The organism is Paraburkholderia tropica (genome assembly GCF_014171495.1).
GTDB classification, from domain to species: Bacteria; Pseudomonadota; Gammaproteobacteria; order Burkholderiales; family Burkholderiaceae; genus Paraburkholderia; species Paraburkholderia tropica.
The window spans coordinates 737,893-968,578 of record NZ_CP049135.1 but is presented as its reverse complement, the minus strand read 5'-3'; the positions used below and the strand labels follow the sequence as shown (position 1 = coordinate 968,578).

183 protein-coding genes, 5 tRNA genes, 6 rRNA genes, 3 pseudogenes and 2 riboswitches (1 of these 199 cut by a window edge) are annotated in these 230,686 nt (G+C 65.8%); of the genes and pseudogenes, 97 read left to right on the top strand and 100 right to left on the bottom strand.

The window, feature by feature from the left end; translation table 11 throughout:
* The 5 genes from G5S35_RS19140 to rrf (G5S35_RS19120) form a co-directional block, all read left to right on the top strand.
* Window positions 1-209: ribosomal RNA gene (locus G5S35_RS19140) — 16S ribosomal RNA — on the top strand (it extends 1,324 nt beyond the left edge of the window).
* A 65-nt stretch (window positions 210-274) separates the two neighbouring features.
* A tRNA-Ile gene (locus G5S35_RS19135) sits at window positions 275-351 on the top strand.
* 38 nt (window positions 352-389) lie between these two features.
* A tRNA-Ala gene (locus G5S35_RS19130) sits at window positions 390-465 on the top strand.
* A gap of 306 nt (window positions 466-771) precedes the next feature.
* Window positions 772-3,651 (top strand): 23S ribosomal RNA (locus G5S35_RS19125).
* Window positions 3,652-3,847: 196 nt separating this feature from the next.
* A 5S ribosomal RNA gene (gene rrf, locus G5S35_RS19120) occupies window positions 3,848-3,961 on the top strand.
* Together the 16S, 23S and 5S rRNA genes with 2 tRNA genes alongside form the textbook arrangement of a ribosomal RNA operon.
* Window positions 3,962-4,122: 161 nt before the next feature.
* Here the strand turns inward: rrf (G5S35_RS19120) and G5S35_RS19115 are convergent.
* Window positions 4,123-5,124 carry a LysR family transcriptional regulator gene (locus G5S35_RS19115; protein ID WP_065059408.1) on the bottom strand — a complete coding sequence of 334 codons (1,002 nt, stop codon included), beginning with the start codon at window positions 5,122-5,124 and terminating at the stop codon, window positions 4,123-4,125.
* Window positions 5,125-5,381: 257 nt separating this feature from the next.
* Here G5S35_RS19115 and G5S35_RS19110 point away from each other — a divergent pair, with 257 nt between their 5' ends.
* From G5S35_RS19110 to G5S35_RS19100, 3 genes are all read left to right on the top strand, one after another.
* Window positions 5,382-7,607 carry an FUSC family protein gene (locus G5S35_RS19110; RefSeq protein ID WP_065059409.1) on the top strand — a complete coding sequence of 742 codons (2,226 nt, stop codon included), beginning with the start codon at window positions 5,382-5,384 and terminating at the stop codon, window positions 7,605-7,607.
* 166 nt (window positions 7,608-7,773) lie between these two features.
* Entirely contained in the window at window positions 7,774-7,992 is a 219-nt protein-coding gene (locus G5S35_RS19105) for a hypothetical protein (RefSeq protein WP_065059410.1), read from the top strand.
* A gap of 184 nt (window positions 7,993-8,176) precedes the next feature.
* Complete coding sequence (locus G5S35_RS19100; protein WP_065059411.1) at window positions 8,177-9,703, top strand: acetyl-CoA hydrolase/transferase family protein; 1,527 nt, start codon at window positions 8,177-8,179, stop codon at window positions 9,701-9,703.
* Between the two features lie 107 nt (window positions 9,704-9,810).
* Here the strand turns inward: G5S35_RS19100 and G5S35_RS19095 are convergent, their stop codons facing one another.
* Together G5S35_RS19095 and G5S35_RS19090 are read right to left on the bottom strand one after the other, a co-directional pair.
* Window positions 9,811-10,062, bottom strand: coding sequence for a GlsB/YeaQ/YmgE family stress response membrane protein (locus G5S35_RS19095; protein ID WP_124261370.1), 252 nt, complete (start codon window positions 10,060-10,062; stop codon window positions 9,811-9,813).
* A gap of 197 nt (window positions 10,063-10,259) precedes the next feature.
* Entirely contained in the window at window positions 10,260-10,967 is a 708-nt protein-coding gene (locus tag G5S35_RS19090; protein WP_074986712.1) for an MgtC/SapB family protein, read from the bottom strand.
* Between the two features lie 225 nt (window positions 10,968-11,192).
* On the opposite strand from G5S35_RS19090, the gene G5S35_RS19085 reads away from it, so the two are divergent.
* The 6 genes from G5S35_RS19085 to G5S35_RS19060 all read left to right on the top strand — a co-directional run bounded on the left by G5S35_RS19085 (window position 11,193) and on the right by G5S35_RS19060 (window position 20,726).
* Window positions 11,193-12,200, top strand: a complete 1,008-nt coding sequence (locus G5S35_RS19085) for a LysR family transcriptional regulator (RefSeq protein WP_065059414.1) — start codon at window positions 11,193-11,195, stop codon at window positions 12,198-12,200.
* A 256-nt stretch (window positions 12,201-12,456) separates the two neighbouring features.
* Complete coding sequence (locus tag G5S35_RS19080) at window positions 12,457-15,654, top strand: efflux RND transporter permease subunit (RefSeq protein WP_183039419.1); 3,198 nt, start codon at window positions 12,457-12,459, stop codon at window positions 15,652-15,654.
* Between the two features lie 39 nt (window positions 15,655-15,693).
* A complete protein-coding gene (locus G5S35_RS19075) occupies window positions 15,694-16,974 on the top strand; it encodes an efflux RND transporter periplasmic adaptor subunit (RefSeq protein WP_110328437.1) in 1,281 nt (426 codons plus the stop codon).
* A complete protein-coding gene (locus tag G5S35_RS19070) occupies window positions 16,971-18,488 on the top strand; it encodes an efflux transporter outer membrane subunit (protein WP_065059416.1) in 1,518 nt (505 codons plus the stop codon). The genes G5S35_RS19075 and G5S35_RS19070 overlap by 4 nt, the downstream gene beginning before the upstream one ends.
* A 91-nt stretch (window positions 18,489-18,579) precedes the next feature.
* Window positions 18,580-19,269 carry a heavy metal response regulator transcription factor gene (locus G5S35_RS19065; RefSeq protein ID WP_065059417.1) on the top strand — a complete coding sequence of 230 codons (690 nt, stop codon included), beginning with the start codon at window positions 18,580-18,582 and terminating at the stop codon, window positions 19,267-19,269.
* Window positions 19,266-20,726: a heavy metal sensor histidine kinase gene (locus G5S35_RS19060; protein ID WP_080180691.1), complete on the top strand. Its 1,461-nt coding sequence runs from the start codon at window positions 19,266-19,268 to the stop codon at window positions 20,724-20,726. Before G5S35_RS19065 ends, G5S35_RS19060 begins: the two co-directional genes overlap by 4 nt.
* A 55-nt stretch (window positions 20,727-20,781) precedes the next feature.
* On the opposite strand, the gene G5S35_RS19055 is transcribed toward G5S35_RS19060, so the two are convergent.
* Window positions 20,782-21,873, bottom strand: coding sequence for an AI-2E family transporter (locus tag G5S35_RS19055; RefSeq protein WP_074986707.1), 1,092 nt, complete (start codon window positions 21,871-21,873; stop codon window positions 20,782-20,784).
* 138 nt (window positions 21,874-22,011) lie between these two features.
* Window positions 22,012-23,175 carry a metallophosphoesterase gene (locus G5S35_RS19050; protein WP_074986706.1) on the bottom strand — a complete coding sequence of 388 codons (1,164 nt, stop codon included), beginning with the start codon at window positions 23,173-23,175 and terminating at the stop codon, window positions 22,012-22,014.
* Window positions 23,176-23,595: 420 nt separating this feature from the next.
* Between G5S35_RS19050 and G5S35_RS19045 the strand changes: the two genes are divergently transcribed.
* Together G5S35_RS19045 and G5S35_RS19040 are read left to right on the top strand one after the other, a co-directional pair.
* Window positions 23,596-23,919 (top strand): hypothetical protein, encoded by a 324-nt coding sequence (locus G5S35_RS19045; RefSeq protein ID WP_065059420.1) that lies wholly within the window; start codon window positions 23,596-23,598, stop codon window positions 23,917-23,919.
* A 95-nt stretch (window positions 23,920-24,014) separates the two neighbouring features.
* A complete protein-coding gene (locus G5S35_RS19040) occupies window positions 24,015-24,629 on the top strand; it encodes an alpha-ketoglutarate-dependent dioxygenase AlkB family protein (protein ID WP_074986705.1) in 615 nt (204 codons plus the stop codon).
* Window positions 24,630-24,811: 182 nt separating this feature from the next.
* On the opposite strand, the gene mdcH is transcribed toward G5S35_RS19040, so the two are convergent.
* Genes mdcH through G5S35_RS19000 form a run of 8 tightly spaced genes read right to left on the bottom strand, consistent with a single transcriptional unit; the run spans window position 24,812 to window position 31,946 of the window.
* Window positions 24,812-25,747: a malonate decarboxylase subunit epsilon gene (gene mdcH, locus G5S35_RS19035; RefSeq protein WP_110328448.1), complete on the bottom strand. Its 936-nt coding sequence runs from the start codon at window positions 25,745-25,747 to the stop codon at window positions 24,812-24,814.
* Window positions 25,744-26,448, bottom strand: coding sequence for a malonate decarboxylase holo-ACP synthase (locus G5S35_RS19030; protein ID WP_183039458.1), 705 nt, complete (start codon window positions 26,446-26,448; stop codon window positions 25,744-25,746). The genes mdcH and G5S35_RS19030 overlap by 4 nt, the downstream gene beginning before the upstream one ends.
* A complete protein-coding gene (mdcE, locus tag G5S35_RS19025) occupies window positions 26,448-27,272 on the bottom strand; it encodes a biotin-independent malonate decarboxylase subunit gamma (RefSeq protein ID WP_183039418.1) in 825 nt (274 codons plus the stop codon). Before mdcE ends, G5S35_RS19030 begins: the two co-directional genes overlap by 1 nt.
* Entirely contained in the window at window positions 27,269-28,144 is an 876-nt protein-coding gene (locus G5S35_RS19020; RefSeq protein WP_183039417.1) for a biotin-independent malonate decarboxylase subunit beta, read from the bottom strand. Before G5S35_RS19020 ends, mdcE begins: the two co-directional genes overlap by 4 nt.
* 2 nt (window positions 28,145-28,146) lie before the next feature.
* Window positions 28,147-28,473 carry a malonate decarboxylase subunit delta gene (locus G5S35_RS19015; RefSeq protein ID WP_074986702.1) on the bottom strand — a complete coding sequence of 109 codons (327 nt, stop codon included), beginning with the start codon at window positions 28,471-28,473 and terminating at the stop codon, window positions 28,147-28,149.
* The gene (locus G5S35_RS19010) at window positions 28,461-29,450 is read right to left on the bottom strand and encodes a triphosphoribosyl-dephospho-CoA synthase (protein WP_183039416.1); all 990 of its coding nucleotides are present in this window, start codon (window positions 29,448-29,450) and stop codon (window positions 28,461-28,463) included. The genes G5S35_RS19015 and G5S35_RS19010 overlap by 13 nt, the downstream gene beginning before the upstream one ends.
* Window positions 29,451-29,455: 5 nt before the next feature.
* Window positions 29,456-31,138, bottom strand: a complete 1,683-nt coding sequence (gene mdcA, locus G5S35_RS19005) for a malonate decarboxylase subunit alpha (RefSeq protein WP_183039415.1) — start codon at window positions 31,136-31,138, stop codon at window positions 29,456-29,458.
* The gene (locus G5S35_RS19000) at window positions 31,122-31,946 is read right to left on the bottom strand and encodes a GntR family transcriptional regulator (RefSeq protein WP_074986700.1); all 825 of its coding nucleotides are present in this window, start codon (window positions 31,944-31,946) and stop codon (window positions 31,122-31,124) included. Before G5S35_RS19000 ends, mdcA begins: the two co-directional genes overlap by 17 nt.
* Before the next feature lie 202 nt (window positions 31,947-32,148).
* On the opposite strand from G5S35_RS19000, the gene G5S35_RS18995 reads away from it, so the two are divergent.
* Window positions 32,149-33,447: an MFS transporter gene (locus G5S35_RS18995; RefSeq protein ID WP_074986699.1), complete on the top strand. Its 1,299-nt coding sequence runs from the start codon at window positions 32,149-32,151 to the stop codon at window positions 33,445-33,447.
* Window positions 33,448-33,465: 18 nt separating this feature from the next.
* Here G5S35_RS18995 and G5S35_RS18990 read toward each other — a convergent pair whose 3' ends face one another.
* Window positions 33,466-34,410: a DMT family transporter gene (locus tag G5S35_RS18990; RefSeq protein WP_183039414.1), complete on the bottom strand. Its 945-nt coding sequence runs from the start codon at window positions 34,408-34,410 to the stop codon at window positions 33,466-33,468.
* 115 nt (window positions 34,411-34,525) lie between these two features.
* On the opposite strand from G5S35_RS18990, the gene G5S35_RS18985 reads away from it, so the two are divergent.
* The gene (locus G5S35_RS18985) at window positions 34,526-35,395 is read left to right on the top strand and encodes a LysR substrate-binding domain-containing protein (RefSeq protein WP_065059429.1); all 870 of its coding nucleotides are present in this window, start codon (window positions 34,526-34,528) and stop codon (window positions 35,393-35,395) included.
* Here the strand turns inward: G5S35_RS18985 and G5S35_RS18980 are convergent.
* From G5S35_RS18980 to G5S35_RS18955, 6 genes are all read right to left on the bottom strand, one after another.
* The gene (locus tag G5S35_RS18980; protein WP_124261373.1) at window positions 35,383-36,450 is read right to left on the bottom strand and encodes an ABC transporter ATP-binding protein; all 1,068 of its coding nucleotides are present in this window, start codon (window positions 36,448-36,450) and stop codon (window positions 35,383-35,385) included. The genes G5S35_RS18985 and G5S35_RS18980 overlap by 13 nt on opposite strands.
* Window positions 36,447-38,084 carry an ABC transporter permease gene (locus G5S35_RS18975; RefSeq protein ID WP_183039457.1) on the bottom strand — a complete coding sequence of 546 codons (1,638 nt, stop codon included), beginning with the start codon at window positions 38,082-38,084 and terminating at the stop codon, window positions 36,447-36,449. Before G5S35_RS18975 ends, G5S35_RS18980 begins: the two co-directional genes overlap by 4 nt.
* A gap of 53 nt (window positions 38,085-38,137) precedes the next feature.
* Complete coding sequence (locus G5S35_RS18970) at window positions 38,138-39,157, bottom strand: iron ABC transporter substrate-binding protein (RefSeq protein WP_183039413.1); 1,020 nt, start codon at window positions 39,155-39,157, stop codon at window positions 38,138-38,140.
* 115 nt (window positions 39,158-39,272) lie between these two features.
* Window positions 39,273-40,580, bottom strand: coding sequence for an iron uptake transporter deferrochelatase/peroxidase subunit (gene efeB / locus G5S35_RS18965; RefSeq protein ID WP_183039412.1), 1,308 nt, complete (start codon window positions 40,578-40,580; stop codon window positions 39,273-39,275).
* A gap of 2 nt (window positions 40,581-40,582) precedes the next feature.
* Window positions 40,583-41,749 carry an NHL repeat-containing protein gene (locus tag G5S35_RS18960; RefSeq protein WP_065059434.1) on the bottom strand — a complete coding sequence of 389 codons (1,167 nt, stop codon included), beginning with the start codon at window positions 41,747-41,749 and terminating at the stop codon, window positions 40,583-40,585.
* Window positions 41,750-41,849: 100 nt separating this feature from the next.
* Entirely contained in the window at window positions 41,850-43,322 is a 1,473-nt protein-coding gene (locus G5S35_RS18955) for a carbohydrate porin (RefSeq protein WP_074986696.1), read from the bottom strand.
* Window positions 43,323-43,721: 399 nt separating this feature from the next.
* Between G5S35_RS18955 and G5S35_RS18950 the strand changes: the two genes are divergently transcribed.
* A complete protein-coding gene (locus G5S35_RS18950) occupies window positions 43,722-44,597 on the top strand; it encodes an arylamine N-acetyltransferase family protein (RefSeq protein WP_124261375.1) in 876 nt (291 codons plus the stop codon).
* Between the two features lie 42 nt (window positions 44,598-44,639).
* Window positions 44,640-45,317, top strand: coding sequence for a methyltransferase family protein (locus G5S35_RS18945; RefSeq protein ID WP_065059605.1), 678 nt, complete (start codon window positions 44,640-44,642; stop codon window positions 45,315-45,317).
* 51 nt (window positions 45,318-45,368) lie between these two features.
* Here the strand turns inward: G5S35_RS18945 and arsH are convergent, their stop codons facing one another.
* The 11 genes from arsH to G5S35_RS18890 all read right to left on the bottom strand — a co-directional run bounded on the left by arsH (window position 45,369) and on the right by G5S35_RS18890 (window position 53,976).
* Window positions 45,369-46,118, bottom strand: coding sequence for an arsenical resistance protein ArsH (gene arsH, locus G5S35_RS18940; protein ID WP_065059437.1), 750 nt, complete (start codon window positions 46,116-46,118; stop codon window positions 45,369-45,371).
* Entirely contained in the window at window positions 46,084-46,518 is a 435-nt protein-coding gene (arsC, locus tag G5S35_RS18935) for an arsenate reductase (glutaredoxin) (protein WP_065059606.1), read from the bottom strand. Before arsC ends, arsH begins: the two co-directional genes overlap by 35 nt.
* A gap of 20 nt (window positions 46,519-46,538) precedes the next feature.
* Window positions 46,539-47,609 (bottom strand): ACR3 family arsenite efflux transporter, encoded by a 1,071-nt coding sequence (gene arsB, locus G5S35_RS18930; protein ID WP_065059438.1) that lies wholly within the window; start codon window positions 47,607-47,609, stop codon window positions 46,539-46,541.
* Window positions 47,610-47,661: 52 nt separating this feature from the next.
* Window positions 47,662-47,985, bottom strand: coding sequence for an ArsR/SmtB family transcription factor (locus tag G5S35_RS18925; RefSeq protein ID WP_065059439.1), 324 nt, complete (start codon window positions 47,983-47,985; stop codon window positions 47,662-47,664).
* A gap of 107 nt (window positions 47,986-48,092) precedes the next feature.
* Entirely contained in the window at window positions 48,093-48,881 is a 789-nt protein-coding gene (locus tag G5S35_RS18920) for a hypothetical protein (protein ID WP_074986694.1), read from the bottom strand.
* A 69-nt stretch (window positions 48,882-48,950) separates the two neighbouring features.
* Window positions 48,951-49,142, bottom strand: a complete 192-nt coding sequence (locus G5S35_RS18915; protein WP_183039411.1) for a hypothetical protein — start codon at window positions 49,140-49,142, stop codon at window positions 48,951-48,953.
* Window positions 49,117-50,121, bottom strand: coding sequence for a cytochrome d ubiquinol oxidase subunit II (gene cydB, locus G5S35_RS18910; protein ID WP_065059442.1), 1,005 nt, complete (start codon window positions 50,119-50,121; stop codon window positions 49,117-49,119). The genes G5S35_RS18915 and cydB overlap by 26 nt, the downstream gene beginning before the upstream one ends.
* A 70-nt stretch (window positions 50,122-50,191) precedes the next feature.
* A complete protein-coding gene (locus tag G5S35_RS18905) occupies window positions 50,192-51,652 on the bottom strand; it encodes a cytochrome ubiquinol oxidase subunit I (RefSeq protein ID WP_183039410.1) in 1,461 nt (486 codons plus the stop codon).
* A 303-nt stretch (window positions 51,653-51,955) separates the two neighbouring features.
* A complete protein-coding gene (locus G5S35_RS18900; protein ID WP_258365518.1) occupies window positions 51,956-52,147 on the bottom strand; it encodes a 4-oxalocrotonate tautomerase in 192 nt (63 codons plus the stop codon).
* Window positions 52,148-52,202: 55 nt separating this feature from the next.
* On the bottom strand, window positions 52,203-52,979 hold the full coding sequence (locus G5S35_RS18895) for a class II aldolase/adducin family protein (RefSeq protein WP_183039409.1): 777 nt from the start codon (window positions 52,977-52,979) through the stop codon (window positions 52,203-52,205).
* A 10-nt stretch (window positions 52,980-52,989) separates the two neighbouring features.
* Complete coding sequence (locus tag G5S35_RS18890) at window positions 52,990-53,976, bottom strand: urea transporter (RefSeq protein WP_183039408.1); 987 nt, start codon at window positions 53,974-53,976, stop codon at window positions 52,990-52,992.
* 249 nt (window positions 53,977-54,225) lie between these two features.
* Between G5S35_RS18890 and G5S35_RS18885 the strand changes: the two genes are divergently transcribed.
* Window positions 54,226-54,777 carry a putative glycolipid-binding domain-containing protein gene (locus tag G5S35_RS18885; protein WP_065059447.1) on the top strand — a complete coding sequence of 184 codons (552 nt, stop codon included), beginning with the start codon at window positions 54,226-54,228 and terminating at the stop codon, window positions 54,775-54,777.
* A gap of 36 nt (window positions 54,778-54,813) precedes the next feature.
* Here G5S35_RS18885 and G5S35_RS18880 read toward each other — a convergent pair whose 3' ends face one another.
* The 4 genes from G5S35_RS18880 to G5S35_RS18865 all read right to left on the bottom strand — a co-directional run bounded on the left by G5S35_RS18880 (window position 54,814) and on the right by G5S35_RS18865 (window position 58,472).
* Window positions 54,814-55,710, bottom strand: a complete 897-nt coding sequence (locus tag G5S35_RS18880) for a mechanosensitive ion channel family protein (protein WP_183039407.1) — start codon at window positions 55,708-55,710, stop codon at window positions 54,814-54,816.
* Window positions 55,711-55,891: 181 nt separating this feature from the next.
* A complete protein-coding gene (tam, locus tag G5S35_RS18875) occupies window positions 55,892-56,716 on the bottom strand; it encodes a trans-aconitate 2-methyltransferase (protein ID WP_124261380.1) in 825 nt (274 codons plus the stop codon).
* 147 nt (window positions 56,717-56,863) lie between these two features.
* Window positions 56,864-57,406: a GNAT family N-acetyltransferase gene (locus G5S35_RS18870; RefSeq protein WP_065059450.1), complete on the bottom strand. Its 543-nt coding sequence runs from the start codon at window positions 57,404-57,406 to the stop codon at window positions 56,864-56,866.
* Between the two features lie 151 nt (window positions 57,407-57,557).
* Window positions 57,558-58,472, bottom strand: a complete 915-nt coding sequence (locus G5S35_RS18865; protein WP_183039406.1) for a DMT family transporter — start codon at window positions 58,470-58,472, stop codon at window positions 57,558-57,560.
* Between the two features lie 172 nt (window positions 58,473-58,644).
* Here G5S35_RS18865 and G5S35_RS18860 point away from each other — a divergent pair, with 172 nt between their 5' ends.
* A complete protein-coding gene (locus G5S35_RS18860) occupies window positions 58,645-60,099 on the top strand; it encodes an aminotransferase-like domain-containing protein (protein ID WP_183039405.1) in 1,455 nt (484 codons plus the stop codon).
* Window positions 60,100-60,188: 89 nt separating this feature from the next.
* Here the strand turns inward: G5S35_RS18860 and G5S35_RS18855 are convergent, their stop codons facing one another.
* Together G5S35_RS18855 and G5S35_RS18850 are read right to left on the bottom strand one after the other, a co-directional pair.
* Entirely contained in the window at window positions 60,189-61,493 is a 1,305-nt protein-coding gene (locus G5S35_RS18855; protein WP_065059453.1) for an MFS family transporter, read from the bottom strand.
* Window positions 61,494-61,816: 323 nt separating this feature from the next.
* Window positions 61,817-63,343 carry an MDR family MFS transporter gene (locus G5S35_RS18850; protein ID WP_183039456.1) on the bottom strand — a complete coding sequence of 509 codons (1,527 nt, stop codon included), beginning with the start codon at window positions 63,341-63,343 and terminating at the stop codon, window positions 61,817-61,819.
* Between the two features lie 219 nt (window positions 63,344-63,562).
* Between G5S35_RS18850 and G5S35_RS18845 the strand changes: the two genes are divergently transcribed.
* The 3 genes from G5S35_RS18845 to G5S35_RS18835 all read left to right on the top strand — a co-directional run bounded on the left by G5S35_RS18845 (window position 63,563) and on the right by G5S35_RS18835 (window position 66,747).
* Window positions 63,563-64,273, top strand: a complete 711-nt coding sequence (locus G5S35_RS18845) for a TetR/AcrR family transcriptional regulator (RefSeq protein ID WP_176081492.1) — start codon at window positions 63,563-63,565, stop codon at window positions 64,271-64,273.
* 223 nt (window positions 64,274-64,496) lie between these two features.
* Entirely contained in the window at window positions 64,497-66,047 is a 1,551-nt protein-coding gene (locus G5S35_RS18840) for a cryptochrome/photolyase family protein (RefSeq protein ID WP_237181449.1), read from the top strand.
* Window positions 66,048-66,333: 286 nt separating this feature from the next.
* Entirely contained in the window at window positions 66,334-66,747 is a 414-nt protein-coding gene (locus G5S35_RS18835; protein ID WP_074986687.1) for a response regulator, read from the top strand.
* Between the two features lie 169 nt (window positions 66,748-66,916).
* Here the strand turns inward: G5S35_RS18835 and G5S35_RS18830 are convergent, their stop codons facing one another.
* Window positions 66,917-67,549 (bottom strand): Fur family transcriptional regulator, encoded by a 633-nt coding sequence (locus tag G5S35_RS18830; RefSeq protein WP_183039403.1) that lies wholly within the window; start codon window positions 67,547-67,549, stop codon window positions 66,917-66,919.
* A 67-nt stretch (window positions 67,550-67,616) separates the two neighbouring features.
* The gene (locus G5S35_RS18825; RefSeq protein WP_074986685.1) at window positions 67,617-68,243 is read right to left on the bottom strand and encodes a glutathione S-transferase family protein; all 627 of its coding nucleotides are present in this window, start codon (window positions 68,241-68,243) and stop codon (window positions 67,617-67,619) included.
* 187 nt (window positions 68,244-68,430) lie between these two features.
* Between G5S35_RS18825 and G5S35_RS18820 the strand changes: the two genes are divergently transcribed.
* Window positions 68,431-70,146, top strand: coding sequence for an ATP-binding domain-containing protein (locus G5S35_RS18820; RefSeq protein WP_074986684.1), 1,716 nt, complete (start codon window positions 68,431-68,433; stop codon window positions 70,144-70,146).
* A 9-nt stretch (window positions 70,147-70,155) separates the two neighbouring features.
* Here the strand turns inward: G5S35_RS18820 and G5S35_RS18815 are convergent, their stop codons facing one another.
* Window positions 70,156-71,103 (bottom strand): phosphoribosyltransferase, encoded by a 948-nt coding sequence (locus G5S35_RS18815; protein ID WP_074986683.1) that lies wholly within the window; start codon window positions 71,101-71,103, stop codon window positions 70,156-70,158.
* 378 nt (window positions 71,104-71,481) lie between these two features.
* Between G5S35_RS18815 and G5S35_RS18810 the strand changes: the two genes are divergently transcribed.
* Together G5S35_RS18810 and G5S35_RS18805 are read left to right on the top strand one after the other, a co-directional pair.
* Window positions 71,482-72,051, top strand: coding sequence for a putative pterin-binding protein (locus G5S35_RS18810; protein ID WP_183039454.1), 570 nt, complete (start codon window positions 71,482-71,484; stop codon window positions 72,049-72,051).
* A gap of 7 nt (window positions 72,052-72,058) precedes the next feature.
* Entirely contained in the window at window positions 72,059-73,927 is a 1,869-nt protein-coding gene (locus G5S35_RS18805; protein WP_183039402.1) for an ATP-binding response regulator, read from the top strand.
* On the opposite strand, the gene G5S35_RS18800 is transcribed toward G5S35_RS18805, so the two are convergent.
* Entirely contained in the window at window positions 73,924-74,778 is an 855-nt protein-coding gene (locus tag G5S35_RS18800; protein WP_183039401.1) for a helix-turn-helix domain-containing protein, read from the bottom strand. The genes G5S35_RS18805 and G5S35_RS18800 overlap by 4 nt on opposite strands.
* A 466-nt stretch (window positions 74,779-75,244) precedes the next feature.
* Between G5S35_RS18800 and G5S35_RS18795 the strand changes: the two are divergent.
* Window positions 75,245-75,850: pseudogene (locus G5S35_RS18795) on the top strand (C39 family peptidase); the annotation flags it as partial.
* A gap of 80 nt (window positions 75,851-75,930) precedes the next feature.
* Here G5S35_RS18795 and G5S35_RS18790 read toward each other — a convergent pair.
* Window positions 75,931-76,887 (bottom strand): LysR family transcriptional regulator, encoded by a 957-nt coding sequence (locus tag G5S35_RS18790; RefSeq protein ID WP_080180686.1) that lies wholly within the window; start codon window positions 76,885-76,887, stop codon window positions 75,931-75,933.
* A gap of 307 nt (window positions 76,888-77,194) precedes the next feature.
* Window positions 77,195-78,247: an NAD(P)-dependent alcohol dehydrogenase gene (locus tag G5S35_RS18785; protein ID WP_065059463.1), complete on the bottom strand. Its 1,053-nt coding sequence runs from the start codon at window positions 78,245-78,247 to the stop codon at window positions 77,195-77,197.
* A 396-nt stretch (window positions 78,248-78,643) separates the two neighbouring features.
* Between G5S35_RS18785 and G5S35_RS18780 the strand changes: the two genes are divergently transcribed.
* From G5S35_RS18780 to G5S35_RS18765, 4 genes are all read left to right on the top strand, one after another.
* Entirely contained in the window at window positions 78,644-79,546 is a 903-nt protein-coding gene (locus tag G5S35_RS18780; protein ID WP_234775109.1) for an AraC family transcriptional regulator, read from the top strand.
* 91 nt (window positions 79,547-79,637) lie between these two features.
* On the top strand, window positions 79,638-80,582 hold the full coding sequence (locus G5S35_RS18775) for a 2-hydroxyacid dehydrogenase (RefSeq protein WP_183039400.1): 945 nt from the start codon (window positions 79,638-79,640) through the stop codon (window positions 80,580-80,582).
* A gap of 475 nt (window positions 80,583-81,057) precedes the next feature.
* Window positions 81,058-81,909, top strand: a complete 852-nt coding sequence (locus G5S35_RS18770; protein ID WP_237181448.1) for a hypothetical protein — start codon at window positions 81,058-81,060, stop codon at window positions 81,907-81,909.
* 251 nt (window positions 81,910-82,160) lie between these two features.
* A complete protein-coding gene (locus G5S35_RS18765) occupies window positions 82,161-84,191 on the top strand; it encodes an EAL domain-containing protein (protein WP_074986680.1) in 2,031 nt (676 codons plus the stop codon).
* 20 nt (window positions 84,192-84,211) lie between these two features.
* Here G5S35_RS18765 and G5S35_RS18760 read toward each other — a convergent pair whose 3' ends face one another.
* The 3 genes from G5S35_RS18760 to G5S35_RS18750 form a co-directional block, all read right to left on the bottom strand.
* Entirely contained in the window at window positions 84,212-85,519 is a 1,308-nt protein-coding gene (locus tag G5S35_RS18760; protein ID WP_183039399.1) for an MFS transporter, read from the bottom strand.
* A 134-nt stretch (window positions 85,520-85,653) separates the two neighbouring features.
* The gene (locus tag G5S35_RS18755; RefSeq protein ID WP_183039398.1) at window positions 85,654-86,850 is read right to left on the bottom strand and encodes a CaiB/BaiF CoA transferase family protein; all 1,197 of its coding nucleotides are present in this window, start codon (window positions 86,848-86,850) and stop codon (window positions 85,654-85,656) included.
* Between the two features lie 10 nt (window positions 86,851-86,860).
* Window positions 86,861-88,624, bottom strand: coding sequence for an acyl-CoA dehydrogenase family protein (locus G5S35_RS18750; protein WP_183039397.1), 1,764 nt, complete (start codon window positions 88,622-88,624; stop codon window positions 86,861-86,863).
* Between the two features lie 148 nt (window positions 88,625-88,772).
* Between G5S35_RS18750 and G5S35_RS18745 the strand changes: the two genes are divergently transcribed.
* Entirely contained in the window at window positions 88,773-89,684 is a 912-nt protein-coding gene (locus G5S35_RS18745; RefSeq protein WP_074986677.1) for a LysR family transcriptional regulator, read from the top strand.
* 27 nt (window positions 89,685-89,711) lie between these two features.
* On the opposite strand, the gene G5S35_RS18740 is transcribed toward G5S35_RS18745, so the two are convergent.
* Entirely contained in the window at window positions 89,712-92,315 is a 2,604-nt protein-coding gene (locus G5S35_RS18740) for an adenosylcobalamin-dependent ribonucleoside-diphosphate reductase (protein ID WP_074986676.1), read from the bottom strand.
* A 274-nt stretch (window positions 92,316-92,589) separates the two neighbouring features.
* Here G5S35_RS18740 and G5S35_RS18735 point away from each other — a divergent pair, with 274 nt between their 5' ends.
* Window positions 92,590-93,093: a thioesterase family protein gene (locus G5S35_RS18735; protein WP_065059470.1), complete on the top strand. Its 504-nt coding sequence runs from the start codon at window positions 92,590-92,592 to the stop codon at window positions 93,091-93,093.
* 233 nt (window positions 93,094-93,326) lie between these two features.
* On the opposite strand, the gene G5S35_RS18730 is transcribed toward G5S35_RS18735, so the two are convergent.
* On the bottom strand, window positions 93,327-93,635 hold the full coding sequence (locus tag G5S35_RS18730) for a DUF3331 domain-containing protein (protein WP_065059471.1): 309 nt from the start codon (window positions 93,633-93,635) through the stop codon (window positions 93,327-93,329).
* A gap of 482 nt (window positions 93,636-94,117) precedes the next feature.
* On the opposite strand from G5S35_RS18730, the gene G5S35_RS18725 reads away from it, so the two are divergent.
* Window positions 94,118-95,185, top strand: a complete 1,068-nt coding sequence (locus G5S35_RS18725; protein WP_065059472.1) for an AI-2E family transporter — start codon at window positions 94,118-94,120, stop codon at window positions 95,183-95,185.
* Between the two features lie 82 nt (window positions 95,186-95,267).
* Here the strand turns inward: G5S35_RS18725 and G5S35_RS18720 are convergent, their stop codons facing one another.
* Together G5S35_RS18720 and G5S35_RS18715 are read right to left on the bottom strand one after the other, a co-directional pair.
* Complete coding sequence (locus G5S35_RS18720) at window positions 95,268-96,095, bottom strand: alpha/beta hydrolase (protein ID WP_065059614.1); 828 nt, start codon at window positions 96,093-96,095, stop codon at window positions 95,268-95,270.
* A 371-nt stretch (window positions 96,096-96,466) separates the two neighbouring features.
* On the bottom strand, window positions 96,467-97,567 hold the full coding sequence (locus tag G5S35_RS18715; protein WP_065059615.1) for an OpgC domain-containing protein: 1,101 nt from the start codon (window positions 97,565-97,567) through the stop codon (window positions 96,467-96,469).
* A gap of 855 nt (window positions 97,568-98,422) precedes the next feature.
* On the opposite strand from G5S35_RS18715, the gene G5S35_RS18710 reads away from it, so the two are divergent.
* Window positions 98,423-99,286 (top strand): peptidoglycan DD-metalloendopeptidase family protein, encoded by an 864-nt coding sequence (locus tag G5S35_RS18710; RefSeq protein ID WP_065059473.1) that lies wholly within the window; start codon window positions 98,423-98,425, stop codon window positions 99,284-99,286.
* Window positions 99,287-99,392: 106 nt separating this feature from the next.
* Here the strand turns inward: G5S35_RS18710 and prpF are convergent, their stop codons facing one another.
* From prpF to prpB, 4 genes are all read right to left on the bottom strand, one after another.
* Window positions 99,393-100,583 carry a 2-methylaconitate cis-trans isomerase PrpF gene (gene prpF, locus G5S35_RS18705; RefSeq protein WP_065059474.1) on the bottom strand — a complete coding sequence of 397 codons (1,191 nt, stop codon included), beginning with the start codon at window positions 100,581-100,583 and terminating at the stop codon, window positions 99,393-99,395.
* Window positions 100,584-100,647: 64 nt separating this feature from the next.
* Window positions 100,648-103,239: a Fe/S-dependent 2-methylisocitrate dehydratase AcnD gene (gene acnD, locus G5S35_RS18700; protein ID WP_065059475.1), complete on the bottom strand. Its 2,592-nt coding sequence runs from the start codon at window positions 103,237-103,239 to the stop codon at window positions 100,648-100,650.
* 151 nt (window positions 103,240-103,390) lie between these two features.
* On the bottom strand, window positions 103,391-104,557 hold the full coding sequence (prpC, locus tag G5S35_RS18695) for a bifunctional 2-methylcitrate synthase/citrate synthase (protein WP_183039396.1): 1,167 nt from the start codon (window positions 104,555-104,557) through the stop codon (window positions 103,391-103,393).
* A gap of 52 nt (window positions 104,558-104,609) precedes the next feature.
* Window positions 104,610-105,500, bottom strand: coding sequence for a methylisocitrate lyase (gene prpB / locus G5S35_RS18690; RefSeq protein WP_065059477.1), 891 nt, complete (start codon window positions 105,498-105,500; stop codon window positions 104,610-104,612).
* A gap of 200 nt (window positions 105,501-105,700) precedes the next feature.
* On the opposite strand from prpB, the gene prpR reads away from it, so the two are divergent.
* Window positions 105,701-107,698, top strand: coding sequence for a propionate catabolism operon regulatory protein PrpR (prpR, locus tag G5S35_RS18685; RefSeq protein WP_183039395.1), 1,998 nt, complete (start codon window positions 105,701-105,703; stop codon window positions 107,696-107,698).
* A 46-nt stretch (window positions 107,699-107,744) separates the two neighbouring features.
* On the opposite strand, the gene G5S35_RS18680 is transcribed toward prpR, so the two are convergent.
* Complete coding sequence (locus G5S35_RS18680; RefSeq protein WP_065059479.1) at window positions 107,745-108,137, bottom strand: hypothetical protein; 393 nt, start codon at window positions 108,135-108,137, stop codon at window positions 107,745-107,747.
* A gap of 334 nt (window positions 108,138-108,471) precedes the next feature.
* On the opposite strand from G5S35_RS18680, the gene G5S35_RS18675 reads away from it, so the two are divergent.
* The 5 genes from G5S35_RS18675 to G5S35_RS18655 all read left to right on the top strand — a co-directional run bounded on the left by G5S35_RS18675 (window position 108,472) and on the right by G5S35_RS18655 (window position 113,775).
* Window positions 108,472-108,927 (top strand): (2Fe-2S)-binding protein, encoded by a 456-nt coding sequence (locus G5S35_RS18675; RefSeq protein WP_065059480.1) that lies wholly within the window; start codon window positions 108,472-108,474, stop codon window positions 108,925-108,927.
* A 1-nt stretch (window position 108,928) separates the two neighbouring features.
* Window positions 108,929-111,175, top strand: a complete 2,247-nt coding sequence (locus tag G5S35_RS18670) for a xanthine dehydrogenase family protein molybdopterin-binding subunit (protein WP_183039394.1) — start codon at window positions 108,929-108,931, stop codon at window positions 111,173-111,175.
* Window positions 111,176-111,266: 91 nt separating this feature from the next.
* Window positions 111,267-112,547, top strand: coding sequence for a c-type cytochrome (locus G5S35_RS18665; protein ID WP_156773723.1), 1,281 nt, complete (start codon window positions 111,267-111,269; stop codon window positions 112,545-112,547).
* Window positions 112,544-113,206 carry a DNA-3-methyladenine glycosylase gene (locus G5S35_RS18660; protein WP_237181447.1) on the top strand — a complete coding sequence of 221 codons (663 nt, stop codon included), beginning with the start codon at window positions 112,544-112,546 and terminating at the stop codon, window positions 113,204-113,206. Before G5S35_RS18665 ends, G5S35_RS18660 begins: the two co-directional genes overlap by 4 nt.
* Window positions 113,207-113,430: 224 nt before the next feature.
* Window positions 113,431-113,775: a DUF4148 domain-containing protein gene (locus G5S35_RS18655; RefSeq protein WP_183039393.1), complete on the top strand. Its 345-nt coding sequence runs from the start codon at window positions 113,431-113,433 to the stop codon at window positions 113,773-113,775.
* 373 nt (window positions 113,776-114,148) lie between these two features.
* Here the strand turns inward: G5S35_RS18655 and G5S35_RS18650 are convergent, their stop codons facing one another.
* Complete coding sequence (locus G5S35_RS18650) at window positions 114,149-114,592, bottom strand: CBS domain-containing protein (protein ID WP_065059485.1); 444 nt, start codon at window positions 114,590-114,592, stop codon at window positions 114,149-114,151.
* Window positions 114,593-115,002: 410 nt separating this feature from the next.
* On the opposite strand from G5S35_RS18650, the gene ribA reads away from it, so the two are divergent.
* The 9 genes from ribA to G5S35_RS18605 all read left to right on the top strand — a co-directional run bounded on the left by ribA (window position 115,003) and on the right by G5S35_RS18605 (window position 129,071).
* Complete coding sequence (ribA, locus tag G5S35_RS18645; protein ID WP_183039392.1) at window positions 115,003-115,650, top strand: GTP cyclohydrolase II; 648 nt, start codon at window positions 115,003-115,005, stop codon at window positions 115,648-115,650.
* A gap of 64 nt (window positions 115,651-115,714) precedes the next feature.
* The gene (locus G5S35_RS40025) at window positions 115,715-116,638 is read left to right on the top strand and encodes an SH3 domain-containing protein (protein WP_272904511.1); all 924 of its coding nucleotides are present in this window, start codon (window positions 115,715-115,717) and stop codon (window positions 116,636-116,638) included.
* A gap of 517 nt (window positions 116,639-117,155) precedes the next feature.
* Window positions 117,156-120,689, top strand: a complete 3,534-nt coding sequence (locus G5S35_RS18635; protein ID WP_183039391.1) for an ESPR-type extended signal peptide-containing protein — start codon at window positions 117,156-117,158, stop codon at window positions 120,687-120,689.
* 125 nt (window positions 120,690-120,814) lie between these two features.
* Window positions 120,815-121,882, top strand: a complete 1,068-nt coding sequence (locus tag G5S35_RS18630) for an OmpA family protein (RefSeq protein ID WP_074986665.1) — start codon at window positions 120,815-120,817, stop codon at window positions 121,880-121,882.
* A 989-nt stretch (window positions 121,883-122,871) separates the two neighbouring features.
* On the top strand, window positions 122,872-123,402 hold the full coding sequence (locus G5S35_RS18625) for a hypothetical protein (RefSeq protein WP_183039390.1): 531 nt from the start codon (window positions 122,872-122,874) through the stop codon (window positions 123,400-123,402).
* A 264-nt stretch (window positions 123,403-123,666) separates the two neighbouring features.
* The gene (locus G5S35_RS18620) at window positions 123,667-124,365 is read left to right on the top strand and encodes a response regulator transcription factor (RefSeq protein ID WP_065059616.1); all 699 of its coding nucleotides are present in this window, start codon (window positions 123,667-123,669) and stop codon (window positions 124,363-124,365) included.
* Complete coding sequence (locus tag G5S35_RS18615) at window positions 124,362-125,804, top strand: FecR family protein (RefSeq protein WP_237181446.1); 1,443 nt, start codon at window positions 124,362-124,364, stop codon at window positions 125,802-125,804. The genes G5S35_RS18620 and G5S35_RS18615 overlap by 4 nt, the downstream gene beginning before the upstream one ends.
* Before the next feature lie 11 nt (window positions 125,805-125,815).
* Entirely contained in the window at window positions 125,816-128,242 is a 2,427-nt protein-coding gene (locus G5S35_RS18610; RefSeq protein WP_065059617.1) for a CHASE2 domain-containing protein, read from the top strand.
* 160 nt (window positions 128,243-128,402) lie between these two features.
* Window positions 128,403-129,071 (top strand): DUF4136 domain-containing protein, encoded by a 669-nt coding sequence (locus G5S35_RS18605; RefSeq protein WP_074986663.1) that lies wholly within the window; start codon window positions 128,403-128,405, stop codon window positions 129,069-129,071.
* 180 nt (window positions 129,072-129,251) lie between these two features.
* Here G5S35_RS18605 and bluB read toward each other — a convergent pair whose 3' ends face one another.
* The 4 genes from bluB to G5S35_RS39500 form a co-directional block, all read right to left on the bottom strand.
* The gene (gene bluB, locus G5S35_RS18600) at window positions 129,252-129,938 is read right to left on the bottom strand and encodes a 5,6-dimethylbenzimidazole synthase (protein ID WP_065059492.1); all 687 of its coding nucleotides are present in this window, start codon (window positions 129,936-129,938) and stop codon (window positions 129,252-129,254) included.
* On the bottom strand, window positions 129,922-131,325 hold the full coding sequence (locus G5S35_RS18595) for a cobyrinic acid a,c-diamide synthase CobB (RefSeq protein ID WP_110328402.1): 1,404 nt from the start codon (window positions 131,323-131,325) through the stop codon (window positions 129,922-129,924). Before G5S35_RS18595 ends, bluB begins: the two co-directional genes overlap by 17 nt.
* A 4-nt stretch (window positions 131,326-131,329) precedes the next feature.
* Window positions 131,330-131,932, bottom strand: coding sequence for a cob(I)yrinic acid a,c-diamide adenosyltransferase (cobO, locus tag G5S35_RS18590; RefSeq protein WP_065059618.1), 603 nt, complete (start codon window positions 131,930-131,932; stop codon window positions 131,330-131,332).
* An 80-nt stretch (window positions 131,933-132,012) separates the two neighbouring features.
* Window positions 132,013-132,426, bottom strand: coding sequence for a cobalamin biosynthesis protein (locus tag G5S35_RS39500; protein WP_237181452.1), 414 nt, complete (start codon window positions 132,424-132,426; stop codon window positions 132,013-132,015).
* 381 nt (window positions 132,427-132,807) lie between these two features.
* A riboswitch (cobalamin riboswitch) is annotated at window positions 132,808-133,080 on the top strand.
* Window positions 133,081-133,353: 273 nt separating this feature from the next.
* On the opposite strand from G5S35_RS39500, the gene cobW reads away from it, so the two are divergent.
* From cobW to G5S35_RS18565, 4 genes are all read left to right on the top strand, one after another.
* Window positions 133,354-134,439, top strand: coding sequence for a cobalamin biosynthesis protein CobW (cobW, locus tag G5S35_RS18580; RefSeq protein WP_272904512.1), 1,086 nt, complete (start codon window positions 133,354-133,356; stop codon window positions 134,437-134,439).
* Between the two features lie 31 nt (window positions 134,440-134,470).
* Window positions 134,471-138,283 carry a cobaltochelatase subunit CobN gene (cobN, locus tag G5S35_RS18575; protein ID WP_183039389.1) on the top strand — a complete coding sequence of 1,271 codons (3,813 nt, stop codon included), beginning with the start codon at window positions 134,471-134,473 and terminating at the stop codon, window positions 138,281-138,283.
* A 13-nt stretch (window positions 138,284-138,296) separates the two neighbouring features.
* Entirely contained in the window at window positions 138,297-139,352 is a 1,056-nt protein-coding gene (locus tag G5S35_RS18570; protein ID WP_237181445.1) for a magnesium chelatase ATPase subunit I, read from the top strand.
* A gap of 128 nt (window positions 139,353-139,480) precedes the next feature.
* The gene (locus G5S35_RS18565; RefSeq protein ID WP_074986658.1) at window positions 139,481-140,026 is read left to right on the top strand and encodes a vWA domain-containing protein; all 546 of its coding nucleotides are present in this window, start codon (window positions 139,481-139,483) and stop codon (window positions 140,024-140,026) included.
* Window positions 140,027-140,051: 25 nt separating this feature from the next.
* Here the strand turns inward: G5S35_RS18565 and G5S35_RS18560 are convergent, their stop codons facing one another.
* The 5 genes from G5S35_RS18560 to cobG all read right to left on the bottom strand — a co-directional run bounded on the left by G5S35_RS18560 (window position 140,052) and on the right by cobG (window position 145,687).
* Window positions 140,052-141,056, bottom strand: coding sequence for a flagellar brake protein (locus G5S35_RS18560; protein ID WP_183039388.1), 1,005 nt, complete (start codon window positions 141,054-141,056; stop codon window positions 140,052-140,054).
* Window positions 141,057-141,144: 88 nt separating this feature from the next.
* On the bottom strand, window positions 141,145-142,872 hold the full coding sequence (gene cobJ, locus G5S35_RS18555) for a precorrin-3B C(17)-methyltransferase (protein WP_234775102.1): 1,728 nt from the start codon (window positions 142,870-142,872) through the stop codon (window positions 141,145-141,147).
* Window positions 142,869-143,624 (bottom strand): precorrin-2 C(20)-methyltransferase, encoded by a 756-nt coding sequence (locus G5S35_RS18550; protein WP_074986657.1) that lies wholly within the window; start codon window positions 143,622-143,624, stop codon window positions 142,869-142,871. The genes cobJ and G5S35_RS18550 overlap by 4 nt, the downstream gene beginning before the upstream one ends.
* Complete coding sequence (locus G5S35_RS18545) at window positions 143,625-144,251, bottom strand: precorrin-8X methylmutase (protein WP_065059500.1); 627 nt, start codon at window positions 144,249-144,251, stop codon at window positions 143,625-143,627.
* Entirely contained in the window at window positions 144,251-145,687 is a 1,437-nt protein-coding gene (gene cobG / locus G5S35_RS18540) for a precorrin-3B synthase (RefSeq protein ID WP_183039387.1), read from the bottom strand. Before cobG ends, G5S35_RS18545 begins: the two co-directional genes overlap by 1 nt.
* Before the next feature lie 51 nt (window positions 145,688-145,738).
* Window positions 145,739-145,932, bottom strand: a riboswitch (cobalamin riboswitch).
* A 62-nt stretch (window positions 145,933-145,994) separates the two neighbouring features.
* On the opposite strand from cobG, the gene cbiE reads away from it, so the two are divergent.
* From cbiE to G5S35_RS18515, 5 genes are all read left to right on the top strand, one after another.
* Entirely contained in the window at window positions 145,995-147,227 is a 1,233-nt protein-coding gene (cbiE, locus tag G5S35_RS18535) for a precorrin-6y C5,15-methyltransferase (decarboxylating) subunit CbiE (RefSeq protein WP_183039386.1), read from the top strand.
* Entirely contained in the window at window positions 147,224-147,982 is a 759-nt protein-coding gene (locus G5S35_RS18530; protein ID WP_183039385.1) for a cobalt-precorrin-6A reductase, read from the top strand. The genes cbiE and G5S35_RS18530 overlap by 4 nt, the downstream gene beginning before the upstream one ends.
* Window positions 147,983-148,000: 18 nt before the next feature.
* On the top strand, window positions 148,001-148,732 hold the full coding sequence (cobM, locus tag G5S35_RS18525; protein ID WP_065059504.1) for a precorrin-4 C(11)-methyltransferase: 732 nt from the start codon (window positions 148,001-148,003) through the stop codon (window positions 148,730-148,732).
* Between the two features lie 139 nt (window positions 148,733-148,871).
* On the top strand, window positions 148,872-149,225 hold the full coding sequence (locus G5S35_RS18520; RefSeq protein WP_234775103.1) for a type II toxin-antitoxin system PrlF family antitoxin: 354 nt from the start codon (window positions 148,872-148,874) through the stop codon (window positions 149,223-149,225).
* The gene (locus G5S35_RS18515) at window positions 149,222-149,761 is read left to right on the top strand and encodes a type II toxin-antitoxin system YhaV family toxin (protein WP_074986653.1); all 540 of its coding nucleotides are present in this window, start codon (window positions 149,222-149,224) and stop codon (window positions 149,759-149,761) included. The genes G5S35_RS18520 and G5S35_RS18515 overlap by 4 nt, the downstream gene beginning before the upstream one ends.
* A 59-nt stretch (window positions 149,762-149,820) precedes the next feature.
* Here the strand turns inward: G5S35_RS18515 and G5S35_RS18510 are convergent, their stop codons facing one another.
* A complete protein-coding gene (locus tag G5S35_RS18510) occupies window positions 149,821-151,296 on the bottom strand; it encodes a sodium:solute symporter family protein (protein ID WP_065059506.1) in 1,476 nt (491 codons plus the stop codon).
* Window positions 151,293-151,520 carry a DUF3311 domain-containing protein gene (locus G5S35_RS18505; RefSeq protein WP_065059507.1) on the bottom strand — a complete coding sequence of 76 codons (228 nt, stop codon included), beginning with the start codon at window positions 151,518-151,520 and terminating at the stop codon, window positions 151,293-151,295. Before G5S35_RS18505 ends, G5S35_RS18510 begins: the two co-directional genes overlap by 4 nt.
* 258 nt (window positions 151,521-151,778) lie before the next feature.
* On the opposite strand from G5S35_RS18505, the gene G5S35_RS18500 reads away from it, so the two are divergent.
* Complete coding sequence (locus tag G5S35_RS18500) at window positions 151,779-152,459, top strand: MarC family protein (RefSeq protein ID WP_065059508.1); 681 nt, start codon at window positions 151,779-151,781, stop codon at window positions 152,457-152,459.
* A 61-nt stretch (window positions 152,460-152,520) separates the two neighbouring features.
* A complete protein-coding gene (locus tag G5S35_RS18495) occupies window positions 152,521-153,354 on the top strand; it encodes a class II glutamine amidotransferase (protein WP_074986651.1) in 834 nt (277 codons plus the stop codon).
* Between the two features lie 40 nt (window positions 153,355-153,394).
* Here G5S35_RS18495 and G5S35_RS18490 read toward each other — a convergent pair whose 3' ends face one another.
* The 3 genes from G5S35_RS18490 to treF form a co-directional block, all read right to left on the bottom strand.
* The gene (locus G5S35_RS18490; protein WP_080180678.1) at window positions 153,395-155,425 is read right to left on the bottom strand and encodes a PAS domain-containing hybrid sensor histidine kinase/response regulator; all 2,031 of its coding nucleotides are present in this window, start codon (window positions 155,423-155,425) and stop codon (window positions 153,395-153,397) included.
* A 100-nt stretch (window positions 155,426-155,525) separates the two neighbouring features.
* Window positions 155,526-156,497, bottom strand: a complete 972-nt coding sequence (locus tag G5S35_RS18485; protein ID WP_183039384.1) for a glycosyltransferase family 2 protein — start codon at window positions 156,495-156,497, stop codon at window positions 155,526-155,528.
* Between the two features lie 468 nt (window positions 156,498-156,965).
* On the bottom strand, window positions 156,966-158,732 hold the full coding sequence (treF, locus tag G5S35_RS18480; protein WP_408583711.1) for an alpha,alpha-trehalase TreF: 1,767 nt from the start codon (window positions 158,730-158,732) through the stop codon (window positions 156,966-156,968).
* 280 nt (window positions 158,733-159,012) lie between these two features.
* Between treF and G5S35_RS18475 the strand changes: the two genes are divergently transcribed.
* A complete protein-coding gene (locus G5S35_RS18475) occupies window positions 159,013-160,185 on the top strand; it encodes a 4-hydroxybenzoate 3-monooxygenase (protein ID WP_183039382.1) in 1,173 nt (390 codons plus the stop codon).
* 117 nt (window positions 160,186-160,302) lie between these two features.
* On the opposite strand, the gene G5S35_RS18470 is transcribed toward G5S35_RS18475, so the two are convergent.
* From G5S35_RS18470 to G5S35_RS18455, 4 genes are all read right to left on the bottom strand, one after another.
* Window positions 160,303-161,355 (bottom strand): Ldh family oxidoreductase, encoded by a 1,053-nt coding sequence (locus G5S35_RS18470; protein WP_183039381.1) that lies wholly within the window; start codon window positions 161,353-161,355, stop codon window positions 160,303-160,305.
* Window positions 161,356-161,439: 84 nt separating this feature from the next.
* Window positions 161,440-162,945: a DASS family sodium-coupled anion symporter gene (locus G5S35_RS18465; protein WP_065059513.1), complete on the bottom strand. Its 1,506-nt coding sequence runs from the start codon at window positions 162,943-162,945 to the stop codon at window positions 161,440-161,442.
* A gap of 486 nt (window positions 162,946-163,431) precedes the next feature.
* Entirely contained in the window at window positions 163,432-163,773 is a 342-nt protein-coding gene (locus G5S35_RS18460; RefSeq protein WP_065059514.1) for a hypothetical protein, read from the bottom strand.
* 309 nt (window positions 163,774-164,082) lie between these two features.
* Complete coding sequence (locus tag G5S35_RS18455; protein ID WP_183039380.1) at window positions 164,083-164,778, bottom strand: DJ-1/PfpI family protein; 696 nt, start codon at window positions 164,776-164,778, stop codon at window positions 164,083-164,085.
* Window positions 164,779-165,163: 385 nt separating this feature from the next.
* On the opposite strand from G5S35_RS18455, the gene G5S35_RS18450 reads away from it, so the two are divergent.
* The 4 genes from G5S35_RS18450 to G5S35_RS18435 all read left to right on the top strand — a co-directional run bounded on the left by G5S35_RS18450 (window position 165,164) and on the right by G5S35_RS18435 (window position 170,352).
* Window positions 165,164-166,672 (top strand): peptide MFS transporter, encoded by a 1,509-nt coding sequence (locus tag G5S35_RS18450; RefSeq protein ID WP_065059516.1) that lies wholly within the window; start codon window positions 165,164-165,166, stop codon window positions 166,670-166,672.
* Window positions 166,673-166,876: 204 nt separating this feature from the next.
* Window positions 166,877-168,400, top strand: a complete 1,524-nt coding sequence (pdxR, locus tag G5S35_RS18445) for a MocR-like pyridoxine biosynthesis transcription factor PdxR (RefSeq protein ID WP_183039379.1) — start codon at window positions 166,877-166,879, stop codon at window positions 168,398-168,400.
* A gap of 345 nt (window positions 168,401-168,745) precedes the next feature.
* The gene (locus tag G5S35_RS18440; RefSeq protein WP_065059517.1) at window positions 168,746-169,192 is read left to right on the top strand and encodes an HU family DNA-binding protein; all 447 of its coding nucleotides are present in this window, start codon (window positions 168,746-168,748) and stop codon (window positions 169,190-169,192) included.
* Window positions 169,193-169,452: 260 nt separating this feature from the next.
* Window positions 169,453-170,352 (top strand): LysR substrate-binding domain-containing protein, encoded by a 900-nt coding sequence (locus G5S35_RS18435; RefSeq protein WP_183039378.1) that lies wholly within the window; start codon window positions 169,453-169,455, stop codon window positions 170,350-170,352.
* Between the two features lie 195 nt (window positions 170,353-170,547).
* Here the strand turns inward: G5S35_RS18435 and G5S35_RS18430 are convergent, their stop codons facing one another.
* Window positions 170,548-171,738, bottom strand: a complete 1,191-nt coding sequence (locus tag G5S35_RS18430) for a porin (protein ID WP_183039377.1) — start codon at window positions 171,736-171,738, stop codon at window positions 170,548-170,550.
* Window positions 171,739-172,117: 379 nt separating this feature from the next.
* On the bottom strand, window positions 172,118-173,560 hold the full coding sequence (locus G5S35_RS18425) for a YihY/virulence factor BrkB family protein (protein ID WP_183039376.1): 1,443 nt from the start codon (window positions 173,558-173,560) through the stop codon (window positions 172,118-172,120).
* 322 nt (window positions 173,561-173,882) lie between these two features.
* Between G5S35_RS18425 and fdnG the strand changes: the two genes are divergently transcribed.
* The 7 genes from fdnG to G5S35_RS18390 all read left to right on the top strand — a co-directional run bounded on the left by fdnG (window position 173,883) and on the right by G5S35_RS18390 (window position 183,138).
* Window positions 173,883-176,954 carry a formate dehydrogenase-N subunit alpha gene (gene fdnG / locus G5S35_RS18420; RefSeq protein WP_080180677.1) on the top strand — a complete coding sequence of 1,024 codons (3,072 nt, stop codon included), beginning with the start codon at window positions 173,883-173,885 and terminating at the stop codon, window positions 176,952-176,954.
* Window positions 176,955-176,963: 9 nt separating this feature from the next.
* A complete protein-coding gene (gene fdxH, locus G5S35_RS18415) occupies window positions 176,964-177,911 on the top strand; it encodes a formate dehydrogenase subunit beta (RefSeq protein ID WP_065059523.1) in 948 nt (315 codons plus the stop codon).
* Complete coding sequence (locus G5S35_RS18410; protein WP_065059524.1) at window positions 177,898-178,524, top strand: formate dehydrogenase subunit gamma; 627 nt, start codon at window positions 177,898-177,900, stop codon at window positions 178,522-178,524. Before fdxH ends, G5S35_RS18410 begins: the two co-directional genes overlap by 14 nt.
* A gap of 111 nt (window positions 178,525-178,635) precedes the next feature.
* Complete coding sequence (gene fdhE, locus G5S35_RS18405; protein ID WP_183039375.1) at window positions 178,636-179,568, top strand: formate dehydrogenase accessory protein FdhE; 933 nt, start codon at window positions 178,636-178,638, stop codon at window positions 179,566-179,568.
* Window positions 179,569-179,582: 14 nt separating this feature from the next.
* Entirely contained in the window at window positions 179,583-181,088 is a 1,506-nt protein-coding gene (selA, locus tag G5S35_RS18400; protein WP_183039374.1) for an L-seryl-tRNA(Sec) selenium transferase, read from the top strand.
* Entirely contained in the window at window positions 181,085-182,998 is a 1,914-nt protein-coding gene (gene selB / locus G5S35_RS18395) for a selenocysteine-specific translation elongation factor (protein WP_110328383.1), read from the top strand. Before selA ends, selB begins: the two co-directional genes overlap by 4 nt.
* Window positions 182,999-183,042: 44 nt before the next feature.
* Window positions 183,043-183,138 (top strand) — tRNA-Sec (locus tag G5S35_RS18390).
* Window positions 183,139-183,517: 379 nt separating this feature from the next.
* Here the strand turns inward: G5S35_RS18390 and G5S35_RS18385 are convergent.
* The 3 genes and pseudogenes from G5S35_RS18385 to G5S35_RS18380 all read right to left on the bottom strand — a co-directional run.
* The gene (locus tag G5S35_RS18385; protein ID WP_074986643.1) at window positions 183,518-184,519 is read right to left on the bottom strand and encodes a restriction endonuclease; all 1,002 of its coding nucleotides are present in this window, start codon (window positions 184,517-184,519) and stop codon (window positions 183,518-183,520) included.
* Between the two features lie 964 nt (window positions 184,520-185,483).
* Window positions 185,484-185,804 (bottom strand): carotenoid oxygenase family protein, encoded by a 321-nt coding sequence (locus G5S35_RS40285; protein WP_420874533.1) that lies wholly within the window; start codon window positions 185,802-185,804, stop codon window positions 185,484-185,486.
* A 23-nt stretch (window positions 185,805-185,827) separates the two neighbouring features.
* Window positions 185,828-186,928 (bottom strand): annotated as a pseudogene (locus tag G5S35_RS18380) (carotenoid oxygenase family protein); the annotation flags it as partial.
* Between the two features lie 496 nt (window positions 186,929-187,424).
* Here G5S35_RS18380 and G5S35_RS18375 point away from each other — a divergent pair.
* Window positions 187,425-188,030, top strand: coding sequence for a TetR/AcrR family transcriptional regulator (locus G5S35_RS18375; protein ID WP_074986641.1), 606 nt, complete (start codon window positions 187,425-187,427; stop codon window positions 188,028-188,030).
* Between the two features lie 585 nt (window positions 188,031-188,615).
* Here G5S35_RS18375 and G5S35_RS18370 read toward each other — a convergent pair.
* The 4 genes from G5S35_RS18370 to G5S35_RS18355 form a co-directional block, all read right to left on the bottom strand.
* On the bottom strand, window positions 188,616-189,278 hold the full coding sequence (locus G5S35_RS18370; protein WP_183039373.1) for an NAD(P)-dependent oxidoreductase: 663 nt from the start codon (window positions 189,276-189,278) through the stop codon (window positions 188,616-188,618).
* 68 nt (window positions 189,279-189,346) lie between these two features.
* The gene (locus G5S35_RS18365) at window positions 189,347-190,120 is read right to left on the bottom strand and encodes an enoyl-CoA hydratase-related protein (RefSeq protein ID WP_065057944.1); all 774 of its coding nucleotides are present in this window, start codon (window positions 190,118-190,120) and stop codon (window positions 189,347-189,349) included.
* A gap of 38 nt (window positions 190,121-190,158) precedes the next feature.
* A complete protein-coding gene (locus G5S35_RS18360) occupies window positions 190,159-191,271 on the bottom strand; it encodes an alkene reductase (protein WP_183039372.1) in 1,113 nt (370 codons plus the stop codon).
* A 65-nt stretch (window positions 191,272-191,336) separates the two neighbouring features.
* On the bottom strand, window positions 191,337-191,915 hold the full coding sequence (locus G5S35_RS18355; protein ID WP_183039371.1) for a TetR family transcriptional regulator C-terminal domain-containing protein: 579 nt from the start codon (window positions 191,913-191,915) through the stop codon (window positions 191,337-191,339).
* Window positions 191,916-192,582: 667 nt separating this feature from the next.
* Between G5S35_RS18355 and G5S35_RS18350 the strand changes: the two genes are divergently transcribed.
* The 5 genes from G5S35_RS18350 to rrf (G5S35_RS18330) all read left to right on the top strand — a co-directional run bounded on the left by G5S35_RS18350 (window position 192,583) and on the right by rrf (G5S35_RS18330) (window position 197,876).
* Window positions 192,583-194,115 (top strand): 16S ribosomal RNA (locus G5S35_RS18350).
* A 65-nt stretch (window positions 194,116-194,180) separates the two neighbouring features.
* Window positions 194,181-194,257, top strand: a tRNA-Ile gene (locus tag G5S35_RS18345).
* A 44-nt stretch (window positions 194,258-194,301) separates the two neighbouring features.
* Window positions 194,302-194,377, top strand: a tRNA-Ala gene (locus tag G5S35_RS18340).
* A 309-nt stretch (window positions 194,378-194,686) separates the two neighbouring features.
* Window positions 194,687-197,566: ribosomal RNA gene (locus tag G5S35_RS18335) — 23S ribosomal RNA — on the top strand.
* 196 nt (window positions 197,567-197,762) lie between these two features.
* Window positions 197,763-197,876 (top strand): 5S ribosomal RNA (gene rrf, locus G5S35_RS18330).
* A gap of 364 nt (window positions 197,877-198,240) precedes the next feature.
* Here the strand turns inward: rrf (G5S35_RS18330) and G5S35_RS18325 are convergent.
* The 3 genes and pseudogenes from G5S35_RS18325 to G5S35_RS18315 form a co-directional block, all read right to left on the bottom strand.
* Window positions 198,241-198,501: an integrase core domain-containing protein gene (locus G5S35_RS18325; protein ID WP_080180280.1), complete on the bottom strand. Its 261-nt coding sequence runs from the start codon at window positions 198,499-198,501 to the stop codon at window positions 198,241-198,243.
* A gap of 317 nt (window positions 198,502-198,818) precedes the next feature.
* Window positions 198,819-199,118: pseudogene (locus G5S35_RS18320) on the bottom strand (site-specific integrase); the annotation flags it as partial.
* 231 nt (window positions 199,119-199,349) lie between these two features.
* The gene (locus tag G5S35_RS18315) at window positions 199,350-200,234 is read right to left on the bottom strand and encodes a LysR family transcriptional regulator (protein WP_183039370.1); all 885 of its coding nucleotides are present in this window, start codon (window positions 200,232-200,234) and stop codon (window positions 199,350-199,352) included.
* A gap of 128 nt (window positions 200,235-200,362) precedes the next feature.
* Between G5S35_RS18315 and argC the strand changes: the two genes are divergently transcribed.
* Complete coding sequence (gene argC, locus G5S35_RS18310) at window positions 200,363-201,292, top strand: N-acetyl-gamma-glutamyl-phosphate reductase (RefSeq protein ID WP_183039369.1); 930 nt, start codon at window positions 200,363-200,365, stop codon at window positions 201,290-201,292.
* A 140-nt stretch (window positions 201,293-201,432) separates the two neighbouring features.
* On the opposite strand, the gene G5S35_RS18305 is transcribed toward argC, so the two are convergent.
* Together G5S35_RS18305 and G5S35_RS18300 are read right to left on the bottom strand one after the other, a co-directional pair.
* The gene (locus G5S35_RS18305) at window positions 201,433-202,617 is read right to left on the bottom strand and encodes a hypothetical protein (protein ID WP_183039368.1); all 1,185 of its coding nucleotides are present in this window, start codon (window positions 202,615-202,617) and stop codon (window positions 201,433-201,435) included.
* Between the two features lie 218 nt (window positions 202,618-202,835).
* A complete protein-coding gene (locus G5S35_RS18300; RefSeq protein WP_183039367.1) occupies window positions 202,836-203,756 on the bottom strand; it encodes a LysR substrate-binding domain-containing protein in 921 nt (306 codons plus the stop codon).
* Between the two features lie 140 nt (window positions 203,757-203,896).
* Between G5S35_RS18300 and G5S35_RS18295 the strand changes: the two genes are divergently transcribed.
* The 7 genes from G5S35_RS18295 to G5S35_RS18265 all read left to right on the top strand — a co-directional run bounded on the left by G5S35_RS18295 (window position 203,897) and on the right by G5S35_RS18265 (window position 210,754).
* A complete protein-coding gene (locus G5S35_RS18295; RefSeq protein WP_074985811.1) occupies window positions 203,897-204,589 on the top strand; it encodes an RraA family protein in 693 nt (230 codons plus the stop codon).
* Entirely contained in the window at window positions 204,586-205,266 is a 681-nt protein-coding gene (locus tag G5S35_RS18290) for an RraA family protein (protein WP_183039366.1), read from the top strand. Before G5S35_RS18295 ends, G5S35_RS18290 begins: the two co-directional genes overlap by 4 nt.
* Window positions 205,267-205,269: 3 nt before the next feature.
* Window positions 205,270-205,914, top strand: coding sequence for an RraA family protein (locus G5S35_RS18285; protein ID WP_074985814.1), 645 nt, complete (start codon window positions 205,270-205,272; stop codon window positions 205,912-205,914).
* Window positions 205,911-207,128, top strand: coding sequence for a pyridoxal phosphate-dependent aminotransferase (locus tag G5S35_RS18280; protein ID WP_183039365.1), 1,218 nt, complete (start codon window positions 205,911-205,913; stop codon window positions 207,126-207,128). Before G5S35_RS18285 ends, G5S35_RS18280 begins: the two co-directional genes overlap by 4 nt.
* A gap of 66 nt (window positions 207,129-207,194) precedes the next feature.
* Window positions 207,195-208,016, top strand: a complete 822-nt coding sequence (locus G5S35_RS18275) for an alpha/beta fold hydrolase (RefSeq protein WP_183039364.1) — start codon at window positions 207,195-207,197, stop codon at window positions 208,014-208,016.
* A gap of 476 nt (window positions 208,017-208,492) precedes the next feature.
* Window positions 208,493-210,031 (top strand): methyl-accepting chemotaxis protein, encoded by a 1,539-nt coding sequence (locus tag G5S35_RS40020; RefSeq protein ID WP_183039363.1) that lies wholly within the window; start codon window positions 208,493-208,495, stop codon window positions 210,029-210,031.
* 162 nt (window positions 210,032-210,193) lie between these two features.
* Complete coding sequence (locus tag G5S35_RS18265) at window positions 210,194-210,754, top strand: hypothetical protein (protein ID WP_183039362.1); 561 nt, start codon at window positions 210,194-210,196, stop codon at window positions 210,752-210,754.
* Between the two features lie 79 nt (window positions 210,755-210,833).
* On the opposite strand, the gene G5S35_RS18260 is transcribed toward G5S35_RS18265, so the two are convergent.
* From G5S35_RS18260 to G5S35_RS18250, 3 genes are all read right to left on the bottom strand, one after another.
* Window positions 210,834-211,208, bottom strand: a complete 375-nt coding sequence (locus G5S35_RS18260) for a cupin domain-containing protein (protein WP_065064915.1) — start codon at window positions 211,206-211,208, stop codon at window positions 210,834-210,836.
* A gap of 112 nt (window positions 211,209-211,320) precedes the next feature.
* Window positions 211,321-212,154, bottom strand: coding sequence for an AraC family transcriptional regulator (locus G5S35_RS18255; protein WP_065064916.1), 834 nt, complete (start codon window positions 212,152-212,154; stop codon window positions 211,321-211,323).
* Window positions 212,155-212,413: 259 nt separating this feature from the next.
* Window positions 212,414-213,607, bottom strand: a complete 1,194-nt coding sequence (locus G5S35_RS18250; protein WP_183039361.1) for a CynX/NimT family MFS transporter — start codon at window positions 213,605-213,607, stop codon at window positions 212,414-212,416.
* A 370-nt stretch (window positions 213,608-213,977) separates the two neighbouring features.
* Here G5S35_RS18250 and G5S35_RS18245 point away from each other — a divergent pair, with 370 nt between their 5' ends.
* Window positions 213,978-214,265 carry a hypothetical protein gene (locus G5S35_RS18245; protein ID WP_065064973.1) on the top strand — a complete coding sequence of 96 codons (288 nt, stop codon included), beginning with the start codon at window positions 213,978-213,980 and terminating at the stop codon, window positions 214,263-214,265.
* Window positions 214,266-214,310: 45 nt separating this feature from the next.
* Here G5S35_RS18245 and G5S35_RS18240 read toward each other — a convergent pair whose 3' ends face one another.
* Window positions 214,311-215,249 (bottom strand): diacylglycerol kinase catalytic domain-containing protein, encoded by a 939-nt coding sequence (locus tag G5S35_RS18240; RefSeq protein ID WP_183039360.1) that lies wholly within the window; start codon window positions 215,247-215,249, stop codon window positions 214,311-214,313.
* On the bottom strand, window positions 215,246-216,274 hold the full coding sequence (locus tag G5S35_RS18235) for an SPFH domain-containing protein (RefSeq protein ID WP_074985826.1): 1,029 nt from the start codon (window positions 216,272-216,274) through the stop codon (window positions 215,246-215,248). The genes G5S35_RS18240 and G5S35_RS18235 overlap by 4 nt, the downstream gene beginning before the upstream one ends.
* A 91-nt stretch (window positions 216,275-216,365) precedes the next feature.
* On the opposite strand from G5S35_RS18235, the gene G5S35_RS18230 reads away from it, so the two are divergent.
* Window positions 216,366-217,115 (top strand): NUDIX hydrolase, encoded by a 750-nt coding sequence (locus G5S35_RS18230; RefSeq protein ID WP_065064919.1) that lies wholly within the window; start codon window positions 216,366-216,368, stop codon window positions 217,113-217,115.
* 124 nt (window positions 217,116-217,239) lie between these two features.
* Here G5S35_RS18230 and G5S35_RS18225 read toward each other — a convergent pair whose 3' ends face one another.
* A complete protein-coding gene (locus G5S35_RS18225) occupies window positions 217,240-217,680 on the bottom strand; it encodes a hypothetical protein (protein WP_074985828.1) in 441 nt (146 codons plus the stop codon).
* Window positions 217,681-217,716: 36 nt separating this feature from the next.
* Window positions 217,717-218,499 (bottom strand): COG4705 family protein, encoded by a 783-nt coding sequence (locus G5S35_RS18220; protein ID WP_183039359.1) that lies wholly within the window; start codon window positions 218,497-218,499, stop codon window positions 217,717-217,719.
* A 503-nt stretch (window positions 218,500-219,002) separates the two neighbouring features.
* On the opposite strand from G5S35_RS18220, the gene G5S35_RS18215 reads away from it, so the two are divergent.
* The 3 genes from G5S35_RS18215 to G5S35_RS18205 are packed head-to-tail and all read left to right on the top strand — an operon-like array spanning window position 219,003 to window position 222,206.
* Window positions 219,003-220,118: an acyl-CoA dehydrogenase family protein gene (locus G5S35_RS18215; protein WP_183039358.1), complete on the top strand. Its 1,116-nt coding sequence runs from the start codon at window positions 219,003-219,005 to the stop codon at window positions 220,116-220,118.
* A gap of 14 nt (window positions 220,119-220,132) precedes the next feature.
* On the top strand, window positions 220,133-220,999 hold the full coding sequence (locus tag G5S35_RS18210; RefSeq protein ID WP_183039357.1) for a phosphate/phosphite/phosphonate ABC transporter substrate-binding protein: 867 nt from the start codon (window positions 220,133-220,135) through the stop codon (window positions 220,997-220,999).
* A complete protein-coding gene (locus G5S35_RS18205) occupies window positions 220,956-222,206 on the top strand; it encodes a ferritin-like domain-containing protein (RefSeq protein WP_183039356.1) in 1,251 nt (416 codons plus the stop codon). Before G5S35_RS18210 ends, G5S35_RS18205 begins: the two co-directional genes overlap by 44 nt.
* A 38-nt stretch (window positions 222,207-222,244) precedes the next feature.
* Here the strand turns inward: G5S35_RS18205 and G5S35_RS18200 are convergent, their stop codons facing one another.
* The 4 genes from G5S35_RS18200 to G5S35_RS18185 are packed head-to-tail and all read right to left on the bottom strand — an operon-like array spanning window position 222,245 to window position 227,287.
* A complete protein-coding gene (locus G5S35_RS18200) occupies window positions 222,245-223,723 on the bottom strand; it encodes an MmgE/PrpD family protein (RefSeq protein WP_183039355.1) in 1,479 nt (492 codons plus the stop codon).
* Window positions 223,724-223,783: 60 nt separating this feature from the next.
* Window positions 223,784-224,521, bottom strand: coding sequence for an MmgE/PrpD family protein (locus G5S35_RS18195; protein WP_065064925.1), 738 nt, complete (start codon window positions 224,519-224,521; stop codon window positions 223,784-223,786).
* Window positions 224,514-225,869, bottom strand: a complete 1,356-nt coding sequence (locus G5S35_RS18190) for an MmgE/PrpD family protein (protein ID WP_183039354.1) — start codon at window positions 225,867-225,869, stop codon at window positions 224,514-224,516. Before G5S35_RS18190 ends, G5S35_RS18195 begins: the two co-directional genes overlap by 8 nt.
* A complete protein-coding gene (locus G5S35_RS18185; RefSeq protein WP_065064927.1) occupies window positions 225,866-227,287 on the bottom strand; it encodes an MFS transporter in 1,422 nt (473 codons plus the stop codon). The genes G5S35_RS18190 and G5S35_RS18185 overlap by 4 nt, the downstream gene beginning before the upstream one ends.
* 229 nt (window positions 227,288-227,516) lie before the next feature.
* Between G5S35_RS18185 and G5S35_RS18180 the strand changes: the two genes are divergently transcribed.
* Together G5S35_RS18180 and G5S35_RS18175 are read left to right on the top strand one after the other, a co-directional pair.
* On the top strand, window positions 227,517-228,209 hold the full coding sequence (locus G5S35_RS18180) for a GntR family transcriptional regulator (RefSeq protein ID WP_074985840.1): 693 nt from the start codon (window positions 227,517-227,519) through the stop codon (window positions 228,207-228,209).
* Window positions 228,210-228,383: 174 nt separating this feature from the next.
* The gene (locus G5S35_RS18175; protein ID WP_065064929.1) at window positions 228,384-228,758 is read left to right on the top strand and encodes a gamma-glutamylcyclotransferase family protein; all 375 of its coding nucleotides are present in this window, start codon (window positions 228,384-228,386) and stop codon (window positions 228,756-228,758) included.
* 152 nt (window positions 228,759-228,910) lie between these two features.
* Here G5S35_RS18175 and G5S35_RS18170 read toward each other — a convergent pair whose 3' ends face one another.
* Window positions 228,911-229,192 carry a DUF4148 domain-containing protein gene (locus tag G5S35_RS18170; RefSeq protein ID WP_065064976.1) on the bottom strand — a complete coding sequence of 94 codons (282 nt, stop codon included), beginning with the start codon at window positions 229,190-229,192 and terminating at the stop codon, window positions 228,911-228,913.
* 304 nt (window positions 229,193-229,496) lie between these two features.
* Here G5S35_RS18170 and G5S35_RS18165 point away from each other — a divergent pair, with 304 nt between their 5' ends.
* Window positions 229,497-230,618, top strand: a complete 1,122-nt coding sequence (locus tag G5S35_RS18165; protein ID WP_183039353.1) for an extracellular catalytic domain type 1 short-chain-length polyhydroxyalkanoate depolymerase — start codon at window positions 229,497-229,499, stop codon at window positions 230,616-230,618.
* The last annotated feature ends 68 nt before the right edge of the window (window positions 230,619-230,686 follow it).

The following is a 230,686-nucleotide window of genomic DNA, read 5'->3' as shown; positions in this document are numbered from 1 at the left end:
GCTGGAATCGCTAGTAATCGCGGATCAGCATGCCGCGGTGAATACGTTCCCGGGTCTTGTACACACCGCCCGTCACACCATGGGAGTGGGTTTTGCCAGAAGTGGCTAGTCTAACCGCAAGGAGGACGGTCACCACGGCAGGATTCATGACTGGGGTGAAGTCGTAACAAGGTAGCCGTATCGGAAGGTGCGGCTGGATCACCTCCTTTCCAGAGCTCACGCACTCGCGTATCAAAGCGCTCACACTTGTCGGCTGTAATAAAGACAGACTCAGGGGTCTGTAGCTCAGTCGGTTAGAGCACCGTCTTGATAAGGCGGGGGTCGATGGTTCGAATCCATCCAGACCCACCAACTGGTCTGACGGGCAGTTCCCTGAAGTATGCATGACTGGGGGATTAGCTCAGCTGGGAGAGCACCTGCTTTGCAAGCAGGGGGTCGTCGGTTCGATCCCGTCATCCTCCACCAATCCTCAATGCCTAGTGTCCGGTGAAACACAAGCCGGGTATTACGCATTGGCGATTGAGCCAGTCAGAGCGATGTGAGTAAAACCATGTCGGCTGTCGTTCTTTAACAATCAGGAAGAAGTAGTAAAGAGATTCATCTGAAAGCACTTAGAGATGGGTGCAAGTAAGTGAATCAGGGTTGTGATTGTATCAATGTATTTTTAAGTGATCGAAAGATTGCCTTGAAATACGGCGCAACACGAATACTCAACCTGTAGCGAGTGGATTGAGTGGTTCCTCCGGGGATCATGAGACACACCCGTTATAGGGTCAAGCGAACAAGTGCATGTGGTGGATGCCTTGGCGATCACAGGCGATGAAGGACGCGGTAGCCTGCGAAAAGCGGTGGGGAGCTGGCAAACAAGCTTTGATCCACCGATATCCGAATGGGGAAACCCACTCCGTATGGAGTATCCATGACTGAATACATAGGTCATGCGAAGCGAACGCGGCGAACTGAAACATCTAAGTAGCCGCAGGAAAAGAAATCAACCGAGATTCCCAAAGTAGTGGCGAGCGAAATGGGATCAGCCTGTACTCTTTATCTTCGTTGTTAGCCAAACGCTCTGGAAAGTGCGGCCATAGTGGGTGATAGCCCCGTAGGCGAAAACAGCGAGGAAGAACTAGGTGTACGACAAGTAGGGCGGGACACGTGAAATCCTGTCTGAAGATGGGGGGACCATCCTCCAAGGCTAAATACTCGTGATCGACCGATAGTGAACCAGTACCGTGAGGGAAAGGCGAAAAGAACCCCGGGAGGGGAGTGAAATAGATCCTGAAACCGCATGCATACAAACAGTCGGAGCCTCGCAAGGGGTGACGGCGTACCTTTTGTATAATGGGTCAGCGACTTACATTCAGTGGCAAGCTTAACCGAATAGGGCAGGCGTAGCGAAAGCGAGTCCGAACAGGGCGTTCAGTCGCTGGGTGTAGACCCGAAACCAGGTGATCTATCCATGGCCAGGTTGAAGGCACGGTAACACGTGCTGGAGGACCGAACCCACTAACGTTGAAAAGTTAGGGGATGAGCTGTGGATAGGGGTGAAAGGCTAAACAAACCTGGAAATAGCTGGTTCTCTCCGAAAACTATTTAGGTAGTGCCTCGTGTATCACCTTCGGGGGTAGAGCACTGTCATGGTTGATGGGTCCATTGCGGATTACGTCGCCATAGCAAACTCCGAATACCGAAGAGTGCAATCACGGGAGACAGACATCGGGTGCTAACGTCCGGTGTCAAGAGGGAAACAACCCAGACCGCCAGCTAAGGTCCCCAAATATGGCTAAGTGGGAAACGAAGTGGGAAGGCTAAAACAGTCAGGAGGTTGGCTTAGAAGCAGCCACCCTTTAAAGAAAGCGTAATAGCTCACTGATCGAGTCGTCCTGCGCGGAAGATGTAACGGGGCTAAGCCATATACCGAAGCTGCGGATGCACATTTATGTGCATGGTAGGAGAGCGTTCTGTAAGCCTGCGAAGGTGCGTTGAAAAGCGTGCTGGAGGTATCAGAAGTGCGAATGCTGACATGAGTAGCGATAAAGGGGGTGAAAGGCCCCCTCGCCGTAAGCCCAAGGTTTCCTACGCAACGTTCATCGGCGTAGGGTGAGTCGGCCCCTAAGGCGAGGCAGAAATGCGTAGCTGATGGGAAGCAGGTCAATATTCCTGCACCATTGTTGAATGCGATGGGGGGACGGATCGCGGAAGGTTGTCCGGGTGTTGGAAGTCCCGGTCCTTGCATTGGAGAAGGCGCTTTGGCAAATCCGGGCGCGGAATTCAAGGGTGCGAGGCCATGCTCTTCGGAGCAGAAGCAACTGGAAGTGGTTCCAAGAAAAGCCTCTAAGCTTCAGTTCAACAGTGACCGTACCGCAAACCGACACAGGTGGGCGAGATGAGTATTCTAAGGCGCTTGAGAGAACTCGGGAGAAGGAACTCGGCAAATTGGTACCGTAACTTCGGGATAAGGTACGCCCTTGTAGCTTGACTGGCCTGCGCCAGGAGGGTGAAGGGGTTGCAATAAACTGGTGGCTGCGACTGTTTAATAAAAACACAGCACTCTGCAAACACGAAAGTGGACGTATAGGGTGTGACGCCTGCCCGGTGCCGGAAGATTAAATGATGGGGTGCAAGCTCTTGATTGAAGTCCCGGTAAACGGCGGCCGTAACTATAACGGTCCTAAGGTAGCGAAATTCCTTGTCGGGTAAGTTCCGACCTGCACGAATGGCGTAACGATGGCCACACTGTCTCCTCCCGAGACTCAGCGAAGTTGAAGTGTTTGTGATGATGCAATCTCCCCGCGGCTAGACGGAAAGACCCCATGAACCTTTACTGTAGCTTTGCATTGGACTTTGAACCGGTTTGTGTAGGATAGGTGGGAGGCTGTGAAGTGTGGACGCTAGTCTGCATGGAGCCGTCCTTGAAATACCACCCTGATCTGTTTGAGGTTCTAACCTTGGTCCGTAATCCGGATCGGGGACAGTGCATGGTAGGCAGTTTGACTGGGGCGGTCTCCTCCCAAAGGGTAACGGAGGAGTACGAAGGTACGCTAGGTACGGTCGGAAATCGTGCTGATAGTGCAATGGCATAAGCGTGCTTGACTGCGAGACTGACAAGTCGAGCAGGTGCGAAAGCAGGTCATAGTGATCCGGTGGTTCTGTATGGAAGGGCCATCGCTCAACGGATAAAAGGTACTCTGGGGATAACAGGCTGATACCGCCCAAGAGTTCATATCGACGGCGGTGTTTGGCACCTCGATGTCGGCTCATCTCATCCTGGGGCTGTAGCCGGTCCCAAGGGTATGGCTGTTCGCCATTTAAAGAGGTACGTGAGCTGGGTTTAAAACGTCGTGAGACAGTTTGGTCCCTATCTGCCGTGGGCGCTGGATATTTGAAGGGACCTGCTCCTAGTACGAGAGGACCGGAGTGGACGAACCTCTGGTGTACCGGTTGTCACGCCAGTGGCATCGCCGGGTAGCTATGTTCGGAAGAGATAACCGCTGAAAGCATCTAAGCGGGAAACTCGCCTTGAGATGAGATATCCCCGGGGCTTCGAGCCCCTTGAAGGGTCGTTCAAGACCAGGACGTTGATAGGTCAGGTGTGGAAGCGCAGTAATGCGTTAAGCTAACTGATACTAATTGCCCGTAAGGCTTGATCCTATAACAGGTGTGTTTTGCGATGATCGTTAGTGCTTCAGCACTTACGGGCATCCCACCCCCGCAGGGGGCAAAGCGCACGGTTGAGAGATCAGTGTTGTGCCGATATAAACAACACAACCCGAATTCAGTAAAAACTCTTTACGCTTCTTCCAGATTGGCTGTGGCGCCCCCAAAGGCGACGCAGCAACCCGTCATGCCTGATGACCATAGCGAGTCGGTCCCACCCCTTCCCATCCCGAACAGGACCGTGAAACGACTCTACGCCGATGATAGTGCGGATTGCCCGTGTGAAAGTAGGTAATCGTCAGGCTTCTTATGCAGTACGTCCAGAACCCCGGCTTCTCCAGAAAGAGAGCCGGGGTTCTGGCGTTTGGGCGTGGGAAATACGCGTAGCCAGAACGCTCAGGCAGGAACAAAAAAACGGCCGTCCCAAGGGACGGCCGTTTTGCCTTCGACATCTATCACGCAGATTTAATCCTCGGTCTTCTGAGCCGCAGTCAGCGCATCAGGCGTCGTGATCGACGCGGCATCGACGAGTTGTTCCTGCGTCAGCTCCTCGAGCAGCGCCATATCGCGGGCAATCACCTGCGGGAGATGCGCGCGCAAAAATTCCACCCACGTCTTCGTCTTCGCATCGACGAATTTGCGCGACGGATACAGCGCGTACACGTTCACTTTCTGCAGAATGTGTTGCGGAAGCACACGCACGAGCGTGCCATTGCGCAGCCCTTCGATGGCCGCATAGACCGGCAGCATGCCGATACCCATGCCTTCGCGAATCGCAACCGCGAGCGACTCGGCGATATTCACCTGCACCGGCCCGTCGACGTGCATTTCCACGCCGCCTTCCGGACCTTCAAGCGTCCATTCGTGCGCGGGCGACGTCGGCGTCTTGAGAATCAGGCAGTCGTGATGCGCGAGATCGGCGGGCGTGCGCGGCGCGCCGTGCGTATGCACATAGCCGGGCGACGCACACAGAATGCTGCACGTCGAACCCAACTGGTGCGAGACCAGATCCGAGTTCGGCAACGAAGCCGCCGTAATCACCGAGACGTCACTGCTGCCCTCGAACAGATCGGGCAGACGCTGGGAGAGCGTGAGTTCGCACGTCACTTCCGGATGCAGCGCGCGATAACGCGAGATCGCGGGCAGCACATATTGCTGGCCGATACTCGCGAAACTGTGCATGCGCAACGCGCCGGCGGGGCGTTCATGCGCGCAGCTCGCTTCTTCTTCGGCGCTGTCGACGTCGGAGAGAATCTGCTTGCAGCGCTTGAGATAGCGCTCGCCCGCGGGCGTCAGCGCGAGCCGTCGCGTCGAGCGATTGAGCAGACGCGTGCGCAAATGCGCCTCGAGTTCCGAGACTGCGCGAGACATCGCACCCGTCGTCGAATCGAGCGATTGAGCCGCGGCAGTAAAACTGCCGGCTTCGACGACGCGGACAAAGACCCGCATATTTTGTAGCGTATCCATCAGACCTTCTTCTGAACGTTCTTGTTCGGTGCGAAAACGATATTGTCCGCCTTGCAGACCCTCACATTGTTGAGCGATCTGGAACGGACGTTCCCCGTCCCTCCCGTTAATTCGCTCCAGTGAGGCTCCTACAATCGGCGCCTGTCGGCCAGAGTGGATTCGCGATCACCGCACGCTCCGGCCCCGTGCAACCACGTTGTTCTGCCCTGCGTAAGCAGCGGCATTCTTCGTATCATTCCGAGCGTAGTCCGCAGTCCATGAACCGCCAGCCAGCGATACATCGAGCGATCGACTCGCGTCGGCGCGCTGAAATTCTTTGGCGCGCGGCGCGGCGCGGCCTGCGCGAATGGCGAGCCGGCCATGGCGCGATCTGGCTGCACCTGCTGAAAACGGTCACGGCGGGTTTGCTGGCGATGGGCATTGCGATGCTGCTCGATCTCCCGCAGCCGCGTATCGCGATGACGACGGTGTTCGTGCTGATGCAGCCGCTCTCCGGCATGGTGTTCGCGAAGAGCGTGTACCGCATCGTTGGCACGGCGGTCGGGATGGTGGCGGCGGTGGTCCTCGGGGCCGTGTTTATCCAGCAGCCCGAGCTCTACATCGCGGGGATGACGGTGTGGGTCGCCGCCTGTACGGCGGCTGCCATGCGGAATCGGCATTTTCGTTGGTACGCGTTCGTGCTGGCCGGCTATACCGCGGCGCTGATCGGCATCCCGCTCGTGATGCAGCCCAATGGCCTCTTTCTCGCCGCGCTCGGACGCGGGGCGGAAGTGGCCGTGGGCATCTTGTGCTCCGGGGTGGTCAGCGCCGTCATCGTGCCCCGTCAAACGGGCTCGGTGCTTGAGCGCACCTTGCGCACTCGTTATCTCGATTTTACTCAGTTCGCTGCTGGCGTGTTGTCAGGCGGTCTTGAAAGGGGCGCATTCGAAGGACGATTCGCGCGCCTTGTCGACGAGATCGTCGGTTTCGAAGCCACGCGCGCTTTCTCATTTTTCGAAGATCCGACGATGCGCGCGCGTAGCCAGTTGCTCGCGCGCCTCAACGGCGAGTTCATGGACGTGTGCGCCCGCCTGCACGCGCTGCGCCAGTTGAAGAAGCGGCTGCGCTGGACCGACGAGGCCATCGCGCCGCTCGCGCCATATTTCAGCGAACTTGCGGCAGCGCTCGCGCAGCGTCCGCGCCAGGGCGAGACCGATCGAACGTATGCGCTGCGTCTCGCTGAAAGTCTTGAAGCCTTTCAGCGTACGCTGCCGCGTCACGTGCGCGAGACGCGCCGTCCGCTCGAAACGAATGCGCCCGACGTGCTGCAGGACTTCGATACCACGGCGGAACTGATCTATCGCTTCACGTCGGAGATCGCGCGTTACAGCCGGACGTGGGCGTCGCTCACGCAGGCCGGGCTGCCGCCCGAGCCGCGCGTCACGCGCTATGTGCCGCGGACGAGCTGGTATGTGGTCGCGTTCACCTTCATGCGCACGGCCGTGGTGGTCGCCGCGCTGGGCTGGTTCTGGGTGGAAACCGACTGGCCGAGCGGCGGTCTCGCGATGATCGCCGGGGCGCTCACGTGCGCGCTCACCTCGTCGGCGCCGCGTGCCACGCGCATGGCGTTTCAGATGGCTGCGGGCGCGGGCTGCGCCGCCGTCGTCGGCTATTGGCTGATGTGCTACGTCTATCCGAACGTCGATGGATTTCCGCTGTTGTGCGCGGCGCTCGCGCCCTTGCTCGCGCTGGGCGCGTTCCTCGCGACGCGGCCGCGCATCGCGGGCTTCGGCGTCGGCTTTTCGGTGTTCCTGTGTCTGCTCGCCGGGCCGGACAACGTCATCTCGTACACGCCCGATCTGCTGGTCAACAACGGTCTCGCCGTCGTGGCGGCGATGGTGGTGGCCGCGCTTGCGTTCGCCGTGGTGTTCCCGCCTCACATGAACTGGCTCGTGGCGCGTATGTGCGTCGCGCTGCGCGGTCAGGTCGTGATCGCGTGCCGGGGCGAACTGGCGGGCCTGAACCAGCAGTTCCAGTCCGGCGCGCACGATCTGATGCACCAGTTGCGTCTGCTGCTCAACGGCCGCAAGCAGGCGCATCGGCGCGCGCTGCGCTGGATGCTCGTGACGCTCGAAGTGGGGCATGCCGTGATCGACCTGCGCAGCGAGGTGGAGCATGCCGCGTGGCTCGATCTCGTCAATCCGCGCTGGCGCGTGAGCTTCGGGCATCTGCTCGACGATATCTCGGGCCTGTTCGAGCACCCCGACGCGGCGCAGCTCGACCGCACGCTGAGCGCCCTGCGCGGGGCCACATGGATCGCCCAGGAGGCGCTGCCGTCCGTCCAGCACGACCGTGAGCGCCGTCACGACGTGCAACGCATCCTGAGCCATCTGCACTTCATTCGCAGCGCGCTGATCGACCGCGATGCGCCCCTTGGCGCCCTCGCGCGCCGCGCCGCGCGCGGCCGGCCGTTCTGGCCGCGATCGCATTCGAACTCTCATTGATCTGTCGCATTGAACGAACGCTTCAATGTGCTTTAACGTTTGACCCGCGCGCGATCCTCGCGTGGCTTGGAAGAATGCCTTCCAGCCGGGCTTCTTAATTTATCCAGGCGTGAGTCATATAGTCACATCACTGCTTCGGCAGTACCCGTTAGCACTGGAGAGTGAAATGAAGTCCCTGAAGATCGCTGTTGTTGCCTGTTCGCTGTTTGCCGCCGCCGCTGCTTATGCACAGAGCGAAGCACCGGCAGCGAGCGTCCCTCAGCAGGTCGCACAAGGCGCGGTTCAATCGGCCGCGCAAGCGCCCGCGCGCGAAGTCGCGAAGTCGGCCGTCAAAGACGAATGCGTCGGACCGGTCAGCTTCTGCAACATTTATTTTGGTAGCTGAGATCGAGTAACCGCCCGCGATGTGCTGGCGCACGCTTGAGATTCTTGCCGCGGCGCCTGCGTATGGGTCCTGCGGCTTTGCGCATTTCCGGCTGCAAAACTGTTTTGCACAATCCGTAAATGCAAACCGCCGAAGCGAGACCTGAAAAGGGCACTTGGCGATCAGAGAGTTTGTGGAGACTTTGATGTACGAAGACCGTATCCGTTGTGCCGCCTTGCGCGGGAAGATTACCTCGGCCGCCGAAGCGGCTCAACTCGTGCGCAATGGCATGCGCGTGGGCGCCAGCGGCTTTACCCGCGCCGGCGACACGAAGGCCGTGCCGATCGAGCTGGCGCGCCGCGCGCGTGAAGAGAAAGAGCCGCTGCGTATCACGCTCATGACCGGCGCCTCGCTCGGCCACGACGTGGACCGCATGCTGACCGAAGCGGGCGTGCTCGAACGCCGTCTGCCGTTCCAGGTGGACACCACGCTGCGCAAGGCCATCAATCGCGGCGAAGTGATGTTCGTCGATCAGCATCTCTCGGAGACCGTCGAGATGCTGCGCGCGAATCTGCTGGGCAAGCTCGACCTCGCGATCATCGAGGCCGCGGCCATCACCGAAACCGGCGCCATCATCCCCACGACTTCGGTCGGCAATTCGGCGAGCTTCGCGATTCTCGCGGAGAAGGTGATCGTCGAAATCAATCTCGCGCAGCCGCTCGGTCTCGAAGGTCTGCACGACGTCTGGATTCCGGGCCGCCGCCCGCATCGCGATCCGCTGCCCATCGTGCGCGTGGACGATCGCGTGGGCACGCAGGCCATCGAGATTCCGCCGGAGAAGATCGCGGCCATCGTCATCACGAACGAACCGGACAGCCCCTCGACCGTGCTGCCCGCCGATGAGGAAACCGCGCGCATTGCCGGCCACCTGATCGACTTCCTGCAGCACGAAGTGAAGCATGGCCGCATGAGCGCGCAACTGCCGCCGCTGCAGGCGGGCATCGGCACGATCGCGAACGCGGTGCTGTCGGGCTTCGTGGATTCGCCGTTCGAAGCGCTCACGATGTATTCGGAAGTGCTCCAGGACTCGACCTTCGACCTGATCGACTCGGGCAAGATGGTGTTCGCATCGGGCGCTTCCATGACGCTCTCCGCGCCGCGCCAGGCACAGGTGCTCGCCGAACTCGACCGCTATCGCGACAAGCTCGTGCTGCGTCCGCAAGAGGTGAGCAACCATCCGGAAGTGATCCGCCGTCTCGGTCTGATCGCGCTGAACACCGCGCTCGAATGCGACATCTACGGCAACGTGAATTCCACGCACGTGGGCGGCACGCACATGATGAACGGCATCGGCGGCTCGGGCGACTTCGCGCGCAACGCCTCGTGCGCGATCTTCGCGACCAAGGCCATCGCCAAGGACGGCAAGATTTCGAGCATCGTGCCGATGGTGCCGCACGTCGATCACAACGAGCACGACGTCGATGTGATCGTGACCGAGCAAGGTCTCGCCGACCTGCGTGGCCTCGCGCCGCGCGAGCGTGCCGCGCTGATCATCGACCGCTGCGCGCATCCGCTCTATCGCGACCTGCTGCGCGACTACTATCGCGACGCGCTGAAGCACGGCGGTCAGACGCCGCACAATCTCGCGAAGGCGTACGAGATGCATCTGCGCTACAACGAAACGGGCTCGATGCTGCCGGAAGTGGGCGAGGGTCTCGTCGCGAATGCGTAAGCATGGCGAAACAAGCCGCGCGTAAGCGACGTATTTAAAACACGCGCATAAAAAAACGGGAGCACCTGCGAAGGTGCTCCCGTTTTCTTTTGGGCGAGGCTGCCGCGCTACGCTCGCCGGAACAGCCGGATCACGAACAGCAGGATGACCGCGCCGACGATGGCGGTGATGATCGAGCTGATCATGCCGCCGCCGATGTTGATGTGCAGGACGCCCGCGAGCCAGCCGCCAATGAACGCGCCCACGATGCCGACGATGATATCGACGATCAATCCGAAGCCGCCGCCCTTGACGAGCAGACCCGCGAGCCAGCCCGCGATTGCGCCGATGATGAGCCAGCCGATGATGCCGTGTTGCATATTGGATTCCCCCTTGTTGGCGTGAACGAAGTCACGGTGTATCGAGCTTAGCCGAGGGTCGAAAGCGCGTCCACGAAAGCGGGCCAGAATTGACAGTTCTTGAAATCTGCCGGGGCGTGTTTCAGAAAATGAAACAAAACAGCAATGCGATGGTAAGGATTGCGTGAGGAATCCGTATGCATTGCGAGCGCAGAGGCTTATTCGGGTGCAGCCTCGGTTTCCGCCGCCGTCCAGCTCACGCTGGAGACACTTTTTTCCATGCTCAGCCGGCTCGCCATCTGTTCGAGCTTGGGCTGGTATTTCGGATGCAGGCGCAGCGTGGCGGTCACGCGCAGCCGCTGCGGCTGGCCGTCCACGTCCTCGCTCGTGAGGCTCTGAAACGACAGCGGCGTCGAGTACATCGAATTCGAGAGCACCGTGCGAATGTGGATCTCGTCCTCCTCGCGGCACACCACCGTCAGCACGTAGACGCTCACCAGATCGGCGTTCGACACCGGCGACTGGTTGATGATGCGGCTCACCTCGCGCAGCACCGTGTTGGTGAGCAGCACGACCGCCGTGCCCGCGACGGCCGGCACGTAATGCCCCGCGCCGCACAGCACGCCCACGGCGGCCGAGCACCAGAGCGTGGCGGCCGTGTTGATGCCCTGAATCGAGCCCTTGTCGCGCATGATCACGCCGCCGCCGAGAAAGCCGACGCCGGACACCACGTAGGCCGCGATCTGCGTGACGCCGCTCGACCCGTTGCCCGTGAGCACGCCGAGCGTGACGAACAGGCACGCGCCGCTGGCGACGAGCGTGATGGTGCGCAGGCCCGCCGTGCGCTGACGCATCTGGCGTTCCAGTCCGATGGCGACGCCGCAGGCGAACGCCGCGAGAAGGCGCAAGGCGAATTCGTAAGTCATCGTTCTGTCATGAAAAACGGCGCGCGGGATGCGTTGCCGGGCGGCTGCGCGCCCTTGCGATCCGCGCTGCGGTAGCGCCGTGGATCATACGCGGGCGCGCCCGGCTAGCCAAGCTGGCGCGGCTGTCATTTACAGGTCAGCGTCCAGCCACGGCCGCCAGGCGAGACTGGCGCCATTCACAATGAATCAAGCCAGAAAGAGCAAGACGATGGAGAGGAGTCGCTGATGGACACGCTGCGCAACATGCGGATTTTCGTGAGGGTGGTGGAGTCGGGCAGCTTCACGCGCGCCGCCTCGAACGAAACGATGACGACGGCGCAGGTCTCGCGCGCCGTCACGGACCTGGAGTCGCGGCTGCGCACGCGGTTGCTCAACCGCACGACGCGGCGCATGTCGCTGACCGAGGCGGGCGAGCGCTATCTGCAAAGCTGCAAGCGCATTCTCGCCGACATCGATCAGGCCGAAGCCGAGGCCGCCGCCGCGCACGCGAATCCGGCCGGCAAGCTGCGCGTCTACGGCGGCACCAGTTTCGGCCAGCATTACGTGATGCCGCTGATCGCGCGCTATCAGCAGCATTTGCCTGATGTTTCGGTCGACTTGACGATCGCGCAGCAGATGCCCGACATCATCGAGGAAGGCTTCGACGTGGCCGTGGTGGTGGCCGCCGAACTCGAGGATTCCGCGCTGATCTCGCAGCATCTGGGCAGCACCGCCGCCATTCTGTGCGCCTCGCCCGACTATCTGCGCGCGCGCGGCGTGCCGCGCTCGTTCGACGATCTCGAAGCGCACACCTGCCTGCATCTCACCGATGCGAGCCTGACCGCCGGCCAGTGGGTGTCCGAAGGGCCGCTAGGCGAGACGTTTCGCCACACCGGCGTGACGCCGTTCCAGGTGAACAACCCCGAGGCGCTCGCGCTCGCCATTCGCGAGGGCATGGGCATCGGGCCGCTGCCGGTGCCGGTGGCGCTGCCCGGACTCGCCGACGGCTCGCTCGTGCGCGTGCTGCCTTCGCATCGTCTGCAAAAGCTGAACATCTTCGCGCTCTACGCCTCGCGCCGTTATCTGGACGCGAAGATCCGCACGTTCGTGGAGTTTCTGCGCGAGAAGGTGCCGCTCGTGCTCGCCGAGCAGGAAGCGGCGCTCGCGGGCTGCGACGCGCCCGCGTCGAGTCGCCGCGCGACCGCGCATGCGCGCAAGGTGCGCGAGCCCGACCGTCTGCGCCTCGTGAACTGAAGCCCGCGCCTCGCCGCACGAGGCGCGCCGCCGGGACGCTCGATGCCGCTGCGCGGCAAGCGCGGGCGCGGGGCGGCGCGTGACTGTCAAACGCGCCATCTTCGCGCCACGCATGCGCCACCGCGATTGCCTATGATGCGGACCCGCCAGAGCCGGATCTGCATCCGGTCCGAACCCGATATGAAGCCCGGCCGGACGACGCCCGCAGCGCCGTTCGCCTCGTCCGTGCCGTCCCACCGCTCGCACAACCTGCCCCATGTGGATCGTCAATCTCGCGCTGAAGCGGCCGTACACGTTTATCGTGATGGCCATCCTGATCGTGCTGGCCACGCCGTTCGTGCTCATGTCGATGGCCACCGACGTGCTGCCGAACATCAACATCCCCGTCATCAGCATCATCTGGTCGTACACGGGTTTTTCCGCGCAGGACATGGCGCAGCGCATCACCTCGGTCAACGAGCGCAGCCTGACGACCACGGTGAGCAACATCGAGCACATCGAGTCGCAGTCGCTGCCCGGCATCGCCATCATCAAGCTCTTTCTGCAACCGGGCGCGAGCCTGCAGACCGCGATCGCGCAGGCCGTGGCGTCGGAGCAGGCGCAGCTCAAGCAGATGCCGCCGGGCGCCACGCCGCCGCTCGTGATCAGCTATTCGGCGTCGAGCATTCCGGTGATCCAGCTCGGGCTGTCGAGCAAGTCGATGAGCGAACAGGCGCTCGCCGATATCGCGATGAACTTCCTGCGCCCGCAGCTCATCACGATTCCGGGCGCGCAGGTGCCGTATCCGTACGGCGGCAAGACGCGCGTGATTTCGGTGGACATCGACACGCGCGCGCTGATCGCCAAAGGTCTCACGCCCGCCGATATCGTCAATGCGGTCAACACGCAGAACCTGATTCTGCCGACCGGCACCGCGAAGCTCGGCCAGACCGAATTCCGCGTCGATACCAACGCCTCGCCGGACACGATCGCGGGCCTGAACCGCATTCCCGTGCAGACCGTGAACGGCGCGACCACCTATCTCGGCGACGTCGCGCACGTACGTGACGGCTTCACGCCGCAGACCAACATCGTGCGCCAGGACGGCCAGCGCGGCGTGCTGATGTCGATCCTCAAGAGCGGCGACGCCTCCACGCTGCAAGTGGTGGGCGCGCTCAAGGATCTGCTGCCGAAAGTGCGCGACACGCTGCCCGCCGATCTCGTGATCCAGCCGCTGTTCGATCAGTCGATCTTCGTGTCGGCGGCGGTGCAGGGCGTGGTGCGCGAAGCGCTGATCGCCGCCGCGCTCACGGCCGCGATGATCCTGCTGTTCCTCGGCAACTGGCGCAGCACGCTGATCATCGCGGTGTCGATTCCGCTGTCGATTCTCGCCTCGATCATCGCGCTCTACGCGCTCGGCGAAACCATCAACATCATGACGCTGGGCGGGCTCGCGCTCGCGGTCGGCATTCTCGTCGACGACGCCACGGTGACGATCGAAAACATCGAACGGCACCTGCATTCAGGCAGCGATCTGCACACCGGCATTCTCGAAGGCGCGGGCGAAATCGCGGTGCCGGCGCTGGTGTCCACGCTCTGCATCTGCATCGTGTTCGTGCCCATGTTCTTCCTCACGGGCGTGGCGCGCTTCCTGTTCGTGCCGCTCGCGGAAGCCGTGGTGTTCGCGATGATCGCGTCGTACATTCTCTCGCGTACGCTGGTGCCGACGCTCGCGATGCTGCTGTTCGCGGGTCACGATCCGACCGCGCATGCGCAGCCCGGCGCGCGCGTTTCCGGCTTCACGCGCGTGCATCTGCGCTTCAATCATTACTTCGAACGCGTGCGCGCGAATTACATCGCGCTGCTCAGTCTGCTGCTCGCGCGCCGACGCCTGTTCGGCAGCACATTTCTCGCGTTCTGCGTGCTCTCGCTCGGACTCGTGTTCTTTCTCGGCCGCGATTTTTTTCCGTCCGTCGACGCGGGCAATATCCGTTTGCATATGCGCGCGCCCACCGGCTATCGCATCGAGGAAACCGCGCGTCTGGCCGATGAAGTCGAGAAAACGATCCGGTCCGTCGTGCCGCCCGATCAACTCGCGACCATCGTCGACAACCTCGGTTTGCCGTATAGCGGTATCAATCTTTCGTACAGCAATTCAGGCACGATGGGCACGCTCGACGGCGAAATCCAGATCGCGCTGACGCCCGATCACGATCCTTCGCGCATCTATATCGACAAGTTGCGCACGCTGTTGCCGCAGCGGTTTCCGGGCATCGAATTCTTCTTCCAGCCCGCCGACATCATCACGCAGATTCTCAACTTCGGTCAGCCCGCCGCCATCGACGTGCAGGTCGTGGGTTCCGATCTGGACAAGGACATGGCGCTCGCGAGCACGCTGCTCAAGCAGGTGCGCCAGTTGCCGGGCGCGGTCGATGCGCATATCGCGCAGCGCAACGACGAGCCCGCGCTGATGCTCGCGATGGACCGCTCGCGCATGCAGCAACTGAATTTGAGCCCGCAAATCGTGGCCCAGGATGTGCTGATCGCGCTTTCGGGCAGTTCGCAGACGTCGCCCGCATTCTGGGTCAGTCCGCAGAACGGCGTGGAATATCCGCTCGCGGTGCAGACGCCGCAATATCGCGAAGCGTCGGTCAACGAAGTGATGAATACGCCGGTTTCGGCGCACGCGAGCACGGCGAACGCACCGCTGCAACTCGTGAGCAATCTCGTGCAGCTCAAGCCGCACGACGGCCCGGCGCTCGTCACGCACTACAACATCCGTCCGGTGATCGACGTGCTCGTGAGCGTGGAAGGCAGCGACCTCGGTTCGGTGGGCGCGCATATCGACGCGCTGATCCGCAACGTGCAGGCGCACGCGCCGCGCGGCACCACGGTCACGATGCGCGGGCAGATCGGCACGATGCGCTCGTCGTTCATCGGCCTGGGCGTGGGCATTGCGATGGCCGTGGTGCTCGTCTATCTGCTGATCGTCGTGAACTTCCAGTCGTGGGCCGATCCGCTCATCATCGTCAGCGCCTTGCCCGCCGCGCTCGCGGGCATCGCGTGGATGCTGTTCATCACCGGCACGCATCTGAGCGTGCCCGCGTTGACGGGCGCGATCATGACCGTGGGCGTGGCGACCGCGAACAGCATTCTGGTGGTGTCGTTCGCGCGCCAGCGTCTTTCCGCGGGCGCGACGCCGCTGGCCGCCGCGCTCGAAGCGGGCGCGACGCGGATTCGCCCCGTGCTGATGACCGCGTTCGCGATGATGATCGGCATGGTGCCGATGGCGCTCGGTCTCGGCGAAGGCGCGGAGCAGAACGCGCCGCTCGGCCGCGCCGTGATCGGCGGGCTGCTGTTCGCCACCGTTTCGACGCTGCTCTTCGTTCCGCTCATGTTCGCGACGGTGCATTCGCGACTCGCGCATCGCGCCGAAGCCCGGCGCGAACGCGAGGCGCAACGCCGCCGCACGTGATGCAAGGACGCTCGACAACCGCATATTCTGGCCGATGACATGAACGAACCTCACCACCATTCTTCCCTCGACATCGCCGTGGGCGGCGAGCAGGGCATGGACCTGCCCGCGCGCGGCCAGGCCGGCAAGCGCGCGCGTATCGCGGTGATCGTGGTCGGCGTGCTGCTGGCGGCGGGCGCCGCGCGCACGATCGTCTCCAACGTGATGAACGCGCATCATCTCGCCGACGTGACGAAGCAGAACGCGCAGCAGTACGTGAGCGTCGTGCTGCCGAAGGCTGCGGGCGCGGACGGGCGCATCGTGCTGCCCGGCACGCTGCGCGGCTACGTGGAAGCGCCGATCTATTCGCGCGCGAGCGGCTACGTGCTGAAGTGGTACGCCGATATCGGCGCGCATGTGCAGCAGGGCCAGTTGCTCGCGGAAATCGACACGCCCGAGATCGACCAGGAACTCGCGCAGGCGCAGGCGCAGCGCGATCAGTCGGCGTCGACGCTCTCGCTCGCGAAGACCTCGTTCGAGCGCGCGCAGCAGTTGCGTCAGCGCGATGCGGTCTCGCAGCAGGAACTCGACGACCGCCAGGGCGCGTACAACCAGGACGTCGCCAATCTGGCCGCCGCCGACGCCAACGTGCGCCGCCTGCAACAGACCAAGTCGTTCCAGCGCATCGTCGCGCCGATTACGGGCGTGATTACGCAGCGCAATGTCGATATCGGCGACCTCGTGAATTCGGGCAACGGCGGCGCGGGGCATGCGCTGTTCGCGATCGCGCAGTCCGATCCGCTGCGGCTGTATCTCGACGTGCCGCAAAGCGATGCGCCGCACGTCGCGCTCGGCCAGCACGTGAGCGTGACGCAGCAGGAGATGCCCGGCGTGACCTTCGACGGCACGGTCACGCATACGTCGCAGGCGATCGACGTCGCCACGCGCACGTTGCAGGTCGAAATCACGCTGCCCAATCACGATGGCAAGCTGCTGCCGGGCGCTTACGTGCAGGCGGCGCTGCAAACCGATTCGCACGGACGCCTGACCGTGCCGGGCAACGCGCTGCTGTTCCGCGCGGAAGGCCCGCGCCTCGCGGTCGTCGATGCGGACGGCAAGATCCGCCTCAAGCCCGTGGAGATCGCGCAGGATCTCGGCCAGACGCTCGAAATCGGACGCGGCATCGAGCCGACCGATCGTGTCGTGCTCAACCCGAGCGATTCGATCGCCGATGGCGACAGCGTCGTTGTGGTCGCGCCGCATGCTGGCGGCGCAAGCGGTGCGAGCGGCGCCAGCGGGACGAGCGGCGCGAACGACAGCGCGAAGCGGAGCACGACGTGAGCGCAACGAGCTTCCCTTCGAAGGCGCGCGCGCTGCTGACGCTGATCGGCGTGGCGGGACTCGCGGCCTGCACGGTCGGCCCGGACTATCAGAAGCCGCAGACGGCGAGTCCGGCCGCGTGGCGTGTCGATCCCGCCGACGCCTACTGGCACGCCGCGCAGCCTGCGCACGCGCCGCTCGATCCGCGCTGGTGGGCGGCGTTCGGCAATCCGGAGCTCGATAGTCTCGAAGACGCCGCGCTCGCCGAAAACCAGACGCTGCGCGTGGCCGTCGCGCACTACGCGCAGGCGCGCGCGACGCTCGGTTCGGTGTCGTCGCAACAGGCCCCGCAGGTGTCGCTCGGCGCGGGCATCGCGCGCGAACGCATCTCCGCGAACCGGCCACAGACGACTTACGTCACGCCGAACATGTCGACCGTGCAGAACGATATCCAGGTCGGCCCGACCATCAGCTACGAGCTGGATCTGTTCGGGCGCATCCGGCGCATGGTGGAGTCGGCGCAGGCGTCCGCGCAGGAAGCCGGCGACGATCTCGCGAACGCGCGCCTCGTGCTCACCGCCGAACTCGCGACCGATTACTTCGCGATGCGCGAACTCGACGATGAAATCGACGTCGTGAACCGCTCGATCGCGTTGCAGCAAAAAGCGCTCGATTTCGTGAGCGCGCAACACGATCTGGGCGCGGTCTCGGGCCTCGATCTGCTTCAGCAGAAGGCGCAGCTCGACGCCACGAAAACCCAGGTGCATCTGCTCGAAAATCAGCGTCAGCAGGATCAGAATGCGATTGCGGTGCTGATCGGCAAGCCCGCGCCCGAGTTCGTGCTCGCGCCGAAAGTGACGCCGCTGCCCACGCCCGCGCTGCCAACCGGCCTGCCGAGCGAGCTGTTGCAGCGGCGGCCCGACGTGGCGTCGGCCGAGCGCGCGATGGCGGCGGCCAATGCGCAGATCGGCGTGGCGCGTTCGGCGTACTTTCCGGACCTCACGCTCTCGCCCACGCTGGGCTGGGAATCGACGCGCTTCAGCAACCTCTTTTCGGTGCCGAGCCTGATGTGGTCGCTCGGTGCGAGCGCGGGCGAAGTGCTGTTCGACGGCGGCAAGCGCGCGGCGGGCGTGGATTACGCGCAGGCCGGCTACGAGTCGGCGCAGGCCTCGTATCGTCAGACCGTGCTCACGGCGTTCCAGGAGGTGCAGAATGCGGTAACGGGGCTGTCCGTGCTCGAACGCGCGTCCACCGACGGCCAGTCCGCCGTCGACGACGCCCGCCAGTCGTTCGAACTCGCCAACGATCGCTACCAGGGCGGCCTCGTCGCCTTCATCGACGTGCTCAACGCCGAGCAGCAACTGCTTGCCAGCGAGCGCCAGGAAGTGCAGATTCACGGACAACAGGCCGCCACGGTGGTATATCTGGCGAAGGCGCTGGGCGGCGGCTGGAGCGCGGACGACCGCGCGCTCGCCTGCAGCATGGGCACCTGCCGCGAGACGCCCGCGCCGGGCGCGGCCGCCGGCAAGGGATAGGCTCACAATGCTCGCGTGCAACGTCACGCGTGCAGCAACACAAGATCATTCGACGCGGCCCAGGAGGCCGCGCACGAAGCGGAGGGCAAGCATGAAAGTTCTGGTTATCGAAGACGAGCGCAAGGTCGTCGATTATTTGCGCAGCGGGTTGAGCGAACAAGGCTGGATCGTCGACGTGGCGATGGACGGCGAAGAGGGCGCGTGGATGGCCACCGAATACGATTTCGACGTGATCGTGCTCGACGTGATGCTGCCGAAGCTCGACGGCTTCGGCGTGCTGCGCGCGGTGCGCGCGAAGAAGGACACGCCGGTCATCATGCTGACCGCGCGCGACCGCGTGGACGACCGCGTGCACGGTCTGCGCGACGGCGCCGACGACTATCTGACCAAGCCGTTTTCGTTTCTCGAACTGGTCGAGCGCCTGCGCGCGCTCACGCGGCGCGCCCGCGCGCAGGAATCCACGCTCATTTCGGTGGGCGATCTGCAGGTCGATCTGATCAGCCGCCGCGCGACGCGCGACGGCGTGCGTCTCGATCTCACGGCGAAGGAGTTTCAGTTGCTGTCGGTGCTCGCGCGGCGGCGCGGCGAAATTCTCTCGAAGACGCTCATCACCGAGCTCGTCTGGGACGTGAACTTCGAAAGCAACGCGAACGTCGTGGAAACCGCCATCAAGCGGCTGCGCGCGAAGCTCGACGGACCGCACGCGTCGAAGCTGCTGCACACGATCCGCGGCATGGGCTACGTGCTCGAAGTGCGCGAGGACGGAGGCCAGCTGTCATGAAGCGCTCGATCTCGCTGCGGCTGTCGGCGATGTTCGCAGCGGTCTCGCTGATCGTCTTCACGCTCACGGGAACGGGCCTGTTTCTGCTGATGCAGCGCCAGTTGATCAACGAGTTGCGCGAGACGCTGGACACGCGCGCGCGCATCGCGAGCCTGATCGTTTCGCACGCGCCCGACGAAAAGAAGTGGGCTTCGGTGCAGGAAAAGCTGCGCGATCTCTCGCCCGCCGACAGCCGCATGCATTACTACGTCGAAGGCCCCGATCCGCGCTTTCGTTTCGGCACGCCCATCGTCGGCACGATCACGGGCGACGCGGGCAACAATCATCAGCTCGTGCGACCGCCGGGCTGCACCTACGACATCATCGTCACGAGCATGACGGTGCCCGCGAGCGGCGATCGTCCCGAAGTGAAACTCGTGGTGGGCAGCGACTGCGTGCGCACCGAAAGCATGCTGCGGCGCTTCGGTATCGCGCTCGGCGTGCTGATCGCGCTCTCGACCATCGCGGTCGCGCTGCTGAGCCGCGCGGTCACGCGTTTCGGTCTCGCGCCGCTTACGCGGCTGTCGCGCGAGGCCGCGCAACTGAGCCCGTCGAACCGGCGGCAGCGGCTGCATTCGGGCGAGTTGCCGGAGGAATTGCACGAACTGGCGACGTCGTTCAACGGCGCGCTCGAACGTCTCGACAAGGCCTACGAACGGCTCGAATCGTTCAACGCGGATGTCGCGCACGAACTGCGCACGCCGGTGAGCATCCTGATCGGGCAGACGCAGGTCGCGCTCACGCGCGATCGCTCGGTGGAGCAGTTGCAGCAGACGATGCAATCGAATCTTGAGGAATTCGAACGATTGCGCGTGATCGTCAACGACATGCTGTTCCTCTCGCGCAGCGATCGCGGCGAACGTGCGACCGAACTCACGGAAGTCTCGCTGCGCGGCGAGGTCGAGCGCATGCTCGAATTCCTCGATATGCCGCTCGAAGAAGCGCAACTGAGCGTGCAAGTGCAGGGCGACGCGCGCGCGTGGGTGAATACGTCGTTGATCGGGCGCGCGGTGAGCAATCTGTTCGTCAACGCGATTCAGCACTCGCCGCCGGGCACCGTGTTGCAGGCCACCATCGCGCCGCAGGACGGGCACGTGGAAATTGCCGTGTCGAATCCGGGCGAGCCGCTCGATCCGTTCGTGCGCGAGCATATCTTCGACCGTTTCTATCGCATTCAGGAAGCGCGCTCGAACAGCCACGAGAATCACGGCCTCGGATTGTCGATCGTGAAGGCGGTCGCGGAAATGCACGGCGGCACGGTGTTCGTGCGCAGCGCCAACGGCATCAATACGTTCGGTTTTTCGGTGGCCGCGCAGGACGGCGGGACGGCGGCGCGACCGAATCCGGCGACCGGGCCGGTGGAGTCGAATGCGCCGCGTCAGGGGCGTGCGGGCGTGCCGCTGCACGTGTCATCCTGAACGCTTCGCAACAGTCTGGGTCGCGCGAGACCGGGTCGCGCTAGACCGGGTCGCGCTAGACCAGTTCGTCGTCCTCGGCGGCGGCCGTCGCGCCCTGATTGTGCTGGTCGCGGCGCAGCAGGTCCCAGCAACTGATGAACAGCGCGGCGATCAGCGGCCCGATCACGAAGCCGTTGATGCCGATGAGCGAAATGCCGCCGAGCGTCGAGATCAGCACGACCCAGTCGGGCAGGCGCGTGTCCTTGCCGACCAGCACCGGGCGCAGCACGTTGTCGACGGTGCCGATGACGAGCGCGCCGAACAGCGCGAGCCCGACGCCGCGCACGAGATCGCCCGTCGAGATGAAATAAATGGCGATCGGCAGCCACACGAGCGCCGCGCCCACGGCGGGCAGCAGCGACAGCAGCATCATCACGAAACCCCACAGCAGCGCGCCCTGAATGCCGCAGACCCACAGCGCGATGCCGCCGAGCGTGCCCTGCACGAAGGCGACCACCACGTTGCCCTTGACCGTCGCGCGGATCACGGTCGTGAACTTGCGGATCAGATGCAGCTTGTGCTGTTCGTCGAGCGGAATGGCGTCGCGCACGAGGCGCGAGATTTCGCGGCCGTCGCGTACCAGAAAGAAGAACAGATAGAGCATCACGCAGAAGCTCACCATGAATTGCAGCGTGTTCTGCCCGAGGCTCAGCGCGCGCGTGGCGACGAACTGGCTGATCTGCGCCGCGCCCGCCGTCAGTCGCTGCTGCAGGCCGGGCAGATCCATGAGGTCGTAGCGCGCGAGCACGTTCTGCACCGACTGCGGCAGCGCATGCACGATCTGGCTGAAGAACGCGCCGAAGTCGAGACTGCCCGCGCGCACCTGCGCATAGGCGAAGCCGACCTGCTGGATCAGCGTGCCGGCGACCAGCGTGAGCGGGAAGATCACGATCACGAGACAGAACAGCAGCGTGATGAGCGCGGCGAGATTGCGCCGGCGTCCGAGGCGCGCGACGAGGCGGCGCTGCACGGGCTGGAAGATCAGCGCGAGAATGGCGCCCCACAGCACGGTGCTGAAAAACGGCGCGAGCACGAAGCACAGCGCGATGGAAACGACGAACAGCAGCAGGTAGAAGGCGGTCTGGTGGAGGTGCTTGTTGCCGTCCATGAGCGTGGGATTCCAGTTGGGGCGGGCAAGGCCAGTCGAGGAGCTTGCCGGTCATGATACCGGCTTGTTGGGCGCGCCCCGCGCGGTGTGCTCGCGGGGTGTCTGTCGCGCAGATTGATTGGTGCTGCCGCCGCGACCTCAGACCGGGCGGGCGCCCACGAGCCGCACGCGCGTGATCTCCGAAGGCGCGCCCAGACGCTTCGGCGGCCCCCAGTAGCCGGTGCCGCGGCTCGTGTAGACCCACAGGCTGCCGAGCTTTTCCAGCCCCGCCGTGAACGGCTGCTGCAACCGCACGAGGAAATTCCACGGAAAGATCTGGCCGCCGTGCGTGTGGCCGGACAGTTGCAGCGTGTAGCCCGCGTCGGCGGCCGCGTGCGCGCTGCGCGGCTGATGCGCGAGCAGCACGCGCGTGTTCACGTCGTCGGGCGCGCCGCGCAGCGCGCCTTGCGGGTCGCTGCGGTGCGCGGGATCGAAATGGCCGCCCGTGTAATCGGTCACGCCCGCGAGCACGAGCCGCGCGCCGCCATGCTCGATCACCACGTGCTGGTTCATCAGCACCGTCAGGCCGATGCGTCGAAATTCGGCCACCCACGCATCGGCGCCCGAGTAGTACTCGTGGTTGCCCGTCACCAGATAGACGCCGTGCTGCGCGGCGAGCCGCCCGAGCGGCGCGGTGTGATCGGCGAGATGCTGAACGCTGCCGTCGACCACGTCGCCGGTGATCGCCACCACGTCGGCGTCGAGCTGATTCACGGCGCGCACGATGCGCTCGACGTAATCGTGCTTGATCGTCGGACCGACGTGGATGTCGCTCAACTGCACGATCGTGAAGCCGTCGAGTTCGGCGGGCAGATTGCGGATCGGCACGTCGACGTTGCGCACGCGCGCGCGCCGCCGCGCGTTGAAGAAGCCGAAGGCCGTCGAGGCGAACGCCAGCACGACCACCGCCGCCGCGCTGCCGGTGCGCCAGCGCGCGAGATCGGCGGCGTGCGGCCAGATCGCGGCGACGGTCATCAGCGAGGCGAGCACGAGATCGCGCACGATCGTCAGCATCAGCAGCGACGAGAAAAAGCCCATGAACAGCATGCCGGTCCAGGCGAGCCGGTCGCCGAGCGGCTGGCGCTTGAAGCGCCGCGCGAGCATGCCGGGCGGAATCACGAGCACCGACAGCACGAGCCAGAGCACCGCGAGCCATTTGACGGCGGCGGGCACGGGCAGATCGGGAATCAGGCGAAAGCCGACATAGGCGTGCAGCAGGATGCCGATGGCGATGAAGCGGACCAGGAACGAGAGTCGAGGCATGGCGGGCGCGGTCGGTGCGGAATCGGAACGGTGGCGGGAAACGTCGGGAAACGTCAGGCGCGGTCGGGCGCGCGGAGCAAGCGCGATGCAGACTCGATGCGAACGCGATGCACACACGCGATGCAAACATCAGCGCGGACGGCGAACCTGGCATCGGCGCGCGTGCGCTGCGATGCATTCTACCGGCGCAGCACGGATCGTGCCGCGTGCGGACGGGCGCCCGGTAAACGGCGCCGCGGCGCCGCTTGCGCAGTGCGGCATAACCCTGGATTGTCAGGCGCGCGGCGTCGTCGCAAGATTTTTATGCGGGCCGCGCATGCTGCATAGCGCTATTAAACGTTCATTGAATCGGACTGATCGATGGACTATGCTCGAATCGAGGTCCACGCGTTTTTTCGGGCACTCTGGGGGAGACGGGTCATGAAAATTACCAGGCCGGTCGTGCAAGGGCTTCATGGTCGTCACGTAGGGCGCGAGGGCAGTCATGTGATGCTGCCGCTCGTTGTCCTCTCGATCATGGCGGTGGTGTTGTACTTCGCGCTCAAGCATATCGACATGCTCGAGATCGGGCGCAGCGCGCTATTCGACGTCGTGATGGTGTTCGTGGCGCTCGGCATCGCGGGCTTCTTCGGCGTGGCCGGCGCGTGGCTGCGCTCGCGAACCACCGAGGAGCCGGCCGAGGGCTTCTGCTTCATCGGAGCGTTGATCGGCGCGGCCGTGTTCTATCTCGCGCTGTTCGTCTGAAGCGCAGCAAGCGGGCCGATGTCGTGTGACGGGGCGCGCCGCGCCGTGCGACACTGCGCGCTGTGTTTTCCGCTTTGCATGTGTTTTCCGACCCGATGTTCGATCTCTTCGACGATACGCCCCAACCCGATGTCGACTGGCATCCCGCCTGGCTCGCGCCCGCGGCGGCGGCCGATTATCTGGCGCGCATCGTCGCCGAAACGGACTGGCGTCAGGAGCGCATCCGCACGCCGGGCGGCTGGGTCGACCAGCCGCGCCTGACCGCGTGGCAGGGCGATCCGGGCGCGGTCTATATCTACTCGGGCATTCGCAACGTCCCGCAGCCGTGGACGACGGCCGTCGCCGAACTGCGCGACGCCGTGACCGCGCAATGCGGCGTGCGCTTCAACAGCGTGCTGCTCAACCGCTATCGCGGCGGCAGCGACAGCATGGGCTGGCACGCCGATCACGAACCCGAACTCGGCCCCGAACCGGTGATCGCCTCGCTGAGCTTCGGCGCCACGCGGCGCTTCGACCTGCGCCATGCCGCGAGCGGCGTGACGCGCTCGTTTCCCTTGTCGAGCGGCAGTTTGCTGGTGATGCGCGGGCAGACGCAGGCGCAATGGCGGCATCGCGTGCCCAAAGAGCCGTCGGTGAGCGGCGAGCGCGTGAATCTGACGTTTCGGGTCGTGATGTCGGAATTGCGCAAGAAGTCAGGCGATCGAGGGTAAATCGCGGCGAGATCGCGGCGAGATCGAGGCGAGATCGAGGCGAGATCGAGGGGATTTCGCGACTTCGCCACGCATGCGTCGTCATTCGCGCTAAAAATCAAATATGACTTTATGCGCATAAATTTTTTATAAGCGCGATTGCACGTCGGCGCGCGGTCGTGTACGCAGTTGTGTAGCGACCGCTATTCCTCGCCCAGCCGCCGCCTGATCGTCGCGACAAGCCGGTCGAGCGGCAAGCTCGCGGCGCTGAGCGCGGTCACGTCCGGAACCTGCTCGCGCGCGATATCGGTGAGCACCTGGCCCGGCGGCGCTTCGACCAGCACCGTCGCGCCCGACTCGATCATGACCGTGAGCGCATCGAACCAGCGCACCGTGTGGCGCATATTGGTGGCGAGATCCGCACGGATCGCATCGCCGCTATAGAGCGGACGGCCGCCGCGATTGTCGATGTAGACGCCTTCGGGCGCACGGAACGGAATCTCGCGCGACCACGCCACGAGCGCGTCCGCCGCGTCGGTCAATAGTTCGCAATGCGAAGGAACGGACACCGCGAGGCGTTGCGCCTTGCGCGCGCCTGCTGCGAGCGCGAGCGTGGCAAACGATTTGAGCGCGGCATCGGCGCCCGCGACGACGATCTGGCGCGGCGCATTCACATTCGCGACGTAGACGCGTTCGCCGGTTTGCGCGGCGAGCGTCTGCGCGAGTTGCTCGACTTGCGTTTCGCTCAGGCCGGAGACAGCGCTGAGGCCATAACCCGAAGGCCACGCGGCTTCCATGAGTTCGGCGCGCTTGCGCACCATGCGCAGCGCGTCGGCGAATGCGAGCGCGCCGCAACACACGGCCGCCGGATACGCGCCCACCGACAGGCCCGCGCTGAACTGCGGCGTCAGTCCCGCATGCGCGAGCGCGCGCGCCTGGGCGACGCCCGCGACCGTGAGCCCGATCTGCACGGCGACCGTCGATTGCAGCGCCTCGGCGCTGTCGAGCGCGAGCACGTCGCTGCCGAGCACCGACGAGGCTTCGTCGAGCGTCGCGCGCACGACGTCGTGTTCGGGTAGCCGATGCAGAAAGCCGGGGCTTTGCGCGCCCTGGCCGGGAAACAGGCAGGCGAGCGTCATAGAGAGCTTGCCGATGACGCCGCGTGCCACGGATCGGCGACGAGCCGCGCGCCGTCGCGCGCGCGCAAAAGCACGCGCGCTTTACCCATCGTGAGTTCGGCCAGTGCGACGCCGCCTGCGGGCGTTTCCAGTTGCGCATCGACGCGCGTGCCCGCAAGACGCGCGGCCTCGGCGAGCGCGTCCGCGAGCGCATGCAGGCTGGCGGGATCGCCGCGCTGCGGTACACGGATCAGCACGTCGAGATCGCTCGATGCGGTGATCGTCGGCGTCTGCGTGGCGAGTTCGAAGCCGACGCTGCCCGCCGGTCCCCACACGTAGCCGCTCAGCGCGTCATGCGCGCGCAAGGCGGCGAGCGCGACGAACGCGGGCTGGGCGGCGCGTTCCGGCGCAGGGTCGCAATCGAGTAGCGCTTCGGGTGAGACAGATGCTTCGATATCCTGAACAGAAATCCACGTGCCGTAGCGCTCGGCGCGCGTCGCGCCGCGCACGCCCGCCGCGACAAAACCCGCCGCCGCCTCGGCGCGGCGCACGACCGCGAACGGCGCGCGCGCGAACGCCGCGCGGACCCACGCCGGTTCGTCGTCGGATTCGGCGAGCCGCTTGAGCCGCAGCAGATCATGCGCGCGCCAACGCACATCGCTTGCACCCACGCTCGCGCGCACTGCGCTGGCGGCGAACGGCGGCGCGGCGCACACGCGCATCAGTTCGCGTCCCACTGTTGCGCAAGCCGCTTGCGCACTTCGATCGACGCCGCGCGCGTGCGCTGCGCCGCCTCGCCTTGCAGACGATGTGCGAGACCGCTCGTGTCGCCGCGCGCTTCGTGCACCTTCTGCGCGAGCACGTCGCGCACGCGGGCGATCTGCGCGTCGCTGGGCGCGTCGGCATCGACGTCGCCGATCAGTTCGTCGAGCAGGCCGAGCTTCGCGAACGAGGCCATCGAATACGACATCGGCACGATCTTTTCGCCGAGCGCGTCGAGGTCTTCGACGCTGCGCCGCGTGACGCGCGCCGCCGCTTCCTTGCCCATCGCGTGGACCATCGTGCCGGGCGCGTCGAGCGCGACGATGCGGTTGGCCTGATAGCCGTGCGCGAGAAACGCGCCTGACATCGCAGGCCCGACGATCAACGCGACCACGGGATGACCGGCCTGCCGCGCGCTCGCATAAGCATCGACGGCGGCGGCGCACGCGAGATGAATGCCGAGCATTTCCTCGCGATAACCATAAGCCTGACTCTTCACGTCGACGATCGCCACGATCGGGCGGCGCGTGCCGCTCGCCTTGTCCGCGTCGATGACGTCGCGCACGGCTTGCGCAAGACGCCAGCCCTGTTCGAGCCCGACCACGTTGTCGCGCGCGCGAGGAAAACGGTTGTTCGCATCCGGCGCGACGGTGATGAAGCGCGCGGTCTCGCCGCCGAGCGGCGCGTCGTCGTACTGCACGCACGCGCCGTGCGCACCGTCCGGCTGCTGGCCCGCGAGCGCGCGCAGCCAGCGTGCGCCGCGATTCAAGGTCGATTCGCTCATGCGGTTTCTCCGTGCGTGCGCGAGGCGTTCAAGGGCGACGGGCCGAAGACGGCGCGCATCGTGTCGGGCGTCACGGCGGCGGGATCGATCTGCGCGAGCTTCGCGAGCGTGGCCGCGACCTGCCCGGTGCGATGCGCCGCCGGCACGCCCTGCGCGAACGCAGCGCGCACGGCGTCGCGCACATCGTCGACGGCATCGTCCACGAGCGCGTCCGCAAAGCCGGTGCGTGCGCGCTGCTCGCCGCCGATCAGTTGCCATACGCGGCGTCGGTCGCTGGCGTCGAGTTCCTCGATGCCTGCTTCCTGCTCGATCACTTCGGGGCCGTTCATGCCGAGGCGGCCTTGCTTCGTCATCACGAGATACGAGCACAGACCGGCCGCGAGCGACATGCCGCCGAAGCAGCCTACCATGCCCGCGATCACGCCGACGACCGGCACGTGACGGCGCAGCGCGACGATGGCCGACTGGATTTCGGCGATCACGGCGAGGCCGAGGTTCGCTTCCTGGAGCCGTACGCCGCCGGTTTCGAACAGCACGACGGGGCGCACGATCTTGCCGCGCTCGCAGTCGGCGAGCGCGAGTTCGAGCGCCGCCGCGATCTTGCTGCCCGAGACTTCGCCGATGCTGCCGCCCTGGAACGCCGACTCGATCGCGGCGACCACGGCGGGCTGGCCGTCGATGGTGCCGCGCGCGATCACCGCGCCGTCGTCGGCCTGGCAGACGATGCCTTGCAGCGGCAGCCACGGCGATTCGATGCGGTCGAACGGTCCGAGCAATTCGCGGAACGTGCCGGCGTCGAGCACGGCGGCGGCGCGTTCGCGCGCGCTCAACTCGATGAAGCTGTCGCGCAGCAGTGCGGATTGATTAGCCATGCTCACGATCTCGCTCCTTGCGCGCCGTTCTGCGCATCGTCCTGCGCGGCCTCGACGGCTTCCGCGAGCCGCAGCGCCACGACGCCGGGCGTCGCGCCGAAGTCGTTGATCTCGATGAGCGCCGCGCCGTCGTAGCGCGTGAAGAAGCGGTCGAGCACGCTCTTCCAGATGTGGCTGTAGCCGTCCACGCTCGTGTGCACGACCACGCGCGCCTGCATGTCGGCGGCGGGCTGCAGCAGCACTTCGAGATCGCCCGAGCCGACCACGCCCACATGCGCGCGCGTGGTCACGGCGCGCTGCGCCGGATAGTCGAATGTCAGTTGTTCCATGAAACCGTCCTCCCGCCGATGCGGTGCTGAACCAGTCTGTCGATGAAGAGCGTCGCGGCGAGCAGATCGGCCGCGCCGCCTGGCGATGCGTTGAGCGCGAGCAGCGCGCGTTCGAGCGCGTCGAACGCGTGTCGGCCCGCGCGCGTGGCGATGCCGCCCGCGTCGCGCACGCGCTGCGCGCCGGCTTGCGCGGCTTCGCGTCCGGCGAGGCCCGCGCGATGCAGCACGCAGGTGTCGTCGAGCGAGGCCATGATGGCGAGCAGGGCGTCGACGCGAGCGGCGGCTTCGTCGTCGCCGCGCGCACGCGCGTCGTGCAGCGCGGGCAGGCCGACGCGCAGCACGTGCGGGAAGCCGTTTTGCGCTTCGCCGCGCGCGCCGCCCACGTTGTAGCGCTCGCGCACGCGCTCGCCGTTGCTGCGGGCGGGCTGCGCGAGCAGGTCGTCGAAGCGCGCGATATGCGCGGCGGTTTCGCCGATGCGGGTGGCGTGTGCATACGCACTGTCGTCGACGGCGGGCGTGTGCACGATCGCCGCGCCCGCGACCAGCAGGCCCACGATCCAGATCGCGCCGCGATGCGCGTTGCTGCCGGCGGTCGCGCGCATCATCGCCGCTTCGCCCGCGCGGCCGATGCGCGCGAGGTCGGTGCGCAGCGCGGTGCCGGGCCGTGCGCCGGACGAAGCGCGGGCGAGCGCGGCGAAGGTCGGTTCGAGCGCGTGCGCGGAGCGCAGCATGATCGCCAGGTCGAGGTCGACGTGCGCGCCGCTGCCGCGTGCATCGACGAGCGCGGGCTTCGGCGTGAGCCGTGCTTCATCGATCAGCGCGTCGCGGGCGAAGCGCGCCAGTTGCGCGTCGGGACGCAGCGCGCTTGCGTGAGCACTTGCGTGAGCGCCTTCGTGTACCACGTCGGATGCCGTATAAGGCGCGCTCTCAGCAAGCGGCGCAACAACAGTCGGCGACGGATTCGATTGCGTGCGCATCGCGCTCACCAGCTGCGAAAGCGCGCGGGCGGCGTGTACAGACCGCCCGACCACGTCACCAGATCGTCGATGCTGCGCGCGGCGAGCAGCGAGCGCTTGGCCTCGCCGCGACGGATGCCGAGATCCTCGGGGAACTGCACGATGCCGCGACGGCGCAATTCCTCGGTCTTTTCGGGCTTCGCGCGCAGGCCGATCGGCGTCACGCCCGCGACGGCCGCGAGCGACGCGCGCCGCTCCTCGATGCCTTCCGCGCGATGCAGATGCGCGATGCCTTCCTCGGTGACCACGTGGCTCACGTCGTCGCCGTAGATCATCACGGGCGCGACCGGCATGCCGCTTTTCTCGCCCACGGCGATCGCGTCCAGTTCGTCGACGAAGGTCGGCTCGCCGCCTTTCTTCCACGTTTCCGCGAGCTGCACCACGAGTTTGTGGCCGCGCGACACCGGGCCCGTGTCCTTGAGCAGCTTGAGCCACGCTTCGCTTGCATGACGGCGGCCGCGCGGATCGTGGCCCATGTTCGGCGCGCCGCCGAAACCGGCGAGACGCCCGCGCGTGACGGTCGACGAATTCGCATCGGCGTCGATCTGCAGCGTGGAGCCGATGAAGAGATCGACCGCATATTGCCCGGCGAGCTGGCACAGCACGCGGTTCGAGCGCAGGCTGCCGTCGCTGCCGGTGAAGAACACGTCGGGGCGCGCGGCGATGTACGCCTCCATGCCCACTTCGCTGCCGAAGCAATGCACGCTGTCCACCCAGCCCGATTCGATGGCGGGGATCAGCGTGGGATGCGGATTGAGCGTCCAGTTGCGGCAGATCTTGCCCTTGAGGCCGAGCTGTTCGCCGTAGGTCGGCAGCAGCAGTTCGATGGCGGCCGTGTCGAATCCGATGCCGTGATTGAGCGCGGTGATGCCGTAGGGCGCGTAAATGCCCTTGATGACCATCATCGCCGTGAGCACCTGCAGGTCGCCGATATGGCGCGGGTCGCGCGTGAACAGCGGCTCGACCGCGAACGGGCGATCGGCCTGCACGACCACGTCCACCCACGAGCCCGGAATATCGACGCGCGGCAGTTCATCGACGATTTCGTTAACCTGAACGATCACGATGCCCTGGCTGAACGCGGCGGCTTCGGCGATCGTGGGCGTGTCTTCGGTGTTCGGGCCGGTGTAGAGATTGCCGTGGCGGTCGGCCTTTTCCGCGCAGAGCAGCGCGACCTGCGGAATCAGATCGACGAACATGCGCGCGTACAGCTCCACGTACGTGTGGATCGCGCCCACTTCGAGCTGACCGTCTTCGAGCAGTTGCGCCACGCGCAGGCTCTGCGGCCCCGCGAACGCGAAGTCGACGCGATGCGCGATGCCGCGCTCGAACAGCGTGAGGTGTTCGGGGCGGCTGATGCTCGAAATCAGCAGATGAATGTTGTTGAGCTTCGCGGGATCGGTTTTGGCGAGCGAGCGCGAGAGGAAGTCGGCCTGCTTCTGGTTGTCGCCTTCGAGCGCCACGCGGTCGCCGGGGCGGATCAGCAGTTCGAGCGCGTCGGTCATGCGCGAGGCGGGCAGCACGCCGTCTTCGAGCCAGCCGGAAATGGCGGCGAGGCGGCGCGCTTTCTCGTCGCGGCGCGTGGTCCACGAGCGCGGCGCCGGGCTGGCGTGAGCGGGCGAGGCGGAGGTGTCAGCTTGAGGCTTCATCGGGAGTTCGGCTCCGTGAGCGGGAGGATGCGGGAGACGCAGGAGAGGGCGCGCGCGCTTTCTTCGCGGCGGGCTGCGCCGCGGCGCGTTCGGCCTGTCGATCAGTCAGAAATTGGTAGATCAGCTCGCCGGTGCCGAGCAGATGCGCGGCCACGAGCGCCTGCGCGGCAGCGACGTCGCGGCGCTTCACGGCAGCGAGAATTTCGGCGTGTTCGGCATCGGACTCGCCCTTGTAGGCGGGAAAACCGAATTTGAGCCGCAGATAACGCTCGCCGCGCCGATGCAGCGTGACAAGCATGTCCATCAGTTGCGGGCGGCCTGCGGGCGCGTAGAGGCTCATATGGAAGTCCTCGTTGCGCGCCACATACAGCGACGGATCGCGCTCGCGCTTCGCGGCGGCGGCCAGCGCGCTCACGTCGCGCAGCGAAGCGGCCGTGTGATTCGGAATGGCGAGGCCCAGTGCGAGGCTTTCGAGCGCCGAGCGGATCTCGTAGATCTCGCGGGCCTCGTCGCGCGACAGCGAGGCGACGCTCGCGCCCTTGTTCACCTCGATGCGCGCCCAGCCTTCGCTCGCGAGCTGGCGCAGCGCCTCGCGCACGGGAATGGCGCTGACCGAGAAATGCCGCGCGATCGCGTCCTGGCGCAGCGGCGCGTCCGGCGCGAGCGTGCCTTCGACGATGGCGGTGCGCAAGGCGTCCGCGATCATGCGCGAAGTGCTGGTGCGAGGCGCCGCGAGCGTCGGCAATCCGTTTGCCGACCCCTCCGTCGCGCTGCCATCCAGGGGAAAACCATTCGTTGCGTCGCTCATGAGATCAAATATTATATATAAAACGACAAGGGCGAAAGCCTCGCAAACCCGCAAAACGCGCAATACAGAATAGACGGGGAAAGCAGAAATCGGGGGCTCACAGGGAGTTCTTGAAGAGAGCCGGCCACAGTCCGGTTCGCGTTCCGCGCCGCGCTTTCAATCAGCATTCAGGGCGCGCGGCATCACAGGAGAGAGGAGCATCATGAATTCGATTACCGAGCCCGCCCGGCGTGCTCACAAGACGCCGCTGAACCGCTCGCAGATCGCCGGTTTCTGGGGCGCCTGGGCCGGGTGGACGCTCGACGGCATGGACTCGTTCATCTACGCGCTCGTGCTCACGCCCGCGCTCACCGAATTGCTGCCGCATTCGGGCTATGCCGCGACCGCGCCGAACATCGGTCTCGCGGGCTCGATCCTGTTCGCGCTGTTTCTCGTCGGCTGGGGGCTGTCGTTCATCTGGGGGCCGCTGGCGGACCGCTTCGGCCGCACGCGCGTGCTCGCGGGCACCATCTTCATGTTTGCGATCTTCACGGGCTTGTCGGCGACCGCGCAAAGCGTGTGGGCGCTCGGCATCTACCGCTTTCTCGCGGGCGTGGGCATCGGCGGCGAATGGGCGCTCGCGGGCACCTACGTGGCCGAATCCTGGCCCGAGGACCGGCGCAAGATGGGTGCGGGTTATCTTCAGACCGGGTATTACGCGGGTTTCTTTATCGCGGCGGCGCTGAACTACACGGTCGGCGTGCATTTCGGCTGGCGCGCGATGTTCCTGACGGGCGCGATTCCGGTGGTGGTCGCCATTCTCGTGCTCACGCGCGTGGAGGAGCCGGACAAGTGGCAGAAGTCGGACGCGAGCCAGGTGCATCACGGCCATCCGCTGCGCGAGATTTTCAGCGCCGGTTATCGCCGCCGCACCGTGGTCGCGTGCGCGCTGCTGACGATTGCGATCATCGGTTTGTGGGCGGGCGCGGTGTATGAGCCGTCAGCGGTGATCCAGCTCGCCACGCGGGCGGGCGCGAGCAAGGCCGAGGCGATTCGCACGGCGTCGATCGCCACGGGCATTCTGTCGATCGGCACGATTCTGGGCTGTCTCGCGCTGCCGCCGATGGCCGAACGCATCGGCCGAAAATGGACGCTGGCGATCTACTTCGCGGGCATGGCGGTGACGATCGCGGCGAGCTTCGGCTGGGCCTATTACCTCGAAAACGGGCTCGTGCCGTTCATCGCCATTCTGTTCGTGCTGGGCTTTTTCGGCGGCAATTTCGCGCTGTTCAGCCTGTGGCTGCCCGAGCAGTTCGGCACGCGCGTGCGCGCCACGGCGTTCGCGTTCTGCACGTCGTTCGGACGGTTCGTGGGCGCGGGCGTGAACTTCCTGCTGGGCGCGGCGGTGCTGCATATGCACACGCTCGGCGTGCCGGTCGCGCTCACGGCGATCGCGTTCGTGGTCGGCCTGCTGATCATTCCGTTCGCACCCGAAACGAAAGGCGAAGTGTTGCCGGGCTGAGCGCGTGGCCCTTAGGGGTCAACGCCGTTTGAACGCGAGCCTCGGCGGCAACAGACGCCAGCCGAGATTGACGCCGAGGCTCGCCGTGACGATCAGCACCATGCCCGCGAGTTGCGGCACGCTCAGCGCGCGGCCGTAGACGATCGCGTCGACGGCGATGGCCGTGAGCGGATACACGAACAGCAGCACGGCGATCACGGGCGTCGTGAGCTTCGGCAGCGCGCCGTAAATCAGCACGTACGACAGCCCCGTGTGCAGCACGCCCATCCCCACGAGCCAGCCCCATTGCGGCGCCGAAATGTGCGTGAGTTCGAGCGGCGCGACGAACGGCGCGATCAGCGGCAGACACAGCGCGCCCACCGCGCATTGCGTCAGCGTGAACAGATGCGGACGCAGTTCGCGCAGACTCTTCGCGATCAGCGTGACGCTCGCATAGAGCACCGATCCGCCGAGCGCTTCGGCCAGACCAATCAGATAGCGTGGATGATCGGCCACCTGGCTTTCCGCGAGCACGCCCGAGGCGAGCACGAGTCCCACGAACGCAATCGCGATCCAGCCGAGCCGGTCCGCGCCGAGGCGCTCGTGAAAGATCGCCGCGCCGATCAGCACGACCCAGAACGGCTGTACATGGAACACGACCGTCGCGACCGCGATGCTGGTGCGATGGATCGAATCGAAAAAGCCGACCCACTGCGTCACCATCAGCACGCCCGAGATGAACGCAAGCGCGAAGGTGCGGCGCGTGAATTGGCGTGCCAGTTGGCGCGGCGCGAGCCAGCCTTTGCACGCGCAGTACGCGGCGAGCGCGAGCATGCCGAACAGGCAGCGGAAGAACACCAGCGTGAGCGCGCCGAGATGCGCCTCTTCGACGAACACGCCGATGGTGCCCATCAGCAGGCCGCCGCCCGCGAGCATGGCGACGCCCTGGCGGCTGTTGTGAAGATCGGTTTGCGCGGACGACATCGGCAGAAAACGCTTGAAAGCGAAAGCAGGTTGAAAACCGTTTCAGTATTCGCGAGTTGCAGGGTATCGGCAAACGAATTAAATTGAACAATTCCATCAATCTGGCTGATGAATCATGAACCCCGAGTTCGATCTCGATCTCTTGCGCAGCTTCGTGGCCGTCGCGGACGCGGGCAGTTTCACGAAGGCCGCCGTGTCGGTACATCGTTCGCAGGCGGCCGTGAGCATGCAGATCAAGCGGCTGGAACTGATGCTCGGCACCACGCTGTTCACGCGCGATACGCGCAATCTGGCGCTCACGCGGCCCGGCAACACGCTGCTCGAATATGCGCGGCGCGCGCTCGATCTGCAGGAGGAGGCGTGGTCGGCGCTGGTGCGGCCCGAGGTGACGGGGCGCGTGGTGCTCGGCGCGCCCGACGATTACATGGCGGCGCTGCTGTCGCCGGTGTTAAGGCGCTTTTCGACGCTGTACCCGCATGTGGAGATCGAGATCGTCTGCGCGCAGAGCGTGGCGCTCGGGCCGATGCTGGCGGACAACAAGATCGACGTGGCCTTCGTGACGCGCGACAAGCAGATTCGCGGCGAATTCGTGCGCAGCGAGGACATGGTGTGGGTCGGTTCGCCCGACGATCCGGCGCCGCTCGCGATGTCGCCGCTGCCGGTGGGGCTCTACGAGCACGGCAGCGTCGCGCGCGCGCATACGGTGGCGGCGCTCGACGCGGCGCGCATCCGCTATCGCGCCGCGTTCAGCAGCGCGAGTCTCACGGGATTGATGGCGACGGTGGAGGCGGGCATCGCCGTGGTGGCGCTCACGCGTTGCAGCGTGCCTGCGCGCTTCGCGGTGCTGGGCGAGGCGCAGGGGCTGCCGACGATCGAGCCGCTCGACATCGTCGTGGCGCGCAGCGTGAAGTCGAACCGGCCGACCTGCGATTACTTCGTCGAGCAGATGGTTCAGGATCTCTCGGTGCGTCGTCAGCGCGGATAGACGCTGACTTCGCCGCCCACCGCCACGCGCACGCGCTCGCCCGGCTGTGGCGTGCGAAAGCCCGGCACGCGCGCGCGGATCGGCGTGGGCGCTTGAGCCGGATCGAGCTGCAATTCCAGCGTGAGCGCGGCGTCCTGGCCCTGGAACGTGACGTCGCGCACGCGCGCGTCGAGCGCGCCGGGGCGCATCGCATCGTGCGGCAGGACGTCGATCTGTTCGGGGCGCAGCATCACGTCGACGTCGACATTGCCGGGCGTTGCCGGCGTGTCCTGCGCGAGCGGCAACGCGCCGAGCGCGCAATGCGCGAATCCCGCGCTGACGCGCCCCGGCAGCAACACCGCTTCGCCGACGAAGGCCGCGAGTTCGCGCGTGACAGGCCGGCGGTACAGCGTCTGCGGCGCGGCCGTCTGCACGAGCCGCCCATTCAACAGCACGGCAACCTCATGACCGAGCGAGAGCGCTTCCGCCTGATCGTGCGTGACCAGCACGGCCGTCGCGCCCGCCGCCGCGAGTGCGCGTGCCACGGCGGCGCGGGTTTCCACGCGCAACGCCGCATCGAGCGACGAAAACGGTTCGTCGAGCATCACGAGACCGGGCGCGGGCGCGAGTGCGCGAGCCAGCGCCACGCGCTGCTGCTGTCCGCCCGATAACTGCTGCGGCGCGCGATGGGCGCAGGACTCGGGAAGCCCGACGAGTTCGAGCAGTTCCGACACGCGATGGCGCGTGCGCCGCTGCGCGCGCGGCAGGCCGAACACGATGTTGTCCGCGACCGAGAGATGCGGAAACAGCGCGCCTTCCTGCGGCACGTAGCCAATCCGACGCTGTTCGGCGGGCAGATGCAGCGTGTCGTCCGCCACGCGCCGTCCGCCGATCTCGATGCTGCCCGCGTCGGCGCGCTCGAAGCCGCACAGCAGGCGCAGCAGCGTGGTCTTGCCGCTGCCCGAGGGGCCGAGCAGCGCGAGCAGCGAGCCGGACTGCACCGTGAGATGCACGTCGTGCAGCACGGGATGGCCGTCGAAGGCCTTGGAAACGCCGGCAATGCGAAGTGTGCTCATGGGCGCGAGGAATCGGATGAAGAGGGCGGGCCGGCCTGCGCGGCGAGCGCCGACTTGCCCGCGAAGGCGAACAGCAGGCCCGAGGCCGCGAGCGCGAGCGCCGTGAGCAGCGCCGCGTAGGGCGCGGCGGCGGCGAACGCGAGCGTCGAGGTATCGGACCAGACCTGGGTGGCGAGCGTGTGCGTGCCGATGGGCGCGAGCAGCAGCGTGGCGTTCAGTTCGGTGACGACCGAGATGAAGACCATCGACGCCGCCGCGCCCAGACCCGGTCCCGCGAGCGGCAGCACCACGCGCCGCAGCGTCGCGAACCAGCCGAGGCCGAGCGCGCGCGCCGTCTCTTCGAGACGCTGCTGCGCCTGCAACAGCGCCGCGCGCACGCTCACGAGCGCGAGCGGCAGAAACAGGATCGCGTAGACCACGATCAGCAGCGTGGTGCTCTGATAGAGCGGTTCGAGCGCGCGCACCGCGAGCGACACGATCGCCAGCGCGATGACGAGTCCCGGCACGCCTTGCGCGATGAACGCCGTGCGTTCGAGAAACGTCGCCGCGCGGCCCGGATAGCGCGCGAGCAGATACGCGAGCGGCAGCGCAAGCAGCGTCGTGAAGACGGCGGCCAGCAAGCCGAGCCGCAGCGAGGCGAGCGTGGTGGAGAGCAGCAGTTCGGTCGAGACGTCGGCGGGCGTGATCGCGGCGGCGCCCGGCTGGGTGAGCCAGTAGCCGATCATCGCCAGCGGCACGCCGAGCGTGCCCACGTTGAGCGCGACGAACGCGAGCGCGACCGGCCAGCGCCAGCGGCCCAGCGCGAGACGGCCGGCCGCGCGCCGCGCGCCGCGATCGACGCGTTCGTAACGCGCGCGGCCCCGCACGCGGAATTCGAACACGAGACACACGAGGCACAGCAGGATCAGCACGCAGGCGAGCAGCGAGGCGCCGCCGCCGTCGAAGCTGGTGCGATATTCGGCGTAGATCTCGGTCGTGAACGTGCGAAAGCGCAGCAGCGTGAACGCGCCGAATTCGGACAGCACGCCGAGCGCGACCAGCAGCATCGAGCCGAGCAGCGCGGGGCGCAATTGCGGCAGCACCACGCGCACGAAAATCGCCCAGCGGTTGCAGCCGAGTGCGCGCGCGCATTCTTCGAGCGCGGGATCGAGCCCGCGCAGCGCGGCCGCCACCGGCAGATAGACGAGCGGAAAATACGCGGTCGTGATGACGATGAACGCGCCGAGAAAGTCCTGCAAATCGAGGCTCAACGACACCCACGCATAGCTCGTGATGAACGCGGGCATGGCGAGCGGCGCGGCGGCGAGCAACGCGAACGCGCGCCGTCCCGGCAGATCGGTGCGTTCGACGAACCACGCGACGGCGGTGCCGAGCACGGCCGACGCCAGCGTCGCGCTGGCGGTGATGCTGAGCGTGTTGACGAGCAGTTCGCCGACGAGCGGACGGAAGATCAGCTCGGCCGCGTCGGCGAAACCGAACGACAGCGCGCGCCAGAATGTCAGCGCGAGCGGCAGCAGGACCAGCAGCGGCCCGAGCGCGGCGGCGAGAAACAGCGCGCGCGGCGCGCGGCGGCGCGTGACGGCCCGCGCCGCGATGCCGGTCCGGTCGAGATCGGCATCGGCCTGATCCGGCATCGCGCGCGCCGAGGTAAGGGCTTCACTCACGATCGATTCGCCATCCTTGCGAATTACAGCAGGCCCGCCTGACGCAGCAGACGGCCCGCCTGGCTGTCGTCGCCGAGTTGCTGGATCGTCAGCGCGGGCGGATGCAGCTGATCGAACGGTTTGTTGATCGGATCGCCCTGCACGCCCGGACGCAGCGGATATTCGAAGCTGATGTGGCCTTGCGCCATCAGCTTCTGCGCGCGCTCGCTCACGAGGTAGGCGAGAAACTTCTGCGCGCCGTCCGGGTTGTGCGCCGACTTCATCGCGGCGGCGCCGGAGACGTTCACGAGCGCGCCCACATCGCCGTTGGCGAAATGCGCGACGGCGCTGCGCGTTTTCTTGTCGCCGAGTTCCGCGTGCAGACGGTCCCAGTAGTAGTTGTTGATGATGCCGGTCGCGACCGCGCCGCGATTGACCGCCGCGACCACGCCTTCGTCGTCGTCGAAAATCTGCGCGTTGGCTTTCAGGCCCTTGAGCCATTCGAGCGTGGCCGCTTCGCCTTTGGCGGCGAGCACGGCGTCGACGAGCGGCAGGAAGTCGGCGTCGCTCGGCGCGATGCCGACCTTGCCCTTCCACTCGGGCTTCGCGAGATCGAAGATCGATTGCGGCAGTTGCGCGGCCGGCAGCTTCGCCGTGTTGTACGTCAGCACGTTTTCGCGCGCGGTCACGCCGACCCACTGTCCGGCCGGCGAGTTGTAGTGCGCGGGCACTTCGGCGAGCGTCGACGGCTGCACCGGCGCGAGCAGGCCTTTCTCTTCCAGCAGCATCAGTTCTGGCGAGTTCTCGGTGAAGTAGACGTCGGCGGGCGTCCTGTCGCCTTCGGCCACGAGTTGCGCGGCCAGCGCCGGACCTTCGCCGCTGCGGATCTTCACGTCGATGCCGGTCTGCTGCTCGAAGTCCTTCGCGAGCTGGTTCACGACCTGCTCGTGCTGGGCGTTGTAGAGCGTGATCGAGGCGGCGTGCGCGCCCAGCGGCAACATCCCCGCCACGGCGAGTGCGAGGGTGGCGGCGCGCAGCGGCGCACCGGAAAAGATCGTCTTCATGTTGGTCGTCTGTCGTTGTTGCTTGTTGTCGAATGAATCCGTGGTGCTGCCTTGTGTCGTGCTGCTTGATGTCGTGCCGCGGTCCGGCGCGCGTCGATGCGCCCGCCGGATTGCGTCATGCCTCGAACAGTTGCGCGCCGATGTACGAGCCGGGTTTCGCGCCCGGCGGGCACGCGAACACGGCGCTGCCGACGTGCGTGGTGAACTGGTTCATCATGTCGAACTTCGCGAGCTTCTCGTTGATCGGAATGAAGCCCGTGCGCGGGTCGGCCTGGTGCGCGATGAAGATGAGGCCCGCGTCATATTCGGTTTCCTGACGCCACGGCGGCCAGCGCTCGATATAGAAGTTCGTGCCGTCGTTGTACGAGTACGAGCGGCGCAGGATCTGCGCACCGTTGTTCGACGCGCGATTCGAAAGACGCACGTGCGAGTTTTCCGGAATCAGCGGATTGCCGTCCTTGTCGTTCGCGGTGAGATCGACCGTGTCGAATTCCTTCGCCTGGCCGATGGGCGCGCCGCTGTACTTGTGACGGCCGAACACCTGCTCCTGGAAGCCGAGTTCCATCTGGTCCCAGTGCTCGATCGTGATGCGGATGCGGCGCACGACCGTGTAGGTGCCGCCTTGCATCCACGGCGCGTCGGCGGCGGTGGCCCAGACGAACTCGTTCATCGCCTTCGGGTCCGAGGTCGGCGGATTGTTGGTGCCGTCCTTGAAGCCCATCAGATTGCGCGGCGTCTGATTGCGCGGACCGGACAGAAAGCCCGCCTGGCCCCAGCGCATGTGCAGCTTGCCGTAACCCTGGCGCGCGAGCTGGCGCACCGCGTGGAAGGCCACTTGCGCGTCGTTCGCGCAGGCCTGCACGTAGAGGTCGCCGCCGGTTTTCTCGGCCACCAGCTGATCGCCGTTGAAGCGCGGCAGATCGACGAGCGCGGCGGGGCGCAGATGCGCGAGGCCGTAACGGTCCTTGCCTTCCGACATGAAGAGGCCGGGACCGAAGCCGAACGTCACCGTGAGCGCGGCCGGGCCGAGACCGAGCACGTCGCCGGAATCGGGCGCGGGCGCATCGTCCTTGCCGTTGTCGAGCGAGGCCGCCGACTGGCCTTGCGTCATGCGCGCGGCCATGTCGGTCCACTGGCGCAGCAGCGCGATCACGTCGTCGCGCGAAGTGGTCGCGAGATCGAAGGCCGCCACATAGGTATGCGCCTGCTGCGGCGTGACGATGCCGCCTTGATGCGCGGCGTAAAACGGCTCGACCGCGCTCATCGGATCGACGGCCGGCGGCGCGCGATGCTTCGCTTCGGCGGCCTGCGTCAGGCCGCTTGCGCCAAGCGACGCGCCAGCGGCCACGGCCGCGCCGCCGGCCTTGAGAAAACCGCGCCGCGCGGGACGCTGCGGGCGGTTGGGGTTGTCGTCGGAGGACATGATTATTTCGCCAGCACGAGAGTGTTCACGTCGTCTTCCACGTAGTAGAAGCCGTCGCCCGCCGGTGTCATCGCAATGCCGAACAGGTCGCCGTTGCCCGGGGGCGTCTGTGCCTTGTCGGTGTCGATCCAGCGTGCGTAGAGTTGCTTCGCCGCGACCGGGTCGATCTCGACGACCTGGCCGTTGAGCGCGTTGGTCACGAGCAGGTGGCCCTGCGGCGTGGTGATCATCGCGAGCGGGCGGTGCAGCAGGCCGTCCGCAGTCAGTTGACGGCCCACGCCCGCGCTCGTGTCGCGCGTGGTCGGATCCTCGATCACGTTGATGCGGTTGCCGATCGCGTCGGACACATAGAGCAGCTTGTTGTCCGCGGACAGCGCAAGGCCGGTCGGACCGACGAGGAACACGCCGCGGTCGGCGCGCGCGCCGAAGCCGCTCGCAATCACCGTTTCGCTCTTGACCGTGGGCGGCTGGCCGTTCGGGATGTCGAGTTCCATGCGCAGCACGGTGGCCTGCTTGAAGACCGGCGGCTCGCCGTCCGGGCCGAGGTCGGTGCCGCCCACGCCGAAGCCCGCGTTGCTCACGAACAGCGTGGCGCGATCGCCGTTGTCGATCACGGCCATGTTGCCCCACGGGTCGTTGATGTTCGGGCTGCTGATGGCCTTCGCGATCTTGCCGTTGCTGTCGAGCACGATCAGGCAGCCCGCGCCCTTGGTGTTGGTCGTGCCGTCGTTGCTCGGCGTGCTGCCGACGATCACCCAGCCCGACTTCAGCATCGTCATCGCGGTCGAGAGGCCCACGCCGCCGGGACATTCCTTGAGGTCGCGCGGAATGGTGGCGAACAGCGTCATCTGCTTCGTGTCCGGGTGATAGTCGACGATGGTCGATCCCGTGCCCTGCATGTTCGACGCGTTGTTGAAGTTGTCGATCAGCACGTCGCCCTGTTTGACGGTGCCGGCGCTCACCGGCGCGACGAAGATCGCATACGGATTCTGGTCGCCGTTATCGGGCACGGTGTTGATGAGCGTGGTCTGGTGCTTGACGATCTCCAGCATGCCGGGCTCGCCCGCATGAACGAGGGGCGCGCCGAGCAGCGCGGTGGCGGCGAGCGCGAGCGCCGCGCGGGTGGCGTGAGCCGAGCACAGCAGGAGCTTGCGCGTGGCGTGATTCATTGTGTATTTCTCCGTGCCTCGCGCGAGCACGCGCACGCACGGGCGTGCGCGGCGGGGTGGCGTGAGGGCTTGGGGTTAGACATGGTGCGAATGGCGTGGATCAGAACGTGATGGTGGTGCGCACGCCGAGCACGAAGGTGTTGCGCAGCGGCTGGGTCGCGTCGTTCGGGTTCTGGCCCGCGCCCGCGTTGAACGTGTATTGCGCGTCGGCCTGAATCTGCCACCACGGTGTGACTTCGTATTGATAGGTCGCTTCGAGCGTGGTTTCCTGCGTGCGCACGCCGTACGGTCCCGTGTTGAACGTGCGGTAGTCCATGTCGAGATCGTGCACCGCGTTGCTGACCTTGATGTACGTGACGGCGAGACCGACGCTGTCGTTGTCGCGGCCCTTGAACGGCGCTTTCATCACGACGCCCGCGTTGGCCGAGAAGTCGACGAGGTTGCGGTCGCCCGGCGCGCCCATCACGCGCGCGAACACGCCGATGCTGCGCGGTTCGTCGGGATCGGGACGCCACACCATCTGGTCGGCGACGGCGTAGATGCTGTAGTTGCCGCGATGCTCGGCGGCGATGCCGGTGCTCGCCGGGTTGTTGAGCGAGAGGCCGGTGTTGTCGTAATGCTGGTCGGCGAACGCGTTGCTGTTGTACCAGAAGCCGATCTTGTAGGTGCCGGGCAATCCTTGACTGTCGGCGCTCACGAGTTCGCCTTCGGACGGCTGATTGATCGAGTACTGCAATTCGCCGATCACCAGCGCGCCGTTGTGCAGATTGAAATTCGTGCCGCTCAGATTGTTCGGGTTGTTGCCGAGCGGATCGCCGTCGAATACGCCGATCAAACCCGTGAGCGACGGCGTGATCTGGCCGCGCACGCGCACGCCGAGACCGGCGAGCGGATACGCGGGACCGCCCGAGGGCATGTCGTACGAAGGCAGCGCGGGCCAGCCGAACATCGTGTTGACGAACAGCGCCGCGTACTGGCTCGTGATGAATTCCTGATCGATACTCTGCTGACCGACCTTGATGTCGAGCTTCCTGTCGAGGAAGGACTGCTGATACCACATCTCCCACAGACGCGTGGTGTCCTGCGCCTCGATCCCGCTCGCCGTGTTCAGCGTGCCGAGATAGTTCGCGCTCAGGTTCGAGCCGTGAATCTGCAATGCGCTGATGTTGAACAGGCCGCCCGGAATGCCGAGCGCCTTGCTCGTATCGAGCTGCAAGGTGGCGGTGGTGAGACCGTCATAGGTGCCGCCGCGATTGAGACCGCCGCGCACGTTCGCGAGATATTCGCTGGTTTCGGTCAGGTCGAATGTGACGCCGTATTTGCCGAGCCACGGACGCAGCCCGCCCATGTCGCCGAGCAGATTTTCGCGCGACCAGATGCCCGTGAAGAAGGTGGACGGTTCCGCCTTGATCGAGAGATCGGCCTCGGGCGCTTCGGGTTGCGCGTCGGGGTTGCTGCTCGTTTGCGCCTGCGCCGCACCGCATGCGAAGGTCGCGCACGCCGCCCACAGCGCGAGTCCGCGCAAGGCGGGCGCACGCCGTCCGAACGCACCGTCTGTCCGGTTGAGTTTCATCGTATTCCTTAATTATTTAATTCTTCGCCGAGGGATCGAGTCGCGCATGCGCTGGTGTTGGCGCCTTAATTCCTGAGTCTTCAAGAGTCTCCAAGACGCCGCCATCGTACTCAGCGATATCTTGAAGGTCAACACAAATGAGAATGATTCTCACGATGATTACAGGGCGTAAGGGCTGTGTTTACGATTACCTGTCGACGTGAATTCGGGCGATAAAGAAAGGTTAAAAAAGGCGATTCTGTATGACGAAAGAAGTCGCTTATCATCGACGTAATTCGCGCACTTAAAACGCGTTTGCCGTGGGTGTCTGCAATGTGCGAAAGCGATGCGCTATGGCAATGCGCGCCGCTCGCGTCACCCCGACCTCATACCTTTCATTTTTAACGCCAGGCTGTTTCCATGTCCGACCAGGATTTCAAGCTCGATCTCGATCGTTATTTCGCCCGCATCGGCTACGACGGACCGCGCGCCGCGACGCTCGACGTGCTGCGCACGCTGCATCGTCTGCATCCGTGCGCGATACCGTTCGAAAACCTCAATCCGTTTTCGGCGCGCGGCGTGTCGATCGCGTTGCCCGATATCGTCGCGAAGCTCGTCGACTCGCGGCGCGGCGGCTATTGTTTCGAACAGAACACGCTGTTCGCCCATGTGCTGATGCAACTCGGCTTCGCGGTGGAACCGCTGGCGGCGCGCGTGCTGTTCGGTCAGCCGAAGGACAGCGCCTCGCCGCGCACGCACATGCTGCTGCGCGTGCAGGCCGAAGGCGAGGCGTGGCTCGTCGACGTGGGCTTCGGCGGCGCGTCGCTGAGCGCGCCGCTCGCGTTCGCGCAACGCGGCGAGCAGGCGACGCCGCTCGAACCCGCGCGCCTGACGCCGAGGAACGAGACGAGCGTGACGAATGGCAAGAACGCAACGGGCGCGCGCGAATGGACGCTCGAGCACTTCGACGGCGAGGCGTGGGGCGATGTGTATCGCTTCGAAGACGCGCCCGCGCTCTGGTGCGATTACGAGGTGGCGAACTGGTACACGTCGGCGTCGCCGCAATCGTTCTTCACGGACTGCCTGATCGTGTGCATCGCGCGCGAGGGCCGTCGCGCGATTCTCTTCAACGACCGCTACACGGAGCGCGACGTCGCCGGCCACGCGACGCATCGCACGCTCGCCAATGCGGGCGAACTCGACGATTGCCTGACGACGCAATTCGGCATCGACACGTCGGGCTTCGACATGCAGGCGAGTTTCGCGCGCGTGCAGGGACGAGGCGAAAAGCGCTGAACCTCGCGGGAGCGCCGGCGCAAGGAGGGCATCATGAAGCCGCTGATCGTGCGTCTTTTCACGCAGACGCTCATCTGGCTCGCGTTGCAGGGCGTCTTGCTGTTTGCGTCGGCGGGCACGCTCGCGTGGCCGGCCGCGTGGCTCTGGCTGCTCGAATGGGCCGCGTGCGGTATCTGGATCGGCCTGTGGCTCGCGCGTACCGATCCGGGTCTGCTCGCCGAGCGGCTCGCGCCGTTCGCGCAGCGCGAGCAGCAGCGATGGGACCGCGTGTTCATGGTGTCGGTCGCGCTGGGCTGGTGCGCGTGGCTGTGCCTGATCGGTCTCGACGCCGTGCGGTATCGCTGGTCGCAGGTGCCGGTCTGGCTCAGTGTGTGCGGCGCGGTGGCGATTTTCGTCGATCTCTACGCGACGCGCGGCGTGTTCGCGGCGAACCGCTACGCGGCGCCCGTCGTGAAGATCCAGCGCGAGCGCGGCCATGCGCTGAGCGATAGCGGACCGTACGCGTATGTGCGCCATCCGATGTACGCGTTCGCGATTCTGCTGCTGGCGGGCACGCCGCTGATGCTCGGCTCGTGGTGGGGATTGGCGTGCGTGCCGGCGATGGTCGCGGCGATCGGCTGGCGCGCCGTGCGCGAAGAGCGCACGCTGGCTGCGGAACTGCCGGGCTATCGCGCGTATCTGGAGCGGGTGAAGTACCGGTTTGTGCCGGGGGTGTGGTGATGCGCCAGGAAGGCCGGCACGCGCGCCGGTCGTTCGCGCGTCAGAGGTGCGTCAGAGACGCGTCTGATTCACGCGCTTCATCAGCGCTTCCGCGCTTTCCTTGCGCTCGCTGTACCGGTCGACCAGATACGGGCCGATATCGCGCGTCAGCAGAGTGAACTTCACCAGTTCTTCCATCACGTCCACGACACGATCGAAGTACGCCGAAGGCTTCATGCGTCCGGCTTCATCGAATTCCATGAACGCCTTCGCCACCGACGACTGGTTCGGGATGGTCAGCATGCGCATCCAGCGTCCGAGCACGCGCATCTGGTTCACGGCATTGAACGACTGCGAGCCGCCGCTCACCTGCATCACCGCGAGCGTTTTGCCCTGCGTCGGGCGCACCGCGCCAACCGAAAGCGGAATCCAGTCGATCTGCGCTTTCATGATGCCGGTCATCGCGCCGTGGCGCTCCGGCGAGCACCAGACCATGCCTTCCGACCAGAGCACCAGATCGCGCAGTTCGGCGACCTTGGGATGCGTGTCGGGCGCATCGTCGGGGAGCGGCAAGCCGCTCGGGTTGAACGTGCGCACCTCCGCGCCCATCGCCGTGAGCAGACGCGCCGCCTCTTCGCTCAGCAGCCGGCTGAACGAGCGCTCGCGCAGCGAGCCATAGAGCAGCAGGATACGCGGCGCATGCGCGCAAGCCTTCGTGGCCTGCAGGCGCTGGATATCGGGCACGCGGAACTGCGCCGCATCGACTTGCGGCAGCGCGGTCGCGAGATCAGTTGCCGGAGCGGACACGCTTGCCCTCCGTATCGATCACGACTTCGCCGTCTTCCTTCGTGAACGCGCCATGTTGCGCGCCCGGCAGGATCTCGAGCACGACTTCGGACGGACGGCACAGGCGCACGCCCAGCGACGTCGCCACGAACGGACGGTTGATAAGAACAGGGTGCGCCATCATGGCGTCGAGCAACTGGGCGTCGGTCAATGCCGGATTGTCCAGCTGCAATTCCGCGTAGGGCGTGCCTTTCTCGCGCAACGCCTCGCGCACGCTCAGGCCCGCTTGCGCGATCAATTCGACGAGCTTCTCTCGCGACGGCGGGTTGTGCAGATATTCGATGACGACAGGTTCGATGCCTGCATTGCGGATCATCGCGAGCGTGTTGCGCGAGGTGCCGCAGTCCGGGTTGTGATAAATGGTGACTTCGCTCATTGCCTTGTTTTCCGTAACGTTCACGCGCATTCGTACCAGTTCTTCGAACGGTTCACGATGCGCACCACGAGCAGCATGACCGGCACTTCGATCAGCACGCCCACGACCGTCGCGAGCGCCGCGCCGGAGTGAAAACCGAACAGACCGATTGCCGTGGCGACGGCCAGTTCGAAAAAATTCGATGCGCCAATGAGCGCGGACGGGCAGGCGATGTTGTGCTTTTCGCCGACCGCGCGATTGAGCCAGTAAGCCAGCCCCGCGTTGAAAAAGACCTGAATCAGGATCGGCACGGCAAGCAGCACGATCACGAGCGGCTGCTTCAGGATCGCCTCGCCCTGGAAGGCGAACAGCAGCACCAGCGTGGCAAGCAGCGCCGCGATCGACCATGGGCCGATCTTCGCCATGGCGGTTTCGAACGCCGCGTCGCCGCGCGAGAGCAGCACCTTGCGCAGCAGCTGCGCGAGGATCACGGGGATGACGATGTAGAGCGCGACCGAGGTGAGCAACGTCGCCCACGGCACCGTGATCGCCGAAATGCCGAGCAGCAGCGCAACGAGCGGCGCGAAGGCAACCACCATGATGCTGTCGTTGAGCGCGACCTGCGAAAGCGTGAAGAGCGGATCGCCGCCGGTCAGGCGACTCCAGACGAACACCATGGCCGTGCAGGGCGCGGCGGCCAGCAGGATCAGGCCGGCCACATAGCTGTCGAGTTGCGCGGCGGGCAGCATCGGCGCGAACAGGTGCTTGATGAAGAGCCACGCGAGCAACGCCATCGTGAACGGCTTGACGAGCCAGTTGACCACGAGCGTGACGCCAATCCCCTTGATGTGCTGCCGCACCTCGTGCAGCGAGCCGAAATCGACCTTCACCAGCATCGGCACGATCATCACCCAGATCAGCACGCCGACCGGCAGATTGACCTGGGCGTATTGCATGCGGCCGATCGCCTGAAAGACGCCGGATAGCATCTGCCCGAGCCCAATGCCCGCGACGATGCACAACGCCACCCAGACGCTCAGGTAGCGCTCGAAGAAGCTGATGACCGGTTTCTGTGTGCCATGACGTGCAGTGGCGAGGTTGGGGGTGTTCATGGAGAAGGGATGGACAAGGCGTTAGCGCGGCACGGATAGCGCGCGGTTTCGTTCAGCATCGGCACGAGTCGGCGCCGGGGCTCAGGCAGGGCTGGCCCTGGCAGCAGTTCTCGGTCAGGAAGCCGAGGACCGCGTTCATCTGTTCGTAGGCCGCCCGATAGATCAAGGTGCGCCCGTCGCGCTCCTGCGTGACCAACCCTGCGTTCATCAACTCCTTCAGGTGAAAGGAGAGCGTCGCATTGGGCACGTCGAGTTGAGCCGCGATGGCGCCGGGCGTGAGGCCTTCCGGGCCGGTGACGACCAGCATCCGGAACACGCGCAGACGCAGATCGTGAGCGAGCGCGGCCAGGGCGCGCACGATGTCTTTTTCTTCCATATTTCCAATATATTCGAAATATGGAAGGGCGGCAACAAGAGATTCGCGGTTATCGCGGGGGCGGCGCGCGCCCCGCGATGCCGATGCGGCGAATCAGTCCGCGAAAATCAGAAATTCCCCGGCGACTGGCGCGGATCGAGTTCCTTCGCATAGCGTCGATGCAGCCACGCGAGCGCCGTGGTCGTCACCAGCACGAAGGCGATATTCGCGGCGCTCTGGCCGAGCGCCAGCACGGCGAGCCCGGCGGGCGTCTGCACGCGCTCGGGCGTGATGCCCGCGAACACGAGGCCGACCATCACGATCGTGCCGCAGACGAGCACCGGCAACGCCGCCATGAACGCGACGCCCGCGAGGCTCCAGAAGTGGCCGCGGCTATCGCGCCAGGCTGCGCCGAATGCAAGACGTCCGCCAATGGCGAGCGCGGGAGAAAGCAGGCACAGGCGCACCGCCACGCACATCCAGAGCGTGACGACCACCAGCGAGAGAAACAGCGTGCCGCCTGCGTGATGCGGACGCAGCACCAGCCAGAACAGCGCCATGGCGAGCGCGCCGCCGATCACCAGCACGAGGCCGTAGCCGAGCATGCGCAGCAGCGGCATCGCGCCGCCCGGCATGATGGGCGTGGCCTGCTCGCCGAGCAGCACGAAGCGGAAAATCTTGAGCGTGAACCAGAGATAGACGAGCGCGTTGAGGATCGTGGCGATATTGGCCGCCAGAATCAGGCCCGTCGAGGGATCGTCGCCTTCGCCCGGCACCGGCCGTCCGGCCATCGCCAGCCAGCCGAGCACCGCGTAGATCAGGAAGGTGCCGATCACGAGCCCCGGCATCTGCGTGACGGCTTCGCGCGCGCTGCCCCAGGCGCGCTTGACGCATTCCATGAAGGTCATCTGTTGCATGAGTCTTGTCGTAAGAGTTGACAGATGGCCTACAGTCTAACGCGCCGCGGGGCAGCACGGGCTGGCGCGTTATTTCACGGCGAACAGCGTGATATTCATGAACACCTTGAAGACGAATCCGAGCGAGACCGCCGCGCCCACGCCGCCGCACCAGAGCAGGACGAACCAGATCCAGCCCGGCAGCTTGCTCGTGCGCGCGCCGGCTGCGGATCGGGGCGTGGATTGAAGCGCGTTTTCAGTGGTAGTGATGGGTGTCGCCATGGCGGAGCTTGCCTCGGAAGACCCAGTAACCCAGCGCCGTATAGGCGAGGATGATGGGCAGGATGAACGATGCGCCGATCAGCGTGAAGGTCTGGCTTTCGCGCGGCGCGGCGGCTTGCCAGAGCGTGAGTTGCTGCGGAATCGCAAACGGCCACAGGCTCACGAGCAGACCCACGTAGCCGAGCAGCACGAGCGCGAGTGCGGCGACGAACGGCGTCTTGTGATGGCGCGACTGCACGGCCCAGCGCATCCACACGGCGCACGCCACGACCAGCAGCGGCACCGGCGCGAGACGCCAGAACAGGCCCGAATGGAACCAGCGGTGGGCGATGGTCGGGTCCTGCATCGGCGTCCAGAGACTCACGAGCCCGATGAAGCCGAGCAGCATCACGGTGAGCGGCCAGACCAGCTTGTGCAGGCGGCGTTGCAGATCGCCTTCGGTCTTGGCGACGAGCCAGCAGCTGCCGAGCAGCGCATAGGTCGCCACGAGGCCGAAGCCCGAGAGCAGCGTGAACGGCGTGAGCCAGCCGAAGGCATCGCCGGCGAACTGGCCATTCGCCATCGGAATGCCTTGCAGGAACGCGCCCAGCGCGATGCCCTGGAAGAACGCCGCGCCCGTCGAACCGCCGATGAAGGCGAGGTCCCACAGATGCTTCGTGCGGTTCGCCTTGGCGCGGATCTCGAACGAAACGCCGCGGAAAATCAGGCACGCGAGCATGAAAACGAGCGGCAGATAGAGCGCCGAAAGCACGGTCGAATAGACGATCGGGAACACGGCGAACAGACCGGCGCCGCCCAGCACGAGCCAGGTTTCGTTGCCGTCCCAGACGGGCGCGACGGTGTTCATCATCAGATCGCGTTCTTCTTCATCGGGGAAGAACGGAAACACGATGCCGATGCCCAGATCGAAGCCGTCGAGCACGACGTAGAGCAGAAGGCCGAGCGCGATGATCGCGGCCCAGATGACGGTGACATCCATGAGTGGCTTGCCTCGTTGCGTAGGTGCGTTTGTGCGTTTGTGCGATGCGGATGAAAGCGCGTGTCGGGTGTCAGGCGTCGATCAGCTGATCGGCGGCGGACATCGGGCGGCGCGCGGTCTGGTTTGCGGCGAGCGCGGGATGCGCTTCGTTCGCGTGGCCCGGCGTCGGCGTGCCATGCGTGCCGTGCGTGTCATCGGCGCCAGGCAGCGCCGGACCCTTGCGCATCAGCTTGAGCAGGTAGTAGATGCCGGTGCCGAACACGAGGAAATACACCGCGATGAACGCCATCAGCGAAATGCCCACTTGCTGCGCGGTGAGCGGCGAGACGGCCTGCGAGGTGCGCATCACGCCGTAGACGACCCACGGCTGGCGGCCCGCTTCGGTGGTGACCCAGCCCGCGAGCAGCGTGATGAAGCCGGTCGGCCCCATCGCCAGCACGCAGCGCTGGAACAGGCGCGATTCGTACAGCGTGCCGCGCTTGCGCAGCCACCAGCCCGCGACGGCCAGCACGATCATCAGGATGCCGAGGCCGACCATCACGCGGAAGGTCCAGAAGATGAGCGTCGAGTTCGGACGCTGATCGGGCGGAAACGACTTGAGACCCTTGATTTCGCCGTCCCAGCTATGCGTGAGGATCAGGCTGCCGAGGTGCGGAATCTTCACGGCGTAGCGCGTGGTTTCCGCCTGCATGTCGGGAATGCCGAACACGTTGAGCGAGGTGCCGCCCTGCTCGGTGTCCCACAGCCCTTCGATCGCGGCGATCTTCGCGGGTTGATATTCGCGCGTATTCAGACCGTGCGCATCGCCGACGAACGCCTGCACCGGCGCGAGCACGAGCAGCAGGCCGAGCGCCATCGAGAACATCTTCTTCACGGCGGGGTCGCGGCGGCCCTTGAGCAGATGCCACGCGCCCGTCGCGGCCACCACCAGCGCGGCCACGATGAACGCGGCGATCGCCATGTGCGCGAGTCGGTAGGGGAACGACGGATTGAAGATGATCTTGAGCCAGTCGGTCGGCACCACGTGGCCGTCGACGATCTTGAAGCCTTGCGGCGTCTGCATCCAGCTATTCGAGGCGAGAATCCAGAACGTCGAAATGAGCGTGCCGATGGCGACCATCAGCGTCGCGCCGAAGTGGGCGCGCGCGCTCACGCGGTTCCAGCCGAACAGCATGATGCCGAGGAAACCGGCTTCGAGGAAGAACGCCGTCATGACTTCATACATGAGCAGCGGACCGGTGATCGGACCGGCGAACGACGAGAAGCCGGCCCAGTTGGTGCCGAACTCGTAGCTCATCACGACGCCCGAGACGACGCCCATGCCGAAGGCCACGGCGAAGATCTTCGACCAGAACAGGCAGAGGTCTTTGTAGAACGGTTTGCGCGTCTTGAGCCAGCACGCTTCGAGCACCGCGATGAAGCTCGCGAGACCGATGGAAAGCGCGGGAAAGACGATGTGAAAAGAGACAGTGAAGGCGAACTGTAGCCGGGCGAGATCGAATGCGGATAGAGCGGGGATGGACGATTGCATATGCGTGCCTTGCGTGGCTGTATTTGCTTGCGTGACGCATGCGTTGCCGCGTGCGAATGGACGTAAGCGTAGGGGAAGCCCGCGCGTCGTGCTGCGCTGCGACATGCGCCAGCATGTCGCAGCAGTCAATCGTCAAGAGAAAAGAGCGTGCGCTAACGCGTTGATAAGGATCAATTTAGCGAGAGGATTCGCTGTGCTTTGATGTGGCGCAAGGTGCGCGCGCTGCGTCAATTTGCGTCAATTTGAATCGCGTTCAAGCGGCGTCGCGCGTTGTGCGTCAATTCGCCCAGGTGCGCGTCGCGCTCAACGCGGATCGCTCCAGAGTTTGCCCGCCGTCGCCCAGTTTTCGGGCTTCACGTCGTGAAAGATGATGTCGACGGACGAGGCGTCCACGCCGAGCACCTTGCAGGTGGTCTCGGTCAGCGCGGCGGCGAGTTCGCGTTTCTGTTCGACGCTGCGTCCTTCGAACATTTCGATGTGGAATGTCGGCATGATGAGGCTCCTGGTTGGGTGTCTTCGGGTGTTGTTGAGCGTTGGCTGTCGATGCGGATCAATCGCGGTACGAAGTATCGAGACGATCGAGCTTGCGCAGCAGCGCGGGCCATTCGAGTTCGCCTTCGATCGCGCCGCCGTCGTCGAGTTGCAGCGCCGTGCGCGCGCAGACGTCCGGCGGCGGCACGACGAGCGGCACACCGCCCGCCTGGGCCTGCAATTGAATTTCGCAGGCCTTGATGAGCGTGGCCATCAGCACGAAGGCTTCGGCGACGGTGCGGCCCGTGGTGAGCGTGCCGTGATTGCGCAACAGCATCGCAAACTTCGCACCGAGATTCGCCGTGAGGCGCGCGCCTTCGGCGGGCGTGAACGCGAGGCCTTCGTAGTCGTGCCACGCGAGGCGCTCGTGGAAACGCAGCGCGTGTTGCGAAGCGGGCAGCAGGCCGTCGCGTTGCAGCGACACCGCAATGCCCGCCGTATTGTGCAGATGCATCACGCAGACGGCGTCGGGGCGCGCGAGATGCACGGCGGCGTGCAGCGCGAAGCCGGTCGCGTTCACGCGATACGCGCTCTCGCCGACGATGTGTCCTTCGGTGTCGATCTTCACGAGATTCGACGCGCACACTTCGTCGAACGCGAGGCCGAACGGATTGATCAGAAAGCGGCCGGGCTGATCGGGAATGGCGGCGGAGACGTGCGTGTAGATCAGATCGTCCCAGCCGTACAGCGCGATCAGGCGGTAGGCGGCGGCGAGGTCGATGCGCAGCCGGCGTTCGGCGTCGGAAGGCGGTGCGGTGTCGGCGCGAATGCCGGTGGGGCGATGGGCGAAGGACATGGCGTGTTCTCTAGCGGTCGTAAGGCCGGTCGTTGAGGCGGTCGTTGAGCCGGATGGCGGCGGGCGAGACGGGCGCAGCGCGCGTGAATCCGCACAGCCGCCACGCGCCATGCACGGCCCAGCCCGCGAGCGCGAACGGCGCGGTCATCGCGGGCAAACCGAGGCAGGTCGCGACGAGATGCAGCGCCGCCGCAAGCATCGTCGCACAGATTGCGGCGCGTGCGCCGAGCGTGCCGGCGGCGAGCGCCGCGAGCGCGCCGTTGAAACCGCAGAGGCCCGCGTCGAAGTTCGCGCCGGGCACGCCCGCGAGCCATTCGATGCCGCTCGCGAGCGCCGCGCCGCCGAGCGCAAACGCCGCCGCGCGCCGCGACGAAAGCGCGATGCCCGCGAGCAGCACGAGGCCCGGCAGCGCGCCGCTCGCGAAGGCGGTTTGTGCGAGGCCGCTGAATGTGCCGCTCAGCGCGTGGGCGGCGAGGTCGAAGGCTTGTGGTGCGTGGGCGGTTTTTGCGTCGCTGATTCCGCTTATGTTGGGCGGGGCCGCCGTGCGCAACGCCATCCAGACCCACGTCGCAATCAGACACGGCGACGAATACACCGCGAGTCCCACGTCGCCGAGCCGACGCGCGAGCGGCGCGCCCAGCCAGGCGCTCGCGCAGGCCGCGAGCAGCGCCAGGGCGACCGCGGTTGCGGGATCGTCGGCGAACGTGAAGGCCGCGAGCGCGGCGAGCGCGCCGTTGAAACCCGCGAGACCATCGTCGATCTCGACGAGCGGCGCGCCGCCGAGCAGCGCGCAGACATTGGCCGCCGTTGCGCCGATCAGCGCCGCGCAGACGAGCCGCGCGTCGCAGAGCGCGAGCGCCGCGAGCACGCACGCGCCGGTGCCCGCGTGGCGCTGCAACACGATCTGGCCCAGGCTGCGCAAAAGCGTATGCAAAGGCGCGGCAAGCCGGGCGGAAGCGGCATCCGGATGAGCGGGGGCGGGCGCGGAAGTCAGCATGGCGGTCGTGCGGCAAGGCGTGGAGGCGACAGGGAACGAGGCGGAACGCGGCGCAGTCAGTAATGCGGTCAGCAACGCGCGAACGGCGCCAGCGCCGCGTCGGCCGGTGCGCATCGCGAGCATAGGCGATGCCGCGGCCGTTGCGCATGCGCGCGCGTTGATAGTCGCTATTTGCGGCGCCGCGTGCGCGCGCCGCGCCTGCGCTACGATAGCCGCAGCCGCGCATCCCGGCGCGGCGGGAGACGAGCGATGCGTGAAGTGCGTTGGGCTTCGGAGGAAGGCGAGGGCATCGAGCACCTGGCGTTCGATGCGAGCGGCGGCGCGATCCGCGTGGAAAGCGTGGTGGTCGGGCAGCGTTACGGCAAGGCTTACGGCCTCTGCTACACGGTGCATTGCGACGCGCAATGGCGCGTGACCTACGCGGCCTTTCGCGTGATGGGCGGCGCGTCGTTCGCGATGCACGGCGACGGTCTCGGCCACTGGCGCGACGGCGCGGGCCGCGCGCTCGACGCCATCGAAGGCTGCATCGACATCGACATCGCGGCGACGCCATTCACGAACACCTTGCCGATTCGCCGCCTCGGTCTGGCGCGCGGCGAACGGCGTCCGATCGACGTTGCCTATATCGCCGCGCCAGAACTCGAAGCCACGCGCGTCGCGCAGGCCTACACGTGCATCGAGCCCGATCGAATCTATCGCTATGAAGGCATTTTTCGCCATTTCACGGCGGAACTGCGTATCGATGACGACGGACTCGTGATCGATTATCCGACGCTGTTCCGGCGCTTGCCAGCGCGCTGAATTGCGTCCTGAAACACGCGCGGCAATCGCATGAATCTAGCGCGCGGGATGTTGCGTCGCGCCTTGCGTGGAATCGTTTTGCGTTTGTGCTTCTGTTTGCGCGCCGCCCGTCTGCACGATATGCAGTTCGCGCGTGCGCAGCGGCAGCGCACAATGCGCGTCGGCGAGCGCCTGGCGCACCTGGCGCGAGAGCGCCCAGCGCATGTCCCAGAAGGTATCGATGTTGGACCACGCGCGGATATTGAGCACGACGGTGCTGTCGTCGAAACGCGTCACCATGACTTGCGGCGCGGGCGCGGCCAGCACGCGCGGATCGGCGGCGGCCAGCGCGCGCAGCGCCTCGATCGCGCGGCTCACGTCGTCGCGCACGGACACTTCGACTTCGAGGTCGAGACGGCGCGTGGGATTGCGGCTGAAATTGCGGATCGAGTTGCTCCACAGCGCGCTGTTCGGCACGTATTCGCAGATGCCATCGGGTTTCGTGAGACGCGTCGTGAAGAGATTCACTTCCTCGACCGTGCCCGCGACGTTGCCGCCGCCGCCGTCGATATAGTCGCCGACCTTGAACGGACGCAGAAGCAGCAACATGATGCCCGCCGCGATGTTCTGCAGCGTGCCTTGCAGCGCGAGGCCGATGGCGAGACCGGCGGCGCCCAGCACGGCCACGATGCTCGCGGTCTGGATGCCCAGTTGCGACAGCGCGCCGACGATGGCAACGAGGCGCACGCCCCACAGCGCGCAATCGCGCACGATGGGGCGCAGCGTGGGGTCGATGCCGCTTTGGCCCGAGAGCCATTTGCCGACGCGCCGGGAAATCCACCAGCCCGCCCACAGAATGACGGCGGCGGCGCACAGCCGCAGCGCGAGGGCGGAGAGCGCGTCCCACAGGAAACTCCAGTTGGACGGGTGAACGTGCACGAGTAGCGATTGCATGGGAGGCGTCCTCGAAGTCGGGCGCGCCGGTGCGTGACCGGACGCGCAAAGAGGGCCTATTTTACGGGGCGAATCGATCGGATTCGCGCGTTGACCTTTATTTGATCGCTGCGTTTTACGTTCGTGAACGTTGTGGATTGTGCGGCGGACGGTACGCCAGCGCGGTGGCCGCGTGCGCGCGTCAGCCTCGCGTCGCGACGATGAAGAGGCGCGGGAACGGCAGCAGCACGACGCCGTCATCGAGCGCCGGATACGCGTGCGCGATGGCCTCGCGATAACGCGCGGTGAACGCGGCGCGCTCGTCGTCGCTGCGTAGCGCGGCGAGAAACGGACGCATCGCGCTGCCCTTGAACCATTCGACCACGGCGTCCGCTCCGCCCGCGAGCGGATGGTAGTAAGTCGTGCGCCAGACATCCACGCGCGCGCACAGCGGCTTGAGCAGCGCGTAGTAATGGCGCGCGTCGAAGCGCTCGGTGCGCGCCACGCCGGCGAGCTGGCTCGCCCACGGCGCTTCGGCGGCGATCTCGCGCAGCAGCGTGTGCGCGGGTTCGTCGAGATTGTCGGGCATCTGGATCGCAAGATGGCCGCCGGGCGCGAGACGCTGCACGAGACGCGGAAACAGCGTGTCGTGATCGGGCAGCCATTGCAGCACGGCGTTCGCGAGCATCAGGTCGTAACGCGGCGCATCGCTGCCGCGTGCGCTCCATTCGGCGATATCGGCGAGTTCGAATTGCAGTTTTGGCAGACGTTTGCGCGCCGCGTCGAGCATGTCCGCCGACGCGTCGAGGCCGCTCACCTGCGCGCCGGGCACGCGGGCCATCAGGATGCCGGTGGAATTCGCCGGGCCGCAGCCGATATCGATGGCCGTGCGAATCGTTTGCTCGGGCGCGATCGGCACGGCGGCGAGCAGGTCGCGCACGGGCCGTGTGCGCTCGTCCTCGAACTGCACGTATTGCTTCGCGTAGCCGTCGCGCGTGGTGGTCTTGTCCGCTGCGTTGTTCAGCATGGGCGTCTCCTGTCGCGTGGATGGTGCAAGCCGGATACGCCTATTCTGGGTGCGGACGGTCGATCAGTAAATGGGATCCACTCGGGCGCAAACGCTCGGCGTCACGCGGTCTGCGTTTCAATAGTTCGGTATCCGTATGATTGGCGATCACGCGTCGGGCGGACTGGCTGCGCCCGCATTCAGCGCGCGCTGCATCAGCGTGGTGTCGCGCCACGCGCCGTGCTTGAATCCCACCGCGCGCAGCGTGCCGACGAGTTCGAAACCCAGGCTCGTGTGCAGCGCGAGCGAGCCGCCTTTCGGATCGGCGATCACGGCGATCATCTGCCGCCACGGACCTTGCTCGCAGCGCGAGATCAGCGCGTCGAGCAGCACGCGGCCGAGGCCGCGTCCGCGAAATGCTTCGTCGATATAGATCGAATCTTCCACAGTGAAGCGATACGCCGCGCGCGGGCGATAAGGCGTGGCGTAGCAATAGCCGGCGACCTGGCCGTCGATCTCGGCGACGATCCAGGGCAGGCCCTGTTCGCGTACGGCGGCGTGGCGGCGCAGGAGTTCGTCGAGCGAAGGCGGCGTTTCCTCGAACGAGGCCGCGCCGTGCAGCACGTGGTGCGCGTAGATCGCGGCAATGGAAGCGAAGTCGTCGGGCGTGGCGTCGCGCAGCGAGGGCGCGGTGGCGTGCGGTGCGTTCATGAGCGGGCGGCGAAGGGCTCGGGTTGGGGGCCGCGCGGCGGCAGCCGATCCCTCCACTATGCCTTGCGCGCGCGTCGAAATGAAGTGCGTCAGAAAGGGTGCACGACGCCCGACGCGATGCGCGTCGATGCGTTGATCGCGCGAATCGGCGTCAACCGCGCTGCGCCTGCGCCGTGCGTTGCGGCGCGGGGCCGCGTCCGAAGCGGCGCGCGCCGGCTACGCAGCCGATCACCACGGCCGTCACGGCGAGCATCGCGGGCGGCACCGCTTCGTGAAGCAGCAGCGCGGCGAGCAGGAAGCCGAAGAACGGCTGCAGCAACTGCAACTGGCCGACGCCCGCGATGCCGCCGAGCGCGAGTCCGCGATACCAGAACACGAAGCCGATCAACATGCTGAACAGCGAGACGTAAGCGAATCCCCACCACGACGCCGCGCCGACTGCCGCGAACGAGGTCGGCAGACGCCACGCGGCGAGCGGCGCCATCACGGGCAGCGAAATCACGAGCGCCCAGCAGATCACCTGCCAGCCGCCGAGACGCCGGGAGAGCCGCGCGCCCTCCGCGTAGCCGAGGCCGCAGACCACGATTGCGGCGAGCATCAGCGCGTCGCCGATCGGCGAGGCGTCGGCGCCGTGACGCAGCGCGAACGCGACCACCGCGCCGCTGCCGATCGCGGAGAACAGCCAGAACGCGGGCTGCGGGCGCTCGCCCGCGCGCATCACGCCGAAGATCGCGGTGGCGAGCGGCAGCAGCCCGATGAAGACGATCGCGTGCGCCGAACTCACATGGCGCAGCGCGAGCGCCGTGAGCAGCGGAAAACCCACCACCACGCCGAGCGCCACGATCACGAGCGGCCAGACTTCGCCGCGCTGCGGGCGCGCCGCGCGAAACAGCATCAGCAGCAACGCGCCGAGCACGCCCGCGAGCGTGGCGCGCCCGCCGGTGAGAAAGAGCGGATCGAGGCCAAGCACGGCCACACGCGTGGCGGGCAGCGAGCCGCTGAAGATGAGCACGCCGGCGAGGCCGCAGAGCCAGCCGTCGGTAGTGGAGTCGAGGGTTTTGCGCATGCGGGAGAGAGCGTGGCGGCCCTGGCCGAAGTGCCTGAGCCATCCGGCCGATCATGCGCGCGCGCTCCCGAACCGGTAAGCTATGCATCAGTACAATTTCGATGAACTGTATTGAGTACGGATCAGTACAGTTGGCAACCGTGAGGGGCAGCCGGTGGACAGCGGAGGACAGATGGAAGACGCACGGCGGACAGCGGACGGCGCGCTCACGCGTGTCGAACAGGTCATGCGGATCGTGCGCGAGCGCATCGCGTCGCGGGCGCTGGCGGCGGGTGCGCGCGTGCCGTCCATCCGCACGATGAGCGAGCAGTCCGGCGTGTCCAAGTCGACGGTGGTCGAGGCCTATGAGCGCCTCGTGGCCGAAGGCGCGCTGGTGGCGCGGCGCGGCTCGGGATTTTTCGTGGCGGGCGGGGCGGGTGGTGCCGTGGGCGAGCGCGGTCTCGCGGGCGCGCAGCCGCAACCGCGTCTGGATCGCGAAATCGATCCGCTCTGGCTCACGCGCCAGTCGCTCGAAACCGACGCGCGCGCGTTGCGTCCCGGCTGCGGCTGGCTGCCCGCTTCGTGGCTGCCGCAGGACGCGGTGCGCCGCGCGCTGCGCGCGATGGCGCGCGATCCGCGTGCGCAACTGACCGATTACGCCACGCCGCTCGGCCATCCGGCGCTGCGCCAGCATCTGTCGTGGCGGCTCGCGCAGCACGGCATCGGCGCCGAGCCTGGCCAGATCGCGCTCACCGACAGCGGCAGCCAGGCGCTCGACCTGCTGTGCCGCTTCCTGCTCGAACCCGGCGACACCGTGCTCGTCGACGACCCGTGCTATTTCAACTTTCAGGCGATGCTGCGCGTGCATGGCGCGAAGGTCGTCGGCGTGCCGTACACGCCCAACGGTCCCGATCTGGCCGCGTTCGAGCGCGCGCTCGTCGAGCATCGGCCGCGTCTGTACGTGACGAATTCGGCGATCCACAATCCGACCGGCGCGACGCTCGCGCCCGCGGTCGCCCATCGTCTGCTCAAGCTCGCCGAGGAGCATCGGCTCACCATCATCGAAGACGACATCTTCGCCGACTTCGAGAGCGATCCCGCGCCGCGTCTCGCGGCCTTCGACGGTCTCGCGCGCGTGATCGCCATCGGCAGCTTTTCGAAGACGATGACGGCGGCCGCGCGCTGCGGCTATATCGCGGCGCGCGCGGACTGGATCGAGCCGATCGTCGATCTGAAGCTCGCGGTGGCGTTCGGCAACGGCGACCTGACGGCCGATCTGGTGCACCGTCTGCTCGTGGACGGCACGTATCGGCGCTATCTGGAAGGCTTGCGCACGCGGCTCGCCGACGCGATGGGCGACACGCTGCGCCGGCTCGCGGCGGCGGGTCTCACGGTGTGGACGCGGCCGCAAGCGGGCATGCTGTTGTGGGCGCGTTTGCCCGACGGGCTCGATGCGGCGCAGGTCGCGCGCGAGGCGCTCGCCGACGGCGTGGTGCTCGCGCCGGGCAACGTGTTCAGCGCGACGCGCAGCGCGGGCGAGTATCTACGGTTCAATGCGTCGCAGTGCAACCGGCCCAAAGTCTACGAGACCTTGCAGCGCGCGATGGAGCGGGCCGCCGCGCCATCGGCGTGGGAGCGCGTGGACTGAAACGAAAACGGCGCACGCTTGAGGCGTGCGCCGTTCGTCATGACGTCAGGTCATGCCTCGCTGCATGACGTCACAGCATGACGTTGCGATCACGGCTCGTGACGCAGATACCCTTCCTTGCTCGGGTCGCGCATGCGCCACGAAACGAGCAGCGAAATCGCGCAGAGCACAGTCACGTACCAGTAGAACGTGCTTTCGCTGCCGATCGACTTGAACCACAGCGCGACGTATTCCGCCGAGCCGCCGAAGATCGCGTTGGCCACCGCATACGAGAGGCCCACGCCCATCGCACGCACTTCGGGCGGGAACATTTCCGCCTTGATGAGACCGCTGATCGACGTATAGAAGCTCACGATCGCCAGCGCGATCACGATCATCGCGAACGCCGCGTACGGGTTCGTCACGTCCTTGAGCGCGTGCATGAGCGGCACCGTGCAGAGCACCGAGAACACGCCGAACAGCAGCATCGAGTTGCGGCGGCCGATCTTGTCGGAGAACGCGCCGAACACCGGTTGCAGCAGCATGTAGACGAACAGCGCGCCCGTCATCACGTTGCTGGCGGTCTTCGCGTGCATGCCCGCCGTGTTCACCAGGTACTTCTGCATGTAGGTGGTGAACGTGTAGAAGATCAGCGAGCCGCCCGCGGTGAAGCCGACCACCGTCAGGAACGCGCCTTTGTGCTGCCACACGCCGCGAATCGTGCCCGCGTTCTGCTTGTGGCGCGACTCGTTCGTCGAGGTTTCGTTGAGCGATTTACGCAGATAGAGCGAGATCAGCGCGGCGCCCGCGCCGACCACGAACGGAATGCGCCAGCCCCACGCCTTCAGTTCTTCGGTCGAGAGCGTCTGTTGCAGGATCACGAGCACGAGCAGCGCGCACAACTGGCCGCCGATCAGCGTCACGTACTGGAACGAGGCGAAGAAACCGCGTCGGCCCTTGAGCGCCACTTCGCTCATATAGGTCGCGCTGGTGCCGTACTCGCCGCCCACGGACAAGCCCTGGAACAGACGCGCGATCAGCAGCAGCAGCGGAGCGGCGGCGCCGATCTGCGCGTAGGTGGGCAGCACGGCGATCACGAGCGAACCGCCGCACATCATCAGCACGGAGATCATCATCGCGGTGCGGCGGCCGTGGCGGTCGGCGATGCGGCCGAACAGCCAGCCGCCGATCGGGCGCATCAGGAAGCCCGCCGCGAACACGCCGGCGGTGTTCAGCAGCTGCGTCGTGGTGTTGCCGCTCGGGAAGAACGCGGGCGCGAAGTACAGCGCGCAGAACGAGTAGATGTAGAAGTCGAACCACTCGACGAGATTGCCCGACGAGGCGCCGACAATGGCGAACACGCGTCGCCGGGTGTCGTGCGCGTCGGGCACGGCGGTCTCGGTCTTGACGTCCATGGGAGGTCTCTTTCCTTTAGTGCTTTTTGAGGCGCGACGATGGGCGAACCGCGAATCGCCGCGTACAGATGCGCATTGCGCCCCGCGATTTTATCTAAATGTAAATAAGCGATGTGGAAATGTAAGGAAAGCCCTGGGTGCGGCGGGGGCGACTTGCGGATCGGGCGATGGGGCGATCAGGCGCGCAGGCGCGCAGGCGCGCAGGCGCGCAGGAAAGGGACAGAGCGGGGGAAAAACCGAAGCGCCGAAGACGCGAGCGCGGCGCGAGCATCGCGCCGCGCGGAGGGAGGTCGTGAAAAGTGCCGCGAACCGTGCCGCGAAAATCAGGAATGCTTGCGCAGCGGCACGTCGCGCAGCAGCCAGGCGAGCACGAAGGCAAACACCACCACGCAGGCCGCCAGAAGATAGACGGTGTGCAGCGCGCCCGAGAACGCGTCGAGATACTGCGCGTGCAGCGCGGGCGGCAGATGGTGGATGACGTCGGGCGTGAGCGGCTGCGGCAGCTCCACATCGGCGGCGAGCAGCGTGGCGAGCCGCGCATGCAGCCCGTGCGAGAACACCGCGCCGAACGCGGCCACGCCCACCGAGCCGCCAATCGAGCGGAACAGCGTCGCGCCCGAGGTCGCCACGCCCATGTGGCGGAATTCCACGGTGTTCTGCACGGCGAGGATCAGCACCTGCATCACCATGCCGAGACCGCAGCCGAGCAGGCCCATGTAGAGATACATGCGCGTGAGCGGCGTGTCGATGGCGAGGCGCGCGAGCAGCATCATCGCCACGGCCACGCAGGCGGTGCCGAGAATCGGAAAGATGCGGTACTTGCCGATCTTGCTGATGATGCGGCCCGTAATCACCGACATCACGAGCACGCCGCCCATCATCGGCAGCATCTGCATGCCGGCCTCGGACGGCGTCGAGCCCTTCACGACCTGCAGATACAGCGGCAGGAACGTGACCGAGCCGAACAGCGACACGCCCACGATAAAGCCGATCAGGCTCGACAGCACGAAGGTGCGCTCGCGAAAGAGTTCGAGCGGCATGATCGGCTCGGCGGCGTGCTTTTCCTCGTGGATGAAGCCCGCGACCGCCACCACGCCGAGCGCCAGCGTGAGCCAGAGCTGCGGCGAATTCCACGGCAGCAGCGAACCGCCCTCGCTCGTGAAGAGGATCAGGCAGGTGAGCGCGGCGGCCAGCCAGCCCGCGCCCATGTAGTCGATCACGTGCTTGACCTGCGCGACGCGCGGCTTGAACACCGCGCCGATCACGGCGAGCGCCACGGCGCCCAGCGGCAGGTTGATGTAGAAAATCCAGCGCCACGACAGATGCTCGACGAGAAAGCCGCCGAGCAGCGGGCCGACCACGGTGGCGAGGCCGAACACGCCGCCGAACATGCCCTGATACTTGCCGCGCTGCGCGGGCGGGATGACGTCGCCGATGGCGGCCATCGTCACGACCATCAGGCCGCCGCCGCCGATCCCCTGCAGCGCGCGCAGGGCGATCAGCTGCGGCATGTTCTGCGCCATGCCGCAGAGTGCCGACCCTGCCAGAAAGATGACGATGGCGGCCTGCAGCACGCTCTTGCGGCCGAACAGGTCGCCGAATTTGCCGTACAGCGGCACGACGATCGTCGACGTCAGCAGGTAAGCGGTCACGACCCACGAAAGCCGGTCGAGGCCGCCCAGTTCGCCGACGATGGTCGGCAGCGCCGTCGACACGATGGTCTGGTCGAGCGCCGCCAGCAGCATGACGAGCAGCAGCGCGGGAAACAGCAGCCGGATCGGCGGGTGGCCGCCGCTCTGGTCGGCCGGCCCGGCGTGGGCGGTGGCGGGATGTTGCGCAGTGGAGTCCATCGGCGGTCTCGCGTCCTTCGTCGCGTTTTTCATGATCGGGATCGATCTTGAAATTAATTAACTTGAAGATTAATATTAGGACAATTCTCAAGGCCGGTCAAAGACGGATTCGTAACCGGTTCGTTACCGACGGTTTCCCGCCCTGTTTTTCCGTGCCTTCCCTGTAGACGATCGACGCGCTCGTGTATTGTTCGCGTGGGTTCGATTTTGCGATTCACCATGACGACTGCTGACACTGCTGCTGACCGTTCGCTGGATTCGCCGTCAGGCGCAAAGGAAGCGAAAGCGCCGAAAGGACCGAAGCGCCCCGGCCGTCCGAGCGGCGGCGCGGGCGGCGCAGAGCAGCGCGAACGCCTGATCGCCGCGGCGCTCGCGCTGTTCGCGCGTCAGGGCATCCTCGACACCACGCTCGCCGCGATCGCGCGCGAGGCGGGCGTCACGCCCGCGATGGTTCACTACTACTTCAAGACGCGCGACCAGCTCATCGACGTGCTGATCGACGAGCGTTTCGTGCCGCTGCGCACCGCGCTCGGCGGCTCGTTCGACCTGCATCCCGACGATCCGCTCGCCGCGCTGACCGAGCTGACGCGGCGCTTCGTCGAAGTGGGGCAGGCGCATCCGTGGTTTGCGCCGCTGTGGGTGCGCGAGGTCATCAGCGAGGGCGGTCTGCTGCGCCAGCGCATGCACGAGCGTTTCGGCCACGACAATCAGCGCAAGGCGCACGCGGCGATCGAGCGCTGGCAGCGCGAAGGCAAGCTCAACGCGGATCTGGAGCCGTCGCTGCTGTTCCAGTCGCTGCTCGGGCTCACGCTGCTGCCGCTCGCCACCACGCCGCTCTGGCGCAATGCGCCCGTGCCGCACCGCATCGGCGCCGAGGAAATCGCGCGCCATGCCGTCGCGCTCATCACGCACGGCATACGTCCTGCTTAGTGGAGCGGTTGGGGCGAGCGGTTGACGCTGCCCGCCTCCCTGTCGTTCGCTTTTTGCCCACTTGATGCCCGCTTGGCGCGCCGCCGCGCGTGGTACGCTGCGGCACCCGAGCGCCGTCCGGTCCGGACGCATCGCGCGCAGGTCGTACGCACGTCCCCTAAACGTCGTATGTTTGCGCCATGCGCGGCCAGGCGGCGCGGCACGTCACACGTTCGAGGTCCGGTTGACCGCTAAAAAATCCACTCCCGCTCCCGTCATTGTCTGGTTTCGCGACGATCTGCGTCTCTCCGACCAGCCCGCGCTGGCCGCGGCCGCCGAGACGGGCCAGCCGCTGATCTGCGTCTATATCCACGATCCCGATGCCGCGGGCGAACGCGCGCCCGGCGCCGCGTTGCGCTGGTGGCTGCACGTGTCGCTGGCGGCGCTCGATGCGTCGCTGCGCGAGCGCGGCGGCCGGCTCGTGATCCTGCAAGGCGCGGAAGCCGCCACGCTCGAAGACTTCGTCGAGGCGAGCGGCGCGACCGGCGTGTTCTGGAACCGCCGATACGGCGTCCACGAGCGCGAATCGGACGCGGCGCTCAAGACGCGTCTGCGCGAGCGCGGCCTCACCGCCGAAAGCTTCAACGGCGCGCTGCTCGCCGAACCGTGGACGATCCTCAATCAGTCCGGCGAACCGTTCCAGGTGTTCACGGCCTACTGGCGCGCATGCCGGCGCATCGGCGATCCGCCGCCGCCCGCGTCCGAGCCGGATCGGCTGAATTTTCAATCGCTACCGGCACGTCTTACCCAGCGCGCATCGAAACTCGACGATCTCGGGCTCACGCCGAGCAAACCCGACTGGGCGGGCGGCATGCGCGAGGCGTGGGCCGCCGGCGAGGAAGCGGCGTTCGAGCGCCTGGAGGCGTTCCTCGGCACCGATTTCGAGGCTTACGCGGAGGAGCGCGACGCGCCGTCCCACGCCGCCACGAGCCGCTTGTCGCCGTATCTGCGCGTCGGCGCGATCTCGCCGCGCCAGGCGTTCGCGGCGCTCAAGGCCGCCGAGCATGGCGTGAAAGGGGGAGCAAAAACGGGTTCGCCCGCGCGCCGCGCCGAAAGCGCGGAGAAGTTCGCGAGCGAGCTGGGCTGGCGGGAGTTCTGCTATTACCAGCGCTTTCACTGGCCCGATCTCGCCGATCGCAATCTGCGCGCGCATTTCGACGCCATGCCGTGGCGCCGCGACGCCAAGGGGCTGCGCGCGTGGCAGCGCGGCCTGACGGGCTATCCGCTCGTCGATGCCGGGATGCGCGAGCTGTGGCACACGGGCTGGATGCATAATCGCGTGCGCATGGTGGTGGCGTCGTTCGTCGCCAAGCATCTGCTGCTCGACTGGCGCGAGGGCGAACAGTGGTTCTGGGACACGCTCGTCGACGCCGATTCGGCCAGCAATCCCGCCAACTGGCAGTGGGTCGCCGGTTCGGGCATGGATGCGGCGCCGTATTTCCGGATCTTCAATCCGGTCTTGCAGGGCCAGAAGTTCGATCCGCGCGGCGCGTACGTGCGCCAATGGGTGCCGGAACTCGCGAAGCTGCCCGACGCCGCGATCCATCAGCCCTGGAAGGCGAGCGCGGCCACGCTCGAAGCGGCGGGTGTGCGGCTGGGCACGGACTATCCGCTGCCGGTGGTCGAACATGATGTGGCGCGCGCGCGGGCGCTGGAAGCGTTCGCGAAGACCGGGAAATCGGGCGCGAAGGCTGCACTGGGCGGGGGCAAGACCGCACGGAAATCGGCGGAATGAGCGTTGGAATAAGCGTTGGAACGGGGATCGATGCGCGGGCATGCGCGCGCCCTGGCACGTCCACGGCTGGCGCGCAGTCAGCGGGCGCAAGGCGCACAGGCGCGTTTGTCATGCGCCTGACCTCGCAAGGGTCTATTGTGCGCGGCGCACTGAACCCGCGGCATCAATATTGCTCTATATGGGCGGCCCTGGGAGTCCCCGGGGCGCAGTGCCCGCAGCGCGACGCGCGTCAGCCGACGGCCGGCGCACCTCGCGAAACAGACAGACCGGCATTCAAGCAAACACAATGAACGCAGTACACAAACTCGACCAGACGACCATTGTGCTGGTCGAAGACGACCCGCAAAGCCGGGACTCGCTCGCCTCGCTGCTGGAGGCCGAAGGAGCCCGCGTCGTTGCGGTGGAGGACGCCGAAACCGGTGTCGAAGCAGCGCTCCGGCTGCTTCCCGACGCGGTGGTCTGCGATCTCGATCTGCCCGCGATGGACGGCTTCTACCTGATCCAGCGTCTGCGCGACCACGAGATACGCGGCGATCACGCGCCGGCCGTCGCGGTGGCGCTCACGGGCCACACCGAAGAGAGCTGGCGTTTGCGCAGCATCGGCGAAGGCTTCCAGCATTTCATGACCAAACCGGCCAAGCCGGAAGCGCTGGTCGCGTTGCTCAGCGACGCGATCGACGCCCGCCAGTCGTCCTTCTGAACGCGTCGAGCGGCCAGCCGGGGTGAAGCCCGGCGACGCCGCTCGCGCGCGACACGCCACGCGGCACCCGCGCCGCGGGTGGGCGCGTGTGCGGCGTCGCAGCCATTGACGGTGGAAATGCGGGAAAACGTCGAACCGCGAACGGGTCCGACGTTCCGCGCGAACGCGCTCAGGAGTGCGTGGTCTCGGAGGGCGGCGCGGCGGCCGGTTTGGCGGCCGAGACTTCGGCCGCCTGGCATTGCGCGCAGACGCCCTTGAGTTCGATGCCGTCGCCGGAGAGCCGGTAGCCCGCCGCTTCGATCTGCGCGACCAGCGCCTGGCGCAGCTTGGGCTCGTGCAGTTCGGTGACGTTGCCGCATTGCTGGCACACCACCAGAATGCCGTGCTGGCATTGCGTCAGGTCGTGACAGACCGCGAACGCGTTGATCGATTCGATGCGGTGAATCAGGCCCGCCGAGAGCAGAAAGTCGAGCGCGCGATACACCGTGGGCGGCGCCGATCCCGGATGGATCTGGCGCATTTCGTCGAGTAGCGAATAGGCTTTGGTCGCGCGGCCCGAGGCGAGCAGCAGTTCGAGCACCTTGCGGCGGATCGGCGTGAGCTTTTCGCCGCGCTCGCGGCAATAGGCTTCGGCCATTTCGAGCGCGGTGTCGAGCGAGGCGCCGTCCGGAGCATGACGATGATCGTGCGCCGCGTGAGCGTGCGCGTGATCGTGGTCATGGTCGTGCGCAGGCTCATGCGCCGCGTGCGCCTCGTGCGAGTGAGGCGCCGCGCTATCCGGGGACGGTTTTGCTGTCTTCATGCCGTAATTATACGGGTCGCGTCGCGCGCGCGCCCGGCCCGCCGCCGGAGCCCGCGCGACGCGGCGATCAGCTCAGCGGCAAGCCGATGTACTTGCGGAAGCCCTCGCGCTGCGCCAGCCGCTGATACCAGCGTTCGAGGTTCGGCAGCGCGGGCCGCTCGATGCCTTCGAGCCCGAACCAGCGCCGCGCGAACGACCCGAGCACGATGTCGGCGAGCGAGAAGCGGTCGTTCTCCAGAAAGAAGCGGCCTTGCAGATGGCGGTCGAGCAGCGTCCATTGCGCGGCCACGTTCTCCAGGTCGGCGGCGATCTGAATGGCGTCGCGCTTGTCCGCGGGCGTGCGCACGAGCGCGATGAACAGCGGCCGTTCGGCGGGCGCGAGCGTGCCGATCGACCAGTCGAGCCAGCGCTCGATGCCCGCGCGCACTTTCGGCTCGGTCGGGTAGAGCAGGCTCGACGGGCCGTATTCCATCGCCAGATAGCGCAGGATCGCGTTCGATTCCCACAGCACGAAATTGCCGTCGACGAGCGTCGGCACTTTGGCGTTCGGGTTCATCGACAGATAGGCGGGTTCGTCGAGGCGGCCAAACTTGCCGCCCGCGTCGATGCGCTCGAACGGCAGCACGAGTTCGTCGCAGCACCACAGGACTTTCTGGACGTTCACCGAATTGGCGCGTCCCCAGATTTTGATCATCTGGACCACTCTCCTTGACAGCGTGAATCGCTGCGTGAATTGCAGCGTGAAAAAAATGCGCGCGGCGCGCAGGGCGCGCGTCGGCCGGGTTCGCCACGATACACGATCGGGCGCGCGATTTTCGCGCGCGCGCCGCACGGGCCGCATTACGTAGAATAGCCGCTGCACAACGTGACGAGAAACGCATATGGCCCGGATTGTCCCCGACGACTGGCAGCATCTCGAAGCCACCGGCGCCGCCGCGCGCGAACGCGAGACGCTCGCGCTGCTCGAACGCGGCTTGCCGGCGGGCTACACCGTCTATCACGGCGTGCACTGGACGCGCCTCGCCGAAGGGTTTTCGGTGTTCGGCGAAGCCGATTTCGCGATCGTCAGTCCGTCGGGGCGCGTGATGATCGTCGAGCAGAAAACCGGCTTTCTGCGCGAAACGAAAGACGGTCTCGTGAAGGCGTACATGCAGACCGAGCGCAACGTCGCGGTGGCGCTCGCGCGCACCATGGAAGGGCTGCACCGGCGTTTCACGGCGGCGTTCGGCGCGGGCACCTATCACCTCGAAGAACTCTTTTATTGTCCCGATCACGTGGTGCGCGATCCGGCGATCGCGGGCGTGAATCCGGCCCGCATCGTCGACGCCACGCGCAAGGGGCAGCTCGCGGCGATCATCCGCGAGGCGCTGCCCGCCGACGAAGCGCGTCTGCCGAGCGCCGCCAAGGTCCACCATTTTCTCGCCGATGAACTCGCGCTCACGCCCGACGCCAGCGCGCTCGTGGGCGCGGCGGGCACGCTCGTCACGCGGCTTGCGGGCGGGCTCGCCACCTGGGCGCGGCGGCTGGAGTTCGCGCCGTTCCGGCTGCGCGTGATCGGCACGGCGGGCTCGGGCAAGACCCAGCTCGCGTTGCAGGTGATGCAGGACGCGCTCGCGCGCGGTCAGCGCACGCTCTACGTCTGCTTCAACCGGCCGCTCGCGGATCACATCGCGAAAGTTGCGCCGCCCGAGGTGAAGGTGGCGAACTATCACCAGCTCTGCGACTGGGTCGCGCGCGACGGCGGCCACGTGCCCGATTTCGAGGGCGCGAACGTGTTCGAGACGCTGGAGCAGCGCTTCGCGCAGACGCCGATCGACGCGCGCTGGCAGTTCGACGTCGTGATCGTCGACGAGGGGCAGGATTTTCAGCAGGCGTGGGTCGAGGCGCTCGCGCGACTGTTGCGGCCGGGCGCGGCGTGGTGGTGGCTCGAAGATCCGCTGCAGAATCTCTACGTGCGCGAGCCGGTTGCGCTGCCGGGCTGGACCGTGCTGCGCGAGACCACGAACTATCGCAGTCCGCGCGACATCCTCGCATTCTTGCGCGACGTGGCGGGCGCGACGGTGCCCGCGCTCGCCGGGTTGTCGGCGGCCAGTCCGTTCGGCGGCTCGGAGGTGACGGTGTTCGCGTGGGACGAAGCGACGGACAAAGCGACGGACGAAGGCGAGGGCGAATCCACCGTGGTCGCCGCGACGCGCCGCGCGGTCACGCAGGCGCTGGCGCTCGGCTTTCGCAAGCAGGACATCGTGGTGCTGTCGTTTCGCGGCCGCGAGCACTCGCATTTCACGGCGCTCGATCATCTGGGGCCGCATCGGCTGCGCAGCTTCACGGGCGAGTACGACCTGTTCGGCGTGCCGCAGTATCGCGACGGCGACCTGCTGCTCGATTCGATCTATCGCTTCAAGGGGCAGTCGGCGCCGTGCGTGATTCTCACCGACGTCGATTTCGACACGCTCGACGAACGCGCGGTGCGCAAGCTGTTCGTGGGCGCGACGCGCGCGACCATGAAGCTGATCGTGGTGGCGTCGCCGCGCGCGGCGCGCCTGCTCGGTCACGAGCCGCTTGCGCCCGCGCTCAGAACGGGCGGCAAGGAAGGCTAGGCGGCGCGCTCAACCCCAGGCCGAGGCGCCGATCAGCGTGCCGCTGCGCGCCTGGGCGTTCCACCAGATCACGCGCAGCAGCGGCGCGCGCTGGGCGATGAAGATCGCCTGCACCGGATCGCTCTCGATGAAATGCGTGACGCCGCAGCGCACGGCGGCCGCGGCCTTGTGCGTGGCCGCGCCTTGCACCGACTCGTCGTGCTCGCCGGGCGCGCGCATCACCAGTTCCAGATGGCCGAAGCCGTGGCGATCGAGCCACGCCTGAGTGCGCTCGCGGTCGAGTTCGGGGCGCCCCGTGATGATCGCGCGCGCGTGCTTGAGGTCGATGTCGGGAATGCGCTCGAACGGCACCAGCGCGTCGCGTTCGGCGAGCGCGCCGTCGAGGTCTTCGTCGTAGCGCGCGAGTGGTATGTCGGGCAGCAGGATGCCGTCGAGGTCGATCGCGTAGACCGCGTATTCGTGGTCGTCGGCCATGCGCGAGCCTTCGCTTGCGCCCTCGCGCACCCAGTCGGCGCGATAGCGGTCGGTGTAGGCCTGGCGCTCCCACGGGAACAGCGCGAAATAGCCGCTTGCGTCGATCGAATAGTCGGGGCGCAGGCGCGAGAGGTCGTCGTACGCGCCGGTGAGCGTGCGCACCTGCAGGCCGTGCTCGCGCAGGAACGCGATGCAGTCGACGAGCGTATGGCCGCGTCCGGCGATGTCCTCGCAGACCAGCACTTTCGCGCCCGGCTCGGGCATCGGCAGCGTGGAATCCCAGCGCACCTCGCGCGTTTCGCGCGTGTAGCGCAGGAACGCGACGCCCGCGCCGGTTGCATGCGAAACCATCAGCGCGAGCGGCGCGCCGCCGCGCAGGATGCCCACGACACAGGCGAAATTTTCCTCGACGAGAAGCGGTTGCAGCGATTCGACCCACTGGTCGAGCTGTTCGTAGGTGAGCGGAACGACGGGTTTGTTCATTTGGGCAAAGCGGCGCTTGAAGCGGCAGGTGAGGCGGCGCGTTGCAGACCGTTGCGGACCGCTGCGGCTTGTTGCGGTCCGTAGCGCTCCGTTGCGGGGAAGCTTGCGCGCACATAGGCGCAAAAGCGTGCAAGCCGTCCGAACGCGCCGTCTATTGTCGGGTCAATGTTTGACGATATTATGCCTATGCTTGCCGGCCTATGCAGACCGGCGGCGCGCGCCAGCGCACCACACGACCAGATGACGATTCGATGCGCCAGGGGGCCCGAGCAGATGCAGTATCCCGATGACCGGCCGGCTGTCCGGCACGATGCGGCGCAAGACGCGCCGCACGGCGAGTTCCAGGGCACGCCGCACGCTGTGCCGTCCACGCGGTTCATGCACCCCGCGCAGCCCGCCAGTCCCGCGCGCCGGCGTTTCACCGGCGCGCTCGCCTCGGCCTTCACGGCTGCGCTGGCCGCCGGCGCGCTGCCGGCGCGAACCGCGTTCGCGGCGTCCGCTGCGTCCACTGCGACCGGCGGCGGGCTGAAGCTCGACGTGAACGGCCAGGTGCGCGTCACCAACAACGCCACGCACGACGCCTATCATTTCAGCGAGCAGCAGTTGCTCGCGCTGCCCACGCACGCGATCTCCACGTCGACGACCTGGACGCCGCGTTCGACCTTCACCGGCCCGCTGCTCGCCGACGTGCTGAAAACCGTCGGCGCTTACGGCAGCCAGATCGAGATCCACACGATCGACGACTACACCTGCGTCGTGCCGGTCGCCGACGCGCGCCGTTACGGCGTGGTGCTGGCCTATGCGATGAACGGCAAGCGCCTGAAGGTGAGCGACTTCGGCCCGCTGTTCCTGATCTATCCGCGCGACCAGTTTCCGCTCGAACTCGACGGCGCGGCCGGCGACGCCAAGTTCGCCTGGCAGATCGTGTCGATGACCATCAAGCCTTGACACCGCCATGCAACGCCCGCTGCGCCGCTTCCTGCACGTACTGATCTGGGTCGTCGCGCTCGCGCCGCCGCTCGCCGCGGTCGGCTATCTGCTCTACGCGAACCTGCTCAATCCGCAGGTGGTGCAGCGCCTCACCGGCAACTACGACGGCCTGTACTGGGACGCCGCGCAGATGCAGCTCGCCTATTCGCGTTTCGAGAGCCAGTTGCTGATCTACGCCGACGGCATCGACCGCGACATCGACAAGGTGCGGCTGCGCTACGAAGTCCTGCAATCGAAGCTCAACGTGATGAAGGGCTCGACGCGCTCGCTCGTCGCCACGCCTTCGCTGATGAAGCGCCAGGCAGAGGACCTCGACGCGATCGATGCGACCATTGCGCCGTTCGACGCCGAAATCGCCATGCTGTCCGAGCGTCCCGAGCGCGCGGTGCCGATGCTCGAAGCGCTCGACGCGCGCTGGAGCGCCGTGACCGATCTCGCGCTGAACCGCCGCTTCGCCGACGTGACCGAACGCGAGGCGATCCGCCGCGACTTCATCGCCAAGCGCCGCGAACTGTTCGCGGCGGGCCTCGTGCTGCTGGTGCTGTCGGCCGCCGCCGCCGCGCTGCTCGTCATGAACGGCTACCGGCGCACGCGCCTGATCCGGCAGCAGCACGCCGCGCTCGAAGCCGAGCACCAGGCGACCCGCGCCGCGCGCGAGGCGAGCATGGCCAAGGACGCGTTCCTCGGCATGATCAGCCACGAGTTGCGCACGCCGCTGCATGCGATCGTCTCGTCGATCGAACTGCTCGGCTTCCACTCGCATTCGGAATCGGACCGCAAGGTGATCGGGCGGCTCGAAACCGCCGCGCGCCAGCTCGAAGCGCAGATGAAGGACCTCACCGACTACGCGCGGCTCGGCGCGGGCAAGCTCGAACTGCGTCCGGAGGAGTTCGATCCGCGCGAACTGCTGCAATCGATCGTCGACGAAAACGAGCAGGCCGCGCGCGCCCGCGGGCTGGCGTTCGCGCACGCGTGGCACGGCGCGCACCGCTGCGTGCTGGCCGATCCGCACCGCATCCGCCAGATCGCCAACAACCTCGTGACCAACGCGATCCGCTATACCGAGCGCGGCTCGGTGAGCATCGAATTCGCGCTCAGCGGTCCGGCGCCGGGCGTGCTGCCGCGCGCCTCGACCGCGCCCGCGCAGACGCTCGCGATCAAGGTCAGCGACACCGGGCCGGGCGTGGCGGCGGCGCAGATTCCGCTGATCTTCAAGGAGTTCACGCAGCTCGACACGTCGCGCTCGCGGCGCTACGAGGGCGCGGGCATGGGGCTCGCGATCGTGCGCGGGCTGGTGGAGCTGTTCGGCGGGCATATCGACACCGATAGCCGCGTGGGCGAGGGCACGACCTTCACGGTGACGATTCCGGTCGCCGCCATCGAAGCGCCCGAGGCCGGTCCCGAGGCGACGCCGATCCAGGCGCTGTGGGCGCCGCCACAGGTGATGGTGGTGGACGACAACCCGCTGGTGCGCGAGTCGCTCTGCGAAATGGTGACGCACATGGGCTACGCGACGCGCGCGGCGGCCGACACCGACAGCGCGCTGGCGCTGCTCGCCGAGTCGCCCTGCGACGTGGTGCTGCTCGATCTGCACATGCCGGGCCGCGACGGTTACGCATTTCTCGCCGGCCTGGAGGCGCGCAAGGGCGGGCGGCGGGCGGTGTCGCCGCGCGTGATCGCTGTGAGCGCCGACGTCGCCGCGCTGGCGAGCATGGCTGTCGAAGGCGAGAACCGCTTTTTCGCGGCGCTCGCCAAGCCCTTGCATTACGAAGTGCTGCGCGCGGCGCTGCAGCGGGCGCTCAGCGCGCCGCGCGAGGCGCGCATGCCGGGCTAGGCGCGGTTCAGACGCTTGCCGAGATCGGCGACGAGGATCGCCATGCGCGCCGGTTTTTCGTAGCAGGCCACGTTGTAGTGGCGCACCACCTGGCTGATTTCCGATTCGCTCGCCTTGCCCGTCAGCAGTTCGCCGGTGAGCACGAAAATGGGTGCTTCGGGGTTTTCGGAGGCGCGCACCTCGCGGATCGCGTCGGCGGCGGTCTGGTTGCCGAACAGCCAGTCGATCACCACGCCGTCGAACACGTGCTGCTCCAGCGCCTCGCCGAACGCCGCGAGGCCGTAGAGCGCGTGGGCCGTGTAGCCGCTGTGCTCCAGATAGTCGCGCAGGTTGTCGGCGGAAGCCTGATCGTCGTCGACGACGGCGATCAGCGGCTTGTCCGCTTCGGCGCGGCGCGGATAAATCTCGATCTTGTGCACGTCGCGCGCGTTCTGGTAGAGCGCGCCGTCGGGGCGCACCACGCGCCATTGGCCCTGCTTTTCATAGGCGACGAAGTCCGGGCGGCTGCCCGGCTCCACGGGCGCGCCGATCCACGCCGTGCATGGCAGTTCCGCCGCGCTCACGCACAGCAGCGCTTCCTGGGCGCTCGCGCCGACCATGCCCGGATCGAGCAACTGGCCGCCGAACAACTGGCCCGCCGGTTCGCCGAATGCTTCAGCCACCTTCTTGATTTGCGCGAGCGTCCACGGACTGTTGCCGCGCAGCTTGCGGTGCCCCTGGGAAAAGCTCAGATCGAGAATCCGGCATAGCTCGGTCGTTTGCTGACGTTTACCAATGCCGTGACGGCTCATCAGCTCGCGTACGCGCTCAGCGACCGTGGCCGAATCGGTTGAGTGTGCAACGTTCGACATACGGCGATAAAAAAGGGGGTGATCGAAGGAGGTGGTTTGTTATCGTGTGCCAGGGGCATGACGGCCAGAACATCGACGGGCCGTCAGGCGGGCGCACAATATTCTAAACGCATCATTTAACAAATGGCTCATCGTTTTTGTATACAAATGTTGGCCATCGCAGGGACGACGTAAGCCCGGGGTCATGCGCCGACGCGGGCGCCTCTGCGACAATGGGTGTTTTACGCGAAATCGGCAGGCCGGGCCGCTTGCGTGGCCGCCTGCCTCGATCAACGAGCCGGAGCGAGCCTGTATGGACGAAAGACGTGTGAACGCCGGCGTGACCGGCGCAGCGAACGAAGTCGTGACGCGCGACGGGCAGCCCGATGCGCGGGCCGATTCAAAGCACCAGACGAAAGACCAGACGAAAGACCAGACGAAAGACCAGACGAAAGAAGCGCGGCGCGAAGCCGCACGCGGCGCCGTGCTGCGCCATCATGGTGTGCCGTATTACAGCCAGTGGGGCAGTCCGGAGTGGGTGGCGCGCATCGTCGAGGACGACGCCGATCCCTGCGACGATCCGGCATGGCGCGCGAGCGGTTTCGCGCAGCCGGGCGACTACCGCTTCTGGGCGAAGCGCCTGTGCGGCCTGACCTGTTTCGAATCGGCGCTGGATTACTGGGGCATCGCCCACGCGCCACGCGCGGCGATGCTCGACGAGGCGCTGCGCCACGGCTGTTATCGCCTGCGCGAAGACGGCGGCGTGGACGGCCTGATCTACCGTCCGTTCGCCGAGTGGGCCGAGTCGGCCTACGGCGTGCGCGTCGAGGTTATGACTGACGAAGGCATCGAGGCGAGCGCCGCGCGGCTCGGACCGGACACGCTCGCGATCGTCTCCGTGAGCCCCGAGATCCGCTATCCCGAGCGCGACAACGCCCAGCAGGGCGGCCATCTGATTCTCGTGCACGGCCGCGACGACGACGGCGTCTGGTTCCACAATCCCTCGGGCGTCGCGCCGTATCAGGCCGACGCCTGGCTGCCGTACTCGACCGTCACGCGCTTTCACGCGCGGCGCGGCATGGCGCTCACGCGCGCGGCGTGCAGCACTGACACCCAAACGCACGCGGCGGCACATCGCGCCGCGCGCGCGGGCGAACCCATCGAACCGGCGCATCAAGCCGGCTGCAATCCCTCCAGCAATTGACGCACGCGCGACAGATCGCGATTGAGCGCGCCCGCGTCCTCGAACAGCTCGGCGAGCCAGTCGACGAACACGCGCACGCGCGACGAAAGCTGACGCGACTTCACGAACGCCACCGACACCGGCGTGGGCAGCGGCTTCCACTGCGGCAGCACCTCCACGAGCGTGCCGTTGTCGAGATACGGCTGGGCCGCGAGCAGCGGCGGCTGGATCAGCCCATAGCCCTGCAACCCGCAGGTCAGGTAGGCGAATTCGTCGGAAACATGCACGAAGCCGTCCACCTTCACCTTGGTCGGGCTGCCGTCGACCTCGAAGTCGAACTCGTACGGACGCCCCGTCAGCGGCGACAGAAAATTCACGACGGGATGCTGCGCGAGATCGTCGAGCGTGGCGGGCGCGCCGCGCCGTTCGAGATACGCGGGACTCGCGCAGGTGACGTGTTCCAGCAGGCCGAGACGGCGCGCGGCGAGACCCGAATCGGGCATTTCGCCGAGCTGGATACTGCAATCCACGCCTTCGCCGACGAGGTCCACGTTGCGCAGACTCACGCCGATCACGAGGTCGATCTGCGGATAGCGCGCGTGGAATTCATTGAGCGCGGGCAGCACGATCGCGTTGGCGATCAGCCCCGGCATTTCCACGCGCAGGCGTCCGCCGATGGCGCCGGGCGTCTGGCGCACGCTCGCTTCGGCCTCGTCGATGTCGGCGAGAATCTGCGAGGCGCGTTCGTAGTAGGCCGCGCCTTCGGGCGTCAGCGAAAGGCGGCGCGTGGTGCGGACGAGCAGTTGCGTGCCGAGCAGCGCTTCGAGGCTCTGCATCAGCGTGGTGGCGCTGGCGCGCGGCATATCGAGCGATTGCGCGGCTTTGGTGAAGCTGTTGGTATCGACGATGCGGACGAACGTGCGCATCGCCTGGATGCGGTCGATCACGGGCGAGCTCCTGATGGGTCGGGTACGGCTTGAGCGAATTCCGCGGGGCTGCTGCAAATAGGTGAGCGGCGCGCCCTGGTCGCCACAGTCGTGCGGCCAAAGGCGTCGCGAAGCCGGCGTCTCGCGGATCAGACGCGCGGCGGTTGCAGGACGATTCCGGTTTGTCGGCGTAAAACTGCGCCGGCTCGAATGCGGTGCCGCAGGTGCGGCCAGGTGCTGCGTGAGGCGCGAAAGCCTCGATGCGGAAGGGCTGGCGGGCCGTCCGAACGGACGGCCCGGCGGGGCAAGGCGTAACGTCTATGCGCGCTTACTTGCGCAGCGAATCGAGGTCGATCACGAAGCGGTACTTCACGTCGCTCTTGAGCATGCGCTCGTAGGCGTCGTTGATGTCCTGCATGTTGATCATTTCGATATCGGACGTAATGCCGTGCTGACCGCAGAAGTCCAGCATTTCCTGGGTTTCAGCGATGCCGCCGATCAGCGAGCCCGCAAGACGGCGGCGCTTGAAGATCAGGTTGAACACTTGCGGCGACGGGTGATCGTGCTCGGGCGCGCCCACCAGCGTGAGCGTGCCGTCGCGCTTGAGCAGTTCGATGAACGGATTCAGGTCGTGCTGCGCGGCGACCGTGTTCACGATCAGGTCGAAGCTGTTCAGATGCGCCTTCATCTGCTCCGGGTCCTTCGAGATCACGACTTCGTCGGCGCCGAGGCGCTTGCCGTCTTCGATCTTCGAGGGCGAGGTGGTGAACAGCACCACGTGCGCGCCCATCGCATGGGCGAGCTTCACGCCCATGTGGCCGAGGCCGCCGAGACCGACGATGCCGACCTTCTTGCCAGGACCGGCGCCCCACGTGCGCAGCGGCGAGTAGGTGGTGATGCCCGCGCACAGCAGCGGCGCGGCGGCGGCGGCGTCGAGGTTCTCCGGCACGCGCAGCACGAAGGCTTCGTCGACCACGAGTTGCGTCGAGTAGCCGCCGTAGGTGACTTCGCCGCTCACGCGGTCGTTGCCGTTATAGGTGCCGACAAAGCCGTTTTCGCAATACTGTTCGAGGCCTTCGCCGCAGCTCGCGCAGGTGCGGCACGAGTCGACGAGACAGCCTACGCCCACGAGCTGGCCTGCCTTGAACTTCGTGACGCCCGTGCCCACTTCGGCGACGCGGCCCACGATTTCGTGGCCCGGCACCACCGGGAACATCGTGTTGCGCCATTCGTTGCGCGCCTGGTGCAGATCGGAGTGGCACACGCCGCAGTACAGCACGTCGATGCGCACGTCGAGTTCGCGCAGGTCGCGGCGCTGGAATTCGAACGGGGCGAGCGGCGAACCGGCGTCCTGTGCGGCGTATCCGTAGGTCTGGTACATAGTGAGGTGGCTCCTGAGACTGAGTGGCTAGGCAGGCGCAAACGCCAAAGCGCAACGCTCATGGCGTCACGCTCGGGGGTGTTGCGGCAGGGTTCCCATCGTAAGGATCGCGCCCCACCCAGGGAATACCTGAATCTATCGAAGACTTGCCTGATTCTCCTGGCGATCCACGCGCGTGCGCATTCGGTGATAGATTGGCAAGCCTGATTCTCTTTCCGTCCCGATGAATTTTGGGGCGCAACTGCCATGAAAACAGCACAAATCGAGCCCGTCGCGCCGGACGGCGCGGCGACCGCGCCGGTCGTGCCGGTCATTTCGACGCCGCTGGTCTCGCGCGCGAGCGCCGCGCCCGTGGTGCACGCCGACGACGCCACGCAGCGCCGCGTGGTCGAGCTGATGATGCAGCTCACGCAGCGAGACGGCGCGCATCAGACGCCGCTCGACGGCGTGCGCCTGTTTCGCGGCAGCCAGAGCCATCCGCGCCAGCCGGTCATGTACGAGCCGAGCATTTTCATCGTTTGCCAGGGCCGCAAGCGCGGCTTTCTCGGCGATCAGGTGTTCATCTACGACGCGCAGCAATATCTCGTGCTCTCGGTGCCGCTGCCGTTCGAATGCGAGACCGAAGCCTCGCCCGAGAAGCCGATTCTCGCGATCTCGGTGCGCGTCGATCTGACGATGGTCGCCGAGCTGCTGATGGCGCTCAACGACACGCGCGGCAGCGCCGTCTCCGAGCCGGCGGGCATCTATGCCACGCCGCTCGACGCACCGCTGTCGAACGCCGTGCTGCGTCTGCTCGAAGCGCTCGCGCAGCCCGCGGACGCGCGCATTCTCGGGCCGTCGATCGTGCGCGAGATCTGCTATCGCGTGCTCACGGGCGAGCAGGGCGACGCGATTCGCGCGGCGCTCACGCATCAGCAGCATTTCGGCCGCATCGCCAAGGCGCTGCGCCGCATTCACACCGACTATCGCGGCGACCTCGACGTGGTGACGCTCGCCGCCGAGGCGGGCATGAGCCTCGCGGTGTTTCATGCGCACTTCAAGGCGGTGACGTCCACCTCGCCGATGCAATACGTGAAGACCACGCGCCTGCATCACGCGCGTCTCCTGATTACGCACGACGGCATGAACGTGAGCGCGGCAGCCGTGCGCGTGGGCTATGAAAGCGCCTCGCAGTTCAGCCGCGAATTCAAGCGCCTGTTCGGCTGCACGCCCGCCGACGAAATGCGTCGCGCGCGCGTGGCCGCCGAAGCGGTCGCGCCGCGCGTGGAAGTGGTGCAACGGTACGTGTCGGCGCTTTGATGCCGGAAATTGATTCGGATATCGAATGATCTGAAACTGCCGCACAAAAACGTAGCGTAATTAACCTGACGTAACGAACCCCAAGGTCGATATGAACGCCGTCTCGAAGCCGCGCCTGCTCGTGCTGATCCCGCTCACCGACACCGACCGCGCCACGCTCGCCGCGCACTTCGAGGTGCTGTACGCGCCCGATGCGCCGCAGCGCGAACACACGCTCGCGCGCGAGGGCGCCACGGTGCGCGCGGTGCTCACGAACGGCACCACGGGACTGACGGCGGACGAGATCGACGCGATGCCCCAGCTCGAATTCGCGGCGGCGCTGGGCGCGGGTTACGAGAACCTCGCACTCGATCACGCGCGCGCTCGCGGCATCGCGTTGAGCAATGGCGCGGGCGTGAACGCCGATTGCGTCGCCGACCACGCGATCGCGCTGCTGCTCGCCGCGTTGCGCGCGATTCCGCAATTCGACGCCGCCTGCCGCGCAGGCGTCTGGCGCGACGCGCTGCCGATGCGGCCCACGCTCACGGGGCGCAAGCTCGGCATCCTCGGCTATGGGCATATCGGCGCGAAGATCGCGAAGCGTGCCGCGGGTTTCGACATGCCGGTCGGTTATCACAGCCGCTCGCCGCGCGACGGCGTGAGCGCGCGCTATTTCGATTCGACGCTGGCGCTCGCGCAATGGAGCGACTGCCTCGTGGTCGCGACGCCGGGCGGCGCGTCGACCGAACATCTGGTCGATCGCGCGGTGCTCGACGCGCTGGGGCCGCAAGGTTTTCTCGTCAACGTGTCGCGCGGCAGCGTGGTCGATACGGCCGCGCTCGCCGCGGCATTGCGCGAAGGCCGTCTCGCGGGCGCGGGCCTCGACGTCTACGAAGGCGAGCCCGAGCCGCCGCAGGCGCTGATCGCGCTCGACAACATCGTGCTCACGCCGCACACGGCCGGCACGTCGCCCGACGTGCGCGCGGCCACCGTGCGCAATTTCATCGATAACGCCACGCGCCATTTCGCGGGCGAGGCGCTCGTGACGCCGCTCTGATCCCGCCTTCGCCTTTGCCTTCGCCTTCGCTGGGTTGAACCGCGTCGCCGATGCGCGGCATCGTGCGCCTGTGCATGTGCACCGCATAAAGTCGCGTGCGCGCTGCGCCGGGCGTTCCGGTGCTTGACTGAGCGCATGGCCGTCCGCCCCATCGGGCGACATACTCCGACTTGTTTTTTCGCCTTTTCCGTCATACTGGCTCGGCATCGCGTCGCCCTTGCGCGTCGCGAGTCGAAGCGGGCGCAGACGATCCCGGGCAACGCGCGTTTCACGATCTTCCGTCTATGCGGGCCGTTGCAGCCGTGGTTCGACCGTAGCCGGACGCTGCCCGATGCGCTTGCGGCGGGCTGAACGCCACGAGCCGCGCGGGACACCGCAGCGGCATGACGCAGGTAGCGACACGAAGGACAAGAAGGACAAGAAGGACACGAAGCGCCGCGCAACGGCCGCGGCGCACGACTCTGGGGGACGACAGATGAAACGCAGCACGTTATTCGAGGCGCGGCGGCGCTCGGCGGCGCTCGGCCCGACCTTGGCGATGACCCTGGCGATGACGCTCGCGGCCGCGCAGGCTTCGATGCCGGCATACGCGCAAAGCCCGCCGAGCAACACCGCCGACGACGCCAACAAGAGCAACAACCCGCTGAACCTCGCCGCATCGCTCAATGTGCAGAACATGTTCGCGCCGTCGCTCTACGGCTCGAGCGCCGTGACGAACGATCTGCTGCTGCGCGGCACGCTGCCGATCGGGCCGAATGGCCTCGTGCCGGTGCCGCAGATCCTCCGGCTGACCGCGCCGGTCAGCACGCGGCCCGATCCGTCCGGCGGCTACAACACCGGTCTCGGCGATATCAACCTGTTCGACATCTTTCTCGTCAGCCAGGGCGCGACGCAGATCGGCATCGGTCCGCTCGTCACCGCGCCCACGGCCACCGATCCCACGCTCGGCACCGGCAAGTGGCAGGCGGGGCTCGCGGCGGTGGTCGTGAACGCGTCGCGCGCGCGGCTCGTCGGTGCGCTGGTGCAGTGGCAACATTCGTTCGCCGGGCAAAGCGGACGGCCCACGGTGCAGTCGCTCACGGCGCAGCCCTTCGGCATCTTCAATCTGCCGGGCGGCTGGTACATCCGCTCGACCGGCATCTGGACGTTCGATCTTCAGCACGGCGCCTGGTACATTCCCGTGGGCCTCGGCGGCGGCAAGGCGTGGAAGGCGGGCGGCACGATCTACAACGTGTTCGTCGAACCGCAATATTCCGTCGCGCATGCGGGGGCGGGCGTGCCGAAATGGCAGATCTTCGCCGGTCTGAACATGACCTTCGGAAAGTAGGCGAGCGCGGCGCACGGCGCCCCGCGCGATGTGGCGCGCAACGCCGGAATTTGCGTCATGCTCCGCCAAACTCGCGGCGGAAAACGCCATCGGCGGTGCGCTCGCGCCACGTGCTATGTACGGCAGGCCACGGCCGGCCGGCGATGCATGCCTTATGATTCAGCCTGGAGCGGTAACTTTCTTCGCTCGCCGCTTTGCGCGCCGCGCGGAGGGCCGACTTCCCGGCAGGGATCCAACAGGCAGAAGGGCGCATGCAAACTTTGATCGAGGCGTTGCGGAAATCAGCCGTCCTCGTGGTGAACCGCTTCTACGAGGAGCTGGCGCGCTTGCCCAAGTCCCGGCGCATCCTCGAAATGCTGTCGGCGGAAGAACTCGCGCACCTCAAGGACCGGCAGATCCAGAATCTGCTCGCACTCGCCGATCCCGGCCTGAGCTCGAAGGAGCACGCCGCGATGGCGATGCGCATCGGCCGCATTCATGCCGTCGTCGGGCTCGACAAGGAAGAGCTCGTGCGCAGCCGCGGCATTCTCCAGGAACTGCTCTACAAGCTGATTGGCCGCGATGTGGGCGGCCAGGCGCTGTCGCTCTACGCGCGCCGCCTCACCAGCGACACGGCCTGGCAGCTCAAGGCCTATCAGGCCGTCGAGGATTCGCAGCAGGACGTGCTTCAGCGCATCACGCGCATCGTCTGGGAGGCGGGCAGCTATACGCATTTCATCGATCAGCTCGTGAGTGTGCTCGGCGGCCACGACGAGGTGACCGCCTGCACGATCGGGCGGCCCGACGAAGCGGGCATTTTCCATTTCGAAGCGGGCGCGGGCGGCAGCGGCGAAGGCGGGCTGGTGGCCGTGCTGACCGCGCACGGCCACGAGATCAGCGTGCGCGCCGATCATCCGGACGGGCAGGGCGCGGTGGGGCGCGCCTGGCGCAGCGGCCACGCCGAGCGCGTGGTCAACTATCAGACCGATCCGCTCGTCGAGCGCTGGCGCGACGTGGCCGCGCGCGAGGGCCTGCGCTCGTCGGTGGCGATTCCGATCGCCGCGCCGGGGCATGCGCCGATCGCCATCGTCATGCTGTTCAGCGCGTATCCGGGCGGTTTCGTCGGACCGGACCAGGTCGCTTTCATCGAATTGCTGCAGACGCTGCTCAGCTGCGTCGCCTCGCGGTTGCAGACCCACGACGGCCTGCATGGCGGCGCGGTGCCGGTCAGCGTGCGCCAGCATTGGGCCGCGCTCGTGCGCACCGGCGCGCTGGAGATGCATTACCAGCCGCTCCTCACGCTCGCCAACGGCCAGGTGAGCAAGGTCGAGGCGCTCGCGCGCCTGCGCGACGGCGAGCGTCTGCTCACGCCCGACGAGTTCCTCTTCGCGCTGTCGTCCGACGATTTGCTCGCACTGTTCGCGCGCGGTCTCGGCCAGGCGCTCGACGATCGCGCGCGCTGGCTCGCGGCCGGTCACGATCTGGAGATTTCGGTCAATCTGCCGCCCGCCGCGCTCAACGATCTGCGTTATTTCGACGCGGCGCGCGAGGCGCTGGAAACGCACGCGTGCCCGAGCCGGCGGCTCACGCTAGAAGTTCTGGAGAACGAATCGATTTCGCTGAGCCACGGACAGCGCGCGATTCTCGGCAAGTTTCGCGCGCTCGGCGTGCTGCTCGCGCAGGACGATCTGGGCTCGGGCCATAGCGGCCTCGCGCGGTTGCGCGAATTGCCGTTCGACTGGATCAAGATCGACCGCGAAATCGCGCATATCGCCGGCGATGCGGCGCTCGACGCGCTGCGCGTGGTGTATCAGATCACGCGCCTCGGCCATTCGCTCGGCAAGCTCGTGCTGGCCGAAGGCGTCGATTCCGCCGATCTGCTCAAGGCGCTCGCGCTGCTCGGCGTGGATGGCGCGCAAGGCTACGAGATCGCGCGGCCGATGCCCGCCGACGAACTGCTCGGCTGGATCGGCGGCGCGGCGCGCGTGTCCGTCGCGCCGGTCGGCGAAAGCGTGCTCACGCGACTCGCGCGCTTCGTGGTGTGGGAGGAGCGCGCGTTCATTCTCGCCACGCTGCCCGAGGCGGCGCGCGGCCTGCTCGATTCGGACGACGCCGCCGCGCGCACGGCGCTCGCCGATGCGCTCATCAGCTTCGGCGACATCTTGCCGGCAGGCGCGGAGCGCGACGCCTTGCAGCGCGACATGCTGCACGCGGTCGTGAAGGGCGGGCGGCACAGCGAGGCGTGGCAGGCGGCGCTCGCGCGCCTCATGCGCGCGATTTCGGCGGCGCCGCTGGCGGCGTGACGGCCGTCACCATCGCGCGCTTATTCCGGCAGCGCGATGGCCACGTCGGCGGGCGCGGACGACGGTTGCCGACGCTGCAGCACCGCGATGCACACGAGCGACACCGCCGCGAGCGCGCTGTAGAACAGCGCGAGCGGCCACCATTGGCCAGGATAGGCGTGCGCGAGCACGGTGCCGACGAGCGGCGTGAGTCCGCCCGCGAGCGCCGCGCAGCACTGGTAGGAAATCGAAATGGCCGAGTAGCGCGTGCGCACCGGAAACGCGTTCGTCATGAAGCCCGCCATCACCGCATACGAACTCGACATGCACATCACGGCAATCGCAATGCCGATCACGATCGCCACCGGCTTGCCCGTGGCAACCAGCACGAACATCGGATAAGGCGAGAGCATCGCCAGCGCGGCGGCGCGCGTGAGAAAACGCCCCGCGCCCACGCGCTGCGCGAACCACGCCGACGCCAGTTGCGTGAAGAACTGGATGAACGCGACCACGAACAGGCAATCGAGAATCAGCGTGCGGTCGAGGCCGAGCGTCTGCGTCGTGTAATTGAGCATGAAGGTGTTGACGAACCACGCGCCCGCCACGCCGATCACGTTCGCGCCGAGACACAGCAGCACGCCGCGCCAGCTGTCGCGAAGCACTTCGACGATCGGCATGGCCGCGGTGCGCGCCTGCTGTTTCAGCGCTTCGAATTCCGGCGATTCGCTCACGCCCGAGCGGATCAGCAAACCCACCACGAGCAGCACGGCGCTCGCGAGAAACGGCAGACGCCAGCCCCACGCGAACAGCGCCGCGTGATCGAGATGCGCGACGCTGCGAAACGCGAGCAGTGCGAGAATGAGACCGGCGGGACTGCCGAGCTGCGCGAACGACGCGAGAAATGTGCGCTTGTCCTTCGGCGCATGCTCGCCCGCCATCAGCACCGCGCCGCCCCATTCGCCGCCGATCGCGATGCCTTGCGCGATGCGCAGCGCGACCAGCAAGGCCGGCGCGAGTGCGCCCGCGCTTTCGTAAGTCGGCAGAAAACCGATGCCCACGGTGCCGACGCCCATGATCGCGAGCGTGGCGACGAGCGCCTTCTTGCGGCCGATGCGGTCGCCCAGATGTCCGAACACGAGCCCGCCGAAGGGCCGCGCGAAAAAGCCCACGGCGAAGGTGCCGAACGAGGCGAGCGTGCTGTAGAACGGATCGTGTGCGGGAAAGAACAGCTTGCCGAAGATCAGCGCGGCGGCGGTGGCGTAAATATAAAAGTCGTACCACTCGATGGTGGTGCCGACGAAGGCGGCTAGCGAAGCGCGCGCGGGTTGGCGCGCGGGAAGGCTCGTCATGTCTCTCTCCAGTTCCATTAGTCGGGTTGCGCCGGCTTGGGCCGGTCTTGATCCGTATCGGTTGCGCTTTTTACGCCTGTTTTACGACTGTTTTACGCCTGTTTTACGCGTGTTTTGTGCGCGTGATGCGATGGTTACGAGCCCTTCACCACGCCCGCCTCGAACAGCTTGCGCTGCGTGTCGACGTCGATGCCGAGCGCGTCGAGCACCGCGCGCGTGTCGCCGCCGAGCGCGGGCGGCGGCGTGCGATAGGTCGCGGGCGTGCGCGAGAGCTTCACGGGCGCGCCGGTGCCGCGATAGCCCGGCATCTCCACCAGCATCTGCCGATGCAGCGTATGCGGATGCGCCGCCACCGCATCGACGGTCTGCACCGGCCCGCACGGCACGCCCGCCTGAATCAGATCGCGCGCGAGCGGCGCGCAATCGTGCTGCGCGAGCCGCGCTTCGAGCGCCGCTTTCAACTCGGGACGATGCGCGCAGCGGCTGCGGTTGTCGGCGAAACGCGGATCGTCGGCGAGATCGGGCACGCCCAGATGCGCGCACAGTTTCGCGAACTGACGGTCGTTGCCGACGGCGAGAAAGATCGGCGCACCGGCAGTGGCGTAGCTGTCGTAAGGCGCGATGTTCGGATGCGCGTTGCCGCTGCGTTGCGGCGTGCGTCCGTTGCCGAACCAGTTCGGCAGATGCGGATGCAGCAGCGACACGCCGCAGTCGTACAGCGCGATATCGACCGATTGCCCGTGGCTGCTTTTTTCGCGTTCCGCGAGCGCGAGCAGAATGCCCGCAAGCGCGTTCAGGCCCGTTACCATGTCGACGATCGGCAGGCCGATGCGCAGCGCCGGGCCGTCGCTTTCGCCGTTCACGCTCATGAGTCCGGCCATCGCCTGGATCACGGCGTCGTAGCCGGGCAGGCCGCCGAGCGGACCGTCGGGGCCGAAACCGGAGATCGCGCAATGAATCAGGCGCGGAAAGCGCGGCTGAAGATCGCGCGCGTAATCCATGCCCCAGCGCGCGAGCGTGCCGGGCTTGAAATTTTCGACCAGCACGTCCGCGCCTTCGAGCAGTTGCCAGAGAATCGCACGCCCTTCCTCGCGCGACAGATCGACGGCGATGCCTTGCTTGTTGCGATTCACGCCCACGTAGTACGACGCCGTGTCGCCGACGAACGGCGGCCCCCAGCCGCGCGTTTCATCGCCATCGGGCGGTTCGAGTTTGATGACGTCGGCGCCGTGATCGGCCAGCGCCTGGGTGCAGTACGGGCCGCCCAGCACGCGGCTCAGATCGATCACGCGCAAACCGTGCAGCGCGCCTTTCACGTTGAGAGTCGTCATGACGTTCGCCTCACTGCGCGGGCAGCAGTTGCATTGCGTCCGCGAGCGGCAGCGGCTGTTCGTCGACGAGCGCGCGAAGTTGCGTGGGGTGCGCGTCGCGGTCGTCGAGCGCGAGCGGATCGCGCGGCAGCAGCTTGTGTTGCACGATCAGATGCGCGAGCGCGAGACGGCGATAATCCTGCGCGCCGCCGCGCGAGATCTGCACCGCCTCGCAGGCCATGAAGGCCGCCGCGGTGGCGTGATAGAGCGCGCTCGCGGCTTGACGCACCGACTCGTCGCGGCCGCATTCGGCCACGCTCTCCAGCGCCGCCGCCGCGCGCTCGAACGCTGCGCGCAACAGCGACGCGCTGGCTTCGGGCAAACCGGCTTCGGCGAGTTCGGCGCGCACGTGGCGGCCCAGCGCATCGAGCGCGCCTTCGCGTTTCGCCGCGCGCGCGACGTCGAGCGCCACGATGTTGCTCGTGCCTTCCCAGATCGAGCCCAGATGCGCGTCGCGCACGAGCCGCGCGTCGCTCCATTCCTCGATATAGCCCACGCCGCCGCGCACTTCCATCGCGTCGCCGGTGACGCGGCGCGCGTCGCGGCAGGCGCGGAACTTGATGAGCGGCGTGAGGATGCGCACGCATTTCGCGGCGAGTTCGTCGCCTTGATCGGCGCGCGGCAGCAGCGTGGCGATGCGCATGAAGAGCGTGCGGGCCTGCTCGGCGGGCAGCATCATCTTGAGCAGTTGACGCTGCATCAGCGGCATGTCGATGAGCTTGCGCCCGAACGCTTCGCGATGGCGCGCGACGTGCAGCGCTTCGGTGAGCGCGCGGCGCATGAGACCGGCGGCGCGCACGCCGTTCGACAGCCGCGACATGTTGATCATGTCGGCCATCTGATGAAAGCCGCGTCCGACTTCGCCGATCAGGTAGGCCTGCGCGCCGTCGAGCACGATCTCGCCGCTGGCCATCGAACGGCTGCCGAGTTTGTCCTTGAGGCGCACGATGCGATACGTGTTGCGCGTGCCGTCGGGCAGCGTTTTCGGCAGCAGAAACAGCGCGAGGCCTTTGATGCCGGCCGGCGCGCCGTCGACGCGCGCGAGCACCATCGCAAGATCGGCGTCGGCGTTCGAGCAGAACCATTTGTCGCCGTAGAGGCGCCAGCTTTGCGTGCCGTTCGCGTTCGCGTCCGGTTCCGGCACGGCGCGCGTGGCGATGCGCGCGACGTCGGAACCGGCGGCCTGCTCGGTCATGAACATCGCGCCTTGAAACAGCGTGTCGAAATCCTGCGAGGCGAGCATCGGCAGATAGCGCGCGACCAGGTCGGGCGTGCCGAATTTGCGCAGCGTGCGCGTGAGCGAATCGGTCATGCTCACGGGGCAGCACAGGCCGAACTCCGCCTGCACGAACAGGTACGTGAGCGCGTATTTCACGAGCGGCGCGGGCGCGTGCTCGCGATGGCTCATCGCCGCGAGACCGAGTTCGGCATACGCCACGCGTTCGAGCGCGACGTAGTCGGGATGCTTGTCGATGTGCTGGATCGCCTCGCCGCGCCGTGTGCGATGCTGCAGCGTGGGCGGATGGTGATCGGCGGAGAGCGCGAGCGTGTCGAGTTCGTCGGAGGCGCGCTGGCCGAGCGTGGCGAGTTGCGATTCGATGGTCGCGAAAGCCGTGTCGCCGAGATAGCTGCGCAGGAGCGGGGCCAGACCGGGGTCGCTGCTGAAGAAGTTGATGCCGCGGCTGTCGGGAATGTTGGACGCGCCGCTGGCTTGCGCGGCGGGGGATTCGCTCATCGATGTCTCCTGTCTGTTCTTCGGACGTGCGCCTGGCGCCGTAGTGAGTCCAGAATAGGAGCGGCAACGATAACCGTCCAATACAAACGATGTCCTGTACGATAAGCGCCATCTATCGATAACACGGGCAAGCGGAGGAGACACCGCGATGGAACTCAAGCAATTGCGCTATTTCGTGGCTGTGGCCGAAGAGCTGCATTTCGGCCGCGCCGCGCGGCGGCTCTTTATTTCGCAGCCCGCGCTGAGCTTCGACATCCGCAAGTTCGAGGAGCAACTGGGCGTGCAACTGCTCGAACGCAGCAACAAGGCGGTCGCGCTGACCAACGCGGGTTTCGTGCTGCTCGAAGAGGCGCGCCGTCTGCTCGAACAGGCCGACGAAGTGCGCCGCATCGCCGAGCGTTCCGCGCACGGGCTGGCGGGGCGGCTGCGTATCGGCTTCGTCAATTCGATGCTGTATCGCGGCTTGCCCGAGGCGGTGCGGCGTTTCGAGGCCGATCATCCGGCCGTGGAGGTCGTGCTGCGCGAGATGAACACCATCGAACAGGTGCACGCGTTGCAGCGTTTGCAGATCGATCTGGGCTTCGCGCATTGGGGGCGCTTTCCGGCCGAGGTGCAGTCGCAGACGCTGTTTTCCGAGCCGTTTCTGTGTTGTTTGCCTGCGGGCCACCGGCTCGCGAAGCGGCGGCGTATCGACCTTGCCGCGCTCGCGCGCGAGCCGTTCATTCTGTTTCCGCGTTCGGTGTCGCCGCATTATCACGATCAGATCATCGCGACGTGCGTGGAGGCGGGCTTCAGTCCGCAGATCCGCCACGAAGCGCGGCTCTGGCAGACCGTGGTGACGATGGTCGAGTTCGGCATGGGCATCGCGCTCGTGCCCGCCGCGTTGGGGAAAATGGGCGGCGAGCGCGCGGTGTTTCGTCCGTTGTCGAGCAATCCGTATGAATCGCAGGTGCTCAAGCTCGCGCGGGCGGGCGAGACGAACGGGATCGTGGCGGGGTTCGCGGGGTATCTGGGCGGCGAGGCGGGAGAGAAAGCGGGAGAAAAAGCGGGCGCGATCTGAGCGGACCGCGCTCTTCGCTCGCGCGTGTTATCCGCACGTCCCGATTTCCCCGCACGCCGTGCAAAAATCGCAACCGTCGCGGCGAATCACGGCATTCGCGCCGCACGATCCGCATTTGCGCCCGAGCATCGCGTGCGGCGCGGCGAGCGAGGCGTCGGCGGGCAGCGCATTCGGACCGTCGAGCACCTGATCGCCGGCGCGCGCCGCTGCATCGTTTCCCTCCGCGCCGGACGCAGGCGGCGACGCGAGACGCGCTTCGGCGCGCCGCTGCGCGAGCAGACGCGTCGGCACCTGGCGGCCCTCGGCATCGAGAAAACCGCGCCGGTGCAGAATCTGCTGGATTGCATAGGCGATCGCCGCGACTTCCGAGTCGTGCCACAGCGGCGTGCGCTTGCCGTCGAGACGCTGCGTCTCGCCGTAGCGCACCTGGCCGCGATCCCACGACACCTTGCGCAAATCCTGCAGATTGCGCGCGACGAAACCGCCGCGCGCCGCGAGCGACAGCGAACGCATGGTCGCCGTGATCCATTGCTGCGACTCGTCGCGCTGGCCCACCGGAATGAAGAACTCGATGGGCCGCTCGATCGTCACCGGTTCGCCGCCCACCTGGCCCGTCACTTCGAGAAACGATACGGCCACGTAGAGCGAGACCTTGCCCGTCTGCGTGAGGTATTCGATCTTCTCGATCACGGCGGGCAACTCGCCCCTTGGCCGATGGTCGATCGCCACGCGCAGCGGGTCGTGCAACGCATCGCTTTGCGCGTCGTCGGGCGTCTCGGTGGTCGCGGGCGTGACGTGGAGCACCGCGCCGAGCGTTTCGTTCGGCCGATAGGTGGCGAGACCCTTGAGCCCGCGCCGCCACGCATCGAGATAGAGATTTTCGAAGTCCTCGAACGGATAATCGGCGGGCACGTTCACGGTTTTCGAAATCGACGTGTCCACGTAGGGCTGCACGGCCGCCATCATCTGCACGTGGTCCTGCGCGCTCATTTGCAGCGCGCTCACGAAGTAGTCGGGCAGCGCATTCATGTCGCCGGTCTCGCCGACGAGTTCGCGATACACGCGCCACGCGTGGTCTTCGACCGCGAAGGTTTCGCTGCCGCCATCGGCCATGCGGCGCGTGCGCTGATAGGTCCACGAGAACGCGGGCTCGACGCCGTTCGAGACATTGTCGGCGAACGCGAGACTCACGGTGCCCGTCGGCGCGATCGACAGCAGATGGCTGTTGCGGATGCCGTGCGCGCGAATCTCGTCTTGCAGCGTGTCGGGCAGGCGCGAGGCGAAGGTGCCGGGCGCGAGATAGGTGTTCGCGTCGAACAGCGCAAACGCGCCGCGCTCGCGCGCGAGTTCGACCGAGGCGCGATAGGCCGCGTCGCGCATCGTGCGCGCGACGCGCGCGCCGAACGCGCAACCTTCTTCGGTGTTGTAGCGGATGCCGAGCATCACGAGGGTGTCGCCGAGTCCCGTGAAGCCCACGCCGATGCGCCGTTTCGCAGCGGCTTCGGCCTGTTGTTCGGGCAACGGCCAGAGCGTGACGTCGAGCACGTCGTCGAGAAAACGCACCTGCGTGGCGGTGCGCGCGGCGAGCGCGTCCCAGTCGAAGTTGTGGTCGGCGGCGCTCGCGCTCGCATGCTTTGCGCCGCGCAACTGCGCGAACGGCGCCTTCACGAAGCGCGTCAGATCGAGTGGGCCGAGATTGCAGCAGCCGTACGGCGGCAAGGGCTGCTCGCCGCACGGATTGGTCGCGCGGATGGTTTCCTGCGCGCGCAGATTGTTGTCTTCGTTCATGCGCGAGATGAACACCACGCCGGGCTCGGCCATGTCGTAGGTCGAACGCATGATCGTGTCCCAGAGCGCGCGCGCGCGTTTTTCGGCATAGACCCAGAGACCGTCGTCGCGCTGCTTGAGGTCGCCCGCCGCGCGCAACGCGGGCGAGGGCGCGGCGCGGTGCACGAGCTGCCAGACGTCGTCGTTTTCGACGGCGCGCATGAATGCATCGGTCACCGCGACCGAGACGTTGAAGTTGTTCCAGCGTCCCTTCGAATGCTTTGCCTCGATGAATTCGGGCAGGTCCGGATGATCGCAGTCGAGCACCGCCATCTGCGCGCCGCGCCGCGACCCGGCGCTTTCGACGGTGCGGCACGAGGCATCGAACACGTCGATGTAGCTGCACGGTCCGGAAGCGCTCGATCCGGTCGATTTCACCAGCGCGCCGCGCGGACGGATCGCCGAAAAGTTGTAGCCCACGCCGCCGCCGCGCCGCATGGTTTCGGCGGCCTGCAACAGCGCGACGTAGATGCCGGGGCGGCCTTCGTCGTCGGTGTCCTGAATGCTGTCGCCGACCGGCTGCACGAAGCAGTTGATGAGCGTCGATTCGATGGCCGTGCCCGCCGCGCTCATGATGCGCCCCGCGCCCAGCGCGCCGTTGCGCAGATTGTCGAGGAAGCGCGCTTCGATCTCGGCGCGCAACGCGGGCGGCTCGGCCTGGGCGACGCCGCGCGCGACGCGGCGATAGATGTCGTCGGCGCTCTGCTCGTCGCCCTTGGCGTACTTTTCGAGCATCACGTCGAGCGAGAACGGCTGTGGCGCGGGACGGCCCGCGCGGGAGAGAGGCGGAGTGTTTTCTGCCATGACCGGATCCTGTCGGGGCGCCGCGGCGTGCCGGGCGCGTTTGCGGTTACGGGGCGGGGTGCAGCGGCACGCCGGTCCGGACACGCGTGATTCGGCGGTCCGGAAGCGGTGCCGCATCGCGTCACCAGGAAAGGCGCATAAGGTCCACCTTACCGCAGCGGCGGCGCGCGTGCGCAGCGTCAGCGCGACGCGGCCAGGCTGGCGCGCGGGTGCGCACGCCGACCATGCGGTTACACTGGCCGACACCGGAAAACTGCCGCAACAAGGAGCAACGATGACGGAGACGACGGCGCCTGGCGTGGTCTATCGGGACCAGGTGCGCGCGGAATGGGTCGATTACAACGGCCATCTGCGCGACGCCTTTTACATGCTGATTTACAGCTTCGCGACCGATGCGCTGCTCGACGCCATCGGGCTCGACGCGGCGCAGCGCGAGGCGCGCGGGCGCTCGATGTACACGCTGGAGGCGCATCTGAACTACGTGCGGGAGATCAAGGCGGGCACGCCGGTATGCGTGGAGGTCTCGGTGCTGGAGCACGACGCGAAGCGCGTGCGCGTCTATCTGGAGATGTTCGCCGGGGACGAAAGGGAGACGATCGTGTCTGCGAGCGAGCAGGTGTTGCTGCACGTCGATCGCGCGGGTCCGCGGGCGGCGCCCTTCGATGCCGACGTGCTCGCGCGCGTGGCTGCGCTGCGCGGCGAGTCGGTGGGGCGGGTGGCGCGTTACGCCGGCCGGTCCATTTCGCTGGCGCCCGGGGCGGCCGCGGTCTCGTCGTGAGATGCGGCGCCGCAGCACGCGGCGGGGTGAAGCTCGATCGGCCTGAATCGACCGGTGAGCGCGGCCGGTGCGCAGGGAAGCGGTGAGTCCGCATGGCGCGAGTGGCGCCGTGTCGATTCGTCGATCCGTGCACGATTGTTATTCAATCGATGCGCGATTGTTACGATAATGACTGCTAATGCCTTGGTCCGCTTTCGCGCGCCTCCGGTCGGCTTTCGACCGTTTGCGGCGCGTCAGGCCGCTTCGCTGAACGGCACGTTGGCCACGAGGTCGCCGAACACTTCCGCAGCGATCATCACCGACGCATTCAGCGGGGCCGGCCGTTCAGCCGGCTTGAACACGGCGTCACCGCGGCGGATCTTGCGACGCGACACGGCGCAGGTTCCCGAGGTATGCGCCGAGCGGCGTCGCCAGCGCTGCTCGCCATAATGGCAGCGGCCGGGTTCGACCCAGCGGATGACGAGCGCTGAATCCGTCTGCTCGAGGATTTCAATGCGTTCACCGTTGGCACCGTCAAGCGCGAGACACGCTTTCTTTTTCATTGTCGGCTCCGTGAGTGGGATGCCGCGAATGTAGTCCTCTGCGACGCCAAGTGCCATTGTGTCGGCGTTGAAACACCATTCCAAAATCGGCAACAATTGCCCTGCGACACCATGCGTTTGACGAAGGAATGGGGGTTTGCGGGCGATCAAAGTCCGACATCTCGAATTTGTGCAACGCAGTGTTGTGCGTGGCGCGACATCGAAATGCGCGAGAAAGGCGGGGGTGGAACGCCTGGGCGGCGTAGGGATCAGACTGGAAAGCGGCGTTTGACGTACCGTTCGAGGTGCCGCCAAGGGCACTTGACCTGCGCGCCGGCCGCCCTCATTTCGTGTTTTGGTCTGTCGCCCTTATGCTGGCGGCTTGCTGCGGCGCGTTGTTCTACGCGCGCTTTTATGCGTTCTGGTGATTTTTTGCCGCTTGCGGCGCAGGCCTTGCTTGCATGGCTGCCAGAGCCGTCCTGTCGAATTGCCCCCGAGGTTACATGATTCATCGCCCGCCTGCTCCGAACTCCGCAAACGAGCAAAAAATCCAGCGCGTCGCCTCGGCGGCCCTGTTCGCCGCGCTTGTCCTCGTCGCCCTGTGGGTCGTGCGCGAATTCGTGCCGGCCGTCGCGTGGGCGGGCGTCGTCGCCATCGTGCTGTGGCCGGCCTACCAGGCCGTCGAGCGCCACCGTCTGTTCAAGGGCCGCACGACTTCGCTCGCCACCGTGCTGACGCTGGCCGTCGCGCTGCTGGTCGTCCTGCCGATCACGATCACGGCGATCCAGGCCGGCGGCGAGGCGCACGACCTCTACCAGTGGCTGCGCACCGCGCAGGAGAACGGCGTGCCGGTGCCCGACGTCGTCTCGCGTCTGCCGTTCGGCAGCCATCAGGTGAGCGACTGGTGGCAGGCGAACCTGGCGCAGCCGCTGAAGGCGTCGCCCGCGATGAAGAACCTGCACGGCGACGCGATCGTCTCGTTCGGACGTCACTTCGGCGCGCGCGCGCTGCATGCGTCGGTGACCTTCGGCTTCATGCTCGTCACGCTGTTCGTGATCTTCCAGGCCGGACCGCGGCTGTCGGGCACGGTGATGCGCGGCGCGCGCCGCGCGTTCGGCGCGGACGGCGCGCAACTGCTCCAGCGCATGGCCTCCGCGGTGCGCGCGACGGTCACGGGGCTCGTGGTGGTGGGGCTCGGCGAGGGCGTGCTGCTCGGGGCCGGCTATCTGATCGGCGGCGTGCCGCATGCGGCGCTGCTCGGCACCGTGACGGCGGTCGCGGCCATGCTGCCGTTCTGCGCCCCCGTGGTGTTCTGCCTCGCGGCGCTCTGGCTCGTCGTGCAGGGCTCGGTGGTCGCGGCGGTCTCGCTGGCCGTGTGGGGCTTCGTGGTGGTGTTCGTCGCCGAGCATTTCGTGCGGCCCGTGCTGATCGGCAATTCCACGCGCCTGCCGTTTCTGCTCGTGCTGTTCGGCATTCTGGGCGGCGCGACCACGTTCGGCCTGATCGGCATCTTCATCGGCCCGGCGCTGATGACCGTGCTGATGGTGCTGTGGGCGAACTGGGCGGAGTGAGGTTTGGGCGACGCGTGAAGGCGCGGCGGGCGAGCGATGAGCGCGTCACGCGCCGGATCCGTCGATCGCGCCTTGGCCGTCCTCAGTGGACGCAGGCGAGCGCGTACTTGAGCGCGGCGGGCAGCAACTGCCGCCAGACCGGCCAGACGTGTCCGCCGTCGACGATGCGCAGCGCCGCCGGATTGCCTGCCTCGCGCAGCCGCGTGTAGAGCAGCGACGATTCGGCCTGGATCACGAGGTCGTCGTCGCCCGAGGCGATGAAGAAGGGCACGCGCCACGGCCGCCCGAAATAGCCGCTCCACAGCGCCGGATAGTTGAGCGTGCGCCAGATGTGCGGATCGAACTGGTGATCGCCGAACACACCCACGCGCCGCGCCGACGAGGCCGGCGGCGGATCGCCCGAATAGATCGCGGGCGAGAGCAGCAACGCGCCGCAGAACATCTCGGGATGCTCGAGCGTGTAGCGCAGCGCGCCGAACCCGCCCATCGATACGCCGCCGATCGCGCGGCCGCCGCGGTCGTCCTCGACTGCGAAATGCTGTTCGATCTCGGGCATCAGGTCGTTGAAGAACGCCGTCTCCATCTTTTCCTTGCGATCGACGTACCAGTCGGTGCCGCCTTGCGGCATCACGATCACCACGGGCGGAATCTCGTGGCGCGCGATCAGCGCGTCGGCGGCGGTTTGCAGGTCGCCCTGGGTGATCCAGTCCATCGCGTCGCCATTGTTGCCGTGCAGGAGGTAGAGCACCGGATAGCGCGCGGTGTCGGCGCGATAGCCGCTCGGCAGATAGACCACGTACGGCCACTCGCGATTGAGCGCAGCGGCGTGGAAAGTGCGCACCGCGATCGTGCTGGCCGCCGCGAGGGTCGGCGTGGCGGCCAGCGCCGCGAACGCCGCTGACGACGTCATCGCGACGAAACCCGTCGTCGTCGCCATGCGGGCGAGGGCGCGCGTCAGGCGGCGCGTCGCTCGGCAAGCGACGCCTTGCGCGGCACGGAGCGAGGCCGATGGCGTATCGGCGCGCGCGTTGGAGTTCGCAGCGGTGGCCGCATCAAAGCGTGCATTGAACAGCGAGCCGAACGGCGCGGGGCGGAAGGAGCTGCGCATGACGGGAAAGCCGGTCTCGAAGGCACGCCTGCGGCGCGGGGTGATCATGCTAGCAGCGGTGCGCGCGGCCAGGAAGCGGAGGATATTCGCGTGACGGCCGACGGCGCGTGAACGACGCGTGAGCGACGCGCCGACGACGCGCCGACGACGCGCGCGCCCGGCCGCCGCCCGCCTCAGGCCGACGCCTTCGCGCGCGAGGGCAGCAGCCGTTTGAGCGGATCGGCGGCGCGCACGACGATGAACAGCGCGGTGAGCGCCACGGCGTCGGCGGTGAGGCCGAGCGGCACGTCGAGATAGCCGTCGGTGTACCAGTAGAGCACCGAGTCCACGGTCAGCGAGATCACGGCGCCCGCCACGAACGAGAGCATGCCCTTGCGGCCCACGAGGCCCACCCACGGCAGCGAGGTCGCGAGGCGCTTCGCCCAGCCGAGCCGGATCATGTGCGCGACGAGCCACGCGATGCCGAAGAAGTTCAGCGCGCGGAACCAGGCGAGATTGCGCTTGAAATCGCCGTCGAGCGGCGTGTTGCCGAGGTGCAGGCGATAGATGGCCGCCGCCCCGACCACGGCGAGCGCGAGCATCGTGACGACGGTGCCGAGCTTCGGCCGCGCGGTCACGCTCTGGAACACCGGCTGCGCCTGGGCGATCACGCCGGCCATGAACATCAGTTGCCAGCCGAGCGGATTGAAGTCCCAGTGCACGTCGGCGACATGCGGCAGATATGGCGTGAAATGCGGCGCGACGCCCCACAGCGCGAGGCTGATCGCCGCGAGCAGCCAGGGGCGCGTGCGCGCGAGCGGCAACGCGAGCGGCGCGGCCAGCGCGAAGCACGCATACATCGGTAACACGCCCGCGAGATAAGGCTGACGGCGCAGCAGCACGATGTCGCGCAGCGCGGTGCCGGGCGCGAGCATGAGGTCGTCGAGATCGGTGGTCGCGAGATTGGGGGCGTCGACGTTCAGTGCGGTCAGGATGGCGGTGACGAGCAGCATCAGCAAGGCCGTGACCACGAAAGCGCGATAGATCTCAAAGGCGCGCTTGACGAAGCGCTGGCGCGCGGCGGCCTCGGTGCGGCGCGCGCAGAGCGCGGCCCAGGCCGTGGCCGTGGCGTAGCCGCCGAGGAAGACGAACACTTCGGCGGCGTCGCAGAGCGCGTAGGCGTGCAACGTCACGCGCGAAATGATGCTGCCGCCGATATGGTCGACGACGATGATGAGCAGGACGAGTCCGCGAAAAAAGTCGAGTTCGACGAGACGATTGGATGACTGTGACATGGATCCGGCGCCAGACGCGAGCGGCGCGGGGTCCGGAGCCGCCGGACGGCGCGCACGGCCGGACTGGCGCATGCAAAAAATAGGTGCTGCGAAAAAAAACGGCGAGGCGCGGCGAGACCGGCGGCAAGCGTTGATGAGCGACGGCAGGCACCCGCAAGCGGTGGCCTCGTTGGCGCGCCGGGCGGAGAACAGCCTGGTCAGCCTGGCGGGGCCAGTTCGCCTCGTTGACGGCGGCCGCCAGGGCCGTCGCGGCGCAAACCGGGAGGGCGCGGCAACGCGCGAGTCCCAGGAAAAGACCGGATGGACGCCTCAGGGTTCCCGTGACAGGCGCGCTGACGCTCGTTGAAGGCAATACTACCTTAATTTTCAAAGGGCTTTCAGCGTGCAAGCCGGTTCAAGTTCTCGAATTTCCTGCCGATATGCAAAAGAGATTACACCGTGAACTGGCGCTATTTGTGCGCCCCCGTTGTGAGTCCAGAAGGCGGAGAAGGCCGTCTGACGGGCGTTGGCTGGGGAATGCCCGGTTTTTTGCGTCGCCGCGCGAGCGGCTTCGACGACGCTGGGTCGGGCGAGTTGTATCAGAGGTATCAGAGTGTTGTCGCAGCCCTGATATATGTGAAGCGCACTTTACAATGCCGGGTGTTTCGGGAAGGACGCTATTGAGCCGTAGTGCGACTTTTGTACGACGGTTGGAGCGTTTTGCTTGAAGAAGCACGTAATTTGAATGCAGATGGAAGCGGGCTGGACGCGAGCGTCCGGGGTTGGCCAGGAGAGGCGGGAGCGCGCGACGACGCTGCAAACCGCACGATGCCACCCGGACGACGCAAGCCGCCGCGCAGCACAAGGAGCTAAAACATGTTCGAAGATCGTCAGGGTCAGTGGACCTACGGTCTGTCTCGCTTGCGTGCCGGTCTCGCCGGTGTGGGCCTGGCCGTTTTGCTGGGCGCCTGCGCAAACGTTGACCAGCAGCAAACCCCGCCGACGTCGCAGCCGCAACCTGACCCGTCGGCTTCGGCCACGCCCGCGTCTGGCGCGGCAGCCAGCGCCGCCCAGGCGGCTCAAGCCGCCGCCAGCGCGCCGGTCACGCGCGTCGTCACGAAGACCACCTACGTGCGCGTGCGCCGCGGCGACACGCTGCAGCGCATTGCGTCGAGCCACAACGTCTCGGTCCGGGACCTGTCGGCGTGGAACCGTTTGAAGTCGAATAGCCGCCTGCGTGCGGGCCAGTCGCTGAAGATCGTCTCGAAGCAGACGATCACGGTGCAGGCCGCCGCGCCGGGCAACGCCGCACCCGCGAACACCGTGCAAAGCCGCGCCGTGGCTGCCGAGGTGGCGCGCCACGCGAGCAGCGTGACGCTCGTGTGGCCCGCGCAGGGCCGTGTGGTCGAGCCGTTCGCGGCGGGCACGACGCGCGGCATCGAGATCGCAGGCAAGGCGGGCGATCCGGTGATCGCCGCCGCCGACGGCAAGGTCATGTATGCGGGCACCGGTCTGAACGAGTACGGCAGCCTCATCATCGTCCAGCACAACAAGGACTTTCTGACGGCGTATTCGCACAATCGCCGCCTGCTGGTGAAGACGGGCGACATGGTGCATCAGGGGCAGCAGATCGCCGAAATGGGCAACGAGAACAACGACCGCGTGGCGGTGCTGTTCGAGGTGCGCCGCGACGGCAAGCCGGTCGATCCGATGCCGTATCTGCCGACGCCGCAGAGCTGAAATCGCGCGTCGCGCCGAAAAACACAAACCGCCCTGATGCGTTGCTGCATCAGGGCGGTTTTTTTATTGCCGCGAACGGTGATCGTGCGCTTCCGGCAAACGCGACTTAGAACGCGTCGCCCGGCACCCGCACCCAGCCTTCCATCAGCACGCGCGCGCTGCGGCTCATGATGGCCTTGGTGACGGTCCATTCGCCTTCGTGCTGGCTGGCTTCGGCGCCCACGCGCAGCGTGCCCGACGGATGGCCGAAGCGCACCGCGTTGCGCTCGCCGCCGCCCGCCGCGAGATTCACGAGCGTGCCCGGAATGGCCGCCGCCGTGCCGATGGCCACGGCAGCCGTGCCCATCATGGCGTGATGCAGCTTGCCCATCGACATCGCGCGCACCAGCAGATCGACGTCGGCAGTTTCGACGCGCTTGCCGCTCGACGCCGTGTACGCCGCCGGCTTCGCGACGAAGGCGATCTTCGGCGTGTGCTGACGCGTGGCGATTTCGTCGAGCTGCTTGATGAGGCCCATGCGCAGCGCGCCGTACGCGCGGATGGTCTCGAACTTCTTGAGCGCCTCGGCGTCGCTGTTGATTGCGTCCTGCAATTCCGTGCCCGTGTAGCCGATGGCTTCGGCGTTCACGAAAATGGTGGGAATGCCGGCGTTGATCATGGTGGCCTTGAGCGTGCCGACGCCGGGCACTTCGAGGTCGTCCACGAGATGGCCGGTGGGGAACATCGCGCCGCCCGCGCCTTCTTCCTCGGCGGCGGGGTCGAGGAATTCGAGCTGCACTTCGGCGGCGGGGAAGGTCACGCCATCGAGTTCGAAATCGCCGGTTTCCTGCACCTGGCCATTCGTGACGGGCACGTGCGCGACGATGGTTTTGCCGATGTTGGCTTGCCAGATGCGGACGACGGCGACGCCGTTGTCGGGCACGCGCGAGGGATCGACGAGACCGCTGCTGATCGCGAACGGACCGACTGCCGCCGAGAGGTTGCCGCAGTTGCCGCTCCAGTCGACGAAGGCCTTGTCGATGGCGACCTGGCCGAACAGATAGTCGACGTCGTGGCCGGCGCGCTCGCTTTTCGCGACGATCACGGTCTTGCTCGTGCTGGAGGTGGCGCCGCCCATGCCGTCGATCTGCTTGCCGTAGGGGTCGGGGCTGCCGATTACGCGCATCAGCAGCCGGTCGCGCGCGACGCCGGGTTGTTGTGCGGCCGCGGGCAGATCCTGCAGGCGGAAGAACACGCCCTTGCTGGTGCCGCCGCGCAGGTAGGTGGCGGGAATCTTGATCTGGGGTTGATGGCTCATAAAAATCCCGTGTCGAATTGTGCCCCCCTCTCCCCTGGGAGAGGGGCCGGGGGAGAGGGGCGTGTCAGGCTTGCGTCGATTCCAGGAAGTCTTGCGCAAAGCGTTGCAGTACACCGCCCGCTTCGTAAATCGAGACTTCCTCCGCCGTGTCCAGGCGGCACGTCACCGGCACCTCCACGCGCTCGCCGTTCTTGCGGTTGATCACCAGCGTCAGCTCGGCGCGCGGCGTGCGCTCGCCGCGCACGTCGAACGTCTCCGTGCCGTCGATACCGAGCGTCGTGCGGTTCGTGCCCGCCTTGAACTCCAGCGGCAGCACGCCCATGCCGATCAGGTTGGTGCGGTGAATGCGCTCGAAGCCTTCCGCCACGATCACCTCCACGCCCGCAAGGCGCACGCCCTTGGCCGCCCAGTCGCGCGACGATCCCTGGCCGTAATCCGCACCCGCGATGATGATGAGCGGCTGCTTGCGGTCCATGTAGGTTTCGATTGCTTCCCACATGCGCACGACCTGGCCTTCCGGCTCGATGCGCGCCAGCGAACCTTTCTTCACCGCGCCGTCGACCACGGCCATTTCGTTGACGAGCGTGGGATTCGCGAACGTCGCGCGCTGCGCCGTCAGGTGATCGCCACGGTGCGTCGCGTACGAGTTGAAATCCTCTTCGGGCAAGCCCATTTTCGCGAGGTATTCGCCCGCCGCGCTATTCGGCAGAATCGCGTTCGACGGCGACAGGTGGTCGGTCGTGATGTTGTCGCCGAGCACCGCGAGCGGACGCAGGCCGCGCAGCGTGCGTTCGCCCGCGAGCGCGCCTTCCCAGTACGGCGGACGGCGGATGTAGGTGCTTTGCGCGCGCCAGTCGTAAAGCGGGTCGGTGGTTTCGCCGCTCGTCGCCGTGACCGCGAACATCGGTTCGTAGACCTTGCGGAACTGCTCGGGCTTCACACTCTGCGCCACGATGGCGTCGATTTCCTCGTCGCTCGGCCAGAGGTCCTTCAGATACACCGGCTGACCTTGCGGGTCGGTGCCGAGTACGTCTTTCTCGATGTCGAAGCGGATCGTGCCCGCGATCGCATACGCCACCACGAGCGGCGGCGAAGCGAGAAACGCCTGCTTCGCGTACGGATGAATGCGGCCGTCGAAATTGCGGTTGCCCGACAGCACGGCGGTCGCGTACAGATCGCGGTCGACGATCTCCTGCTGGATCTTCGGATCGAGCGCGCCCGACATGCCGTTGCACGTGGTACACGCGAACGCGACGATGCCAAAGCCCAGCTTCTCCAGATCCGGCAGCAGCTTCGCTTCTTCCAGATACAGCTCCACGGCCTTCGATCCCGGCGCGAGCGAGCTCTTGACCCACGGCTTGCGCGTGAGGCCGCGCGCGTTCGCATTGCGCGCGAGCAGCGCCGCCGCGATCACGTTGCGCGGATTGCTGGTGTTCGTGCAGCTCGTAATGGCCGCGATGATCACCGCGCCGTCGGGCATCTGGCCCGGCGTTTCTTCCCATTGTCCGGCGATGCCGCGTGCCGCGAGGTCGGACGTGGGCAGGCGCTTGTGCGGATTCGACGGCCCCGCCATGTTGCGCACCACGCTCGACAGATCGAACGTGAGCGTGCGCTCGTACCGCGCGTGCGCGAGCGAATCGGCCCACAGGCCCGCCGTTTTCGCGTAAGTCTCGACCAGCTTCACCTGTTCTTCATCGCGGCCCGTGAGGCGCAGATACGCAAGCGTCTGGTCGTCGATGAAGAACATCGCGGCCGTGGCGCCGTACTCGGGCGCCATGTTCGAGATGGTCGCGCGGTCGCCGAGCGTGAGGCTCGACGCGCCCGCGCCGCGGAATTCCAGATACGCGCCCACGACCTTTTCCTTGCGCAGGAATTCGGTCAGTGCGAGCACGATGTCGGTGGCCGTGATGCCGGGCTGGCGCTTGCCCGTGAGCTCCACGCCGACGATGTCGGGCAGGCGCATCCACGAGGCGCGGCCGAGCATGACATTCTCGGCTTCGAGGCCGCCGACGCCGATGGCGATCACGCCGAGCGCGTCCACGTGCGGCGTGTGGCTGTCGGTGCCCACGCAGGTGTCCGGATAGGCCACGCCGTCGTGGGTGCCGATCACCGGCGACATCTTCTCCAGATTGATCTGGTGCATGATGCCGTTGCCGGGCGGGATCACGTCGACGTTCTTGAAGGCCTTCTTCGTCCAGTTGATGAAGTCGAAGCGGTCTTCGTTGCGGCGGTCTTCGATCGCGCGGTTCTTCTTGAACGCGTCCGGGTCGAAGCCGCCGCACTCCACGGCGAGCGAGTGATCGACGATCAGCTGCACCGGCACGACCGGATTCACCTTGGCGGGGTCGCCGCCTTGATCGGCGATGGCGTCGCGCAGGCCGGCGAGGTCGACGAGCGCGGTCTGGCCGAGAATGTCGTGGCAGACGACGCGCGCCGGATACCACGGGAAATCGAGGTCGCGCTTGCGTTCGACGAGCTGCGCGAGCGAGGCGTTGAGGGTGGCCGGGTCGCAGCGGCGCACGAGATTTTCGGCGAGCACGCGCGAGGTGTACGGCAGCGTGTCCCAGGCGCCGGGCTGGATGGCCTCGACGGCTTCGCGCGCGTCGAAGTAATCGAGCCGGGTGCCGGGCAGGGCTTTGCGATGGGCGGTATTCACGGCTTGGGGACCAATGGTTTGAGTAGGGTTGCAGCGGATTGCCGCGGCGCGCGGCGCAGGCGACGACTTCACGCCATCACTCTACGCATGCGCGCCGCCGTCGTGCAGTCGTCCGTATGGTCTATGCCGTCCGGACGACTGGCGGAGCGGATCAGCGCTTGCCGATCGGCACGAACTTCAGGTTTTCCGGGCCGGTGTAGTTGGCGCTCGGACGGATGATCTTGTTGTCGATGCGTTGCTCGATGATGTGCGCGCTCCAGCCTGCGGTGCGCGCGATCACGAACAGCGGCGTGAACATCGCGGTCGGCACGCCCATCATGTGGTACGAGACGGCGCTGAACCAGTCGAGGTTCGGGAACATCTTCTTGACGTCCCACATCGTCGATTCGAGGCGCTCGGCGATTTCGAACAGCTTGAGATTCGACTGCTCCTTCGAGAGCTTCTTCGCGACTTCCTTGATCACCTTGTTGCGCGGGTCCGAGATCGTATAGACCGGATGGCCGAAGCCGATCACGACCTCCTTCTTCTCGACGCGCGCGCGAATGTCGGCTTCAGCCTGATCGGCGTCGTCGTAGCGCGACTGGATCTCGAACGCCACTTCGTTCGCGCCGCCGTGCTTCGGACCGCGCAGCGCGCCGATCGCGCCCGTGATGGCCGAGTAGATGTCCGCGCCCGTGCCCGCGATCACGCGGCTCGTGAAGGTCGAGGCGTTGAACTCGTGCTCGGCGTACAGATTGAGCGAGACGTGCATCGCATCGACCCACGACTTCGACGGCTCCACGCCGTGCAGCAGATGCAGGAAATGGCCGCCGATCGAGTCGTCGTCGGTTTCCACTTCGATGCGCTTGCCGTTGTGCGAATAGTGATACCAGTACAGCAGCATCGAGCCGAGCGCGGCCATCAGACGGTCGGCGATATCGCGCGCGCCCGGCAGGTTGTGATCGTCCTTTTCGGGCAGCACCGTGCCGAGCACGGAGACGCCCGTGCGCATCACGTCCATCGGATGCGCGGAGGCCGGCACCCATTCGAGCGCCGCCTTCACGTTCGCGGGCAGGCCGCGCAGCGCCTTGAGCTTCGTCTTGTACGCGGTGAGTTCGGCCGTGTTCGGCAGCTTGCCGTGCACCAGCAGATACGCGACTTCCTCGAACTCGCACGCGGTGGCGAGGTCGAGAATGTCGTAGCCGCGATAGTGCAGGTCGTTACCGGTGCGGCCGACCGTGCACAGCGCCGTGTTGCCCGCCGCCACGCCCGAAAGCGCGACCGACTTCTTGGGCTTGAAACCGCCTGCGGCCTGCGTGGTGTTGTCCGTTTCGCTCATGATGTCTTCCTCTTTCTGGATGTCTCGAATGATTGGGGGCGGCGCGCGCCGCTTACTTCTTCGCCGCGAACAGCGCGTCGAGCTTGTCTTCGTAAGCGTGATAGCCGAGGTACTTATAGAGATCCTCGCGCGTCTGCATGGTCGACACGGCGGCTTTTTGCGTGCCGTCGCGCTTGACCGTCTCGTAGAAGTTCAGCGCCGCCGCGTTCATCGCACGATACGCGCCGCAGCAGTAGAGCGCGATGTCCACGTTCGCACTGTTGAGCTCGTCGGTCGTGAAAAACGGCGTCGAGCCGAACTCGGTCAAATTCGCGAGGATCGGCACCTTCACGGCCGCGCGGAAGCGGCGGTAGTCGTCGAGCGTCTTCATCGCTTCGGGGAAGATCATGTCCGCGCCCGCTTCCACGTAGGCGATGGCGCGCTCGATCGCGGCGTCGATGCCTTCCACGGCGGCCGCGTCGGTGCGCGCCATGATCACGAACTGGTCGTCGGTGCGCGCGTCCACGGCGGCCTTCACGCGGTCGACCATTTCGTCGGTGGAAACGACTTCCTTGCCCGGGCGATGACCGCAGCGCTTCTGGCCCACCTGGTCTTCGAGGTGCACGGCCGCCACGCCCGCCTTGATGAACGACTTGATCGTGCGCGCGATGTTGAAGGCGCCGCCCCAGCCCGTGTCGATGTCGACCATCAGCGGAATGTCGACCGCGTCGGTGATGCGGCGCGCGTCGATGAGCACGTCGTCCATCGTGCTGATGCCGAGGTCCGGCACGCCCAGCGAGTTCGCGGCCACGCCGCCGCCGGACAGATAGACGGCCTTGAAGCCGGTCTGCTCGGCGAGCTTCGCGGCGTAGGCGGTGATCGCGCCGACGACTTGCAGCGGGTGTTCGGTAGCCACGGCGGCGCGGAATTTCGCGCCGGCGCTCGAGGGGGATTTGCTGTTCATGTGTTGATTCTCCGAGGGAACGGGCGCAGATACTGCAGATACCGTGCCAGCGCGAAGGCCTGCCGCTAACGCGTTGATTTTGCGCCGGATCGCGGCGCGTGTCGCTCACGCCCCGATTTCGCAAGTGAAATGTCGATTTCAAATTTGAAATCGAAGCGCAATAATGAAAAGAATCTCGTGAAATCCGCCGCAACCCACTCATGAACCGCTTTCCCGCACCTTCGGAATTCCGCCCGCGCGTCTGGGCGATGGGCATCAGCCGCCTGCGCGACCTGTTCCGCGACATCGCGCGCGAATACGACGACCGCGCCGACCTGCGCGTGGTGCCGCGCGGCTTCGAGGAGGCCGCCGCCGAGATCGCCGCCGCCGCTCCGGGCCAGCGCCCCGACGTGGTGGTGGCGGCCGGCTCGAACGGCACGTATCTGAAGTCGCGCGTCGATTTGCCCGTCGTGCTCGTGCAACCCACCGGTTTCGACGTGATGCAGGCGCTCGCCCGCGCGCGCCGCGAGGCCGATCTGGTCGCGCTCGTCACGTATGGCGAGACGCCCAGCGAGGTGCGGCGTTTCGCGAGCGCCTATGGCATCGACGTGGTGTTCGCCTCGTATCGCACTGTGCAGGACGCCGAGGCCTGCGTGCTCGATCTGCGTGACCGCGGCGTGGGCGCGGTGGTCGGGCCGGGTCTCGTCAACGATCTCGCGGCGCGGCTCGGGCTGGTGCCGTTCTTCGTCTATTCGCGCTCGTCGGTGCATGCGGCGTTCGATAACGCGCTCGAAGTCGTGCAGGCCACGTGGCGCGAGACGCAGCGGCGTCAGCGGCTCGACAGCGTGTTGCAGCATCTGCGCGACGGCGTGGTCGCGCTCGACGCGCGCGGCCGCGTGGAGGCGATCAATCAGCGTCTCGCGGGCGTGCTCGGTATCGATCCGTCGGCGGCGGCGGGGCAGACGCTCGCCGCGCTCGCGCCCGACATCGCCTTCACGCTGCCCGACGCCGACGGCGAATCGCTCGAAACCGTGCGCGGCGTGAGCTATGTCGTGCATCGCGGGCCGCTCGTCGACAACGGCGTGACCACGGGCGCGGTGCTGACGTTTCAGGAATCGCGCGCGGTGGAGCGGCTCGACCGCACGCTGCGCTCGCGGCAGCGCACGCAGCAATTCGTGGCGCGCTGGCGCATCGCCGATCTGAGCGGCGCGACGCCCGGCATCGCGCGCGTGCGGCAACTGGCGCAGCGTTACGCGAAATCGGATGCGACCGTGCTGATCCGCGGCGAAAGCGGCACCGGCAAGGAGGTGGTCGCGCAGGGGCTGCATCGCGAAAGCGCGCGGCGCGATTTTCCGTTCGTCGCGATCAATTGCGGCGCGTTTCCGGAGGCGCTGCTGGAGAGTGAGCTGTTCGGCTACGAGGAGGGCGCGTTCACGGGCGCGCGGCGCGGCGGCAAGGTCGGGCTGATCGAGGCGGCGCATCGCGGCACGCTGTTTCTCGACGAGATCGGCGAGATGCCGTTGCCATTGCAGAGCCGCTTGCTGCGCGTGTTGCAGGAGCGCGAAGTGGTGCGGCTGGGCGCGACGGAACCGACGCGCGTCGACGTGCGCGTGGTGGCCGCGACGCATCGCGCGCTGACCGAGCAGATCGAGACCGGCGCGTTTCGCGCGGACCTGTTTTATCGGCTGAACATTCTGAATCTGGCGATTCCGCCGCTGCGCGAACGGCATGCCGATATCGAGCCGCTCGCCGCCGAACTGCTGCTGCAATCGGCGCGACGCGAACCGCGCGTGGCGCTCAGAATCCGCACCCAGGACGATGCGGCGCGTGCGCTGGCGCCGATCGGCGGCGCGCTCGAACGCCATGCGTGGCCTGGCAATGTGCGCGAGTTGCAGAACGTGGTCGAGCGGATCGTGGTGGAACTCGCGGATTCCGATGTGGACGTGATCACGCCCGAGGTGTTGCGCGCGATCGCGCCGGAAGTGTTGGCCGCGCCGCGCGAGGCGTCGGCGGGCGACGCGTCGCGCGACGTCGGCATCGATACGCCGCCTGAATCCGGCGACGCACCGCCGACGCTGCGCGAGCGCACCCTGAGCGCGCAGGCCGACGAAATTCGCGCGGCGCTCGACGCTTGCGACGGCGACCGCGAGCGCGTGTGCGAACAGCTCGGCATCAGCAAGACCACGCTGTGGCGGCGCTTGCGGGCCGCGAAGCGCTGATCGTGTGCGCTAACTGACGCGCGCAACCCAGGCGCGCCGCGCGGCCTCAGTTCTTGATGCCGTTGAGCAGTTGCGCGACCGCGCCGTGCAGATGCAGCACCTCGGGGCTCTTTTGCAGCAGCGCCTGATAGCGCTCGTAGAACTCCTTCGATTCCTCGCCCGAGAACAGCCCGGACACGCCTTCCACCGCGCCCACGCGGTCCTCGGGCTTGGCGTCCTTGGCGTCGAGCGTTTCGTCCACGTTGGCGATCACCGTGGAGAACGGCGTCAGCCAGCGATAGCCCGTCCCGTTGATCAGCGCCTGCAAGAAGGCCGCGGGCGTGGTCGCGCCGAACTCGCGTTCGTACTCGGCGCGCTCGTGGTCGAGGATGGCCTTGTGCAGCGTGAGCAGGGGCTTGCGGATCTCGTTGAGAAATTGAATCGCGCGGGCTTCGTCCATCGTGGCGGCTCCTTCGAAAGTGGGCGACACGGCGCGCAGGCGCCGTCGCAATCTTGAATTAATCGATGGTAGCGCAAGGGCCGCCTGCGTGTCGTGATGATGCGGCGCGCATGCGCCGACGCTTGCCGGCCGCCGGTGCTCCGACGTCTCGACGACACGCTTGTCGGCAGGTCTTTAAAGTCGGCGCTACACTCCGCGAATCCTCGCCAGGCCGCAGGGCGTGCATTCGGTGCCACGTCCGCGCGATTTGCGCGGCGCACCGGAACAACGCGCGCGCCAGGCCTTCGATTGATCGACGATAACCGACAAATCCCCACACCGGAGAGCCGCCCCCATGACGACGTTAACCATTAACGGCGAAACCCACACGATCGACGCGCCACCCGACATGCCGCTGCTCTGGGTGCTGCGCGACATCGTCGGCCTGACCGGCACGAAGTTCGGTTGCGGCATCGCGCAATGCGGCGCGTGCACCGTGCATCTCGACGGCGTCGCGGTGCGCTCGTGCGTGCTGCCCGTCGCGGCGCTCGAAGGCCGCAAGATCACGACGATCGAAGCCGTGGGCGCGACGCCCGCGGGCCAGAAAGTGCAGAAGGCGTGGCGCGTGATCGACGTGGTGCAGTGCGGCTACTGCCAGTCCGGGCAGGTGATGTCGGCGGCGGCGCTGCTGGCGGCGAATCCCAACCCGAGCGATGCCGACATCGACGCCGCCATGACCGGCAACATCTGCCGCTGCGGCACCTATAGCCGCATCCGCGCGGCGATCAAACAAGCCGCGAAGGAGGCCTGAGATGTCACAAGGTCTTCTCGACGCGCAAAACGGCGCGGCGCACGCGCGCGCCGCTCAATCGCAGGTTTCGCGCCGCGCGTTTCTCAAGCTCGGCGCGGCGGCGGGCGGCGGTCTGCTGCTCGGTTTCAGCTTCTCGGCGGGCGCGCAGGGCGATAGCGCCGCGCGCCGCTCGGTGGTCGGCGGCGACGGCAACGAGACGCCGCAGTCGGGCGTGTTCGAGCCGAACGCCTTCATCCAGATCGACCGCGCGGGCAAGGTCACGCTGATCATCCCGAAGGTGGAGATGGGGCAGGGCGTGTACACGTCGATCCCGATGCTGATCGCCGAAGAACTCGAAGTGCCGCTCGACAGCGTGACGCTCGATCACGCGCCGCCCGACGCGAAACTGTTCACCGATCCGCTGCTCGGCGGTCAGCTCACCGGCGGCTCGACCTCGATCCGCTATGCGTGGGAGCCGATGCGCCAGGCGGGCGCGACCGCGCGCGCCGCGCTGATCGCGGCGGCGGCGCAGCAATGGCAGGTCGATCCGGCCAGTTGCCACGCGAAGAGCGGCCAGGTGCTGCACGACGCGAGCGGCCGCCGTGCCGCCTACGGCGAACTCGTGGACGCCGCCGCGAAGCTGCCGGCGCCGCAGAACGTGGCGCTCAAGAGCCCGAAGGATTTCAGGCTGATCGGCAAGCCGACCCGACGCCTCGACTCACCCGAGAAGGTGGACGGCTCGGCGCTGTTCGGCCTCGACGTGCGGCTGCCCGGCATGGTCTACGCGGCCATCGTCAATTGTCCGGTGTTCGGCGGCACGCTCGTGCGCGTGGACGACACGCACGCGCGCAAGATTCCGGGCGTCACGCAGATCGTCAAGATCGACAACGGCGTGGCCGTGATCGGCGCGCACACGTGGGCCGCCAAGCGCGGCGCGGCGGCGCTCGTGATCGAGTGGAGCGAAGGCGCGGCGGCGAATCTGTCGATGCGGCAGATCGTCGGCGATCTGGCGAACGCGGCGCAGCAGCAGCCGGGCGCGGTCGCGCGCAAGGACGGCGACGTGCAGCAGGCGTTCAACGGCGCGAAAACGCGCGTCGACGCCGTGTACGAGCAGCCGTTTCTCGCGCACGCCACGATGGAGCCGATCAACTGCACCGTGCACGTGCGCGCCGATGCCTGCGAGATCTGGGTCGGCACCCAGGTGCCCACGCGCGCGGTCGATGCGGGCGTGGCCGTCACCGGTCTCAAGCCCGAGCAGATCGTGCTGCACAACTATCTGCTCGGCGGCGGTTTCGGGCGGCGTCTGGAAGTCGATGCGATCACCCAGGCGCTCAAGGTCGGCAAGCAGGTGAGCACGCCGGTCAAGGTATTCTGGACGCGCGAGGAGGACATCCAGCACGACATGTACCGGCCGTATTACTACGACCGCATCTCGGCGGGGCTCGACGCGAACGGCAAGCCGGCGGCGTGGCAGCACCGCATCGTCGGCTCGTCGATCATGGCGCGTTTCGCGCCGCCCGCGTTCAAGAACGGCGTCGATCCCGACGCGGTGGAAGTGGCCGTCGATCTGCCGTACGACCTGCCGAATCAGCTGATCGAATACGTGCGCCAGGAGCCGCATACGGTGCCGACCGCGTTCTGGCGCGGCGTTGGCCCGACGCGCGGCACCTTCGTGGTCGAGAGCTTCGTCGACGAATGCGCGGCGGCCGCGAAAACCGATCCCGTGACCTATCGGCGCAATCTGCTCGGCAAGTCGCCGCGCGCGCTGGGCGTGCTCGACGTCGCCACGCGCGCGGCCAACTGGGGACCGCCGATGCCGAAGGGGCAAGGGCGCGGCGTCTCGGTGATGCACGCGTTCGGCAGCTTCTTCGCGATGGTCGCCGACGTGACCGTGACCGACGGCGAGGTGCGCGTGAATCGCGTGGTCGCGGCCGTCGATTGCGGCATGGTCGTGAACCCGACCACGATCGAGGCGCAGGTGCAGGGCGGCATCGTGTTCGGCATCACGGCGGCGCTGTATGGCGAGATCACGATCGAGCGCGGCCGCGTCACGCAGACCAATTTCACCGACTACCGGATTCTGCGCATCGACGAATCGCCCGTGATCGAGGTGCATATCGTGCCGAGCACGGAAGCGCCGGGCGGGATCGGCGAACCGGGCACGGCGGCGCTCGCGCCCGCGGTCACGAACGCGATCTATGCGGCGACCGGCACGCGGCTGCGCAAGCTGCCGGTGGGCCGTCAGCTCATGAACACGAAAACGGCTTGAGGAGGCGACGACGATGAAAACGATCCACACCGCCTCGATGACGCCCGTCGTGCGCTCCGCTGTCCGTTCGACCGTGCGCTCCGTCGCGCGCATGGCCTTTGCCGCGCTCGCCTGCACGCTCGCGCCGCAGTTCGCGCATGCGCAGGACAACGCAACGTCCGCGGACAGCGCGCTGATCCAGCGCGGCGCTTACCTCGCCGCGGCCGGCGACTGCGCGGCCTGCCACACCGCGCCGCACGGCAAGCCGTTCGCGGGCGGCCTGCCGATGAGCACGCCGCTCGGCCACATCTACACGACCAACATCACGCCCGATCCGGATACGGGCATCGGCGGTTATACGCAGGAAGATTTCGCGCGCGCGCTGCGCGAGGGCGTGGCGAAGGACGGCCACAATCTCTATCCGGCGATGCCGTATCCGTCCTATGCGAAGGTGCGCGACGACGACGTGGCCGCGCTCTACGCGTACTTCATGCACGGCGTGCAGCCCGTGAAGCAGGACAACCGCGACAGCGACATCAAGTGGCCGATGAACATGCGCTGGCCGCTCAAGATCTGGAACGTGTTCTTCCTCAAGAAGGGCCCGTACCAGGACAAGCCGGGCAAGGACGCCGCATGGAATCGCGGCGCGTATCTCGTGCAAGGGCTCGGCCATTGCGGCTCGTGCCACACGCCGCGCGGCGTCGGCTTCAACGAGCAGGCGCTCGACGAGAGCGGCAACGCGTTCCTTACCGGCGCGCTGCTCGACAACTGGTACGCGTCGAATCTGACGGGCGAGCACAACACCGGGCTCGGGCGCTGGAGCGAGGCCGATCTCGCGCAGTTCCTCAAGACGGGTGCGAACCAGCACGCGTCGGCGTTCGGCGCGATGACGAGCGTCATCAACAACAGCACGCAGGCAATGAACGACGCGGATGTGCAGGCGATCTCCGCGTATCTGAAATCGCTGCCGCCCGCGGGCGGCGACGGCGCGCCCGCCTATGCGTACGATCCGCAGGCGACGAAGGTGTCGCTCGGACGCCCCGCGAACGATGCGGGCGCGCGCGTCTACACGGCGTTCTGCATGCACTGCCACGGCGCCGACGGACGCGGTTTCGCGCCGATGTTCGCGCCGCTGGCGGGCAATCCGAACGTGCTGGAAAAGGACGCGTCGTCGCTCATCAATGTCACGCTCAACGGCACCGGCGACCTCGTGATCCAGGGCATCCCGGCGCCGTATCCGATGCCCGCGTATCGCGACCAGCTCAGCGACCAGCAGATCGCCGACGTGCTGAGCTTTATCCGCGCGGGCTGGAACAACAAGCGCGGCGCGGTGGGCGCGGCGGATGTCGCGAAATTGCGCGGCGCGACGCAGTCGAGCGAGGCGGCGCGGTGACGCGGCGCGCGGGCGGTGTCAGCGACGCCGCGCCGCCCGCGCGTTCCATCGTGGCGCTCGCGCGCGACGAACTGCCGGTGGATACCGTGGCGCTCGCGCGTTTCATGGTCGGCAAGTATCTGGTCCACGATCTGCCCGAAGGCCGCGTGAGCGGACGGCTCGTGGAAGTGGAGGCGTATCCGGTCGGCGATTCGACGGGGCACGCGTTCATCGGTCCGCGCAGCTGGAACGCGTCGCTGTTTCTCGGGCGCGGGCACGCGTACGTGCGGCTCACGTACGGCGTCTCGTGGATGCTCAACATGTCGAGCGAGGCGGCCGGCGTGGGCGCGGGCGTGCTGTTTCGCGCCGTGGAGCCCCTCGAAGGGCTGGCGTCGATGGCCGCGCGGCGCGCCGATGCGCCGCTGCGCGAACTCGCGCGCGGGCCGGGACGGCTCACGCAGGCGTTCGGCGTCGGCGCGGCGTTCGACGGCGTCGATCTGTGCGGCGGCAAGGGGCTGTGGATCGGCCGCGACCGCGACGCGGCGCACGCGGCTGCATCGCTCGCCATCGGTGCGACGACGCGCATCGGGCTGTCGCGCGAGATGCACCTTCCGCTGCGCTTTTATGCCATCGGCAGCCCGTATGTGAGCGGGCCGCGCAAGCTGCTCGTACCGGCGTGACGCGGTTCCGTATGGAATCCGAAAGTCGGACCGGAAAGATAGGATTCCACCCCGTTTTCGAGGATTGTTGCGCGGCCTGTATTGTTGTCAGGAACGAAACTGTATTTTGGGGAAATAGGTATTTCCCCTGATCTGCTGTCTCAATAAACTGAAGTCACTGGTCGGCGAACGCGAGATGTGCCGTTAGACGCCGACCTGAAAACAAGTGATGGAGGTTAGTAACCATGAATACCCGTACGCTCATTCAAGCCGCGGCTATCGCCGCGCTTCTCGCCGCTCCGGCACTCTCGTTCGCTCAAGACCAGACCAACGCGCCGAAGACGCGCGCGGAAGTCCGTCAGGAACTCATCCAGATCGAGCAGGCAGGCTATAACCCGGCGACGTCGAACGACGCCACTTATCCGCGTGACATTCAGGCCGCCGAAGCGCGCGTCGCGCAGCAGCAGGATGTGGCCCGGACTCAGCAGCCGGTTGCCGATACCAGCTATGGCGGCGCCCCCGCGGGTTCGACGCAGTCGGGTCAACCGGCCCATCTGGCGCCGTCGCAGTCGATTTACTTCGGGAATTGAGTTGCAACTGAGCGGTAAACCTCCGCTCAGTCACGTCGATTCATCGACGCAAGCCGTTCAGATCGCCACGCCGCGGCGCCGGGATTGATCCGGCGCGCGGTGGTGCGTCGAGCCGTATGACTGGATAAGTGTCCAGCACCCCAATCCAGCGAGCCGGCGCGGCGCAACAAGCCGCCGCGCCGACCCGCGAGAGATCGCGCGTTTTTTCATGCGTGGAACCTCCGCCGCCGCAAGGTGGCTTATGCCCAACCCGCGAAGGATTGGGCTTTTTTTGCTGCGTGCGTCGGTGTGCGTTCGCCTGCGTTTGCGTGCGCGTTCGCATGCGCGTTTGCGTGCGTTTGCGCGCAAGGGCGGGGTGAAGCGCTGTAAGGCGTCAGGTGCCGGGACCGCCGGTGATGTAGTGCTCGAGCTGCTCGATGGTGAACTGCTGCTCGGCGATGATCTCCTTCACGAGGTCGCCGATCGACACCATGCCCACGAGCTCGCCGTCCGCCAACACCGGCAGGTGGCGCATGCGTCGCTGTGTCATCAGCGCCATGCAGTCGTAGGTGGTCTGATCGAGTTCCACGAATCGCACGTGCGGGCTCATGATGTCGCGCACGGCCGTCGTCTTTGACGAGCGGTCCATCAGCACGATCTTGCGCGCGTAGTCGCGCTCCGTGACGATGCCGACGATATCGGGGCCGTCGGTGACGACCAGCGCGCCAATCTGCTTGTCGGCCATCAGGCGGATGGCGTCGTAGACGGAATCGTCAGCGGCAATCGTGTAGACCACCTGTTCCGGCTTGGATTTGAGTACCTGTGCAACGCTCGTCATAGGGCGACTCCAGTTCGTCCTTCTTGTCTTCGGTCATTGCCTGGTGCGGCGCAGGCGAGAGAGCTGCGCCGTGCGTGCCTTCGTCGAAAGCCATGAAAGCCATTCCAGTATAGGCGGATGGGCGCGGCGGAGCCGTCGGGGTATGCGCGAAGTGTGCGCCCGCCCGCCGTGCGGCCCGGCGGCGATGCGCGACGGATTGAGGCAGGGCGCAGAGCGTTTTGCGGCGCCTTGCGCGCCTCCGTTCGCGCGGACGGCCCGGCGCACGCACGGATGCCGCCCGCAGGCGAGCCCTTCAGCCGACCGGCGCGGGCGCGGCCATGCGGGGCGGCGCGCCGCAATTGGCGGTACACTCCGGTTCCTAACTCCAGTCCGGCTTCGCGCCGGTTTTTGCCAGACCTCTGTTCCACATCATGCCTACGCTTCAAGAGCCGTCCTGCGCGGACGGCGATAACGCCAACGAATGCGTCGTGCTTGACGCGAGCGCGACCCTGCCGACCCGTTACGGCACCTTCGAGTCCTACGTCTATCGGGTAAAGGATGGTGGCGCCGAGCACGTTGCGCTCGTGATGGGCGACGTGGGCAGCGGCGAGCCGGTGCTCGCCCGCCTGCATTCCGAATGTCTGACCGGCGACGTGTTCGGTTCCTACCGCTGCGACTGCGGCGAACAGCTCGATCTCGCGCTGCGCTACATCGCGGCGGAAGGCCGCGGCGTGCTGCTGTATCTGCGTGGCCACGAAGGGCGCGGCATCGGCCTGTCGAACAAGATCCGCGCGTATCGGCTGCAACAGCAGGGCCGCGATACGGTGGAAGCGAACCTCGATCTCGGCCTGCCCGACGACGCGCGCGAATACGATTCGGCGGCGGCGATCCTGCGCCTGCTGAAGGTCAAGTCGGTGCGCCTGATGAGCAACAATCCGAACAAGTTCGACACGCTCTCGAAGCACGGTATTCCGACGATCGAACGCGTCGCGCTGGCGATTCCGATGCGCGAGGAAAACGAGCGCTATATCCGCACGAAGCAGGTGAAATTCGGGCATTACTTCGAAGAAAACGAGTAAGGCACGAATTTCAGGAACGGAATATGCTCTCCGCTCGGCATGAGTCGAAACAAAAAGGGGGAGCATGTCCACCATTCCAATGAAGATGGCGCTGTGCGTGGCCGCCGGCCTCGCGATCGCGGCGCCCGCCGCCCAGGCGCAGTCCCAGGCCTACACCAGCGAGCCGGTCGATCTCTACGCGGGACCGTCCGGCGACTATCCCGTCGTGAGCGAAGTCGGGCCGAGCGAGCCGGTCGTGGTGTTCGGCTGCGTAAGCGATTACTCCTGGTGCGATATCGGCGCCGAGGGCATGCGTGGCTGGGTCTACGGCGGCTATCTGACATATCCGTACCAGGGCAGCTACGTGCCGCTCGCCGGTTATGGCGCGGCCATCGGGCTGCCGATCGTGAGTTTTTCGATTGGCGCGTACTGGGGCAGCTTCTATCGCGACCGTCCGTGGTACGGCGAGCGCGATCGCTGGACGCATGCGCGGCCGCCGGGCTATGGTCCGCGTCCGCCCGCGCCGAACTGGCATGGCGGCCCCGCGCGGCCGTTGCCGCCGCCGCAGGCTGGCGGGGGGCGTCCGCCCGGCAACGGCGGTCCGCCGCCGGGAGCCAGGCCGCCGGGTGGCATGCCCGAGGGCGGTGGCCGTCCGCAAGGCGGCCCGCCGCCAGGGAATGCGCGCCCGCCGGAGAATGCCGGCCGTCCGCCCATGAACGGGGGCGAGCGCACCGAAGCGCCGCGGGCGCCTCAGCAGGCGCCGCAGATGCCTCCGCAAGCGCCGCGTCCCGCGCAAGCGCGTCCGGCCGAGCCGCCGCGTCCGCAAATGCAGCAGCCCAATGCGGGGCGTCCGCCCGAGCCTGCGTTCAATCGCGCGCCGGGTCCCGGCGGTCCGCCGCAGGGCGGGGGCCGTCCGTCCGGTCCGCCCGCCGGCCGGCCCGAAGCGCCGCAAGGCGGTCATCCGTCCGGCCAGGGCGGCGGACACGGCGACGAACGCAAGCAGAACTGATCCGCCAACGCTTTTCACCCTGCAACGGGCGCTCGATGTGAGCGCCCGTTTTGCTTTATCGGCGCAAGGCGGGGCGCGTTTTATCTCGTTCGAGATGCTTTTTAAGAGTTTTCGTGTGGCCCGCCCGATTGGGGCCGAATACCTTAGACGGGTGATTTTTATCTCATACGCTGGCGGTGCACGAAGTCGCCGGTGTCCGGATTCAAGTCAAATCAGTTAGGCATGCGATTGATCTGGATTGATCTGGCAACCGTTGAATGGCCTGTCCGGCGACGTTTCCCTCGTCGAGCCTGATTGGCCGTTCGCGTGTTCGTGCTCAGGGTGTCGGCAACATTAGCCATTCGGCCAGGTGATTTCCCGCGTCGGTTGAAGCAAGAATGAGTGTGTCTGGCACACGTCGGTTCGTCGTGTGCGGCCAGGTCACAGCTATACGTTTTGGATTCCGAAGTAAAGAAGCGTGGAGTTGCCCGATTGAGGCGGTTCCACGTCAGCCCCATTGAAACGACCAAGGAAGCGTATGAACAAGGCTTATCGATCTGTCTGGAACGAGTCGGCTGGCGCGTGGGTGGCCGTGCAGGAAAACGCACGCAGTCATGGCAGCGGCGGCGTGAAGGCAGGCGTGGTGAACGCGGCGCAGGCCGTTGCGTTGCTCGGGCTGGGTGGCATCGCGCTCGCGGCGAACGCTGCGGACGCGCAGCCGGAAGGCGCCACGGCGCTGCTCGGCATGGCGGCGAACGAGCAGGCCGCGAGGGGGAGCGAGAGCGCGAACATCAGTTCGAACTTCGGCGCGCTCGCGCCCGCTGGCACGAGCGACGTGCAGAACGCCCTGCTGCTCGCCTCGCTGGGCGTTCAGGGCACAGGGGCTGCCGCATTGGCCGCTGCGTCGTCGTCGGCTCCTGCGAGCCCGGTCGAAATGGCCGCGGCCGCTCCGCAAGGCGCTTCGCTGATGGCAACGGCCGCCAATTCCGGCGTCGACACGACCGGCCTGACCACCGCATTCAGGACCGCCGCCTGGTACGCGCAGGTCAGGGGTATTGCCAATGCGTCGGGGTCGACGGGGCCAACCGATATGGCGCGGGCGAATGGCGCAGGCAGTATCGCCATGGGCTCGAACACGCAATCCGACGGCAACGCCAGCCTCGCGCTGGGCATTCAGTCGCGTGCGATGGGCAACGATTCGGTGGCGCTGGGCGCGGGCTCCGTGGCGAATCAGGCCAATACCGTATCGGTTGGCAGTGACGGTACGCAAACGCACGTCGTCTACGACGCGGACAATGTTGCGACCACGCTGCCGAGCCTCGCGAACACGCGCCGCATCGTGAACATGGCGGCGGGCCAGGGCGACACGGACGCCGTGAACGTCGCGCAGCTCAAGGGCGTGACGAGCGCGCTCGGCGGCGGCGCGGGCGTGGGCGGCGACGGCTCGGTCATGGCGCCGAGCTATGTACTGGGCAACCAGACCTATGGCGACGTCGGCACGGCGTTGAAGGCGGTGGAAAGCACGGCGATCACGGGTTCGGTGGACGGCGTGAAATACGACACGTCCGCGCATACGCGCATTACGTTCGATAGCGCCGACGCGGGCACGGTGTTGTCGAACGTCGCCAATGGCAAGGCGGACCGCGACGCGATCAACCTCGGCCAGTTGAAGGCGGCGGGCCTCGACGTGGACGGCAACGGCAACGCCACGAACAGCTTCGTCGCCTACGACGACACGTCGCGCGCCACGGTCACGCTCGGTGGCGCGAGCGGCACGCGCATCACGAATCTCGTCGCCGGCAACGTGGCGGCGGGCAGCAGCGACGCCGTGAACGGCGCGCAACTCTACGGCGTCGCCAGCGGCACGGCAAAGGCGCTGGGCGGCGGCGCGGGCGTCAACGCAGACGGCTCCCTGAGCGGCCCCGGCTATGTGCTGGGCGGCTCGACCTACTCCGACGTCGGCACCGCGCTCAAGGCGGTGGAGAACACGGCTGCGTCAGGCCCTGTAGATGGCGTGAAGTACGACACGCCAGCGCACGCGCGCGTCACGTTCGACGGCGGCGACGCCGGCACGGTGCTCTCGAACGTGGCCAAAGGCACGGCGGACCGCGACGCGGTCAACCTCGGCCAGTTGAAGGCGGCGGGTCTCGACGTGGACGGCAACGGCAACGCCACGAACAGCTTCGTCGCTTACGACGACACCTCGCGCGGCACGGTCACGCTCGGCGGCGCGAGCGGCACGCGCATCACGAATCTCGTCGCGGGCAACGTGGCGGCGGGCAGCAGCGACGCCGTGAACGGGGCGCAACTCTATGGCGTCAGCAGCAGCACGGCAACGGCGCTCGGCGGTGGAGCGGGCGTCAACGCAGACGGCTCCGTGAGCGGACCGCGCTATGTGCTGGGCGGCACGACCTACTCCGACGTCGGCACTGCGCTGAAGGCGGTCGAGAGTTCGGCCGCGGCGGGTCCCGTGGATGGCGTGAAGTACGACACGCCCGCGCATCAGCGCGTCACGTTCGACGGCGGCGAGACGGGCACGGTGCTCTCGAACGTGGCCAAAGGCACGGCGGACCGCGACGCGGTCAACCTCGGCCAGTTGAAGGCGGCGGGTCTCGACGTGGACGGCAACGGCAACGCCACGAACAGCTTCGTCGCTTACGACGACACCTCGCGCGGCACGGTCACGCTCGGCGGCGCCAACGGCACGAAGATCACGAATCTCGCCGCGGGCTCCGCGTCCGGGGACGCAGTGAACGCGGGCCAGTTGCGCGCACTCGCCGGCACGCTCGGCGGCGGCGCGGGCCTCGCGTCGGACGGCAGCATCCTTGCGCCGAGCTATCACATGCAGGGCGGCACGCAGACGACCGTCGGCAGCGCGCTCGATACGCTCGACACCGGCCTGAATTCGCTGCAGCAGAAGATTTCGGATTCGGGCCTCGACCTGGTGACGCAGGATGCCACCAGCCGTGCGATCAAGGTCGGCGCGGGCACGAACGGCACGGTTGTCAATTTCGCGGGCACGGCGGGCAACCGCACGCTCACGGGCGTGGCGGCGGGCGCGGTGAATGCCGCGAGCGCGGACGCGGTCAACGGCGCGCAACTCTACGCCAGCGTCGCGCATGCGGCAGCCGCCTTGGGCGGCGGCGCGAGCGTGAGCGCAGACGGCACGCTTGCCGCGCCGTCCTACACCATCGGCGGCACGACGCTCAACAACGTCGGCTCGGCGCTGACCAATCTCGACGGCCGCGTCACGCAGAACACCACCGACATCACGAATCTGCAGAAGTCGGTCACCAACATGGCGGGCTCCGTCGCGAACGCGGTGCAGTACGACTCGTCGGCGCATGACTCGGTCACGTTGGGCGGCACCGGCGAGGCCGTGAAGCTCAGCAATCTCGCCGACGCCGTGCTGAGCGCGAGCAGTACCGACGCGGTCACGGGCTCGCAGCTCTTCGCGACCAACATGCAGGTCGCGAGCATCGAGCAGGCGGTGCAGAACGTGGCCGCGAGTGCCTCGATCTACGTGGCCGCCAACTCGCCGAACGGCGCGGCAACGGCCAGCGGTTCGAACACGCTGGCGGCCGGCGGCGGCGCTGTCGCGAGCGGCACCGCGTCGACGGCGATCGGCGACCAGGCGCACGCCACCGGCACGAATGCCGTGGCGCTCGGCGCAAATTCGGTGGCTGACCGCGCCAACTCGGTGTCGGTGGGCAGCATCGGCAACGAGCGGCAGATCACCAACGTCGCGAACGGCACGGCGCCCACCGACGCCGTGAATCTGGGCCAGCTCAACAGCGCGTTCAGCGGCGTCAACAGCCGTATCGACGACGTCGATCGCGACGCGCGGCGCGGCATTGCGGCGGCGTCGGCGCTCAACGTCGTCACGCCGTATTTGCCCGGACGCACGACCATGAACGCGGGCGTCGCGGCGTATCGCGGCCAGGCGGCGCTCGGCATCGGCGTCTCGCGCTGGAACGAGAAGGGCAGCGTCAACTACAACCTCGGCGTCTCGTCGGCGGGTGGCAACAGCACCATCGTCCGCGCGGGTCTTGGCATCGTGTTCGGCGGTTGACGCAGCGGGCAGCGACCCTGGCGGCGCGGCCGGCGCAATGCCGGCCGCGCACCTCACGCGGCACGCCCCGCGCTTTCCAACCGCACGGGCGGACCGTGCGGGCCTTTCCATGGGCAACAACCAACATGAAAATCATCGCCATGGCGATCGCGGCTTCCGCCGTGCTCGCCGGATGCGCGTCGCAGGCGACGCGCGATTCCTTGCAGATTCAGGACCCCACCGTGCTCGAAGAGGGGCTCAGAGCGTCGCAGAGCGAGCAGGCCGGCGCGGCCACCGACGCCTGGGTCGGCGCCTATCCGGCCAGCGTGGGCCGCGCGCAACTCGACGACGAACAGCACCGCCTCCAGGCGCTCGGCGCGAAGCAGGCCGGCTATTTCGGCGCGAAGGCGCAGTGCTGGATTTACGCCGCGCGCGAGGAGCACGCGCAGTACAACCATTGGGGATTCGTCGAAGAAGCGGCGCATCAGGCCGACCAGTTGATCGGCGCGCTCGAGGGGCGCGGGCAGGCGTCCGTCGAGAATCCGAAGCTGCGAACCGCGGCCATCGTGCGACCCGATCTGTGGCAGCGGCTGATGGCGGCGAAGTCGTCGCCGGCGTTCGCGTCGTGTCAGCCCGCGCAGGAGCGCGTGGCCTGCGCCGAGGTTGAACTGACGCACGCCGGTCATGAGGCGTGGACACATTCGTTCGACGCGAGCGCGCAGCGCGTTGCCGAAGTGCAGCACAAGATCGCCGATCTTCCCGCCGTGCTGAACGCCTGCCAGCCGCCGCGAAAGGAGCCGCCGCCGCTGCCGAGCAGCATCACGTTGCCGACCGACACGCTGTTCCGTTTCGATCGTGGCGATCTCAACGGTCTGTTGCCGCAGGGCCGGGCGAGTCTCGATGCATTGGCGCGCGATCTTGCCGCAGCGGGCGATGTCACGGCGGTCCGCACGGAGGGCTATACCGACCGGCTGGGCAGCGACAGTTACAACATGCGGCTTTCGCGGCAGCGCGCGGAAACCGTCGCCGGGTATCTGCGCGAGCGCAGCGAGGCGAATATTGCGATGAGCGCGGTGGGCCGCGGCAAGGCGAACCCGGTCGTGCAGTGCAATGAGCGCGACCGCGAAGCCTTGATTGCCTGTCTTGCGCCCAATCGCCGCGTCGAGCTTTCGATCGCGCGCAAGTCGTCAGGCGCACAGGCCGCCGCGCGATAAGTTCTGCGCAGCAAGTCGGCGCATTCGCTCCTGTGTCCGCAGTTCGCGGCGACCTGCGCATGCGCCCACGCGCCCGCCGTCTTATACGGCGGGCTTTCTGTCTTTCCGTTCTGACTTCCAATCGGCTTTCCAATCGGCCTTTCAATCCGACTTTCCATCGCACTTTCAAGCGGCTATTTCGTGCGCTTTCATCATCGCGGAAAGCTCGTTCGAACTGCCAAATAGCGCCCGTCCAGCACGTTCGCCTCCTTCACGCCCACAATCGACGACCACGCCCGTCCATCGCGCTTCATTGCGTCTTTTCCCTACGCCTTCCTGCGTCGATTCCGACAGATTTAACAATCCCTGACAGTAGGTTTTTCCGCTTGCGACGACAATAGGCCGTCGCGGCCCAACAAGTCATCGCGGGCATGATCCGCATGACGGCCGGCATCGAGCCCGAGTGGATCGACGCGCACGATACGACGGCATGGACGCCATGCCCGTCACGCACGACATACACGGAATTCGGCTACGGGGGCTGGCGCGATCGGGACACGGCGACGCGCCGGTGCGTGGAAGGCAGAGCGGACTCGAGTTCGCCACATAACGCTGGAAACAGCGCCTGGTAGTAGGAGTGGCGATGGCGGTGAGCGTGACGCCATGCAGTGAGATCGGTTGCGGCCAGCAGGCGGACGTCGGGCGGTGATGTCCGCCCGCGTGCGACGCGCCGTCGAGGTGGCGTCGGCGCCCGCGCCGGTGGTCCTGGTCCGGGGGCGAGGGCTGCCGGAGACTACGCGGTGCGCGACTGCGGCCATCGTCACTCGTTTTTCAATCTTTCAAACAGGCACGCGCGCACGCTTGAGCACGCTCAAGTACGTCCGGGACGGGCGCGCCCTGGCATCACATGACACACGACGTCCGGTAGCGCCGGCGGCTTCGATGAGCGGCCAGGCGGTGCGCGAACGGCGGCGTTGGTCGGCGACAAGCGTTAGCGACACGAGGTTTTCATGTTTTTCCGCTTCGGCAGCACCCGGTTTCCGCCCGCTTCCCGCGTCAACGCTTCGGGTGGCAGTCGCGATCTCGACCGCGTCGAGCTGGACCTCGCCCGCGACCGCCATGCGCGCGCCGCCATGGAGGCTTACGCCGATTCGTGCGAGGCCGAATTGCCCTGGCTGAGCGAGGCGCTGCGTCAGTCGCGCTATGGCCGTTCGGACAAGTTGACGCAATGTTCCGCGACTGTGCTGCGCGCATTTGTGCTTGCGCAGGCGCGCGCCGCCGCGCAGCCCGACTATGCGCATGCCGCATGGGAGCACGTACGCATCCATCTGGCCGCGCTGCTGTCGGGCGATCCGCCGGCCGCCGCGGAGCATGAGGGACACCACGGCCAGCCCGGCGATCACGCCCGGCGCGCACAAACGGATGCACATACGGATGCACATACGGATGCACAGCCAGACGCAAAAACGGACGCAAAACCGGGCGCGCCCTCGGCCGACGACGTGTTCGTGCCTTTGGGCCAGCGTCCGGCGCCGAGATAGTCGGTAATCGGGACGATCACAGGCCGCGCGTCGGATGCGAGCGTTTTCGTCTACCATGAGCGGATTCCGCATCCCCGGTCCGGAGGCGCGCTTGCCGCTCCCGTTTATTTCGAGACGCTGCGAAAGTGGCGGTTTGCGCGCGCGGCGCGGGTCGCGCGCAACGGGGTTGGGGAGGGATTTCGCCAGCGCCGTCGGCAACGCTGGCGGGACCGCAGGGTGGATCCATCCCGAGAACATGAAAAACGATACTGGGTGCGGGGCACTATGAGAATTGCAGTACTGGATGACGATCCGGCACAGACCGACTTCGTCTGTCAAACCTTGATGGCGGCAGGTCACGTCTGCCACGCGTTCGCCAAGGGCGGCGAACTGGTCCGGCAACTGCGCCGGCAGACTTTCGACCTGCTCGTGCTCGACTGGAACGTGCCGGACATGGCCGGCGACGAAGTTCTTCATTGGGTGCGGCAAAGCCTGTCCACGCGTCTGCCGGTCCTGTTCATGACGAGCCGCAGCCGCGAGGTGGACATCGCGCTGATGCTCAACAGCGGCGCCGACGACTACGTCGTCAAGCCGGTGTCCGCGCCGGTGCTGCTCGCGCGCGTCGGCTCGCTGCTGCGTCGCGCGTATCAACTGCAACCGCCCGCGCAGAAGGAAGTCTTCGGCGAATACGAGTTCGATTTGAAGTCGCGTCAGGTGACGGTGACCGGCAAGGCGGTCGCGCTCACGCAGAAGGAATTCGACCTCGCGCTGCTGCTGTTCCAGCACCTGAGCCGCCCGCTGTCGCGCGCGCACATTCTCGACGTGATCTGGAAGCAATCGGACGACATCCCGTCGCGCACCATGGACACCCACGTGTCGATGCTGCGCTCGAAGCTCGGTCTGCGTCCCGAAAACGGCTATCGCCTCACGCCGATCTACGGCTACGGCTACCGCCTCGAGCGCATCGAGGGGGACGCCGCGTGAGGGGCGCCCGCGCGAGTCGCCCCGTTGCGGGCGCAAGCCTGGCGCTGGCGCGGCCGTTGTTCGCCTGTGCGCTCGCGCTGAGCCTGCTGCCGGTCATGCGCGGCGCGCAGGCGCGTCAGCCGGGCGCGCCGCTCGCGCAGCCGCGGCCCGTCGCGATGGCCATCTACGTCACGCGTGCCGGCGACTCGCTCTATGACATCGCCGCGCGTTATCTGCGCGATCCCGCCGACTGGCCCCAGCTCGCGCGCTTGAACGGCGTGAGCGCGCCGCGCCGTCTCCAGGCGGGCGTGCAACTGCGCGTGCCGGTCGCGCTGCTGCGCCAGGACGGCTTGAGCGCGCGCGTAATCGCGACCAGCGGCCCGGCGAGCCACGCTTTCGGCCAGGCGCCGCTGCTGCCGCTCGCGGTCGGCACGAAGCTCGTCGAAGGCGACCGCGTGCAGACGGGCAACGAAGGTTTCGCCACGCTCGAACTCGGCGACGGCTCGCATCTGATCCTGCCGCCCAACACCTCGCTCGACCTCGCCACGCTGCGCCAGACCGCGCTGACGGGCGCGACCGATCGCGTCGTCAATCTGCGCGGCGGCGAAGTCGATACCGAAGTCACGCACGCCACGAAGAAGGACGATCGCTTCCAGATCCGCTCGCCTTCGGTGGTCGCGGGCGTGCGCGGCACGCGCTTTCGCGTGAACTACAACGGCGATAAGGGCTCGACGGCGGTGGAAGTGCTCGACGGCGCGGTGGGCGTCGACGCCTCGGCGCGCGGTCACGCCGCCGCCGTCGCGCCTGCGCCGGGCACGCCGCTCGCCGCGTCCACGCAACTGGTCGCGGCCGGTCACGGCAGTCTGACGCAGGCGGGCGGTGCGGCCGGCGCGCCCGTCGCGCTGCTCGGCGCGCCGGATCTGCGCAATCCCGCCAAGGTGCAGGACGAGGCCCACGTCGCTTTCGACATCGCGCCATTCGACGGCGCACACGGCTATCGCGTGCAGATCGGCCGCGATGCGGGTCTGTACGACATGATCCGCGATCAGCGCAGCGACTCGCCGCGCGTCGACGCGGGCGCGCTCGACGACGGCACGTATTTCGTGCGCCTGTCCGCGATCGACGCGAACGGCCTCGAAGGCATGCCGTCCACCTACGCGTTCGAGCGCCGCCGCCTCTCGCTCGACGCCACGGCCGGCCGCGTGGACGGCTCGCGCGACTACGCGTTCCGCTGGTTCGTCGACCGCGGCGCGCAGAGCACGCGTTTTCGCTTCGTGCTGGCGAAAACGGAAGATCTGCGCGCGCCGCTCGTCGACCGCACCGATCTCCAGGACGGTGAGGCCGTGGTGCGCGATCTGCCCAAGGGCACCTATTACTGGACCGTGATCGCCGAGCAGTTCGAGGGCGGCCGCTACTACCAGAAAGCCAGTCCGGTCCAGTCGTTCCGGCTCGACTGGTGACGCAGACGCGCATGAGCGTGAGCCCGCCCACGCCGCTCGGCCGTCCGGTCGGGCGGCGCTTTCTGTTCGAATGGGCGGGCGTGGCGTGCGCGGGCATTCTCGTCGTGCTGCTGAGCGTGCTGGGGCAGTGGACGCTGGGCGCCGATCATCTCGTCTACGACCGCCTGCTGACGCTGCGTGAGCGGCCGGTTTCGCCCGACATCGTGATCGTCGAAATCGACAATGCGAGCGTGGCCGCGCTCGGCCGCTGGCCCTGGCCGCGCAGCGTGCACGCGCAGGTGGTCGACCGGCTCGCGCAGGCGGGCGCGGCGGCCGTGGTCTACGACGTGCTGTTCACCGAGCCGTCGATCGACGACGTGCGCTTCGGCGAGGCGCTGCGCAAGCGGCCCGCGTATCTCCCCGTGCTGCTGTCGCCCGCCGACGAGACCGACGGCGGCCGCCGCACGGTCGACCAGCCCGTCGCGCAGCTTGCGCAGGCGGCGGCCGGGATCGGCCACATCAATCTCGAAGTCGATACGGACGGCATCGTGCGCAGCGTCGCACTGTTCGAGGGCGACGCCCGGCAGCGCTGGCCGCAACTCATGGTGCCGCTGTGGCGCGCGGTGCGCAGCGGCCAGGTCACGCTCGCGCACGCCGCTTATCCCGCCGACGCCGCGCGCCGCGACGCCAGCCTGCTGCACGCGGGCGGCCCGCACAGCGAGGCGCGTTTCCTCGTGCCGTTCAGCGCGAGCGTCGAGCACTACCGCAAGGTGTCGTTCGCCGATCTGCTCGAAGGACGCGTGCCGCCCGGCCTGCTGCGCGGGCGCGTGGCGCTCGTGGGCGTGACGGCGTCGGGGCTCTACGACCGCTTCGCCACGCCGCTCTCGGGCACGCTCGGGCCGCTGCCGGGCGTCGATATCCACGCGCTCGTGCTCGATACGCTGCTCAACGGCACCGCCATCGAACCGGCCGGACCGCCGACCGTCGTGCTGGCTTCGCTGCTGCCGCTCGCGCTGCTGCTGGCCGGCTTTCTGGTGTTCGCGCCGCTGCGCACGCTGCTGCTGCTGCCGTTGCTCGCGCTGCTTTCGCTGGCCGCGAGCGCGGCGCTGCTCTACGGCGCGCGCATCTGGCTCACGCCCGTGCCGGCCATCGTCGCGCTGGCCGTGGCGTATCCGCTCTGGAGCTGGCGGCGTCTCGAAATGACGATGTCGTATCTGCGCAAGGAGTTGCAGCAGCTCGCCGACGAACCCTACCTGCTGCCCGAGGCGCCCGCGCCCGGACGCGAGTACGCGGGCGACGCGCTGGCGCAGCAAATGGCCCTGATGGCGCAGGCCGCGCAGCGCTTGCAGGACATGCGCCGCTTCGTCTGGGACAGTCTCGATTCGGTGCCGGAGCCCTTGCTGGTCGCCGACCTGCGCGGCATCGTGCTGATCGCCAATCACGCGGCGCGTGCCTATTTCGCGCGCCTGAACGTGGGCGCGTTCGAGGGGCGCTGGGTGCAGGACGTGTTCGGCGACCTCGCGCTCGTCAAGCCGATCGATCCGAATCCGGAGACGCTCGCGTTCGCGCATGCGCACTGGCCCGCGCCGCTCGATCCGGCGCGCGGCGAATTCGCGCAGTTGATGGAGCGCGGCGTGGAAGTGCGCGCGCGCGACGGCAGCGACTATCTGCTGCGCTACGCGAGCTGCACCAATGCGCAGGGCCAGGCGGTAGGCTGGATCGCCGGTCTCGTCGACGTGACGGCGCTGCACGACGCCGAGCGTCAGCGCGAAGATGCGCTGCGTCTGCTTTCGCACGACATGCGCTCGCCGCAGGCGTCGATCGTCGCGCTGGTCGAAACCGAGCGCGAGCGCGGCACGCTGGCGGCCGCGCCGGTGCGCGAGGTCATGGACCGCATCGAGCGCTACGCGCGCCGCTCGCTCACGCTGGCCGACGACTTCGTGCAGCTCGCGCGCGCGGAATCGCAGGTCTATGCGCTGGAGCCGACGAGCCTCGCCGAACTGATGATCGACGCCAGCGACGAAGTGTGGCCGCAGGCGAGGGCGAAGCGCATCCAGATCGAGACGGCGTTCGAGGGCGACGAAATGGGCTGGATCAACGCCGACCGCTCGCTGATGACGCGCGCGCTCGTGAACATTCTGAACAACGCGGTGAAGTACAGCCCGCAGGACACGCGCATTGTCTGTAGTATCGCGATCGCGCAGAGCCGGCCGCCGCGCGTGATCTGCTCGATCCGCGATCACGGCTACGGCATTCCGCTCGAAGATCAGGCGAAGCTGTTCGAGCCGTTCCGGCGTTTTCATGCGGGCAAGCGGCCCGAGGTGAGCGGCGCGGGGCTGGGCATGGCGTTCGTGAAGACGGTCGTGACGCGCCACGGCGGCGAGGTCCACGTCGAAAGCGAGCCCGACAAGGGCACCACGTTGACGATGTCGCTGCCTGCGCTCGATGCGCCGGAATAAGCAGCGAAGTTACGCGAAGTCACACGGAAGTCAGCCCGGATGGAGCGCGCAATGTGCGCGCGTTTTGCCGGAACGCAGCGCCGTGCGCCGCGTCCGGACGATGAGATGCGATGAGATGCCGCCGGCGTTGGCCGGCCAGGATTCCGATGGAGTATGTCCCGTGAAGATCCCGATGACGATCTGCGCCCTGACGATGGCGGGCGCGCTGGCAGGTTGCGCGAACCCGAGCGCCGACGTGCGCGCGCAAGGCGGCCTCGCCGAGACCGGTGCGCCGGGCGCGAGCTACCGTTTCGCGCACACGCCCGCTGAAGACGAGCAGGCGGCCAGGACCGCGCAATCCGGCGCCGATGCGCCGCTGTCCGCCGAGCCGCTGCTGCGCGCGGCGCTGGCGCAGCGCGGTTTCAAAGAAGCGCCGCCGGTTCAGGCGGGTGCGTCCGATACGGCGCACTATCTGGTGTCGGCGGCATGGGCGTCGCGGCCCGCCGATGTTACCGTCGCGGACGGTCATTGCGTGGGCGGCTGCGTGCCGGCGCAAGCGCCGTCGCTGCCGTGGTTCGGCCATCCTTATGTGCACTCGCTGACGCTGCGCTTCTTCGCGCTGCCCGACGGTCACGAAGCCTACAAGGTGAGCGCGGTCAAACGCGACCGTAACGCCGATGCGCAACAGGCGCTGCCGTATCTCGTCGCGAGCGCGCTGGCGCAACTGCCGTATGCGGGCGCGGCGCAATGGCGCGTGACGATGAAACCGCATGAGGGGGCGCAAAACGACGCGCAACACGCGAATCAGGCGATGCCCGACGTGATCTCGGTAAAGCCACAAGCGCAGTGACGTAAGACCGCCGCGCACGCGAATCTGCTTTCGCGTGCTGCGGCAACGGACAGCGTGCGGTATCGGCGACGGCCGGCCCGGATTGCGGCCCGGATTGCGGCGCGACTCCGCGCCCGATTATGACGGCGCCTTTCTCATCACCCCCGACAACAACAACGTCGAGGCGGTCTGCTTCGGACTTTAGCCCTTGTTTTGCGAGTCGCCGGGCGCGTCGCCCGCCTGAGCCGCATCCGGCCAGCGGTTTTCGTAGACGCACTCGCCGAGCGCCTTGCGCTGCGCCCAGCGCTCCATTTCGAGCATCGGCCGTGGATAGAACTCCGCGACGTGGCCGACGCAAAGAATCGCCACCGGTTTCGCGCCGGGCGGCATGCCGAGCAGCGCGTGCACTTCGTCGACGTCGAAGATCGACACCCAGCCCATGCCGAGCCCTTCGGCGCGCGCCGCGAGCCACATGTTCTGGATCGCGCAGGCCACCGACGCGAGGTCCATTTCCGGCAGCGTGCGGCGGCCGAAAATATGCGCTTCGCGCCGATCCATCAGCGCGACGACGAGCAGTTCGCCGCACTCGCGCATCCCCTCGACCTTGAGCTTCATGAACTCTTCGCGACGCTTGCCGAGCGCGTCGGCGGTCGCGAGGCGCTCGCGCTCGACGGCGTCCTGCAACTGCGCGCGCACGGCCGCGTCGGTGATGCGCACGATGCGCCACGGCTGCATGAAGCCGACGCTCGGCGCGTGATGCGCGGCGTCGAGCAGACGCGTCAGCGTCGCCGGATCGACGGGACCGGGCGCGAAGTGGCGCATGTCGCGCCGTTCGTAGATCGCGCGGTAGACCGCCGCGCGTTCGGCTTCGTCAAAGGGCTGTGCCATGGAAAAGTGCGGCTGCGAAGGCCGGATTGGAAGGCCAGTAGGCGTGCATATAAGTCGCGACGATCGTGCCGTGCCGATAGACCGGCTCGCCCGCCGCGCCGGTGTGCGCGTGGCGCGCGTGCAGCTCGGCGTCGAGCGGCGTGCTCACGCGCGAGTAGTGGAACGTGTGGCCCGTGAGCGTGCCGTGGCGCGCGCTGTCGAGACGCTGCATGCCGAGCGCGGCGAAGCGCTTTTGCATGACCGCCGCGCCGGGCAGCAGGCCGAGCATCGGCGTGCACGCGCCGTCGGCGGACGTGAGCGTTTCGAGCAGATAAAGCATGCCGCCGCATTCGGCGACGAGCGGTCGCTGCGCGGCGACGTGCGCGCGCAGCGACTGCGCGCAGCGCGCGTTGGCCGCGAGCGTGGCCGCGTGCAGTTCGGGATAGCCGCCGGGCAGATAGAGGGCGTCGGCGTCGGCGGGCGCGGCTTCGTCGGCGAGCGGCGAGAAGAAGCTCAGGCGCGCGCCCAGCGTTTCGAGCAGCGCGAGATTCGCGGGATAGATGAACGAAAACGCGGCGTCGCGCGCGATCGCGATGTGCAGGCCGTCGAGCAGGCGCGGCGCGCGCGCGGACGCGGCGTTGGCGTCGGCATCGGATTCAAGGTCGGACGCCTCGCCGGATTCAACGTCGGACGCAACGTCGGGCAGCGCGAATTCGACGGCGGGCGGCAGGGCGGCGAGCGCGGTGGCTTCGAGCGCGTCGGCGGCGCGTTCGATGCGCGCGTCGAGGTCGCCGATTTCGTCGGCGCGATGCAGGCCCAGATGACGCTCGGGCAGCGCGAAGGCCGCGTCGCTGGCGACGTGGCCGAGCCAGCGGATATCGGCCGGCAGCGCTTCCTGCAACATCTGTGCGTGGCGCGGCGAGCCGACGTGATTGGCGAGCACGCCGTGAAACGGCACGTCGGCGCGAAAGCGCGCGAGGCCGAACGCAATCGCGCCGAAGGTCTGCGCCATCGACTTCGCGGAGATCGCGGCGGCCACCGGCACGCCGAACGTGGCGGCGAGATCGGCGCTGCTGGGCGTGCCGTCGAACAGGCCCATCACGCCTTCGATCAGGATCAGGTCGGCTTCCTGCGCGGCCTGCGCGAGCAGCGCGCGGCAGCCCGTTTCGCCGACCATCCACAGGTCGAGCGAGAACACGGGCGCGCCGCTCGCGCGCTCGAGAATCATCGGATCGAGAAAGTCGGGGCCGGTCTTGAACACGCGCACGCGCCGCCCGGCACGCCGGTGCAGACGCGCGAGCCCTGCCGTGAGCGTGGTCTTGCCCTGGCCCGAGGCGGGCGCGCTGATGAAGAGCGCGGGGCAGGCCACGCGCGCCGCCGTCTTCGTCTTCGTCGCCGTCGCGTTCATCGCGTCAGAACTCCACGCCCTTTTGCGCCTTCACGCCCTGCTCGCGATACGGATGCTTCACGAGGCGCATTTCGGTGACGAGGTCGGCGGCTTCGATCATTTCGTCGGCGGCGTGACGGCCCGTGACGACGACGTGCTGCATCGGCCCGCGCGCGGTCAGCACGCCGAGCACTTCGTCGAGCGGCAGATATTCGTACTTGAGCACGGTGTTCAGTTCGTCGAGGATCACCATGCCGTATTCGCCGCTCTCGATCATGCGCTTCGCGGCGTCCCAGCCCTTGCGCGCGGTGGCGATATCGGCGTCGCGGTTCTGCGTGTTCCAGGTGTAGCCGTCACCCATCGTGACGAAGTCGCAGTGCGCGACGCTGGCGAGAAAGTCGCGTTCGGACGTGTGCAGCGCGCCCTTGATGAACTGCACGACGCCGAGCTTCATGCCGTGGCCGAGCACGCGCACGGCCATGCCGAAGGCCGCCGTGCTCTTGCCCTTGCCGTTGCCGGTATTGACGATCAAGAGGCCTTTTTCGTGCGTCGCGGCGGCCTGCTTTTTTTCGTGGCCTTCGCGGCGGCGCTGGGTCATGCGTTGGTGCGATTCCGGGTCGGTTTTCATCGTCGCGAAGCGTCCTGTTGTGAATGCAATGAGTGTCGGGTGATGCGTGTTCTTGCGATGCGGGCGTCGGGCGTCCTGCATCAGCGTCGTGTATCGGGCGCGATGGCGGCGAGCGCCACCGTCACGCCGTCGAGCGCGAGCTTGCCGCGTAGCAGCGCGCCGCCATCGGCCGCGAGACGCGCGCACGGTTCGCACACGCCCGGCACGCCGAAACGCGCCAGCGCCGCCGCGCTCGGAGCCGAATCCGCCATCGAATCCGATGCCGATGCCGCTTGCCGCGCCGTCGCCTGCACCTGCTCGCGCGTGAATCCCCGCAACGGCAGCCCGTGCGCCGCGCAAAACGCGCGCAACGCGGGCTCGGCGGTTTTCGCATCGAGCGTCGCCACGGCGCGCACGTTCGCGAGCGGCCACGCGCCGAGCGCGGCTTGCACGGCGGCCTCGATCTGCGCAACCGAGACGCCCTGGCGACAGCCGATGCCGATCGCGAGCGCGATCGCCTGGGCGAGCGGCGCCGCATTGTCCGCTGCCGGGGCGGCATCGGGCAAGCAGTCGGCGGGCGGGGCGGGAGTCACGGAGCGCGGAAAGTCGGGGGCGTAATGCGTGGAAAAAGCGGAAATCGGCCGAAAACGGCGTAAATTCGCGCATACGATAGCACAGGCATTTCGCGCCTCGCGGCTCGGACAGGCGGCCTCGCGGCTCCAGCCGGCCTGGGCGAAACGATCCGGAACGCGCACGGAACCGGCGCCGCCCGCATGCCACAAGGACACCGCACGGACACCGCACGGACACCGCACAGACACCGCACAGACACCGCCCATCGCCGCAATGGCCCGCGCCCGTCGCCCGTCCAGGTTGACGCGCAGCGCACCCGCGCCTACACTCGCACGCACTCTGGTGCTCGCGTACGCGTACGTTTCGCACGCAGTTAAACGGGAATCAGGGAGCCATCCCGCCACGGGCACGGCCAACCTGAACTGCACCCGCAACGGTACAACGAGCGCATCGTCCGCAAGGTCGATGCAAGCCGCTTCATCGCATGCGCCGCATGCATGGCCACTGTGCGACGCGCGCCTGAATGGCGCGCCGCGCGGGAAGGCGAAGCGGCGTGACTCGTCAGTCCGGATACCGGCCAGATACGCGGGACGCGCGCTGCGGGGTTGCGGCGCCGCGTCCATGATTTCTGCGTCATGCCGGGCCTCGCCCGTGGCGCGTCCAGACCGGTTGTATCGTCCGTATCGTTACCGATGGCGTCATGCAGCGCGCCGCGATCCTGTGCTTCGCGCACGTCGCGAACTACGCTGATTGCATGTGCCGTCATGCACGCCACGCGACGACCCACCCGCCAGGACGCTCACGCGCGACGCGCACGGCGCGGCGCACCTCACCTGCGGCCCATGCGCCGAAGGAGCTTCCTCATGCAGATGCGCAAAATCCCCGTCACCATCGTCACGGGCTTCCTCGGCAGCGGCAAAACCACGCTGTTGCGCCACATTCTTCAGCACGCAGGCGGCCTGCGCGTCGCGGTCATCGTCAACGAATTCGGCGAACTGGGTATCGACGGCGAAATCCTGCGCGGCTGCGGCATCGGTTGCGACGAGAACGGCAACGAAACGGAAGGCCAGCTCTACGAACTCGCCAACGGCTGCCTCTGCTGCACCGTGCAGGAAGAATTCTTCCCGGTGATGGAGCAACTGCTCGAACGCCGCGCCGACATCGACCACGTGCTGATCGAAACCTCGGGCCTCGCGCTGCCCAAGCCGCTCGTGCAGGCGTTCAACTGGCCGTCGATCCGCAACGCCTTCACCGTCGACGCGGTCGTGACGGTGGTCGACGGTCCCGCCGCCGCGAGCGGCCAGTTCGCGGACAACCCGCAAGCCGTCGATGCGCAGCGCAAGGCCGATCCGAATCTCGATCACGAATCGCCGCTGCACGAACTGTTCGAAGACCAGCTGTCGGCCGCCGATCTCGTCATCCTGAACAAGACCGATCTGATCGACGCCGCCGCGCAGGACGCGCTCATCGAGGAGCTGCGCGAAGAACTGCCGCCGCAGGTGAAGATCGTGCGCGCGCAGCACGGCAAGCTCGACCTGCACACGCTGCTCGGTCTCGAAGCCGCGTCGGAGGAAAGCATTCATCTGCGCCACGATCACCACGGTTCCGCCGACGACGCCGATCATCATCACGACGAGTTCGATTCCGTCGTGGTCGAGGCGCAGGTGTCGTCGCGCGACGCGGCGGTCGCGGCGCTGCAAACGCTCGTCGATACGCACACGATCTATCGCGTGAAGGGTTTCGCCGCGCTGCCGGGCGCGCCGATGCGCCTCGTGATTCAGGGCGTGGGCCGCCGCTTCGACAGCTATTTCGATCGCCGCTGGAACGTGCAGGAAAGCGCGGCGCAGCCACTCGCGAGCCGCTTCGTGCTGATCGGCGAGGAGCTCGACGCCGCCGCGCTGCAAGGCGCGTTCGACGCGGCGCTGGCCGCGGCGCAAACCGCATCCGCGCAATAACACCGAGCACGCAGTTCAACGAGCGACACCCATGCATTTGCTGCGCACCACGCCGGGCGGTTTCGTCGACGACACGCAGGGCGTGATCCGCATCGATCAACAGCCCGCCGAGATCGTCGTACTGAGTTCGGCGGACACCACGCTCGCGCTGCTGGCGAGCGTCGTGCCGCGCCTGCCCGAAGGTTTTCCGGGCGTGCGGCTCGCGAACGTCACCTATCTGCGCCAGAACGCGTCGGTCGATTTTTATATCGACGACGTGCTCAGGCATGCGCGTGTGGTCGTGGTCGATCATCTGGGCGGCGAAGCCTACTGGCCGTACGGCATCGAGCAGGTCGTGTCGCTCGCGCAGCAGCGCGGGCAACTGCTCGCGATGTTCTCGGGCGACTTGCAGGAAGACCCGAACCTGATCGCCAGGAGTCGCGCCGAGCCGGATTTTTGCCGTCTTTTGTGGCGCTATCTGCGCGAAGGCGGCGCGGCGAATGCCGAAGGTTTTCTGCGCGCGCTCGCGTGGCGCGCGTTCGACTGGGGCCGCGAGCCGGCGCCGCCGGTCGTGCTGCCCGCCGCCGCGATCTATCATCCGGCGCGCGACGTGGCCACCGTCGACGACTGGCGCGCGCGCTGGACACCCGGCGCGCCCGTCGTCGCGATCCTGTTTTACAAGGCGCATCTGCAGGCCGCGAACACGGCCGCGTTCGATGCGCTGATCGATGCGCTGCTCGCGCGCGGACTCAATCCGCTGCCGCTTGCCATCACCTCGCTCAAGGACGCGATCAGCCGCGACGTGCTCGACCGTCTCGCGGCCGAACACGACATCGCGCTCGTGCTCAACACCACGGCGTTCGCGGCCTCGGCGCTCGACGACCCCGAACCGCTCGCGCTCGCGGGCGACGCACCGGTGTTGCAGGTGATCCTGAGCGGCGGCAATCGCGACGACTGGGTCAAGGACAATCACGGCCTGAATTCGCGCGACATCGCCATGCATATCGCGCTGCCGGAAGTGGATGGCCGCGTGATTACGCGCGCGATCAGCTTCAAGGGTCTCGCGTATCACTGCAAGCACACGCAGGTCGACGTGGTGCGCTATCAGCCCGATGCGGAGCGCGTGGCTTTCGTGGCCGAACTCGCGCGCCGCTGGTGCCACCTGCGCACGCAGCCGAACGCGCAGAAAAAACTCGCGCTCGTGCTCGCCAACTATCCGATGAGCGAAGGGCGCATCGGCAACGGCGTGGGGCTCGATACGCCTGCGTCGGTGGTGAACATCCTGCGCATGTTGCGCGACGAAGGCTATCGCGTCGCCGAGCTGCCCGAGGACGGCGAAGCGCTCATGGACACGCTCACGCAGGGCGTGACCAACGATCCCGACACGCGTGCGCTGCGGCCCGCGTTTCAGAGTCTCGCGCTCGACGACTATCGGCGCTATTTCGCGCAACTGCCCGCGGAGGCGCAAAACGCGCTGATCGCGCGCTGGGGCGCGCCCGAGCAGGACCCGGGCGTGCGCCGTGGACGCTTCATGATTGCGGGCTGGCGCTGCGGCCAGGTGTTCGTCGGCATTCAACCGTCGCGTTCGCGCGGCGACGACAGTTACGCGAACTATCACGACGCCGACCTCGTGCCGCCGCACGCGTATCTCGCGTTCTACTTCTGGCTGCGCGAGAGCTTCGGCATCGATGCGATCGCGCACGTCGGCAAGCACGGCAATCTCGAATGGCTGCCGGGCAAGAGCGTCGCGCTCGCGCACACGTGCTGGCCCGACATGGTGCTCGGCCCGCTGCCGCATCTGTATCCGTTCATCGTCAACGATCCGGGCGAGGGCAGCCAGGCGAAGCGCCGCGCGCAGGCCGTGATCGTCGATCACCTGATGCCGCCGCTCACGCGCGCCGAAAACTACGGGCCGTTGCAGGATCTCGAACGTCAGGTCGACGAGTATTACGAAGCCTTGATGGTCGATCCGCGCCGCGCGAAGCTGCTGCGCAAAACCATTCTCGCGACGATTGTCGAGCACAAGCTGCACGAGGAATTGAGCATCGACGCGCCGACCAGCGCCGACGCCGAGGACGCACTGCTCACGCGCGCCGACGCCTATCTGTGCGAGCTGAAGGAAGCGCAGATTCGCGACGGGCTGCATACGTTCGGCGCGTCGCCGCAAGGCACGCAGCGGCGCGACACGCTGCTCGCGCTCGGCCGCTACGCATGCGGCGACGGGCAGGGCGCGAATGCTGGGCTGATCGATGCGCTTGCGCGCGATCTGCGCATCGATCATCTGCTCGATGCCGCGACGGTCGATTGGGCCGCGCCGTGGACCGGCCCGCGCGCCGACGCGCTCGCGCAGCTCAGCGACGCGCCGTGGCGTCACGCGGGCGATACGCGCGAGCGGCTCGACATGCTGGCGGCGCGCTTCATCGCGCATGTGTGCGGCGACGCAGGCGCGGAGATCGATGCCGAAGTCTGGCCGCAAGTCTGGCCGCAAGTCTGGCCGCAAGCCGCGCGCGTGCTCGCGCGTCTGCGCGACGACGTGCTGCCGCGTCTCGACGCCTGCGGCCACGAAGAATTGCGTCAGCTCCGGCGCGGTTTCGAAGGCCGTTTCGTGCCGCCCGGCCCGAGCGGTTCGCCGTCGCGCGGCCGTCCCGACGTGCTGCCGACGGGGCGCAACTTCTATTCGGTCGACACGCGCGCGGTGCCCACGCAGGCGGCCTGGTCGCTCGGCATGAAGTCGGCGCAGCAACTGATCGAGCGGCATCTGCAGGAGCACGGCGATTATCCGCGCGCGATCGGGCTGTCGGTCTGGGGCACGGCGACGATGCGCACCGGCGGCGACGATATCGCCCAGGCGCTCGCGCTGATCGGCGCGCGGCCGAAGTGGGCGGCGGGCAGTCAGCGCGTGATCGACTTCGAGATCATGCCGGTGGAAGCGCTCGATCGTCCGCGTATCGACGTGACGCTGCGCGTGTCGGGCTTTTTCCGCGACGCGTTTCCCAACGTGATGCATCTGTTCGACGCCGCCGTGCAGGCCGTCGCCGAACTCGACGAGCCCGAGCATTTGAACCCGCTGCGTGCGCGTATCCAGCGCGAGCGCGACGCCTTGATCGCCGACGGCATGGAGGCGGGCGAAGCGCGTCGCCGCGCGGGCTGGCGCGTGTTCAGCGCGAAGCCCGGCGCGTATGGCGCGGGTCTGCAATCGATGATCGATCATCGGCAATGGCAGAGCGACGCCGATCTCGCGCTGGCCTACGAAGCGTGGGGCGGTTACGCCTACGCGCAGAAAAGCGCGGGCGACGAGGCGCGCGACGCGTTCCGCAAGCGCCTCGCGACCATCGACGTGGTGCTGCAGAATCAGGACAACCGCGAGCACGATCTGCTCGACTCGAACGACTACTACCAGTTCCAGGGCGGCATGGCCGCCGCCGCGCGCCACTTCTCGCAGGCGCAGCCCACGCTCTATCACGCCGACCACAGCAATCCCGCCGCGCCGCGCATTCGTCCGCTGCACGAGGAGATCGCGCGCGTGATCCGTTCGCGCGTGGTCAATCCGAAGTGGATCGACGGCGTGAAGCGGCACGGCTACAAGGGCGCGGCGGAAATGGCCGCGACCGTCGATTATCTGTTTGGTTACGATGCGACCGCGCGCGTGGTGGGCGATCATCAATACGCGCTGGTCGCCGATGCCTACGTGCACGACGACGACACGCGCGCGTTCATGGAGCGCCACAATCCGCACGCACTGCACGCGATCTGCGAACGTCTGATCGAGGCGATGCAGCGCGGCTTGTGGCAGCAGCCGGGCGAGCATCGCGAGCGCGTCGAGCAGCGTTTGCTCGAAGCCGGGCAGAAGATGGAAGCACAATGAAGGAATCCGAAGCATGAGCCGAATCATGAACGAAGCGGGGACCCGTCCCGCCTTTCCCTTCGCCGCGCTGGTCGGCCAGGCGCCGTTGCAGCGCGCGCTGCTGCTCGCGGCGATCGACCCGGCGATCGGCGGCGTGCTCGTGAGCGGCCCGCGCGGCACCGCGAAATCCACGGCGGCGCGCGCGCTGGCGGCGCTCTTGCCCGATGGCGCGTTCGTCACGCTGCCGCTCGGCGCGAGCGAGGAGAAGCTGATCGGCACGCTCGATCTCGAAGCCGCGCTGCGCGAGAACGCCGTGCGCTTCGCGCCGGGACTGCTCGCGCGCGCGCATGACGGCGTGCTCTATGTCGACGAAGTGAATCTGCTGCCCGATGCGCTCGTCGACGCGTTGCTCGACGCCGCCGCGAGCGGCGTGAACACGGTCGAGCGCGACGGCGTTTCGCACACGCACGACGCGCGTTTCGTGCTGGTCGGCACGATGAATCCGGAAGAGGGCGAGTTGCGTCCGCAATTGCTCGACCGCTTCGGCTTGATGGTCGAGCTGGAGAATTGCCACGATGCGAGCGAGCGTCAGCGCATCGTCAAGGCACGGCTTGCGTTCGATGCGAATCCGCAGGCGTTTTGCGCGTCGCACGAAGCGGCGCAACACGAACTCTCGCAGCGTTTGCGCGCCGCACGCGTGGCGCTCGATGCGCTCGCCTGGAGCGATGCGGTGCATGAACGCGCGGCGCAGCGCTGCGTGGACGCGGCCGTGGACGGCTTGCGCGCCGATCTCGTGATGCTGCGCGCGGCGCGTGCGCTCGCGGCCTTCGAAGGCGCGGCGCAGATCACGCCGGATCACGTCGATGCGGTCGCGGACGCGGTGCTCGCGCATCGCCGTCGCGCGATGCCGGAGCCGCCTGCGCCGGGTGGAAATGCGCAGGCGCCGGAGCCATCGCGCGATGCTTCTGATCATCAGCGCGAATCCGAAATCATGACCGATTCTGATGCCGATTGGGGCGAGCTTGCGCCCGAGCCGGTCGCCGCGCGCCAGGTCAAAGGCGTGATCCCGCTGCCCGCAAAAAAACGCTGAGCCGCCGGGCAAGGGCCGCCGCCCAGGCACAGGGCGGCGCACGGCGGCGTGATGGCCCCGGACGCGCGCAGGCGCGTCTCACACGCGATGCCGCGCCGAACGCGCGCATCGCCTGGCCGCCCACGCTCATGGCCAAACGCGGCGAAGCGCTGCGCGCCGCGCATCTGCGCTATGCGCCGCGCAAAACCGGCAGCGGCGCGCTGCATTGCTTCGTGCTCGATTGTTCCGCGTCGATGCTCGCGCGCGGTCAACTCGCGCTCGCGAAAGGGCTGCTGATCGCGCTATTCGATCGCGCGCGCGGCGAACGCGTGGAAGTGGCGCTGATCTGCTTCGGCGGCGCGCGCGCCGAACTGCGTTTCGGTCCCGCCGTGCCGCGCTGGTGGAACGAGCGCTGGATCGAGCCCGTAGGCGCGGGCGGCGGCACGCCGCTCGAAGCGGGCCTCGCGCGCGCGTCGCAACTGCTCGAACGCGCCGCGCGCCGCGATCCTGGACGCGCGCGTCATCTGTGGCTGTTCAGCGATGGCCGCACGACGCAATTTCCCGCGCGTCCCGCGCACGCCGATCACGTGACCGTGGTCGATTGCGAGGCGTCGGCGCTGCGTCTCGGACGCTGCCGCGCGCTCGCGCAGGCGTGGGGCGGCGCGTGCATCGACGCCGACGCAATGCTCGCCTGAAGGCGGAACGGCGCGTTCAGCGCGCTCAGCGCGCCGCGCCGGTCCAGTAGAGCACGTCGTCCTGGCGATCGAACACGTAGACCTTCATCGCCATCTGCTCGGCGGGCGTGAGGCCGTCGAGTTCGAGGCCGAGCGTGCTCAGCGGCGGCGTGCCGTCTTCCTGCTGCACGTTGCGGATCACCGCGCTCGATTCGATCATGGTGTCGAGATCGCCCGAACGCAACCGGAACGCCACGCGCAGCCGTTCGCCCACTTTGCCGAGCGCCCACGGCGCGGCAATCGAGAGCCCGAGCGCGCTGATGCCGCGCGCGAGCGCGACGCCCTGATAACCCTCGCTGTCCGCGCCGATGCCGTAACGCACCGGAAATTGCGCGCGCACGCGAATCGACTTGCGCTCGCGCAGCAGGCGGATATTGGCGGGCTTCGAAAGCACCAGATAGCCGAGCGGCGCCTGATAGATCGCGTGGATCGTGCAGACGAAGCGATACACGGCCTGGCTCGCGATGGCGACCAGTTCGACGTTCTCGCCGGGCGTGATCTCGATCGGGCGGCCATCGGCATAAGGCAGCGTGACGAAGATCGCCTCGTTTGGCGCGAAGCCAATCAGCTTGCACGGATGCATGGGCGCGCCGCTCGCGCCTTGCTGCGGGCGCAGCCCCATCAGCGCGCCGATGTTCAGATGCAGATCGCGCACGCTCGGCAGCGTGGCCGGCGGTTCGTCGCTTTTGGGGGCCGCGGCGGGCGTGGCGGACGGTCCGGCGGCGGACGCGTCGAGGTCGCCGCGGCGGGGCGCGAAATGGCGGAACAGGAAGTCGCGTTCGGCGTCGCCGACCAGCGACGCGCCGCGATCCAGCAGCAGCGTGCCGTCCTCGTCGACGACGGGCCAGTCGAGCGGCTGGCCGACCGGTAGATCGGCGGGCGTGAGCGGCGTGGCGTCGTGGGGAGTTGCGGAAACTGCAGCAGTCGCAGATGCGATTTCAGAAGCGACTTCGGAAGCCGCAGCGGAAGCGGTGGCAAGAGTGTCGGTCATCGGCGCGCCAGGGTGAGTAACAGATTCCCTGCGTTAACGGCGCGCCGCGACAAAACTTCAGTGCGGACTCAACGAGTCGCCTTGCGATTTATTCCGCATAGAAACGCGGCGTGTAGACCCATTCGCGCAGCGCTTCCTGCGCGCCGCCGCGCGGGAAGCCGCGCGTGGTCGAGGAACCGACGATCACCATCGTGCGCATATCGACATCCGACGATTGCAGTTCGCCGAGCGTCGTCGTGCGCAGCGTCTCGCCTGGGCGGCCGACGTCGCGGCCCAGCACCACGCGCGTCTCGGGCGAGCGCACCGCGCGCACGATCTCCAGCGCGCGGTCGAGCTGCCACGGACGCGCGCGCGAGATCGGGTTGTAGAACGCCATCACGAGGTCCGCGAGCGCGGCGTGATGCAGACGCTTTTCGATTACCGACCACGGCTTCAGATTGTCCGAGAGCGAGAGCATGCAAAAGTCGTGGCCGAGCGGCGCGCCGGCCTGAGCGGCGGTCGCGAGCGCGGCCGAGACGCCCGGCACGATCTGTAGTTCGACGCGCTGCCAGCGCGGATCGTCGGCGCCTTCGAGCGCTTCGAGCACGGCGGCGGCCATCGCGAACACGCCGGGATCGCCCGACGACACCACGGCCACATGGCGGCCTTCGCACGCGAGTTCGAAGGCGTGACGCGCGCGCTGCAATTCCTCGCGGTTGTCGGTGGCGTGGCGGCGCTGGCCGGGGCGCGGCGGGCCGGCCATGTCCACGTACGTCGCATAACCGACGATGTCGGTGGCGTCGTCGAGCGCGGCGCGCGCCATCGGCGTGAGCAGGTCGGCGCGGCCCGGCCCGAGGCCGAGCACCGTGAGCTTGCCGCGCGCCTGGCCGAGCGTGGCCGCGTCGAGCGGCGCGCGCGCGACGGCGAGCGCGATGCCGTGCGCGTCGTCGGCGTGCGGCGTGGCGTCGTGCAGTTTCAGGGCGTCGATCAGGTGCGCGGCACGCGCGTGATCCGCGTCATGGGCGAGATCGACGAAACGCAGCGGCACGCGCAGCACCGTCGCCGCCTGCGTGAGCGACGCGTCGCCCATCAGCGCGGCGGGCGCGAGCAGCGCCGCGAGCGAGGCCGTCGCGAGACCGTGCTCGTCGAGCGCGGCCTGCACGTGATCCGCGAGCCGTTCGTGCGCGGCGCGCACGGCGGCCACGACGCTGCGCGGATGAATCACGAGTTGCGCGGGATCGCCGTCCCAGACGTGCGGACTCACGCGGATCGCATGCGCGGCCGCAGCGTCGCGCGGCAGATCGACGTGATCGAGCCAGGGCGCGTCGCCTTCGATGCGCGTGGCGTCGCCCGCGAGCAGATCGGACACGAAACGTTTGCCCTGCGCGAGACTCGACAGCGCATAACCGTCGGGCGGATTGAGCAGGCAGGTGCCGAAGCGCAGTTCGCCGCTCGTCGTGATCGCGGGCGCGATGCCGAGCGCCGCGCCGATCTCGCGCGCCATCACGTTCACGCCGGTCAGGCCGCCGAGCAGCGGCACGACCGCGCTGCCGTCCTCGGCGAGCGCGAGCACGGGCGGCTCCGCGCCCTTGTTCGCGAGCAGCGGCGCGAGGCAGCGGATCACGATGCCCGCCGCGCACAGCGCGACGAGCGGCGTGCCGCGCCGGTACAGCTCGCGCAGATGCTCGCCGAGTTCGCTGAACGCGATGTCGCCCGGCGCGCGGTCTTGCAGCGCATGAATCTGCGCGCCCGCGTAGCACGCCTTCACGCGCTGCGCGGTGGCGAGCGCGCCCGGGCCGAGCACGATCACGGCGGGCGCGCGCAGTTCGGCGTTCATGCTTGCCATTTTTCCCCCGGCACCACGAGCAGCGAAAAATACGGCGAGGCCATCGGATCGACATCGTCGAGCGGGACGATGCGCTGGTTCGCCATGGTCGCGCGCTCGACGTAGAGCGCGCGCTTCGCGAGCCCGAGATCGGCGAGCACGCGGCGCACTTTCTCGAAGTTGCGGCCGAGTTTCATGATGACGGCGGCGTCCGCGTCGGCGAGACGGCGGCGCAGTTGATCCTCGGGCAGCACGCCCGAGAGCACCGCGAGACTCTGGTTGCGGTACACGAGCGGCGAGCCGAGCACCGCCGCGCCGCCGAGCATCGAGCACACGCCGGGCACGACGTCGACTTCGTAGCGCGCGGCGAGGCGGTCGTGCAGATACATGTACGAGCCGTAGAAGAACGGATCGCCTTCGCAGATCACGGCCACGTCGCGGCCCGCGTCGAGATGCGCGGCCACGGTGCGCGCCGCGTCGTCGTAGAAGTCGGCGATGATGGTCTCGTACGAGAGCGGCGGTTCGAGCGTTTCGGTCGTGACCGGATAGACGAGCGGCAGGCGCTCCTGTTCCGGGCCGAGATGCGCTTCGACGATGCCGAACGCGTTGCCCTTCTTGCCCTTGGCGACGAAGTAGGCGAGCACGGGCGCGGCCTTGAGCAGCCGCAGCGCCTTCAGCGTGAGCAGTTCGGGATCGCCGGGACCGACGCCGATGCCGTACAGCCGGCCGGTGCGCGGCGTGGGATTCGGTTCGTGCTCGAACATTTATTCGATCTCCGAAGCGAGTGCGTTGACGGCGGCGGCGGCCATCGCGCTGCCGCCGCGCCGCCCGTGGACGACCACGAACGGCACGCCGAGCGTCGAGGCGGCGAGCGCGGCTTTCGATTCCGCCGCGCCGACGAAGCCCACGGGCATGCCGAGGATCAGCGCGGGGCGCGGCGCGCCGGCCGCGATCATGTCGAGCAGATAGAACAGCGCCGTGGGCGCGTTGCCGATCGCGACGACGCTGCCTTCGAGATGCGGACGCCACAGTTCGAGCGCGGCGGCCGAACGCGTGTTGCCGAGTTCGCGCGCGAGCGCGGGCACGGATGGATCGTCGAGCGTGCAGATCACGGCGTTGTCGGCGGGCAGGCGCGCGCGCGTGACGCCGAACGCGACCATTTTGGCGTCGCAGAGAATCGGCGCGCCGTGCGCGAGCGCGCGGCGGCCGGCGTCGCCCGCGCCCGGCGAGAACGCGAGGTCGGCGGCGACATCGACCATGCCGCAGGCGTGGATCACGCGCACGGCGAGTTTTTCGAGGTCGGCGGGAATGTGCGCGAGATCGGCTTCGGCGCGGATCGTCGCGAACGATTCGCGATAGATCGCCTGGCCGTCGCGGATGTAATCAGACATCAAAAAGGCTCCGGGGCGCGCTGCGCGATGGCGTGCGCGGCGGCTTCGAGGGTCAGGTGGCGCGCGACGAGGCGGCCGAAACCGGCTGCGCTCGCGTCGCGCTCGTAAAGATCGTAGTGCGCCGGCGCGGCGGCCAGCAGCGTGAACGGCGCGCGGTGAGCGGCGGCGCAGGAACGCTCGCAGCCGCTCAGGTGCGTCTGCACGTGCGGCGGCAGATGCGGCGCGAGGCGCAGCGCGTCGGCCTTGGTGTCGGCGCGGCTTTTCGCGCAGCCCGCCGAGCCCGTGCAGGCGATCGTGCGCGCGAGCGGATCGGCGGCGTCGACGCTCAGGCCGAGCGCGCGCAGGGCGTCGAGCACGGGCATCAGCGCCGCGCGCGCGACGTGCGGCACGAGCGCGCCTTGCCACGGCGTGATGCGCAGCGTGGCGTCGCCGTGGCGTTCGGCGAGGTCGGCGAGCGCGTCGAGCGTGGCGGCGTCGAGGCGCGCGAGCGGCGGTTGCGCGCCGACGTAGCCGTCGCCGTTCGCGTGCAGCGCGTGCGCGCCCAGGCGTCGCGTGAGATCGACGCGCGGGCGCTGCCAGTTCGCGGGCGCGTGGTGATCGGCGGCGGGCTGTGGCGTCGGGATCGCGAAATCGGCATGACGTTGCGCGGCGTCGAGCAATGCAGCGGCGCCGTGCGAGGCGATCACGTCGCGCATGCGCAATTGTTCGGGCGCGGCGAGATCGAGAAACGCATGCAGCAGCGCGCGGATCAGCGCCTGAACCTGCGTGGCGGCGATGGAGCCGGTCGCGCCGTCGTCCGGACAACCGGCGAGACCGAACGCGAAACGCGTTGCGTCGCCTTCGCGCGTGGCCGCGAGCCAGATATCGTGCGGATGATCGAGCGCCGCGAGTGACTCGCCGCCGTCGATCAGCAGGGCGAATTTCGGCGACAGCGCGGCGAAGCGCGGCTCGTTTTGCAGCATCGCGACGAGCGGCGCGGCGAACGTCGTGGTGTCGAACAGCGCGTGCGGATCGAGGCCCGCGAGCGGGCTCAGCATCAGATTGCGCAACTCGTCGGCGGCGCACAGATTCGCGGGCGTCTGCACGCCGTTCGCGGGGCCGAGGCCGCCGGCGATCAGCGCGGCCGTGAGCGCCGCTTCCTGGCCCGCGCGGACGCCGCGAATCTGCACGTTGGCGCGGTTGGTCAGTTCGAGCGTGCCGTCGGCATCAGTGCGCGCCGCGTGCGCGATGGCGCGCGCCTGGGCGGCGCTCAGCACGCCGCCGGGCAGACGGATGCGGCACAGTCCGCCGTCACGCGCCGCGACGACGCGCACGAGCCCCGGACACGCCGAGCGGCGCGCCTCGGCAAGCGTGGCAGGGGACGAAGCGGGCTGCGAATCGTAATTCAAGGGACACCGTGGTTGCGTCGCGCGAGGCGGAGCGCCCCGGCGCGGCATGCGCTGGCGGGACGATGGCCGCCGGTACACCCCGCCCGGCATGGGCTCGCACGAACAGTCGTTCGGCCGGCAGGTCTCCTGGCTCGCAGGTCGGCGGCCGCATCGGCCTTCCCGGTAAAACCAGTGGCTCGGGTGGATGCGGTCTCGCTGCTCACAGTCGCGGGGGCGGCCACAGTTTTGCTGTGTTCCCTTTTATGCCGTCGAGGTTTTCAGGCCCGTCCGGCGCCGGCGGAAGCGGTATTATGCCCGTTTTCCAGCGTGCTCCGCGAGACGAAACGGCGCGCGCGCAACCCGGAACGGAGATCGGATGCAGGGCAGGCGGGCGTGGCTGACGGTGATCGGCATAGGCGACGACGGATACGCGGGACTCGGACGCGCCGCGCGGCGCGCGCTGTTCGAGGCGGATGTCGTGACGGGCGGCGAGCGTCATCTCGCGATGCTGCCCGCGCGCGTGGGCGCGCGCCGCGAGGCCTGGCCGCAGCCGTTCAGCGTCGCGCCGCTGCTGGCGCTGCGCGAATCGTCGCAATCGCAGTCGCGCGTATGCGTGCTCGCGAGCGGCGATCCGATGTGCTTCGGCGTGGGCGCGACGCTCGCGCGTCATGTGCCGATCGATGAAATGGCGGTGCTGCCCGCGCCGTCGTCGCTGTCGCTGGCGGCGGCGCGGCTCGGCTGGGCCTTGCAGGACGTGGCGGCGGTGTCGCTCGTCGGCCGTCCGCTCGACGCGCTGCGCCGCCATCTGTTCGCGCGCTCGCGCGTGCTTGCGCTGAGCGCCGACGGCCGCACGCCCGCCGCGCTCGCGGCGCTGCTCGCCGCGCAGGGTTTCGGCGCGACGCGCCTGAGCGTGTTCGAGCATCTGGGCGGTGCGCTCGAACGTCGCATCGAAGGCCGCGCCGATGCGTGGCAAGTGGACGAATGCGCCGCGCTCAATCTGGTCGCGTTCGAATGCGAGGCCGACGACGCCCGGCGTGCCGATGCCTGGACGCTCACACCCGGCCTGCCCGACGACGCCTTCCAGCACGACGGCCAGCTCACCAAGCGCGATGTGCGCGCGCTCACGCTCGCGCGCCTCGCGCCGACGCCGGGCGCGCTGCTCTGGGACGTGGGCGCAGGCAGCGGCTCGATCGGCATCGAATGGATGCGCGCACATCCCGCTTGCCGCGCGATCGCGATCGAAGCGAACGCGCAGCGTCAGCGCTTCATCGAGCACAACCGTAACGCGCTGGGCGTGCCCGCGCTGCAACTGGTGGCGGGCCGCGCGCCCGATGCGCTCGCGGGCCTCGCCGCGCCGGACGCCGTGTTTATCGGCGGCGGCGTGACGGTGCCGGGCGTGCTCGACGCCTGCTGGGAACGGCTCGCGCCGGGCGGGCGGCTGGTCGCCAACGCGGTGACCGTGCAGAGCGAGGCGGCGCTCGTCGCGTGGCGCGCGCAGCACGGCGGCACGCTCACGCGCATCGGCATCGGCGAGGCGGAACCGCTCGGGCGTTTCGACACCTGGCGCCAGGCGCTGCCCGTCACGCTCTACGACGTGCGCAAGCCATGAGCGCGCGCGCGCCTCGTCTCCTGTTGCTCGGCGGCACCGGCGACGCGCTGCGCATCGCGCGCACGCTCGCGCCCGAGCATGTGTACAGCCTCGCGGGTCTGGGCCGCGTGCCCGCCGATCTCGCGTGCGCCGTGCGCGTGGGCGGATTCGGCGGCGCGCCAGGACTCGCGCGCTATCTCGCCGACGAAGCGATCTCGCTCGTGCTCGACGCCACGCATCCGTACGCCGCGCGCATCAGCGCGAACGCGGCGCAGGCGTGCGCCGACGCGCGCGTGCCGTACTGGGCGCTGCGCCGCGCGCCGTGGCAGCCGGAATCGGCCGACGATTGGCGCTTGGTCGACGGCTGGACCGGCGTGACGGACGCGCTCGCACCGTTCGCGCGTCCGCTGTTCACGCTGGGCCGCGAACCGCTCGCGCATCTCGACGAGATTCCCGCGCATCAGCACTGGACGATCCGCTGTCTCGACGCGCATCCGGGCCACGCGCGCGCCGAGGTGATCGACGCGCGCGGGCCGTTCAGGCCCGAAGGCGAGCGCGCGCTGTTCGCGGCGGGGCGCTTCGATGTGATCGTCAGCAAGAACAGCGGCGGGGCGGCCACCGAAGCGAAGCTCGCGGTCGCGCGCGAACGCGGCTTGCCCGTGGTGATGATGCGGCGTCCGACGCTGCCGTCCGCACAGCGCGAATTCGACGCGCCGCAAGAGGCCATCGACGCGCTTCGCGCTTTTGTTGCTCCGAGCTTTCGATTCACCGATTAACACGCAGGATTTGAACGCATGACCGTCTACTTTATCGGCGCGGGTCCGGGCGATCCCGAACTGATCACCGTGAAGGGCCAGCGCCTCGTGCGCACGTGTCCCGTGATTCTCTACGCGGGCTCGCTCGTGCCGCCCGCCGTGCTCGACGGCCACCGCGCGCAGCAGGTGGTGGACACCGCGCCGCTCACGCTCGACGAGATCGTCGCGCTGCTTGATGGTGCGCATCGCGCCGGACACGACGTCGCGCGCGTGCACTCGGGCGATCCGTCGCTGTACGGCGCGATCGGCGAGCAGATCCGTCGTTTGCGGGAACTCGGGATTCCTTATGAAATCGTGCCAGGCGTGACCGCGACGGCGGCCTGCGCCGCGACGCTCGGCAGTGAACTCACGCTGCCCGGCATTTCGCAGACGCTGATTCTCACGCGCTACGCCACCAAGACCGCGATGCCCGAAGGCGAAGCGCTCGGCGATCTCGCGCGCCATCGCGCAACGATGGCGATTCACCTGGGCGTGCGGCATATCGCGCGCATCGTCGAGGAACTGCGTCCGCATTATGGCGACGATTGTCCGGTGGCCGTGGTTTATCGGGCAAGCTGGCCCGACGAGGAACGCGTGACGGGCACGCTCGCGGATATCGTCGCGAAGGTGCAAGCCACCGATATCGAGCGCACGGCGCTGATTCTGGTCGGCCGCGTGCTGGGCGCGGAGGGATTCGCGGATTCGACGCTGTATGGCGCGGGGAAGCGATAAGGCCCGCATTTCCCCGCATTTGACGGGTTCGAGCGTGATTCGAGCTTGACTTGAGCGACGACAATGCAGTTGCATTGCCTAGGCAATGCAACTGCATTACCATTGCATGTATGACGAACGGATGCAATGGGAGTCGATCATGGCCTCTTCTTTTGTGCGCGACGCGGACCTGATGGTCGAGGCGGAATCCTCGCTGACCGACCGCTATCAGACTACGGTGCCGGAGCCGATCCGGCGCGCGCTGAAACTCGGCAAGCGCGACAAGATTCATTACAGGGTCAAGTCGTCGGGCGAAGTCGTGATGGAGCGCGCCGCGCCCGAGGACGAAGAAGATCCCGCGTTCGCGCCGTTTCTGGATTTTCTCGCGCGCGAAATCCAGCATCGGCCGGAGACGCTGCGCTCGTTTCCGCCGGCCTACGTGGCGCGTGTCAGGACGTTGACGCAAGGCGTCGAGATCGACCTCGATGCGGTCCTTTCCCCGGATGACGAATGACCACGGCGGGGGCATCACACGCGCAGACACCGATACTCGTGGTCAATGGATGGGCGATCTTCGCCCATCCGTGCTTTCTCGATCAGCTCGAATCGTTGTTGGAAGAAGTCGAGGCGCTCAAGCGTAAGCTGCCGGAAGATTACCTGACGAAGAACGCGACCAGGCGGCTCGCGGCCATCGCGAAGCTTGCCTGGGAACTGATCCCCGACGATCCGGAGAAGGCGGAATACCGGCAAGGCGACACCTTGGGCGATGCGCGCAAACACTGGTTCCGCGCGAAATTTTTCCAGCAATATCGCTTGTTTTTTCGCTTTCACAAACCGAGTCGAACGATCATTCTTGGCTGGGTGAACGACGATCGGACCCGGCGCGCCTATGGCTCGGCGAGCGACGCCTACCGGGTGTTCGGCAAGATGCTGGACCGCAAGCGACCGCCGGACGACTGGGACACGTTGCTGGCCGAAGCGCGCGCCGCCACGCCGGGACTGGCGAAGGCGACGGGTTCTTCGAGCGCTGCTGCGAAGTCAGCAAAATAAAAAAGGCCGTCGCAAGACGGCCTTTTTTGCATGCGGCGCCAGCCCGTCAACCCCCACCCTCAATGCGCCCCCGCATGCTCGTGATCCGCGTGCGTGCGCGGCTGCGTCACCACGCTCACGGCGGCGAGCACGACGATATTCACGCCGAGCGCCAGAAAACCGATATTGATGTCCTTGAGCGCATCGGGCGCGAAGGGGATCAGTTGCGCGACGCTCACGTGCATCAGCGTGGTCAGCGCGACCACCAGCGCGCCCGCGAGAATCCCGCAGAACGCGCCTTGTTTCGTCACGCGATTGCGCGGCGCGAGGCTGCACACCAGCGCCGGGAACAACTGCGTCACGAAGTTATAGCCCATCAGCAGGAGCGCGACGATCGTATCTCCGCCCTTGAGCGTGAAGCCGACCGCCACCAGCGCGATCACCGGCACGAACATGCGCGCGAGCCGCGCGACGCGTGCGTCGTCGGCGGTTTTCATCATCGCGCCGCGATAGACGTCGTTGGCGAGCAGCGTCGATGCCGTGGTCAGGATCATCGAGCCCGGCACGAGCGCCGTGAGCACGCCCGCCGCGCCGATCACGCCGACGAACCACGGGTCGAAGGTTTGCAGCGAAAGCCGGAACAGCGAGAGATCGATGTCGCCGCCCTTGAGGCCCGGCACCTTGAGCACGGCGGCGAATCCGCAGAAGAACACGAACAGCAGGATCAGCTGATACAGCGGCAGGATCATTGCGTTGCGGCGGAAAATGCGGTCGTCCTTCGCGGTGTAGACCGAGCCGAACGTATGCGGCCACATGAAGAAGCCAAGCGCCGTGAGCAGCACCGTCGACTGGAACCACGTCACGCTCTGGCCCTTCGCGGGGAAGGTGAGGAAGCCGGGTTTGGCGGCGTCGATGGCGCGGAACATCTCGCCGAGGCTGCCGTAATGATGGATCGGCAAATAGATGCCGAGGAACACGGCGATGGCGAGAATCATCGTGTCCTTCACGACGGAATTCCATGCGCAGCCGCGCACGCCCGAGACGATCACGTAGGCCGTCACCACGGCCGCGCCGATCCAGATGGCCGCCGTCGACGAAATCGCGCCGTACGAGGCCGTCGTCACGATGATGCCGAGGCCCTTCAGTTGCAGTACGAGATACGGCACCAGCGCGAGCACGCCCACGCACGCGACCAGCACGCCGAGCGCGGGGCTGTTGTATTTGCGCGCGAAGAAATGCGGCTGCGAAACGAGGCGGTGCTGCTTCGCGAAGCGCCAGATGGGCGGCAGCATCCAGTACGAGAGGATGTACGCGAGCGTCGCGTAAGCGAGGATGTAATAGACGGGCGCGCCCTTGCCGTACGCGAAGCCGCTGCCGCCGAGAAACGTGAACGTGGTGTAGATCTCGCCCGCCATCAGCAGGAACACGAACGCGGTGCCGAAGCTGCGTCCGCCCACCGACCACTGTTCGAGATTCATGTCGTGGCCGCGCCGCGCGCGCATGCCGAGCGCGAGCGCCACGATCGTAATCGCCACGATGATGAGAAGCGCGCTCATGATCGCACCTCGCGCGGCAGGTCGGATTCGCCGTCGAGCGCGACGCGGTTCGACGGATCGAGCCGGTAGACGATCGCCATGATCACCGAGGTCAGCACGACCCACATCACGATCCACGCCAGCACCAGCGGCATGCCGAGCACGAGCGGCTCGGTATGGTTCACGAACGGCACGCCCAGCAGGATGCCGATGAAGGGCAGGGCGGCAAGCAACCTCAGTGACATGGCGACTCCTTGGGAAGAAGGCAAACGTTGCGTCCGGGTGCGGTCCCGCCACTCTATTCCCGCGAACGCGCCCCGTAAAGCTGCCAAAAATCCCTGATCTCCCGCCTGCGGCGCGCGCCGGTACGCGGGTATCGTTGTTGCGTCGCATCAAGCGTGCGGCGGCCCGCGCGCGGGCAGGCACCGTCGGGACACGCCGCGCATCGCTTTGGGTACACTGCACGCAGCCTGGCCCTCGTGGGGCCTTACCGGATTGCCTTCATGATCGAGAGCCTCATTTCCGACATTCTGTTCGGTTTCACCGGACTGATCAGCATCATCAACCCTATCGGCATCGCGTTCGTCTTTCTCGACCGCACCTCGACGCTCACCGACGAGGAGCGCCGCCTGCTCGCCAAGCGCGTCGCCACCAACGCCTGTTTCGTGCTGCTCGCGGCCTTTTTCGTCGGCACGCCGATCCTGCATTTCTTCGGCATTTCGATGGAGGCGCTGCGTATCGGCGGCGGTCTCGCGGTGGCCGTTTCCGGCTGGCAGATGCTCAATGCGCCCGAACCGGAGCCGCCCGTGGCGAACGATCCGGCGGTCAAGCCGGTGAGCGCGTGGTCGGCGACCGGCAAGGCTTTCTTTCCGCTGACGATTCCGCTCACCACCGGTCCCGGCTCGATTGCCACGGCCATCGCGCTGAACGCGAACCGCACGCACAAGCTGTCGGCATGGCTGCTGTCGAGCATCGCGTCGGTGGCGATTTCGGTGCTCGTGATGGTCGTGATCTATTACGTCTACAGTCGCGCCGCGCGCCTCGCGCACTATCTGGGCGTGGAAGGCACGCGCGTGGCGATGCGCGTCTCGTCGTTCCTGTTGTTGTGCATCGGCGTGCAGATCATACTCACCGGACTCACGGGCTTTCTCACGCCGATTGCCGGGCTTCACGTCGCGAACTGAGCGGGCGAAAGCGCCCGGCGCGGCCGCCCTCATCGACATCGTCAGACGAAGGAGTGACTCCATGTGCCGTTGGCTCGCCTACACGGGCAACGCCGTGCCGCTCGAAACCGTGCTGTTTCGCGCGCGCCATTCGCTGATCGACCAGAGCCTGCATTCGACGCTCGGCGCCACCACGACCAACGGCGACGGCTTCGGTCTCGGCTGGTATCAGCACCCGCATGACATTCCGTATCGCTATCGCAGCGTGCATCCGGCCTGGAACGACCGCAATCTGCGCGAACTCGCGCGCGCCGTGCAGGCGCCGATGTTCCTCGCGCACGTGCGCGCTGCGACGCATACGCCGGTGCAGGAAACCAATTGCCATCCGTTCCGGCATCGGCGCTGGATGTTCGCGCACAACGGGCTGATCGAGAGTTTTCCGCTGGTGCGGCGCGAGTTGCTGGTCGCGATCGATCCGGGCCGCTTCAATGCGCTCGAAGGCTCGACCGATTCGGAGGCGATGTTCTATCTGGCGATGACTTTCGGTCTCGAACTCGATCCCGTGCTCGCGCTCGAACGCATGGCGGGTTTCGTCGAGGCGACGGCGAAGGCGCACGGCATCGAGCCGGCGCTCAACATGACGGTGTGCGCGAGCGACGGCGAACAACTCGTGGCGGTGCGTTATTCGAGCGAGCGCAATTCGCGTTCGCTGTTTCATAGCACGTCGTTCAAGCATCTGCACGAGCTGTATCCCGACGATCCGCGCATCAATGCGGTCGGCGAGGATGCCTATCTGCTCGTCTCGGAGCCGATCGTCGATCTGCCGGACGCGTGGGCGGAAGTGCCGGAGTCCACCGCGATCGTCGTACGCGGCGCGCAGATCGAGTATCGGGATTTCGTGCCGAAAATGCCCTGAAATACGGGGCGCGAAGTACGGGCCGGGAGCGCTGTAACGCTCAGCTCGACGGCGGCAGTTCCAGCGGGCCGAGCGGCCCGAGCGGTCCCAGCGGCGCGAGCGCGGCGCGGCGCACGGCGGCGCGCGCGAGCAGCTCGTCGAACAGCGCGGCGTCCACCGGTTTGACGAGATGCATCTCGAAGCCCGCCGCGCGCGTGAGTTCGACGTCGGCGGCCTGGCCGAAACCGGTCATCGCCGCGAACAGCGTGTGCGCGAGCGGCGGGTGCGCGCGCAGAAAACGCAGCGCCGCATAGCCGTCGATCTCGGGCATGGCGATGTCGATAAGCGCGGCGTCGGGCGTGAAGTCGCTCACGCATTCGCGCGCCTGGGTGGCGCTATAGGCCACGCGCACGTCGTGGCCCTTCAACTCCAGCAGCATCGCGAGGCTGTCGGCGGAATCGCGGTTGTCGTCGACCACGAGCACGCGCAGCGGCGCGGCCGCGTCGTGCGCGCTCGCGATCGGCTCGACGGTGCTGATCAGGCCGTCGCCGAGCGGATTCGCGCCCGCGCTCTGCGCACTCGCGCGCGACAGCGGCAGACGGATCGTGAACGTGCTGCCCATGCCGGGCCCGTCGCTCGCCGCCGAAATCGTGCCGCCGTGCAGCTCGATGAGCGAGCGGCACAGCATCAGGCCGATGCCGAGTCCGTTCTCGCTCGGTCCCGGCATCGAGCGGTCCTGGCTGAAGAGGCCGAAGATCGACTCGAAGGTGTCGGGCCGCAGGCCGCGTCCTTCGTCGCGCACCTGGATCTGCACGGTGCGCGCCGCGCTCTGCGTGTCGATGACGATGCGGCTCTCGTCGGGCGAAAATTTCGAGGCGTTGTGCAGCAGGTTCTGCAGCACCTGCACGAGGCGCGTGTGGTCGCCGGTCATGGCGATCGGCGCGTCGGGCATATGCACGTCGACGCGCTGGCGGCGCGCCGCCGTGAAGGGCCGCGCGGCATCGACGGCATGGCGCATCACTTCGCAGAGATCGAGCGGCGCCTCGCGCAATTCGATCTTGCCGGAGGTGATGCGGCCCACGTCGAGCAAATCGTCGACGAGCCGCGTGAGATGCACGATCTGCCGGTCGATCAGATCGCGCGCCTGGTCGATTTCGGGGCTCGCGCCCGGCATCAGCCGCATCGTGGCGATGGCGTTGCGCACCGGCGCGAGCGGATTGCGCAGCTCGTGCGCGAGCATGGCGAGGAACTGCTTCATCTGCTCGCTCGAATGCTCGAGTTCGTCGGTGCGGCGGCTTTCGGTCATATCGCGCGTGACCTTGGCGAAACCGGTCAGGCGACCGTGCATGTCGTGAATGGCCGTGAGCGTGACGTTGGCCCAGAACATCGAGCCGTCCTTGCGCACGCGCCAGCCTTCGTTGATGCAGCGCCCCATTTCGGCGGCGCGGCGCAGTTCGCGCTCGGGCGCGCCGGCGGCGGCTTCCTCGGGCGGATAGAACACGGAAAAATGCTGACCGACGATTTCGGCGGGGCGATAGCCCTTGAGGTTGGTCGCGCCGCTGTTCCAGCTCACCACGCGGCCTTGCGGGTCGAGCATGAAGATTGCGTAATCGCTGACGCTTTCGACCAGCAGGCGAAAGCGTTCTTCCGACAGGCGCAGCGCCTCGACCTGGCGGCGCTCGGCCGTGAGGTCGCGCGTGACCTTGGCGAAGCCGGCGAGCGAGCCGTCCTGTTCGCGCAGCGCCGTGATCACGACGTTGGCCCAGAACATCGAGCCGTCCTTGCGCACGCGCCAGCCTTCGTCGTTGAAGCGGCCGTGCAGCGCGGCCTGTTCGAGCTCGTGCTCGGGCCAGCGGCGGCCGTTGGCTTCGTCGGTGTAAAAGCGCGAGAAATGCTGACCGATGATCTCGTGGGCCTCGTAGCCCTTGATGCGCGCCGCGCCGTTGTTCCAGCTCACGACGTAGCCGCGCGGATCGAGCAGGAAGATCGCGTAGTCCTCGATCGGCTGCACGAGCGCTTCGAAGCGGCGTCCGCTATGGCCTTCGGCGGCGAGGCCTGAGTCGGGTTGCAGGGCGGAGCCGGACGTCGTCATGGTCCTTGTTTCGCGTTGAGGTCTCTCAGATGATCGGGGCGCGCAAGGCGCGCGCCCGCGGCCGGCGCCCCTTGCCGGGGCGGCACTGTTCGCGCGCAGCTTACCACGCACGCTGGCCCGCGCGGTCGTACTTTTCGGCCACGGCGGGAATGCCGGCGCGCACCTGGCGCTCGGCGCGGCGTACCTGGCGGGTGAGCTGTACCACATGCGCGGGCACGCGGCGGCGGCGTCCGAGGGTCCAGAACACGCCGCGCAGCAGCGCGAAACCGGCGGGTCCGAGCGAGCGCTGACGCGCGAACACGGCCAGCGCGCGGCCGGTGGCGGCGAGCGCGTCGCGCATCGGCAGACGCATCCAGGCGACCCACGCGGCGTTGCGCGCAAGCGCGCAGTGCTGCGCGCGCGTGAAGCCGCGATAGAGCGGTTCGCGATGCGCAAGCGCCTGCTCGCAATAGACGATCGCATGGCCGGCGGCCAGCAGGTCGAGCGCGGCCAGTTCCTCCGCGCCGCCGTGCGAGAGGCGCGTTTCATAGCCGCCGAGCGCGCGGAACACGGCGGTGCGGACAATGCACGCGCCCGCCATGTAGCCCGCGAGCGTGGGGCCGGGCGGCTCGTCGGCGCCGGGCGAGGTGGCGTGCAGCATCAGGCAGGCCGGGTGGATTTCGCGTTCGTCGTTGCCGACGACGCGGGCATTGAGCACGGCGACCTGCGGATGCTCGTCGAGCAGCAGCGCTGCGCGCGCGAGCGCGCCGGGCGCGAACCACGTGCTGTCGTCGCAGCAGGCGACGTACTCGGTCGGCGCGAGCGAAATGGCGCGATTGAAGCCCGCCATGCCGAGGTCGCCGAGCGCCTGAACGATGCGGACCTGCGGAAACAGCGACGCGAGCAGGCCGACGGTGGAATCGGTCGAGCCGTTGTCGGCGACGATTACGTAGGGGCGCTCGGGCAGCGCGGTGAGGCGCGCGACGGTGTCGATGGTCTGGCGCACGTGATTGCGCGTGAGCACGACCACGGTGACGCGCGGTCCTGTGCGGGGACCGGGTTCGGCGGCTGAGGCGGGATCGGAGACGTTCATGGCGGTTCGGACGGCGCAAGCCGGCTGCCAGTGTGCAGATTGCTCTGCGGTCATGAGGTCGAGCATACGCCGAAGGCGCGCTGTATGCACGCTGCGGCCGGTTTGGCGCGGCGGCGTGGGCGCGTCGCACATCGCGCTGCACGGACGCGGTGCATGGGCCGATGCTGCATTGCGGGGCGTTTTTGCGTGCCGAGCCGTGCGGACCCGTGCAGACAGATACGGCGCGCGGCCCGAATCGTTTCAGATTGTGGCGTGGATGGCGCGGCGTCTGTTCGCTGCTACGCGTTGCGGTGCGAACGGCGCTTGGGCTGGATTGATCGGCGATTCATGCGCATCAGTCCGCATCAGTCCGCGCCAATTGCGCGCGGCGATTTCGTCGAGATGCGCGAACAGGTCGGCGGGATCCTCGTAGACGCGCCGATTCGCTTGTGCGAGATCGGCGCGAATCAGCGTGAATCGGTGCCCGAATCACTGAGCCGGAATCGTCGCGCCTTCCGTATGCGGATACATCACGAGCAGCGCGCGCAGCACGCCGTTGGTCCAGCCGAAGCCGTCCTGCAGCGGATATTCGCCGCCGCCCGCCGACGACGCCTTCGCGGCCGCCGCGCTCACGTCGTACTTTTCGACGAGCTTGACGGTGCGTCGGTAATAGACGAGGTTGGTCGCGATCCAGCGCGTGGCGATGGTCTGCGCGAGCGCGCGTTCGCCGTAGCGGCGCAACCCGGCGATCGCGAGATATTGCAGCGGCGCCCAGCCGTTCGGTTCGTCCCATTGCTGGCCGCTCGACACCTGCGTGGTGGCGAGTCCGCCCGGCCGCAGCAGCCCCGCGCGCACGGCGGCGGCCACCTGGCGCGCCTGCGCGCGCGTGGCGACGCCCGTGTAGAGCGGATAGACCGTCGCCGCCGTCAGCCGGTGCGTGAGCGTGTGATGCACGAAATCGTAGTCGCTGAACGCGTGCAGTTGCGGGTCCCAGAGCACGCGTTCGATGGCCGCGCTGCGTTGTTGCGCGCGCCGGGTCATCGCCTGGGCTTGCGCGGCGTCGCCCTTCAGGCCATAGGCTTTCGCGAGCGTGCGTTCGAGATCGACGAGCAGCGCGTTGAGATCGACGGGCACGAGCGAGGTGATGTCGATGGTCGCGAGCGTGTGGTTGTCGGCGAACCAGCGCGAGCTGAAATCCCAGCCGGTTTCGCCGCCCGCGCGCAGATTGCGCCACAGGTCGGCGGCGTCGCGCTGCGGCGCGGCCTGGGCCGTCAGCACGTCTTCGCGGTAAGACTCGTCGCGCGGCGTGGCGCGCGCGTCCCAGTAGCGGTTGAGCAGCGTGCCGTCCGCGAGACGCACGACGTGCTGCGCGGCTTCGCCGGGCTTGAGCGTGTCTGCGCCCGCCATCCAGTAGTCGTATTCCTTGCGCAGTTCCGGCAGATAGCGCACGTAGACGGCGTCGCCGTCGCGCTGCGCGACGAGCGCCACCATCTGCGCGAAAAATGGCGGCTGCGAGCGGCTCAGGTAATAGGTGCGATTGCCGTTCGGAATGTGGCCGTAGCGGTCGATGAGCGTGGCGAAATTGTCGAGCGTGTCGCGCGTGAGATCGTGCCGCCCGCTCGCTTCCAGGCCGAGCATGATGAAGTACGAATCCCAGTAGTAAATCTCGTTGAAACGGCCGCCCGGCACCACGTACGGATTCGGCAGCGGCAGTAGCGACGAATAGGGTTGCTGGCCCGCGTCGGGGTTGCGGCGCAGCACGTCCCAGAGCGTGTCGATATGGCTCACGACGTTCTGGTTCGGATCGGCGACATAGCTGTCGGTGGCGACTTTCGCGGCGGAAAAATGCTGCTCGACGAACTGCCGCAGCGCGGTTTTACGCGCATCGGCGTCGGTGATGTTCGCGTGCTCGGTGCGCCAGCTTGCGTAGGCCTCGACGATGTTGGCGGGCGCTTCGTTTGGCGTCATGTCCGCGAACGTTTTGCTGTCCGGATAGACCTGCGCAAGTTCGACGTCGCGATAAAGCTGGCCGTAAAGCTCGGACGGCGGCAGCGGCAGAGCGGTCGTTTCCTGCGCGGTTTGCGGTGCTGTTTGCACCGTTGCGGGCGCGGCGGTTTGCGACGCCGTTTGCGGTGCTGTTTGCGTCGCTGTTTGCGCGAACGCCGCGCCGTGTGCGCCGCATCCGAGTGCGAGCGCGATGCAGAGCGCGGCGGCGCGGTGTTTCAGCTTCGTGTGCGTTTGTTTCCGATCGGAAATTGGGAAAACACGCGGAAAAACTTCGTTGACGGCAAGGCGACGAGAGGCGAACGAATTCGGCATGGCGTTGAGATCGTTTTTCGAAGTGGTCAGTAACAAGGCGTTGGCGCGCTGCAGCAAATTCCATTCCGTCCGACGCGTGCGCGCCGCGCGTGTTCGGCCTGCGTTTCGGCCCGTTATTCGCAATCGAGATAGTCCCTATTCTCGATATCGCGTTGCGCGATATCGCCTGCGCCCGCCAAACTTGCGCAAAATCAACATGCAAATGGAGACAACCCGCATGCGCACTCAAGTTGGCATCATCGGCGCCGGGCCCGCAGGCCTGCTGCTTTCCCACCTCCTTCATCTGCGCGGCATCGACTCGGTCGTGCTCGACATGCGCGGCCGCGAGCAGATCGAATCGACAATCCGCGCGGGCGTGCTCGAACAAGGCACGATGGACACGCTCAGCGAAGCCGGCGTCGGCGCGCGCATGAAGGCTGAAGGCGCGCTGCATCACGGCTTCGAGCTGGCGTTCGAAGGCAAGCGCCGCCGCATCGATCTCACCGATCTGACCGGCAAGTCGATCACCGTCTACGCGCAGCACGAAGTGCTCAAGGACCTCGTCGCCGCGCGCGTGCAGGCGGACGGCAAGCTGTTCTTCAACGTCAGCAACACCTCGATTCACGGCATCGACACCGATGCGCCGTCGATCCGCTTCGACCACGCCGGCGAGCAGCACACGCTGCATTGCGACTACGTGATCGGCTGCGACGGCTCGCAAGGCGTGTCGCGCGCCGCGATTCCGGCGGCCTTGCGCCAGGATTACGAACGTGTGTTCCCGTTCGGATGGTTCGGCATTCTCGTGGAAGCGCCGCCGTCGTCCGACGAGCTGATCTACGCGCGCCACGACCGCGGCTTCGCGCTCGTCAGCACGCGCTCGCCCAACGTGCAGCGCATGTATTTCCAGTGCGATCCGAAAGACAACGTCGATAACTGGTCGGACGACCGCATCTGGGCGGAACTGCACGCGCGCGTCGATTCGCACGACGGGCATCAGGTGGTGGAGGGCAATATTTTCCAGAAGAACATCGTCGGCATGCGCAGTTTCGTTTCGACGACGATGCAGCACGGCCGCCTGTTCCTCGCCGGCGACGCGGCGCATATCGTGCCGCCGACGGGCGCGAAGGGCCTCAATCTTGCGGTCGCCGACGTGCGTGTGCTGACGGCCGCGCTCGTCGCCTTCTACAAGGAAAGCCGCACCGATCTGCTCGACGCGTACAGCGAAACCGCGCTGCGCCGCATCTGGCGCGCCGAGCACTTCTCGTACTGGATGACGCGCATGATGCACCGTCTCGACGATGCGTCGCCGTTCGAACAGCGTCTGCAGGTCGCGGAACTGGAGCACGTGACCACGTCGCGCGCGGCGGCCATGGCGATGGCCGAGAACTACGTCGGCGCGGTCGCGGTGTGATGCGCGGCGTGCGAACCCGGCAAAATCCGCTGGAAATGCAGTGGTAAAACACAAGGGGCGCTCTGGCGCCCCTTGTTTCATGGTCGATTCGCCGTTCAAATGCGGTTCAGACGCCGCTCAGACCGCCGCGAGCGGCGCGATGCCGAACTCCGCCGCCAGATCGCCGAACGGCTTGCGCACCGAATCGGGCAGATCGATCGTGGTCTGATGCAGCGCGCGATTGTGCGCCTCGTACTCGCCCGGATACTGCACGGGTTGCGTCGGGTCCTGCGGCGGGCAGCTCAGCAGATAGTCGAGAAACGAATCGACTTCCTGCGAACGCCACGTCGCGTTGAAGTCCACCTGCGGATCGAGCACGAGCGCGAACATGTTGTTGTGCGCCACGCCGTTGCTCGGATTGTCGGGATGAATCGTGCCGCCGCCCGAGAGCACGCCCGCGAGCAGTTCCGCCACGAGGCCGAGCGCATAGCCCTTGTGCGCGCCGAACGGCAGCAGCGCGCCGGGCGGCTCGGCGAGCAGCACGTTCGGGTCGGTGGTGGGCTGGCCGTCGGCGTCGATCAGCGCACCGGGCGGCGCCTGCAGGCCGTTTTCCGCGAGCACGCGCGCCTTGTTCACGGCGATCGCGCTGGTCGCGATATCGACCACGAAGGGCGGACGCCCGCCCGGCAGCGGCCCCGCGAAGCAGAGCGGATTGGTCGTGAGGCGCGGCTCGCGTCCGCCGAACGGCGCGACGATCGGCGGCCGGTTCACGACGTTGGTGAACGCGAGCAGCACGAAGCCCTGTTCGGCGACCATTTCGCCGTAGTGGCCCATGCGGCCCAGATGGTGCGTATGACGCAGCGTGACGATGCACTGGCCGTGGTCGCGCGCGCGGGCGATGGCGTCGTCGATAACCACCTTGCCGACGTGCTGGCCGAAGCCGGTATGGCCGTCGTAGGCGATCAGCGCGCCGCGGTCGACCACGCGTTCGGGCCGTCCGTCGGCGACCACGAGGCCCGCTTCGAGACCGCGCCGGTAGTTCGGCAGGATCGACAGGCCGTGGCTCGCGTAGCCCACGCGGTCGGATTCGATCAGGTGGTCGGCGATATCGGCGGCGATGTCGGCGGGCACCGAGAGATGCGTGAGCACGTCCACGGCGAAGCGGCGTGCATCGGCGATTGCGACTTCCATGTGCGGCTCCTGATTGCATGAAGCGGCGCGCCTGGCCGCGAGCGGCGGCGCGCCGTGTTGTCTTGATGTCGATCGGACGTGCGCTCAGATCCAGCCGAGCCAGCGCCACCACGTCGCCGCGAACAGCAGCAACAGCAGATAGCCGACGATCGTGAGCACGATGCCCACTTTCGCGAACTGTTTCGCGGTGAAGGTTTCGGTGGCGAGGCACACCATGTTTTGCGGCGCGTTGATCGGCAGGATGAAGCCGAAGCTCACCGTGAAGCCGAGCAGCATCGCCACGCCGAGCCGGTTGAAGTCGCCCGACATCGATTGCAGGACCGCGATCAGGATCGGCAGCATCGCGGACGTGAGCGCGGTCGCGCTCGCGAAACCGAGGTGGATCACGATCAGGAACGCGGACAGGATCGCGAAGGCCATGAACGGACCGGCCGTATCGAGGCCCGTGTGATGCGCGACGAGGTCGCCGAGCCACTGGCCCGCCTTGGTCGTGAGCAGCGCGGTGCCCAGACTGATGCCCACGCCGAACACGATCACCGTGCCCCAGGGAATGCGGCTCTGCACGGTCTTCCAGTCCATCACGCCGAAGCGCGGCAGCAACAGCAGCACGAGGCCCACGTAAGTCACCGAGGTGGTGTCGAAGGGGTGCAGCTTGCCCTCCGTGGCCCAGAAGCACAGCAGGCCGATGGAGACGCCCAGCAGGCGCTTCTGCGGCCCGGTCATCGGCCCGAGTTCGCGCAGCGACTTCTCGACGGCTTCCTTGCCGCCCGCGATGGCGTCGGTTTCGGGCGGCAGCATCTTGAGCACCAGCACGAGCAGCACCACCGACATGATGATCGCCCACGGCGCGCCCGCGATCAGCCAGTCGAGCCAGGTCACGCGCGCGCCGAGCATCTTGTCCATGAAGCCCACGGTCAGCAGGTTCTGCGCGGCGGCCGTCTGGATGCCGATATTCCAGATGCTGGTCGCTTCCGCCACCACGATCATGATGCCGGCCGCGATGTTCGAGCGCTTGTCCACGCCGAACGCCGAGATCACGCCGACCATGATCGGCACCACGCAGGCGCTGCGCGCGGTGGCGCTCGGCACCACGAGCGAGAGCACGATGGTCACCGCGATCGCGCCGATCAGGATGCGCCGCGTGGTCGTGCCGATCAGCGAGAGCGTGACGAGCGCGATGCGCTTGTCGAGCCCGGTCACGGTCATCGCCGCCGAGATGAACAGCGCGCCCGCCACCAGCGCGAGCGCCGAGTTCGAGAAGCCGGCGAGCGCCATGGTGATGGCTTTGGAGGTGCCGTAGTAGACAGTCGGGTCTTCGATGGTCGGCGCCGTGCCGACCAGAAACGCCATCAGCGAGGTGATGATGATCGCGCTCGCTTCGTAGGAGACGGCTTCGGTGAGCCACACGACCACGGCGAAGGCGAGGATCGCGAGCATGCGCTGGCCCGCGACGGGCAGGCTCGCCGGCAAGGGCAGCAGCAGCACGATGACGAGCGCGACGACGCCCGCGATCAAGCCGATGGGGATGCCTTTTTTCGGCGTCGACTCGGGTTTCGGCGGGGTGCCGGCCTGCGGATTCGCTGCATTCATGACGTGGACTCCGGGTGGAACTCGCGGGCCGTCATGCGCGAGGAGCGGGCGGCGGCGGGCGAGGCGAATCGTGTCGGTGCGTGCGGCTCGAACAGCCTGGATATCGGTGATCGGGTCGGCGCGGGTCTGGCCCTGCGTCACGCGATGGTTTGGCCGATGGCGGAAAAGATCGTCCCATATCGGGCACGGCGATGCGCTGAAGGTGCGCGCGAAACGACTCGTCGGCGGGCGCGATGGCGCGGTTCGTCATCGTGTCGATGAGGTGTTGGCGTCGTCGCGGGATCGCGAAGAGGCTGGAAAAAGCGGGGGGAAATGCGGCGCGGCGGTGGGCGGAGAAGGGCGTGGTGCGCGCTGGGTGCGGCGATCGAATGGCGCGGGATCGGTGCGGGATGGGTGCGAGATCGGCGCGAGATCGGCGCGAGATCGGCGTCCGGTCGTGTTTGAAAACGGAAACCGGCCGACCGCGCCGGTTCCCGTGCACACGCGTTACTGGCTCGCGCCTGCGGCCGCGGCGGCTTTCTTCTGTGCGTCCTGGATGTTTTGCGGGTAGTTCGGGTCGTTGTTCGCGGGCTTGTAGCCGGCGTCCTCGAGCTTCTTCAGTTCCGCGTTGTTCTTCGCGCGGGCGGCCTTGCGTTCGGCCTTGTGCTGCGCGCGCGCTTCCTTGCGTTTCTGCGCTTTCTGTTCCTTGGTGAGCGGCGCGGAGGCAGCGGGCGCGGCCTGCGTGGCGGCCGGCGCGCTGGCATCCTGGGCGAAGGACGGCGCGGCGACGCCGAGCGCGAATGCGGCGACGGCCGCGGCGAGAGTCAGCTTGCTGGTGGTGGAGCGCATTGATACCCCTCTTGGTTGATTTGTACCGCTGGTTTAGGGCTTGTGATGCAAGGATGCGAGAAGCGGTGTCCGCGCGAACGCGGACGCCGTCGACGGGCCCTGACGGCCCGCGACCCAATGTATACGATCCGTGCCGAAGACGGTAGCAAGGCCGACCCTGGCTTGCCGCGCGGCTTTTGCGCTGTGTTTATCGCGTGCTGCGCAGGGCCGCCGCGTGAGCGCGCACGGATGCGGAGGACTCCGCTCATGCCGTTTATGCCCTCCGCGCGGCGCGGGTGTTGCCAATGTCGTTGATGTCGCTGATGTCGATCAAAGCGCGCGCCCGGACGCGAGTTTCGCGGCCGCGCGCTCGACGAGACGCGTGCGCTCGGCCAGCGATGCGGCGTTGAGCGCGCGCACGCGCTCGACCACGGCGGCCGGCGCGGTGGCGGGATTGCCCGCGTCGAACGGCGGCGCGGGCGCGTATTCGAGCTCCAGTTGCAGGTCCTGCGCCGCATCCACGCCGATCAGTTCCGCCGCGAGCGTCAGCGCGAAATCGATGCCCGCCGTGATGCCGCCGCCGGTGATCAGGTTGCCGTCGCGCACCACGCGGTCCTGCACGGCGATCGCGCCGAACGGCTCCAGCAGCGTGTGAAAGGCCCAGTGCGTGGTCGCGCGGCGGCCGCGCAGCAGGCCCGCCGCGCCCAGCACGAGCGCGCCGGTGCAGACCGACGTGACGTAGCGCGCGCCGCTTGCCTGGCGGCGCACGAAGTCGAGCGTGACGTCGTCGTCGAGCAGCGGGCCGACGCCGCTGCCGCCCGGCACGCAGATCACGTCGAGCGGCGGGCAGTCGTCGAAGGTCGTGTCGGGCGTGAGCAGCAGGCCCGTCGCGCCGACCACTGCGTCGCGCGTCTTGCCGACGAGCCGCACCGAGGTGTCGGGCATCGAGGCGAATACGTCCCACGGACCGCAGAGATCGAGCGGCTGGACGTTGGGGAAAAGAAGAAAGCCGATCTGGAGCGCCATGCTGTTTTCCGAGAAGTGAGTTGAACCGGGCGTGAGGGCGTGGAACTTCGCCAACGCGCCAACGTGATCACTTTAGGCAGACGCGCATGCGCCAGAGCGCCAAAAATGGCGCAAAAGCTGCCAGCGTCACCGGACGCTTATCAAAAATGCGGAAGAGGCTGCGGCGCACGGGCGTGGTGCAAGGCGCGGCGAAGGCGGTGAGAAGAGCGCGCCGCACGGGCCTTTCCCACGCGCTGAAACACGGTGCACGTCATGCGCGGACACGGTGCGGATCGAAACGCAGCGCCACGGAGCACGGGCAACGCACAGGCAACGCACAAGCAACGCGCCATGCCGCCCGCACATGCGTACAATCCGGGCCACCCCAGTTTTTGCGGAACTCGTCATGACACCACCCATCTCACAGACGCGCTCCTTTACGACCGTCTTTCTGATCGAAATGTGGGAGCGCTTCGGCTATTACGGCATGGCCGCGCTGCTTGTGCTCTTCATGGTCGGCCAGGTCGGCTTTACCGACAGCCAGGCCAATCTCACCTGGGGCGCCTTCACGGCGCTCGTCTACGCCGCGCCGGCCATCGGCGGCTGGATCGGCGACCAGGTGCTCGGCGCGCGCCGCACGATGGTCGCGGGCGCGGTCGTGCTCGCCATCGGCTATCTGATGCTCGCGCTGCCCAACGACAGCCTGCACCACATGTTCGCGTCGCTGGGCGTGATCGTGGTCGGCAACGGGCTGTTCAAGTCGAACGCCGCCAACCTCGTGCGCCGTATCTACGAAGGCGACGACGCGCGCCTCGACAGCGCGTTCACCATTTACTACATGGCCGTGAACGTCGGCTCGACCGTGTCGATGCTCGCCACGCCGTGGATCAAGGATCATTGGGGCTGGCACGCGGCCTTCGCGGTGTGCTGCGCGGGCATGGTGTTCGGCGTGCTCAACTTCTTGCTGATGCGCCGCACGCTCGCGCAGATCGGCACCGCACCCGACGACGAACCGCTGCGCCTCGGCCGCGCGGCGCTCGTGGCCGTCGGCGGCGTGGCGCTGGGCGCGGCCACGCTGTTCGTGCTCCAGCACAAGGATGTGGCGGTTGCCTGCGTCTATGCGGCGGGCGTCGTCGTGCTGCTGGTGTTCGTCTGGATGCTGGTGCGCTGCGAACGCGCCGAACGCGCCGGCCTCGTCGCCGCACTGATCCTCGTGTTCCAGGTGATTCTGTTCTTCATCTTCTATCAGCAGATGTCGACGTCGCTGACGCTGTTCGCGCTGCGCAACGTCGATCCGCAATTCTCGTTGTTCGGGCACGCGCTCTTTAGCTGGAGCCCGGCGCAATTCCAGGCGCTCAATCCGATCTGGATCATGCTGCTTTCGCCGCCGCTCGCGATGCTCTACACGTCGCTCGCGAAGCGCGGCCGCGACGTGCCGGTGGCCGTCAAATACGCGATCGGCTTCGCCGTGGTCGCCGCGGGCTTCTTCGTGTTCGCGGGCAGCGGACGCTACGCCGTGGACGGGCGCGTGTCGTCGTGGTTCATGGTGGCGGGCTACGGGCTCTATTCGCTCGGCGAGCTGCTCGTGAGCGGCCTCGGCCTCGCGATGGTCGCGCGCTACGTGCCCGCGCGCCTCGGCGGCTTCATGATGGGCGCGTATCTGGTGGCCACGGGCATTTCGCAGTATCTGGGCAGCGTGGTGGCGAATCTCGCGCAGATGCCGTCGGGCGAACTCGACGCCGTCACGTCGCTGCCGCTCTATACGCGGCTGTTTACGGGGCTCGGCTGGCTCGCGGCGCTCGGCATGCTGATCGCCGTGCTGCTGCTGCCGCTCATGCGCCGTCTTTCGCGCGAGCATCACGCGAGCAGCGTCAAGGTCGAAGGCGACGCACGCGAGCCTTCAGCCACTGCTTAACACCGGACGCTGCCGCATTGCGGCGCGCGCGAACGCAACGCCCGGATGTCGTGCACGTCCGGGCGTTTTGCATGGCGCGCGCCATTCGCGTCACGCCGTTCGCGTCATTCTGGCAATATTTCAGATGCTCACTCCGGCCGGCGGATCGGCATCGTCACGACGACCGCGCCGTTCATCCGCATCGACCGCTTTCGTGTTTCTCGCATGGATCTCCACGTCACCGTTTCAGGCCGCCGCGACCTCGCCGGGCAGATCTACCGGCAACTGCGCGAGCGCATCGTCGAAGGGCGGCTGGCGGGTGGCACGCGCCTGCCGTCCACGCGCGATCTCGCGCTGCAACTGAAGGTCTCGCGCAAGACCACGCTCGACGTGTTCGAGCGCCTGCTCGCCGAAGGCTATCTGGTCGCGCGGCGCGGCTCGGGCACCTTCGTCGCCGATGCGCTCGAACGCCTGCCCGCGCGTGCGCCCGTGCAGACGAATGCGCAGATCGGCGCGGCGCAGGCCGCCGATACGAACCACCCCACAAACCAGCCGACGAGCCGCCAGGCCCACGCGCCGACGGGCGTGCAGGCGCAGCCGTGGTGGCGTGTGGAGGACGGCGCGCGCGACGGCATGCTCGCGTTGCCGCGTCCCGATGCGCGGCTCCTCTGCGATTTCGCGGGCGGCGTGACCGACAAGTCGCGCTTTCCGTTCGACGCCTGGCGGCGCTGCGTGAACGAGGCGCTGCGCGTGCAGGCGCGCGGCCACGGCGCGTATCGCGATCCGGCGGGCGAGGAGCGTCTGCGTCTCGCGATCGCACGTTATCTTGCGTTCAACCGCGCGGTGGAGAGCAGTGGGGACGAGGTGATCGTCACGCAGGGCGCGCAGCAGGCGCTGACCTTGCTGGCGCGCGTGATGCTGCGTCCCGGCGATACGGTGGCCGTGGAGGATCCCGGTTATCCGCCCGCGCGCGACATCTTCGCGTCGCTGGGCGCACAGGTCGTGCCGGTGCCCGTCGACGGCGACGGTTTGATCGTCGGCAAGCTGCCGAAAACGGCGCGCCTCGTCTACGTGACGCCGTCGCACCAGTTTCCGCTCGGCATGCCGATGAGTCTCGCGCGTCGCGTGGCCTTGCTCGAATGGGCGCAGGCGCGCGGCGCGCTCGTGATCGAAGACGACTACGACTGCGAGTTCCGCTTCGAAGGGCGCTCGCTGGAGCCGCTCAAGAGTCTCGATCAAGCCGGTTTCGTGGCCTACGTGGGCACGTTTTCGAAGACGATCTTTCCCGAGTTGCGCGTGGGCTACATGGTGCCGCCCGCCGCGCTTGCGAGGCCGCTCATGCGCGCGCGCCAGGTCGCCGACTGTCACGGTTGCGCGCTGACGCAGACGGCGCTCGCGAACTTCATGCTCGATGGTCATTTCGCGCGCCATCTGCGCCGCATGCATCAGACCTATGCGGCGCGGCGCGCGGCCTTGCTCGCGCATTTGCAGGGGCCGCTCGCGCGCTGGCTCGCCCCCGTGCTGCCGAACACGGCGGGCCTGCATCTCGCCGCACATCTCGCGCCGGGCGCCGACGAAACCGCATTCGTGGCGGCGGGGCGCGCGGCGTCGATCGGTCTGCATCCGCTCGCGCCGTTTCATCTGCACGCCCCCGCGCGGCACGGTTTTTTGTTCGGCTATGGCGCGGTGGAGGTCGAGCAGATCGACGCGGCGCTCGGTGTGCTCGCGGCGCGCTTGAAGACGTCGTAAAAGCTGTTACGGCACATTGCGGACGGAGCTTTACCCCGTCGACGCGCTTTTTACACGACGCAAAAACGGCTCGAGCGTCGCGAAAACGCCATACGTGTGGCGTTTTCGCGCCATTGCGGCTGTGTCGCGCGGACGCGGGCGCGTCGCATGCGGGACGTGCGAGAGCGCGTTTACCCCTGTAAACAGGTGTCAAAATGCGTCAGGCAGTCAGCGCGGAGCAACAAATTTGCATCTGCGATGCAAAAGAATCACGCAAAACGCTTGCACGCTTGTAGAATCCGCCGTTGAAGCATTTGCATCCCGCTGTGCTTCGTCGACTCACTGACCAACACTGGTAGGAGAAACATGCCGACTTCCGCAAAGAAAGTGGCCAAAAAGGCAGCAGCCCCGGCCACCAAGAAAGTTGCCGCAAAGAAAGCGCCCGCCAAGACGGCCGCAGCTAAGAAGGTCGCCGTGAAGGCGTCCGGCGTTTCGTCGCCGATCAAGGACACCTTCACGAAGGCCTCGCTGGCTGCTCACGTTGCTGAGCGCGCTGGCGTCGAGCCGAAGGCTACGAAGGCGGTGCTCGCCGCGCTGGAAGACACGATCCTGGGTTCGGTCCACAAGAAGGGCGCCGGCGAATTCACGCTGTCGGGTCTTCTGAAGATCGTCGTTCAGGCCGTGCCGGCGAAGAAGAAGCGCTTCGGCAAGGACCCGTTCACGGGTGAAGAGCGCTGGTTCCCGGCCAAGCCGGCATCGGTTCGCGTCAAGGCACGCGCACTGAAGAAGCTGAAGGACGCAGCAGCAGGCTAAGCGCCTCCGCCGCGACTTCGCGTCACGGCTTGCGTCAGCATTGCGGTAGTACCCAAAGAATCCCCGTTGGCATCGCGCCCGCGGGGATTTTTATTTGTGCGCGAGAAACGTGGGGCGAGGTCACGCGCGTATGATGTATGTTCAGATGTTATCGATTGAGATGGCGATTTTGCCCCGGTTTTTAAAGAACGATAACGCCAATCGCCGTGATGTTCGATAGCTTGAATCTGTCGTTTATAATTTATTCATGTTCCCGTGTTATGCCTGATTCCGAACCCAGCATCCGCCAGATCGAAGCGTTTCGCGCGCTGATGCAGACGCGCACCGCGACGCGCGCGGCGGCGGCCCTCGGCGTTTCGCAACCGGCGGTGAGCCGACTGCTCGCAGACTTCGAAGCCGGCGTGGGATTTGCGCTGTTCGAGCGTCGCAACGGACGCCTTTGGCCAACCGCGCACGCGCATGTGCTGCACGAGGAAGTCGAGCGGGCCTTCACGGGATTCGAGCGCGTGATTCAAGCGGCGGCGCAGATTCGCGAGCAGCGTCGGGGGGCGTTGTGCATCGCGGGCGCGCCGGAGTTCGGCGCGGATTTTCTGCCGCGCGTGGCGGCGGCGTTCGCGCACGAACACGAGGGCGTCGACGTGGCGCTGCTCGCGCTGGAGCCGTTGCTCGCGCTTGAACGCGTCGCCGCGCGGCGCTGCGATCTGGCGTTCGTCGGCGCGGTGGCGGCGCCGCGTTCGGTGCGGCTCGAACCGCTCGGCGAGTGGCCGATGCGCTGCATCGTGCCGCGCGGTCATCGGCTTGCGCGCAAGCGAGCGGTGAGCGCGGCGGATTGTGAGGGCGAGGCGTTCGTTTCGTTCGCGGCGGGTACGGAGGCGCGTTTGCGTATCGACCGTGCGTTTTCGGAGGCGGGCGTGACGCGCCGTCTGGGCGTCGAGGCGAGCCTCGCGCAGGCGGTCGTGACGCTCGTGGAAGCGGGGCTGGGTATCGCGCTGATCGATCCGCTCACGGCAGCGGCCGCGAGCGCGCGCGTGGCGGTCAAGCGCTTTACGCCCGCGCTGCCGGAGCCGCTTTACGTGGCGCATCATGTGGACGCGGCGCGCGCGCCGCTTGCGCAGGCATTCGTCGATCAGGCGGTGGCGGCGTTGGGCAGGCTGCGTTGAGCGAACGCGGCACGGCCTGGCTGTGCGCTCGCGCAAACCGCGCGGCCTGACGCGAGTCAACAACGCTGGTTCAATGGCGAGCAGGCAATAAAAAAGCCAGCCCGGCTTTCGCCTGAGGCTGGCTCGTGCAGCGTGTGATTTTTAGCTGCGAGGTCTCGTCGCGCTGCCGGGCTCGCGCCCGGCCAGGCAGACTGATTAGAACTTGTGGCGGATGCCGAGGCTGACCAGCTCTTGCGAGCTCGAAGCCGAGTTGTAGCCGTACGAGCCGATTGCCGCGCCGGCCGTCGACGTCGTGCCGTCTGCGTTCAGCTGCTTGCCGTTGGCGTGCTGGTAAGCAGCCAGTGCGTACAGGTCGGTGCGCTTCGACAGGTTGTAGTCCGCGCCGATCGACACCTGGTGGTACGTGTTCGACACGTTGCCCGCGCCGTGCGTGTACGTGTAGCCGAGGCCCAGCAGCATGGCCGGCGTCACTTGATAGCCGAGGAAGCCGGCAGCGATGTTGTAACGCTCGGTCGAAGCGAAGCCCGGGTTCAGAGCCGTCGAGTACGCGTCCGGCTTGAACTGGACGTTGCTGTAACGCACGCCGAACGTGAACGGACCGGCGACGTATTGCGCGGCCACCGAAGCGATGCCGAGCGACTTGGCCGTCTGGAAGCCTTCCGTGATCTGGTTGTCGAACACGGCGCCCGAGGTCGACACCGTGCTCCATGCCGACGTCGAACGGTCTGCGAAGCTCGACGAGTTGTCGGCGCGGAAGTAGCCCGCTGCGATGTTGAACGAACCGATGCCGTACGTGGCGGCTGCCGCCCACGTCTGGCCCGAACCCGTTGCGCCAGCGACGCCGCCCAGTGCGTACATGCCTTCGAACTGGAAGCCGCTCAGAACCGGCGAGACGTACTTGATCGCGTTGTTGGTACGCGAGCTGTTGTCGTTGTTGTCGATGTCACCCGGCGTCGTGAACGTGCTGCCGAAGTAGTTGTCGGCGGTCAGCGGCTGAACCATGTCGACCAGCGGGTCGTACTGGCGGCCCAGCGTCACGGTGCCGTACTGGTCATGCGTCAGACCGACGAATGCCTGACGACCGAACATGCGGCCACCCTGGCCGGCCGCGCCGGTGTTCAGGTCAAAGCCGTTTTCCAACTGGAAGATGGCCTTCAGGCCGCCGCCCAGATCTTCCGTGCCCTTGAGGCCCCAGCGATCGCCCGAGATGTTGCCGGCGTACAGACCGAACAGATTCGCGTTTTTGCCGTTGGCGTCGACCGTGTTGTGAGCCCACTGGATCGATTCATCGATCACGCCATACAGGGTCACGCTGCTTTGAGCGTGTGCTGCGCCCGCTGCGGCCAGCAGGGCCACGGAAAGGGTCGAGAGTGCGATTCGTTTCATCCAGTTTTCTCCACGCAGATGTTTGGTTTAATTGTTGCTGTTGCGCGATGGAGAATAACGCAGGGGTGCAATTCCCTTGAACTGAAAAAAAATCAGTGTCGCAAAAAGCTGACACCACCCCAGGAAGCCTTGTGAGACGGGCTATTGAGCGATTATTCCGGATAATGAAATATTGGATTGTTGACTCTGCATTATTGTCGTTTCTGATACAAGTCGCGAAATGTGCAACCTCGCCCAATGCGGTTTACGGGTAAGTATGGTGCAACTAGGGATGTGCCCTGGTTGCGCTGCAAAGGTTTGAGGTTGTACCGGTCGAGCGCCCGTCTGGCGTGCGGGAAGGAGGGCGCGTGAAGCCGACGGCGCGAGGTCGCCGCCTGGCTCAGTCCTTGCGATGGACGCCGGCGTGACGGCGCCCCGCGGCGGCGGTCATGGCGACCGCCGCGCTCGCGACGAGCAGGACCGAACTCCAGGGATGGCGTTTGACATAGCGATCGGCGGCCGCAACCGTGCGACCGGCCTGGACCAGCGTCAAAGCGGCGGCGTAGGTCGCGCTGTCTTCCATGCGCACGACCGAGCGGCGGATCTGCAGGCTGCCGCCGTGAAGGCGCGCAAAGGCGCCGCCCGTGGCGCGGGCCTTGCCGATCGCGTGCAGCGGCGCATCGGCCGGGCGCGGCGTTTTGCCGGGTTGCACGCTCGCAGCGACGGCGGCGGCATATGGCGGCGCGGCGCCGACCGCGGCATCGAGCGTTGCGCCATCGACGCTGCCGACGCTACCCGCCCCGACCGCTCCATTCACGCCTTTCACGCCATTCGCACCTTCCGCCGCCGCGGCGCGCGCCGTCTGCAAGCCTGCCGCCGCTTCGCGCATCGGCGCGATGGTGGACGCGGCCAGCACCGAAGCGAGCTTGGCACGGCTGCCCGGCGGCGTTTCCTCGAGCATGCCCCACGCGCCGCGCGGATCGTGCAGGCGGCCGCGCGCGGCGGAAAATTCCGCGCCGAGCAGCAGCACCGCCGCCGAGAAGTACAGCCACATCAGCAGCACGGCCAGCGAACCGGCGGCGCCGAACGCCGTGGCCATGCCCGCGTGCGCCAGATAGAGCGCGAACAGTTTCTTGCCGACGGAAAAGAGCACCGCCGCGACGAGGCCGCCGACCAGCGCATCGCGCCAGAGCACGGGCGCGTCGGGCAGAAAGCGCAGCAATCCCGCGAACGCGACCGCGAGCACCAGCAGCCCGACCACCAGTTGCACGATGTTGCCGATGATCAAGTACGTCGACTCGCCCATCAGCCACTGGCCGACGAAGGTAATGCCCGCGTCGAGCACGAGCGAAACGATCAGAAGAAAAGCCACGCCCAGTACGAGGCCGAACGAGATCAGCCGCACGCGCACGAGCGCGATGACCGACGAGGCGCGCGGCCCTTCCAGCGGCCACACTATATTGAGTGCGGAATTGAGCGACGAAAACGTTGCGGAAGCGCCGATCGCCAGCATGGCCAGCGAGATCAGCGCGGCCACGCCGCCTGCGTCGCCCGCGCGGTGGGCGTTCTGCACGATGGTGGTGATGGCGGCGGCGGCGTCGTTGCCGAGCACGTTGTGCACTTCGCGGAACAACTGGCCGCGCGCCGCATCGGCGCCGAAGAACCAGCCCGCTACGGCAATCACCATGACCAGCGTGGGCGCGAGCGAGAACGCGGAATAGAAGGCGATGCTGGCGGCGAGCGACGGGCAGCGGTCGGCGATGAACTGGCGGCAGGCGCCCACGGCCCACGACGCTTCTTTGCGTGCGGCCGTTTCGAGCCGCTCGGAGGAAATAGTTGCCATGATCGACGTCTCGCGGTTCGTCCTGAAGACAAGGTGACGGGCATGCGGCCAGCGGCAGTGGCGCCCGGTCTGTGGCGGAACACGCAACCGATGCCGCGAGAACCGCACTTCGGCAGTCCGCAGATCCGGCCCGGTCGCCCGCCTCGGGCGCGCCTCGCGCCAGCGCCGGCGCGGCCGGCGGCTCCACGCGCTCGTCACACGAATATAGCAAGCTGGGTGCCCGGGCGCGCCGCACCTGTGCGCGCGGTGCATCTCGCGCGATCCGGAGCCCAAAACGTCTTATACTGAAACGACCCACAACCAGAAAGCCGAGGACGCAATCATGTTGCAGATGTCCCGGCGTCAGTTCCTCAAGGTCACGGCGACGTCGCTGGCAGGATCCAGCCTCGCGTTAATGGGCTTCGCGCCCGCCGACGCACTTGCCGAAGTCCGACAATACAAACTGGCGCGCACCACTGAAACCCGCAATACCTGCCCGTACTGCTCGGTAGGCTGCGGCATCCTCATGTACGGTCTCGGCGACGGCGCGAAGAACGCCACCGCGAGCATCATTCACATCGAGGGCGATCCCGATCATCCGGTCAACCGCGGCACGCTCTGCCCGAAGGGCGCGAGCCTGATCGACTTCATCCACAGCCCGAACCGGCTCAAGTATCCGGAATACCGCGCGGCGGGCTCGAACGAGTGGAAACGCATCTCGTGGGACGAGGCGCTCGACCGCATCGCGAAGTTGCTCAAGGAAGACCGCGACGCGAATTTCGTCGAGAAAACGGCGGACGGCAAGACCGTCAACCGCTGGCTGACCACCGGCATGCTGGCCGCGTCGGCGGGCAGCAACGAAGTCGGTTATCTCACGCATAAAGTGGCCCGCTCGATGGGCCTGCTGGCATTCGACAACCAGGCGCGTGTCTGACACGGCCCGACGGTGGCAGGTCTTGCCCCGACGTTTGGCCGTGGAGCGATGACGAACCATTGGGTCGACATTCGCAATGCGGACGTGATTCTGGTGATGGGCGGCAATGCGGCCGAGGCGCACCCGTGCGGCTTCAAGTGGGTCACGGAGGCGAAGGCGCACCGCAAGGCGCGGCTCATCGTGGTGGATCCGCGCTTTACGCGCACGGCATCGGTCGCGGACTATTACGCGCCGATTCGCACCGGCACGGACATCGCGTTCCTTGGCGCCGTCATCAACTGGCTGCTCACGAACGACAAGATCCAGCACGAGTACGTGAAGAACTACACGGACTTCTCGTTCATCGTGCGCGACGATTACGCGTTCAACGACGGCATCTACTCGGGCTACGATCCGGCGAAGCACGCGTATCCGGACAAGGCGTCGTGGAACTACGAAATCGGCGACGACGGTTTCGTGAAGACCGACGACACCTTGCAGAATCCGCGCTGCGTGTATCAGCTGCTCAAGCAGCATTACTCGCGCTATACGCCCGAAATGGTGGAGAAGGTCTGCGGCACGCCGAAGGATAAATTCCTGAAGGTCTGCGAAATGCTCGCGAGCACCGCCGTGCCGGGCCGCGCCGGGACGATTCTGTACGCGCTCGGCTGGACCCATCATTCGATCGGCGCGCAGATGATCCGCACCGGCGCGATGGTGCAGCTGCTGCTGGGCAACATCGGCATTGCGGGCGGCGGCATGAACGCGCTGCGCGGGCACTCGAACATCCAGGGTCTCACCGACCTCGGGCTGATGTCGAACCTGCTGCCGGGCTATATGACGCTCCCGAGCGAGGCCGAGCAGGACTACGACGGCTACATCAAGAAGCGCGCCTCGCAGCCCATGCGGCCCAATCAGCTGAGCTACTGGCAGCACTACGGCGCGTTCTTCGTGAGCTTCATGAAGGCGTGGTGGGGCGACAACGCGACCCAGGAAAACAACTGGGGTTACGACTGGCTGCCCAAGCTCGACAAGCCGTACGATCTGCTGCAGACCATCGAGCTGATGAATCAGGGCAAGGTCAACGGTTATATCTGCCAGGGCTTCAACGTGATCGCGTCGGCGCCCGACAAGGCCAAGACGCTCTCGGCGCTCGGCAAGCTCAAGTGGCTCGTCGTCATGGATCCGCTCGCGACCGAAACGTCCGAGTTCTGGAAGAAGTACGGCGACTTCAACGATGTCGATACGGCGTCGATCCAGACCGAGGTGTTCCGTCTGCCCACCACCTGCTTCGCGGAGGAAAACGGCTCGCTCGTGAGTTCGAGCCGCGTGCTGCAATGGCACTGGAAGGGCGCGGAGCCGCCGTTCGAGGCGCGGAGCGATCTGGAGATCATGTCCGGACTGTTCCTGCGCATTCGCGCGGCGTATCAGAAGGATGGCGGCAAGCTGCCCGATCCGATCGTCAAGCTGAGCTGGCCGTATTCCGATCCCGCGAGTCCCACGCCCGAGGAACTGGCGAAGGAATACAACGGCAAAGCGCTCGCCGATCAGACCGACCCGAAGGACGCGACCAAGGTGCTAGTGAAGAAGGGCGAGCAGCTTGCCGGTTTCGCGCAATTGAAGGACGACGGCACGACCGCGAGCGGCTGCTGGATCTTCTGCGGCGCGTGGACCCAGGCGGGCAACCAGATGGGCCGGCGCGACAACTCGGACCCGACCGGCATCGGCCAGACGCTCAACTGGGCGTGGGCGTGGCCCGTGAACCGGCGCATTCTGTACAACCGCGCCTCGTGCGATACGGCGGGCAAGCCGTTCGATCCCACCCGCAAGCTGATCGGCTGGAACGGCGCGGCGTGGACCGGCGCGGACGTGCCCGACTACAAGGTCGATGAAGCGCCCGATCTCGGCATGGGACCGTTCATCATGAACCCCGAGGGCGTGGCGCGTTTCTTCGCGCGCGACGGCATGAACGAAGGACCGTTCCCCGAGCATTACGAGCCCTTCGAGAATCCGCTCGGCTACAACCCGTTCCATCCCAACAATGCGCAGGCCACCAGCAATCCGGCGGCGCGCGTGTTCCCGGACGACCGCAAGACGTTCGGCACCGCGCAGAACTTCCCGCACGTCGCGACCACGTATCGCCTCACCGAGCACTTCCACTTCTGGACCAAGCACGCACGGCTGAACGCCATCATCCAGCCGCAGCAATTCGTCGAGATCGGCGAGGAGCTGGCCAAGGAAGTGGGCGTGGTCGACGGCGGACGCGTCAAGGTGTCGAGCAACCGCGGGTATCTGATCGCGGTGGCCGTGGTCACCAAGCGCATCAAGGCGCTCACGATCGAGGGCAAGAAGGTGCACACCGTGGGCGTGCCGCTGCACTGGGGCTTCACGGGACTGACGAAACCCGGCTATCTGACGAATACGCTCACGCCGCCCGTCGGCGACGGCAATTCGCAGACGCCCGAGTTCAAGTCTTTCCTCGTGAAAGTGGAAAAGGCCTAAGGGGGGAACATGGCACTACAGTCACTCGACGTCAAACGCCTCTCGGCCACCACCACGCCGCCGCCGGGCGTGCGCGAGCCCGTCACGGGCGCGGTCGCGAAGCTCATCGACGTCACCAAATGCATCGGCTGCAAGGCGTGTCAGACCGCGTGCATGGAATGGAACGACCTGCGCGACGAAGTCGGCATCAACACCGGCGTGTACGACAATCCGCGCGATCTCAGCGAGCACTCGTGGACCGTGATGCGCTTCACGGAATACGAGAACCCGGACGGCAACCTCGAATGGCTGATCCGCAAGGACGGCTGCATGCATTGCGAGGATCCGGGTTGCCTGAAGGCCTGTCCTTCGCCGGGCGCGATCGTGCAGTACACGAACGGCATCGTCGATTTTCACGAGGAAAACTGCATCGGTTGCGGCTATTGCATCACGGGTTGTCCGTTCAATATTCCGCGGCTCTCGAAGACCGAACATCGCGTGTATAAATGCACGCTCTGTTCCGACCGCGTGGCCGTGGGCCAGGAGCCCGCCTGCGTGAAGACCTGCCCGACGGGCGCGATCGTGTTCGGCACCAAGGAGGACATGAAAGTGCACGCCGCCGAGCGCATCGAAGACCTCAAGGAGCGCGGCTTCGAGAACGCGGGGCTGTACGATCCGCCGGGCGTCAGCGGCACGCACGTGATGTACGTGTTGCATCACGCCGACAAACCGTCGCTGTATCACGGTCTGCCGGACCATCCGCGCATCAGTCCGCTCGTGCGTGTGTGGAAGGGCCTCGCCAAGCCGCTCGCGCTCGCGGGTATCGCGGTCGCGGCGCTGGCGGGTTTCTTCCACTACACGCGCATCGGCCCGAACGAAACGCATGCCGAAGACGAACAGGCCGCCGTGGACGAAGCGCGGCGCATTCGCGAGTCCCGCGGCGAACCTCCCGAGGAGCGCAACGATGAACGATTCTGAACCGCGTCTGATCCAGCGTTACACGGCCAACGAGCGCAGCAATCACTGGATCACGGCGATCACGTTCGTGCTGCTCGCGCTCTCCGGCCTCGCGATGTTTCATCCGGCGATGTTCTGGCTCTCCGCGCTGTTCGGCGGCGGTCAGTGGACGCGCATTCTACATCCGTTCATCGGCCTCGTGATGTTCGTGTCGTTCATGATTCTCGCGCTGCGTTTCTGGCATCACAACTATCTGGACAAAGCCGACGTTCAATGGCTCAAACAGATGGACGACGTGCTCAATAACCGCGAGGACAAGCTGCCGGAAATCGGTAAATACAATGCGGGACAGAAGCTGTTATTCTTCACGCTGGTGGTTTGCCTCGTGCTGCTGCTCGTGAGCGGCATCGTGATCTGGCGTCGCTATTTCTCGTTCTATTTCCCGATCACGGTGATCCGCGTGGCCTCCGTCGTGCATGCGGCCGCGGCCTTCGTGCTGATCGTCTCCATCGTCGTGCATATCTATGCGGCGCTGTGGGTCAAGGGTTCGATCGGCGCCATGACGCGCGGTTATGTGACGTGGGGCTGGGCGCGCAAGCATCATCCGCGCTGGTTCCGCGAGAGCATCAAATAAGGCGCGCGTGCGCTCGCGCATTGCGCGTGGCGCGCGCCGCCGGCAAGCCGCCCGCCTGCGAAGGCGCGGCGGCTTTTTGTTTGTCGGAGTAGGTGTGGGAGAAGACTCGCCGTGACGCAACGCATTCTCGACCCTGAGCAGATTCAGGCACAAGATCCTTCCGCGATTCCGCGCATTCGTCTGCCCGAACGCGGCACACTGTTCAAGGAACGCGCCACGCGGCTGCGCAAGCTCGCGGACCACAATCCCATCGGCGGCTATATGCGTCTGATGGCGGCGCTCGTCGACGCGCAGCAGCAGGCGCTCGATCATTTCGATGCATGCATGCCCGAGCGCGAGGCCATCGATCGCGCGCAACGCCATTCGATGCCGATCCTGCCCGCGCTCGGCGGCGAACGCGATCCGCAATGGCGCGAGGTGCTGCGCCGTCTCGCCGACCGCGTGGAAGCGGCGGGCGCGGTCACGCCCGCGCTTGCGAACGTGCTCGACAGCCTGCGCGCGATGAGCGACGCGCAACTCGACGCGCAAGCCGACGCGCTGCTCGCGCAGCGTCACGCCGAAGTGTCGCCGGCCACCGCGCCGTTCATCATGGCCGCGCTGCAAGTGGTCTGGACCGATCTCGCGAGCCGCCTGAACACGCGCGACGTGCCGTATGTCGATGCGCCAGGCGTGTGTCCCGTGTGCGGCACGCCGCCGGTCGCGAGCATCGTGCGCGTGGGCGGCACGTTGCAGGGGTATCGCTTCACGCAATGCAGCCTGTGCGCCACCGAGCACCACGTGGTACGCGTGAAATGCACGAACTGCGATTCGACCAAGGGCATCGCGTATCACGGCATCGAAGGCGGCAGTGACGCCGTGAAGGCCGAATCGTGCGACGAATGCCATACGTACCGCAAGATCGGCTATCAGGACAAAGACCTCGACTTCGAACCGCTCGCCGACGATCTCGCCAGCCTCACGCTTGACCTGCTGATGGGCGAGGCCGGTTACCGGCGCGCGAGTGCGAATCCGCTGCTGTATCCCGAAGCGCCTGCCGAGCAATGACGCCCACGCCGCCCATGAGCGAAACGGAACTGCAACACGGGGCTTCGTCCGACGAGTCCGGCGAGTCCGGCACGACCGATGCGCGCGCGCTCAACGCGATGCTCGCGCAGATGCCCGCGGTGGAACGCGTGATCGCGTCTGAAGACGCGCAACCGCTGATCGTCGAATACGGGCGCACGCAGGTGCTCGCGGCGATACGCGCGACCCTCGACGGCTGGCGGCGCGAGGCGCAGGCGGGCACCTTGAAACCCGACGCGAACGCCAGCGCCGACGCCGCGCCGTTTTCCATCGCCCGCGTGATCGACGCCGCTTCGACCACCTTGCAGGCGCGCGCACAAAGCGCGCTGCGCGCCGTGTTCAATCTCACCGGCACCGTGCTCCACACGAATCTGGGCCGCGCGTTATTGCCCGACGAAGCGGTCCGCGCCGTCGTGCAGGCGCTCACGCAACCCGCGAATCTGGAATTCGATCTGGCGACCGGCAAGCGCGGCGATCGCGACGATCTGATCGACGAACTCATCTGCGAACTCACGGGCGCGGAAGCGGCGACCGTCGTCAACAACAATGCGGCGGCGGTGCTGCTGTCGCTCTCGGCGTTGGCCGCGCGCAAGGATGTGATCGTCTCGCGCGGCGAACTCGTGGAGATTGGCGGCGCGTTTCGCATTCCCGACATCATGAGCCGCGCGGGCGCGCGTCTGCGCGAAGTCGGCACGACCAATCGCACGCATCTGAAAGACTACGAGGCTGCGATCAGTGAACGCACCGCACTGCTGATGAAAGTTCATTGCAGCAACTATGCGATCAGTGGCTTCACGAAGATCGTTGAACTCGACGAACTCGCGCCGCTCGCGCGTCAGCATGGTTTGCCCGTGGCGGTCGATCTCGGCAGTGGCACGCTCGCGGACCTCACGCAATGGGGCCTGCCCGCCGAACCCACGGTGCGCGAAACCGTGGAAGCGGGCGCGGATCTCGTGACCTTCAGCGGCGACAAATTACTCGGCGGACCGCAGGCCGGTTTGATCGTCGGGCGCAAGGAACTCATCGCGAAGATCAAGAAGCATCCGCTCAAGCGCGCGCTGCGCGTGGGCAAGCTCACGCTCGCCGCGCTCGAACCCGTGCTGCGGCTTTATCGCGCGCCCGAACTGCTGCGTGAACGGCTCACTACGCTGCGTCTGCTCACGCGTCCCGCGCAGGAGATGCACGACGCCGCCACGCGCGCATTGCCTGCTTTGCAGCGCGCGCTCGGCGACGGCTACACGGCCAATATCGAACCGATGTTCAGCCAGATCGGCAGCGGCGCATTGCCCGTCGATCTGCTGCCGAGCAGCGGCTTCGCGATTCGCTACGCGGGAAAGGGCGGCAGCGGGCGCGCGTTGCTCAAGCTGGAGCGCGCGTTGCGCGCGCTGCCGCGTCCCGTGATCGGCCGCATTGCCGACGACGCCTTGCGTCTCGATCTGCGCTGCGTCGAAGGCGCGGACGAAGCGGCCTTCATCGCGCAATTCGCGGAGCTGCGCCTGTGATCGTCGGTACGGCAGGGCATATCGATCACGGCAAGACCACGCTCGTACGCGCGCTGACCGGCGTCGACACGGACCGCCTTAAAGAAGAGAAGGCGCGCGGCATTTCGATCGAACTCGGCTATGCGTACACGCCGCTCGCGAACGGCGACGTGCTCGGTTTCATCGACGTGCCGGGCCACGAAAAACTCGTGCATACGATGGCGGCGGGCGCGTGCGGTATCGACTTCGCCCTGCTTGTGATTGCCGCCGACGACGGCGTGATGCCGCAAACGCGCGAGCATCTGGCGATTCTGCAATTGCTGGGCGTCACGCACGGTGCGATCGCGTTGACCAAAACCGATCGCGTGGACGCCGCGCGGCTCGCGCAAGTGCGCGCGGAAATCGACGCGTGGCTCGCGCCGGGCGTATTGGCGGGCGCGCCGTGCTTCGAAACGAACGCGACGCAGCCCGGCGACGCGGGTGTCGCGCAACTCGATGCGTTCCTGCGTGAGCGCGCGACCGCGTGGCAGGCGCGCCGCGACGACGGCCTGTTCCGGCTGGCCGTCGATCGCGTGTTCACGTTGACGGGGCAGGGCACGGTGGTGACCGGCACGGTGTTCGCGGGACGCGTGCAGACCGGCGACGCCATGCTGCTCGCGCCCGCCGGCGAAACGGTGCGCGTGCGCAGCATCCACGCGCAAAACCGCGCCGCCGACACCGGACGCGCGGGCGAGCGTTGCGCGCTCAATCTCGCGGGCATCGACAAGGCGCAGATCGCGCGCGGCGACTGGATCGTCGACGCGCGGCTTGCGCAAACGGCGACGCGTCTCGACGTCGAACTGCATCTGCTCGTCGATGCGGGCATCACGCTCACGCACTGGTCGCCGCTGCATGTCCATTTGGGGACGACGCATCGCGTCGCCAACGTCGCGCTGCTCGACGGCGATGCGCTGGGCGCGGGCGAAACGGCGCGCGTGCAACTCGTGTTCGACGCGCCGCTGCATGCGCTGCCGGGCGACCGTTTTATCGTGCGCAATGCGCAGGCGAGCCGCACGGTGGGCGGCGGGCGCGTGCTCGATCCGTTCGGTCCGTCGCGGCGCAGACGCACGCCGGAGCGTCGCGCGTGGCTCGACGCGTTGCGCGTGTGGCTCGACGAAGGACGCATCGATGCGCTGATTGCCGAAGCGCCGCGCGGTCTCGCGTTCGCGACGCTCACGCAGCTAACCGGACAGGCCGCCGATACGCTCGCGTTGCCCGCGGATGCTGTGACGATCGCCGCGCAAGGACGCACCGAGGAAGCGGTCGTGCTCGCGCGCGATCACTGGACGCGTCTCGCGGCGCGCATCGTCGAGGTGCTGGGCGATTTTCATGCGCGCTCGCCCGACGAGCAGGGGCCGGACGCGTCGCGCTTGCGGCGCATGGCGGCGCCGCTGGTCAGCGATACGGTCTGGCGCGCGGCGGTGGATGCGCTCGTCGACGAAGGACGTATCGCGAGAAGCGGGCCGTGGCTGCATCTGCCCTCGCATGCGGTGACGCTGGATGCGCAGGAGGAAGCCTTGGCCGCGCGCCTCATGCCCTTGATCGCGCTAGGTCGCTACGATCCGCCGTGGGTGCGCGATCTGGCGAAAGACGTGCAGGAATCCGAAGAAAAGGTGCGCGCGCTGTTGCGGAAATTGGCGCGGCTGGGCAGGCTTTATCAGATTGTGCGTGATCTGTTTTACGATCAGGATGTCGTGCATGAGCTTGCGCGTCTGGTGGCAAAGCTCGCTCAGGAGCAGGGCGTGGGCGCGGCCGCGTTTCGCGATGCGTCGGGTCTTGGGAGAAAACGCGCGATTCAGATTCTGGAGTTCTTCGATCGCGTTGGATATACTCGTTTCCAGCGCGAACTGCATGTGTTGAGACCCGATAGCCGTATGCATGAATGGCTGTGAAATATGGTCAAAGGGCGATGACATTGGCAGGTTGAGTGGTCACAGGAAGGCAATCGCATCGGGTGGTGCGGCCGGGCTTCAAACCCGGTTGGGGACGTCAGCCGTTCCCGGGATGGTTCGACTCCATCTGCTTTCCGCCAGTTTTTTTGGTCGCGTGAGAATCGCGCTGCTGCTGAACAGGGCGGCGATCTTCTTCTTTCATATCACAGGTATGAGTACGCGCGCCGTGCGACTGAGCGCGACCCATCTCTGCAATTCACCGACGGCGTGCCGCTCTGTCTCTTCTTGCACGGAAGAGGTCATGCGCGTCGTCAATCACGACCGAGCTAATTCGAAACGCGACGCCTTGCTGTCCTCGGTGGCCGGTTTCCGGCCGTACCTTCGCCCGCATATCGATAGGGGATCTACTTGACGCGGACTAGGTCTGCTGCACAATGAAGCAGATCCCGCTCCACAGCGTTGGCGTTATCGCGGCTCTCGCGTCCGCATGGCAGAAATAATCGCCTCACTGCACCGAATCTACGCCGGCATGTAAAAGTATCGCAGCGGCATCAGTTGCTTGGTTTTGGCATCAGCGGTCTGATAGTTGTCCGTCAGTGCTCGTGCAAGTTCGTCCAAGCTCCAGAGCATGAGGGGAACCGCCGCCCGTTCGGCTTCATACAGCGCATCCTTCGTGAACCCACCGGTGCTGACGTAAAGGCCTCGGTCGTCTTTATGCCTGCCGCCAAGGAAGCTTCGGAGTTGTGCGCTTCCCATCTTTCCATCGCGATGCTTTACCTCCACCACAATGCGTGGCTGTTGGAATCCGAAGCCATCCGGGGAAGCGAGGATGTCCTTCCCTCTGTCAGGACCTGCAGGGGACACTTGGGTCTTGTAACCCATCGCCCGTAGGATGCCAGCAACGAGTTCTTGCATTTCGTCCCAATCGAGTCTGTTGATTTGGTCCTTGATGCGCTCAAACGCGATAACTTCAGTCTGTCGCAGAGGGTCGTTGACTTCGACCTCAACGAGTTCATCGCTTGTCGGTCGAGGTATCTGGACCGCCCCTTTCGCGATTGCGAGTAGTTCTCTCTGCGCCGACTCCGGTACCTTAAATATCGTCAGAACCGAGCCAAGACTGTTCTTGCTGCCAGTAAGGAGCAAGTCGCGATCTACCTCTTTTTGCAACCATGCCACCGGCCGTGCTAAGGCCATGTTCAAGTCTGTCCATTCAGGGCGGTATTCACAAGGCCCTTTTACCTGCCCCACGAGATACGTCCGATTTTCGGTCGAATACGTTACCACCCAGTCGTCGTTCTTGATTTCATGGATGAACCGATACACTTGTGACACGCCCGCGATGATGGTTCCCTCCTTGGTGCCAGGTGAAACCTCTCGGTAAGCGTCGGCCAACTGCTCTCGCGTCGCGCCCTTGCTCGCTTCTTCAGCGATTCGTACCCAACCGATGGCGGCAACGGCCTTCTCTCGGAACTCTTCGTACAGCAGACCGCCTTTCGCTCGTACCATCCACATTGTTGTCATTAAATGCGCCTCTTTCTTACCAGTTTCCGAGCAAGTGTATCAGGCGAGAGATAAGTTCCGACCCATGCCCGCTGTGCTGACTTCAAATCGAACACGCGATGTCGACCCGAACCAGCCATTCGAAAACTCCCAAAGCGGTCACTCGATTCAGGAATTCTGGTCCCTTGGTAAACGGCGTAGACTCGCGCTCAAGGTAAAAAATGAAAACATTTGGGGGGGTCCGTGTATGAAGGCTCTTTGCGAAACGATATTGAAAGAACTCATCAATTCCTTTTCGCAAGAGAGCCATAACCAACACGAACCACCATCCCTTTCTTTTTTCGACAATCGCGCATCGTAATCACCGCTATCTCAATCCGCTTTCACGTCGCAAGGCTTTTGGATTTATCCGGAGCGTAACTGACAATTTATCTGCCGATGATTTGGTGCTGGATGCAGGCTGTGGTAAGGAAAATTTACTGCGTTGCACGCATCAACACGCGAAAGCTTTCTGTAGATCGATTCAAGAACCAGCGACATCTGGTCGGGCTTCGGGAGCATCATGACCGGTTGTCACGCACATCGCCAGGAAGCCGGTGCTGGGCAAGCCACGCCTTGCCGATTGACGCTCGCAGGCGCTGTGCTAAAAAAACTCTATCAAAAGCCTCTCGCGTACCGGACAATTGTGCGAACGTTTTCTTCAAGCCTCGCTTTCTGTCGTTCGCGTTCTTCTTGAGACGGGCTTTCCCTGGCTTTGACAGAAACGCTGGGCGCTGGTACTTCGATCTGCGTGGCCGTAGTCGACTGTTGTATAGGCGTACCCGTCTGCTCCAGCCCGGGTGCGCCAAACGAAGCATTTGTAAAAAATGTACTGCCTAACAGTAAAATTCCTATGGATGCTATGCGACTCATGATGTTGTGGCCTCCTCTCATTTACCGCTTCCATTTGTGATAATTTCAATAGAAGCGGCTTAATCGGTTTCCCTCAAAGAGGGGACCAGCTGCCATGCAGGGACATGCGCAACCGGAATGGAATCTTGATCCGTGCTACAGGTCCCGACGACATCTTCATTCCGTCAAGCACCACCAGTTCACTTGTTTGCGATCGAAGATGGTTAAGAACGCTGATCACAAACCCATCGCCTTCAGGTGCGTCGGGGCTCCGTGGAACGAAAATCGGCTCTTGTAAGCACTCTGCGTCCCCGGCGAACCATGCTTCGGTATCGCCCGATACAACATCGACGTGTGCGATCTCGTTGAAAAACTGGAAGGGTGGAGCACCAAGGTTTTCACCGTCAAACGGCAAACCTGGATCGAATTGAGAACGAATCCGTGGCGATACGGCCGCCCTGTATAGCGCTCATCACAGCGTGGAAATTCACACGGAAAGTCCATCAGTGCTTTGGGCTCGACTTTATTGATCGTGGCATCCAGATCAAAAGTCCAGCGCATCAATGACGCTTTAAGCGTTTCTGGTGGCGGAACAGAGCCGTCTTCCTGTGGGAAAAAGTAAAAGACATTCCCTCCCGTCACCGGCATGTCCACGTGAATGCGGCTCCCCTCTTCAAAGGAATTCAGCGTGTGACCTTGAAACCCATTTGCCGGACCGTAATACCAACGAATGTCGTCAGCAGAACCGAGCCTCGGAAGAACTCCAAACAATTGCGGAAGGTCTGGTTGCCACTGAAAATGCGGGCCGCCGTTTTTCATTCGCTCGACGTCGACAGTCAAAGGGATAACAGGGAAGACAACATGATGTTCGGTGATCGCGAAATCGTGAATCATCGCAGCGTACGGCGCCTTGAACCACACTTCACGCTTCAACTCCCCGAATGCGCCGATCTCAAAGTAGGCAATATCAGGAGTGCCGTCGCCCTTGGCTTCATAGGCGAAGCAGAGCAGATCGCCGGTTTCGGGATCCACTTTTGGATGAGCGGTGAATGTCGCAGATCGCACTTGCCCATCAAAGTCCCACACTCCAAAGGTCTCGAGCGTGTCCGGATCCATCGCGTATGGGAGGTTGTCTTCCTTCATCGCGAGTAAGACACCGTTGTGCTTCAGTACGGTTGTGTTTGCCGTACTGTTGTTCTGGGCTGCCTGCGGGTCGTTTGTAAAGACGTTTCGGTAAACGCCATTGAGCGAGCGGCGTTCCCGGCGTTGCGCGCGCAATCTGTCGGTTTGAACGTACCGCCGTTTCAGGCTGACCTTTCCGTGATCAAAGCGAAAGGCGCAAACGGCGCCATCACCGTTGAAGAAGATATCGTTGCCGAGCATCGGCGGGTACTGGGGATCCGGCGCCACTTGGTAAAAAACGCCGCTGATGCAGTCTGGCAGTGTTCCCTCGACCTCAAGGTCCGTCACATCCGCCTCAACGCGGCTTGGCTGATAAAGCCCGACGAATTCGGGTGTGCTCGGAAACTGCGAACTCATGACTTTCTCCCTTCGACATAACTGTACTTGAACGTACACATATGATCGGCAATGGCGGAGGTAAAGTCAACATAAATGTACGATTAAGTACAGATATGTCGGGCAGTCTGTTCGTCTGGCGCGCCTTCCACCAGGCGTGTCTCATAGCAAGTAGGTGTCAGAACGGATACGGACGCGGTTCGTGCTGCACCGATAGACATGGCCTGCAACAGCCCCTGCGGCCGACCGAATGCAGCCGCTGCTGCCGGGCGAGCAGTGCCGCGCAATTCGTATGACGCGCGAAGGACACAGGTGTCGATGCGTGGGCGGAGAGGAGGGGGAGAACTTGTCACGACTTCACCTGCTCGGCGAGGAGAGATGGACAGCTAGAAAACCGGTTGCTAAGGTCGGCATGAACGGCCACAAAGCTGTACTAATGTGCACTGTTATAAGTGGCCTGGACGTGAGGTCAATAAAAATGTACGATGGGGTACAGTTATTGCATGCGAGATAGAAATTGCGCGTCAAGACAGAAAGCCGACGACTTGCTTACATAGAATCAGCTGGACGACTTTTCGTCGATCGTGGTTTTTCGTCAGTTTCAATGGACATGATCGCGGCCGACGTCGGTGGGTCAAAGGTCACGTTGTACAACTACTTTGCATCGAAAGAAGAACTGTTCGAGGCTTTCGTTGTTGAAGCGGGCCGTAGTGCCGTTGAGCGACTGATTGATGTCCCGGTCGACGGGAGGAACATTGAGAAGACGCTGACAAAGCTTGGTCTTGAGTTTCTTCGGCTGATCACGACGCCAAACGTGGTCGCGCTGGATCGCCTGATCATCAGTGAAGCCAGGAGACTGCCTGACCTTGCTCGGATCTTCTATGAAAACGGACCCAAGCGAACGATCGAAGCGCTCATCCGGGTATTCGACGAACTATTGGCAAACTCAGCTATAAGGCCGGTGGATTCAACGACGCTTGCTTTGCATTTTAAGGCTTTGTGTGAGTCGTCAATTCTGGAGCGCCAGCTTTGGTGTGTTGAACGGCAGCCAAACGAGATCAGATTGAAGAAGGCTGTTGCGTCGGCGGTGTCGGCGTTCTTGCACGGCTACGCGAATCCCTAGTCCCGGCGAAGTCCAGGCTGCTGAGGATTCGGAAATGCCGCAAACCGGCAGGCGATAGTGATGATGGAGATTCCATGAGGCGCCCGGGGCTCAGTCCGTATAAAGATGACTTAGACCTTGAGCCAATTGCCGCATGGTTTCGCTGCAGTGAGAACCCGGCCGTTCGTATTGCGTCAACGTGACGTGCAAAGGAATCCTGACGGTAGTCCATTATTGGACGTTGATGAGCTCTTCGCTCGCCAGACGAAAACCAAAATTACGATGTCGGCTGCAAAGCCTAAAGCTGCCACCAAACGACAGCTTGGCAACGACGGCTCATGGCCGACTAGCGCCCGACGACCAGGCGTGGCGCTTGCCGTGGGCGCGGCCTTTCATGCGAAACCCCGAGCCGGCTTCGTGGCCTGCAAAGCTGAGCGGCAGGTATACGTTGGCAAGCGGTCCACATCGGTTCATTCAACTGCCCGCGGCTTCATGAAAGCCGCGAGACGAGAGGTTTCATTTGCCGACCTGCCACGCAGAGCCAGCAGAATCGCCGACACCCGCAGACTAAGATCGTCGGCAAATAGATTGGCATGTAAGGCCGCGCTAGTAACCGACGGTGAAGCGCGCGCAGCGGTTCTGCGGCTGCTCAAGTTCGTCGACTACTGCAACCGCATAATCCTCAAACGAGACGTGGCTCTTGCCGTCCGCGTCACGGATCAGATCGTCCTTGCCCAGCCGGAATTTTCCGGTGCGTTCGCCCGGCTGGATCAGGATCGGCGGGCTGAAATAGGTCCAGTCGATCGTCGATGCACGCAGCGCGGCGAATGCCTTCACATGCGAAGTCGCGATCGGCACGTAGGGCGCAGGCCAATGTCCCGATTCGAGCACACGCACGCCCGGCGAGAACTGCAGCGAGCCCGCGCCGCCGACGACGAGCAAACGCGGGATCGCGGCTTGATCGACGGCCGCAATGACACGTTCGGTGACTTCAACCAGCTGATCGGTATAGCTCGTGTCGGTCGTGAAGCGCGGATCGCTGGTCGCGGGACCAAACGCGCTGACGACGGCATCGACGCCCGCAATGATTTGCGCGAGACGCTCGGCATCGCCCAGATCATCGCGGACGACCCGCACGGTTCCCGGAAGCGGCTCGGGAAGCTTCGAAGGATTGCGCGCGACGGCCACGACGCTATGGCCGCGTGCGACCAGATCTGCAAGAATGGTGAGACCGGCGCGACCGGTCGCGGCGAGAAGTGCAATTTTCATGTTCGTTTCCAGATGGATCGGTTGAATGCGGCCGGCAATTGCGCCGCATGATCGTTGGACGTTACGCGTTAGCCCGAGATTTTCGTGAAGTCGGGCTTGCGCTTGTCGGCGAACGCCGCGAAGGCTTCTTTGGCTTCCGCGCTCTTGAGGCGCTTCCTGAAGATGAAGCGCTCGCTGTTGACCTGATCGGTGATCCGGGCCGCGTCGCGCATCAGTCGCTTCATCGCCGTGAGCGAACCGACTGGCTTCGAAGCGAATCGCTCCGCAACGTGTTGCGCTTCCTCACGCAACGTCGCGGCGGGCACCACGCGGTTCGCGACGCCCCATGACACCGCGGTGGCGGCGTCCACCGGATCGCCCAGCGCGAACATCTCGAACGCCTTCACGTGGCCGATCGTGAGCGGCAGCAGATAGCTCGACGCCGCTTCGGGAACGAGCGCGAGATTGACGAACGGCGTGATGAGCTGTGCATCGTCGGCGAGCAGCACGTGATCGCAATGGAGCAGCATCGTCGTGCCGATGCCGACCGCCTTGCCGTTCACCGCCGCGACGATCGTGACCGTCGCGTTGGCGAGCGCGCGCACGAAGCGAACGACCTGCAATTCTTCCGGCCCGTTTCCGGCGGATTGCTCGGCAAATTCCGCGAGGTCGTTGCCCGCGGTGAACATGTCGCCGTCTGCCTGAATGAGTACGACGCGAATGGCGTCGTCTTTTTCGGCTTGCGTCAGGGCGTCGGCGAGCGCGCCGTACATATCGTTGGTCAAGGCGTTTTTCTTGTCCGCGCGCGCGATGGTGAGCGTGAGAATGCCCTGCGAAAGTGCCTGTTTTATGTGTTCGACCAATTGCTGTCTCCGATTGCGATGGGCTTGTGGAAGTGCGCTTAAAGCGCGGTTTCGGCGAGTTCCCGATAGTCGGTGTAGCCGTGTTCGGCGCCGCCGTAGAACGTCTTCTGATCGGCTTCGTTCAGGCTCGCGCCACGTTTCAGACGGTCCGGCAGATCGGGGTTCGCGATGAACGGCCGGCCGAACGCGATCAGATCCGCGTGGCCTTCCACGAGCGTGCGCTCCGCGCTTTCGCGCGTGAATCCGCCCGATGCGATCAACGGGCCCTTGAAATACGGGCGGAAAAGCGCGGCAATCGACTTCGGCGTTTCGCGCTGGGTGGTGCTCACGGATGCGGATGCCCAACTTGTCTGCGACTCGATCAGGTGCAGATAGGCGATGCCCCGCTCGGACAACTCGCCAATGACGTATCGATAAAGCGTCTGCGGATCGCTGTCCGCAATGTCACCGACGTTGCAGTACGGGGACAGGCGAACCCCGATTCGTTCGAGCGGCCACACGTCGGCAACAGCATCGATGACCTCGAAAAGCAGGCGCGCGCGATTCTCGATCGATCCGCCGTAGCGGTCCGTGCGGTGGTTGGTCTTGTCTTCGAGAAACTGTTGAAGGAGATAGCCGTTCGCGCCGTGAATCTCCACGCCATCGAAACCCGCGACTTTCGCGTTCTCTGCGGCCTTGCGGAAATCCGCGACGATCGCCGCGATTTCGTTCACGTCGAGCGCATGGGGCGTTTCGTACGGCACGCGCGCAAACGTGCTCGTGAATGCGTTGCCGGCGGGCTGGATGGCGGACGGTGCGACGGGCGGCGAACCATTGCGCTGGAACGACGAATGGGAAATGCGGCCGACGTGCCAAAGCTGGAGAAACATCACCGCGCCGCGTGCCTTCACGGCCTGCGTGACGCGCTGCCAGGCGACGACCTGATTGTCGGTGACGATGCCGGGCGTCTGCGGATAGCCTTGGCCTTGCTGTGAAATCTGCGTGGCCTCGGCGATAACCAGTCCGCCCTCGCTGGCCCGCTGCCCGTAGTAGGTCGCGGCCAACGGCGACGGCACGCCATCGGCATCCGCCCGCATACGCGTGAGCGGCGGCATGACGACGCGATGCTTCAGAGGGAACGGACCCAACGCGAAGGGCGCAAACAGTTTCATGTCGAACTCCAATATGACCGGTCGTTTTAGATGGTCTGCAAAAAAAGCCCGAAGGCTTTTGTACGTTATTTGAACAGGGTGCTGAAGATGACGCTGGCGAACAGGTCGAGCGGACCGCGATCCTGCTGCACTTTGGCGCGGAGGACCGTGCCTTCCCACGAATTCAGCAGGAACGATGCGATGTCGCGGGCGGAAAGTGCTGGCGGCGTGCGCTTTGCATCGATGGCCTCCTGCACGCAGGCTTCGATCGCGCGGGTCCAGGTTTCGTATAAAGACGCGAGGCGGCTTCGCACCGCTTCATGGTGCGAAGCCAACTCCGTGCTGAAATTGCCGATCAGGCAACCGTAGCGAAAATCCTTATCGGCGATGAAGTCGGCGAGGGCGGCGAAATAGTGGCGCAGACGCTCGACCGGGTCGATGCTGGAATCGGCGAGCACGGCGATCCGGTCCGAGCCGCGTTCCCAGTAAGCGTCCAGCGCGACGAGGGCCAGTGCGTCCTTGCTCTCGAAGTGGTTGTAGAACGAGCCTTTAGGCACGCCCGCCGCACCAGTGATGTCGCCGACCGCCGATCCGTTGAATCCATACAAATGAAGGGTCTGAAGACCGGCTTCAATGATTTCCTGCTTCATGCTCGGACGGGCCATCGATCGTTACTCCTAGGTTGAACGCATAATATGACCGGTCGTCTTGATTTGTCAACAGAGTGTGTAACCGCGCGTGTGCGAGTGGATGACGGAGAACCATTGTGTCCGTCTGCCGATGGTCGCTGACCGCCCCAAGCGACTTAGACGCTCCGTTAGCCAGGTGGCGTGGACTTGGCCGCCCAGGCTAATGCATGCGTCGTGCGAGAAATCGTGGGCCGTTAAAGCCGGGTGGATGATAAGTACCAGGCACGTTGCCTGGCGCGCTGTAATACGGTAGCTGCCGGGGGGCGTGACTCTATGTCATGTAGTTGCCTACTACCGATTTGCCGCAATTTTTGAAGGCTGACGCAGCCTCGAGAGGGCGCGTAAATTATTTTGCAGATATGCTTGACGCGAGGTCGGATCGCATTCATAATTCGCCTCCTTCGCTGATCGCTGCGAACGAAAACGAAGCGATTGAGACGAAATTGTTCTTTAAAAATTTACAGCCGATAAGTGTGGGCGCTTGATGGGTGATGCGACCTGACGGGTTCTTCGGAGCACGTCAGGAGAAGCAAAAGTATCAAGAGTCTCACACTAAAGTAAGTCAGGTTTTTGAAGCAATTCAGATACCTGTCAGCTTTGAGTGAGCGACCGGTTCGAGAGAACCGAAAACAGTAACAGGTTTAAACTGAAGAGTTTGATCCTGGCTCAGATTGAACGCTGGCGGCATGCCTTACACATGCAAGTCGAACGGCAGCACGGGTGCTTGCACCTGGTGGCGAGTGGCGAACGGGTGAGTAATACATCGGAACGTGTCCTGTAGTGGGGGATAGCCCGGCGAAAGCCGGATTAATACCGCATACGATCTACGGATGAAAGCGGGGGATCTTCGGACCTCGCGCTATAGGGGCGGCCGATGGCGGATTAGCTAGTTGGTGAGGTAAAGGCTCACCAAGGCGACGATCCGTAGCTGGTCTGAGAGGACGACCAGCCACACTGGGACTGAGACACGGCCCAGACTCCTACGGGAGGCAGCAGTGGGGAATTTTGGACAATGGGCGAAAGCCTGATCCAGCAATGCCGCGTGTGTGAAGAAGGCCTTCGGGTTGTAAAGCACTTTTGTCCGGAAAGAAATCCCTGGTCCTAATATGGCCGGGGGATGACGGTACCGGAAGAATAAGCACCGGCTAACTACGTGCCAGCAGCCGCGGTAATACGTAGGGTGCAAGCGTTAATCGGAATTACTGGGCGTAAAGCGTGCGCAGGCGGTGATGTAAGACCGATGTGAAATCCCCGGGCTCAACCTGGGAACTGCATTGGTGACTGCATCGCTTGAGTATGGCAGAGGGGGGTGGAATTCCACGTGTAGCAGTGAAATGCGTAGAGATGTGGAGGAATACCGATGGCGAAGGCAGCCCCCTGGGTCAATACTGACGCTCATGCACGAAAGCGTGGGGAGCAAACAGGATTAGATACCCTGGTAGTCCACGCCCTAAACGATGTCAACTGGTTGTCGGGTCTTCATTGACTTGGTAACGTAGCTAACGCGTGAAGTTGACCGCCTGGGGAGTACGGTCGCAAGATTAAAACTCAAAGGAATTGACGGGGACCCGCACAAGCGGTGGATGATGTGGATTAATTCGATGCAACGCGAAAAACCTTACCTACCCTTGACATGTACGGAATCCTGCTGAGAGGTGGGAGTGCCCGAAAGGGAGCCGTAACACAGGTGCTGCATGGCTGTCGTCAGCTCGTGTCGTGAGATGTTGGGTTAAGTCCCGCAACGAGCGCAACCCTTGTCCCTAGTTGCTACGCAAGAGCACTCCAGGGAGACTGCCGGTGACAAACCGGAGGAAGGTGGGGATGACGTCAAGTCCTCATGGCCCTTATGGGTAGGGCTTCACACGTCATACAATGGTCGGAACAGAGGGTTGCCAAGCCGCGAGGTGGAGCCAATCCCAGAAAACCGATCGTAGTCCGGATCGCAGTCTGCAACTCGACTGCGTGAAGCTGGAATCGCTAGTAATCGCGGATCAGCATGCCGCGGTGAATACGTTCCCGGGTCTTGTACACACCGCCCGTCACACCATGGGAGTGGGTTTTGCCAGAAGTGGCTAGTCTAACCGCAAGGAGGACGGTCACCACGGCAGGATTCATGACTGGGGTGAAGTCGTAACAAGGTAGCCGTATCGGAAGGTGCGGCTGGATCACCTCCTTTCCAGAGCTCACGCACTCGCGTATCAAAGCGCTCACACTTGTCGGCTGTAATAAAGACAGACTCAGGGGTCTGTAGCTCAGTCGGTTAGAGCACCGTCTTGATAAGGCGGGGGTCGATGGTTCGAATCCATCCAGACCCACCACTTTGTCTGCAAAGGCGAGACAGATCCCTTGAGTTGTTTTGACTGGGGGATTAGCTCAGCTGGGAGAGCACCTGCTTTGCAAGCAGGGGGTCGTCGGTTCGATCCCGTCATCCTCCACCAATCTTCAATGCCTAGTGTCCGGTAGCAACACAAACCGGGTATTACGCATTGGCGATTGAGCCAGTCAGAGCGATGTGAGTAAAACCATGTCGGCTGTCGTTCTTTAACAATCAGGAAGAAGTAGTAAAGAGATTCATCTGAAACACACTTAGAGATGGGTGTGGAGTAAGTGAATCAGGGTTGTGATTGTATCAATGTATTTTTAAGTGATCGAAAGATTGCCTTGAAATACGGCGCAACACGAATACTCAACCTGTAGCGAGTGGATTGAGTGGTTCCTCCGGGGATCATGAGACACACCCGTTATAGGGTCAAGCGAACAAGTGCATGTGGTGGATGCCTTGGCGATCACAGGCGATGAAGGACGCGGTAGCCTGCGAAAAGCGGTGGGGAGCTGGCAAACAAGCTTTGATCCACCGATATCCGAATGGGGAAACCCACTCCGTATGGAGTATCCATGACTGAATACATAGGTCATGTGAAGCGAACGCGGCGAACTGAAACATCTAAGTAGCCGCAGGAAAAGAAATCAACCGAGATTCCCAAAGTAGTGGCGAGCGAAATGGGATCAGCCTGTACTCTTTATCTTCGTTGTTAGCCAAACGCTCTGGAAAGTGCGGCCATAGTGGGTGATAGCCCCGTAGGCGAAAACAGCGAGGAAGAACTAGGTGTACGACAAGTAGGGCGGGACACGTGAAATCCTGTCTGAAGATGGGGGGACCATCCTCCAAGGCTAAATACTCGTGATCGACCGATAGTGAACCAGTACCGTGAGGGAAAGGCGAAAAGAACCCCGGGAGGGGAGTGAAATAGATCCTGAAACCGCATGCATACAAACAGTCGGAGCCTCGCAAGGGGTGACGGCGTACCTTTTGTATAATGGGTCAGCGACTTACATTCAGTGGCAAGCTTAACCGAATAGGGCAGGCGTAGCGAAAGCGAGTCCGAACAGGGCGTTCAGTCGCTGGGTGTAGACCCGAAACCAGGTGATCTATCCATGGCCAGGTTGAAGGCACGGTAACACGTGCTGGAGGACCGAACCCACTAACGTTGAAAAGTTAGGGGATGAGCTGTGGATAGGGGTGAAAGGCTAAACAAACCTGGAAATAGCTGGTTCTCTCCGAAAACTATTTAGGTAGTGCCTCGTGTATCACCTTCGGGGGTAGAGCACTGTCATGGTTGATGGGTCCATTGCGGATTACGTCGCCATAGCAAACTCCGAATACCGAAGAGTGCAATCACGGGAGACAGACATCGGGTGCTAACGTCCGGTGTCAAGAGGGAAACAACCCAGACCGCCAGCTAAGGTCCCCAAATATGGCTAAGTGGGAAACGAAGTGGGAAGGCTAAAACAGTCAGGAGGTTGGCTTAGAAGCAGCCACCCTTTAAAGAAAGCGTAATAGCTCACTGATCGAGTCGTCCTGCGCGGAAGATGTAACGGGGCTAAGCCATATACCGAAGCTGCGGATGCACATTTATGTGCATGGTAGGAGAGCGTTCTGTAAGCCTGCGAAGGTGCGTTGAAAAGCGTGCTGGAGGTATCAGAAGTGCGAATGCTGACATGAGTAGCGATAAAGGGGGTGAAAGGCCCCCTCGCCGTAAGCCCAAGGTTTCCTACGCAACGTTCATCGGCGTAGGGTGAGTCGGCCCCTAAGGCGAGGCAGAAATGCGTAGCTGATGGGAAGCAGGTCAATATTCCTGCACCATTGTTGAATGCGATGGGGGGACGGATCGCGGAAGGTTGTCCGGGTGTTGGAAGTCCCGGTCCTTGCATTGGAGAAGGCGCTTTGGCAAATCCGGGCGCGGAATTCAAGGGTGCGAGGCCATGCTCTTCGGAGCAGAAGCAACTGGAAGTGGTTCCAAGAAAAGCCTCTAAGCTTCAGTTCAACAGTGACCGTACCGCAAACCGACACAGGTGGGCGAGATGAGTATTCTAAGGCGCTTGAGAGAACTCGGGAGAAGGAACTCGGCAAATTGGTACCGTAACTTCGGGATAAGGTACGCCCTTGTAGCTTGACTGGCCTGCGCCAGGAGGGTGAAGGGGTTGCAATAAACTGGTGGCTGCGACTGTTTAATAAAAACACAGCACTCTGCAAACACGAAAGTGGACGTATAGGGTGTGACGCCTGCCCGGTGCCGGAAGATTAAATGATGGGGTGCAAGCTCTTGATTGAAGTCCCGGTAAACGGCGGCCGTAACTATAACGGTCCTAAGGTAGCGAAATTCCTTGTCGGGTAAGTTCCGACCTGCACGAATGGCGTAACGATGGCCACACTGTCTCCTCCCGAGACTCAGCGAAGTTGAAGTGTTTGTGATGATGCAATCTCCCCGCGGCTAGACGGAAAGACCCCATGAACCTTTACTGTAGCTTTGCATTGGACTTTGAACCGGTTTGTGTAGGATAGGTGGGAGGCTGTGAAGTGTGGACGCTAGTCTGCATGGAGCCGTCCTTGAAATACCACCCTGATCTGTTTGAGGTTCTAACCTTGGTCCGTAATCCGGATCGGGGACAGTGCATGGTAGGCAGTTTGACTGGGGCGGTCTCCTCCCAAAGGGTAACGGAGGAGTACGAAGGTACGCTAGGTACGGTCGGAAATCGTGCTGATAGTGCAATGGCATAAGCGTGCTTGACTGCGAGACTGACAAGTCGAGCAGGTGCGAAAGCAGGTCATAGTGATCCGGTGGTTCTGTATGGAAGGGCCATCGCTCAACGGATAAAAGGTACTCTGGGGATAACAGGCTGATACCGCCCAAGAGTTCATATCGACGGCGGTGTTTGGCACCTCGATGTCGGCTCATCTCATCCTGGGGCTGTAGCCGGTCCCAAGGGTATGGCTGTTCGCCATTTAAAGAGGTACGTGAGCTGGGTTTAAAACGTCGTGAGACAGTTTGGTCCCTATCTGCCGTGGGCGCTGGATATTTGAAGGGACCTGCTCCTAGTACGAGAGGACCGGAGTGGACGAACCTCTGGTGTACCGGTTGTCACGCCAGTGGCATCGCCGGGTAGCTATGTTCGGAAGAGATAACCGCTGAAAGCATCTAAGCGGGAAACTCGCCTTGAGATGAGATATCCCCGGGGCTTCGAGCCCCTTGAAGGGTCGTTCAAGACCAGGACGTTGATAGGTCAGGTGTGGAAGCGCAGTAATGCGTTAAGCTAACTGATACTAATTGCCCGTAAGGCTTGATCCTATAACAGGTGTGTTTTGCGATGATCGTTAGTGCTTCAGCACTTACGGGCATCCCACCCCCGCAGGGGGCAAAGCGCACGGTTGAGAGATCAGTGTTGTGCCGATATAAACAACACAACCCGAATTCAGTAAAAACTCTTTACGCTTCTTCCAGATTGGCTGTGGCGCCCCCAAAGGCGACGCAGCAACCCGTCATGCCTGATGACCATAGCGAGTCGGTCCCACCCCTTCCCATCCCGAACAGGACCGTGAAACGACTCTACGCCGATGATAGTGCGGATTGCCCGTGTGAAAGTAGGTAATCGTCAGGCTTCTTATGCAGTACGTCCAGAACCCCGGCTTCTCCAGAAAGAGAGCCGGGGTTCTGGCGTTTGGGCGTGGGAAATACGCGTGCCGTCTAGTGACTAACGTGCTCGGCTAGCTCACGGTAGCGCGAATAGCAAACCGCTCCCCGCAGCTGCTATCGAGCAGCCGCAGAATAGACGCAACGTCCGTCTGACCACAACCAAGGGCCGCAATGGCCCCCGCCTCAGCTCAATGTCTGCGGCGCACGCGCTCGAGCACGTGATGCTCGGCGAGCCAGTGGTGCATCATGCCTTCCCCGTTGTGTTCCTTCCGGTAAGCGCGCGATTTACCGAAGAGACACCGAGGGTAAAAGATCTGGCCCGACTGACCTCACCCTGCCGAGTGCACCATTCGTAAGTTAGTGGTCTCGCCGGTTTTCGGTTGATGCAGTTGTCGGAATTGGTCCGGTGCCAGTTGCCTCAAGGCACTATGCGGGCGCACCGAGTTGTAGTCCGTGCGGCACGCTTTGATCGGCGTGCGAGCATCGTCGAGACTGACGAACGCATGCTGCTTCAAACACCTTTCGCGCAGCCGGTCGTTGAAGCTTTCGATGTGTGCGTTTTCCACCGGCTCTCCAGGACGGATGATCACCTCTGTATCCGCTGCTCAAAGGTTGAGCAGGGCATTCAATCACGTCGGTAAATTCGATGAAGACTACGGGTCTAGGTGGGTCAATTCTGGGTGAACGTCAATAGTCCTGCATGGCTCCGGGTGCGTGGCTGCTCGCGCGAACACTTAGAACCCGAGAACTTTCGTTGATGGGCTACTGCGACAGGCAGGTTTCACAGATTGAACGGGTCGCGAGGAGATTCCGAACGACCGCTTTCAATGGGCGTTCAGGTCTGACGGTCATTGCCTGCATCTGGTCGGTAAGCGTCTGTTCGCCGGCCATGTTGCCGTCAGACCTCGGTCTGCTCCGTTGTCTCGGATTGAACCGGTCGTTGCGTCTTCTGCTGCATCACCATTGCACGCGAACCAACATGGGCACCTTGGCAGACGTCTTGCACCTACAGCCGCGCCAGATCGCACGCTCGAAGTTTGCTATCAATTGCAAGATTGAACATAGCCAGCTTGCGAATGTTCGAAGACATCTGGAGCCGGGTGCGTATCGCCCAAATTTCCGGAAGATTCAACGGCGGCTTCTGGCCGGTTGGTTTTCCCTTGTTCCACGGCACACGGTTGCCTGCCTGACCATTCTCCGTTTCCATGACGATCCAGCGGGCCGTCTCGCAGTGGAAGCAGTGGTCGCTACCCTACCCCGAGCGGCCTCCTGTCCGACCATGTGCCAACGGCTGTTTGTGGCCGCCACTACGCGGTCGTTCGCGAGCGCTCACCAGGAAAGGTTCGAACGACTTGTCACGGCAGAATCGCGGCGTGAGCTCACATGGAAAAAAGCTCGTGGTGCGTTTCGCCGAACGCCCCTGTGTTGGTGGCGGCGACTACGCCAGTCGCAAATCCCACAACACATCAAGTACATGTTGCGTGGACCGCTCAACGTGCCCCGCGCGATACGCAATACCGAGCCGTCGCCATAACGCAGGGCGTAGCGGACGCATGACAATGCGCTTGTCGGGTATTGGCGTCGTGGCCTCATGGGGCAACAGCGCTGCGCCGTAACCCGCTGCTACCAGACTCTTGATCGCATCGTTGTAGTTAAGCTCGATGCGCGGCGCAGGGTGGTGACCACCGGCCGCGAACCACTCCGTAGTCAAGCGCGAGAGACGCGTGGTCGCGTCGTTGAGAATGAGTGGCTGGGCAGCGAGCCATTCAGGAGTCACGCGCGCCGGGCATTGCCAATGGGCCGGCACAAACGCCATCACCGGATCGCGGCGCCAGGGCTTGATGACGAGTCCGGCCACCGCAGGCTGAGGTAGCGCGACCAGCCCGATATCCAACGTCCCCTCCACCAGCCGCGACAGGGTCTCCTGCGAAGTCAGCACGGCAATCTGAACGTCGATGGCGGGGTGGTGCTCGCGCAGCGCCTCCAGCGCTTGAGGCAGTAGATGTGCGATCACGCCCGTGGATGCGCCGAGACGCGCGCGTCCTTCGAGCCCTTCGACCTGCCGCTGAACATCGTCCAACGCCTGCTCCGCGTCGGCCAGCAACCGGCGCGCACGCTCCACCAGCAGATCGCCGATCGACGTCGGCGCCACATGGCCGCGCCTGCGTAGTAGCAGCGGCGCCCCGATGCGTTCTTCGAGTTCGGCGATGTGAAGGCTGACCGTTGGAGGTGCGAGATGCAATGCGCGCGCCGCATCGGCGAAGGAACCCCGGTCGGTGACTGCAACCAGAGTGCGCAAACGGTCCAGACTGATCTCTCGCATGATGTCGACCAGATTCAGAAAAACTGAATGTAGAAGTCACGAAATTCAACTTTCCCTATTCTAACCTTCCGCGCAACATAGGGCTCCTTCTACCTGTTAGCACTCACAGTCAGCGGAGCGATCCTCGTATGAGTTCTCCCGTAGTTTTCATCGACGGCGACCAGGGCACCACCGGCCTGCAAATCCACGAACGGCTACGCGACCGGACCGATATCCGCGTGCTCACGCTCGCGTCCGCAGAGCGCAAAGATCCGCGGCGTCGCACGGAAGCGATCAACGCCTGCGATATCGCCATGCTCTGTTTGCCGGATGCCGCCGCGCGCGAGGCCGTAGACGCCATCGTGAATCCTGACGTGAGAGTGATCGACGCCAGCTCGGCGCATCGGACCCATCCGGATTGGGTCTATGGTTTTCCGGAAATGACGCCGGGGCAGGCGGAGCGCATCGCGAACGCGCGCAGGGTGACGAATCCCGGCTGCTATCCGACCGGCGCAATCGGCTTGCTGCATCCCTTGATGGCGGCTGGGCTCATCCCGGACAACTACCCGATCAGTATTCACGCGGTCTCCGGATACTCGGGACGCGGGCGTGCTGGCGTGGACGAACATGAAGGGCCGGGCGCAGCGAACGCGCCGTCGTATCAGGTCTATGGTCTGGAGCTTGCGCACAAGCATACGCCGGAGATCGAGCAACATGCCCGGCTCGGGCAGCGTCCTGTTTTTGTTCCCGCGTACGGTGCGTTCCGGCAGGGCATCGTGCTAACGGTGCCGCTGGCGTCACGCCTGCTTGCATCTGGCGCGGACGGCGCGACGTTACATGCCTGCCTCGCGCGCCACTATGCCGATGCGGCCCATGTTCGCGTCTTGCCGCTGGAGGAATCGGGCGCATTAAAGCACCTGGATCCGCAGGTGCTGAATGGGACGAACGATATGAACCTGTGCGTCTTCCAGAACGTCGAGCACGGGCAGGTATTGCTCGCCGCGGTTTTCGATAATCTCGGCAAGGGAGCATCGGGTGCTGCTGTTCAGAACCTGAATCTGATGCCGGATCGCGGATAGCGAATGGCCATGGCAAACGCGTCGCCGCTATTTACGAGCTTCCGGGATCGAGCCTGAAATCGTTGGGATCTGTCGTGAGGAACGGCGCGAGTCAGTCAAAAGCCCCCGAGTCCGCTAAACAGTTTCTTCCCCAGATGCCATCAGCCGCGTCGACGCCAGTTCGGCACGGCGCTGAGAATCCGCGCAACGATGGAACCCTGTGCCGGAACCGTTTCTCTTCGCGCGCCACCAGCAAGCGATCCAGCCGACAGGTCTGCATGATCCTCGCCGAGCAGATCGTGAATGGCAACGTACCCATCGCCGCGGTACACATGCTCGACCAGCCGATGGATCTTGCCAAGGGGCTCGGACAACCAGTTATAGGTCGATGGCAGATCCTCTGCCGCATGCCTGCAACTCGCAAGAAACGCGTCGAACGCTGCCCGATGGCTGCTGCGTCGTCCGCGGAAGACGTGCAGCATTGACGCCGACGCAGGGGTCTTGACCGTCGCACTGATCACCGAAGGCAGAACCTCGTCGCGAAAGCCGTGCTCATCGGCGTAACGCGATGCAAGCACATGGTCTTTCAGCGCACTCAGTTCCGCGATCGTCGTACAGCGACAGGCCGCGATACCGTAGTTATTGGTCTGATAGCGGAAATCATGCGGCTTACGCTCACCCCACTGGAAATCCGGCGTAATGTCGCCGGTGACGAAGGTGGAATGGCGTTCGCTGCCGAGGCGGAACAACGGTGTCACGATGCTGTCGGCATCCGTCTTTGCCGCACGGATGACCTCCGGCAGATGCGGCGCGAAGAAGTCGTCGTCGTCATGGAAATAGACGTAGCCACGCTCCACCGAAGCACACTGAGCGACAACCGAAAGCTGGTCGAGCGTCAGCATTCTGGCATCAGGGATCGCCGAGATATTGCGGCGCGAAAGCATCGCGACCGCATGCCGGAAGGTAAAGAAGTCGATGGAGAAACGCCGGTTCCATTCGCCGATCAACGACACCAGCCGATCGGGGAAGCCCGGCACAGGATGGTCCGGAACGTAACGGGAAGGATCGATGGCCAGGCCCTGGCGATAATCCCGGGAAAGGCTTTGCCAATCCGGCGATTGTCGACGCACGAAAACGACTGCCGCGGTCACTAGGTACCTCAAATGGGCTGAGACGGCTGGCCGCATCCCCTTACCGACGATCAACGCGAACGACACATCGCGTGTGCAGCCGAGTGTGCGCCAGGTGCAGATTGCTGCAATCGCAATTGTACCGATGGCGCCTGGAAGGCGTTTACGCTTGATTACGCGGTCTTTCTGATGTTTTCCGGGGTGGGCAACGGCCACGCGTCGCGTCCGGCGACCTGCACTGGATCCCGGCAGCTCCCTCAGTATGGAAATGGGCTATACGAGACCGCAAAGCAGCCGACCAGTACATGAGGTCGATGCAACCGCCATTCGCGCCCGTCTGCGTTCATATCAGGGGCCAGCCGACGCGCCCCTGATCGCGCGGCTCAAGAGCCTGCTGTTCCAGCGGGCCGCTCCCGGCCGACCCAGTGCGGCGCTCAGTGTCTCGAATGCCGCACCGCCCCTTTTTTCAGCCATGAAACGACTTCGTCGACCATCGGATGGTGACGCTCGGTATTCCATATCAAAGCCGCGGTGACAACCATGATCTTCTCTTTCAGGGGCCTCACCACGACATTCTCCGGTGCCAGCTTTCGCATCGTCGCCGGAATCAGCGCCACGCCCTGTCCGCACCCGACGTACGCGATCTGCGAGGTGACCGAGCGCACCTCGTGGGTGACGCGTGGGGTCAATCCGTGCGAACGGCAGACCGACGTCAGCAAGTCGAAGTAGACCGGGCTGACCTGCCGGGAAGACATCACGAGCTGTTCGTTCGTCAGCGATTGCAGTCGAACCCTGGGCAGCGCGGCAAGCGGATGATCCTTCGGAAGCGCTACAGCCAATCTGTCCTCGGCCAGCGGCAGGGTGGCGATTCCCTTTCCGACCTCGCCATCCACACGGACAAATGCCAGATCGATCTCGCCCGCTTCGAGCGCGGGAATGGCGTCGACGCTATCGATTTCGCGCACGAATACGGTCAGATGCGGATGCGCATGCTTGAGCGCTTCCAGCACGGGCGGGACCGTTTCCAGCATGGCAGAAGTGATCGCGCCGACGTGCAGCACGCCTGACTGACCGGCCGCCACTTCGCGGACTACGCGTTCCAGTCGTTCCACATGCTCCGCGAATTGCCGGATGGCGGGCAATATCGCCGCGCCTGCGGGGCTCAATTGCGTGCCTTGGCGAGATCGGTAAAAGAGCTGCAGTTTGAGCGATTGTTCAAGGACCTTGATCTGTTCCGTCAGCGGCGGCTGCGACATGTTGAGCCGCTTCGCCGCCCGCCCATAGTGCTGCTCCTCCGCGACGGCGAGGAACATCCATAACTGCCTTATCAGCTTGAAATCGATCGTATTGCTCATGTCGGTTTTTTTCGTCAGGGGGCGGTGAACGTACCATTGTGCCTGTTCCGAAATTAGTATCAGCGAGATACGAAATACGAAATTTACATATCAACCTGAAAGCGCGAGGATTGCCGCACTCTTCCATGGAACTACGCGCGATGAACCCGACATCCATTCTTGATCGCCTCGCGGCGCTGGACACCAACACGGTTTCCGACGCGCTCGACTTTCTCGGTCTGCCCGGTGCGACCTACGGACTGCGACCGTTGTGGAACTGCCCGAAGATCGTCGGTCGGGCGAGCACCATCCAGCTCGGGCCGAAAGCCGATGCGAAGCCGACCGTGCATCTGATTTCGCCCGTCATCGACGCCGTGACAACGGACGACCGCGTACTGGTCATCGCCGGCGGAGCGGAGGGCATCTCGTGCTGGGGCGACATCCTGGCCAATGCCGCCACGGCAAAGCAGATTCGCGGATCAGTGATCGACGGCCTGAGCCGCGACATCGATGGCAGTGAATCGATCGGCTATCCCGTTTTCGGTCGCGGCGTGACGATGATCAGCGCGCGAAACCGCGTGATCCAGATTGATTCGGGCAAACCCGTCCAGATGGCGGGCGTCACCGTCGAGGAAGACGACTACGTGGTCGCCGATCGCTGCGGCACGGTGTTCGTAGCGGCCGCCCGCATCGAGGAAGTGCTGGATCTCGGAGAGCGTATTGCGCGCCGCCAGGATGGCATGGTGACGGCCGTGCGTGCTGGCCGTTCGGTTGCCGAGGTCATGCACGACAAGGAATTCGAATCCATCGCAGTGCGCGGATTCGACATCATTTCTGTGGAGTGTCTCAAATGACGAAGCCGAAGAAGGCGGCTGCCGAAGATCAGGAACTGGTCGCGCTTTTCGCTGGACTGGATACCCCTGGCGTTTCCGATGCGATGGACAAACTCGGTCTGCATGGTCAGGCACTCGGCATCATGCCGCTGGCGAACTATGCGAAGGTCGTGGTGGGGCCCGCGTTCACTGTCAAATACGTACCCGCGAGCCATCCTCCCGGCACGGTCGGCGACTTCATCGACGACGTCGCGCAAGGCGATGTCATCGTGCTCGACAACGACGGCCGTACCGACTGCACCGTCTGGGGAGACATCATGACCCAGTACGCGGGACTGCGCGGCATCGCCGGCACGGTCATCGACGGTGTCTGTCGCGATGTCAACAGGGCGCTCGGTGACAACTATCCGCTGTTCACGGCGGGCCGCTTCATGCGTACCGGCAAGGACCGCGTGCAGGTCGAATCGGTGAACGCGACGGTCGGAATCGGCACCGCGCGCGTCGCGTCGCGCGACATCGTGGTGGCTGATGCGAATGGCGTTGTCTTCGTGCCGCGTGGCCGCGCACGCGAAGTCGCGCAGATCGCTCGCCAGATCGAGGAAGTCGAGTCGCGGATCCGCGAACAGATCGCCCAGGGCAAGTCGCTGGATGATGCGCGTGCCGCACTCGGTTATCACACGCTGCAAACCAAAGGCTGACCCATGACCATTACTCAATCCTACGATCAGACCCTGCTGCAGCAAGCCCGCAGACTGGGTACGTCCACGCTGTTCGAAGCATTGGGTGTTGCCACCAGCGCCGTCGATCCCGCCATCCACACGGTATGGCCGGGCGCGTCGGTCGCAGGTGCGGCGTATCCGCTCGAATGCTCTCCCGGCGACAACCTCTCGATCCATATCGCGATGGAGAGAGTACCGCGCGGCAGCGTGCTTGTCATATCGAGCGGCGGATTCGTCGCGGGCTACTGGGGCGAGGTGCTGACGGTCGCTGCGGAAGCAGCCGGCGTCGTTGGTCTGGTCATTGATGGCGGCGTGCGTGACATCGCGGCACTGACCGCGCGACGCTTCCCAGCGTTCACTCGCGGCATTTGCATGCGCGGCACGATCAAGGCGAGTTCGCCGTCGGTCGGACAGCCGATCAGCTTCGCGGGAACGCCTGTGGCGGCTGGCGATCTGGTTGTTGCGGACGATGACGGCGTGCTCGTGATCCCCGCTGCACATGTTGGAGGGACACTGTCGCGAGGGCAGGCACGTGCCGACAAGGAAGCGAAGATGATGGACGCGCTACGTGAAGGCCACAGCACGCTGGAGCTGATGGGACTCACGAGCTGGAGGGCGGGCCAATGACCGCGCGAGTTGACGGTCTGAACCGTTTCCTTGCCGTCGCGCGCCCGTCGGCGACCTGCAAGGTCATGGATCGCGTCGCAGCGCGGCGCGCGAGCGGCGCTGCCGTGCTCTCGTTGAGCGCCGGCGAGCCGGACTTCAACACGCCCGAGCATGTTTGCGACGCGGGCGTTGCGGCGATCCGCGCGGGCCATACGCGTTACACGCAGGTGGCGGGGCTGCGCGCGCTGCGCGAAGCGATTGCCGCGAAGTTCCAGCGCGAAAACGGTCTCGACGTCGACTGGCGCGACACGCTCGTCTGCAGCGGCGGCAAGCAGGTGATCTTCAATGCGCTGGCCGCGACGCTCAATGAAGGTGACGAAGTCATCGTACCGGCGCCGTACTGGGTGAGCTACCCGGAAATCGTGCAATTGTGCGGCGCGCAGTCCGTGATCGTTTCGTGCGACGCTGGCAGCGGCTTCAAGCTGACTGCCGATGCATTGCAGGCCGCTATCACGCCACGTACGCGCTGGCTGATCCTGAACTCGCCATCGAACCCGACCGGCGCGGTTTATAGCCGCGCGGAACTGCAGGCGCTGGCCGAAGTGCTGCTCGCGCATCCGCAGGTACTGGTACTGTCCGACGATATCTACGAGCACCTGATTTTCGACAACCTTGAATTCTTCACGATCGCCCAGGTAGAGCCCCGGCTGCACGAGCGTGTACTGACGATGAACGGTGTGTCGAAGGCGTACGCGATGACGGGCTGGCGCATCGGCTTTGGCACCGGTCCTGGTTGGCTGATCGAAGCGATGGAGAAGCTTCAGGGACAGCAGACGTCCGGTGCGTCGACGATTTCGCAACACGCGGCGTTGGCTGCCCTGACCGGCCCGCAGAACTTCATCGAGCATTCGCGCGAGGCATTTCAGCGTCGGCGCGACCTGGTTGTCGAGCAGATCAACCAGGCTCCGGGCCTGCACTGTGCAGTTCCGCAAGGCGCGTTCTACGTGTTCGCATCGTGCGAAGACCTGATTGGCAAAACCACGCCGTCGGGCGTGCGTCTGGATAGCGATGAATCCGTGGTCAACGCGCTGCTCGACGAAAAGGGCGTCGCGACCGTGCACGGGAGTGCATTCGGTCTCAGACCGTATATCCGCATTGCGTATGCGCTCGATGACGAGTCGCTGTTGCACGCATGTACGGCGATCCGGGACTTCTGCCAGACGCTGACAAACTAACGTATCGCGGCAACGGCCGGCCTCCGGGGCCGGTTCGATTCGACTACTATCCAGCGAGTAAAGAAAATGACCGCAGAATTTAGCCGCGCGCATTTCGTGTTTTCCGTTGATGGAACGGCGCTGGATGTTTCAGCCATCCGTCGCGACGGCGACAAGGCGCCGATCCTGTTCCTGCATGGATTCGGCTCGACCAAGGAGGACTATGCCGACATCGTCCGCCATGCGGAATTCGCCGGTCATCCGTTCGTCGCGTACGACGCGCCGGGATGCGGCGAGACGCATTGCGCCGATCTCTCGAAGATCAGCATCCCGTTCCTGGTGGAGACGGCGCTCGCCGTGATCGAGCGCGCCGGATACGACCGTTTCCATCTGGTCGGCCACTCGATGGGCGGCCTCACCGCCCTGATGCTTGCGCATCGGCTCCCGGAGCGTGTGATTAGTTTTGTCGATATTGAAGGCAACATCGCACCGGAGGACTGCTTTCTCAGCCGGCAGATCATCGAGCACCCGCGCGACGGTGCGCAGCAGTTCCTTGATGACTTCATTGAACGCACGTTGCACGCTCCGGCGTACGCGAGCGCGCTCTATTCGGCGAGCCTGCGGCACAAGGTTCGCGCCGACGCCGTTGGTGGCATCTTCCGGTCAATGGTCGACCTGTCGGACAACGGTGACCTGATGACGAAGTTCCTCGGTCTGCCGTTTCCGCGGATGTTCATGTACGGCGAGCAGAACGCTTCGCTATCCTATCTTGACTCCATCCGCGAGCAGGGCGTCGAACTAGCCGAAATTCCGGAATGTGGGCATTTCCCGATGTATTCAAATCCCGTGCTGATGTGGAAGGCCATTGCCTCGTTTCAGGCGCGTGCGGGTAACGGTGCGGATCATTAGTTTATTAAGCGGCTATGTGTCAACGCGACTGCAATTGATTGCCTTGGGTTGTTTCGATTAATTCATCACGCGTATGTTCTGTTTCAAAGCGACAAGGAAAGGTTCTCCAGGAGCGCCATCAGTTGGTGAACCCCACATGCTGCTTGATTCAATTTGATGTCTTTACCTGGGCACCTCACCCAATCTGCGCAACCGCGCAGCGACAAACCTGCCGCAATATCAATCAGACTTCGGTTTCCGCGACGCCCGCATGGCGACGCGACTACTCTCCTTCGACGTTCAATTCGCCTTGCGGCAATACGCCGCGCTCGCGCGCTGTAACTCCTTATGCGATTGCGCTCCCGCTCGCCGCGATATGTACCGGAGCGAAGCGTATAGGGACAAACCCTAAAGATTTTTTTAACTTCTGTCGTAAGTCCCCGTAGATGAAGTTCTCCTTTCCACGGTAGCAAGACTTTCCAGCAGGTAAGAAAATCATGTTGAACGGCTTCACAATCAAGGCGAAAGTGGGCGTATCAATGCTCGCGCTCGGGGCGTTGATGGTCATGATCGGCGCTTTTGGTCTTTACGGCATGGCGTCCAGCAATAGCGATTTCGGTGATACGCACAACAACAAAATGCCGGGCATGCTGGCCGCAGCCATGGCCAATTTGAACGTCGCGCGCGAAAGACTGAATTACGACCGTGCTGTGATTCAGATCGGTACGCCGTCCGTCGACGTGGCCATCGATAAAGCCCACGCGTTCCGCCAGGCTGCCGCAAAGCAATTGAAGATTTACGAAGACCTGCCGGATGCACCCGGTGAAGCGGAGTTTCACGACGCCGTTCGCAAGAGCTACGAAGCCCATCAGCAACTCCTCGATCAAGGTTGGGCGGCCGTGAAGGCGGGCGATGCGCCGACGGCCCAACGCATCGCAGGCGAACTCGCCGGTCAATTCAATGCGTATGCGAAGGCCAACGAAGCGCTCTTTGCCTTTCAGCAAAACAGCACGGATAGTGCCTTTCGCGATGCAACCGCCCGTTATGAGCGCATTCGCGCGATCAGCGTGATTGCGATTCTCGTCGGGCTCGCGCTTGCGGTTTACGCGTGGTTTATGTTGCGTCGCGCGATCGGCGTGCCGTTGTCGATTGCACTCGAACATTTTCAGGCTATTTCCAAAGGCGATTTGACGCGTCCGGTGCACATTCATTCACGCGACGAAATGGGCCAATTGCTCGACGGCTTTTCGGCGATGAAAACCGCGCTGACCGAAACCGTCAGTTCCGTGCGGAGCGGAAGCGCGGCCATCGTGCAGGCGACCAGCGAAATTGCGGCGGGTAATCTCGATCTGTCTTCGCGTACGGAAGAGCAGGCTTCCGCGTTGCAGGAAACGGCGGCAAGCATGGAGCAATTGACCGGCACCGTTAAACAGAACGCGGAGAACGCGAAGCACGCGAATGCGATGGCCGAGAACGCATCGGAAGCGGCATTGCGCGGCGCCGATGTCGTCGAACAGGTGGTATCGACGATGAGTGAAATTAACGAGAGTTCGACGAAAATCGCGGACATCATTGCGATCATCGAAGGTATTGCATTCCAGACCAATATTCTCGCGTTGAATGCGGCTGTTGAAGCCGCTCGAGCTGGCGAACAAGGCCGTGGTTTCGCCGTGGTGGCCGGCGAAGTGCGCACGCTCGCGCAACGTTCGTCCAGTGCGGCCCGGGAAATCAAGGATTTGATCAATACCTCGGTGTCGCGCGTGCGTTCGGGCACGACGCTCGTCGACGACGCAGGCAAGGCGATGCGCGAGATCATTTCGGCGATCAAGCGCGTGACGGACATCATGGGTGAAATCACCGCCGCTTCGCAGGAACAGAGCAACGGGATTGGCCAGGTGGCGCTTGCCGTCGGGCAAATGGATGAAGCGACGCAACGCAACGCGGCGCTCGTCGAACAGTCGGCCGCAGCGGCGCAGTCGCTTGAAGATCAGGCCGGGAAACTGCGCGAAACCGTGGCGGTTTTCCAGCTCGCCTGACGCTTGATTGAACGATTGGCTTGTCTGCTTCTCGCGCGACGAGAGGGCAGATAGTCCGATCGTCATCAGGCGTACTGATTTGCGAAACTCGACATGGCTTTAAAATAGTCGATGGCCGCGCCATGTCGGCGAACCGGCCATAACATTATAAGAACGCACGCTATGAAGAGAATCCTCACCGCTGCTCTCTGCTTTTCAACGACCTCGGTTTTCGCCGCGACGCCGGTTTTACTTGAAACGCCGGTCAACTACGCGCCGGACGCGAGCGTCGTCGAGCAGATCAAGAACGAATGCCACATTGAAGACATGCTCACCCAGCACGTCTCCAAGGTGCTCCGCAAGATCAACCATGGCGGCGACGGTACGATTGCCGCGCAAACTGATGCCGGCGATGCTCGGATTCTCAGGTTGCAGATTACGCACGTGCTGGGCGTGGGCGGCGGCGCATGGAGCGGTCCGAAGGCCACGACGGTCAGCGCCGATCTGATTGAAAACGGCAAGGTGGTTCGTCACACCAAAATCAATCGCTGGTCCGTCGGCGGCGTGTGGGGAGCGTTCAAGGGGAGCTGTTCGATTCTGGATCGCACGACTATTGTGATCAGCAAGGACCTGAGCCGTTGGGTGCGCGATCCGTCCTATGAGATCAAGGATGAGGCGCCGCCGAAAGAGGCGTCCGCGCCGACCGCGCAGGCGGAGTCGGCGAGTTCGGTCGACGCTGAGTAAGCGGTGAGGTAGGGGGGCACACGGCACGTGTGCCCTCGCTGCGACGCCGCCGATCATGGCCGACCAGGGCGTGAATGCTCTAGATCCATCGCGCTTCGCCAGACTGGTCGACGCTGCGCCGCGCGATCAATAGCAGTTTGACCTCATCGGCTGCGTACGGCTTGTGCTCGATACCTTTGGGCACCACAGCCATTTCGCCCGCGCGCAATACGAGCGAACGGTCGCGAAAGTCCAGACGTAATTCTCCGTCGAACACGAAATACGTCTCGTCGCTTTCAACGTGCGTGCGCCACAGAAAATCGCCTTGCAAACGCACGATCCGAAATTGATGATCGTTCATTTCGGCGATCACATGTTGGCCCCAATGCGATTCGATGCGTTCGAACTTGCCGTGCAAGGCGATGGCATGGCGCTGGCCGCGCGCGGCGTGCGTATCGAGTGTGTCGCGAGACATGACGGCAATTTCCCTGTGCAATGGATGGCGCAAAGGCTACGCACCATGCATCAGTCCGTCTTGCACGATATTGCAACTTGCTTACAGTCGCGGGAATCGGGATCGCTGCCGGTTATCGGTGATCCGCGGTCGGGTCGCGCAACATTTGCAGCCAGCGCGCCGGTGCGATGCCGAAGGCCTTGCCGAAATGGCGGGTGAGGTGGCTTTGATCCGTGAAGCCGGTGGCCGCGGCGACGCTTGCCAGCGGCGTGCCGGCTTCCATCATGCGGCGCGCGGCGTCCAGTCGGCGCAGGGTGAGGAAGCGGTAAGGGCTCGTGCCGTAAAAGGTGTGGAAGTCGCGCGTGAGGCTCCAGCGGTCGCGGCCCGTGATGGCTTCGAGTTCGTCCAGCGTGACCACGCGCAGCGCATTCTCGTGCAGAAATTCGCGTGCGCGACGGGCGCTGGCGAAATCGCGCGAAGCGGGCGCGGGCCGCGCACCGGAGACGGTCGCCAGTGCCATCGCGAGGTCCGCGAGCGCTTCAGCCTGTTCCATGGGATCGAGCGTGACGTTCATCGGCTGAAGCAGCATGTCGGTCGCGGCCAGCAGGCGCGGGTCGGTCGAAACACCATGCTCGATGAAGGGCAGCGCGCGCCCGGCCAGTGCATCCTGAAACAACGTGGGCTCGACGTAGATCATGCGATAACGGAAGCCACCTTCCGCGCCGGCTTGTCCGTCGTGCAGCTCGTCGGGATGCAGGACAATGGTGTGGCCCGGCAGGCTGCGCCGCTTGCCGCGCCGATACTGGAAATCGTGGACGCCTGCGAGGGAGCGGCCGATGGCATAGGTGTCGTGCCGATGGCTCGCGTAGGCGTTGCCGGTGAAAAAGGCCTCCATGCGCTCGACGCCTTCCACCGCAACAGCACGCTGAATCCAGTCCGTCTCGCTGGATCGACGGGCCCGGCTCATGCACGCCCCCGCGCCGTGCAGGCTGCTGGAGTCGTTTCGCCTGAAGTTCTAAAACAAGCCGCCATATTCCCCGATTTCGATTTATCCAATTCAGTCACGAATTCATCATAACGCGATATTCGAGTGAATCCGGAACTGTCGATCGGCGACCGCATGATCAGTAGGGAGATTAAGCGATTGACGGGCAATGCGTCGGCGCATTAATTACTTCGTTTCGTCGAGGGCGTTTAAAACACGAAGCGCGCGATGAATCGCTGATTCAATCAATCAACCGGTCTCGTCCCGACAATACCGCGAATACGGTGACGAGCGCGCTCGCGCCGACGAGCATCGCGAGCGACGCCGTCCACGAACCCGTGACGCCATGTAGCATGCCCGTCAAAACGGGCCCTGGCGCCGCGCCCGCATAACCGACGAACTGCGCCATGCCGGAGAGCTTCGCGGCCTCGTCATGATGGCGCGTGCGAAGCGCGAACAAGGACAGGCTGGTCGTCATCGAAAAACCCGCGCCCAGACCCGCAATCGCGAGCCAGAGCGCCGGAAAGGGCGCGGCGACGCCGAGTCCGATCGTTCCCGCAAGCAAACTCGCGCCGCAAACGAGGCCGATGGCGCGCTGGTCTTTCGTGCGCTTGATGAGCGGCGCGGACAGCAGATTCGTGGCCACCGCGACCACCTGATAAAGCAGCAGATCGAAACCCGACGCAGTAGCCGATTCGCCGCGCGCCGCGCTCATCGCCGCGTACCAGGTGATCAGCGAGTAGAACACGAACGACTGGAACGCAAAGAAGCTCGACACCTGCCAGCCGATCGGATGACGCCACGGCGAGACTGCGTGCGACGCGTTCGCGCGCGACGCCACGGCATGATGCGGGCGACGCAACTGCGGCAGCCAGACGAGGATGGCGGCAGCGGTGATCACGGCGCCGAGCGCAATGGCGATGCGCCAGTTCGAGCCGGGCAGGTCCGCCACGGGCGCGGCGAGGCCGGCGGCCAGACTGGCCGCGCTGGCCATGGCCGCCGCGTACACGCCGATATGCAGCGTGGCGTGCTCCGGAAACGCGCGTTTGACGAGGCCCGGCAGCAGCACGTTGCCGACGGCGATTCCGCAACTGAGCAAAAGCGTGCCGATCCAGAGGCCGCCCGATATAGGGCACGAACGGATCAGCGTGCCGATGAGGATCGCAACCAGTGCGAAGGCGAGACTGCGCTCCAGTCCGAAGCGCCGGCCGAATGCGGGCGCAACCAGCGAAAGCAGCGCGAAAATCAGCAGTGGAAGGGCGCTGAGCAGGCTGGCGGTCGTGTCGCCGAGCGCCAGATCGGCCTGAATGCGGTCGAGAACCGGGCCGAGCGCGGTGATCGGCGCACGCAGATTGGCGCCAATGAGGACGATGCCGAGGGGGAGGAGAAAGCTGGAACGACGGCGCGATAGCGCCTTCGAAATGGCGTTATTCATCAATATGAACCCGACGCAATTGAGCCCGACGTCAGGTCGTCCGGCTCAAGGATTTGCGTTGGTTCACGTTAACGCCTACGCGAGAATCGAGCGAATGGCTGAATCTCGTCTGCGGCGCAGTGTAACGGGCTGAACGCCCGAACGCAAGCGTGCGCGGGAGACGGCGCGAGGTTGCGCGACCCGCTGCTGGCGCCGTTCGACGCGGTGCTGCCGACGCGCAAAACCGGCCATGCACGTCGAAAAAATAATCGGGACGACGAGATAAGCGGAGAAAGCCGTGTTTTTTGTGTCATCGCGTGGACCGCGACCTGTGCTACTGTGAGCCTTCAGAGCCCGCAGCACATTTCAGTCGAACACCAGAAGGATGCTCATGGAATTCAACAACGGCGCTGTACTTGAAGCTCTCCGACTCGCGTTGTATCGCCAGATACCGTGGCACAAGCGACCGGCAATTTTTACTTTGCTTCGCTCGCAAGGGCTGATTCAGACCGTTGATCAGAAACCTCCTCCCAGTACGAAATTCGTCCCGACGCTCCAGATTGCGATCCTGACCGACAAGGGGCAGCAGGAAATCCGGCGTATCGAGGCGTCGGAACATGTTTCCGGCTGGCTCGACGACGATTACTTCGCGACGTTTCTCGCGCAGGTTGCGTCATGAGTTGTTGATGTTCGCCATGAGCACTTGTGGAGATTGTCCGGAACCCTAAATAACCAGGCATCCCCGCGCCTCGGCCACCGTCACGGTCGCTTCCATGCCCGCCGTGAATCGCAAATAGTCGCTTTCCATGCCATCGGAAAAGATCACACCGTTTTCCGGCATCCGCGAACGCACTCGCAGCGGCTGCGCGGCGCTCACGTGGCCGAATACCAGTTCGGTTTTCGACGCACGGCTCGGAAACGGCTCGCGCACGGCGAAGGTCAGTTCAGGGCTGTCCCAGTCCTGAGGCTCGTAGTGGAAATTGCCGCCCGAGCCTCGCACCGCCTCGCTCACGCCAATCGATCCCGTCACCACGCTTTTGATCCACGCGGTCGATCCCAGCCCCGTGGACACGATCACGCCCGACGACGACTGCGATTCGCATCGCTCGCCCAGTTCGATTTCGTAGAGCGCGGACGCATGCGTGCGCGGCCCGATAAACAGATCGTTGACCGCACGCAGCACCTGCCCGTCCGAGAGTCGCGCTTCCGCCATGGTGACGGATTTCGTCGCGCGACGCGGGCGGCTGTGGGCGACATCCGCGAGCACGGCACGGAGGTCGGGTGCCTCGAACGGCAGCAGCACGCCGTCCCATCTGCCGGGTTCGGGGTTCAGGCCGATCAGCGGCTGGCCGTCGAGGTATTTCATCGAGTTCGCGACGATGCCATCCTGCCCGAGCGCGACGACGATATCGTCCGGCGCGAAAATGAAATTGGGCAGATAGCTGCGATCGACGATCTGGTAACGACCCCAGTCTTCGAGCGTGCGAACCGTCAATTCCAGTGCGCGCGCGTAAGCGGCGTGTTCGGCGAGATAGTCGGAAAAGTCCGCGCCCAGATGCTCGATGTAAAAGCGCGCCTGGGCGAGCGTGTGGTGCCGCGCGATCAACTCTTCGTAGCGCGTGCGGCGCGTCACCAGCACGACCTTGCGTGATTCGGCGCTCATGCTGCCTTCCTTTCGCCGCCGCCGATCAAGCCCTGAAGCAGATCGGGCGACACATTGAGCTGGCCGATACGTTCCGCGCGCTCGGCAATGCCGCCGAATGCCTGAGCGATCAACTGACCCGGTTGCATGCCCGCCGCCGCGAGCGCGCTGACGATGCGCGGATCGGCCTTTTCGAGCGCCTCCATGACAGCGGCGACGCGGTGCGCCTCGGCTTCCGCGAGCGTCCGGCTGTTTTGCGCCTGGCCGTTCACGAACGCCTTGCGCTGTTCCTCGAGTTCGATATCCGATGTCATCTGCTCGTTGCGCAACGCGTTTTCCTTGCGCATCAACGTGGCCTTCGCTTCCATCTGCGTTTCGCGGATCTGCCGCTTCTTCTGCTCGACGGCGATGTCCGTATCGAGTTCGTTCTGGCGGATCGCGCGTTCGTTTTCCACCGCCGACATACGGCGCAGATAGACGGCGTCGTCGGCGGCCTTGAGGTTGGATTCGCGGGCCTCCGCTTCGAGTGCGCGTGCGATGTCCGGCGTCGGTTTCACGGCCATCACGGAAACGCCGAGGATTTCCAGGCCGAGCGCGCCGATCTCCGTTTGATCGGCGAGGCCCGTTTGCACGGTTTGCGCGATCGCCGCGGAGGCGCGCAACGCCTGCTTCAGATCGAGCGCCTGCACGGTCTGCTGAACGATCACCTCGACCTGCATCGCCACGCGGTCGCCGAGGCGTTTGGGATCGTCGGACACATAGCTTCGGCCGTCCTTGCCCAGCGAAAAATCCATCATGGCGGCCGTGCGATGCGGATCGCGAACCCGGTAGGTGACTTGTCCCTGCACGGTCACGCTCTGAAAATCCGCTGTCACCAGTTCGAGGATGAAGGGGCGATCCTGGCTCGCAACGGGCACCGACACGAGCGTCGTGGCGGGCGCGTAATAGAAGAACGACAGCCCGGCGCCTTCACGCACCATCTGGCCGGCGCGGAACTGCATGAGGTGGACGGTCGGTTGCGACTTGATGAACCGGATGCCGAACATGGTCTGCTCCTTGTTTGAGTTGTACAGTGCAACTTGTATGGGTTGTACAATACAACCTCGAATCCGGAACGTCAAGCATTCAAGGTGCACCATGGCAAACACGAAGCCTTCCTCCAGCCGCCGCGCGCGACCGGCGCGCGAGTTTCCGCAGCCTTATACGACCGTCGACGTCGTGATCTTTTCGGTGATCGACAATGCGTTGCAGGTGTTGCTGGTGCAGCGTCCAGACGTGCCGGGCGAGCCATATCCGGGGCGTTGGGCGCTGCCCGGCGGTTTCGTCGACGTCGAGGTCGATACGACGCTCGAGGATTGCGCGCGCCGGAAACTCCACGAGAAGACCGGCGTGAAGAGTCCGTATCTGGAGCAACTGGGAAGTTGGGGCAGTGCGGTACGCGACCCACGCGGCTGGTCCGCCACGCATGTGTGGTTCGCGCTGATTGCCGCGCAGGATGTGTCGCTCGCGAAGGGCGCGAATGCAGCCGAGGTGGCGTGGTTTGCCGTCGATGCGCTGATCGGCAAACACGCACTCGCATTCGATCACGACGCCATTCTCATGGCGGCGGTCGAGCGGCTGCGCAGCAAGGTCGAATACACCTCGCTGCCTGCGTTTTTGCTGCCGGAGCCGTTCACGCTGCCGCAATTGCAGCGCATGTACGAGGTCGTACTGGGCCGACCCGTGGATAAAAGCGGCTTTCGCACGCGCATGCTTGCGGCGGGGTTCCTGAGCGAAGCCGGTTATGTCGCCGGCGAATCGAACCGGCCGGCGCTCGGTTATTGCCTCGTCGATCGCAGCGCGCCAGCGGTGTTTCCGCGTACGTTCAGCCCGCGCGGCGGGGATTGATTAGGAGTTCGCGCGCGCGATTAGCCGAAGTCGCGGTTTAAGCGCAGACTGGATTGAACATGACATGGGCGGGCACGAATGAATGGCGGCGATATGCAGCCGGTAACCATTCATCGCCGCCATCTTACGCACTGTGCTGCAAGCTATCGAAGGTATCGAGCAGCGCGTGCATGGCGTCCTTGCAATCGGCGGGCTGCGGAGTCGAGGCGCGCAGCGCGTCCAGCGCGCGGTCGATGGCCTTGTCGACACGATGCCAGTCGCCGGGCGCGCGCGGTTTGATGCCGGCTTCGGCTTCATCCCAGGCGATCTCCAGATCCTTGATGCGCGCCTTGGCCGCGGGCAGGTCGCCGCTTTCGACTTTCGCCGTCACGTCTACCGCAATGGCGCGGAATGCGCCCAGATCGCCGAGTGCGGAATTCGCGCCGGCCAGGCCTTGTGCGTCCTTCTGTGCGGCAGCGTTGCTGGCGGGATTCGCGGTCGTGTTGTCGGCGGAGCGAGAGCACGCGCTCGTGGCAAGCACGAGCGTAGCGCAAGCGGAGAGCAGCAGGGTGGATCGAATCGACATCGCGACTCCTTCAGGTATGAGGTGAATGTGCGTGAATCAGTGAGTTGAAGATTCGGCGCGAAGTGATCGCGCCTTGATTTCCACCATCGCGACCAGTCCAACGATGGCAGTCAGAAATACGGCGCTGGTCCATTGCGCGCCGAAGCCGAGTCCGCCATAAACACGCGCTTGTGTCAGCAGATCACCCAGCGCGGCGCCAAATGGCCGCGTCAGGACATAGGCGACCCAGAATGTGGCGACGGCATTCGCGCCTAAGCGAAACAGCAGCCAGACCGCCGCGATCAGCACGCCGAAAATCATCGCGCCTCGCGTAAAGCCGAGTCCTGCGGCTTCCGTCGCGAGATCGCCTGCCGCCGTGCCTAATGCGAAGGTGCAGAGAATGGCGGCCCAATAGAATGCTTCGCGGCGGCGCGTCACAATGGTGTGGATCGAGAGCGTATGTTCGCTGCGATACCAGACGATAAAGATCGCGGCGAGCGTGACGGCGAAAAGGGCGGTGCTGACATACAGGCTGACGCCTAATCCATCGGTGAGCAGGTCGGTGATCTGCGTGCCGACGATGCTGACCAGAACCACACCGAGCCAATAAAGCCACGCACGGAAACGGTCCGACGACCATTGCAACGCGAGAATCGCGACTAGCAGCGTGCACATGACGACACTTGTCACGCCTTGCCCCCAGCCCGCGTTGACTGCGAGATAATCCGCGCCGGTTTCACCGACTGTCGTCGAGAGTATTTTGATAATCCAGAATGCGAACGTGATTTCCGGCACTTTATTCTGGCCGTGCGCGGAGGGCATTGAATACGTGGATGTCATGACCATCTCCACGGAAAAAGGAAAAGAGAATCGAAACGGCTTGGCTTGCGTGAAGCCTACGCTTCAAAGCTTAGCTGACGCTTAGCTTGCAATGCGTTGCGCGAATTCAGGTTGTCCTAAGTGATCGGCGAAATCCGGACAGGGAGTTCACGTTGAGGTGAATGACTCTTTGCGATTCGACGTGACGTGACGTGACGCGACGTGACGCGACTCGACTCGACTCGACTCGACTCGACGCGCCCGGCAGCTTGAACAGCCGCCGCAGCATGCCGATTGCGCATCCAGCGCCCAGCTATTTCCGGCAAGTGAAATAATGCTCTGCCCGCCGCCACGCCAATCTTCGGCGGGTTTCTTTACGTGCGAGAGTCGTTGTTGCAGGTCTGCATGCGACAGAGGCACCGGTATACGCTCCACGGGCGCTCCATTTCGGGCCGCGCGCACTCGCGCGGCTTCGGCACAGACCGGACAACCGTTTCCGCGACCACTGACCGGGAGACGTTCCGATGTCCTACCTCGAAGTGCTGGAACCGCTTGTTTCCACCCTCATCGCCCCCGAAGCCGCTCAGACCGACCAGCTCGCCCGCTTTCCGCGCGCGGCCGTCGATGCGCTCGGCGAGGCCGGCCTGCTCGGACTCATCAGCGCCGAGGAGGTCGGCGGGATGGGCCTGGGTGCGGCGCAGGCCTGCCGGGTCGTGGAGCGCATCGCGCGCGATTGCCCGTCCACGGCGATGGTCGTCACCATGCACTACGCGGGCGCGTCGCTGATCGAAAAATACGGCCCCGTCGAAATCCGTCGCGCGATCGCGCGCGGCGAGCACCTCACGACGCTCGCATGGTCGGAGACCGGCTCGCGCAGTCACTTCTGGGCGCCGGTCGGCACGGCCCGCGCCGATGGCGACGATTTCGTGCTCAGCGGCAGCAAGAGCATGGTGACGTCGGCATCCGAAGCCGATTCCTATGTGTGGTCGTCGCGGCCCGTGAGCGCGGAAGGCGCCAGCACGCTTTGGCTCGTCGACAGCCGCGCGCAAGGGCTGCAATCGCCGCATGCTTTCGACGGTCTCGGTCTGCGCGGCAACGCATCCGCGCCGATCCGCGCCGAGGGTTTGCGCGTGCCCGCAAGCGCGATGCTGGGCGCGGACGGCAGCGGCGGCGACATCATGAATGGCGACGCGCTGCCGGTGTTTGCAAACCTCGTTGCGTCGACTTCGATCGGTCTCGCCGACGGCGCGTTGCAACGCGCAACGCAGCACATCACCGCGAGCCGCTTCGCGGAAAGCGGCGAGGCGCTCTGCGAGCTGCCGACAATCCGCGCCTATCTCGCCCGCGCGCAACTGCGCGCCGACCAGGCTCGCACGTTGCGCGACGACACGCTGGCCGCGATGTCGGCAGGGCGGGCCGACGCGATGCTGCGCGTGCTCGAAGTGAAAGCCGCGGCCGCCGAAGCCGCGCTCGACGTGACGGATACGGCCATGCGTATTTGCGGCGGCGCGGCATTTCGCAAGGAGGTGGGCATCGAGCGTTTGTTTCGCGACGCCCGCGCCGCGTCCATCATGGGACCGACCTCGGACGTGCTTTACGACTTTCTCGGCCGCGTGCTGTGCGGCATGCCGCTCGCTTGACGGAGAAAAACGCCATGTCACGCAACGCACCGCTGATGCTCGGCGCCGTCGCCTACGCGCCGAAAGTCGTCACGATCTGGGAGGGTTTCAAGTCCTGGTTCGCAGAACAAGGATTGGCCATCGACTATCTGTTGTATTCGAATTACGAAACGCAGGTCGAAGCACAGTTTGCGGGCGATATCGCTTTCGCCTGGAATTCGCCACTCGCATGGATACGGGCGCGACGCATGGCCGAGGCGCGCGGCGAATCGGTTCAATCGCTTGTCATGCGCGATACGGATATTGATCTGCATTCCGTATTAATTGTTCGCAGTGAAAGCCATGTGAAAACGCTCGCCGATCTGCGCGATACGGTGATCGGTTTTGGCGCCATCGATTCGCCTCAGGCCACGCTGATTCCGCTCGATCACCTGCGTCATGAAGGCGGCCTCGTTGCGGATCGGGATTATCGCGCGCGTCGTTTCGACGTGCTGGGCGGCAAGCATGGCGATCATATCGGCGGCGAGCGCGACGCGGCCCGCGCGCTCGTGAGCGGGGAGATCGACGCCGCGTGGATGATCGCCGGCAACTACAAGGCCTTCGCCGACGAAGGCACGCTGCCGGCGGGCGGCACGCGTATCGTCGCCACGACGGGCGCGTTCGATCATTGCAACATGACGGTCAGCCCCGGCGTGGCGGAGGACGACGCGCGCCGCTTTGGCGAGTTGCTGATGGCGATGGACTGGAACGATGCGAGCGTGCGTCCGCTGCTCGAACTGGAAGGACTGCGGCGCTGGCTGCCGGGCCGCGCGAGCGGCTACGCATTGCTCGATCGCGCCGTGACCGAGGAGGCGTTTTATGACGACCGAGGCCGGATCATCGAGCCCGCTTATCGATATTGAGGCGCTCGGTTTCGATGCGGGCGCGCATCTCCTGGTCCGGCACGCGCTCGATGCGTTGATGCCGGGCGAGCGCTTGCGCGTGGTGGGCGCGGCGCCCGGCTGGGACGTGATGCTTGCGCACTGGTGCCGCGCGCAGGGCCATGATGTGCAGTGGAAAGCCGAGGGAGGCGAGGACGGCGATGAAGGTGATATGAACGGCCGTCGCTATGCACTCGTTGCTCGAAATAGCCGGTACGGCCGCTGGCGCGACGCGCAGCAGAGCGGCCACAGCGATCCGCATGTGCCCGAAGCGGTAGCCGCGCGCGCGTTGCCCGTTTGGGGACTCGCGGCGCGCGGCGCGCAGGTCGAAGCCGGTGCGCCGGCGTTCGCGTTTCGGCTCGACCAGAAGGCGGAAGTCTGGACCGACAACGCGGCCGATCTCTACGCGCAGGCCGTCGCGTCGCAATGGAATCCCGACGAGGCGATCGACTGGTCGGTGCCATTCGATCTGCCCGCGCCGGTGGAAGCTGCCGTCGTGCAGATCATGACGTATATGGTCGAGAACGAGAACGCCGCGCTGATTGTGCCCGCGCGCTTTCTGGGCCAATTGCATCCGCATTACCGCGAATTGCAGGCGGCGCTCGCGATTCAGGTCGCCGACGAAGCGCGCCATATCGAAGTCTTCACGCGGCGCATTCGCCACAAGGGCCACGAGCCTGCTTTATCGACGGCGGGCGGACAGGCGTCGCTCAAAACGCTGCTCGATGAAGCGGATTTTTCCGTTGCGAGCTTTTTGCTCTCGGTGATGGGCGAGGGTACTTTCGTCGCGCTGCTGCAATTTCTGCAGACACACGGGCCCGATCCGCTGACGCGACAGATCGCACGACTGGCCGCGCGCGATGAAGCGCGTCACGTTGCACTGGGCATGTCGCATCTGCTTTATCGTTTGAAAGGCGAACCGCATTTGCGCACGCGGCTCGCGCGCGCCGTCGAAACGCGTCATGACGCGCTGGCGGGCACGGCGGGCCTGAACGAAGCGGTGTTCGATGCGTTGATTCTCGTCGCGGCAGGCGAATTGACGCCAACTGCCGTGGCGCGCGGTTACGCGCTCGTGCAGAACCTGATGCGCGAGATGGCCGATGGCCGTTATACGCGCCTCGTGCGTCTGGGTTTCGACCCGCACGAGGCGCGCGAACTCGCGTCGCTGCACACGCGCAATTTCATGTAGCGCGAGTTATAGAACGCGGGCCGATTTTATTACCGCAATCAAACCGTGAATAACGCGCGCAACGCGCGAATATCGTGCACGGTTTCCAGACGATTGATCTGCGCGATCAATTGCTGCGTCTTGTCCTTGCCGAGCACCGGCGCCATCAGATCGCGCGCCTTGTCATTCACGCCTTCCACGCTCAATGGATTCTCTTTCGTGCCTGGCGGAAAGCGTGTCGTATGCGATAACGTGCGGCCGTCCGAGGTCGTGACGTCCACGCGCGCGCCGCGCGGCGCGGCGGGATCGTCGAGCGCCTTATCGGCGACAACGCTGATCTTGCTGCGTAACGCGACCATATTCGGATCGTGCATCAACGCGGCGTTATGGCTGTCCGCGAACGACACCGCGCCTTTTACGAGCGCGACCGCCACCATATGCGCGCAATTCACGTCGGGCATCGAACTGTCGCCGACGATACCGACCGCATCGCTCGGCACATGCACCTCGATCTTGCTGACGTTGCCGGGCGTGAGACCGTTCTGTTTGCGAAGCGTGAGAAAAGCGTCGAGCGGCGATTGAATCGGATAGCCGACCGAATACGTTTTAATCGCCGTTTCGGTGACGAAGAAACGCTGACCGAGTCCGTCGAGCATCGCCTGCGGATCCGGTTGCGTCGAGAGCGCGATGAACAGATTGTGCGTGCCGTCGAGCACGTCGGCGACACCGGTCATGCCGGACTGCACCATCGTCACGGCCTGCACGCCGTTGCGCGCGCCCATGCCTGCGAAATCGAAGGCCTTTTCGATGTGGTCCTTGTCTTTCACCCAGCTCCACAAGCCCGATTCCTGCTGCGCGGCGTACGAAATGGCAAAGCGCGTGTCGCGCTCGTCGAGCGAGGCGAGCGCGGCGGCGGCGCCCACCGCGCCGAATGTCGAGGCCGTGCCTTCGGCGCTGCGATGCGAGGCCCGCACGTGGTCGGGGCCGAGCACCAGCAGCAGGCGGCACGCCATGTCGTAGCCGAGCGTCACCGCGCGAATGAACGCTTCACCGCTGCAGCCCGCGTGTTCGCCGATGGCGAGCGCGGCGGGCACGACCGAGCTGCCGGGATGCGCCTTGGTCACCGGCTCGAAGTCGTCGGTTTCGTCGGAGTGGGCGCACATGGCGTTGGCGAGCGCGGCGTTCACGCAGGTCGTGCGCAGGTTCGAGGCGATCACCGACGCTTGCGGCGTGCCGCCGAGACTGCGCACATAGCGCGTGGCGAGTTCGCCGGGACGCATGCGCGAGCCGGAGACCATCGCGCCGAAGGTGTCGAGGATATGGTTCTTGCACGCGGTGGCGACGGCCTCGGGCAGCGCCTGGCCGCGCGACGCCACGATGTAGCGCGCGAGTTGCGCGGTGACGTCGGTCGATGTGCCGGCGCTCGATGTCGTGTTGTTTTCGTCGGCGAAAGCGCGGGGCCAGCCTGGCAGCGAAGCGGCGACGAGCGCTGCGCTCGCTTGCAGAAAGTGTCGGCGGTTGCGGGAAATACGCGCCATCTGTTCTCCTGTTGTTGGGTTCGCCGATGCGCGTGCATCGGCGTCGAACGCACAATCGCGCTATGACACGGAGATCCAGTGCGAACCGATGCCGTCGACGATGCTCGCCGCGTCGAAGCGATACGCCATCAATGCGGCGAGACCGCGTCGTCCGTCGATCGACGCGGGCGCGCTCGTGAAGCCGTGTTTCGCGATCAGCGCGGCTTCGATTGCGTCGGCGGCCGCCTTGCCGGTCTCGATCGCGCGCATCGCGTGCGTGGCGTTGTGCGCGAGTCCCGCGGCTTGCGTGGCGGCCACGCCGAGCGCGTGACGCGCGCGCGTTGCGTCGAGTCCGTAGAGCCGCGCGGCGGCGAGCACTGCGCCCAGGATGCCGAGCGACGACGCCACGTTCCAGCGCGCGCGGAATTCGCTGCTGTCCACCGCGGCGAGCACGCGCGCGGCCGCTTCGATGCCGATCGCGGTGGCGGCGGCGATGTCGACATCGGATGCGTTCGTGGCTTCGCCAACCGCGATCGCAACGGCGAGCACCGGCGCGTCCGATGCGAACGCATCGGCATGCGCGAGCGTCGCGCCCAGCGTCCACGCGCGCACGCGCAGATCGGTGGGCGTGCTGCCTTGCGACTGCAACAGCGTCGCGAGTTGCGTGGCGATGGCGCGGTCGTCGTGCAGATATGAGCGGGCTTGCGCGAGCCGTGTTTTCGCGGCTTCAATCGCAGCGCCGGCCGAACGATCCAGCGAGGCGCAGGCCAGCGCGGTCAGCGCATCGGAGACGGCGGAATGTTGTACGGTTTCATGCATGGTTCAGTTCCTCTTGCGGTGCGCAGAGCGCGAACAACGTGTCGAGCGACGGCGCGGCGTCGATCGTTTCGACGGCCGTGGCGAGACTCGCCGCGATGCCGTCGCCGAGCAGCGGATCGATCAGCAGGCGCACCTTGTCCATGAGTTCCGCGTCGGTGAGCGGGCGGGCGAGACTGCCGCGCGCGTGCTCGACATGATGTTCGAGCACGTCGCCGCGCTTGAGCGTCGCGCGTATGAACACCTCGTCGCGATTCACCGCGGCATCGGGCGCGAGCGTCGTCAGCGCACGCACGCGCCGCACGTCGTCCTGCACCACGCGCGCGTCCTCGTACTGCGAGAGTCCCACGCGCTTGTCGCACAGCGCAGCGGCCACGCCGTGGATCGCCGAGAAGCGCGCCTGCAAGCCGTCCTTCGGCTGCGGATTGCCCATCAACTCTGGCACGAGCGGATGACAATGCAGCGTAATCGTTTCGATATCCTCAGCATTGTCAATGCGTGGCGCGAGCACGAGTCCCGCATCGATGGCCGGATGCGCGACGATCCCGCACGGATACGGCTTGTACGTGTTGAACAGCAGTTCCCAGCGTTCGCCGAACGCGCCGTTCATCTGCTCGAAATCGACGCGCGTCGACATCGAATGCGAATAGCCGCCCGCTGCTTCGAAGATATCGCCGGCCGCCTGCTGGCCCGCGAGCGCGAGTCGCGCGGCGGCGATGCCGTTGGCGGCGGCCTTGCCGGGGTGATACGGCTTGGTCATCGTGCCGAACGCCTCGCGCTGGCCGACGAACATCGACGCCGCGATCGCCACGGCCTGCGTCAGTTGCGCTTCGTTCAGGCCGAGCAGCAGGGCGGCCGTCGTGGCGCAGCCGACCACGCCGCAGGTGCCGGTGATGTGCCAGCCGCGGTCGTAGTGCTCGGGCGAGATCGACACGCCCACGCGCAACTGCGCTTCGCAGCCGAGCGCGAACGCACTGAGCGCGGCGCGGCCCGTCGGTCGCGTTTCCGGCGCGAGCGCGGTGATGACGGCGAGCACCGACGCGGCCGGATGGATGACCGTGGCGAGATGCGTATCGTCGAAATCGTCGAGATGCCCGGCGAAACCCGTGGCGAGCGCGGAAAAATGCACGTCCACGCGTTCCGTGCGGCCCGGCACCGGCGCGCGTGGCGCGACGCCGAGATCGCGCGCGGCGGCGAGTATCGCGTCCACGCCGGGATGGCGCGACGCGCCAATCGACGTGCCGATCACATTGATGAGAGAACGTTGCGCTTCGCGCGCGACGTTCGCGGGCAGCGGGCGCTGCGCAAGGGCATGGAGACCGTGCGCAAAGGCGGCGGCGATCACACTCATTGGGACAATTCCTCCAGACGGACGCCGTTGGTGCGCGGCCCGAGCGCGCCCACCATCACGACGATGACCAACATCGCTGACGAAATCAGCACGAATACGGCGGGCACGCCCGAATGCTTGAGCAGCGCCGCCACCCAGAAGCCGACGAAAATCGAACTGAGCCGGCTCCAGCTAAAGACGAAGCCGACGGCGCGCGCGCGAAAACGCGTCGGGTACAGCTCGGCCTGATAGGTGTGGAAGATGCCGATCAGCCAGTTGTTGGCGATCGTCACCGCCGCGCCGCACAGCAGGATCGGCAACGGTTCGCGCGCCATGCCGAACAGCACGCCCGCGACCGCCACGACAATCGCGCAGCCCACCAACTGCCACTTGCGCTGCACGCGCTCGGCGAACAGCATCGCGCCGATCGCGCCCAGCGGCGTCGTGAACGCAATCACCATCGTGTAGAGCAGCGAATGCGTGAGCGTGATGCCCTTCGTGAACAGCAGCACCGGCACCCACGCGCCGAAACCGTACACGCCGAAGGTCTGGAAAAAGTTGAAGCACGACAGCATGATCGTGCGCGGCAGATAGCGGCCACGCCACATGTCGCGCCACGAAGCGGGGGCGTCGTTGATGCCGTCGCGCGGCATATCGGGAACGGGCACGGGCGCGGCCAGACGCTGGCCCGTTTCCGCGACCACATGCTGCTCGATATCGTCGACGATCGCGCGCGCTTCGGCGAACCGTCCCTGGCTTTCGAGCCAGCGCGGCGACTCGGGCAGGCCGCGCCGCACGAACCAGATCAGCACCGCGCCGCCCGCGCCGATGATCATCACCCAGCGCCAGCCTTCGAGACCCAGCGCCGTGTACGGCACGAGCAGATAGGAGAGCACCGCGACGGTCGGCACCGACGTGAGAATCACGAGAATGCTGAAGGCCGAATAGCGGCCGCGCGTGTGATTGGGCGTCAGCTCGGAAATATAAGTGTCGACAGTAATCAGCTGCACGCCGATGCCGATGCCGGCGACGAAACGCCAGGCGTCCATCGCGACCGGCGAGGTCTGGAACGCGGCGGCGAGCGTCGCCACCGAATAGACGAGCATGGCCGCCGTGAACACGGCGCGGCGGCCGAGGCGGTCGGTGAAGCCGCCCAGCGCGACGGTGCCGACGAACATGCCCGCGAAGAACGAGCCGAGGAAACTCGCGAAGCCGTTCACGTCGAACATGCTCGACGTGGTGGCGCGGTAGAGGCCGCTGTGGATCAGGCCGAGCGAGATATAGGCGGCCATGAACATCTCGTAGAACTCGAACCAGCCGCCGATGGCGATGCGCGCGACCAGGCCGCGAAAGTAGCGGGTCGGCGGCAGGCGGTCGAGCCGCGCGGACACGCCCGCCTCGACTCCGCCCGCCAGGGCGACCTCCTTCTCCAGATACATGAATGTCTCCAATAGTGATGTGCGGCTTTTTTGTGAGTGTCGACACTTGATTCAGTGTATGTCTTAAGAAGGAGAAATTTCAAGATAAAATCGGCTAAGTGTATACACTAGAGCTTGGCGGCACGTTTAGAGATGCTGGCGCGGGTCCGGGCAAACAGCGGACTGGCAGTTGGTAAAATCGGCGGGGCGGCGCGCCAGGCGCCTCGCAGGGACAGAAAAGGAAGCGCATATGACGGAGAGCGACGCCGTGCTGATGGATACCGACGACCTGCCGGAGGCGGGCGGCGAAAGCCCGCGAGTCGCGGAAATCGTGGACTGGGTGGCGCGCGGCATCATCGAAGGTCGCCTGCAGCCCGGCGACGATCTGAATTCGGTCGAACTCGCGCGGCGCTTCAGCGTGAGCCGCACGCCGGTGCGCGAGGCGCTGTTCGTGCTGCATCGCGAACGCATGGTGGACTGGTCGCCGCGGCGGCGCCCGCGCGTGGCGGCGATGAGCCTCAAGGACGTGCGCGAGATCTATCATCTGCGCGCGATGCTGTACGCGCAGGTGTCGCTTGCGATCGTCGAGCACGCGACCGACGACGACATCGCGTCGCTCTGGCGCGCGCACGGCGTGCTGGCCGAGGCCGCCGCGCAAGGCGACGTCGATCGGTATTTCTGGGCCAATGTCGCGTTTCGCGACGAGGAACTGCGCGTGAGCCGCAACGCGATCTTCAAGGAAGTGCTCGACTCCATGCGCATGCGCACGAATCGCATGCGGCACCTGAGCACGTCGCTGCCGGGCCGCATGCAACGCTCGTGCACCGATCATCAGCGACTGTGCGAAGCGTATGCGGAGCGCGACGGCACGCTCGCCGCTGCGCTGAATCGTTCGATCGTGATGGGCGCGCTGAAGTCGATCGAGAATATCTGGGTGGCTTGAATTGTCGATATCGCGTGCCGTTTAGATGAATCGGAATCCTGATTAATAGGGCGGGCGCGATGTAGCCGGTATCGAGCGAATGTTTTAAAATCGATCGGATTTCGCCGCCGTGGCCGTCGCCGGCGTTTGATCAGGCGGCGTGCGCGGCGCTCAACCGCGCCTTGAGTTCACACGATGACACAGACCGATCAGCCCTTCTCCGAGCGTTTGTTTTCCTATGGCACGCTCCAGCTCGAACAGGTTCAACTGGCCACCTTCGGCCGCAAGCTCGACGGCGAAGCCGACGAGATGCCGGGCTTCTCGCTCACGATGCTGAAGATCGACGACCCCGAGGTCGTGAAGACGAGCGGCAAGACGCATCATCCGGTGGTCGCCTATACGGGCAATCCCGCCGACCGCGTGGCGGGCGCCGTGTTTGCGATTACGGCGCAGGAACTCGCCCACGCGGACGATTACGAAGTGGCCGCGTATCGGCGCGATCGCGTCACGCTTGCGTCGGGCGTGTCGGCGTGGGTTTATGTCGATGCCAGTACGCCGCGTCAGCCGTAAGCGCGGCACGCTATAACCGATTATCAGCCGACCAGCACGCCACAAACGCCGGCGCCGCGCGTGGCGCGGTCCGACGTTGTGCTCATATTGCGCACATGTCGCGTTTCAGCGGGCGGACGCATTCCAACTGCCGCCCGCCGCATCGAAGCGCATTACGAATGCGCGTACACCACCGAATCCAGATACGCGAGCTGGCCGTCCTGCTCGGCGTGCACGAGGTCCTGATACACCTGGGCGCGCGTGAGCGACTTGACGGGCTGGCCGTACGGCGGCACCCATTGGTCCGCCGTTGCCGCCGCGCCAACGTATTTCACCTGCGTGGGCGCAGCCTGATGCGCGCCGTAATTCGGCGCGGTGCCGACGTTCGTCTGCGCGAAAGCGGTCGTGGTGGTGGCGATACCAGCAAGGGCGGCGGCGATCATGAGGGCTTTCATCTGTTTCTCCATTACGGTTGAGTGAGGGGCGATGCGCAGTTCATTGCTCGCTCCATGTGCATAGCGTAGTGGCCTGGACTTATCAGAAAAGAGACGGCTTGATGAAGAAAAGTTAACTCGCGCGGACGGCGAGTTCGACCAGGGCGGGCGCGCCCGATGCGCAGCTTTCGTCATCGCGATACAGTGGACGCGTGCGCGTGGCTCACGGCCGTGCGCGTTGTCGAGCCGCGTTCGCATAGAAGGGCGCGAACACGCTACCTCCACGAACGACCGCGAATTCCCGCACATTTCGGCGCCGTTGCCTATGCCTCGCAAAAAATCGAACGTCTGGCTCAGAGGTTTCGATCTGCTTTCTACCGCGATGGGCGTGCGTCCCGTGAAATCGCTCAAGCCGAAGCGGGCCGCGAAAGTCGCCGCTAAATCGGCATTCAATTCCGCTGTCAATTCCGCTGTCAAATCCGCCCTTAAACCGGCCGTCAAGCGCAAGCCCGCCGTCAAACGCGCGGCGGCGCGCAGCGCGCCGTCCGCCGCGCCGGGAAAGTGGATACGCTCGTTTCATTCCGCGCCGCCGCTGCCGGGTCATCTCGTCAACCATCTTGCCTATGAGTTGTACGTGCCCGCGAATCGTCCGGCGCGCGCGCGTTTGCCACTCGTCGTCATGCTGCACGGCTGCAAGCAGAACGCCGCGTCGTTTGCGGCCGGCACGCGTATCTGCTGGCTCGCGGAGCGCGCCGGTTTTGCCGTGCTGCTGCCGGAGCAGGCGGTCACCGCGAACGCGCAGCGCTGCTGGCACTGGCACGGCGATCCGGCGCAGACGGAAGCGCCCGCGGTGGCGTCGCTCGTCGCGGCTATCGTGCGGGAGCATGGTTTCGATGCGGCGCGCGTCTACCTCGCGGGCATGTCGGCGGGTGCGGGCCTCGCGGCGAATCTCGCGATACGGCACCCGGCGCTGTTCGCCGCCGTCGGCCTGCATTCGGGGCCGGCGTTCGGCGCGGCCACGTCCACGATGAGCGCGATGAGCGTCATGCGGCGCGGCAGCCGCGACGAAGCCGTGCATCTCGTCGATGCCGCCATCGACGTGGAGACGTTTCCGGGCATGCCCGCCATCGTCGTGCATGGCGATATCGACGCGGTGGTGGCGAAGCGCAATGCGCTGCAACTGGGCGAGGCGTTCGCGCGCGTCAATCGGCTCGTCGATGCGCACGGCGAGTTGCGCGTGGGGGAGCAACGCACGTTCGAGCGCGACGGTGTGGACTACGTCGACTATATGAAGCGCGGGCGGCTGATCGTGCGCGTGTGCGTGATACGCGGGCTCGGTCACGCGTGGAGCGGCGGCGATGCGCGCGAGGCGTTTCATTCGGGACGCGGCCCCGAAGCGAGCGCGATGCTCTGGCAATTCTTCCGTCGTCAGATAAGGACTGCTTAGTATTGCGATCTTGATTCAGTCGTGGCCGGATTTCCGTGCGCAAGACAGCCTGACAACCCGTCACGCGC

Excerpts from the sequence above, each read along its gene's own strand:
- mdcH (WP_110328448.1), bottom strand. The coding sequence starts at position 25,747 with ATGACGCTCGCCTGCCTGTTTCCCGGCCAGGGCGCGCAAAGCCCCGGC.
- G5S35_RS18435 (WP_183039378.1), top strand. The coding sequence starts at position 169,453 with ATGCCTGATTCCGAACCCAGCATCCGCCAGATCGAAGCGTTTCGCGCG.
- G5S35_RS18565 (WP_074986658.1), top strand. The coding sequence starts at position 139,481 with ATGGCCAAACGCGGCGAAGCGCTGCGCGCCGCGCATCTGCGCTATGCG.
- G5S35_RS19010 (WP_183039416.1), bottom strand. The coding sequence starts at position 29,450 with ATGCGCACGCAATCGAATCCGTCGCCGACTGTTGTTGCGCCGCTTGCT.
- argC (WP_183039369.1), top strand. The coding sequence starts at position 200,363 with ATGAGTTCTCCCGTAGTTTTCATCGACGGCGACCAGGGCACCACCGGC.
- G5S35_RS18630 (WP_074986665.1), top strand. The coding sequence starts at position 120,815 with ATGAAAATCATCGCCATGGCGATCGCGGCTTCCGCCGTGCTCGCCGGA.
- G5S35_RS19030 (WP_183039458.1), bottom strand. The coding sequence starts at position 26,448 with ATGCGCGTGTGCGCCGCGCCGCCGTTCGCCGCCAGCGCAGTGCGCGCG.
- G5S35_RS18770 (WP_237181448.1), top strand. The coding sequence starts at position 81,058 with ATGAAACGCAGCACGTTATTCGAGGCGCGGCGGCGCTCGGCGGCGCTC.
- G5S35_RS18430 (WP_183039377.1), bottom strand. The coding sequence starts at position 171,738 with ATGAAACGAATCGCACTCTCGACCCTTTCCGTGGCCCTGCTGGCCGCA.
- G5S35_RS19050 (WP_074986706.1), bottom strand. The coding sequence starts at position 23,175 with ATGCCTCGACTCTCGTTCCTGGTCCGCTTCATCGCCATCGGCATCCTG.
- G5S35_RS19105 (WP_065059410.1), top strand. The coding sequence starts at position 7,774 with ATGAAGTCCCTGAAGATCGCTGTTGTTGCCTGTTCGCTGTTTGCCGCC.
- G5S35_RS18860 (WP_183039405.1), top strand. The coding sequence starts at position 58,645 with ATGGAAGACGCACGGCGGACAGCGGACGGCGCGCTCACGCGTGTCGAA.
- G5S35_RS19075 (WP_110328437.1), top strand. The coding sequence starts at position 15,694 with ATGAACGAACCTCACCACCATTCTTCCCTCGACATCGCCGTGGGCGGC.
- G5S35_RS18775 (WP_183039400.1), top strand. The coding sequence starts at position 79,638 with ATGAACGCCGTCTCGAAGCCGCGCCTGCTCGTGCTGATCCCGCTCACC.
- efeB (WP_183039412.1), bottom strand. The coding sequence starts at position 40,580 with ATGTCCTCCGACGACAACCCCAACCGCCCGCAGCGTCCCGCGCGGCGC.
- G5S35_RS19020 (WP_183039417.1), bottom strand. The coding sequence starts at position 28,144 with ATGGCTAATCAATCCGCACTGCTGCGCGACAGCTTCATCGAGTTGAGC.
- G5S35_RS18530 (WP_183039385.1), top strand. The coding sequence starts at position 147,224 with ATGAGCGCGCGCGCGCCTCGTCTCCTGTTGCTCGGCGGCACCGGCGAC.
- G5S35_RS18950 (WP_124261375.1), top strand. The coding sequence starts at position 43,722 with ATGTCCGACCAGGATTTCAAGCTCGATCTCGATCGTTATTTCGCCCGC.
- G5S35_RS18520 (WP_234775103.1), top strand. The coding sequence starts at position 148,872 with ATGGCCTCTTCTTTTGTGCGCGACGCGGACCTGATGGTCGAGGCGGAA.
- G5S35_RS18895 (WP_183039409.1), bottom strand. The coding sequence starts at position 52,979 with ATGTCCTTCGCCCATCGCCCCACCGGCATTCGCGCCGACACCGCACCG.
- G5S35_RS19090 (WP_074986712.1), bottom strand. The coding sequence starts at position 10,967 with ATGACTTACGAATTCGCCTTGCGCCTTCTCGCGGCGTTCGCCTGCGGC.
- G5S35_RS18490 (WP_080180678.1), bottom strand. The coding sequence starts at position 155,425 with ATGACGACGTCCGGCTCCGCCCTGCAACCCGACTCAGGCCTCGCCGCC.
- cobW (WP_272904512.1), top strand. The coding sequence starts at position 133,354 with ATGCGCAAAATCCCCGTCACCATCGTCACGGGCTTCCTCGGCAGCGGC.
- G5S35_RS18470 (WP_183039381.1), bottom strand. The coding sequence starts at position 161,355 with ATGGAAGTCGCAATCGCCGATGCACGCCGCTTCGCCGTGGACGTGCTC.
- G5S35_RS18805 (WP_183039402.1), top strand. The coding sequence starts at position 72,059 with ATGCAACGCCCGCTGCGCCGCTTCCTGCACGTACTGATCTGGGTCGTC.
- G5S35_RS18655 (WP_183039393.1), top strand. The coding sequence starts at position 113,431 with ATGAATACCCGTACGCTCATTCAAGCCGCGGCTATCGCCGCGCTTCTC.
- G5S35_RS19110 (WP_065059409.1), top strand. The coding sequence starts at position 5,382 with ATGAACCGCCAGCCAGCGATACATCGAGCGATCGACTCGCGTCGGCGC.
- tam (WP_124261380.1), bottom strand. The coding sequence starts at position 56,716 with ATGCTGAACAACGCAGCGGACAAGACCACCACGCGCGACGGCTACGCG.
- G5S35_RS18515 (WP_074986653.1), top strand. The coding sequence starts at position 149,222 with ATGACCACGGCGGGGGCATCACACGCGCAGACACCGATACTCGTGGTC.
- G5S35_RS18650 (WP_065059485.1), bottom strand. The coding sequence starts at position 114,592 with ATGACGAGCGTTGCACAGGTACTCAAATCCAAGCCGGAACAGGTGGTC.
- G5S35_RS18360 (WP_183039372.1), bottom strand. The coding sequence starts at position 191,271 with ATGAAACTGTTTGCGCCCTTCGCGTTGGGTCCGTTCCCTCTGAAGCAT.
- G5S35_RS18665 (WP_156773723.1), top strand. The coding sequence starts at position 111,267 with ATGGCCTTTGCCGCGCTCGCCTGCACGCTCGCGCCGCAGTTCGCGCAT.
- G5S35_RS18385 (WP_074986643.1), bottom strand. The coding sequence starts at position 184,519 with ATGACAACAATGTGGATGGTACGAGCGAAAGGCGGTCTGCTGTACGAA.
- G5S35_RS40025 (WP_272904511.1), top strand. The coding sequence starts at position 115,715 with ATGTCCACCATTCCAATGAAGATGGCGCTGTGCGTGGCCGCCGGCCTC.
- G5S35_RS18785 (WP_065059463.1), bottom strand. The coding sequence starts at position 78,247 with ATGTACCAGACCTACGGATACGCCGCACAGGACGCCGGTTCGCCGCTC.
- cbiE (WP_183039386.1), top strand. The coding sequence starts at position 145,995 with ATGCAGGGCAGGCGGGCGTGGCTGACGGTGATCGGCATAGGCGACGAC.
- prpC (WP_183039396.1), bottom strand. The coding sequence starts at position 104,557 with ATGAGCGAAACGGACAACACCACGCAGGCCGCAGGCGGTTTCAAGCCC.
- G5S35_RS18855 (WP_065059453.1), bottom strand. The coding sequence starts at position 61,493 with ATGGACGTCAAGACCGAGACCGCCGTGCCCGACGCGCACGACACCCGG.
- G5S35_RS19060 (WP_080180691.1), top strand. The coding sequence starts at position 19,266 with ATGAAGCGCTCGATCTCGCTGCGGCTGTCGGCGATGTTCGCAGCGGTC.
- G5S35_RS18750 (WP_183039397.1), bottom strand. The coding sequence starts at position 88,624 with ATGAGCGAATCCCCCGCCGCGCAAGCCAGCGGCGCGTCCAACATTCCC.
- G5S35_RS18280 (WP_183039365.1), top strand. The coding sequence starts at position 205,911 with ATGACCGCGCGAGTTGACGGTCTGAACCGTTTCCTTGCCGTCGCGCGC.
- G5S35_RS18290 (WP_183039366.1), top strand. The coding sequence starts at position 204,586 with ATGACGAAGCCGAAGAAGGCGGCTGCCGAAGATCAGGAACTGGTCGCG.
- G5S35_RS18455 (WP_183039380.1), bottom strand. The coding sequence starts at position 164,778 with ATGGCGCTCCAGATCGGCTTTCTTCTTTTCCCCAACGTCCAGCCGCTC.
- G5S35_RS18505 (WP_065059507.1), bottom strand. The coding sequence starts at position 151,520 with ATGTCACTGAGGTTGCTTGCCGCCCTGCCCTTCATCGGCATCCTGCTG.
- G5S35_RS18460 (WP_065059514.1), bottom strand. The coding sequence starts at position 163,773 with ATGCGCTCCACCACCAGCAAGCTGACTCTCGCCGCGGCCGTCGCCGCA.
- G5S35_RS19115 (WP_065059408.1), bottom strand. The coding sequence starts at position 5,124 with ATGGATACGCTACAAAATATGCGGGTCTTTGTCCGCGTCGTCGAAGCC.
- G5S35_RS18300 (WP_183039367.1), bottom strand. The coding sequence starts at position 203,756 with ATGAGCAATACGATCGATTTCAAGCTGATAAGGCAGTTATGGATGTTC.
- G5S35_RS18780 (WP_234775109.1), top strand. The coding sequence starts at position 78,644 with ATGATGCAGCTCACGCAGCGAGACGGCGCGCATCAGACGCCGCTCGAC.
- G5S35_RS18955 (WP_074986696.1), bottom strand. The coding sequence starts at position 43,322 with ATGAAACTCAACCGGACAGACGGTGCGTTCGGACGGCGTGCGCCCGCC.
- G5S35_RS18315 (WP_183039370.1), bottom strand. The coding sequence starts at position 200,234 with ATGCGAGAGATCAGTCTGGACCGTTTGCGCACTCTGGTTGCAGTCACC.
- cobM (WP_065059504.1), top strand. The coding sequence starts at position 148,001 with ATGACCGTCTACTTTATCGGCGCGGGTCCGGGCGATCCCGAACTGATC.
- G5S35_RS18165 (WP_183039353.1), top strand. The coding sequence starts at position 229,497 with ATGCCTCGCAAAAAATCGAACGTCTGGCTCAGAGGTTTCGATCTGCTT.
- G5S35_RS18485 (WP_183039384.1), bottom strand. The coding sequence starts at position 156,497 with ATGAACGTCTCCGATCCCGCCTCAGCCGCCGAACCCGGTCCCCGCACA.
- G5S35_RS18260 (WP_065064915.1), bottom strand. The coding sequence starts at position 211,208 with ATGTCTCGCGACACACTCGATACGCACGCCGCGCGCGGCCAGCGCCAT.
- G5S35_RS18500 (WP_065059508.1), top strand. The coding sequence starts at position 151,779 with ATGATCGAGAGCCTCATTTCCGACATTCTGTTCGGTTTCACCGGACTG.
- G5S35_RS18810 (WP_183039454.1), top strand. The coding sequence starts at position 71,482 with ATGCACCCCGCGCAGCCCGCCAGTCCCGCGCGCCGGCGTTTCACCGGC.
- G5S35_RS18990 (WP_183039414.1), bottom strand. The coding sequence starts at position 34,410 with ATGTCGTCCGCGCAAACCGATCTTCACAACAGCCGCCAGGGCGTCGCC.
- G5S35_RS19000 (WP_074986700.1), bottom strand. The coding sequence starts at position 31,946 with ATGAGCGACGCAACGAATGGTTTTCCCCTGGATGGCAGCGCGACGGAG.
- G5S35_RS18210 (WP_183039357.1), top strand. The coding sequence starts at position 220,133 with ATGTCACGCAACGCACCGCTGATGCTCGGCGCCGTCGCCTACGCGCCG.
- G5S35_RS18830 (WP_183039403.1), bottom strand. The coding sequence starts at position 67,549 with ATGAAGACAGCAAAACCGTCCCCGGATAGCGCGGCGCCTCACTCGCAC.
- cobO (WP_065059618.1), bottom strand. The coding sequence starts at position 131,932 with ATGAAAACCGACCCGGAATCGCACCAACGCATGACCCAGCGCCGCCGC.
- G5S35_RS18215 (WP_183039358.1), top strand. The coding sequence starts at position 219,003 with ATGTCCTACCTCGAAGTGCTGGAACCGCTTGTTTCCACCCTCATCGCC.
- arsB (WP_065059438.1), bottom strand. The coding sequence starts at position 47,609 with ATGAACACCCCCAACCTCGCCACTGCACGTCATGGCACACAGAAACCG.
- G5S35_RS18915 (WP_183039411.1), bottom strand. The coding sequence starts at position 49,142 with ATGGCGACACCCATCACTACCACTGAAAACGCGCTTCAATCCACGCCC.
- G5S35_RS40020 (WP_183039363.1), top strand. The coding sequence starts at position 208,493 with ATGTTGAACGGCTTCACAATCAAGGCGAAAGTGGGCGTATCAATGCTC.
- G5S35_RS19095 (WP_124261370.1), bottom strand. The coding sequence starts at position 10,062 with ATGCAACACGGCATCATCGGCTGGCTCATCATCGGCGCAATCGCGGGC.
- G5S35_RS18185 (WP_065064927.1), bottom strand. The coding sequence starts at position 227,287 with ATGTATCTGGAGAAGGAGGTCGCCCTGGCGGGCGGAGTCGAGGCGGGC.
- G5S35_RS19055 (WP_074986707.1), bottom strand. The coding sequence starts at position 21,873 with ATGGACGGCAACAAGCACCTCCACCAGACCGCCTTCTACCTGCTGCTG.
- G5S35_RS18225 (WP_074985828.1), bottom strand. The coding sequence starts at position 217,680 with ATGTCGATTCGATCCACCCTGCTGCTCTCCGCTTGCGCTACGCTCGTG.
- ribA (WP_183039392.1), top strand. The coding sequence starts at position 115,003 with ATGCCTACGCTTCAAGAGCCGTCCTGCGCGGACGGCGATAACGCCAAC.
- bluB (WP_065059492.1), bottom strand. The coding sequence starts at position 129,938 with ATGGCACAGCCCTTTGACGAAGCCGAACGCGCGGCGGTCTACCGCGCG.
- G5S35_RS18865 (WP_183039406.1), bottom strand. The coding sequence starts at position 58,472 with ATGCGCAAAACCCTCGACTCCACTACCGACGGCTGGCTCTGCGGCCTC.
- G5S35_RS18230 (WP_065064919.1), top strand. The coding sequence starts at position 216,366 with ATGGCAAACACGAAGCCTTCCTCCAGCCGCCGCGCGCGACCGGCGCGC.
- G5S35_RS18265 (WP_183039362.1), top strand. The coding sequence starts at position 210,194 with ATGAAGAGAATCCTCACCGCTGCTCTCTGCTTTTCAACGACCTCGGTT.
- prpR (WP_183039395.1), top strand. The coding sequence starts at position 105,701 with ATGAACCGCTTTCCCGCACCTTCGGAATTCCGCCCGCGCGTCTGGGCG.
- G5S35_RS18560 (WP_183039388.1), bottom strand. The coding sequence starts at position 141,056 with ATGACCGACACTCTTGCCACCGCTTCCGCTGCGGCTTCCGAAGTCGCT.
- G5S35_RS18240 (WP_183039360.1), bottom strand. The coding sequence starts at position 215,249 with ATGAGCGCCGAATCACGCAAGGTCGTGCTGGTGACGCGCCGCACGCGC.
- pdxR (WP_183039379.1), top strand. The coding sequence starts at position 166,877 with ATGGATCTCCACGTCACCGTTTCAGGCCGCCGCGACCTCGCCGGGCAG.
- selA (WP_183039374.1), top strand. The coding sequence starts at position 179,583 with ATGAGCGAAACGGAACTGCAACACGGGGCTTCGTCCGACGAGTCCGGC.
- G5S35_RS18730 (WP_065059471.1), bottom strand. The coding sequence starts at position 93,635 with ATGAAAAAGAAAGCGTGTCTCGCGCTTGACGGTGCCAACGGTGAACGC.
- G5S35_RS18220 (WP_183039359.1), bottom strand. The coding sequence starts at position 218,499 with ATGACATCCACGTATTCAATGCCCTCCGCGCACGGCCAGAATAAAGTG.
- G5S35_RS18235 (WP_074985826.1), bottom strand. The coding sequence starts at position 216,274 with ATGTTCGGCATCCGGTTCATCAAGTCGCAACCGACCGTCCACCTCATG.
- mdcA (WP_183039415.1), bottom strand. The coding sequence starts at position 31,138 with ATGAAGCCTCAAGCTGACACCTCCGCCTCGCCCGCTCACGCCAGCCCG.
- G5S35_RS18765 (WP_074986680.1), top strand. The coding sequence starts at position 82,161 with ATGCAAACTTTGATCGAGGCGTTGCGGAAATCAGCCGTCCTCGTGGTG.
- G5S35_RS18475 (WP_183039382.1), top strand. The coding sequence starts at position 159,013 with ATGCGCACTCAAGTTGGCATCATCGGCGCCGGGCCCGCAGGCCTGCTG.
- G5S35_RS18255 (WP_065064916.1), bottom strand. The coding sequence starts at position 212,154 with ATGAGCCGGGCCCGTCGATCCAGCGAGACGGACTGGATTCAGCGTGCT.
- G5S35_RS18635 (WP_183039391.1), top strand. The coding sequence starts at position 117,156 with ATGAACAAGGCTTATCGATCTGTCTGGAACGAGTCGGCTGGCGCGTGG.
- G5S35_RS19080 (WP_183039419.1), top strand. The coding sequence starts at position 12,457 with ATGTGGATCGTCAATCTCGCGCTGAAGCGGCCGTACACGTTTATCGTG.
- G5S35_RS18440 (WP_065059517.1), top strand. The coding sequence starts at position 168,746 with ATGCCGACTTCCGCAAAGAAAGTGGCCAAAAAGGCAGCAGCCCCGGCC.
- G5S35_RS18720 (WP_065059614.1), bottom strand. The coding sequence starts at position 96,095 with ATGACGTCGTCAGCGGCGTTCGCGGCGCTGGCCGCCACGCCGACCCTC.
- cydB (WP_065059442.1), bottom strand. The coding sequence starts at position 50,121 with ATGGATGTCACCGTCATCTGGGCCGCGATCATCGCGCTCGGCCTTCTG.
- mdcE (WP_183039418.1), bottom strand. The coding sequence starts at position 27,272 with ATGAGCGAATCGACCTTGAATCGCGGCGCACGCTGGCTGCGCGCGCTC.
- arsC (WP_065059606.1), bottom strand. The coding sequence starts at position 46,518 with ATGAGCGAAGTCACCATTTATCACAACCCGGACTGCGGCACCTCGCGC.
- G5S35_RS18570 (WP_237181445.1), top strand. The coding sequence starts at position 138,297 with ATGAGCCGAATCATGAACGAAGCGGGGACCCGTCCCGCCTTTCCCTTC.
- G5S35_RS18170 (WP_065064976.1), bottom strand. The coding sequence starts at position 229,192 with ATGAAAGCCCTCATGATCGCCGCCGCCCTTGCTGGTATCGCCACCACC.
- G5S35_RS18815 (WP_074986683.1), bottom strand. The coding sequence starts at position 71,103 with ATGAACAAACCCGTCGTTCCGCTCACCTACGAACAGCTCGACCAGTGG.
- G5S35_RS18845 (WP_176081492.1), top strand. The coding sequence starts at position 63,563 with ATGACGACTGCTGACACTGCTGCTGACCGTTCGCTGGATTCGCCGTCA.
- G5S35_RS19100 (WP_065059411.1), top strand. The coding sequence starts at position 8,177 with ATGTACGAAGACCGTATCCGTTGTGCCGCCTTGCGCGGGAAGATTACC.
- G5S35_RS18450 (WP_065059516.1), top strand. The coding sequence starts at position 165,164 with ATGACACCACCCATCTCACAGACGCGCTCCTTTACGACCGTCTTTCTG.
- G5S35_RS18620 (WP_065059616.1), top strand. The coding sequence starts at position 123,667 with ATGAGAATTGCAGTACTGGATGACGATCCGGCACAGACCGACTTCGTC.
- cobN (WP_183039389.1), top strand. The coding sequence starts at position 134,471 with ATGCATTTGCTGCGCACCACGCCGGGCGGTTTCGTCGACGACACGCAG.
- G5S35_RS18595 (WP_110328402.1), bottom strand. The coding sequence starts at position 131,325 with ATGAACGCGACGGCGACGAAGACGAAGACGGCGGCGCGCGTGGCCTGC.
- G5S35_RS18680 (WP_065059479.1), bottom strand. The coding sequence starts at position 108,137 with ATGGACGAAGCCCGCGCGATTCAATTTCTCAACGAGATCCGCAAGCCC.
- G5S35_RS18745 (WP_074986677.1), top strand. The coding sequence starts at position 88,773 with ATGGAACTCAAGCAATTGCGCTATTTCGTGGCTGTGGCCGAAGAGCTG.
- G5S35_RS18190 (WP_183039354.1), bottom strand. The coding sequence starts at position 225,869 with ATGAGTGTGATCGCCGCCGCCTTTGCGCACGGTCTCCATGCCCTTGCG.
- G5S35_RS18495 (WP_074986651.1), top strand. The coding sequence starts at position 152,521 with ATGTGCCGTTGGCTCGCCTACACGGGCAACGCCGTGCCGCTCGAAACC.
- G5S35_RS19085 (WP_065059414.1), top strand. The coding sequence starts at position 11,193 with ATGGACACGCTGCGCAACATGCGGATTTTCGTGAGGGTGGTGGAGTCG.
- G5S35_RS18890 (WP_183039408.1), bottom strand. The coding sequence starts at position 53,976 with ATGCTGACTTCCGCGCCCGCCCCCGCTCATCCGGATGCCGCTTCCGCC.
- G5S35_RS18205 (WP_183039356.1), top strand. The coding sequence starts at position 220,956 with ATGACGACCGAGGCCGGATCATCGAGCCCGCTTATCGATATTGAGGCG.
- G5S35_RS18920 (WP_074986694.1), bottom strand. The coding sequence starts at position 48,881 with ATGCAACAGATGACCTTCATGGAATGCGTCAAGCGCGCCTGGGGCAGC.
- G5S35_RS18610 (WP_065059617.1), top strand. The coding sequence starts at position 125,816 with ATGAGCGTGAGCCCGCCCACGCCGCTCGGCCGTCCGGTCGGGCGGCGC.
- G5S35_RS18275 (WP_183039364.1), top strand. The coding sequence starts at position 207,195 with ATGACCGCAGAATTTAGCCGCGCGCATTTCGTGTTTTCCGTTGATGGA.
- G5S35_RS18180 (WP_074985840.1), top strand. The coding sequence starts at position 227,517 with ATGACGGAGAGCGACGCCGTGCTGATGGATACCGACGACCTGCCGGAG.
- G5S35_RS18625 (WP_183039390.1), top strand. The coding sequence starts at position 122,872 with ATGTTTTTCCGCTTCGGCAGCACCCGGTTTCCGCCCGCTTCCCGCGTC.
- G5S35_RS18675 (WP_065059480.1), top strand. The coding sequence starts at position 108,472 with ATGACGACGTTAACCATTAACGGCGAAACCCACACGATCGACGCGCCA.
- G5S35_RS18410 (WP_065059524.1), top strand. The coding sequence starts at position 177,898 with ATGAACGATTCTGAACCGCGTCTGATCCAGCGTTACACGGCCAACGAG.
- G5S35_RS18905 (WP_183039410.1), bottom strand. The coding sequence starts at position 51,652 with ATGCAATCGTCCATCCCCGCTCTATCCGCATTCGATCTCGCCCGGCTA.
- G5S35_RS18880 (WP_183039407.1), bottom strand. The coding sequence starts at position 55,710 with ATGCAATCGCTACTCGTGCACGTTCACCCGTCCAACTGGAGTTTCCTG.
- G5S35_RS18960 (WP_065059434.1), bottom strand. The coding sequence starts at position 41,749 with ATGAATCACGCCACGCGCAAGCTCCTGCTGTGCTCGGCTCACGCCACC.
- G5S35_RS18975 (WP_183039457.1), bottom strand. The coding sequence starts at position 38,084 with ATGCCGGATCAGGCCGATGCCGATCTCGACCGGACCGGCATCGCGGCG.
- G5S35_RS18800 (WP_183039401.1), bottom strand. The coding sequence starts at position 74,778 with ATGTCGAACGTTGCACACTCAACCGATTCGGCCACGGTCGCTGAGCGC.
- G5S35_RS18245 (WP_065064973.1), top strand. The coding sequence starts at position 213,978 with ATGGAATTCAACAACGGCGCTGTACTTGAAGCTCTCCGACTCGCGTTG.
- G5S35_RS18970 (WP_183039413.1), bottom strand. The coding sequence starts at position 39,157 with ATGAAGACGATCTTTTCCGGTGCGCCGCTGCGCGCCGCCACCCTCGCA.
- G5S35_RS18870 (WP_065059450.1), bottom strand. The coding sequence starts at position 57,406 with ATGAACGCACCGCACGCCACCGCGCCCTCGCTGCGCGACGCCACGCCC.
- G5S35_RS18760 (WP_183039399.1), bottom strand. The coding sequence starts at position 85,519 with ATGACGAGCCTTCCCGCGCGCCAACCCGCGCGCGCTTCGCTAGCCGCC.
- G5S35_RS19045 (WP_065059420.1), top strand. The coding sequence starts at position 23,596 with ATGAAAATTACCAGGCCGGTCGTGCAAGGGCTTCATGGTCGTCACGTA.
- G5S35_RS18820 (WP_074986684.1), top strand. The coding sequence starts at position 68,431 with ATGGCCCGGATTGTCCCCGACGACTGGCAGCATCTCGAAGCCACCGGC.
- G5S35_RS19015 (WP_074986702.1), bottom strand. The coding sequence starts at position 28,473 with ATGGAACAACTGACATTCGACTATCCGGCGCAGCGCGCCGTGACCACG.
- prpB (WP_065059477.1), bottom strand. The coding sequence starts at position 105,500 with ATGAACAGCAAATCCCCCTCGAGCGCCGGCGCGAAATTCCGCGCCGCC.
- G5S35_RS18995 (WP_074986699.1), top strand. The coding sequence starts at position 32,149 with ATGAATTCGATTACCGAGCCCGCCCGGCGTGCTCACAAGACGCCGCTG.
- prpF (WP_065059474.1), bottom strand. The coding sequence starts at position 100,583 with ATGAGCCATCAACCCCAGATCAAGATTCCCGCCACCTACCTGCGCGGC.
- G5S35_RS18200 (WP_183039355.1), bottom strand. The coding sequence starts at position 223,723 with ATGGCGCGTATTTCCCGCAACCGCCGACACTTTCTGCAAGCGAGCGCA.
- G5S35_RS18925 (WP_065059439.1), bottom strand. The coding sequence starts at position 47,985 with ATGGAAGAAAAAGACATCGTGCGCGCCCTGGCCGCGCTCGCTCACGAT.
- G5S35_RS18175 (WP_065064929.1), top strand. The coding sequence starts at position 228,384 with ATGACACAGACCGATCAGCCCTTCTCCGAGCGTTTGTTTTCCTATGGC.
- G5S35_RS18545 (WP_065059500.1), bottom strand. The coding sequence starts at position 144,251 with ATGTCTGATTACATCCGCGACGGCCAGGCGATCTATCGCGAATCGTTC.
- cobJ (WP_234775102.1), bottom strand. The coding sequence starts at position 142,872 with ATGAACGCCGAACTGCGCGCGCCCGCCGTGATCGTGCTCGGCCCGGGC.
- G5S35_RS18825 (WP_074986685.1), bottom strand. The coding sequence starts at position 68,243 with ATGATCAAAATCTGGGGACGCGCCAATTCGGTGAACGTCCAGAAAGTC.
- G5S35_RS19040 (WP_074986705.1), top strand. The coding sequence starts at position 24,015 with ATGTTCGATCTCTTCGACGATACGCCCCAACCCGATGTCGACTGGCAT.
- G5S35_RS18715 (WP_065059615.1), bottom strand. The coding sequence starts at position 97,567 with ATGTCACAGTCATCCAATCGTCTCGTCGAACTCGACTTTTTTCGCGGA.
- G5S35_RS18980 (WP_124261373.1), bottom strand. The coding sequence starts at position 36,450 with ATGAGCACACTTCGCATTGCCGGCGTTTCCAAGGCCTTCGACGGCCAT.
- G5S35_RS18425 (WP_183039376.1), bottom strand. The coding sequence starts at position 173,560 with ATGGCAACTATTTCCTCCGAGCGGCTCGAAACGGCCGCACGCAAAGAA.
- G5S35_RS18295 (WP_074985811.1), top strand. The coding sequence starts at position 203,897 with ATGAACCCGACATCCATTCTTGATCGCCTCGCGGCGCTGGACACCAAC.
- G5S35_RS18195 (WP_065064925.1), bottom strand. The coding sequence starts at position 224,521 with ATGCATGAAACCGTACAACATTCCGCCGTCTCCGATGCGCTGACCGCG.
- G5S35_RS18835 (WP_074986687.1), top strand. The coding sequence starts at position 66,334 with ATGAACGCAGTACACAAACTCGACCAGACGACCATTGTGCTGGTCGAA.
- G5S35_RS18725 (WP_065059472.1), top strand. The coding sequence starts at position 94,118 with ATGATTCATCGCCCGCCTGCTCCGAACTCCGCAAACGAGCAAAAAATC.
- fdxH (WP_065059523.1), top strand. The coding sequence starts at position 176,964 with ATGGCACTACAGTCACTCGACGTCAAACGCCTCTCGGCCACCACCACG.
- G5S35_RS18510 (WP_065059506.1), bottom strand. The coding sequence starts at position 151,296 with ATGAGCGCGCTTCTCATCATCGTGGCGATTACGATCGTGGCGCTCGCG.
- G5S35_RS19065 (WP_065059417.1), top strand. The coding sequence starts at position 18,580 with ATGAAAGTTCTGGTTATCGAAGACGAGCGCAAGGTCGTCGATTATTTG.
- G5S35_RS18885 (WP_065059447.1), top strand. The coding sequence starts at position 54,226 with ATGCGTGAAGTGCGTTGGGCTTCGGAGGAAGGCGAGGGCATCGAGCAC.
- G5S35_RS18850 (WP_183039456.1), bottom strand. The coding sequence starts at position 63,343 with ATGGACTCCACTGCGCAACATCCCGCCACCGCCCACGCCGGGCCGGCC.
- G5S35_RS18735 (WP_065059470.1), top strand. The coding sequence starts at position 92,590 with ATGACGGAGACGACGGCGCCTGGCGTGGTCTATCGGGACCAGGTGCGC.
- G5S35_RS18465 (WP_065059513.1), bottom strand. The coding sequence starts at position 162,945 with ATGAATGCAGCGAATCCGCAGGCCGGCACCCCGCCGAAACCCGAGTCG.
- G5S35_RS18985 (WP_065059429.1), top strand. The coding sequence starts at position 34,526 with ATGAACCCCGAGTTCGATCTCGATCTCTTGCGCAGCTTCGTGGCCGTC.
- G5S35_RS18355 (WP_183039371.1), bottom strand. The coding sequence starts at position 191,915 with ATGGCCCGTCCGAGCATGAAGCAGGAAATCATTGAAGCCGGTCTTCAG.
- cobG (WP_183039387.1), bottom strand. The coding sequence starts at position 145,687 with ATGCCGCGCCGGGGCGCTCCGCCTCGCGCGACGCAACCACGGTGTCCC.
- G5S35_RS18670 (WP_183039394.1), top strand. The coding sequence starts at position 108,929 with ATGTCACAAGGTCTTCTCGACGCGCAAAACGGCGCGGCGCACGCGCGC.
- G5S35_RS18550 (WP_074986657.1), bottom strand. The coding sequence starts at position 143,624 with ATGTTCGAGCACGAACCGAATCCCACGCCGCGCACCGGCCGGCTGTAC.
- G5S35_RS18755 (WP_183039398.1), bottom strand. The coding sequence starts at position 86,850 with ATGACGACTCTCAACGTGAAAGGCGCGCTGCACGGTTTGCGCGTGATC.
- G5S35_RS18370 (WP_183039373.1), bottom strand. The coding sequence starts at position 189,278 with ATGAAAATTGCACTTCTCGCCGCGACCGGTCGCGCCGGTCTCACCATT.
- G5S35_RS18250 (WP_183039361.1), bottom strand. The coding sequence starts at position 213,607 with ATGAATAACGCCATTTCGAAGGCGCTATCGCGCCGTCGTTCCAGCTTT.
- G5S35_RS18285 (WP_074985814.1), top strand. The coding sequence starts at position 205,270 with ATGACCATTACTCAATCCTACGATCAGACCCTGCTGCAGCAAGCCCGC.
- G5S35_RS18710 (WP_065059473.1), top strand. The coding sequence starts at position 98,423 with ATGTTCGAAGATCGTCAGGGTCAGTGGACCTACGGTCTGTCTCGCTTG.
- G5S35_RS18740 (WP_074986676.1), bottom strand. The coding sequence starts at position 92,315 with ATGGCAGAAAACACTCCGCCTCTCTCCCGCGCGGGCCGTCCCGCGCCA.